The 230686-nt window shown below is 53.6% G+C and carries 208 protein-coding genes, 1 tRNA gene, 3 pseudogenes and 3 riboswitches (2 of these 215 running past the window's edge); of the genes and pseudogenes, 100 read left to right on the top strand and 112 right to left on the bottom strand.

All coding sequences use genetic code 11. The features are described from left to right. The 11 genes from dnaA to ACZ5PT_RS05415 all read left to right on the top strand — a co-directional run. Positions 1-1194: the 3' portion of a chromosomal replication initiator protein DnaA gene (dnaA, locus tag ACZ5PT_RS05465; RefSeq protein WP_464265797.1), read on the top strand. It extends 156 nt beyond the left edge of the window; the window shows 1194 of its 1350 coding nt (coding positions 157-1350); the start codon falls outside the window, past its left edge; its stop codon occupies positions 1192-1194. A 223-nt stretch (positions 1195-1417) separates the two neighbouring features. Then, a complete protein-coding gene (dnaN, locus tag ACZ5PT_RS05460; protein WP_464265796.1) occupies positions 1418-2533 on the top strand; it encodes a DNA polymerase III subunit beta in 1116 nt (371 codons plus the stop codon). Positions 2534-2539: 6 nt separating this feature from the next. Beyond that, positions 2540-3613, top strand: coding sequence for a DNA replication/repair protein RecF (recF, locus tag ACZ5PT_RS05455; RefSeq protein ID WP_464265795.1), 1074 nt, complete (start codon positions 2540-2542; stop codon positions 3611-3613). Positions 3614-3628: 15 nt separating this feature from the next. Then, positions 3629-6019 (top strand): DNA topoisomerase (ATP-hydrolyzing) subunit B, encoded by a 2391-nt coding sequence (gyrB, locus tag ACZ5PT_RS05450; RefSeq protein ID WP_464265794.1) that lies wholly within the window; start codon positions 3629-3631, stop codon positions 6017-6019. A gap of 62 nt (positions 6020-6081) precedes the next feature. Continuing rightward, positions 6082-8580 carry a DNA gyrase subunit A gene (gene gyrA, locus ACZ5PT_RS05445; protein WP_464265793.1) on the top strand — a complete coding sequence of 833 codons (2499 nt, stop codon included), beginning with the start codon at positions 6082-6084 and terminating at the stop codon, positions 8578-8580. Then, positions 8519-9388, top strand: a complete 870-nt coding sequence (locus ACZ5PT_RS05440; RefSeq protein WP_464265792.1) for a tetratricopeptide repeat protein — start codon at positions 8519-8521, stop codon at positions 9386-9388. The genes gyrA and ACZ5PT_RS05440 overlap by 62 nt, the downstream gene beginning before the upstream one ends. Next, entirely contained in the window at positions 9388-10416 is a 1029-nt protein-coding gene (locus ACZ5PT_RS05435) for an NAD(P)H-dependent glycerol-3-phosphate dehydrogenase (RefSeq protein ID WP_464265791.1), read from the top strand. The genes ACZ5PT_RS05440 and ACZ5PT_RS05435 overlap by 1 nt, the downstream gene beginning before the upstream one ends. Positions 10417-10451: 35 nt before the next feature. Next, positions 10452-11021, top strand: coding sequence for a peptidylprolyl isomerase (locus tag ACZ5PT_RS05430; RefSeq protein WP_464266709.1), 570 nt, complete (start codon positions 10452-10454; stop codon positions 11019-11021). Between the two features lie 126 nt (positions 11022-11147). Then, a complete protein-coding gene (locus tag ACZ5PT_RS05425; RefSeq protein WP_464265790.1) occupies positions 11148-11888 on the top strand; it encodes an endonuclease/exonuclease/phosphatase family protein in 741 nt (246 codons plus the stop codon). Positions 11889-11943: 55 nt separating this feature from the next. After that, the gene (nth, locus tag ACZ5PT_RS05420) at positions 11944-12585 is read left to right on the top strand and encodes an endonuclease III (RefSeq protein WP_464265789.1); all 642 of its coding nucleotides are present in this window, start codon (positions 11944-11946) and stop codon (positions 12583-12585) included. 158 nt (positions 12586-12743) lie between these two features. Continuing rightward, positions 12744-14627, top strand: coding sequence for a L,D-transpeptidase Cds6 family protein (locus ACZ5PT_RS05415; RefSeq protein WP_464265788.1), 1884 nt, complete (start codon positions 12744-12746; stop codon positions 14625-14627). 108 nt (positions 14628-14735) lie between these two features. On the opposite strand, the gene ACZ5PT_RS05410 is transcribed toward ACZ5PT_RS05415, so the two are convergent. After that, a complete protein-coding gene (locus ACZ5PT_RS05410) occupies positions 14736-14936 on the bottom strand; it encodes a cold-shock protein (protein ID WP_464265787.1) in 201 nt (66 codons plus the stop codon). 346 nt (positions 14937-15282) lie between these two features. Between ACZ5PT_RS05410 and acnA the strand changes: the two genes are divergently transcribed. After that, complete coding sequence (acnA, locus tag ACZ5PT_RS05405) at positions 15283-17940, top strand: aconitate hydratase AcnA (RefSeq protein ID WP_464265786.1); 2658 nt, start codon at positions 15283-15285, stop codon at positions 17938-17940. Positions 17941-17972: 32 nt separating this feature from the next. Next, on the top strand, positions 17973-18152 hold the full coding sequence (locus ACZ5PT_RS05400) for an SAP domain-containing protein (RefSeq protein WP_464265785.1): 180 nt from the start codon (positions 17973-17975) through the stop codon (positions 18150-18152). Positions 18153-18232: 80 nt separating this feature from the next. Here ACZ5PT_RS05400 and tsaA read toward each other — a convergent pair whose 3' ends face one another. Both tsaA and ACZ5PT_RS05390 read right to left on the bottom strand, forming a co-directional pair. Beyond that, a complete protein-coding gene (gene tsaA / locus ACZ5PT_RS05395; RefSeq protein WP_464265784.1) occupies positions 18233-18940 on the bottom strand; it encodes a tRNA (N6-threonylcarbamoyladenosine(37)-N6)-methyltransferase TrmO in 708 nt (235 codons plus the stop codon). A gap of 12 nt (positions 18941-18952) precedes the next feature. Next, entirely contained in the window at positions 18953-19861 is a 909-nt protein-coding gene (locus tag ACZ5PT_RS05390; protein ID WP_464265783.1) for a DMT family transporter, read from the bottom strand. Positions 19862-20076: 215 nt separating this feature from the next. Here ACZ5PT_RS05390 and ACZ5PT_RS05385 point away from each other — a divergent pair, with 215 nt between their 5' ends. Further along, complete coding sequence (locus tag ACZ5PT_RS05385; protein ID WP_464265782.1) at positions 20077-22236, top strand: PAS domain-containing protein; 2160 nt, start codon at positions 20077-20079, stop codon at positions 22234-22236. A 62-nt stretch (positions 22237-22298) separates the two neighbouring features. On the opposite strand, the gene ACZ5PT_RS05380 is transcribed toward ACZ5PT_RS05385, so the two are convergent. Further along, entirely contained in the window at positions 22299-23084 is a 786-nt protein-coding gene (locus ACZ5PT_RS05380; protein WP_464265781.1) for an FRG domain-containing protein, read from the bottom strand. Between the two features lie 198 nt (positions 23085-23282). Here ACZ5PT_RS05380 and trhA point away from each other — a divergent pair, with 198 nt between their 5' ends. From trhA to ACZ5PT_RS05360, 4 genes are all read left to right on the top strand, one after another. Then, positions 23283-23933: a PAQR family membrane homeostasis protein TrhA gene (gene trhA / locus ACZ5PT_RS05375; protein WP_464265780.1), complete on the top strand. Its 651-nt coding sequence runs from the start codon at positions 23283-23285 to the stop codon at positions 23931-23933. Between the two features lie 185 nt (positions 23934-24118). Then, the gene (locus ACZ5PT_RS05370; protein WP_464265779.1) at positions 24119-25402 is read left to right on the top strand and encodes an OmpA family protein; all 1284 of its coding nucleotides are present in this window, start codon (positions 24119-24121) and stop codon (positions 25400-25402) included. Positions 25403-25753: 351 nt separating this feature from the next. Then, complete coding sequence (locus ACZ5PT_RS05365; RefSeq protein ID WP_464265778.1) at positions 25754-26449, top strand: glycerophosphodiester phosphodiesterase; 696 nt, start codon at positions 25754-25756, stop codon at positions 26447-26449. Between the two features lie 96 nt (positions 26450-26545). After that, positions 26546-26824, top strand: coding sequence for a hypothetical protein (locus ACZ5PT_RS05360; RefSeq protein ID WP_464265777.1), 279 nt, complete (start codon positions 26546-26548; stop codon positions 26822-26824). Between the two features lie 78 nt (positions 26825-26902). Here ACZ5PT_RS05360 and ACZ5PT_RS05355 read toward each other — a convergent pair whose 3' ends face one another. Beyond that, entirely contained in the window at positions 26903-29305 is a 2403-nt protein-coding gene (locus ACZ5PT_RS05355) for a penicillin-binding protein 1A (protein ID WP_464265776.1), read from the bottom strand. 228 nt (positions 29306-29533) lie between these two features. Here ACZ5PT_RS05355 and pyk point away from each other — a divergent pair, with 228 nt between their 5' ends. The 10 genes from pyk (at position 29534) to ybgF (ending at position 38268) form a co-directional block, all read left to right on the top strand. Next, on the top strand, positions 29534-30994 hold the full coding sequence (pyk, locus tag ACZ5PT_RS05350; protein ID WP_464265775.1) for a pyruvate kinase: 1461 nt from the start codon (positions 29534-29536) through the stop codon (positions 30992-30994). A 140-nt stretch (positions 30995-31134) separates the two neighbouring features. Further along, on the top strand, positions 31135-31815 hold the full coding sequence (gene queC / locus ACZ5PT_RS05345) for a 7-cyano-7-deazaguanine synthase QueC (RefSeq protein ID WP_464265774.1): 681 nt from the start codon (positions 31135-31137) through the stop codon (positions 31813-31815). An 11-nt stretch (positions 31816-31826) separates the two neighbouring features. Beyond that, positions 31827-32618, top strand: a complete 792-nt coding sequence (folE2, locus tag ACZ5PT_RS05340) for a GTP cyclohydrolase FolE2 (protein WP_464265773.1) — start codon at positions 31827-31829, stop codon at positions 32616-32618. Positions 32619-32622: 4 nt separating this feature from the next. Then, positions 32623-33315 carry a TIGR04282 family arsenosugar biosynthesis glycosyltransferase gene (locus ACZ5PT_RS05335; protein WP_464265772.1) on the top strand — a complete coding sequence of 231 codons (693 nt, stop codon included), beginning with the start codon at positions 32623-32625 and terminating at the stop codon, positions 33313-33315. A 113-nt stretch (positions 33316-33428) separates the two neighbouring features. Beyond that, positions 33429-34106: a protein TolQ gene (tolQ, locus tag ACZ5PT_RS05330; protein ID WP_464265771.1), complete on the top strand. Its 678-nt coding sequence runs from the start codon at positions 33429-33431 to the stop codon at positions 34104-34106. Beyond that, positions 34107-34529: a protein TolR gene (gene tolR, locus ACZ5PT_RS05325; RefSeq protein ID WP_464265770.1), complete on the top strand. Its 423-nt coding sequence runs from the start codon at positions 34107-34109 to the stop codon at positions 34527-34529. Continuing rightward, positions 34522-35409, top strand: a complete 888-nt coding sequence (locus ACZ5PT_RS05320) for a TonB C-terminal domain-containing protein (RefSeq protein ID WP_464265769.1) — start codon at positions 34522-34524, stop codon at positions 35407-35409. The genes tolR and ACZ5PT_RS05320 overlap by 8 nt, the downstream gene beginning before the upstream one ends. Next, positions 35406-36704, top strand: coding sequence for a Tol-Pal system beta propeller repeat protein TolB (gene tolB / locus ACZ5PT_RS05315; RefSeq protein ID WP_464265768.1), 1299 nt, complete (start codon positions 35406-35408; stop codon positions 36702-36704). The genes ACZ5PT_RS05320 and tolB overlap by 4 nt, the downstream gene beginning before the upstream one ends. Positions 36705-36849: 145 nt before the next feature. After that, entirely contained in the window at positions 36850-37407 is a 558-nt protein-coding gene (gene pal / locus ACZ5PT_RS05310; protein ID WP_464265767.1) for a peptidoglycan-associated lipoprotein Pal, read from the top strand. Between the two features lie 69 nt (positions 37408-37476). Then, positions 37477-38268: a tol-pal system protein YbgF gene (gene ybgF / locus ACZ5PT_RS05305; RefSeq protein ID WP_464265766.1), complete on the top strand. Its 792-nt coding sequence runs from the start codon at positions 37477-37479 to the stop codon at positions 38266-38268. 98 nt (positions 38269-38366) lie between these two features. On the opposite strand, the gene ACZ5PT_RS05300 is transcribed toward ybgF, so the two are convergent. The 9 genes from ACZ5PT_RS05300 to ACZ5PT_RS05260 form a co-directional block, all read right to left on the bottom strand. After that, on the bottom strand, positions 38367-40103 hold the full coding sequence (locus ACZ5PT_RS05300; RefSeq protein WP_464265765.1) for a cation:proton antiporter domain-containing protein: 1737 nt from the start codon (positions 40101-40103) through the stop codon (positions 38367-38369). Positions 40104-40264: 161 nt separating this feature from the next. Further along, positions 40265-41413, bottom strand: coding sequence for an NrfD/PsrC family molybdoenzyme membrane anchor subunit (gene nrfD / locus ACZ5PT_RS05295; protein ID WP_464265764.1), 1149 nt, complete (start codon positions 41411-41413; stop codon positions 40265-40267). Positions 41414-41425: 12 nt separating this feature from the next. Next, complete coding sequence (locus ACZ5PT_RS05290) at positions 41426-41986, bottom strand: 4Fe-4S dicluster domain-containing protein (protein WP_464265763.1); 561 nt, start codon at positions 41984-41986, stop codon at positions 41426-41428. A gap of 31 nt (positions 41987-42017) precedes the next feature. After that, positions 42018-44222, bottom strand: coding sequence for a molybdopterin-containing oxidoreductase family protein (locus ACZ5PT_RS05285; RefSeq protein WP_464265762.1), 2205 nt, complete (start codon positions 44220-44222; stop codon positions 42018-42020). Between the two features lie 119 nt (positions 44223-44341). Next, positions 44342-45787: a DUF3373 family protein gene (locus tag ACZ5PT_RS05280; RefSeq protein WP_464265761.1), complete on the bottom strand. Its 1446-nt coding sequence runs from the start codon at positions 45785-45787 to the stop codon at positions 44342-44344. Positions 45788-45878: 91 nt separating this feature from the next. Then, positions 45879-46199 (bottom strand): c-type cytochrome, encoded by a 321-nt coding sequence (locus ACZ5PT_RS05275; RefSeq protein WP_464265760.1) that lies wholly within the window; start codon positions 46197-46199, stop codon positions 45879-45881. A 115-nt stretch (positions 46200-46314) separates the two neighbouring features. Further along, positions 46315-46929 carry a TorD/DmsD family molecular chaperone gene (locus tag ACZ5PT_RS05270; RefSeq protein ID WP_464265759.1) on the bottom strand — a complete coding sequence of 205 codons (615 nt, stop codon included), beginning with the start codon at positions 46927-46929 and terminating at the stop codon, positions 46315-46317. Positions 46930-47436: 507 nt separating this feature from the next. Beyond that, positions 47437-49398, bottom strand: a complete 1962-nt coding sequence (locus ACZ5PT_RS05265; RefSeq protein ID WP_464265758.1) for a sensor histidine kinase — start codon at positions 49396-49398, stop codon at positions 47437-47439. Further along, entirely contained in the window at positions 49395-50762 is a 1368-nt protein-coding gene (locus tag ACZ5PT_RS05260; protein WP_464265757.1) for a sigma-54-dependent transcriptional regulator, read from the bottom strand. The genes ACZ5PT_RS05265 and ACZ5PT_RS05260 overlap by 4 nt, the downstream gene beginning before the upstream one ends. 426 nt (positions 50763-51188) lie before the next feature. Here ACZ5PT_RS05260 and fdnG point away from each other — a divergent pair, with 426 nt between their 5' ends. The 13 genes and pseudogenes from fdnG (at position 51189) to ACZ5PT_RS05195 (ending at position 65462) form a co-directional block, all read left to right on the top strand. Further along, entirely contained in the window at positions 51189-54194 is a 3006-nt protein-coding gene (gene fdnG, locus ACZ5PT_RS05255) for a formate dehydrogenase-N subunit alpha (RefSeq protein WP_464265756.1), read from the top strand. Beyond that, positions 54191-55027: a 4Fe-4S dicluster domain-containing protein gene (locus ACZ5PT_RS05250; RefSeq protein WP_464265755.1), complete on the top strand. Its 837-nt coding sequence runs from the start codon at positions 54191-54193 to the stop codon at positions 55025-55027. Before fdnG ends, ACZ5PT_RS05250 begins: the two co-directional genes overlap by 4 nt. A 2-nt stretch (positions 55028-55029) precedes the next feature. Then, complete coding sequence (gene nrfD / locus ACZ5PT_RS05245; RefSeq protein WP_464265754.1) at positions 55030-56265, top strand: NrfD/PsrC family molybdoenzyme membrane anchor subunit; 1236 nt, start codon at positions 55030-55032, stop codon at positions 56263-56265. Between the two features lie 149 nt (positions 56266-56414). Beyond that, complete coding sequence (gene fdhD / locus ACZ5PT_RS05240) at positions 56415-57833, top strand: formate dehydrogenase accessory sulfurtransferase FdhD (protein WP_464265753.1); 1419 nt, start codon at positions 56415-56417, stop codon at positions 57831-57833. 4 nt (positions 57834-57837) lie between these two features. After that, a riboswitch (molybdenum cofactor riboswitch) is annotated at positions 57838-57956 on the top strand. A gap of 77 nt (positions 57957-58033) precedes the next feature. After that, positions 58034-58744: an ATP-binding cassette domain-containing protein gene (locus tag ACZ5PT_RS05235; protein WP_464265752.1), complete on the top strand. Its 711-nt coding sequence runs from the start codon at positions 58034-58036 to the stop codon at positions 58742-58744. Positions 58745-58786: 42 nt separating this feature from the next. Then, a riboswitch (molybdenum cofactor riboswitch) is annotated at positions 58787-58907 on the top strand. Between the two features lie 70 nt (positions 58908-58977). Then, entirely contained in the window at positions 58978-59778 is an 801-nt protein-coding gene (locus ACZ5PT_RS05230) for an ABC transporter substrate-binding protein (protein ID WP_464265751.1), read from the top strand. Between the two features lie 9 nt (positions 59779-59787). After that, on the top strand, positions 59788-60474 hold the full coding sequence (locus ACZ5PT_RS05225; protein ID WP_464265750.1) for an ABC transporter permease: 687 nt from the start codon (positions 59788-59790) through the stop codon (positions 60472-60474). A 28-nt stretch (positions 60475-60502) separates the two neighbouring features. Then, a complete protein-coding gene (locus ACZ5PT_RS05220; RefSeq protein ID WP_464265749.1) occupies positions 60503-61720 on the top strand; it encodes a molybdopterin molybdotransferase MoeA in 1218 nt (405 codons plus the stop codon). Between the two features lies 1 nt (position 61721). Further along, positions 61722-62240 (top strand): molybdopterin-guanine dinucleotide biosynthesis protein B, encoded by a 519-nt coding sequence (gene mobB, locus ACZ5PT_RS05215; RefSeq protein WP_464265748.1) that lies wholly within the window; start codon positions 61722-61724, stop codon positions 62238-62240. A gap of 23 nt (positions 62241-62263) precedes the next feature. Next, positions 62264-62359 (top strand) — tRNA-Sec (locus tag ACZ5PT_RS05210). Positions 62360-62412: 53 nt separating this feature from the next. Then, positions 62413-62622: pseudogene (locus tag ACZ5PT_RS05205) on the top strand (DUF6538 domain-containing protein); the annotation flags it as partial. A gap of 18 nt (positions 62623-62640) precedes the next feature. Beyond that, entirely contained in the window at positions 62641-64251 is a 1611-nt protein-coding gene (locus ACZ5PT_RS05200; RefSeq protein WP_464266780.1) for a hypothetical protein, read from the top strand. 191 nt (positions 64252-64442) lie between these two features. Next, the gene (locus ACZ5PT_RS05195; protein ID WP_464263625.1) at positions 64443-65462 is read left to right on the top strand and encodes an IS110 family RNA-guided transposase; all 1020 of its coding nucleotides are present in this window, start codon (positions 64443-64445) and stop codon (positions 65460-65462) included. 399 nt (positions 65463-65861) lie between these two features. On the opposite strand, the gene ACZ5PT_RS05190 is transcribed toward ACZ5PT_RS05195, so the two are convergent. From ACZ5PT_RS05190 to ACZ5PT_RS05180, 3 genes and pseudogenes are all read right to left on the bottom strand, one after another. Further along, the gene (locus ACZ5PT_RS05190; RefSeq protein ID WP_464265747.1) at positions 65862-66152 is read right to left on the bottom strand and encodes a hypothetical protein; all 291 of its coding nucleotides are present in this window, start codon (positions 66150-66152) and stop codon (positions 65862-65864) included. Between the two features lie 109 nt (positions 66153-66261). Then, positions 66262-66387 (bottom strand): annotated as a pseudogene (locus tag ACZ5PT_RS05185) (DUF3185 family protein); the annotation flags it as partial. A gap of 303 nt (positions 66388-66690) precedes the next feature. Then, on the bottom strand, positions 66691-66939 hold the full coding sequence (locus ACZ5PT_RS05180; RefSeq protein WP_464265746.1) for a GlsB/YeaQ/YmgE family stress response membrane protein: 249 nt from the start codon (positions 66937-66939) through the stop codon (positions 66691-66693). Between the two features lie 228 nt (positions 66940-67167). On the opposite strand from ACZ5PT_RS05180, the gene ACZ5PT_RS05175 reads away from it, so the two are divergent. Next, positions 67168-68187, top strand: a complete 1020-nt coding sequence (locus tag ACZ5PT_RS05175) for an IS110 family RNA-guided transposase (RefSeq protein ID WP_464265745.1) — start codon at positions 67168-67170, stop codon at positions 68185-68187. A 461-nt stretch (positions 68188-68648) separates the two neighbouring features. On the opposite strand, the gene ACZ5PT_RS05170 is transcribed toward ACZ5PT_RS05175, so the two are convergent. Continuing rightward, positions 68649-68849, bottom strand: a complete 201-nt coding sequence (locus ACZ5PT_RS05170) for a cold-shock protein (RefSeq protein WP_464265744.1) — start codon at positions 68847-68849, stop codon at positions 68649-68651. A 423-nt stretch (positions 68850-69272) separates the two neighbouring features. Between ACZ5PT_RS05170 and ACZ5PT_RS05165 the strand changes: the two genes are divergently transcribed. Continuing rightward, the gene (locus ACZ5PT_RS05165; RefSeq protein WP_464265743.1) at positions 69273-69998 is read left to right on the top strand and encodes a hypothetical protein; all 726 of its coding nucleotides are present in this window, start codon (positions 69273-69275) and stop codon (positions 69996-69998) included. Between the two features lie 6 nt (positions 69999-70004). Here the strand turns inward: ACZ5PT_RS05165 and ACZ5PT_RS05160 are convergent, their stop codons facing one another. Further along, the gene (locus tag ACZ5PT_RS05160; protein ID WP_464265742.1) at positions 70005-70874 is read right to left on the bottom strand and encodes a peptidoglycan-binding protein; all 870 of its coding nucleotides are present in this window, start codon (positions 70872-70874) and stop codon (positions 70005-70007) included. An 827-nt stretch (positions 70875-71701) separates the two neighbouring features. Here ACZ5PT_RS05160 and ACZ5PT_RS05155 point away from each other — a divergent pair. Further along, positions 71702-72094, top strand: coding sequence for a hypothetical protein (locus tag ACZ5PT_RS05155; protein WP_464265741.1), 393 nt, complete (start codon positions 71702-71704; stop codon positions 72092-72094). Positions 72095-72739: 645 nt separating this feature from the next. Here ACZ5PT_RS05155 and fbp read toward each other — a convergent pair. The 15 genes from fbp to ACZ5PT_RS05080 form a co-directional block, all read right to left on the bottom strand. Continuing rightward, positions 72740-73753: a class 1 fructose-bisphosphatase gene (gene fbp / locus ACZ5PT_RS05150; RefSeq protein ID WP_464265740.1), complete on the bottom strand. Its 1014-nt coding sequence runs from the start codon at positions 73751-73753 to the stop codon at positions 72740-72742. A gap of 449 nt (positions 73754-74202) precedes the next feature. Then, positions 74203-74856 carry a recombinase family protein gene (locus ACZ5PT_RS05145; protein ID WP_464265739.1) on the bottom strand — a complete coding sequence of 218 codons (654 nt, stop codon included), beginning with the start codon at positions 74854-74856 and terminating at the stop codon, positions 74203-74205. Positions 74857-74953: 97 nt separating this feature from the next. Further along, the gene (locus tag ACZ5PT_RS05140; protein WP_464265738.1) at positions 74954-75454 is read right to left on the bottom strand and encodes a hypothetical protein; all 501 of its coding nucleotides are present in this window, start codon (positions 75452-75454) and stop codon (positions 74954-74956) included. A 1018-nt stretch (positions 75455-76472) separates the two neighbouring features. Next, positions 76473-77174, bottom strand: a complete 702-nt coding sequence (locus ACZ5PT_RS05135) for a hypothetical protein (protein ID WP_464265737.1) — start codon at positions 77172-77174, stop codon at positions 76473-76475. A 3-nt stretch (positions 77175-77177) separates the two neighbouring features. Next, positions 77178-77537, bottom strand: a complete 360-nt coding sequence (locus tag ACZ5PT_RS05130; RefSeq protein ID WP_464265736.1) for a hypothetical protein — start codon at positions 77535-77537, stop codon at positions 77178-77180. A gap of 140 nt (positions 77538-77677) precedes the next feature. Then, positions 77678-78058, bottom strand: coding sequence for a hypothetical protein (locus ACZ5PT_RS05125; RefSeq protein WP_464265735.1), 381 nt, complete (start codon positions 78056-78058; stop codon positions 77678-77680). 448 nt (positions 78059-78506) lie between these two features. Continuing rightward, the gene (locus ACZ5PT_RS05120) at positions 78507-79721 is read right to left on the bottom strand and encodes a molybdopterin molybdotransferase MoeA (protein WP_464265734.1); all 1215 of its coding nucleotides are present in this window, start codon (positions 79719-79721) and stop codon (positions 78507-78509) included. After that, positions 79715-80803, bottom strand: coding sequence for an ABC transporter ATP-binding protein (locus ACZ5PT_RS05115; protein WP_464265733.1), 1089 nt, complete (start codon positions 80801-80803; stop codon positions 79715-79717). The genes ACZ5PT_RS05120 and ACZ5PT_RS05115 overlap by 7 nt, the downstream gene beginning before the upstream one ends. Next, the gene (locus ACZ5PT_RS05110; RefSeq protein WP_464265732.1) at positions 80800-81591 is read right to left on the bottom strand and encodes a molybdate ABC transporter permease subunit; all 792 of its coding nucleotides are present in this window, start codon (positions 81589-81591) and stop codon (positions 80800-80802) included. Before ACZ5PT_RS05110 ends, ACZ5PT_RS05115 begins: the two co-directional genes overlap by 4 nt. Then, a complete protein-coding gene (gene modA / locus ACZ5PT_RS05105; protein ID WP_464265731.1) occupies positions 81588-82364 on the bottom strand; it encodes a molybdate ABC transporter substrate-binding protein in 777 nt (258 codons plus the stop codon). The genes ACZ5PT_RS05110 and modA overlap by 4 nt, the downstream gene beginning before the upstream one ends. Next, a complete protein-coding gene (locus tag ACZ5PT_RS05100) occupies positions 82361-82702 on the bottom strand; it encodes a winged helix-turn-helix domain-containing protein (RefSeq protein ID WP_464265730.1) in 342 nt (113 codons plus the stop codon). The genes modA and ACZ5PT_RS05100 overlap by 4 nt, the downstream gene beginning before the upstream one ends. Further along, positions 82699-83208 (bottom strand): molybdopterin-guanine dinucleotide biosynthesis protein B, encoded by a 510-nt coding sequence (gene mobB / locus ACZ5PT_RS05095; RefSeq protein ID WP_464265729.1) that lies wholly within the window; start codon positions 83206-83208, stop codon positions 82699-82701. The genes ACZ5PT_RS05100 and mobB (ACZ5PT_RS05095) overlap by 4 nt, the downstream gene beginning before the upstream one ends. After that, positions 83205-83816, bottom strand: a complete 612-nt coding sequence (mobA, locus tag ACZ5PT_RS05090) for a molybdenum cofactor guanylyltransferase (protein ID WP_464265728.1) — start codon at positions 83814-83816, stop codon at positions 83205-83207. The genes mobB (ACZ5PT_RS05095) and mobA overlap by 4 nt, the downstream gene beginning before the upstream one ends. Before the next feature lie 176 nt (positions 83817-83992). After that, complete coding sequence (locus tag ACZ5PT_RS05085; protein WP_464265727.1) at positions 83993-84802, bottom strand: C40 family peptidase; 810 nt, start codon at positions 84800-84802, stop codon at positions 83993-83995. A gap of 42 nt (positions 84803-84844) precedes the next feature. Then, positions 84845-86209 (bottom strand): MFS transporter, encoded by a 1365-nt coding sequence (locus ACZ5PT_RS05080; protein ID WP_464265726.1) that lies wholly within the window; start codon positions 86207-86209, stop codon positions 84845-84847. 28 nt (positions 86210-86237) lie between these two features. Between ACZ5PT_RS05080 and ACZ5PT_RS05075 the strand changes: the two genes are divergently transcribed. Further along, complete coding sequence (locus ACZ5PT_RS05075; protein ID WP_464265725.1) at positions 86238-87329, top strand: RtcB family protein; 1092 nt, start codon at positions 86238-86240, stop codon at positions 87327-87329. On the opposite strand, the gene ACZ5PT_RS05070 is transcribed toward ACZ5PT_RS05075, so the two are convergent. Further along, entirely contained in the window at positions 87319-87933 is a 615-nt protein-coding gene (locus ACZ5PT_RS05070) for a DUF2238 domain-containing protein (RefSeq protein ID WP_464265724.1), read from the bottom strand. The genes ACZ5PT_RS05075 and ACZ5PT_RS05070 overlap by 11 nt on opposite strands. 29 nt (positions 87934-87962) lie before the next feature. Beyond that, complete coding sequence (gene nhaA, locus ACZ5PT_RS05065) at positions 87963-89138, bottom strand: Na+/H+ antiporter NhaA (RefSeq protein WP_464265723.1); 1176 nt, start codon at positions 89136-89138, stop codon at positions 87963-87965. A 191-nt stretch (positions 89139-89329) separates the two neighbouring features. On the opposite strand from nhaA, the gene ACZ5PT_RS05060 reads away from it, so the two are divergent. Then, on the top strand, positions 89330-89515 hold the full coding sequence (locus ACZ5PT_RS05060; RefSeq protein ID WP_464265722.1) for a hypothetical protein: 186 nt from the start codon (positions 89330-89332) through the stop codon (positions 89513-89515). A gap of 20 nt (positions 89516-89535) precedes the next feature. Beyond that, positions 89536-90819, top strand: coding sequence for a MerR family transcriptional regulator (locus tag ACZ5PT_RS05055; protein WP_464265721.1), 1284 nt, complete (start codon positions 89536-89538; stop codon positions 90817-90819). Between the two features lie 20 nt (positions 90820-90839). Here the strand turns inward: ACZ5PT_RS05055 and ACZ5PT_RS05050 are convergent, their stop codons facing one another. From ACZ5PT_RS05050 to ACZ5PT_RS05015, 8 genes are all read right to left on the bottom strand, one after another. Beyond that, positions 90840-92285 (bottom strand): putative nucleotidyltransferase substrate binding domain-containing protein, encoded by a 1446-nt coding sequence (locus tag ACZ5PT_RS05050; protein WP_464265720.1) that lies wholly within the window; start codon positions 92283-92285, stop codon positions 90840-90842. A 138-nt stretch (positions 92286-92423) separates the two neighbouring features. Continuing rightward, positions 92424-92993 carry an SCO family protein gene (locus ACZ5PT_RS05045; RefSeq protein WP_464265719.1) on the bottom strand — a complete coding sequence of 190 codons (570 nt, stop codon included), beginning with the start codon at positions 92991-92993 and terminating at the stop codon, positions 92424-92426. A 12-nt stretch (positions 92994-93005) separates the two neighbouring features. Further along, positions 93006-94013 (bottom strand): hypothetical protein, encoded by a 1008-nt coding sequence (locus ACZ5PT_RS05040; protein WP_464265718.1) that lies wholly within the window; start codon positions 94011-94013, stop codon positions 93006-93008. Next, positions 94010-94702 (bottom strand): ABC transporter ATP-binding protein, encoded by a 693-nt coding sequence (locus ACZ5PT_RS05035; protein ID WP_464265717.1) that lies wholly within the window; start codon positions 94700-94702, stop codon positions 94010-94012. Before ACZ5PT_RS05035 ends, ACZ5PT_RS05040 begins: the two co-directional genes overlap by 4 nt. A 5-nt stretch (positions 94703-94707) precedes the next feature. Continuing rightward, complete coding sequence (locus tag ACZ5PT_RS05030; RefSeq protein ID WP_464265716.1) at positions 94708-95865, bottom strand: ABC transporter permease; 1158 nt, start codon at positions 95863-95865, stop codon at positions 94708-94710. Next, positions 95865-96191 (bottom strand): hypothetical protein, encoded by a 327-nt coding sequence (locus tag ACZ5PT_RS05025; protein ID WP_464265715.1) that lies wholly within the window; start codon positions 96189-96191, stop codon positions 95865-95867. The genes ACZ5PT_RS05030 and ACZ5PT_RS05025 overlap by 1 nt, the downstream gene beginning before the upstream one ends. Then, on the bottom strand, positions 96191-96658 hold the full coding sequence (locus tag ACZ5PT_RS05020) for a nitrous oxide reductase accessory protein NosL (RefSeq protein ID WP_464265714.1): 468 nt from the start codon (positions 96656-96658) through the stop codon (positions 96191-96193). The genes ACZ5PT_RS05025 and ACZ5PT_RS05020 overlap by 1 nt, the downstream gene beginning before the upstream one ends. An 8-nt stretch (positions 96659-96666) precedes the next feature. Then, complete coding sequence (locus tag ACZ5PT_RS05015; RefSeq protein WP_464265713.1) at positions 96667-97200, bottom strand: nitrous oxide reductase accessory protein NosL; 534 nt, start codon at positions 97198-97200, stop codon at positions 96667-96669. Between the two features lie 607 nt (positions 97201-97807). On the opposite strand from ACZ5PT_RS05015, the gene proV reads away from it, so the two are divergent. Genes proV through proX form a run of 3 tightly spaced genes read left to right on the top strand, consistent with a single transcriptional unit; the run spans position 97808 to position 100967 of the window. Next, on the top strand, positions 97808-99064 hold the full coding sequence (gene proV, locus ACZ5PT_RS05010) for a glycine betaine/L-proline ABC transporter ATP-binding protein ProV (RefSeq protein ID WP_464265712.1): 1257 nt from the start codon (positions 97808-97810) through the stop codon (positions 99062-99064). Further along, complete coding sequence (locus ACZ5PT_RS05005) at positions 99064-99903, top strand: ABC transporter permease (RefSeq protein ID WP_464265711.1); 840 nt, start codon at positions 99064-99066, stop codon at positions 99901-99903. Before proV ends, ACZ5PT_RS05005 begins: the two co-directional genes overlap by 1 nt. Positions 99904-99947: 44 nt before the next feature. Next, on the top strand, positions 99948-100967 hold the full coding sequence (gene proX, locus ACZ5PT_RS05000) for a glycine betaine/L-proline ABC transporter substrate-binding protein ProX (RefSeq protein WP_464265710.1): 1020 nt from the start codon (positions 99948-99950) through the stop codon (positions 100965-100967). 130 nt (positions 100968-101097) lie between these two features. On the opposite strand, the gene ACZ5PT_RS04995 is transcribed toward proX, so the two are convergent. After that, on the bottom strand, positions 101098-102627 hold the full coding sequence (locus ACZ5PT_RS04995; protein ID WP_464265709.1) for a YifB family Mg chelatase-like AAA ATPase: 1530 nt from the start codon (positions 102625-102627) through the stop codon (positions 101098-101100). Between the two features lie 69 nt (positions 102628-102696). Then, the gene (gene trxB, locus ACZ5PT_RS04990) at positions 102697-103632 is read right to left on the bottom strand and encodes a thioredoxin-disulfide reductase (protein ID WP_464265708.1); all 936 of its coding nucleotides are present in this window, start codon (positions 103630-103632) and stop codon (positions 102697-102699) included. A gap of 148 nt (positions 103633-103780) precedes the next feature. Here trxB and ACZ5PT_RS04985 point away from each other — a divergent pair, with 148 nt between their 5' ends. Then, positions 103781-104137, top strand: a complete 357-nt coding sequence (locus tag ACZ5PT_RS04985; RefSeq protein ID WP_464265707.1) for a hypothetical protein — start codon at positions 103781-103783, stop codon at positions 104135-104137. 5 nt (positions 104138-104142) lie between these two features. Continuing rightward, a complete protein-coding gene (locus ACZ5PT_RS04980) occupies positions 104143-105468 on the top strand; it encodes an MFS transporter (RefSeq protein WP_464265706.1) in 1326 nt (441 codons plus the stop codon). Here ACZ5PT_RS04980 and ACZ5PT_RS04975 read toward each other — a convergent pair. Beyond that, a complete protein-coding gene (locus ACZ5PT_RS04975; protein ID WP_464265705.1) occupies positions 105465-106253 on the bottom strand; it encodes a carbon-nitrogen family hydrolase in 789 nt (262 codons plus the stop codon). The genes ACZ5PT_RS04980 and ACZ5PT_RS04975 overlap by 4 nt on opposite strands. 255 nt (positions 106254-106508) lie before the next feature. On the opposite strand from ACZ5PT_RS04975, the gene nhaD reads away from it, so the two are divergent. The 7 genes from nhaD (at position 106509) to ACZ5PT_RS04940 (ending at position 116116) form a co-directional block, all read left to right on the top strand. Further along, positions 106509-107954 (top strand): sodium:proton antiporter NhaD, encoded by a 1446-nt coding sequence (gene nhaD, locus ACZ5PT_RS04970; protein ID WP_464265704.1) that lies wholly within the window; start codon positions 106509-106511, stop codon positions 107952-107954. Between the two features lie 61 nt (positions 107955-108015). Beyond that, positions 108016-109152, top strand: a complete 1137-nt coding sequence (hemW, locus tag ACZ5PT_RS04965; protein WP_464265703.1) for a radical SAM family heme chaperone HemW — start codon at positions 108016-108018, stop codon at positions 109150-109152. A 191-nt stretch (positions 109153-109343) separates the two neighbouring features. Next, entirely contained in the window at positions 109344-110390 is a 1047-nt protein-coding gene (gene hrcA, locus ACZ5PT_RS04960; protein ID WP_464265702.1) for a heat-inducible transcriptional repressor HrcA, read from the top strand. Positions 110391-110406: 16 nt separating this feature from the next. Continuing rightward, positions 110407-111012, top strand: coding sequence for a nucleotide exchange factor GrpE (grpE, locus tag ACZ5PT_RS04955; protein ID WP_464265701.1), 606 nt, complete (start codon positions 110407-110409; stop codon positions 111010-111012). A 41-nt stretch (positions 111013-111053) separates the two neighbouring features. Then, positions 111054-112973, top strand: a complete 1920-nt coding sequence (gene dnaK / locus ACZ5PT_RS04950; RefSeq protein ID WP_464265700.1) for a molecular chaperone DnaK — start codon at positions 111054-111056, stop codon at positions 112971-112973. Between the two features lie 68 nt (positions 112974-113041). Then, positions 113042-114163 (top strand): molecular chaperone DnaJ, encoded by a 1122-nt coding sequence (gene dnaJ / locus ACZ5PT_RS04945; protein ID WP_464266708.1) that lies wholly within the window; start codon positions 113042-113044, stop codon positions 114161-114163. A gap of 36 nt (positions 114164-114199) precedes the next feature. Then, positions 114200-116116 (top strand): penicillin-binding protein activator, encoded by a 1917-nt coding sequence (locus ACZ5PT_RS04940; RefSeq protein WP_464265699.1) that lies wholly within the window; start codon positions 114200-114202, stop codon positions 116114-116116. Positions 116117-116202: 86 nt separating this feature from the next. Here the strand turns inward: ACZ5PT_RS04940 and ACZ5PT_RS04935 are convergent, their stop codons facing one another. Then, complete coding sequence (locus ACZ5PT_RS04935) at positions 116203-116883, bottom strand: carbonic anhydrase (protein ID WP_464265698.1); 681 nt, start codon at positions 116881-116883, stop codon at positions 116203-116205. Between the two features lie 132 nt (positions 116884-117015). Between ACZ5PT_RS04935 and ACZ5PT_RS04930 the strand changes: the two genes are divergently transcribed. The 5 genes from ACZ5PT_RS04930 (at position 117016) to ACZ5PT_RS04910 (ending at position 120804) form a co-directional block, all read left to right on the top strand. Next, positions 117016-117306, top strand: a complete 291-nt coding sequence (locus ACZ5PT_RS04930; RefSeq protein WP_464265697.1) for a MerR family transcriptional regulator — start codon at positions 117016-117018, stop codon at positions 117304-117306. 421 nt (positions 117307-117727) lie between these two features. Further along, positions 117728-118807 carry a chorismate synthase gene (aroC, locus tag ACZ5PT_RS04925; RefSeq protein ID WP_464266707.1) on the top strand — a complete coding sequence of 360 codons (1080 nt, stop codon included), beginning with the start codon at positions 117728-117730 and terminating at the stop codon, positions 118805-118807. 141 nt (positions 118808-118948) lie between these two features. Next, a complete protein-coding gene (locus tag ACZ5PT_RS04920; protein WP_464265696.1) occupies positions 118949-119803 on the top strand; it encodes a DsbA family protein in 855 nt (284 codons plus the stop codon). Next, positions 119803-120549 (top strand): MBL fold metallo-hydrolase, encoded by a 747-nt coding sequence (locus tag ACZ5PT_RS04915; protein WP_464265695.1) that lies wholly within the window; start codon positions 119803-119805, stop codon positions 120547-120549. The genes ACZ5PT_RS04920 and ACZ5PT_RS04915 overlap by 1 nt, the downstream gene beginning before the upstream one ends. 72 nt (positions 120550-120621) lie before the next feature. After that, positions 120622-120804, top strand: a complete 183-nt coding sequence (locus ACZ5PT_RS04910; protein WP_464265694.1) for a hypothetical protein — start codon at positions 120622-120624, stop codon at positions 120802-120804. A gap of 837 nt (positions 120805-121641) precedes the next feature. Here the strand turns inward: ACZ5PT_RS04910 and ACZ5PT_RS04905 are convergent. Genes ACZ5PT_RS04905 through ACZ5PT_RS04870 form a run of 8 tightly spaced genes read right to left on the bottom strand, consistent with a single transcriptional unit; the run spans position 121642 to position 131655 of the window. Then, positions 121642-122394: an NADH-quinone oxidoreductase subunit B family protein gene (locus tag ACZ5PT_RS04905; RefSeq protein WP_464265693.1), complete on the bottom strand. Its 753-nt coding sequence runs from the start codon at positions 122392-122394 to the stop codon at positions 121642-121644. An 11-nt stretch (positions 122395-122405) separates the two neighbouring features. After that, positions 122406-123926, bottom strand: coding sequence for a hydrogenase large subunit (locus ACZ5PT_RS04900; protein ID WP_464265692.1), 1521 nt, complete (start codon positions 123924-123926; stop codon positions 122406-122408). Then, entirely contained in the window at positions 123923-125350 is a 1428-nt protein-coding gene (locus tag ACZ5PT_RS04895; RefSeq protein ID WP_464265691.1) for a proton-conducting transporter transmembrane domain-containing protein, read from the bottom strand. The genes ACZ5PT_RS04900 and ACZ5PT_RS04895 overlap by 4 nt, the downstream gene beginning before the upstream one ends. A gap of 1 nt (position 125351) precedes the next feature. Then, positions 125352-125990 (bottom strand): hydrogenase, encoded by a 639-nt coding sequence (locus ACZ5PT_RS04890; protein ID WP_464265690.1) that lies wholly within the window; start codon positions 125988-125990, stop codon positions 125352-125354. Positions 125991-126035: 45 nt separating this feature from the next. Then, positions 126036-126950, bottom strand: a complete 915-nt coding sequence (locus ACZ5PT_RS04885; protein ID WP_464265689.1) for a respiratory chain complex I subunit 1 family protein — start codon at positions 126948-126950, stop codon at positions 126036-126038. Between the two features lie 14 nt (positions 126951-126964). Beyond that, complete coding sequence (locus tag ACZ5PT_RS04880; protein ID WP_464265688.1) at positions 126965-128941, bottom strand: proton-conducting transporter transmembrane domain-containing protein; 1977 nt, start codon at positions 128939-128941, stop codon at positions 126965-126967. Beyond that, the gene (locus tag ACZ5PT_RS04875) at positions 128934-130931 is read right to left on the bottom strand and encodes a proton-conducting transporter transmembrane domain-containing protein (protein ID WP_464265687.1); all 1998 of its coding nucleotides are present in this window, start codon (positions 130929-130931) and stop codon (positions 128934-128936) included. The genes ACZ5PT_RS04880 and ACZ5PT_RS04875 overlap by 8 nt, the downstream gene beginning before the upstream one ends. Before the next feature lie 46 nt (positions 130932-130977). After that, on the bottom strand, positions 130978-131655 hold the full coding sequence (locus ACZ5PT_RS04870) for a PTS sugar transporter subunit IIA (RefSeq protein ID WP_464265686.1): 678 nt from the start codon (positions 131653-131655) through the stop codon (positions 130978-130980). Positions 131656-131867: 212 nt separating this feature from the next. Here ACZ5PT_RS04870 and ACZ5PT_RS04865 point away from each other — a divergent pair, with 212 nt between their 5' ends. Further along, positions 131868-132545 (top strand): PTS sugar transporter subunit IIA, encoded by a 678-nt coding sequence (locus ACZ5PT_RS04865; RefSeq protein WP_464265685.1) that lies wholly within the window; start codon positions 131868-131870, stop codon positions 132543-132545. Positions 132546-132966: 421 nt separating this feature from the next. Here ACZ5PT_RS04865 and ACZ5PT_RS04860 read toward each other — a convergent pair whose 3' ends face one another. The 6 genes from ACZ5PT_RS04860 to ACZ5PT_RS04835 form a co-directional block, all read right to left on the bottom strand. Then, positions 132967-133956: a 4Fe-4S dicluster domain-containing protein gene (locus ACZ5PT_RS04860; RefSeq protein WP_464265684.1), complete on the bottom strand. Its 990-nt coding sequence runs from the start codon at positions 133954-133956 to the stop codon at positions 132967-132969. Beyond that, on the bottom strand, positions 133950-135980 hold the full coding sequence (fdhF, locus tag ACZ5PT_RS04855; protein ID WP_464265683.1) for a formate dehydrogenase subunit alpha: 2031 nt from the start codon (positions 135978-135980) through the stop codon (positions 133950-133952). Before fdhF ends, ACZ5PT_RS04860 begins: the two co-directional genes overlap by 7 nt. Then, positions 135977-136825 carry an FAD/NAD(P)-binding protein gene (locus tag ACZ5PT_RS04850; protein ID WP_464265682.1) on the bottom strand — a complete coding sequence of 283 codons (849 nt, stop codon included), beginning with the start codon at positions 136823-136825 and terminating at the stop codon, positions 135977-135979. The genes fdhF and ACZ5PT_RS04850 overlap by 4 nt, the downstream gene beginning before the upstream one ends. 152 nt (positions 136826-136977) lie before the next feature. After that, entirely contained in the window at positions 136978-137361 is a 384-nt protein-coding gene (locus ACZ5PT_RS04845) for a DUF2780 domain-containing protein (protein ID WP_464265681.1), read from the bottom strand. Between the two features lie 298 nt (positions 137362-137659). Further along, the gene (locus tag ACZ5PT_RS04840) at positions 137660-138169 is read right to left on the bottom strand and encodes a permease (RefSeq protein WP_464265680.1); all 510 of its coding nucleotides are present in this window, start codon (positions 138167-138169) and stop codon (positions 137660-137662) included. Then, positions 138166-138648, bottom strand: a complete 483-nt coding sequence (locus ACZ5PT_RS04835) for a permease (RefSeq protein ID WP_464265679.1) — start codon at positions 138646-138648, stop codon at positions 138166-138168. Before ACZ5PT_RS04835 ends, ACZ5PT_RS04840 begins: the two co-directional genes overlap by 4 nt. 170 nt (positions 138649-138818) lie before the next feature. Between ACZ5PT_RS04835 and ACZ5PT_RS04830 the strand changes: the two genes are divergently transcribed. Beyond that, the gene (locus ACZ5PT_RS04830) at positions 138819-139370 is read left to right on the top strand and encodes an NADH peroxidase (protein WP_464265678.1); all 552 of its coding nucleotides are present in this window, start codon (positions 138819-138821) and stop codon (positions 139368-139370) included. Between the two features lie 551 nt (positions 139371-139921). On the opposite strand, the gene ACZ5PT_RS04825 is transcribed toward ACZ5PT_RS04830, so the two are convergent. From ACZ5PT_RS04825 to ACZ5PT_RS04780, 10 genes are all read right to left on the bottom strand, one after another. Further along, positions 139922-140851, bottom strand: coding sequence for a hypothetical protein (locus tag ACZ5PT_RS04825; RefSeq protein ID WP_464265677.1), 930 nt, complete (start codon positions 140849-140851; stop codon positions 139922-139924). Further along, positions 140848-141876, bottom strand: coding sequence for an MlaD family protein (locus ACZ5PT_RS04820; protein WP_464265676.1), 1029 nt, complete (start codon positions 141874-141876; stop codon positions 140848-140850). Before ACZ5PT_RS04820 ends, ACZ5PT_RS04825 begins: the two co-directional genes overlap by 4 nt. Further along, entirely contained in the window at positions 141876-142616 is a 741-nt protein-coding gene (locus ACZ5PT_RS04815; RefSeq protein ID WP_464265675.1) for an ATP-binding cassette domain-containing protein, read from the bottom strand. The genes ACZ5PT_RS04820 and ACZ5PT_RS04815 overlap by 1 nt, the downstream gene beginning before the upstream one ends. Before the next feature lie 13 nt (positions 142617-142629). Next, positions 142630-143418: an ABC transporter permease gene (locus ACZ5PT_RS04810; protein ID WP_464265674.1), complete on the bottom strand. Its 789-nt coding sequence runs from the start codon at positions 143416-143418 to the stop codon at positions 142630-142632. Next, a complete protein-coding gene (locus tag ACZ5PT_RS04805) occupies positions 143415-144464 on the bottom strand; it encodes an adenylate/guanylate cyclase domain-containing protein (RefSeq protein WP_464265673.1) in 1050 nt (349 codons plus the stop codon). Before ACZ5PT_RS04805 ends, ACZ5PT_RS04810 begins: the two co-directional genes overlap by 4 nt. 21 nt (positions 144465-144485) lie before the next feature. Beyond that, positions 144486-144812, bottom strand: a complete 327-nt coding sequence (locus ACZ5PT_RS04800) for an Hpt domain-containing protein (RefSeq protein WP_464265672.1) — start codon at positions 144810-144812, stop codon at positions 144486-144488. Positions 144813-144839: 27 nt separating this feature from the next. Continuing rightward, positions 144840-148526, bottom strand: coding sequence for a CHASE domain-containing protein (locus ACZ5PT_RS04795; RefSeq protein ID WP_464265671.1), 3687 nt, complete (start codon positions 148524-148526; stop codon positions 144840-144842). 87 nt (positions 148527-148613) lie between these two features. After that, positions 148614-148985 carry a DUF2784 domain-containing protein gene (locus tag ACZ5PT_RS04790; RefSeq protein WP_464265670.1) on the bottom strand — a complete coding sequence of 124 codons (372 nt, stop codon included), beginning with the start codon at positions 148983-148985 and terminating at the stop codon, positions 148614-148616. A gap of 6 nt (positions 148986-148991) precedes the next feature. Beyond that, positions 148992-149336: a 4a-hydroxytetrahydrobiopterin dehydratase gene (locus ACZ5PT_RS04785; protein WP_464265669.1), complete on the bottom strand. Its 345-nt coding sequence runs from the start codon at positions 149334-149336 to the stop codon at positions 148992-148994. Positions 149337-149452: 116 nt separating this feature from the next. Continuing rightward, the gene (locus ACZ5PT_RS04780) at positions 149453-149677 is read right to left on the bottom strand and encodes a hypothetical protein (RefSeq protein WP_464265668.1); all 225 of its coding nucleotides are present in this window, start codon (positions 149675-149677) and stop codon (positions 149453-149455) included. A gap of 144 nt (positions 149678-149821) precedes the next feature. Between ACZ5PT_RS04780 and ACZ5PT_RS04775 the strand changes: the two genes are divergently transcribed. Further along, entirely contained in the window at positions 149822-150580 is a 759-nt protein-coding gene (locus ACZ5PT_RS04775) for a TrmH family RNA methyltransferase (protein WP_464265667.1), read from the top strand. A gap of 217 nt (positions 150581-150797) precedes the next feature. Here the strand turns inward: ACZ5PT_RS04775 and ACZ5PT_RS04770 are convergent, their stop codons facing one another. The 11 genes and pseudogenes from ACZ5PT_RS04770 to ACZ5PT_RS04720 all read right to left on the bottom strand — a co-directional run bounded on the left by ACZ5PT_RS04770 (position 150798) and on the right by ACZ5PT_RS04720 (position 160181). After that, the gene (locus ACZ5PT_RS04770) at positions 150798-151514 is read right to left on the bottom strand and encodes a YkgJ family cysteine cluster protein (RefSeq protein ID WP_464265666.1); all 717 of its coding nucleotides are present in this window, start codon (positions 151512-151514) and stop codon (positions 150798-150800) included. Beyond that, positions 151514-152470: a D-2-hydroxyacid dehydrogenase gene (locus ACZ5PT_RS04765; protein WP_464265665.1), complete on the bottom strand. Its 957-nt coding sequence runs from the start codon at positions 152468-152470 to the stop codon at positions 151514-151516. The genes ACZ5PT_RS04770 and ACZ5PT_RS04765 overlap by 1 nt, the downstream gene beginning before the upstream one ends. Positions 152471-152492: 22 nt before the next feature. Then, positions 152493-152864 (bottom strand): DUF4019 domain-containing protein, encoded by a 372-nt coding sequence (locus tag ACZ5PT_RS04760; protein ID WP_464265664.1) that lies wholly within the window; start codon positions 152862-152864, stop codon positions 152493-152495. A gap of 57 nt (positions 152865-152921) precedes the next feature. Beyond that, the gene (locus tag ACZ5PT_RS04755; protein ID WP_464265663.1) at positions 152922-153653 is read right to left on the bottom strand and encodes a GGDEF domain-containing protein; all 732 of its coding nucleotides are present in this window, start codon (positions 153651-153653) and stop codon (positions 152922-152924) included. A 153-nt stretch (positions 153654-153806) separates the two neighbouring features. Next, positions 153807-154637 (bottom strand): HDOD domain-containing protein, encoded by an 831-nt coding sequence (locus ACZ5PT_RS04750; RefSeq protein WP_464265662.1) that lies wholly within the window; start codon positions 154635-154637, stop codon positions 153807-153809. A 13-nt stretch (positions 154638-154650) separates the two neighbouring features. Further along, positions 154651-155601: a pentapeptide repeat-containing protein gene (locus ACZ5PT_RS04745; RefSeq protein WP_464265661.1), complete on the bottom strand. Its 951-nt coding sequence runs from the start codon at positions 155599-155601 to the stop codon at positions 154651-154653. 154 nt (positions 155602-155755) lie between these two features. Then, positions 155756-156193 (bottom strand): DUF4019 domain-containing protein, encoded by a 438-nt coding sequence (locus tag ACZ5PT_RS04740; protein WP_464265660.1) that lies wholly within the window; start codon positions 156191-156193, stop codon positions 155756-155758. A 102-nt stretch (positions 156194-156295) separates the two neighbouring features. Beyond that, positions 156296-156607 (bottom strand): monooxygenase, encoded by a 312-nt coding sequence (locus ACZ5PT_RS04735; protein WP_464265659.1) that lies wholly within the window; start codon positions 156605-156607, stop codon positions 156296-156298. 79 nt (positions 156608-156686) lie between these two features. Beyond that, positions 156687-157065: pseudogene (locus tag ACZ5PT_RS04730) on the bottom strand (hypothetical protein). A gap of 15 nt (positions 157066-157080) precedes the next feature. After that, positions 157081-159450, bottom strand: a complete 2370-nt coding sequence (locus ACZ5PT_RS04725) for a peptidase U32 family protein (protein ID WP_464265658.1) — start codon at positions 159448-159450, stop codon at positions 157081-157083. Positions 159451-159455: 5 nt separating this feature from the next. After that, the gene (locus ACZ5PT_RS04720; protein ID WP_464265657.1) at positions 159456-160181 is read right to left on the bottom strand and encodes a DsbC family protein; all 726 of its coding nucleotides are present in this window, start codon (positions 160179-160181) and stop codon (positions 159456-159458) included. A gap of 229 nt (positions 160182-160410) precedes the next feature. Between ACZ5PT_RS04720 and ACZ5PT_RS04715 the strand changes: the two genes are divergently transcribed. Continuing rightward, positions 160411-162111 (top strand): methyl-accepting chemotaxis protein, encoded by a 1701-nt coding sequence (locus tag ACZ5PT_RS04715; RefSeq protein ID WP_464265656.1) that lies wholly within the window; start codon positions 160411-160413, stop codon positions 162109-162111. Between the two features lie 171 nt (positions 162112-162282). On the opposite strand, the gene ACZ5PT_RS04710 is transcribed toward ACZ5PT_RS04715, so the two are convergent. From ACZ5PT_RS04710 to ACZ5PT_RS04695, 4 genes are read right to left on the bottom strand one after another with little or no spacing between them, the layout of a single operon-like run. Then, positions 162283-162474 (bottom strand): YgaP family membrane protein, encoded by a 192-nt coding sequence (locus ACZ5PT_RS04710; RefSeq protein WP_464265655.1) that lies wholly within the window; start codon positions 162472-162474, stop codon positions 162283-162285. A gap of 28 nt (positions 162475-162502) precedes the next feature. Further along, positions 162503-163777, bottom strand: coding sequence for a hypothetical protein (locus tag ACZ5PT_RS04705; RefSeq protein ID WP_464265654.1), 1275 nt, complete (start codon positions 163775-163777; stop codon positions 162503-162505). A gap of 9 nt (positions 163778-163786) precedes the next feature. Continuing rightward, the gene (locus ACZ5PT_RS04700; RefSeq protein ID WP_464265653.1) at positions 163787-164560 is read right to left on the bottom strand and encodes an outer membrane lipoprotein-sorting protein; all 774 of its coding nucleotides are present in this window, start codon (positions 164558-164560) and stop codon (positions 163787-163789) included. Further along, positions 164557-167505: an efflux RND transporter permease subunit gene (locus ACZ5PT_RS04695; RefSeq protein WP_464265652.1), complete on the bottom strand. Its 2949-nt coding sequence runs from the start codon at positions 167503-167505 to the stop codon at positions 164557-164559. The genes ACZ5PT_RS04700 and ACZ5PT_RS04695 overlap by 4 nt, the downstream gene beginning before the upstream one ends. A gap of 184 nt (positions 167506-167689) precedes the next feature. Here ACZ5PT_RS04695 and ACZ5PT_RS04690 point away from each other — a divergent pair, with 184 nt between their 5' ends. The 5 genes from ACZ5PT_RS04690 (at position 167690) to ACZ5PT_RS04670 (ending at position 172375) form a co-directional block, all read left to right on the top strand. Beyond that, positions 167690-168721, top strand: coding sequence for a TRAP transporter substrate-binding protein (locus ACZ5PT_RS04690; RefSeq protein WP_464265651.1), 1032 nt, complete (start codon positions 167690-167692; stop codon positions 168719-168721). Positions 168722-168930: 209 nt separating this feature from the next. Next, positions 168931-169971 carry a TRAP transporter substrate-binding protein gene (locus ACZ5PT_RS04685; protein WP_464265650.1) on the top strand — a complete coding sequence of 347 codons (1041 nt, stop codon included), beginning with the start codon at positions 168931-168933 and terminating at the stop codon, positions 169969-169971. A gap of 95 nt (positions 169972-170066) precedes the next feature. After that, complete coding sequence (locus ACZ5PT_RS04680; RefSeq protein ID WP_464265649.1) at positions 170067-170576, top strand: TRAP transporter small permease; 510 nt, start codon at positions 170067-170069, stop codon at positions 170574-170576. Position 170577: 1 nt separating this feature from the next. Continuing rightward, positions 170578-171864 (top strand): TRAP transporter large permease, encoded by a 1287-nt coding sequence (locus tag ACZ5PT_RS04675; RefSeq protein WP_464265648.1) that lies wholly within the window; start codon positions 170578-170580, stop codon positions 171862-171864. Positions 171865-171949: 85 nt separating this feature from the next. Continuing rightward, on the top strand, positions 171950-172375 hold the full coding sequence (locus tag ACZ5PT_RS04670; RefSeq protein ID WP_464265647.1) for a universal stress protein: 426 nt from the start codon (positions 171950-171952) through the stop codon (positions 172373-172375). A 208-nt stretch (positions 172376-172583) separates the two neighbouring features. Here the strand turns inward: ACZ5PT_RS04670 and ACZ5PT_RS04665 are convergent, their stop codons facing one another. Further along, complete coding sequence (locus ACZ5PT_RS04665) at positions 172584-173105, bottom strand: Spy/CpxP family protein refolding chaperone (RefSeq protein WP_464265646.1); 522 nt, start codon at positions 173103-173105, stop codon at positions 172584-172586. 150 nt (positions 173106-173255) lie between these two features. On the opposite strand from ACZ5PT_RS04665, the gene ACZ5PT_RS04660 reads away from it, so the two are divergent. Next, positions 173256-173621, top strand: a complete 366-nt coding sequence (locus ACZ5PT_RS04660) for a hypothetical protein (protein ID WP_464265645.1) — start codon at positions 173256-173258, stop codon at positions 173619-173621. 82 nt (positions 173622-173703) lie between these two features. Here the strand turns inward: ACZ5PT_RS04660 and ACZ5PT_RS04655 are convergent, their stop codons facing one another. The 4 genes from ACZ5PT_RS04655 to ACZ5PT_RS04640 all read right to left on the bottom strand — a co-directional run bounded on the left by ACZ5PT_RS04655 (position 173704) and on the right by ACZ5PT_RS04640 (position 179929). Continuing rightward, the gene (locus tag ACZ5PT_RS04655; protein WP_464265644.1) at positions 173704-173937 is read right to left on the bottom strand and encodes a hypothetical protein; all 234 of its coding nucleotides are present in this window, start codon (positions 173935-173937) and stop codon (positions 173704-173706) included. A 148-nt stretch (positions 173938-174085) separates the two neighbouring features. After that, positions 174086-177268: an efflux RND transporter permease subunit gene (locus ACZ5PT_RS04650; RefSeq protein ID WP_464265643.1), complete on the bottom strand. Its 3183-nt coding sequence runs from the start codon at positions 177266-177268 to the stop codon at positions 174086-174088. Next, entirely contained in the window at positions 177261-178520 is a 1260-nt protein-coding gene (locus tag ACZ5PT_RS04645; RefSeq protein ID WP_464265642.1) for an efflux RND transporter periplasmic adaptor subunit, read from the bottom strand. Before ACZ5PT_RS04645 ends, ACZ5PT_RS04650 begins: the two co-directional genes overlap by 8 nt. Beyond that, positions 178517-179929, bottom strand: a complete 1413-nt coding sequence (locus ACZ5PT_RS04640) for an efflux transporter outer membrane subunit (protein WP_464265641.1) — start codon at positions 179927-179929, stop codon at positions 178517-178519. Before ACZ5PT_RS04640 ends, ACZ5PT_RS04645 begins: the two co-directional genes overlap by 4 nt. Positions 179930-180113: 184 nt before the next feature. On the opposite strand from ACZ5PT_RS04640, the gene ACZ5PT_RS04635 reads away from it, so the two are divergent. Together ACZ5PT_RS04635 and ACZ5PT_RS04630 are read left to right on the top strand one after the other, a co-directional pair. Continuing rightward, entirely contained in the window at positions 180114-180824 is a 711-nt protein-coding gene (locus ACZ5PT_RS04635) for a response regulator transcription factor (RefSeq protein WP_464265640.1), read from the top strand. Further along, positions 180824-182188 carry an ATP-binding protein gene (locus ACZ5PT_RS04630; RefSeq protein WP_464265639.1) on the top strand — a complete coding sequence of 455 codons (1365 nt, stop codon included), beginning with the start codon at positions 180824-180826 and terminating at the stop codon, positions 182186-182188. The genes ACZ5PT_RS04635 and ACZ5PT_RS04630 overlap by 1 nt, the downstream gene beginning before the upstream one ends. Before the next feature lie 271 nt (positions 182189-182459). Here the strand turns inward: ACZ5PT_RS04630 and cls are convergent, their stop codons facing one another. Next, a complete protein-coding gene (cls, locus tag ACZ5PT_RS04625) occupies positions 182460-183878 on the bottom strand; it encodes a cardiolipin synthase (protein WP_464265638.1) in 1419 nt (472 codons plus the stop codon). Between the two features lie 138 nt (positions 183879-184016). After that, on the bottom strand, positions 184017-184349 hold the full coding sequence (locus ACZ5PT_RS04620) for a hypothetical protein (RefSeq protein WP_464265637.1): 333 nt from the start codon (positions 184347-184349) through the stop codon (positions 184017-184019). A gap of 173 nt (positions 184350-184522) precedes the next feature. Here ACZ5PT_RS04620 and ACZ5PT_RS04615 point away from each other — a divergent pair, with 173 nt between their 5' ends. After that, entirely contained in the window at positions 184523-184975 is a 453-nt protein-coding gene (locus ACZ5PT_RS04615; protein WP_464265636.1) for a hypothetical protein, read from the top strand. A 120-nt stretch (positions 184976-185095) separates the two neighbouring features. Here ACZ5PT_RS04615 and ACZ5PT_RS04610 read toward each other — a convergent pair whose 3' ends face one another. The 8 genes from ACZ5PT_RS04610 to nadA all read right to left on the bottom strand — a co-directional run bounded on the left by ACZ5PT_RS04610 (position 185096) and on the right by nadA (position 197346). Then, a complete protein-coding gene (locus ACZ5PT_RS04610) occupies positions 185096-185488 on the bottom strand; it encodes a PEGA domain-containing protein (RefSeq protein WP_464265635.1) in 393 nt (130 codons plus the stop codon). Between the two features lie 248 nt (positions 185489-185736). Then, positions 185737-188583, bottom strand: a complete 2847-nt coding sequence (gene uvrA, locus ACZ5PT_RS04605; RefSeq protein ID WP_464265634.1) for an excinuclease ABC subunit UvrA — start codon at positions 188581-188583, stop codon at positions 185737-185739. A 91-nt stretch (positions 188584-188674) separates the two neighbouring features. Beyond that, complete coding sequence (gene pdxA / locus ACZ5PT_RS04600; RefSeq protein ID WP_464265633.1) at positions 188675-189667, bottom strand: 4-hydroxythreonine-4-phosphate dehydrogenase PdxA; 993 nt, start codon at positions 189665-189667, stop codon at positions 188675-188677. 172 nt (positions 189668-189839) lie between these two features. Then, positions 189840-190676 carry a diguanylate cyclase domain-containing protein gene (locus tag ACZ5PT_RS04595; RefSeq protein ID WP_464265632.1) on the bottom strand — a complete coding sequence of 279 codons (837 nt, stop codon included), beginning with the start codon at positions 190674-190676 and terminating at the stop codon, positions 189840-189842. A 200-nt stretch (positions 190677-190876) separates the two neighbouring features. Continuing rightward, a complete protein-coding gene (locus ACZ5PT_RS04590; RefSeq protein ID WP_464265631.1) occupies positions 190877-191824 on the bottom strand; it encodes a SurA N-terminal domain-containing protein in 948 nt (315 codons plus the stop codon). Positions 191825-191841: 17 nt separating this feature from the next. After that, positions 191842-192783 carry a peptidylprolyl isomerase gene (locus ACZ5PT_RS04585; RefSeq protein WP_464265630.1) on the bottom strand — a complete coding sequence of 314 codons (942 nt, stop codon included), beginning with the start codon at positions 192781-192783 and terminating at the stop codon, positions 191842-191844. Between the two features lie 48 nt (positions 192784-192831). Continuing rightward, positions 192832-196326, bottom strand: a complete 3495-nt coding sequence (gene mfd, locus ACZ5PT_RS04580; RefSeq protein ID WP_464265629.1) for a transcription-repair coupling factor — start codon at positions 196324-196326, stop codon at positions 192832-192834. 102 nt (positions 196327-196428) lie between these two features. Then, complete coding sequence (gene nadA, locus ACZ5PT_RS04575) at positions 196429-197346, bottom strand: quinolinate synthase NadA (RefSeq protein ID WP_464265628.1); 918 nt, start codon at positions 197344-197346, stop codon at positions 196429-196431. Between the two features lie 194 nt (positions 197347-197540). Here nadA and tatB point away from each other — a divergent pair, with 194 nt between their 5' ends. Both tatB and tatC read left to right on the top strand, forming a co-directional pair. Beyond that, a complete protein-coding gene (gene tatB, locus ACZ5PT_RS04570) occupies positions 197541-197960 on the top strand; it encodes a Sec-independent protein translocase protein TatB (RefSeq protein ID WP_464265627.1) in 420 nt (139 codons plus the stop codon). Then, the gene (gene tatC, locus ACZ5PT_RS04565) at positions 197953-198744 is read left to right on the top strand and encodes a twin-arginine translocase subunit TatC (RefSeq protein ID WP_464265626.1); all 792 of its coding nucleotides are present in this window, start codon (positions 197953-197955) and stop codon (positions 198742-198744) included. The genes tatB and tatC overlap by 8 nt, the downstream gene beginning before the upstream one ends. Before the next feature lie 74 nt (positions 198745-198818). On the opposite strand, the gene ACZ5PT_RS04560 is transcribed toward tatC, so the two are convergent. After that, the gene (locus ACZ5PT_RS04560; RefSeq protein WP_464265625.1) at positions 198819-201365 is read right to left on the bottom strand and encodes a response regulator; all 2547 of its coding nucleotides are present in this window, start codon (positions 201363-201365) and stop codon (positions 198819-198821) included. Between the two features lie 264 nt (positions 201366-201629). Here ACZ5PT_RS04560 and ACZ5PT_RS04555 point away from each other — a divergent pair, with 264 nt between their 5' ends. The 4 genes from ACZ5PT_RS04555 to ACZ5PT_RS04540 all read left to right on the top strand — a co-directional run bounded on the left by ACZ5PT_RS04555 (position 201630) and on the right by ACZ5PT_RS04540 (position 204766). Further along, positions 201630-202319, top strand: a complete 690-nt coding sequence (locus ACZ5PT_RS04555) for a response regulator (protein ID WP_464265624.1) — start codon at positions 201630-201632, stop codon at positions 202317-202319. After that, positions 202316-204106, top strand: a complete 1791-nt coding sequence (locus tag ACZ5PT_RS04550; protein ID WP_464265623.1) for a HAMP domain-containing sensor histidine kinase — start codon at positions 202316-202318, stop codon at positions 204104-204106. The genes ACZ5PT_RS04555 and ACZ5PT_RS04550 overlap by 4 nt, the downstream gene beginning before the upstream one ends. A gap of 219 nt (positions 204107-204325) precedes the next feature. Further along, on the top strand, positions 204326-204640 hold the full coding sequence (locus tag ACZ5PT_RS04545) for a rhodanese-like domain-containing protein (RefSeq protein ID WP_464265622.1): 315 nt from the start codon (positions 204326-204328) through the stop codon (positions 204638-204640). Between the two features lie 36 nt (positions 204641-204676). Continuing rightward, positions 204677-204766, top strand: a complete 90-nt coding sequence (locus ACZ5PT_RS04540) for a rhodanese-like domain-containing protein (protein ID WP_464265621.1) — start codon at positions 204677-204679, stop codon at positions 204764-204766. Between the two features lie 233 nt (positions 204767-204999). Here ACZ5PT_RS04540 and ACZ5PT_RS04535 read toward each other — a convergent pair whose 3' ends face one another. Further along, the gene (locus ACZ5PT_RS04535; RefSeq protein ID WP_464265620.1) at positions 205000-205944 is read right to left on the bottom strand and encodes a zinc ABC transporter substrate-binding protein; all 945 of its coding nucleotides are present in this window, start codon (positions 205942-205944) and stop codon (positions 205000-205002) included. Positions 205945-206033: 89 nt separating this feature from the next. Between ACZ5PT_RS04535 and ACZ5PT_RS04530 the strand changes: the two genes are divergently transcribed. From ACZ5PT_RS04530 to znuB, 3 genes are read left to right on the top strand one after another with little or no spacing between them, the layout of a single operon-like run. After that, a complete protein-coding gene (locus tag ACZ5PT_RS04530) occupies positions 206034-206528 on the top strand; it encodes a Fur family transcriptional regulator (RefSeq protein ID WP_464265619.1) in 495 nt (164 codons plus the stop codon). Further along, positions 206525-207289 carry a zinc ABC transporter ATP-binding protein ZnuC gene (znuC, locus tag ACZ5PT_RS04525; RefSeq protein ID WP_464265618.1) on the top strand — a complete coding sequence of 255 codons (765 nt, stop codon included), beginning with the start codon at positions 206525-206527 and terminating at the stop codon, positions 207287-207289. The genes ACZ5PT_RS04530 and znuC overlap by 4 nt, the downstream gene beginning before the upstream one ends. Then, a complete protein-coding gene (gene znuB, locus ACZ5PT_RS04520) occupies positions 207279-208082 on the top strand; it encodes a zinc ABC transporter permease subunit ZnuB (RefSeq protein ID WP_464265617.1) in 804 nt (267 codons plus the stop codon). The genes znuC and znuB overlap by 11 nt, the downstream gene beginning before the upstream one ends. Positions 208083-208112: 30 nt before the next feature. On the opposite strand, the gene ACZ5PT_RS04515 is transcribed toward znuB, so the two are convergent. From ACZ5PT_RS04515 to ACZ5PT_RS04505, 3 genes are read right to left on the bottom strand one after another with little or no spacing between them, the layout of a single operon-like run. Further along, on the bottom strand, positions 208113-208322 hold the full coding sequence (locus tag ACZ5PT_RS04515; protein ID WP_464265616.1) for an RNA-binding S4 domain-containing protein: 210 nt from the start codon (positions 208320-208322) through the stop codon (positions 208113-208115). Between the two features lie 58 nt (positions 208323-208380). Beyond that, positions 208381-209112 carry a spermidine synthase gene (locus tag ACZ5PT_RS04510; protein WP_464265615.1) on the bottom strand — a complete coding sequence of 244 codons (732 nt, stop codon included), beginning with the start codon at positions 209110-209112 and terminating at the stop codon, positions 208381-208383. Positions 209113-209133: 21 nt separating this feature from the next. After that, positions 209134-210768 carry an ABC-F family ATP-binding cassette domain-containing protein gene (locus ACZ5PT_RS04505; RefSeq protein WP_464265614.1) on the bottom strand — a complete coding sequence of 545 codons (1635 nt, stop codon included), beginning with the start codon at positions 210766-210768 and terminating at the stop codon, positions 209134-209136. Between the two features lie 258 nt (positions 210769-211026). After that, positions 211027-211105: riboswitch (cyclic di-GMP riboswitch) on the top strand. 73 nt (positions 211106-211178) lie between these two features. Between ACZ5PT_RS04505 and ACZ5PT_RS04500 the strand changes: the two genes are divergently transcribed. Next, positions 211179-212273, top strand: coding sequence for a cytochrome c3 family protein (locus tag ACZ5PT_RS04500; protein ID WP_464265613.1), 1095 nt, complete (start codon positions 211179-211181; stop codon positions 212271-212273). A 158-nt stretch (positions 212274-212431) separates the two neighbouring features. Here ACZ5PT_RS04500 and ACZ5PT_RS04495 read toward each other — a convergent pair whose 3' ends face one another. The 3 genes from ACZ5PT_RS04495 to ACZ5PT_RS04485 all read right to left on the bottom strand — a co-directional run bounded on the left by ACZ5PT_RS04495 (position 212432) and on the right by ACZ5PT_RS04485 (position 215435). Beyond that, positions 212432-212950 (bottom strand): GDYXXLXY domain-containing protein, encoded by a 519-nt coding sequence (locus ACZ5PT_RS04495; protein ID WP_464265612.1) that lies wholly within the window; start codon positions 212948-212950, stop codon positions 212432-212434. Continuing rightward, positions 212947-214254: a DUF2157 domain-containing protein gene (locus ACZ5PT_RS04490; RefSeq protein WP_464265611.1), complete on the bottom strand. Its 1308-nt coding sequence runs from the start codon at positions 214252-214254 to the stop codon at positions 212947-212949. Before ACZ5PT_RS04490 ends, ACZ5PT_RS04495 begins: the two co-directional genes overlap by 4 nt. Before the next feature lie 713 nt (positions 214255-214967). After that, a complete protein-coding gene (locus ACZ5PT_RS04485; RefSeq protein WP_464265610.1) occupies positions 214968-215435 on the bottom strand; it encodes a hypothetical protein in 468 nt (155 codons plus the stop codon). A 183-nt stretch (positions 215436-215618) separates the two neighbouring features. Between ACZ5PT_RS04485 and ACZ5PT_RS04480 the strand changes: the two genes are divergently transcribed. The 5 genes from ACZ5PT_RS04480 to ACZ5PT_RS04460 all read left to right on the top strand — a co-directional run bounded on the left by ACZ5PT_RS04480 (position 215619) and on the right by ACZ5PT_RS04460 (position 221653). After that, a complete protein-coding gene (locus tag ACZ5PT_RS04480) occupies positions 215619-217175 on the top strand; it encodes an acyl-CoA dehydrogenase family protein (protein ID WP_464265609.1) in 1557 nt (518 codons plus the stop codon). Between the two features lie 208 nt (positions 217176-217383). Beyond that, on the top strand, positions 217384-217836 hold the full coding sequence (locus ACZ5PT_RS04475) for a cyclic nucleotide-binding domain-containing protein (RefSeq protein WP_464265608.1): 453 nt from the start codon (positions 217384-217386) through the stop codon (positions 217834-217836). 171 nt (positions 217837-218007) lie between these two features. Beyond that, positions 218008-218274: a hypothetical protein gene (locus ACZ5PT_RS04470; protein WP_464265607.1), complete on the top strand. Its 267-nt coding sequence runs from the start codon at positions 218008-218010 to the stop codon at positions 218272-218274. Positions 218275-218305: 31 nt separating this feature from the next. Beyond that, positions 218306-219310: a ribosome small subunit-dependent GTPase A gene (gene rsgA / locus ACZ5PT_RS04465; RefSeq protein WP_464265606.1), complete on the top strand. Its 1005-nt coding sequence runs from the start codon at positions 218306-218308 to the stop codon at positions 219308-219310. Between the two features lie 105 nt (positions 219311-219415). After that, positions 219416-221653 (top strand): diguanylate cyclase domain-containing protein, encoded by a 2238-nt coding sequence (locus ACZ5PT_RS04460; RefSeq protein ID WP_464265605.1) that lies wholly within the window; start codon positions 219416-219418, stop codon positions 221651-221653. A gap of 26 nt (positions 221654-221679) precedes the next feature. On the opposite strand, the gene ACZ5PT_RS04455 is transcribed toward ACZ5PT_RS04460, so the two are convergent. After that, positions 221680-221979, bottom strand: a complete 300-nt coding sequence (locus ACZ5PT_RS04455) for an MTH1187 family thiamine-binding protein (RefSeq protein ID WP_464265604.1) — start codon at positions 221977-221979, stop codon at positions 221680-221682. 211 nt (positions 221980-222190) lie between these two features. Here ACZ5PT_RS04455 and ACZ5PT_RS04450 point away from each other — a divergent pair, with 211 nt between their 5' ends. Beyond that, positions 222191-222439, top strand: a complete 249-nt coding sequence (locus tag ACZ5PT_RS04450; RefSeq protein WP_464265603.1) for a hypothetical protein — start codon at positions 222191-222193, stop codon at positions 222437-222439. 46 nt (positions 222440-222485) lie between these two features. Here the strand turns inward: ACZ5PT_RS04450 and ACZ5PT_RS04445 are convergent, their stop codons facing one another. Next, entirely contained in the window at positions 222486-222752 is a 267-nt protein-coding gene (locus tag ACZ5PT_RS04445) for a DUF2917 domain-containing protein (protein ID WP_464265602.1), read from the bottom strand. Positions 222753-222994: 242 nt separating this feature from the next. On the opposite strand from ACZ5PT_RS04445, the gene ACZ5PT_RS04440 reads away from it, so the two are divergent. The 7 genes from ACZ5PT_RS04440 to ACZ5PT_RS04410 form a co-directional block, all read left to right on the top strand. Next, on the top strand, positions 222995-224452 hold the full coding sequence (locus ACZ5PT_RS04440; protein ID WP_464265601.1) for an aminotransferase-like domain-containing protein: 1458 nt from the start codon (positions 222995-222997) through the stop codon (positions 224450-224452). 287 nt (positions 224453-224739) lie between these two features. Further along, the gene (locus tag ACZ5PT_RS04435; RefSeq protein ID WP_464265600.1) at positions 224740-227385 is read left to right on the top strand and encodes a putative bifunctional diguanylate cyclase/phosphodiesterase; all 2646 of its coding nucleotides are present in this window, start codon (positions 224740-224742) and stop codon (positions 227383-227385) included. 12 nt (positions 227386-227397) lie between these two features. Further along, positions 227398-228315 (top strand): DMT family transporter, encoded by a 918-nt coding sequence (locus ACZ5PT_RS04430; RefSeq protein WP_464265599.1) that lies wholly within the window; start codon positions 227398-227400, stop codon positions 228313-228315. An 11-nt stretch (positions 228316-228326) separates the two neighbouring features. After that, positions 228327-228806: a hypothetical protein gene (locus ACZ5PT_RS04425; protein ID WP_464265598.1), complete on the top strand. Its 480-nt coding sequence runs from the start codon at positions 228327-228329 to the stop codon at positions 228804-228806. Positions 228807-229050: 244 nt separating this feature from the next. Beyond that, positions 229051-229623, top strand: coding sequence for a TetR/AcrR family transcriptional regulator (locus ACZ5PT_RS04420; RefSeq protein ID WP_464265597.1), 573 nt, complete (start codon positions 229051-229053; stop codon positions 229621-229623). 11 nt (positions 229624-229634) lie between these two features. Next, the gene (sugE, locus tag ACZ5PT_RS04415; protein ID WP_464265596.1) at positions 229635-229955 is read left to right on the top strand and encodes a quaternary ammonium compound efflux SMR transporter SugE; all 321 of its coding nucleotides are present in this window, start codon (positions 229635-229637) and stop codon (positions 229953-229955) included. Positions 229956-230089: 134 nt separating this feature from the next. Then, positions 230090-230686, top strand: the 5' portion of a protein-coding gene (locus tag ACZ5PT_RS04410) for an efflux RND transporter periplasmic adaptor subunit (protein WP_464265595.1). 567 nt of this gene lie beyond the right edge of the window; the window shows 597 of its 1164 coding nt (coding positions 1-597); its start codon is at positions 230090-230092; its stop codon lies off the right edge, out of view.

Below are 230686 nucleotides of genomic sequence, written 5' to 3'. Positions count from 1 at the left end.
GATAATTACGTAAAAAAGATAGAAAAAATTATGTCTGATTTAGGAACTGTAAACTACAAAATAAATATAAAGGTAAACAGCAGTAAAAAAAGAGAAATTATAGAAAATAAAAATGAAGACAATATTAAAATTGAAAAGATAAAAAGAGAAGAAAGAGAAGAAAATTTAAATCAATTTACTAATATTAATCCAAAATATACCTTTAACAGTTTTGTTTCAGGACAATCTAATCAATTTGCTCACGCTGCTGCAATGGCGGTAGCAAACAATCCTGCCACTACATATAATCCACTATTTATTTATGGTGGAGTAGGTTTAGGTAAGACACATATTGTTCATGCCATAGGAAATGAAATTTTAAATAACAATAGTAACTTAAAACTTTGTTATTATTCCTCTGAAAAATTCACTAATGAATTAATTAATTCTCTAAGACATGCAAAAATGGACGAATTTAGAAATAAATTTAGAACCATTGATGTACTTCTCATTGATGACATACAATTTATAGCTGGAAAAAAAAGTACCCAGGAGGAATTTTTTCATACCTTTAATGCTTTATATGAGTCACATAAACAGATAGTTGTCACTTCTGATAAATTTCCAAAAGAAATACCAGATTTAGAAGAAAGACTACGTTCCAGGTTTGAATGGGGTTTAATCGCAGATATTCAAGCTCCAGATATAGAGACTAAACAAGCAATATTAAAGATGAAAGCTGATCAAAATAATATAATTTTACCAGAGGATGTCTCTTTCTTTCTGGCTAATTCAGTTATCAGTAATGTAAGAGAGTTAGAAGGCTATTTAATTAGGATAGGGGCCTTCGCTAGCTTGACCTCAACGCAGATAAACCTAGATATGACTAAAAACATATTAAAGGATATAATAGTAGAACAAAGTAAAGAGGTCACTATAGAAAACATTCAGAAAATAGTAGCCAATCATTATCAAATAAAAACATCAGATTTAAAATCAGCTAAAAGATTGAAAACTCTGGTTTTACCAAGACAAATAGCAATGTATATTAGTCGAAAATTGACCTCTGCCTCCTACCCTGAAATTGGTACAAAATTTGGGGGAAAAGATCATTCAACAATAATCCATGCGATTAAAAAAATTGATAGAATAACAGAAGATGATTTACAACTCAGATCAACCATTGAAAAATTGATGAGTGGCATAAGGCCATAAACTGTTGAATAAAAAGTTTAAAAACTGTGCAAATTTATGAAATGTGGTTTTTATCCACATTTTTAGTATTTTTTAAACAAGTTATAAACAGTTGCTCTTATGTGCTTTTCTATTAATAATTAGATATATATAGCTGTATCAACGAAATAACAGGCACTATATATATACTACTAAATAAAACTAAAAACTTATAATAATAGTTCTCTGTGAACGGAGGAAAATCATGCAATTCAACATCAGCAAAGATGTTTTTCTTAAGGGTTTAACTAAGGTCCAAGGAATTATAGAAAAAAGACATACCATTCCTATTTTGGCCAATGTTTTAATAGAAGCTAAAAATAATGAAATTATTATTACAGCAACAGATTTAGAGGTGGGAATAAAATCTAGCTATCCATCGGATGTCATAACTGAAGGAAAAATTACTGTTTCAGCTAAAAAACTTTTTGAAATAATTAAAGAATTACCAAATAAAACAATTAAGTTTGGCTCAAAAAGTAATTTCTGGGTTGAGATAACCTGCGGAAAATCCATATTTAATCTCGTTGGATTATCACCAGATGAATTTCCAAAATTTCCTGATATTAGTAGTAATTCTAATCAAGTTGAAACGACAATTCTAAGTGAAATGATTGATAAAACAATTTTTTCTGTATCAAACGATGAAACAAAGTTCAATTTAACCGGGATATATATAAAATCAGGTATTAACGATTTAACTAATAATATAGCTTTTGTATCAACTGATGGACATAGGTTATCCATGATCCAAAGAACTATGTCTAATGATATAGATGATAAATTTAAAGATGGATTTATTCTTCCTAAAAAAGGAATAAATGAATTAAGGAAAATAATAGAAAACTCTGGTCCTACGGTTGATATTGGTATCTCAGATAATAATTTTTCAGTAAGTACTGACACATCTAAACTAATAATGCGGATGGTCGATGGCGATTTTCCAGACTATAAAAGAGTCATACCGGAAAAAACTGAAAACTCAGCAATTATAAATAGAGAATTATTTTTACATTCTTTAAAAAGAATATCTGTCTTATCAAGCGAAAAATCAAAAGGTGTAAAAGTTAATTTATCAAACGATAATTTGACCCTATATTCTTCAAATCCCGATATTGGTGATGCCAAAGAAGAAATTGATGTTGTTTATGTTGGTTCAGAAATATCCATAGGATTTAATGCAAAATACATAATTGACATACTTCAAAACATCGATAAGGAAAATATTATTTTTTATTTAAAGGATAATATTTCACCAGGCCTTATTCAACCTGAAAATGATGAAGGTTATTTGGCTGTTGTCATGCCTATGAGACTTTAGTTTCATATGCAAATTGAAAATATAGTTATAGAAAACTTTAGGAATATTGAGTATTCGAATATAACTTTTGGTGAAAATATAAACTTAATTATTGGATCTAATGCTCAGGGGAAAACTAATTTAATAGAGGCTTTATATTACGTTGCTTTTCTGAAAAGTTTTCGTACACAGAAAAATAACGATCTACTGAAAGAATATAAAAGCACCGCTAATTTAAAATGCAATGTTTTGAATGGGGGAGTTGATAATTTATTACAAATAAAATTTGGTAAGAAAAACAAAGAAATAAATATAAATAAAAAAAAACCTGAAAAGAAAGATTTATTTAAATATTTAAATATTATTTTATTTCATCCAGATGAAGTCAATTATATAACCAGTTATCCCCACTTCAGGAGAAATTTAATAGATAGATCTATTTTTTTTACAGATTTTGAATATATTAATACCTTTAAAAATTACGCCCGCTGTCTAAAACAAAGAAATACTTTTATTAAATCCAACAGTTCAGATTTAGATTGTTGGGAAGACCAACTTGTAATTTATGGTTCAGAAATTATAAGGAAGAGACTTGAATATATTAATAAAATAAATAACTATTTTTTAATAAATTTAAAAAATCAAAATAATAAAGAAGAATATTCACTTTCTTATTCTAAAAAATATCCTGATTTTCATTTAATTGAAGAAAACTTGAAAGAGGAATTTGAAAGAAAGAGGGAACGAGAACGGATTCTCGGTTATACATTGGCTGGCCCGCATAGGGATGATCTTCAATTCTACCTCAACGGTAAGCCGGCAGAAATTTTTGCCTCCCAAGGGCAGAAAAGATCTCTACTCATTTCGTACAAAACAGCACAGATTCTTGACTACAAAGCTATTCGGGGGCATTATCCAGTGTTGCTCTTGGACGATATGACGAGTGAGTTGGATAGCAATAGAAAAAACATTCTACTTGAAAATCTTCTGAATAATTCTGGACAGGTATTTATCACCTCTACAGATTTCAAAAAGAACAAAATTTCTGAACAGAGCAAAAGGTTCAGAGTCAACAATGGTGAGATCAGCAGCGCTGATTAACGTAAGAGGAGCAGTATGGCGGAAGAAAAAAATTACGGCGCGGAGAGTATCCAAGTCCTCGAAGGTCTAGAAGCGGTTCGTAAACGTCCATCTATGTATATCGGCTCTACCTCGGTAAACGGCCTTCATCACTTGGTTTACGAAGTCGTCGACAACTCAATTGACGAGGCATTGGCTAAGCATTGTGACGCTATAAACGTTACCATCCATGAGGATAATTCGGTCACCGTTCAGGATAACGGTCGCGGTATACCAGTCGATATGCATGCTACGCAAAATAAGTCTGCTGCTGAAGTCGTTATGACGGTGCTACACGCCGGTGGTAAATTTGATGATGAAGGAGAAGGTGCTTATAAGGTTTCTGGTGGTTTGCACGGGGTCGGAGTTTCGGTTGTTAACGCCCTTTCCTGTAAACTTGACCTTGAAATCCGGCGTGATGGCAAAGTTCATCGTCAGACCTATGAAAGGGGTGTTCCAACGGCTCCTCTCGCAGTTGAAGGCGATACTATTAAACGCGGGACAAAAATAACCTTCTGGCCCGATCCTGATGTCTTCGATACTATAGAATTTTCGTTTGATACCCTGGCCCAACGACTTCGCGAACTCGCTTTTTTGAATGCTGGCGTCAGAATTATAATCAGTGATGACCGTACCGAAAAAAAGCATGATTTTTTCTATGAGGGCGGTATTCGCTCTTTTGTCGAATATTTGAATCGGGCAAAAAGCGCAGTGCACAAGGATCCTATCTACTTTCATGGGGTCAAGGTGGGGGTCGAGGTTGAGGTCGCCATACAGTACAACGATGGTTACGACGAAAAGGTTTTCTCCTTCGCCAACAACATTAATACCCATGAAGGCGGCACCCATATGAGCGGTTTTAAGGGTGCTTTAACGCGGACCATGAACGCCTATGCTACGGCTAATAATCTGCTGAAAAATGTTAAAGTTTCGATCTCTGGAGATGACTTGCGTGAAGGCATTGCCGCTGTTATTTCGGTTAAATTGTCAAATCCGCAGTTTGAAGGGCAGACCAAAACCAAATTAGGAAACTCGGAAGTTAAGGGTTACGTTGAAACCTTGATGAACGAAAAATTGGCGAGCTTTTTGGAAGAAAACCCTCAGGTTGCCAAAAAAATCCTTGAAAAAGGAATAGAAGCCGCACGTGCTCGCGAAGCTGCGCGGAAAGCCCGTGATCTGACGCGTAGAAAAGGTGCGCTGGATGGTTTGTCATTGCCAGGGAAGCTGGCAGATTGTCAGGAAAAAGATCCGGCACTTTGCGAAATATACCTCGTCGAAGGTGACTCTGCCGGTGGCAGCGCCAAACAAGGCCGCGATCGTCGTTACCAAGCTATTTTGCCGCTCAAAGGTAAAATTCTTAACGTCGAGAAGGCGCGCTTTGACAAACTACTGACGTCTAACGAAATCCGTACGCTTATTACCGCCATGGGAACCAGTATCGGTAAAGATGATTTCGACATCGCAAAGCTCCGCTACCACCGCATTATAATTATGACCGATGCTGACGTTGACGGTTCACATATACGCACCCTGATGTTGACCTTTTTCTTCCGCCAGATGCCGGAGATAATTGAGCGTGGTCATCTCTACATCGCCCAGCCTCCGCTCTATAAAGTTAAGCGCGGAAAAAAGGAAATTTACCTCAAGGATGACGATGCGCTGCTCGATTACCTGCTCGATACCGGAACTGATGGCGTCGCCCTGGAGATGGATGAAGGTACCAAGGTCTTACGCGGCAAACAGATAATCCCGACGCTGCGCAATATTATCGGCTTTAATCAACACTTCGACAAAATCGTCAATCGAGGTGTGCCGAGTGATGTTTTACGCATGTTCCTCCGCGGCAAGGTTCGCAACGGTTTTGCTGATAAGGCCGATCTAGAGCCCCTCGCCGAAATATTACGCCAGATCGAACCGAAGGCACAATTTAGGGTGATGGATAATCCGGATCGTATCCTGGTGACCTTCGGTAACCTGCATGCTCGTATTGATCGCAACACCGTGGAAACCCTTTCTTCCCACGAATATAAACTGTTGTTGAACTCCTATAAGCTGGTAGAGGATATTTGCCAGAAGAGTTCAGCTGTCCTCACCAGTGAAGGCAAGCCAGATGTGGTGATCGAGGATCGTAAGGAACTGCTCGAAACCTTCCTCGCTCGCGCTAAAAAAGGTCAATATATTCAGCGTTATAAAGGTCTTGGCGAGATGAATCCCGATCAGTTGTGGGAAACTACGATGGACGCGGAAAAGCGGGTTCTACTGCAGGTGGCGATTGAAGATGCTGTCCGTGCAGATGAGATATTTACCGTGCTGATGGGTGATCAAGTTGAACCGCGACGTGAATTTATCGAACAAAATGCACTAAACGTTGCCAACCTGGACGTATAGCAGTTTATCGCTGAATAAATTAAACCCCACTTCCCCTCAAAAGGAAGTTTCGGAGGACATAGATGCTGACAGAACAGAATAAAGTCACCGTCAATATTGTAGACGAAATGCGCAAATCCTATATGGAATATGCAATGAGCGTTATCGTCGGTCGGGCACTTCCCGATGTTCGCGATGGTCTCAAGCCGGTTCACCGGCGGGTGCTTTTCGCGATGCATGATCTCGGTAATGAATACAATAAACCTTATAAAAAATCGGCCCGGGTGGTCGGTGATGTTATTGGTAAATATCACCCGCACGGTGATACCGCAGTCTATGACACTATCGTTCGAATGGCGCAGGATTTTTCAATGCGCCACCCGTTGGTTGACGGCCAGGGTAATTTCGGTTCCGTTGATGGTGACTCGGCAGCCGCCATGCGTTACACCGAGATCCGCATGGACAAGCTCTCTCATGAACTGCTGGCCGATATAGATAAAGAGACTGTTGATCACGGTCCAAACTACGACGATTCATTGCAGGAACCATTGGTTCTGCCCTGTAAGTACCCCAACCTGCTGGTTAACGGTTCCGAAGGTATCGCTGTCGGCATGGCGACCAAAATCCCGCCGCACAATCTCGGCGAGGTCATCGACGGGCTGGTTGCACTGATTGACGATCCGCGTCTGACGATTGAGGATCTGATCGAGAAAATTCCTGGACCAGATTTCCCGACCGCCGGTTTTATTAACGGGCGAGAAGGGATCCACGAGGCCTATAATAAGGGTCGCGGTATCGTCCAGATGCGCGCCCGTGCGCTGGTCGAAGTTGATAAGCGCAGTGGTCGCGAAGCGCTAATCGTTACCGAGATCCCCTACCAGGTGAACAAGGCGAGATTGATTGAAAAGATAGCCGAACTGGTCAAAACCAAGAAGATTGAAGGCATTGCCGATCTTCGCGATGAGTCGGATCGTGATGGCATGCGGATCTCCATTGAACTGAAAAGGGATATGGTTCCCGGCGTTATTCTCAATCAGCTCTACAAAATGACCGCCATGCAGTCCTCTTTCGGCATCATCATGCTGGCGATTGTCTCTGGGCAGCCGAAAGTTTTGACCCTGCGTGAGGTGCTAGATTGCTTTATTGATCATCGCCGCGAAATAGTTACTCGTCGCTGTATTTTCGAACTGAAAAAAGCTGAAGCCCGCGCCCATATCCTGCAAGGCTTGAAGCTGGCCCTGGAAAATCTCGATGAGGTTATTCAGCTGATAAAATCCAGTGCAACACCGGCTGAAGCGAAACAAAAACTGATCGAACGCTTTTCATTTTCCGATATCCAAGCCCAGGCAATTCTCGAAATGCGCTTGCACCGGTTAACCGGTCTTGAGCAGAGTAAAATCGTCGAGGAACTTGAGCAGATCATGGCCGTCATCACGCGCCTGAAGGAGATCCTTGCCAGCGAAGTCGAAATTCTCAAGATCATCAAAGCAGAACTGCTCGATATAAAGGAGCGGTTTGCCAACCCACGGCGGACAGAAATTCTTGATCGTACCGCTGATCTGACCCTTGAGGATATGATCGTCGAAGAGGACATGGTGGTGACCGTTTCTCACGGTGGCTACGTTAAACGCAATGCTGTTTCTCTTTACCGCGCCCAGCGCCGTGGCGGCAAGGGCAAGACCGGGATGCGGCCCAAGGAAGAGGATTTCGTCGAGAACCTGTTTATTGCCTCGACCCATTCCTATGTTTTGATTTTCACCACTCTGGGCAAGGTTTATTGGCTCAAGGTACATGAGATTCCGCAGGGTGGACGAGCATCGCGCGGCAAGGCGATTGTCAACCTGCTATCCCTGGCCCCGGACGAGAAAGTAACCACGATTCTGCCGGTTAAGGAGTTCGAAGAGGACAAGTTTATTGTCACCGCGACCGCACGTGGCACCATCAAGAAAACTGCGTTGATGGCCTATTCAAACCCACGTGCCGGTGGCATCATCGCTTTGACCATTGATGAAGGGGATAGCCTGATTGAGGCGCGCCTGACCGATGGTTCGATGGATATCCTCCTGGCAACGCGCAACGGAAAATCGATTCGCTTCCCTGAGAGCGATGTACGCTCCATGGGTCGCCCGGCTCGCGGCGTTCGCGGCATGAACCTTGAGAAGGATGATGTGATTATTGGCTTGCAATCGGTAACCGATAATACTGCCCTGGCGCTAGTGACTATCACCGAGAATGGCTATGGTAAACGCACCGATATCGGCGAATACCGGGTACAGAGTCGCGGCGGCAAAGGAATCATCACTATTAAAACCAGCGACCGAAATGGTAAAGTTGTTGCTATCAAGATGGTTGATGATGAGTCGGACCTGATGTTTATCACCGACCGCGGCAAGTTGTTGCGCACCAAGGTGAGTAATATCCGCAGCATTGGCCGTAACACCCAAGGTGTTCGGATGATGGTTCTCGAAGATGAAGAATTGATCGTGTCGGTCGCCAAACTGGCGGAGAAGGAAGAGACCGATGAATTTGAGTCAGTTGAAGAAACGACTGAAACAACAGGAACGGAAGACGAGCAGGAATAAAAGCCGCCGCTGGTTCTGGTTACTCTTATCTTTAGTGCTTATCGGGGTGTCCCTGTTGCCGCTTTATCGTTGGCAACAGGAGACAGCTCCGCAACGGCTGTTCAACGAAGCAGCCAAGCAGGAGAGCCTGGGGAAGATTGTCGCGGCGCAGCAGCTTTATCAACAGCTTTATAAGGATTATCCACAGTCGGAACTGGCAGCAGAGGCTTTACTGCAAATTGGAAAAATCTGGCAGTATGATCGCCAGCAGGATCAGCAGGCATTGCTCAGCTATTTACAGCTAGAGCATGATTTTTCCAGTCATCCGCTGGTGCAAACAGCCCAGGCTTCAGCGGCTCATATTATCAAATACTCACTCCGGGATTATTCTCGGGCAATCGGTTTTTATCAGCGATTACTGGAACGGACGGTTGGTAATAGGGATCAGTATCTTTATGAGATAGCCGATTGTTATTTCCGTCTCGATAATTACAGCCAAGCCGGGATTGAGCTGCAAACCCTGCTTGAGCTACATCCGCAAAGTAGGTTACTGCCAGATGTGTTGTATCGACTCGGTGGCCTAGCTTTGTTGGAAAACAAACCGCAGACTGCCAAGGCTTTCTGGCAACGATTGATCGATCAGTTTTCAAATAGTCGCTATACTATTGAAGCGCGCTTTAATTTGGCCAAACTTCTGGAAGAGGACGATCGCTTGTTGGATGCCTTGGAACTCTACCAGCAGTTGCAGGACTTTCCCCAGCCCGCTCTATTGCGTGAAAAAATAAAGCATTTGGAGCAGCGGATTGCGGCGAAAAAGAAGGCAATTTGATGCAAAAAGAACAGGCACAGAAAAAGTTAGCCGTTATCGGTGCAGGCAGTTGGGGGACAACCCTGGCCAATCTGTTGGCAGAAAAGGGTTACCCAGTCACTCTTTGGGCCTATGAAACCGATTTGGTTGAGCGGATGCAGGCTGTCCGCATTAATGACACCTACCTGCCCGGGTTTCACCTGTCTGAAAATCTGGCCTTCACTGCGGATCTGCAACAGGCCGTCAGCGATAAGCATTTGTTGTTATTTGTCTCCCCTTCGCAGGTCACTCGCCAGGTGCTTAAACAAGCACTCCCGCAGATTGACCCACGAGCGCTGGTTGTTTGTGCATCTAAGGGGATTGAAAACGAGAGCCTGATGCTGATGTCGCAGGTTTTTGAAGAACTATTCCCGACAGCGATGCACAGTCAGCTCGGGTTTTTGTCGGGGCCTTCTTTTGCCAAAGAGGTTGTCCAGGGGATGCCGACGGCCGTGGTTGTGGCAGCTCGCGACCTAAGTTGTGCCGAGCGGATTCAGGATATTTTCAGCACCGATAATTTTCGTGTTTATACCCATGATGATATTATCGGGGTAGAATTAGGTGGGGCGATGAAAAACGTCATTGCTCTGGCTGCCGGTGTGGCCGATGGCCTTGGCTTTGGGCACAATACCAGGGCGGCTTTGATTACCCGCGGTTTGGCAGAGATGACCCGACTAGGTCTTAAATTGGGAGGCTGCGCAGAAACCTTTGCCGGTCTTGCCGGGATGGGAGATCTGGTGCTGACTTGTACTGGAGACCTGTCTCGTAACCGGACCGTTGGGATTGAGTTGGGTAAAGGACGTTCGCTTGACGAAATTCTTGATGGCATGCAAATGGTAGCAGAGGGGGTTAAAACAACCCTATCAGCGTACCAGTTGGCGAAAAAACTGGCTGTTGAGGTGCCGATTATTGAGCAGATGTACCTGATCCTTTACCAGAGGAAAGATCCCCGACAGGCGGTTGCTGATCTGATGCTCCGCGATTTAAAAGCGGAAGCGGTTCGTAATTAGTTGTTGTTTGCTACTTAAAACGAATAGATGGAGACATTATGAAACGGATACTCGTTATAACTGCTTTGTTGGTTTTTAGCTTATCAACAGCTTACGCCGGAACACTGGTGGAAATGAAAACCAGCATGGGAACGATCAAATTGGAGCTGAACGATGAAAAAGCGCCGCTCACGGTAAAAAACTTCCTCGATTATGTTGATGGGGCATTTTATGACGGAACCATTTTTCATCGCGTCATCGGCAATTTTATGATTCAGGGTGGCGGATTTGACAAAAGTTCGAAGCGCAAAGAAGTCAAGCCGGCGATCAAAAATGAAGCGGACAACGGGCTGCCGAATAACAAGGGAACCATAGCCATGGCCCGGACTGGTGTTGTTGACAGCGCGACCAGCCAGTTTTTTATCAATTTGAGCGACAACAAGTTTCTTAACCACCGAGGCAAAACTGGAAATACCTATGGATATGCTGTTTTTGGTCAAGTGGTAGAGGGCTTAGAGGTCGTGGAGAAGATCGGTACGGTGCGCACCATAGCCAAAAATCAACTTTTCCAAAACTACCCGGAACCACAAGTCGTCATCGAGTCGGTTCGGCGGGTTGAAGACTAGTTTTTAGATTATCGCAGGGATTGTGGAAAAGAGGCCGAGAGGCCTCTTTTCTGTTTTAGTACGGAATAACTGGTCTTTATTGTTCCTGGGATTATAATTGATAGCTTAGGCCCGAAAGGATGAGGGATGGCGACTTTCCGGATTATGAGTTATCACATCAACGGTTTTCGCAGCGCCAGCGGCGAGACGGATACCAATCTTAGTGCCCGGGTCATCTGTTCGCAACGGCCTGATCTGGTTATGTTGCAAGAGCTGGGCTCGCCGATTGTTAGTGGCTCATTACGGGATTTTGCCGATCAGGTCGGCCTGACTGCCTATGGCTCGGACGAAGAAGGCGCCTGTGCTTTTCTCTCCCGTTACCCCCTATCAAATATTCAGGAATTTTCCCTCGGCCATGGCGGTCGCTGCGTGCGCGCCGACCTTGATATTGATAACGAAAGACTGCATCTATTTAACCTTTGTCTCTCCTTTGATCCTTGGCAGCGTCGAGATCAAATCCGAGCCTTGCTAAGCGATCAGCTGTTGAATCAGCGCTCCCTTCCTTGTGCAACAATCGTTTGTGGCGATTTTACCCTGCCGTTGTGGGGCTATGGGCAAATCCGCATCAGCGAGCACTTGCGGCGTGCCCGGTTCCCGCTCTGGCGCGCTAATTATCCCGCTAACTTCCCACTCTGGGGGCGGGATCGGATCTATTTTCGCGGCCCGATCAGGGCCTTGGCCGGGACTATCCTCGCGACCGCAGAGGCGCGAAAGGCCTCCCCGCACTTGCCTCTGGTGTTGACTGTCGAGTCCTGCGATAGCAGGCAGTTTATTAAACTCAGGGGGCGGCTGCGATTTCGAAAACATGCTGACCCTGTCTGTGGGTAACTCTGTTGATGCTGTTGATAAGTCGTTTCCACCCCAGTCGAAAAATTACTCATCGATGAATACATACACCGCTGCATTGCACCTTTTTCAGCAACTCGACAAAGCGTACCCGAATGCCGTCTGTGCTCTCAATTATCAGAACGCCTGGCAATTATTGGTGGCAACCATTCTCTCTGCGCAGTGCACGGACAAGCGCGTCAATCAGGTTACTATCGCCCTTTTTAAGGCCTTTCCCGGCCCGCAAGAGATGGCAGAGGGCAACCAACAGCAGGTAGAAGAGTTGATCCACTCCACCGGGTTTTTCCGTAATAAGGCCAAGAACTTACTTCTTTGCGCCGAACAAGTGCTGACCCGACATCAGGGGCAAGTACCGGCAAGTATTGAAGAGCTGGTCGGCCTCGCGGGGGTTGGGCGTAAAACGGCAAATGTTGTTTTGGGTAACGCCTTTGATATACCTGGAATGGTTGTCGACACCCATGTTAAACGGCTTGCGCGGCGTTTTGATTGGACCAAATCGGACAATCCGGTACTGATCGAGAAAGAACTTGGCGGCTTGTTGCCTGCTTCCGTTTGGACCCAGGCAGGACATACGCTGATTGCCCATGGTCGCGCCTGTTGTAAGGCACCAACCCCCTTTTGTAGTCGGTGTCCGATTGTTGACCTTTGCCCGAGGGTCGGCGTTAACCGTGCTAAATAGATTTGAAATTCACAACAAAGCTGGATATTTCCCGGTTTGTGTTATAAGATTATAATGTTGTGCTGGGTGGGGGCTTTGTTTTTGCTTCTTCCGGTTCCTTCACTGACTAAAATGAAAAGTTTAACAGCCCCTTTGTTTCATTTATGGCGGGAGTTCCAATGATAGAATCAGGCCAGCAGTTTGGGTTGTATGTCATCAAGGATGTGGTCAGTGCCAGTAGCACTGAAACCTGTTGTTGTGCGGAAGATCCCTTCTTTAACCGCGAAGTAGCCCTTAAAATTTATTCCGAAGAGCAGTTTCTCGAGGGAGATCGGCTTGAGCAGCTCGAAAGCTTGCTTGAGCGGTTGTCGGTCTTGGACCATCCGTCGATTACGCCGATTTATGACTCCGGCCTCGAGGAGGGTTATTTCTATTACACCTCGAGTTGCTACCGCGGAAAAACTTTAGCTCAAGTTCTGGCCGCGCCGATGCCAGAAGAACAGGCATTGAGGGTTGCTGCGGAGCTGAGCAAGGCACTTGATTACGCCCTCGGTCAGCAACTTGGTCAAGGCGAGCTGAACGCCGAGAAGATTTTTTTCGACTCTGACGGCAGGGCCGTTATGGCTGACTTTGGTATCGACCTTGGCATCAAGCAGATTCACACTTCCGGTCACCAAACCGCAGCCGATCTGGATCAACAGGGATTCTCCGGAAGTGTTGCCGAAACCCTGCACAGTATCGGAGATCTCCTCCTGCACATGTTGCTCGGACCTGACTACAACAATGCCGAGCGGATTGACGATCAAGTCGCCAAAATTGACAATAGCAAAATTCGCCGCTTGGTCGGGCGCTTTTTGCTGCCCGGAGAATGGCGTTTTTCCTCGTTTGCGGAGTTATTGGAAGAGCTTGTTTGTTTTAACGAGATCGCCGATCTTCTGAGTGTCGACGAACCTGCCAGGATAGATGAGTCGCATGCTCAAGCCGAAAAGAACGACACAGCTGAAGAGCAATCCGATAAAATGGTCACAGAAGTTCGTCGTTTGGTGGCGGAAAAGAATAATTTGCAACAGGAGCTCGACAAAGCGCTTTATGAGCGAAATGTTGCCGGGAATAAACAGGTGGAAGGCGAGCGCCGTTTGGTGCAGGCCAAAGAGGAGATAGTCAAGGCCAGAGAAGAAGCCGACGTTGCTTGGGAGTTGGTCGCCGGGCAGAAATATGATCGCTGGCGGCCGGCAACTTGGGCGGTTGGTGGTTTTGTCATCGGTTTCTTGCTCTCCGGCAGTTACGGGTATTATTACAGTGAGCAGACCCGCGATGAACTGCTGGCCAAATTACAGGCCAACGAAGAGCTTATTAAGTCGGCAGCATGGCGGCCAGCAGAGCAATCGATCAAACAGGAGCCGATTGTAACCGCTGCACAACCGACCGCGGCGAGCCCGCTTGTGGCGAAAGGCAGTGTGGCAAATGAAGTAGAAGACGTTGCACAAGCGACCACCACGCCTATCGCTGCTACAGAAGCCGATCCGGACCAGAAGCTTGTGGCTGGTCTGTTGCGACCGGTTGTTGAAGAGCCCAAGCTTTGGTGGCCGGCGGGCAACGAATTTTCCGTAACTGCCGCCATTCCGATTGAACAGATCAAGGCGGCACTGGGGATAGAGGGCAAAGTTTTGCAAAAGGACCTGCCGGAAGTGTTGCGCCGTGAGGTTCTGACGACGGTTCGCAGTTGGGCGGATTCCTGGGCTAAACAGGATCTCTCCAATTATTTCTCCTTTTATAGCGACAGCTATCGACCGGAATTGGGACGCAGTCTGCATGAATGGCGCGAAATGCGCAGCTCTCGACTAAATCGTCCGCAGTGGATTGAGCTGGATATCGATGATATCCAGGTGCGTAAAATTGGCGAAGATCGCATGCAGGTGAAGTTGAAGCAGAGTTATCGCTCCGATTTTTATCAGGATGAAATTCTTAAATCGATCAACCTGATAAAAGAGGATGGCCAGTGGCGGATCCTCATGGAACGCTCTTTGGGCATGATCGGTCATTCCGATATTGTCGGTGGCTGAATAAACACAAAAAAGCTCCGCGGTTATCTGCGGAGCTTTTTTGTGGATGTGCCCTCTTAGAAATCAAACCGATCACACTTGCAGTGCAACCAGCACAATTTGATCTGTCTAAACCTTAGTCACGTTCGATGATTGAGGACCCTTGTCTCCCTGAATCACGTCAAAAGCAACCCGATCGCCTTCAGCCAGGGATTTGAAACCTTCTGCTTGGATTGCTGAAAAATGAACAAAAACATCCGGGCCATTTTCCTGCTCGATGAAACCGAAACCTTTTGAATCGTTGAACCACTTAACAGTACCTTCAGTCATGCTTCCACTCCTTGTATTACGAGGGCAACCAGATTGGGACAATTTCGCTTCTAACACAGGGTCAGTTCAAAAACAACGGAATTATCTTAATGATAATAATATTTACCGACAAGAAATGGGTGAATTGTGCATACCGAGGGCTGTGAACATTCGGTCTTTAGTGTGAATATTTCTGAAAATAAAATGAACTAAATCCAGATAAAAGACAAAAAAATTATCCGTTTGCGCGGAAAATTTCGCCCCCCTTTTGTCAGCAGTAAAAGTCAGGTTAGAATGTAGGGAGACAATTTCAGCTCACAGTGGCGCTGGCCCTGTTTAAACCGATTGCTATCAAGGAGCGCGATAGATGAAAAATGAGAGTTTCCAAAGCACCCGGACCCTGCAACTCGCCGGGCGAGCATACCGATATTGCAGTCTTCCGGTCGCGGCAAAAAATGGTTTGGGGGATATTTCCCGTTTGCCATTTACCATTAAGGTTTTATTGGAAAACTTGCTGCGCAACGAGGATGGCGAATCGGTTAGTCGTAGTGATATCGAAGCGGTCGCTGGTTGGCAGCCCGTTCAGCAGCAACAGAGCGAAATTTCTTTTCGCCCAGCACGGGTGTTGATGCAGGACTTTACCGGAGTGCCGGCGATTGTCGACCTGGCGGCGATGCGCGATGCGGTGGCAGAGCGGGGTGGAGATCCGGCGAAAATAAATCCACAGATCCCGGTTGATCTGGTGATCGATCATTCGGTGATGGTCGACCAGTACGGAACTTCAGCGGCTTTTGCCGCCAATGTTGACAAGGAGATGGAACGCAATCGCGAGCGTTACGCCTTTTTGCGCTGGGGGCAGACTGCCTTTGACAATTTTCGCGTTGTGCCACCCGGCACCGGTATTTGCCATCAGGTCAATCTGGAATACTTGGCGCAGGCGGTCTGGAGCGAGCAGCGTGGCGCAGAAACCTGGGTTTATCCTGATACCTTGGTGGGCACTGATAGTCACACGACGATGATAAATGGTCTTGGCGTGCTTGGCTGGGGCGTCGGTGGTATCGAGGCGGAGGCGGCGATGCTGGGCCAACCGATTTCGATGTTGATCCCGGAAGTGGTCGGTTTCCGCTTGACCGGCAAGCTTGGCGAAGGGGTGACGGCGACCGACTTGGTTTTGACCGTCACCCAGATGTTGCGTCAATTCGGCGTGGTTGGAAAGTTTGTCGAGTTCTTTGGCGCCGGACTTTCGCAACTGCCACTGGCCGACCGGGCGACGATTGCCAATATGGCCCCGGAATACGGTGCGACCTGCGGTTTCTTCCCCATCGATCAAATAACCCTCAATTATCTGCAGATGACCGGTCGGAGTGCCGAGACGCTTGCATTGGTCGAGAACTATGCCAAGGAACAAGGCCTGTGGCGTAGTGATGAATTGACCGATCCGCAATTCAGCGCGGTCTTGGAACTCGATCTGGACAGCGTGCGGCCCAGTTTAGCCGGTCCTAAGCGTCCGCAGGATCGGGTCCTGCTGGGTGATATGCGCACCGCAACTGAGCAGGTGTTGCCGGAGGTTGGCCGGGAACAAGGCGTGCCGATTGCCGACAGCGCTGATCTGTTGAACAATGGTGATGTGGTGATCGCCGCGATCACCTCCTGCACCAACACCTCCAACCCGGCAGTGATGATGGCGGCGGGATTGGTGGCAAAAAAGGCAGTCGAAAAGGGCTTGCAACAAAAGTCCTGGGTTAAAACTTCGCTTGCTCCCGGCTCAAAGGTGGTTACCGATTATCTGGCCAAGGCTGGCCTGCAATCTTATCTCGATCAGATTGGATTCAATCTGGTCGGCTATGGTTGTACCACCTGTATTGGCAATTCGGGACCGCTAACCGGGCCGATAGCTGCCGCCATCGACGCTGGCAATCTGACCGTTTGCTCGGTGCTCTCCGGTAATCGCAATTTCGAGGGGCGTATTCATGCCCAGACCAAAGCCAACTGGCTCGCTTCACCGCCGTTGGTGGTCGCCTTTGCGCTGGCAGGAACGACGCGCATCGACCTGAGCAGCGAACCTCTCGGCACTGGCAAGGATGGACAACCGGTTTACCTGAAGGATCTTTGGCCGAGCAACGCTGAAGTGGCCGAAATGGTTGCTCTGGTCAACGCGGAGATGTTTCACAAGGAATACGCCGAAGTGTTCAGCGGCGATGCCAGCTGGCAAGGGTTGCAGGTTCCGGAGGGCCAGACCTATCAATGGCAAGCGGACTCTACCTATATCCGCCGGCCGTCATTCTTCGATACCTTGCAGTCGTCGGTTGACTATAGCGGATTCAGGGCTGCCCGGGTGCTGGCCCTGCTGGGTGATACTATCACCACCGATCATATCTCCCCGGCCGGCGCCTTTAAGGCCGCCAGCCCGGCTGGCCGTTATCTGGTCGAACACGGCGTGGAAGAGCAGAACTTCAATTCTTATGGTTCGCGGCGCGGCAATCATGAAGTGATGATGCGTGGCACCTTCGCCAATATTCGTTTGCGTAACAAAATGGTTCCGGAAACCGAGGGTGGTTTTACCAAGCACCTGCCAACTGGCGAAGCGATGAGTATCTTTGATGCCGCGCTTAGCTATGCAAAAGAGTCGCTGCCATTGATGATTATTGCTGGCAAAGAGTATGGCACCGGCTCCAGCCGTGACTGGGCTGCCAAGGGGACGCAATTGCTTGGCGTCAAAGCAGTGCTGACGGAAAGCTATGAGCGCATCCATCGCTCCAATCTGGTCGGTATGGGTGTGCTGCCACTGCAGTTCAAAGCCGGAGATTCCGCCGGCGCTTTGCAGTTGGATGGCAGTGAACAACTTTCCCTTAGTCATTCCGGTGCCTTGCAGGCAAAAAAGACGTTAACCCTGCAGATTGAGCGGACCGATGGTCGGTGCGAGAGGCTCGAAGTCCTCTGTCGAATCGACACCGATGAGGAAGTTGCATACTTACAGAGTGGCGGTATACTCAACCATGTTTTACTCAAACTGATGGCCGATTAAAAATCGGTCGACAACAATAAGGGGAGCGGGCTATGAAGATGCCGAAAGTCAGGTCAGTTGCAAAGGAGCGTGGTGTGAAGCCGGGGCGGATGAAGAAAGAGGAGCTGATTCGAGAGATTCAGTTAGTAGAAAAAAATCCGCAGTGTTTCAATACCAACTTCTCGCCGGAGTGTGCGCAGGATGAGTGTCTTTGGCGTGAGGATTGTGATTAGTTGCTAGTTTGGTGACAGGTATTTTGGCCGGCCGTTTTCTCAAGGGGAAGCGGCTGGCGTCGTTTTAATCCCTACTTAATCTAATCAGCCAACATAATATTTAAAACCACCACCCGGCCCCCTTCCACCTTCCAGCGCACATTATAGCGATCCAGCAACACCCCATATTCCCGTCCGTCATCATTGCTGTGCTTATAGGCCGGACGCGGGTCAAGTGCCAAGGTTTCGTCGATCAGGGTTTCCAGCTCTGGGGTTTGGGCAACGTATCGGGCTAAGCGTTGTTGTGCTGAGGCGGAGAACTCCACCTCTAGCGCTGCGACTGGAGCCCGGTTGGCGAAACCGCCGCTGGCCGCTTCAATGCCGTCGGTATAAGGCAGGTAGGGTTTGATGTCGAGGATCGGTGTGCCATCAATCAGGTCGGCACCCTGGACTTCGAGTATCACCTTGCCCGCGTTGCAGTCGATAGACAACAGCTTAACCGCCGAAAGGCCGATCGGATTGGGGCGAAACGGCGAACGGCAGGCAAACACTCCGACCCGTTTATTGCCGCCCAAGCGGGGCGGACGCACGGTCGGTTTCCAGCCCTGTTGATAGGTCTGGTGAAACAGGAAGATCAGCCAAATATGACTGAAGCCTTCCAGGCCGCGCACCGCTTCCGGACTGGCAAAGTCCGGGTGTAACTCAACTTGCCCGCGTACCGTTGGCGCCAAGCCAGGTTGGCGCGGAGCGGCGAACTTTTCTTTGTAGGGGGTGTGGATGGTTGCAATCGGTTCGATGCTGTAACTCATCTTCTTTCCTTCTCAGGTCGACGGTTGGCAGAGTGGGGTTTGATGCCCGTAACTGCTCAACCAAACACCGCAAAATACCAGTCCACAGGCGACCCATTGCCAGAAATTGAGGCTGTCGCCGAGAATCAACATGCCGAGAATTACCCCAAATACCGGAACCAGATTGGCGTAACCGGCCGCCTGACTGGCCGGGATCCGGCTGACACTGTAATTAAAGCAACCGTAGGCGCCAAAGGTGATGAGGGTACCCAGGTAGATCACGGCCAGCGCCGGACTTGCTTGCCAATGGGTCGGAATGCCAACCTCCGGGAGCAGCAGAAAGGGGAAAAAAAACAGGCTGCCGATAAAGGCCTGAAAGGCGGTCAGAAACAGCGGTGGGTAGTTGCTGGTCAGGTGTTTCAGTGACACGGTGTAGCCCGCGGCACAAACCATGGAGAGAAACTCACAGAAATTGCCTAATAGCGGGTCGGGAGCATTGACGCTGGTGCTACTGGCCAAACTCAGCCAGATGGCGCCGACGATGGCCAATAAAAAACCACTCAGGGTTTGTCGGCTGACCCGTTCTTTGAGCCAAGCCCAGGCCAGGATTGCCACCAGTAGCGGCAGCATGGCGGTGATCATCCCGGCCTGTGAGGCGCTGGTCAGCTGCAGTGCCTTGGCTTCAAACAGAAAGTAGAAGCAGGGTTCGCAGATCGCCATAATCAACAGATATTTTATGTCGCGGCGTCGCCAGTTGAGTTTTCTAAAGGCGGGAATGAACGGTAAAAAACAGAGCCCGGCAATGAACATCCGGCCAAAGATCACCTGCATTGGGTGGTAGCCACGAAAGGCAATTTTCAGGGCGACGAAAGAGCTGGCCCAGAGTAGCATCGCCAGGATCAGGCTCAGGATAGGAAGCAGGCGGCGGGTTTTTTCGGTCACAGGGTTCTCCCGGCTAGGTTGTGCGCAAAGCGCTGGTAAAGATAAGCTGCTTTAGTTTCATACGCCAGCAAAAAAGTTGCAGCCAGCCTTCTCGACGTCCGTGTTTAGGTCGGCGGTGAAAGGTGTTTTCGCGGGATGTTTTTTGAGGGGAGTCTGCTAAACTTGAGCGAGTTCCTGTTAGAACAATAAGCATTCCCGTTTTGGTGAGTATTCAAATGACCAGCCACAGCAAAAAAGAACGTTCGGCGGCACAGAAAATTGCTGCCTTGGAAGAGCAACTTTCCCGTTATCAGCGGGCGGAGCGGTTGCGGCATAAAATTATGACCGGTGCTGCTACCTGCTCCGGACAAGAGTATTTCGATCAGATGGTCGTTGAACTCGCGCAAGCGTTGGGGGCAGATTTTACCTTTATCGGTGAGTTGCGGAGTCCGGAGCGGAATCGCATCAGAAGTTTGGCGCTGTGTGCCGCTGGCAGTCTGGCCAAGAACTTGGAATACGACTTAGCCCACACTCCGTGTGAAAAAGTCCTCGATGATCGTCTCTGCACGCATCGCAAAGATGTCGCCAAGCTGTTTCCCAAAGATCAACTGCTTGTCGAGATGGGGATAGAGGGTTATGTCGGAGTCCCTCTCTACGACAAGAAGAACCAACCGCTTGGAATTATCGTCGCCCTTTATCGACAAGCCATAGTCGATCCCACCTTTGCCGAAACAACCTTGCAGCTTTTTGCCAACCTGACCGCAGCGGAGATTATGCATCGGCAAGAGCAGCAGGAACGCTTGAAGTTGCAGCAACAATACTTGCTCTTGAGTAATGAGAAGAATGGGCAACAAGGGGTGCAAATAGAGAGTGAGAGTATTCTCTCTGCTGTTCTTGAGACCCTTCCCAGTCCTATCTTTTACAAAAACCGCGCAGGTATCTACACCGGTTGCAATCAGGCTTTCTGTGATTATCTCGGGATGCGCCGGGAGCGGATTATTGGTCGTAGCGTTCATGAAATTGCCCCTCCTAAGCTGGCCGAGGTTTACCATCAGGCCGATCAGGAGCTAATGGCGCAACAGGGTGGTCAGACTTATGAAGCGCAGGTCCGTTACGCCGACGGTTCCGATCACGACATCCTCTTTAACAAGGCGACGATTGGCGAGGCGGGTGGTGAGGTGTTGGGCTTGGTCGGCGTGATGACCGATATCAGCGAAATCCGTGGTGCCGAAACAGAGATGTTGCAGTTGCGCACCCTGTTGCGCAGCATTGTCGACTCAATGCCTTCGCTGCTGATTACCGTCGATATTGCCGGGCTCATTACCCTGTGGAACCTGCAGTCGGAAAAGTTTTTTTCCTTGCCGGCAAAAGACGTATTGGGCCGGCCGCTCAAGGAGGTTCTGCTTGGGTTTGAGGATGATTTTAAAAAAATTGAACTGGCGCTTGCCAGCGGAGAAGCGCAAAAGATCTTTAAAGCGGCCCGCACCCACAGGGGGCAGACCTATTACTTTGATATCACGATCTACCCGCTGGTGACCGGTGGCTTAGCTGGTGCGGTTGTGCGGATCGACAATGTGACCGATGTCGTGCGGATGGAAGAGACTCTGGTCCAGTCGGAAAAAATGCTTTCTCTCGGCGGTCTGGCAGCAGGGATGGCACACGAAATCAACAATCCCCTGGCGGCTGTCTTGCAAAACCTGCAGTTGCTCAACTTTCGCATGTTGCAGGAGACCCTGCCCAATCAAAAGGCCGCGGAGAAGGCTGGGATTGAATTGACGCAGCTGAGCAGTTATTTACAGCAACGGCGGGTCCCGGAAATTCTCGACATGATTGCTAAGGCCGGGCAGCGCGCTGCGGGGATTATCCAGAACATGCTCAGTTTCAGTCGCAAGGAATCCGGGCCGCTGCGTCCTTGCTGCGTGGTTGACCTCGTTGAACAGGCGGTTGATTTGGCCAAGAGTGATTTCAACTTGCGGGATAAATTTGATTTTCGCAATATCCCTATCGAACTGCAGATCCCACCCGATCTCCCGCCGGTTCTGGGGATCGACAATCAGCTGCAACAGGTTTTTTTCAACTTGTTGACCAACAGTGCTCAGGCCATGTCCGACTGGGAGCAGATGGCTAGCAAACCGCTGATCACCATTCTGGGGCGTTGCGAGGGAGATCAGGTTTTATTGGAGATCTCAGACAATGGTCCCGGGATTAGCGAAGAGGATCGCCAGCGGATCTTTGAGCCCTTTTTTACCACCAAGGATCCCGGCCAGGGGACCGGCCTAGGCTTATCGGTTTCTTATTTTATTATTACCGAAACCCATCATGGTGATCTGTCGGTCGATACCGCGCCAAGTGGTGGTGCCTGTTTTCGCCTGCGGTTACCAAGGTCGGCCGGTTAGTCCCGCCGGTCTACTTTGTCTCTTCCGTCATCTAACAACCTTCCGCTTCGGCTAGCGTCATTTCAGGCCTTCGGGCTGTATTGCCGCTTCAGCCAGCAGCTGAGGCCGTCGAGTCCGGGAAACAGGACCCGTTCGGTGATATTGGCCTGATCGAGTTTGTCACGAATCTCCCATTTCAATTTGGCCGGAATGATGATCCGTCGCCAGATTTCCGTGTGCTGCTGCAGCCAGTGACTCAGAACCCCGCTGGCTGTGGGCATGACCGAGAAGAGGGCAAACTGGTTGCTGATGCGGTCGTCGATGGAGGGTGGCTCAAAGAACACCGGATAATCGCCGCCATTGAGTTGACAAAACTCCGACAGGCTCGGCAGGCTTTCACTCAACATCCGGACAGTGAAAACGTTGGCACCCTCTTCTGCCAGTTGGCTCTGCAATTGCTGCGGCAACTGTTGATGGGTTTTCGAGTAGTCAACCGCCCAGATGACGCCGTCGAGCTGGAATTTTTCCAAGTTGGCGGTGGCGAAGTGCAGCGCCACGTAAGGGGAATAGGTCCAGTCCAGCAGCCGGGTCGGCAAGCCGTAGTGCTGAGCGACCGAAAGCCAGTGCCAGATCGAATCCTGCTCAACGACATTGCGGCGGGCGTATTTTTTGAAGTTGCGCAGCAGGTGTGGTTCTAGGGAAGAAAAATCACCGCCGAGCCGGGTCAGGGTGGTTTCCAGCCGGTATTCGGCATCAGACAGACCGCGAAAGGCGTAGCGTGAACGGAAACGCCCCAGTTCTTCGTTCCAGGAATCGGCAAACAGTTCTTCCTGTAGCTGAGCCCAGCTGCTGACAATCAGGTCGTTCATTTTTTGACTCCTTATCAATTTTCCCAGCTATATCATGAATGTCCGGTAGCATTAAAGAAAAACCCGTAAGCTGTGTGGGAACGGACCGGCAGGTAAAAGATTGGTAAAAGTAGCGCCCTTCCCCTCATTCAAGCCCTTCATCGTGCTAGCATTTTTTAGACATGTTTTTGCCTTTTCATGTCAGAACGGAGCAAGCAGATGAACAATTCACGTCAGCAGGCTGAATATAGCTCTGCCGAGGAGATCGCTAATAGCATCACTCACGGTTTTGGCATGTTGCTGTCGATCGGCGGGCTGGCGGTCCTGGTTGGTTTTGCCAGTGTGCATGGCAATGCCTGGCATATCACCACCTGCAGTATTTTTGGCGTCACCCTGATTCTCTCCTACGCGTCCTCAACCCTCTATCACAGCATTCCGCTGCCGGGGGCGAAACGGATTCTAAAGGTTATCGACCATGCGGCCATTTACTTGCTGATCGCCGGGACCTACACCCCCTTTACCTTGGTCAATCTGCGCGGTCCTTGGGGGTGGTCGTTGTTCAGCACCGTCTGGGGTCTGGCGTTGCTCGGTGTTATCCTTAAAGCGACCATGCTGGGCAAAATTGCCGGAATGTCCACCGCCATTTATCTGGCGATGGGCTGGATTGTGGTAGTGGCCATCAAGCCGTTGCTGGCATCGGTGGCAACGGGGGGGCTGGTGTTGTTACTGCTCGGCGGGCTGGCCTACAGTGCCGGGGTTATTTTTTATGCTTGGCAGCGCTTGCCCTTTAATCATGCCATATGGCACCTGTTTGTGTTGGCTGGTAGCTTTTGTCACTTTTTTGCCATTCTTTTCTACGTCATTCCTTAGGGCTGTTTTTTTACAGTATATCTTGCGTGGAGCTTTGGGTTGGTAGCATCTGCGCGGTGCATAGCACTCCTTTGTCACCTCATTAAAAAGGCGAGGGGCCAGCTTGACTTGTCGCCTTTCAATGGTAAAAGTATTGAAATGTTTGGTAAAAAATCAATTGATTTCATGTGGAAGGGAGCTACCTGATGAAACATCTGCAAAAAATCTTATTTTCGATTGCCATGATTGCCATGATTGCCATGATTGCCAGTTGCGCACCAGTTATGCAGCCACCGATGAAGGCGCTGGACAGTGGTTCAGCAAAGACGGCGGGTGGCAAGTATGTCCCCAAGGTGGCTAATTTCCAGGTCATCCTGGATGCCTCCTTAAGTATGGATGAAGGTGGGAAAAATGATTTTCTGGTCGCGCGGCATCTGGTCAGCCGGATTAATCGGGGCATTCCGACCGACTTGAGCTACAACGGTGGCCTGCGCAGTATTGGTCACAATAGCAGTCAGTCGATGAGTCCGACCGACCTTCTCTACGGCATGACCAGTTACAAGCAGGCCGGTTTCCATGCCGGGCTAGGTAAAATCAAGTATATCGGTGGCGTTACCCCGATGGCGGAGGCCTTGACTGCTGCAGGAGCCGATCTGCAGGCCACGGGCAACTCTGCCCTGATTATCGTCAGTGACGGTCTGGATATGGCTGCAGCTCCAGCGGCAGCGCTAAAGATCAAAGGGATGCTCGGCGATAAGCTCTGTATCTATACCATCGCCGTCGGCAATGAAAGAAATGGTTCCGGTCTGGACATGCTGCAGAAGATTGCCGATGCAGGTGGCTGCGGTTTTGCGACTACTGACGCGGCTTTAGCCAGCGATGCAAAAATGGCCGCTTTTATTGACGATGTTTTTCTCACGACCCCAAAAGCGATGCCCAAACCGGCGCCGATAGTGGTGGCACCGAAAGACAGCGATGGCGATGGTGTCACCGATGATAAAGACCAGTGCCCGAGTACTCCGCGGGGAGCACCGGTGAACAGCGTTGGTTGCCCGCTCGACAGTGACGGCGATGGTGTTTATGACTATCGCGACAATTGTCCGAACACCCCGAAGGGCGTTTCGGTGGATAGCAAGGGCTGCCCGACAAAACTGACCTTGCGGATCAATTTCCGTCCCGATAGCAATGTTATCGGTGAGCAGTATCTGGCTGAAATCGCCAAGGCGGCCAAGTGTGTCAACGAATTCCCCGGCAACGTCGTCTTTATTGACGGACATACCGACAGCCAGGGCGCTGCTGATTATAACCAGGGTCTCTCTGAGCGCCGTGCTGGAGCAGTAGTGGAGGCGTTGATTGATAAATTCGATATTCCGGCCCCGCGTCTGACCGCTCGCGGTTTTGGTGAAAGTCAGCCGATAGCCGACAATAAGACCAAAGAAGGACGTTTTGAGAATCGTCGGGTCGAAGTCGCCTGTGGTGCTGTGGAGTAATTAACAGTAACACCGGTAACAACTGTATAATTTAAGAGCGGGGGCGATGTTGCCCCCGCTCTTTGTTTTCTCCCGCCTCTTTAGCCACACCAGGTTGCTGCTCTAATTTCAGCAGTTTGCCAATATACAAACTCCCCATTCCTCGCTAACGCAACCCTAACAAAACAGGTTCATCTTTCCGTCCATCAATTGACGAAAATTATTTAAGGAGATGAGCTATCTTGAAGATCCAAACTACTTAAACGGGCCTGTCTGTAGCCCTCCCAAATGATATACTGACCTTCGTGAGGTGAGCGAAAGTTTAACAAACTACCGATCTCGGCTGGCTTTGTTCTGTTTGTGGAGGACTAGATGCAAGAATTCATCTGTATTGCCCATCGCGGCGCCAGTGGACGTTGGCCGGAGAATACCCTGTTAGCTTTTCGCAGGGCCCTGGAGGCTGGTGCCAGCTGGTTGGAATTAGATGTTCATTTGAGCGCTGATGGCCAGCTGGTGGTGATTCACGATGATTCTCTTGAGCGGACCAGCAACGGTTTTGGTTTGGTGGGTCAGTATTCTTTCGAACAATTACGCCGCCTTGACGCCGGTTGTGGGGAGGAAATTCCACTTCTGGCGGAGGTACTCAATCTGGCCGCCGGCAAAGCAACGGTCAATATCGAACTCAAAGGAGTCGGCACCGGTGAGCCGGTCGCGCGACTGTTGCAGCAACGCTTTGTCGCGGCTTGTTCGCAGCCGACGGAAATCTTGGCATCATCATTGAATGAGAAAGAGTTAAGGTCTCTGGCGTATCACTCGCCGCAGGTGCCTTTAGCGCTGGTCGCAGAAAGTGCGAATCAGCAGCTATGGCAGTTAGCAGCGGAACTGGATGTTTGGTCTTTACACCTGGAAAAAGGCGCAATTGATCAGCCGTTGGTGGCCGAAGCGAAAGTTCAGCAGCGAAAGTTGCTCGCTTATACGGTCAATGATCTCCAGCAAGCAGAGTGTTTACGGGACTGGGGCGTGGCTGGCATTTTCACTGATTTTCCAGAGCATTTTGCGCGCAAATAATGGCCGCCTTTTCACGGTCAAATCGTCATAGCGCCGTTAGTTTGTCAACAAGTAAACCGATCGGTCCACTCGTTAGGTGGAGAAAAGAGAGTCGAGATGATGAGTCGGGGCAGAAAGCATACCGGACCTTACTGTTCGCGTTTTGGAACGATTGCCGTGGAGTTCGAATTTATCAATATTGAGCAGTTGAAGTTGGCCCTCGATGAACAGGTTGAGGATGACTTGTCCAATCGTCCGCACCGGATCATCGGCGCTATCTGTTTTTCCCGTGGCTGGATGACCCCGGAGCAGATCGATATTGTGCTCAACCATATGTTTAAAGCCAGGGTGCAGCGCGGCGGTCAAGCGCACCCGGTGCGGGAGGCGGCCGGCTGAGAAGCTGGGTTGAAAAGAATTAGCAGGAGGCGAAAAGGAGCTGTCGATTATTGACGGCTCCTTTTTTTATGCAGGTCGTTAGAGGGTTCCTTCAAGGTCAAGGCGGAAGAAATCACGGGCCTTGAGTTGGGTGTCTTCGCTCTGTCGGGTTGGGGCTGTTCCTGGGGCAAAGGCCTCAAAGTGGGCTTGCTCGTTATCTTCGGCCAGCAGCAGCCCGTTTTTCGGATCGATCGGGTGAAATTCTATACTGTCAGGGACGCGAAAGTGGGCAACCGGATATTGCTTGATCGCCTCCTGCATAAAATTAACCCAGGCCGGGGCGGCAGCCCGAGAGCCGGTTTCACTTTTACCCAAGGGACGTTCCTGGTCGTAGCCGACCCAGGAAGCGCAGGCCAGTTGTGGAATATAACCGATATACCAGGCATCCTTAAGATCGTTGGTGGTCCCGGTTTTGCCCGCCGATGGGCGACCGATAGCCTTGGCCCGCCAGCCACTGCCCTCGCGAACGACACTTTCCATCACGTTGGTGATCAGGTAGGCGGTTTCCGGAGAGATGACCCGCCGTGGCGGTTTGCGGATCAGGCGCTGATCTTCGGCCATGCCGGTAGCAAAATCAGCCGGGTCGATCGACTCGAGAATGCGGCCGTTGCGGTCCTTGATGCGGGTGATATAGGTTGGCGGTATCAGGATGCCGCCGTTGGCGAAAACGGTGTAGGCGGTCAACATCTCCAGTGGTGTCACGGCGGTTGAGCCGAGGCCCATGGTCAGGTCGCGCTGCATGGGTGTTTCGATGCCGAGTTTAGTGGCATAATTGGCCGCGTAGTTCAGGCCGATATCCTCAAGAATCTTGATCGTCACCACATTGCGGGAGTGGGCCAAGGCTTGCCGGAAGCTGGTTGGGCCGTAGAATTTTTCCTCGTAGTTGCGTGGTTTCCATTCTTCCAGTTCCCCGGTTTCAAGCCTTTCGTTTTCGTAGATCAATGGCGTATCGAGAATGACGCTGCCTGGCGTGTAGCCCTTGTCGAGGGCGGCCGCGTAAATGATCGGTTTGATCGCCGAACCGGGCAGACGCTTGGCCTGGGTGGCGCGGTTGAACTGACTTTCACTGAAATCGTAGCCACCGACCATCGCTTTGATTTGACCGGTAAAGGGGTCGATGGCGATCAGCGCGCCCTGGGCCAGCGGACGTTGTTCCAATTTGAGTTGCCATGGTTCGCTGCTGTTATCGACAATACTGACCTCGATCACCGCACCGAGCGGCAGGCGGGTCTCTTTTTCATCACCTTTGTTGCCGGCTGGTAAGATATCCGCGGCAACCACCCGCAATGGCGATGCCCACTTGGATTCTTTGATGGAAATGACCCCGTTGGCGGTACCGATCCGGCAGAGGATCTGATTTTTCTGCTGGCCGATAACCAGGGCCTGGCTGAAACTGCCGCTGTCCAGCGGCTCTTCGTTTTGGGCTTTTAACTGTTGCTCGAGGAATTGTTGCTGCGCATCATCATCAAGAACCTTCTCAACCGGCCGGAATCCCTGCCGCTTGTCGTGGTTGCGGAGATTATTCTTCACCGACTCCTGGGCAACCTGCTGCATCGCGAGGTTGATGCTGGTTTCCACCTGCAGGCCGCCGGTGTAGAGCAGGTTGCTGCCGAAGCGTTCTTCGAGGTAGCGGCGGACCTGTTCGTTGAAATAGGCGGTGACGTCGAGCAGATTGTTCAGTCGCGGTTTGATGGCGACCTCTTCGACGGCGGCCGTATCGGCTTCTGCTTGGGTGACGAAGCCCTCTTTGACCATCCGCCCTAACACATACTTCTGCCGTTTCATGGCGCGTTGATAGTGCCGATAGGGGGAGTAGCGGCTGGGGGCTTGTGGTAGCCCGGCAAGAATGGCACTTTCAGCTAGGGTCAGCTGTTCGACGTTTTTATCAAAGTAGTTCTCAGCCGCCGCTTCGACGCCATAAGCGCGGTGTCCGAGATAGATCTGGTTCAGATACAGATAGAGGATCTCCTGTTTGGTCAGCGCTTTTTCCATCCGCCAGGCCAGGATCGCCTCTTTGAATTTGCGTGTAAAGGTCCGCTCTGAGGTCAGGAGCAGTTTTTTCGCCACCTGCTGGGTGATGGTGCTGCCGCCCTGGGCGATGCCGCCGGCTTTGACATTTTTTAGCGCCGCGCGCAGGATTGAAATGAAATCGATCCCCTGATGTTTGAAAAAGCTGGCATCCTCGGAAGCTACAAAGGCCTGTACTAAGGTTTTGGGGATTTTATCATAGGGCACCAGAATCCGCCGTTCACGCGAGTATTCTGCAATAATATTGCCGTCATCGGCGTAGATACGGGTGATCAGCGGCGGCTGGTAATCGGCGAGGGTTTCCACCTTTGGCAGAGTGGCTGAAACGTAGAAATAGGCGCCGACCAACAGGGCAGCGCCGAGCAGCGGCATGCAGAGCAGCCCCAGCAGGGTATATTTGATATATGGTTTCATGTTGCGTTGTCCAATAAAAAGGAGCAATCCCCGTGAGGTTACTCTTGCGAAGCTCACCATAGACTAACAAAAGTAATTGATTTTTATAGCACGTCAGCCTGAAACGGAGCAACCGCTTGCTATTCTATACAAGGGGAGGACGAGTAATATCGCTGGAAACTTCTGCCGATTTGCTTTACTCTGCCGCGCTATTCACCCATTAGCTGCTTAATTATGGAGAAAAATCCTATGTATCGAGGCACTAAAATCGTCGCCACCGTCGGTCCTTCCTGTGCGGAAAGAGCGCAACTGGAGAGTCTGCTTAAGGCAGGAGTTGATGTGTTTCGACTCAACTTTTCACACGGCGAATTGCAGCAGAAGGAACAGTGGATCGCGCTGATCCGCGATCTCTCCCGCCAGCAGCAGCGGGCGGTTTCGATTCTTGGTGATCTGCAGGGGCCGAAAATCCGTACCGGACTGATGAAGGACGGGCGCCAATTATTGACTGAAGGGCAGGAGGTGGTGATTACCACCTCCAACGTTGCGGGTGCCGATGGGCTGATCCCGACTATTTATCAGGCGCTGCCGCAGGATGTGGTGCCCGGCAACCAGATTCTTCTCGACGACGGACTGCTCGAGCTTAAGGTGCTGCGGATCGAGGAGCAACAGGTCTATTGCCAAGTGGTGGTCGGTGGTGTCTTGAAGGATCGCAAAGGGATCAACCTGCCGGGGGTCAAGGTTTCGGCGCCAGCGATGACCGAGAAAGATCTGCTCGATCTGCAGTTCTGTATCGAGCAGGAGCTCGATTGGGTCGCGCTGTCCTTTGTTCGCACCGCTGCCGAGGTGAAGCAGTTGAAGCAGATCATCTATCAGCAGAATTCGTCGATGAAAGTCATCTCTAAAATCGAAAAGCCGGAAGCGGTGGATAATTTTGACGCCATCCTTGAAGTGACCGATGGCGTGATGGTGGCGCGGGGGGACCTGGGGGTTGAGGTGCCATCAGAGCATGTGCCGCTGATTCAGAAAATGATTATTCGTAAATGCAACCAGCTGGGAAAACCGGTGATTACCGCTACCCAGATGTTGGAGAGTATGATTGGCAACCCGCGTCCAACCCGCGCTGAAACCTCCGATGTGGCAAACGCTATCCTCGATGGCACCGACGCGGTGATGCTCTCCGGCGAAACGGCCGCAGGTCTCTATCCGGTCGCTGCGGTCGAGGTGATGGATCGCATCGCCCGTGATGTCGAAGCTGATCCGCAGTTACGCGCCAAATTGTTCGAGATGCAGCGGATTGTCGATGGCTACCATAATCTGCCCGAAGCGATCGGCCAAGCCGCCTGCCAGGTGGCGAAGAATGTTGGCGCGGCGGCGATTCTTGCCTTTACCCAGACCGGCAGTACCGTCGCCCTGGTCGCCAAGCACCGGCCGGGCCTGCCGATTTTGGCGGTCACCCCATCGAAGCAGGTGCGACGACGCTTGGCTCTTTACGGTGGGGTGCGTTCGCTGCGCGTCGATATTCAGGGGACGACCGAAACGCAGATCACCTCGGTGGAAAAGGCGGTTCTCGAATCGGGCCTGTTGCAGCGTGGTGATGTGGTGGTGATTACCATGGGCAGTCCGGTGTCGGCCCCCGGAACCACCAATCTGCTCAAGGTCCACCGCCTTGGCACTGGTGATTTCTACGAAGTCCACAAGCCGGGTGCTTGACGCACAAAGCTAATCGGCCTAATCTCGATTTGCACGCGGGCGACCCATGGGTCGCCCCTACAATATCGTGGAACAGAAACAGCAAGGAGGAGCGAGACATGTCTCGCCCGAGTTTGTTCAATAGAGAAAAGGATCAATCTATGAAAAAAGCCGTGGTTCTTTACAGTGGTGGACTTGATTCAACCACGTGCATGGCGATTGCCCGGGAGCAGGGCTATGAAGCCTACGCGCTGAGCTTTAATTATGGTCAGCGGCATACCGTTGAGCTGGATAAGGCGCGCGAATACGCGCCGCTGATCGGTGCCAAGCAGCATATGGTCATCGATATCAACCTGCGGCAGATGGGCGGCAGCGCCCTGACTGCAGATATCGATGTGCCCAAGGATGGTGCCAGTGATGAAGAAATCCCGGTTACTTATGTGCCGGCGCGCAACACCATCTTTCTCTCCTTCGCCCTTGGTTGGGCCGAGGTGCTGGGCGCGTCCGATATCTTCATCGGCGTCAACGCCCTTGATTATTCCGGCTATCCCGACTGTCGACCCGAATTTGTGACCGCCTTTCAGCAAATGGCCAATCTAGCGACAAAAGCTGGAGTGGAAGGCAACCCCTACCAGATTCAGGCGCCGCTCATCGATTGGACCAAAGCGCAGATTATCCAACAGGGATTGGATCTGGGTGTCGATTATGCCCTGACTCACTCCTGTTACGATCCGACTGCCGAGGGGATTTCCTGTGGGCACTGCGATTCCTGTCTGCTACGGCTCAAAGGGTTTGCCGACGCCGGTTGCGAAGATCCGGTTGCTTATGTTGATCGAGGATAGGGAGATCGCCCATGTCTAAAATGCCAGATATGCAAAAAAGCCTTGATACCCGCAACATCGCCATCGACAAGGTCGGGGTCAAGGATATCCGCTATCCAATCGTGGTGCAGGATAAACAACGCGAGCAGCAGCACACCGTGGCGCGGGTCAACATGTTCGTCGATCTGCCGGAGCAGTTTAAAGGGACGCACATGAGCCGCTTTATCGAGGTGCTCAATCTCTACCACGGTGCGATCAGCGTCGAAAATCTGGAAAATATCCTCATCGAGATGAAGCAGCGTTTGGAGGCGGACCGGGCGCATCTGGAACTCGATTTTCCCTATTTCATCGAAAAAACCGCACCGGTTTCTGCTGCCCGCAGTCTGCTTGAATATCAGTGCCGGATGATCGGGACCCTTGATGACCAATTCGATTTCGTTCTAGAAGCGAGTATTCCGGTCACCTCGCTGTGCCCTTGCTCCAAAGAGATCAGCGAGCGCGGTGCGCACAATCAGCGCAGTATCGTCACGGTGCAGATCCGCTATAGCGAACATATTTGGCTCGAAGATCTGATCGCCTGGGTCGAGGAGTGTGCCAGTTGCCAGGTCTATTCGCTGCTCAAGCGCGAGGATGAAAAGGCGGTCACCGAACAGGCCTACGATAACCCGATGTTCGTCGAAGATATGGTTCGCGCGGTCACCGAAAAGCTGCGCGCCGTGCCGTCCGTCAACTGGTTCAAGATTCAGTGCGAGAACTTTGAGTCGATCCATAACCACTCGGCGTACGCGATGGTTGAAGAGCAAAAAACCGGAGTCTGTGGATAAGCCTGTGGAAGATGTGGATAACCCAACGCGGAAAAGCGCTAAAAGTGCGATTTTGGGGATATACGCCAAACAGCCGCTGCCCGGAAAGTGTAAAACCCGCCTCTGTCCGCCCCTGACTCAGGAGCAAGCGGCGCAGCTGTATCGTTGTTCATTGTTGGAAACGGTCAGCAGAATGCACGCCGGCTGCGGATACGATCTGGCGATCTGTTACATCGGTGAGCGCAGCTGGTTCGAACAAGCTTTTCCCGGGGTGCGGCTGATGCCGCAACGTGGAGACGATTTGGGCGCGCGGATGGCCGACTCCCTAGCCGGGTTTCTGCGTCAGGGCTATCGGCAAGCGGCCCTGATCGGGAGCGATGCCCCCGACCTGCCGATCGAATTGGTCGAGCAGGCTTTTAGCGCCTTGCAGCAGGCGGAGGTCGTGCTGGCTCCGGCGATCGATGGCGGTTATGTGTTGATCGGTGAATCTGTTCACCGGCCGGAACTGTTTGACGCCATCCAGTGGAGTACCGGTGAGGTGCTGGCGGAGACTCTACGGCGGATTGAACAGTATTCAATCAAGGCCGTTCAACTTAGTTGTTGGGAAGATCTGGATGACCTGCCGAGTCTGCGCAAGTTTTTGACGCGGTCGCCAAAAACCCGCACTGCCGAGCATCTGCGCCAACAATTGGCAGGGTATTTTCCGGCAGGCGAATAAACGATCCGCTGGCTTGACTTGCCACTTCAGCTGCCCGATAATCTGACGGCTATCAAATTTACTTTCATAGGGAGACGGACCTGTTCGTTTTCTTGCAAAAAAGGAGACAGCTCTTGTTCGATTTGGTACTTCAGGCCGGTCCGGTGGTTAAGCTGGTTTTGGCCATTCTGGTCTACTTCTCGCTGGTTTCCTGGGCGATTATCTTTTACAAATTTACCGTCGTGCAAAAGGCCATCAAGGAATCGGAGCGTTTCCTCGATTTTTTCTGGAGCAAGAAGCGTTTCGATGTCGTCGGCCAGGGGATCAAGGACTATTCCAATTCGCCGTTGGCAACCCTGTTTCGTGAGGGTTACCACGAGATGCTGCAATTGAAGAAAAAGTCGGTCGATCCGGCCGATAGCGGCGATTTTTCGATCAAAATGGATACCACTGAGATTGTCGGGCGTGCCCTGCGGCGGGCCACCACCCAGGAGACCCACCGGCTGGAAAAATATCTGACCTTCCTCGCCACCACCGGTTCCACGGCGCCCTTTATCGGACTGTTCGGTACCGTCTGGGGGATCATGGACGCCTTTCACGGCATCGGTCAGACCGGTAGTGCTTCGCTGGCGGTTGTTGCTCCGGGAATTTCCGAGGCCCTGATAGCCACGGCTATCGGCCTGGCGGCAGCGATCCCTGCGGTTATGGGTTACAATCACTTTCTCAATAAGGTCAACGTGCTGATTGGTGAGATGGATAACTTCAGTCAGGAATTTCTGAATATCGTCGAGCGCATGGAGCGGAGTAACTAGATGGAAATCGGCACTTCATCACGCGGTCGGCGCAGCAGCATGGCGCAGATCAACGTGACGCCTTTCGTCGATGTTATGTTGGTGCTGCTGATCATCTTTATGGTCACCGCACCGATGCTCGATCAGGGCGTACAGGTTGATCTGCCGGAGGTCGCCGAATCTCCCGGCCTGCCCGCGCAGCAGGAACCGTTGGTTGTCACCATGAAGCGTAACGGCCAGATCTTTATCGGCAAGGCCGAGATCAAGCAGATCAGCAAGCTCGGGTCGGTGTTGAAACAGGCGCTCAAGGGCAAGCCGGACCGCGAGGTTTTTCTGGAGGCCGATAGCAAGGTGCCTTATGGCCGGGTGGTGCAGGTGATGGCGGCGGTCAAACGTGCCGGGGTGGAAAAAATGGGGATGGTGACCCGCCTCCCGGATGAGTAGCCAGAGCCCCATGGAAACGTCCCGTAAGCAGCGTTGGAAGCAGCTGCAGTCAGTGTTTGAGCCCGGTTTCCGGCGTATGCTCCTGGTCTCTTTGTTGGTCCACCTGCTCCTGCCGGTCCTTTATCATACCCCTTGGTTCCCGAAAAAAGATCCCCTCAAACCCCCGGTCTACCGTGTCAACCTGGTCAACAAGCCGGTCAAGAATCCGCAGGCCGGTCGTCCAGAGGCAGTGGTCAAAAAGCAAAAGCCCAAGGCGAAGCCGAAGGCCAAACCGAAGCCGATTCCAGCGAAACCGAAACCTGTACCGGTGAAGCCTAAGCCGGTCGTGGAGAAGCCTAAGCCAAAAGCGACCCCGAAGCCGGTGATTAAGCCGGAATCGAAACCAGAGCCCAAGCCGAGCGTTAGTAAGTCCCAGGAAAGTGCACGTCTGGATGCGATGGCGGAGTTGCGGGCGAAACTTGAGAGGCAAAAGGCGGAACAGGAGCGGCAGGAAAGGCTCGACGCTCTGCGGGCTGCCGTTGCAGTTGAGAGCCAGCAGAGCGAATCGCCGGTTAAGGATGCGCCGGTCGGTTCGGTGACCGGCAAGGGCGATCAGGTCGGGGTTGACGAGCGGGACTACGTGCGTGAGTTTATTACCCAGCAGTGGCGACTCTCTCAATATCAGCTCGACTCCCGGCGACTCGAGGCCGAGGTGGTGCTGGTTTATACCGCTGCCGGGACAATGCAACATTACCGCTTTGTGCGGAAGTCGGGCAACGAACTGTTCGACAGTTCCTTATTGCGGGCGATTTTGAAATCGAAGGATCTTGGTCAACCATTACAGGAACAAACTGAATTTAACGTTGTTTTCAACCTCAAGGATATGTTGGACAGGCCATGAAAATACACCGCGCAGTTGTTTTCACCTTTCTGATCTGTACGCTGTTCGCCGCCCCCGCGTTGGCAGTCAGGATCGAAATCAGTGCTCCCGGTGAGCAGACCATCCCACTGGCGATCACCTCGTTGTTGCCGATGGGGCCGGTGCCGGCAGGAATTGCCGAAGAATTCCAAGAAGTTCTGGCCAACGATCTGGATTTTTCCGGTCTCTTCGACCTGGTCGATCCGCAGTCATTTTTAGGCGATGCGCAGAAGCTGACCCTACACAGTACCGAAGTTGATTTTGCCCAGTGGCGGATGCTCGGAGCTGATTCGCTGATCAAGGGGGGCTATCAGCTTGAGGGGGAGAAGCTGACCATTGAGTTGCGCCTCTTTGATGTGGTCTCCCGTCGCTTACTGACCGGGCGGCGCTATTTTGGCAAGCGCGGCGACGTACGCCGTATCGCTCATACCTTTGCCGATCAGGTGATGCAAAGCCTGACCGGTGAGATCGGATCATTTAATAGCCGTATCGCCTATATTTCCAAACGCACCGGTCGCAAAGAGCTGTACCTGATGGATGTCGACGGAAATAAGCCACTGCGGCTGACCGATCATCGCTCTATCGTTCTCAACCCCGATTTTGCGCCAAAGCGCAAGGAGTTGATCTTTACCTCCTATAAAAATGGGAATCCAGATCTCTACCGCAAAGAGATCTACACCGGGCGGGAATCGCGGCTGTCGCTGAAGCAGGGTTTGAATATTGGCGGTCGCTACAGCCCAGATGGTCGCGAGGTTGCGCTGACCTTGTCGAAGGATAAAAACTCGGAGATTTATCTGCTCGGCACCGATGGCACCATCCACAAGCGCCTGACCAACCACTACAGTATTGACGTCGATCCCTCCTGGAGCCCTGACGGCCATCAGATTGCTTTTGTCTCTGACCGGCGCGGCAACCCGAATGTCTTTATCGTCGATGTGCACACCCTGGAAGTGAAGCGTCTGACCTACGAGGGGAAATACAATGCCACACCGGCCTGGGGTCCTAAGGGGGAGCGGATTGCCTTTGCGCGCCTGGAAGACAGGCAGTTTAATCTCTTTTCCATCCGTCCGGACGGAACTGACGAACGGCAGTTGACGTTCGGTCCGGGCAGCAAAGAACATCCCCGCTGGAGTCCGGATGGGCGCTTTCTTGTCTATTCGTTGGATAAGGGTAATGAAAAATCGATCTGGATGATGCGTGCCGATGGCACCGGAGCGCGACGGGTGTCAGCTGCCGGTGGCAGTGATAGTCATCCGGCCTGGTCGGGACGCTGGTAAATCGCGGAACGATACGCTAAAAGCCTGTAATGGGGAGTTGTTTTTGTGCGGCGCTTCTGTATAATGAGCGGGTGTTTTAACCCCAGTTTGTGATTCTGACATCAAATTGAACATTTATATCGCGTATGCGAAAGGAGTGGTTGTTATGGATAAGTTCAAACTTGCCCGCCTGCTGGTGATGTTTGCCGTTGTGACTTTGTTGGCGGTAGGCTGTGCCAAAAAGCCGGTGACTGAGCCTGCTATCGAAGAACCGACGGAAGTGGCTGTGATTGAAGAACAACCAGCCGCTATCGTTGAGCAGCAGGTTGATGAGGCCGCCGCTGCCCGCGCTGCTCGCGCTGCCGCTGAAGCTGCCGCCGCTCGTGCTGCCAGTGGTTTGAGCCGGGTCTATTTTGATTTTGATCAGTATGTTCTGAATGGTGCTGCCAAGCAACAGTTGGGGCGTAACGCCGATCTGCTCAAAGCCGCTCCGAGCGTCAAAGTGCAAATTGAAGGTCACTGTGATGAGCGCGGTTCCGATGAGTACAACTTGGCACTTGGCGAAAAACGTGCTTTGGCGACCAAGAATTACCTGGTGTCCCTCGGCGTCGCTGCTGACCGCATGAGCGTTATCTCTTACGGTGAAGAAGTTGCGCTTGACCCAGCAAGTACTGAAGCTGCCTGGGCTAAAAACCGCCGCGCAGAGTTCAAAGCCCGTCGTTAAACGGATATCGTAATCTCTTAGGGCCGCGCATGCAGATGTGCGGCCCTTTTTGTTTCAGGAGGCCAACAGATGCGCTGGATAATAACATTGCTCGGTTTGCTGCTATTCACGGGGTGTGTCCCATCCGAGAGTCAACTGCGGATGGAAAAGGATCTGGAGGTGATGAAGCGACATCTCCAGCAGTTGGAAGTTGGTAAGGAAGAGGCGACCAGCAGTGGCGTTGCCGACGGCGATGCGTTACATCGGCAAGTGGCCGAGGTTCAGGCTGGACTCGATAATTTGCGTGTGGAATTTCAGTCGGTCAATGGTCGGCTCGATGATCTCAGTCGCGACAATCAGCAGTTGATCGACGAACTGCAATTGGTTAAGGACGATATGGGGCTGCAGTTTAATTCCCTGGCAACCAGGGTTGCAGAGCTGGAACAACGTCCGCTGGTTCCGGCACCGCTGGCTCGGTCAGCCAAACCTGCGGTGATTAAGCCGCCGCAGGAAACAGCAGAGCAACTGTACCAGCGGGCGCTCGATATGATCCGCAAGGAGCAAAGGTTCGCCGCGGGTCGCCAGTTGCTGGACGACTTTGTCACAAAATATCCACAGCATGACCTGTACGTCAACGCTCTGTATTGGAGTGGAGAAGCGCTCTACGGGGAAAGTAAATATGAACTGTCGATCCTGCAGCTGCAGGACGTCATCAGCAAGTACAGCAACCACCCCAAGGCTGCAGCGGCGATGCTGAAGCAGGCCCTGGCTTTCAATGCCCTCGGTGATGGCGATAATGCCCGTACGACGATGCAAAAGCTGATTGACGATTATCCTGACTCACCGCAAGTGACATCAGCGAAGAAATTCCTCGCTAACTAGACAGCTTGAAACCGTAGGTAAAAAAAGGGTGCCCCATTGTGGGCGCCCTTTTTTTGTACCGAAACGAACAGCTTGAAGAGCATGCGAGAAAAGCTGACCTAACTGTCAAGATTAAGCCGGCGGAAGGCTGACAGCACGTCGTTCTGGCTGAGGATGCCGAGTAGTTTCTTCGGGTTCTCTGGATCAATAACCGGAAAGTAGCTGATGTTGCGCTTCTTGCGAAAGGTTTTTAACGCCTCTCGCAGGGGGGTGTCGGGGGGGATGGAATGGTGTGCGGAAGAAACCAGATCTTTTGCCACCAACAGGTCGGAGAGGGACGGATCGAACAGCAGGTTGCGGATCTCGGTGTAATTGATGATGCCGACGAAGTTGCGCGCATCATCGGTTACCGGAAAGCGATCGTAGCGGCTGTGGGCGATCACCCGCAACAGTTCTTGGAAATTGGTCCCGTGGTGAATGGTTTCGACGTTGTGGCGCATGACGTGTCGCACCAGGATGTCGCCGGGGGATTCGACGTTGTGGCCGGCCGGCAAACCTAAATTGGTGCGGAAATGGTGGGCAACGCTGTGCAACCCTTCCATCGCTCCTTGCGGAGCTCTTTTGCGCAACACCGAAAGGATCGGCACTTCGCCGGCCTTGACCAGCCCATGGCGGACGGCCAGCGGGCCAATCAATTCAAAGATGACCACCGAACCGAGCACCACGGTCTGAATCAGCGCCCCGCCTTCCGGCCAGATGTTGTTCAGTGTCGCCGCCAAACCGATCGCCATACCGGCTTGGGCCAACAGGGTCATGCCGATCCAGGTTCGTTCCCGCCGCCCAAAACGGCCCAGTTTTGCCCCGAGCCACCCACCGGCCAACTTGCCGATGGTCCGAGCCGCGACGTAAGCAATCCCGAGCAGACCGATGTGGCTGAGGGTTTCAATGTGCAGGTTGGCTCCGGCCAGAACGAAAAAAACCACATACAGGGGATAATCGATTTCGTTCAGCGATTTTACCAGCCGATGCCAACGCGGGGAACTGTTAGCCAGCACCATGCCCATGGCAATGCAGGAAAGCAGTGGTTCGAGTTCCAGTGCCCGACTAAAAGCAACAACCGTTGTGACACTCCCGAGTAGCAGGATTTTGTGTTCGCTGGAGAGTTCCAGCCGCTGGGCCCAGACCGAGGCGCCGAAACCGAAGGCACCACCGACAATCAGCGGCATGGATATCTGATAGCCGAGGGTCGCCAGGTTGCCATCGGGGGAAATCAACAGCTGTGCGGCAATCGCAAAAGCGAAGGCGGAGAACAGATTGTTGAGACCGACCAGCGTTAATAGCGCACTGGTGACCGGGCCTTCAGACTCATATTCGCGGATCACCATCAGCGTTGCTGCAGGGGCGGTGGCAATGCCAATGATGCCGGTAAAAACGGCAAAAAAGGTCGAGGTTTGTAACAGGGTCAATGGTGAAACAGTTGCCTGCAGAATGAATAAATTGACCATAAAAACCGACAGGCCAACCAGCAGGCCGGTGGTTAGGGCTTCGGTACAGGAAAAAAGGAAGATGCGATGTTTCCAGCGGCGCAAATTTTCGGTGCGCAACTGACCGCCGATGTTCATCAGGATCAATGCCAGAGCGATATCAGAAATGATCTGCAGTTCGCCGAGGGCATAATGGGAAACCAGATGCGGGAGGTCGAACAGTCCGGCAAATGAGGGCCCGACCAGCAGTCCTGCCAGCAGGTAACCGGTGACCCGCGGGATTCGGCAGAGCATCGCCAGGCGGCCGCCGATCAGGGCGCTGATTAAGATCACTGCAAGGGCAACAGTTATCTGAAAAAAATCACTGTTCATGGTCACCTGTTAGGTTGTGGTAATGCTGATAATTGACTTTTGAGAATACCTAATGTACCGCAAATATGAAAAGGCGGGCAAAAAAAAGGGAGAGAGACGTCATGTCTCTCTCCCTTTTTTTCTGTGGTTGTTATCTTGGGGGGGTATTTATTTTTGCGGGTTTACAGCTCATCCGGGTCCAGTGGCAGCAGTCGTTCAGCCACAGTATAGAGGAACAGACAGGTACAGATGGCCCCAATGGTAATGCCGAGTTCAGACAACGACGGAGAATAATGCAACAGGCCGTTAACCAGGTTGGCAGTGTCCTCACGCATCGAGACCAACTGGCCAATGATGACCAGATCGTAACGCATGAAGAAGATGCCGATGGTCGAGGACAGACCGGCAAACATGACCCCGGCCGGTGTGCGGGTGGTCTTCGGAAAGAGGATGCAAAGCGGAATAACCAGCCCCATCAGCACCTCAAAGAACCAGAAATTAAAGGCGAAAGGTCCACTGATCATCGCCATGGTCGCTTCATATTTTCCCGGGGGATGACCATAGATGCCGGGAATGATTTTCCAGACAACAAAGAAAACCAGGGTCATCAAGGTGAGGATCTGCAAGCGACCGAGGCTGTCCATAAAATCGACATACTTTAACGGCATCGGCGCACCCGATTTTTTATGATTAAAATAAACAATCATACCGACTAGGGCGCAACCGGAAACCAAGGCCGAGACAATGAAATAGATCGGCAGGAAAGAGCCGTGCCAGAAGGGCCGGGCTTCCAGCAGACCGAATACCGCGCCCAGGTTTGAGTGGGCGGAGACCGCGGCGGTAAAGCCGAGCACACCCATGGTAAAGGCTCCTTTGTGCATCCCTTTCATAAGAAAGTAGAACTCGGCACAGAGAAACATTAAGTAAACCCCGTAAAGGGTACCCATCCACCAGATGGCGGAACTGAAATTGGGGCTGAGAATGGTATAAATACCCATCCGAATCGGGTGGTTTATTTCCATACCGATTGCCCCGAAACCACAGAGCAAGGTTAATATCGCGAGAATAATGGCCCGTTTGCCGATAAACTCGAACTGTTTCATGCCGAAGACATGGCCGAGACTCGAAATCAAACAGAGGCCGGTACTGGATACAACCAGAAAAACGTAGGTAGCAATCAGAAGTCCCCAGGGGATTTCACGGGTGACATTATAGGCCTGAGCATGACCGACGATCAGGACATTAATGACCCCGGCGGCTCCGGCTGCCATCCCCAATACTAGGATGGCTATCCAGACGTATAACTTTGGACGATTTTTAAAGGCTGACATCAGTCTCTCCTCTTAATCCAGATAAAATAAATGCGGGTTGGTCCCCATCGCTGGTTTTAAGACCTTTGATGGATTCCTGGCCAACAGCAGAGACACCTCGGAGTTCGGGTCGTTCAGATCACCGAACGCCCGAACCTTGGTCGGGCAGGTCTCCACGCAAGCGGGCAACTGCGGCGGAACAGCGTAGATTCGCTGGGCGCAGAAGGTGCACTTATCAATCGCCCCGGTCTCTTCATTGTAGTAACGAGCATTATAGGGGCAAGCGGTCTGACAGTATTTGCACCCGATACACTTGTCGTCATTTACATCTACAATGCCATCCTGATTGGTGAAGGTTGCACGGGTCGGGCAAACATGCTCACAGGGAGCATTGCTGCAATGCTGACACTGGCTGGGGATAAAGGACTGCCCCAGATTTGGATAGGTGCCACGCAGCTTACTGGTGACCACCCAGTTACGATAGTTATCTGGCCCTGTGGGGACATTATTTTCCGCCTTGCAGGCCACGGTGCAGGCCTTGCAGTCGATACAGCGTTCAGTATCGAGGACGATGGCGAAGCGTTTATTTTTCATCGTTCTAACTCCTTAAACTCTGTGTCCTGCCTCAGGCGGGAGAAATTTCCACGAAAGTCTCATGCATGGCGGCATTGCCCGAAATCGGACAGTACTTGCTTTCGATCAGCGCGGCATCACAGCCACCCTTGCCATGGATGTTCGTTAAGCCCTTGGACAGCACCCCAAAGCCATGCGCCATGTAGACACTGTCGGGACGGATCTTTTCGGTGACCTCAAGCTTCAGCTGCTCTTCACCGACCGGGCTCTTGACCTTGACCATCTGACCGTTGCGCAGATTCAGCTTTTTGGCTTCATCCGGATTCAGCCAGAGGGTGTTTTCTGGCATGATATCGTGCAGATAGGCGTTGTTGGCGGTGGTGCCGTGGGTAAAGTAGGCGTGACGGCCGACCAGCAGACGATACTTGCTGCTCGGGACTTTTTCTGGAGATCGGTAAACCGGCAATGGGTCGAGACCCTTCTTGGCGTACTTCTCCGAATAAAGTTCGATTTTACCCGACCTGGTTTTCAGGCGCTTGCCGTTGAAGCGACCATAAGTCGGTGTGGTCTTTTCGAAATAAACACCCTTGCTTTTCAGGTCTTCGTAAATCTGCGGCTTCTTGCTTACCAAGTGGTGGATATGCTCCTCCATGGTGAAGTCAAAGGTCTCATAGACTTCGCTGCCGAGACGCTTGGCAATCTGTTGCATGATCCACAGGTTCGGCTTGCTTTCGAACATCGCTTCGACACAAGGCTGACGGAAGGTCACCACCGGTACCGGTCCGCCGAGACATTCAGGTGGATCGAGTCGCTCCAGGTAGGTTGCCTCAGGCAACACAACATCGGAGTACCAAGCCGTGTCGCTCATGGCGATGTCAATGGTGCAGATAAAGTCCATCTGCTGCATCAGGCGCAACGACTTGGCCCGGTCAGGAACCGATGCCAGCACGTTCTGTTTGTAGACCATCATCCCTTTGATCGGATAGGGGTCGGCGGCCAGGGCGCGCTCACGGAAGATCGGCCAGGAACCGTCCTTTTCCGACAGGTAGGCTGCGCCGCCCTTATCGAGGCGTTCGTGGACATCATCGTACCAAGGGGCAAGGAAATCATGTTTGGTCAGCTTGATGCAGTCGTTCGGTAGTAGTCCGCCCTTGGTATCCCAGCCACCGACGATGGCATTAAGGATCGCCATGGCGCGGCGCATCTGGGTATCGTTGGAGAAGAAGGATGAGCGTCGCCCTTGGTAATAGACCGCACTAGGGGAGGCTTTGGCAAACTCGTGGGCAATCCGGCGGATGTGCTTGGCCGGGATCTCTGTTTCTGTTTCTGCCCATTCGGGGGTGTACTGCTGGATGTGTGGCTTCAGCATATCAAAGCCGACGGTCTTCTCTTCGATGAAGTCATCGTCGTAGAGACCCTCGGTAATAATCACATTAATCAAGGCCAGAATGAAGGCCATGTCGGTGCCCGGTTTAATCGGGTACCATTCGTCCGCTTTGGCCGCGGTTTTGGTAAAGCGTGGATCAAGATAGATCAGTTTACGCCGGCCGCCTTCACCGGTGAGCATGTCGATGGAATCGGGGGTCATCAGTGCTTCGGCACGGTTTGCACCGCTCATGATGATGTAATCAGCATTCAGCACATCGGGGGTCGGATTGGTGCCATAGGTGGCGCCGAAGCCCTGGATGTTGGATGACAGGCAGAGGGTCGGATGGCGGAGGGTGTTCGGCGAGCCGTAGGTCTCTGCCAGCTGGAGAAAGAAGTGCTCCGTAAGAGTGCCCTCGGTGGAGGCGAACATCATCGAGGCGCGATTGTATTTTTCGGCAACGTCATTCATGCCTTTGGCGACCATGTCGAGAGCTTCGTCCCAACTGGCGCGCCGCCATTTACCTTCGCCACGCTCTCCGACGCGGATCAGCGGGTACTTGAGCCGATCGGGATCGTATACCACCTTGGTGCCGGCATTGCCGCGAGCACAAAGCATGGCGCGGCTTTTGGGGAAGAAATTCGGGTTCGGGTCAAGCTTGTGGATGACACCATCCCGCACACGGGCAATCACGCCACACTTATTGACGCACATGCCGCAACTGGTAAAAATATCCTGGGTCGGTAGGGTCGCTGTTTGACTGACATGGCCATCTTTGGCCAGGGCTTTCAAAACGGTCACCTGAGAACCGACCACGGCTGTGGTCAGTGCGCAGGTAGAAAGCCCCAAAAAGCGCCTACGGCTTAAACTTTTAGTTCTCGGGGAAGACACGTTAGGCTCCTATATTGCTAGAGTTTTGTTTGATTGTTATATACCGATGTTACGGTTTTCATTTGAAAAAAGTTGGAGAGAGGGGGTTGCCCTCTCTCCAACAGGTTGGGCAGGTTAAATTAGAACTTAATTGTCATGGAGGCATAAGCATCCAGGGCGGTATCAACAACACCAAATCCTGAGAATGCGGTACCAGCTTCTATGTCACTGACTTTTTCGGGTTTGCCGACAATTACGCCACTATTGGTGTACTCGTAGTCGTAGTAGATGGCGCCGATTTTGATGAAGGCCTTTGGATTGATATCAAAGATGTAGTAAGCCTCAGCAGCGTGACCGCGGGTGGCCAGCTTGCTACCGAGGATGTCATCCTGAGCTTGGGTGAAGGGGGCCCAGTACTGGGAACCGTAGTTGTACTCGAAACCGACCTTACCCATCGGCGCCGGGATCTGGGTGCCGACATAGATGGAGTAACCATCGCGCTCGGTTTCATCGCCAGGAGTATTGGAGAGCATGCCGCCGAAGCCAAAATCGCTAACGTTGCCATTTGGCAGGGAGCGGGTCCAACCGCCGGAGGCAAAGAGGACGGTGCCGTTCTCCAGGGTGCGGCCATAGCCAACGCCGCCGAGCAGCAGATCACCGATGTTTTTCGATGCGGCCATTCTGCTGACCGTCATGCCATTAGAACCAAACATCCCCGCCGGAAGTACCGCGAGGCCTTTGAAGCCGTCGGTGACATCCTTGGCGCCGAACAGGGTGAATTGCAGCCAGGAATCATCATCCGACCAGGCGTCGAAGTTGAAACCTCCGAGGTGGGTGTCCTCGATTTCAGTTTGCTGGCCGAGGGTGCCGTTACCCAAGTCCGACTCGTAGCCTTGGCCATAGCAGAAGCGTAGGGTCTGGCCTTCGGTATCAGTGAGTTTGCCGAGTTTGTAACCGAGGGTGATGCCGTCGAAGTCGAAGTTGACCAGGTGACCGGACGGGGTGCCGCCGCGGGCTTCATTTTCACGGTAGTTGGTCGGTGCGCCGTAGGTCGAAGGGCGACGACCGATCGACAGATAAGCGTTACCGTCAACAAGGTCACTCCAGACAAAATAGGCTCGTTCCACGTGTACGGTATCTCCGGTGGTGTGGCCACCGTTGGTGCCGTCCATGGTGACGTTGCCGAAGTTGTCTAATACCTGGACGCCAGTAGAATCGCCCCAGTTCTTGTACATGTTCAAGCGACCGCTGAATTTGATGTTTTTGGCTACTTTGGCCTTCATCCCCAGGCGCAAGCGGGTGGTGTAAAGGATCGCATTGTCATCGGTCGATGCACCTTTAAACGCACCGGTGTTGAAAAGCACCTTTTGACGTGTCGAGTCAGCCTTGGTGCGCATGTCGCCGTACCAGCTGATCCGGTCGGTCGCGGTGTGGATTTCGGTTTTGCCAACCCGGTCGTCCATCTCATCGAGCTGTTCAGCGATTTCTGCAATCTGTTTCTGCAGTTCTTCGATGGTTGGTGCTGCCAAGACCGAGCTTGGGACGAGCAGCAGGCCCGCCAGCAGCATTAAAAGAAATTTATTCATTTGGTGTTGCCTCCGATGGTGATGTGTTTCTATGAATTAAGTCCCCGGTGAATCTTTCTGCTCATCACCGAGGACCTACGAGATTTAGTGCTTAGCCGCAGGTTTCCGGCTGGTCAGAATCGACAGCATGGTCAAACAGGAACTGGTTGATGTCGAGCAGGTCCTGCTCGCTGAAACCATCCCATTTGCCTTCTGGGTGCTTGTTTTTACTAAAGAATTTGTCCCACTGGCTCATCGTTTTTGACAGCGGAGTGACGACACCACCCTCAGCGCCATCGGTGTGGCAGGTTTTGCAATTTTTCTTGTAAAGGTATTTACCTTTGCGGGAATTACCGTCTTCTACCGCCATGACTGTGGATGCACAGAAGGTGATGAGCAACAGGGTGATTGTGATCTGCTTGAGGGTTTTCATTGTTTCTTCTCCTTTGTGAGTTTTGTTCGGCCTTTTGCAAGACCGGCTATTTACTTTGTATGACCTGGCCAGTTTGGCTGGTCACCAGGTTGGTCTGACTAAGAGCAACATGTTCTTAGTCTGGTTGCTTCGCTTGGTTTAGCTCTAGGGCGCTAAAACGATTGAGCGCATCGGCGGCCCAGGTGTAGAGAGGATGACCATCATCGCTCTTTTTAATCCGCTTACAGAAGATCGTTAGCCAGGGGTGCAACAGTTCCTGGCCAAAGGTGACCTGTTTCTGACGCAGGTTGGACGCGGCAAGTTCCTCCTGCCGGTCTTCTGCGGCCTCTTCTTCCGCAGCCAGGTAGTAGAGGAATTCCAGTTCTGTTGGCAGAAAATCGGCTGGCTCGTCGCTGCCGTCCATGTTGAGCCCTTCGCCCTGGTAGTATTCGGCGACCCGTAAGCAGCTTGCGCCCATCAGTTGGCCTTCGGCTTCTAGGTAGATCGATCCGTACGGTGGAGCAGGAGCGCCACCGAGGCGATTGATAAACAGACCGGTGTAGGCAACTTCCAGGTCGGTTAACGAGATATCTTTGTTCAACTCAGGGGTGATCGGTAGTTCCAGGAGTGTCGAGAGTTCGTCGAGGCACGGTGACAGGTTTTCCAGTAACTCCTGTTCGGGGTAATTGAACAGGGCTGCCAGGATCTGGTAGCAGTTTTTTCTGTCTGTGCTGTTCAGGACTTGATTCACCAGCAGAACCTTTCTTTGGCGATCGATATTTTGTTTAGTTGAATTACTAATACGTTTTCACCATAAATTATTCACTAATGTTAATTAGGCCTGGTGCCCACTATCTCGCAATTATTGTGAATATCACCCTCGTAAATTGATTGCAAGACATTTAATGCAATATTTCGAATAAATATCTATATGAGAGGACGCATTCTTTAGTTTGTTGCCGCCAATAGTGATGCAACTAGCTGGAATAGCAATTGCTTTTGTTTGTCTGCCATTGTGCTGAAAATCACGCTATTGTTGACTTTTTGACTGGATAAGTCGACATCATGGAGAGTTTTAGCTTCGTTTCTTGGGGTGTAATTTTTTTGCCGATAGTTCGGTATGTTGTGTTTTAATTCCTAATTAATGCGTGCTAGTGCCGGTGTGTTTTGAGGGGCGTAAAAAGTCGCAACAGGAACAAAGCGCTCTTTATTTTTGAGTTGTCAGGGTCGGATTGAGTCTTTGCTGTCGTAGGGAAAATTAACAGGGCAGTGAAACCTTAAACGTGGCTCCTGGTGATCGATCAGCCAGCAACTCCAGTGCTCCCGCGTGAGACTGGATTATTCCATAGGAGATGGAAAGTCCCAAGCCGGTTCCCTGGCGTTTGGTGGTGAAAAAAGGATTGAAAATTTTCCCCTGAACGGCTTGAGGGATTCCTGGTCCATTGTCACTGATGGTCACCGTGACCAAGGTTGTCTCAGCGGTGGTTGACAACCTGAGGGTCCCGGAGCCGTCCATCGCCTGCAGGGCGTTGAGGATAATGTTAGTAAAGACCTGCCTTAGGCGCTCCTGGTCGCCGGGGATCGCGGGCAGTTCGGCAAAGTCGCGGATCAGCTCGACCTGATCAAGCGGTTGCTGATGACTGATCTGACTGAGGATGTCATCGAGCAGCAGGTTGATTTTAACCTGTTCAGGGCTGAGGTCCTGGCGTCCGGCAAAACTCAGCAGGTTCTGGGTGATCAGCGAGACCCGTTCCACCTGTTTCATGATTTCGCGCGTTTCTTCCCGTTCTGCGGCATCTTCGGGAAGACTCATCTGCAGGATTTCAACGTTACCGCGAATAATCGCCGCCGGATTGTTGATCTCATGGGCGACCCCTGCTGCCAGTGAGCCGATAGCGGCCAGTTTTTCGCTGCGCAGCAATTGTTCCTGAGTTTTGATCAGCTGCAGGCTCTTTTCTTCGAGTTGCTCGGTCCGTTCGGCAACCTTTTCTTCAAGTTGGCGATTTAACTTTTGCAGATCTTCATCGCTCTTTTTAAGAGCGTCGGCCATCTCGGCAAAAGCCTTGGTGAGGTGGCCGATTTCATCCTGCCCGGCACTTGGTAACGTCACTTCCCGTTCGCCATTGGCTATTTTTCCCGCTGAACTGGCCAGTTCCAGCACCGGGCGCGAAATTCTGCGGGCCAGCATTGCGGCCAGCAAGCTACCGAGCAGGCAGCCGAGAACCAACAGCCCGAAGAGGAGCAAAAAAGAACGGATTTTTAAGGCCGTCAATGGTTTTTCCAGCATGCCGACGTAAAGAGCGCCAACGGTGCTGGCGTTGTCATCAAAAATCGGTTCATAGGCTGTCAGATACCATTCGTTGACGACCAGCGCGCGTGCTAGCCAGGCTTCCTCGCGCTGCAGGACCGCTTCGGCGACCTCGCGGGAAACGGCGGTACCGAGGGCGCGTTGTCCATTTTTCAGACGTACAGTGGTGGCGATCCGTAATTTGTCGAGAAAAATGGTCGCGCTGCCGACGTTGATTCCTTCAAAACTGTCCTGCCCGTAAATCAATTCACTGATTCGATCGATCAGCGGCAGGTTGTTGTTGAGCATGACCCCGCCGTAGAGGTAGCCGATCGGTGTTCCTTGCTGGTCATGCAGACGGGTTGCTGCGATGAGAAACATCCCCCGCCGCTCCAGCGGAATGTTTGGCTGCTCCGGGCTGTGAATCCAGGCTTGCTCTGCCAGCTCGGGACGTTCCTGGCGTAATTCATATTCACTGAGCAGGACTGTTCCGCTGTAGTGCTCTTTTCCCCGCGCGCTCTGGATAAAAGAAAGTGCGGTGATCGGCAACTGGTCGGACGCTCGAACGGTGATCAGTGGCTTGCCTTGTAGATCGGTCAGGTTGAGGATATCGAGTTGTTCGCGCAGCCGGATCTCGGCAAGGGCAGCAGTGAGTACGCGGTGGTCGGAATCGGTGACGGCTTTGGACAGGGGCGCCGACTGTGCGGTGAAGCGGACCAGTTCGCGGACCCTTTGTTGCTCCTGGTTGAGAACCGCGTGGGCGGTATTGAGGTCATTGCGGATCTGTTTCTGGGTCTGGTTAACGATCGAAGCGTTGATCAGGTAGGACGCTGCAAGGGCAACCAGCAGCAGGATGACAATCAGTGGAGTCACCGCCGCCAGAGTCAGTTTGCCGCGGATCGAACGGTAGCTGAAGCGTTGCGGAGCAATCATTGGTCGAGCAGCTCGGCTTGGTTGAGATCAAATTCCTTAATTTTACGATCAATGGTTTTACGGGTCACGCCGAGCAGTTGTGCTGCGCGGCTTTTATTCCACTTGGTCTGGCGCAGGGCGCGGATCACTTGCAGTCGTTCCGAGTCACGCAGGTTAAGTGGCAGCTTGGCGGACTCGCTTTGCTGGGCAGCATTTAATTTAAACGGTAGCAATTCGGCAGTAATCATCCCTCCGCGGGCCAGAATACTGCAGCGTTCCATAACATTTTCCAGTTCACGTACATTGCCCGGCCAGTGATAACTTTGCAGCGCGAGTAATGCTTCGCCCCCAATCCCTTTGACCTGACGGCGGCTTTTGGCGGCGATCTTCTGCAGAAAATGTTCTGCCAGAGGTTCAATGTCCTCGGGGCGCTCGCGCAACGGCGGCAACTCGACACTGATGACATTGAGCCGATAGTAGAGGTCCTCGCGAAAGCGACCGGCGCTGATTTCCTGCGCCAGGTTCTTGTTGGTCGCGGCGATGAAACGCACGTCAACCTTTCTGATTTTGGTGGCGCCGACCGGAATGAATTCCCCTTCCTGCAGCACCCGCAACAGCTTGGCTTGCAGGGCAGGGCTCAATTCCCCGACTTCATCGAGAAACAGGGTCCCTTGGTCGGTTTCCTCCAGCAGACCCTTTTGCGCCTGGATGGCACCGGTAAAGGCCCCCTTGATGTGGCCGAACAGCTGGCTTTCCAACAGGGTTTCCGAGAAGGCGGCGCAGTTGACCGCCAAAAAGCGATTCTGTTGGCGGGGACTGGCGTAGTGGATAGCTGCGGCAATCAGTTCTTTGCCGGTACCGCTTTCGCCCAAAACCAGGATGCTTGAATCGCTGTCGGCGACCGTCAGGGCCAGTTCGTAGGCCTGTTTGAATTTGTCGCTGCGAAAAATCGGAGTGGCCGGAACCTTCTGCGTTTGCAGTTCTTTTTTCAGCGAGACGTTCTCTGCTCTTAGCTGCTGTTGTTCCAGGGTGTGTTTGACCAGGGCGAACAGTTTTTCCTGCGGGAAGGGTTTGGTCAGATAGTCGTAGGCACCGATCTTCATCGCTTCCACCGCAGAATCGATCGTCCCGTGACCGGTCATGATGATGACCGGCAGCTGTGGTTGCAGGGTTTTCAGCTGCTTCAGCACCTCGATGCCATCCATCTCCGGCATTTTGACGTCAAGCAACAGCAGTTCAGCAGTAGTTTCGGTATCTTTCAGGCTTTTCAGCAGTAACAGCGGACTGGCGAAGGCTTCGGTCTGATAGCCCCAGTTCTGCAGCATTTTAGAGAGATAGCGGCGCATCCCTTCTTCGTCGTCACATATGAGAATTCTGGTGTTCATAAGGCTCTTTTATTTGAGGTTTGCTGCTTATGCGCTGCTCGGTTGTTCGCGGTAGCGCTATTGGCGAGGAAAAGTGTCGAGTTAAAAAGATATGGTACACGCAATATTCAACCCATACAAAGCAACTTCTCTATTTTTCCCGTTAAGCAGCTGAAATTTCGATACTTGGTGTCAGTTATTATTTCGCGTTCCAGAGATTGTGGTCACCCGACCTGGGTCATGGCGACCCAGGTCGGGACAGAATGACCCGAATCCGTCCCCCTGAAAAGCATATCCGTTTCTTCCTTTTTACGATTAGAAACCGAGTTTTACTAAACTTTTCAGCTAATTAGAAAATAACGTAAACGGATTGGTACAACCCTTGCGCAAAGGAGAAGCGGCTTTCTGCCCATCTGATGGCAAAATTATTAGCAAGGAGAGAATAGAATGACAGTTTCGAGACGGAATTTTCTCAAAGGTGGCGGTCTGGCGGCCGGCACCGTCGCCTTAACCGGAAAACCGGTGCAGGCCAGTGTTGATTCGCCGGTAATGCGCACCAAAGGGTTGCAGTCGAGCACCACCATCTGTCCTTATTGTGCGGTCGGTTGCGGCATGATCGTGCACACCAAAGATGGCAAGGTGGTTAACATTGAGGGCGATCCGGAACATCCGATCAACCAGGGCTCGCTCTGCTCCAAAGGCAGCGCCCTGTTTCAGGTGGCCAACAACGAACGTCGCCTGACCACCGTCAAATATCGGGCGCCGAAGAGTGACAAGTGGGAAGATAAATCCTGGGACTGGGCAATGGAGCGGATTGCCAAGAATATGAAGGAGACCCGCGATCGCAACTTTGTTAAAGAAGAGAAGATCAACGGCGAAATGTTCACCGTCAATCGCAACGAAGGCTTTGCGATGATCGGTGCCGCTGCCCTGGATAACGAAGAGTGCTACCTGCTCGGAAAGTTTGCCCGCGCCATGGGGGTGGGTTATTTAGAACACCAAGCCCGAATATGACACTCTGCAACGGTTGCCGGTCTGGCAGCCTCGTTCGGTCGCGGAGCAATGACTAACCATTGGATTGATATCCAGCATGCCGATGTCATCATGTGTATCGGTTCGAACCCAGCAGAGAACCACCCGATTTCCTTTAAATACGTGGAAAAGGCGATGGATGACGGCGCCAAGCTGATCTCCGTCGATCCGCGCTACACCAGAACTTCATCCAAGGCGGATACCTACGCCCAGCTGCGTCCCGGTACCGATATCGCCTTTATCGGCGGCATGATCAACTATGCGCTGAACAATAACGAAATCCACAAAGAGTACGTGGTGAACTACACCAACGCCGCCTTTCTGGTCAGCGAAGATTTCGATTTCAACGACGGCCTGTTCACCGGCTACGACGGCGAAAACTTCAGCTACGACAAAGAGAGCTGGGCCTACCAGGTCGGCACCGACGGTCTACCGATGCGTGACGACAGCCTGGAAAATCCCCGCTCCGTCTATCAGTTGATGAAGCAGCACTACTCCCGTTACACCCCGGAGAAGGTCTGTGAGATCACCGGCACCGCCATTCAGGATTACATGGAAGTGGTGCGCACCTTCTGCGCCACCAGCAAGGTCGGCAAGGTCGCGACCATCATGTACGCCATGGGCACCACCCAGCACACCCACGGCACCCAGAATGTCCGTTCTTACGCCATGCTACAACTGTTGCTCGGCAACATCGGCCTGGCCGGTGGCGGTATCAACGCGCTGCGCGGCGAGTCGAACGTGCAGGGCTCGACCGATTACGCGATCCTCTACCACATCCTGCCTGGCTACCTGAAGGTTCCGACCTACGACAACAAAGACCTGTCGACCTACAACGCCAAGTGGACGCCGAAGACCAACGACAAGCAGAGCGCCAACTGGTGGGCTAACACACCGAAGTACATGACCAGTCTGCTCAAGGCTTATTGGGGAGATGCCGCAACCGAGCAGAACGATTTCTGTTACGACTACCTGCCGAAACGCAGCGGCAACTACTCCTTCATCAAACTGATGGAGCGTTTGCAGGGCGGTGGTTTCGAAGGCCTGGTCTGTATGGGCACCAATCCGATCGTCGGTGGCCCGGATGCCGGTTCCATCGCTAACGGTCTGGATAGCCTCAAGTGGATGGTTGCCGCCGATCTCTGGGAAACCGAGACCTCGGTCTTCTGGCGGCGCCCCGGCGTCGATCCGAAAACTATCGATACCGAGGTGTTCCTGCTGCCGGCCGCTTCGTCGGTGGAAAAGGAAGGCTCCATTTCCAACTCCGGGCGCTGGGCACAGTGGCGCTACAAAGCGGTCAACCCTCCCGGCCACGCCGAGAGTGATGCCTTTATCGTCGATCAGTGGGTCAAGAACCTCAAAGCCCTCTACAAAAAAGACGGCGTCTTTCCCGGTCCGATCACCGATCTCGACTGGAACTACGGTGACGGTCACGAGCCGAGCATCGATATGGTCGCCCGTGAGTGTAACGGTCAGTTCACCCGCGATATTGTCATCAAGGGCAAGCAGTACAAAAAAGGACAGCAGGTGCCGAGCTTTGCCTTCTTGCAGGCCGACGGCTCAACCACCAGCGGCAACTGGCTGTACTGTAATTCCTATACCGAAGCCGGCAACCTGATGCAGCGTCGCGGTCTGGAAGACCCCAGCGGCATGGGTTTCTATCACAACTGGTCCTGGTGCTGGCCGGTCAACCGGCGGGTTCTGTATAACCGCGCCTCGGTCGATCTGGACGGCAAGCCGTGGAACCCGAAAAAACCGGTTATCGCCTGGAACAAAGTGACCCGTAAATGGGAAGGCGATGTTCCTGACGGTGGTTGGGTACCGATGAGCGAAGATGGCACCAAGTCGCCGTTTATCATGATCGCCGAAGGCTATGGTCGTTTGTTCGCTGCCGGTCTGGCCGATGGTCCGTTGCCGGAGCACTACGAGCCGATGGAGAGCCCGGTCGCCAACGCCATGACCTCGCAGCAGAGCAATCCTGCGGTGTCGACCCCCGGCAAGATCGATAACACTGGCAAGTACCCCTACATCGGCACCACCTATCGGGTTTCCGAGCACTGGCAAGCCGGGGCCATGACCCGCAACCTGCCATGGTTGGTCGAGCTGGTTCCCGACATGTTTGTCGAGATCGGTGAAGAATTGGCCGAGTGGAAGGGCCTGAAAAATGGCGACATGGTGACGATTTCTTCGGCCCGTGGCGCGATTGAAGCCAAAGCGCTGGTGACTTCGCGGATCAAACCGCTGCGCGTCAGTGGCAAGATGGTTGAGCAGGTTGGCCTGCCGTGGCACTTCGGCTTCAACGGTCTGGCCACCGGTGGTAGCGCTAACATGCTGACCGCCGCGGTTGGCGATGCCAATACCACTATTCCAGAATACAAAGCGTTCCTCTGTAATATCGAGAAAGGAGGCATTAAATCATGAGCAAGAGTAACCTCTCGAAAAACAACGCCTTTCTGATCGATATGACCAAATGTACCGGCTGCCGTGGTTGTCAGGTCGCCTGTAAGCAGTGGAACCAGCTTGAGGCGGAAGAGACGGAGTTCTTCAGCGGCGAGGGCTATCAGAATCCGCCGGCGATGTCGGAATATACGTTTACCCGCATCAAATTCCGCGACTACCAGAAAAACGGCCAGAACGAGTTCGCCTTCTACAAAGAGATGTGCATGCACTGTAACGATCCGGCCTGCGCCTCGGTCTGTCCGGTCGGTGCCTTCGAGAAAACCGCAGAGGGTCCGGTCATCTACAAGGCCGATCGCTGCATCGGCTGCCGTTTCTGCATGATCGCCTGCCCCTTTGGCGTGCCTAAATACGAGTGGAGCAAAGGCCTGCCGCTGGTCAAGAAATGTACCGGTTGCTACAGCCGCCTCAAAGAGGGAATGAAGCCCGCTTGTGCCACCGCCTGCCCGACCGCGATTACTTATGGTCCGCGGGATGAAATGATCAAGATCGCTGAAGAGCGTCTGGCCAAGCATCCGGATAAGTACATCCACAAGGTTTACGGCAAAGAAGAAGCTGGCGGAACTTCGGTCATCTACCTGACCTCGCTGCCCTTCGATGAACTCGGCTTCAAACCGGTCACCCTGCGGGCTCTGCCTGGCTACACCTGGCAGGCGCTGCGGTTGGTTCCAGCGGCCTTTATTACCGTCGGGGGTGGATTATCCGCCCTGTCTTGGGTTACCCATCGTCGCGATCGACTGAAGAACGAGAGAGAAGCCGAGCAGGCCGATAATCCTGCGCCAGAGAAGGAGGATTAACGATGACTGCAGCTAAATATGTTGTCAATGAAGTCAAAGGCTACCACAGCTTTATTAAGTTTCTGATCTTTCTGGTCGTCGTCGCTGCGCTAGCGTCTATGGTGCGCTTTGTTTTTGGCCTGGGTGCGACCACCAACATGAATGACACCTACCCCTGGGGATTGTGGATCTCCTTCGATGTGGTGACGGCGGTGCCGTTGGCCGCTGGGGCTTTCACTTTGGGAGCCATTGTCCATTGTTTCCATATTAAAAAGCTCGAGCCGCTGGTACGCCCGGCGATTGTGACCGGCTTCTTGGGTTACTCGCTGGTCTGTATCGGTCTGATCCTTGACCTTGGGCAACCTCATAAAGGCTGGCACGTCCTGCGTTACTGGAACGTCCATTCACCGATGTTTGAAGTTTCCATGTGCGTTATGGCCTACACCACGGTGCTGTTTCTCGAATTTCTTTCGCCGGTGGCGGAAAAGTTCGGTTGGCACTTGTCTTTGCGGGTGCTGCGTTGGCTGGAAATGCCGCTGGTTATTCTGGCCGCAGCGATCTCGACCCTGCACCAATCGTCGCTCGGTACCTTCTTTCTGATCGCTGTCGACAAGCTGCACAACCTCTGGTACAACCCGCTGCTGCCGTTGCTGTTTTGGATCAGCGCCATCTGTTCCGGTATGTGCATCATCATTATTGAGGCGACCGCTTGTCACAAATGGATGGGACAGGCGAACGAAGGGGTGTTTTTGCAGACCCTGGCGAAGATTCTACCTTGGACGCTCGGCCTGTATCTCGCTGTGCGGGGCTACAGTCTGCTGGCTTTGTCGAATGGCCCCTTTTTCGATCGTCCGGTGCTGACGCTGCTGTTTGTTGTTGAGCTGGTGATTGGATTTATTCTGCCCTTCTTCATGTTTACCCAGAAGTCGGTGCGTAATGATGATCGCCGTCGGGCGATCGCTGCATGTCTGGTGGTTTTTGGTCTGGTGCTGAATCGCTTTAACGTTTCGATGTTCGGAATGATGAATCCAGACCAGATCTATTATCCTTCGATTGTTGAATCGCTGGTGACTATCGGTATCATCGCCGGGCATATCCTGTTCTTCGTCTTGATCGCCAAGTATTTCCCGATCTTTGAACATCACCCGGAAACGGTCGATTACTCGTTGCCCGATTCCTTCCATAAGATTGGTGGAGACGAACAGCAACCAGCAACCGCTAAATTGCCGAAAGGCAAAGCTGTTTCCGGCGTGAATTAAGCGCTCATTGTTGACCTCCTGCGGCGTTGTCGCAGGAGGTTCTTCTCCTGCGCCGGAAAAGCGATTGTCGTGGCGCTGGAGAGACGCTAATCTGTATTTGCTACTAAATCACTCCAAATCTTCGTGATTTGAGTTGAGGTTTGAGATCTATGGAAAAGCCATCTGAACATAAAATTATTCGCCTGACCAAAGGGCGCAGTGAAAGCGCCCGGCGGGCGGTGGTTGAAGAATATCCGCTACGTTTGCGCGTCAATGGCCGCGAACTGGCGACCCTGGTCAGTTCGCCGCACAAACTCAATTTTCTGCTGGCTGGTTTTTTTCGCCTGCAGGGCTTCATCGATTCGCTCGATGATATTCTTTCTCTCGGCGTCTGTGACGATTTCGGCTTGGCCGAAGTGCGTCTGCGGGGCGATCTGCCGGAGCTACTGCAACCGACCCTGACCTCCGGTTGTGGAACCGGTATCGCCTATAATCTGCCCGAGCGTTTGCTCGCTGATTCACGGCAAAAACAGCGCCGCTACAGCAGTGACCGCCTCTTTCAGCTGATGAAAGAGTTGAACGAGCGGACCGAGCAATATCGCAGCCACGGCGGCATCCACTCGGCGGCGATCGGCGATGAAGATGGTCTGCTGCTCTATGCCGAGGATATCGGCCGCCACAATACCCTTGACCGGCTCGCCGGAGAGGCGCTCTTCAAGCAACTCAACTTGCAAGATAAGATGCTGGTGACATCGGGCCGGATTTCTACCGAGATGGTTGCCAAGGCCGCGCGGCTTGGCATCGGCCTGATCGCCTCCCGGACCTCGCCGACCGACAAGGCCATCGAGCTCTGTCAGCAGGCCGGAATTACCTTGGTCGGTTACCTGCGTGGCAGCGGTCTGGAAATTTACAGCCATGCCCAGCAACTGCAGATTTCTGGTGCCGCTAAGCGGATCCCCGGCATCACTGGGGTGATCCTCGCTGGTGGCGAAAGTCGGCGCATGGGCAGCGATAAGTCGTTGCTACCGATTCAGGGCGCGCGCTTCATCGATCATGTTTATAGCCGCATGGCGGCCTTGTTCGATGAGGTGGTGATCGTTACCAATTCGCCGGAACTGTACAGCGAAATCGATTGTCGCAAGGTCCCCGATCTCTACTATGCGCAGGGGGCGCTGGCCGGGGTTCATTCCGGGCTGGCCCACGCCGGCAACGAGCAGATTTTTGTCGTCGGCTGTGATATGCCGTTTATCTCCGCTCGTGTGGTCCGGCATATTTGTGCTCAGGCCAGTCGTGGCGATCTGGTTATTCCGAACAGCAGTGGTGGCCACGAGCCGTTGCATGCCCTCTACGACAAGAGTTGTTTGTCGGCCATGGAGCAGGTGCTGGACGGCGGACAGCGGCGGATCATGCTGTTCTTCGATCAGGTCAAAGTAGTAGAAATTTCCAGCAAAAAGATAAAAGAGCTTGATCCTGGCGAGAAAAGCTTTCAGAATATCAACACGCCGGAGGATTATTTCCGACTGCGTGGTACTCTGGTTAGCAATGAGGAGTTAAGTTCCGTGCCGTTGCTCGAAGGCAACAGCAACTAAAAACTAAATATTGGTTCTCCGAACCGTCCCGCCTTAGAGGGTTTTCCTGATGGCGGTCGGTCGATGGGTGCGGCTGGAAACGGCCGGGCCTCCCGTTTGGAAAGGGGATCCTGAAAAAGGCTACTGGTGCAGCTTATCTGTCTCCTATGGTCTTTTAAGGGCTTCTTCCATGCGGAAGGAGCTTTTTTTGTGGGATCGGCATGATGACGACGCTGCTCGAACTAAACAATATCAGCTTGCAACAAGGGGATTTTTCCCTGCAGGTGCCGAGGCTCAATCTGCAAACAGGACGTCTCTATGTTCTGAAAGGGGAAAACGGCGCTGGGAAAAGTACCCTGCTGCGACTGTTGGCCCTTTTGCAACAGCCACAAAGTGGGCAGCTGAGTTTTGCCGGGCAGCCGGTGTTATGGACCGGGTCCAGTCTGCAACGGCTGCGGCAACAGATCACCCTGCTCGAACAGAATCCGCTGCTGTTTGTCGGCAGTGTTGAGAAGAATCTCGCTTTCGGTTTGAAACTGCGTGGCTTAAAAGGACAGGAGTTACAAAGCCGGATCGATCAGGCGCTGCAGGTTGTCGGCTTGGACGGTTTTCAGCAGCGCTCGGCAGAACAATTATCCGGCGGTGAAACCCGGCGGGTTGCGCTGGCGCGAGCCCTCTGCTTGCGGCCGCAGCTGTTACTGCTCGATGAGTCGACCGCCAATCTCGATGTCGGACAATTGGCTGCTTTGGAGCGTTTCCTGGTCGGTCTCCCACTGCAAGGGATGACGGTGGTGATCGCCAGCCATGATGCGCAACAGCCGCAGCGGCTGGGCGGTGAGATCCTCTCCTTGGCCGATGGTCAGCTGCAGCAAACGCCAGCGGTTCACCCAAACGAGAACTATCAACCCCTGCTGCGGCAGGTGAAGGGATAAGCAAATCGGGCGACCCACTGGGCCGTCTGGAACATGCACAACATGATTGTCATTCTCCGAGCTTTTTTTGCCTGTCGGTATTTGCCGTGGCGCTAAAGCCGTTGGGTTCGGTGGGAAACGACCGGACCTCCCGTATTTGGAAAGGAGACGTACAGTTGCACTAAATGGGTGCGGCTGTTTACGCCTTTCATCTGAAAGGCGTTTTTTGTTTGCAAGATGGAGGATAGAGGAAAATGAAAGTACAGCGTATTTTGGTTCTGCTAAGTTGCCTGTTGGTGCTAGCCGGAAGTGCATTGGCCAGCGAGCATTTGCGTCTCGCGACGACCACCTCAACGGAAAATTCCGGTCTGCTGGCCGAGTTGCTGCCGCCGTTTGAGCAGGCCAACGATTGCAAGGTTGACGTCATTGCCGTCGGCACCGGCAAAGCGATCAAGTTGGGCGAAAACGGCGATGTCGATGTGGTGTTGGTGCATGCGCGCAGCAAGGAAGATAAATTTGTCGCCGCCGGTTTCGGCGTTGATCGCCGCGATGTCATGTACAATGACTTCATCATCATCGGCCCGGCCAGTGACCCCGCAGGGATTAAAGGCAGTAAAGACGCGACCGCCGCTATGGCCAAGATTGCTGCCACCGGTAGTACCTTTGTCTCGCGTGGCGACGATTCCGGCACCCACTCGCGCGAAAAGCAGTTGTGGAAAAAGGCTGCTGTTGCACCGGCTGGAGACTGGTACCTGGAAGCTGGCCGCGGCATGGGCGAGGTAATCGTCATGGCTGGCGAGCGTCAGGGTTATACCTTGACCGACCGCGGCACCTACTTGGCATTCAAAACCAAGACCGAGCTGCGAATTGCCGTCGAAGGAGATAACGGCCTGTTTAACCCTTATGGCGTGATCATGGTAAATCCGGCCAAACACGACCATGTAAAGGTCGAGCACGCGAAAAAATTCCTCGACTATCTGGTTTCTCCTCCAGCCCGGGCCCTGATCACCAGTTTCCGTAAAGGTGGCGAGCAACTTTTTTACGTTGCCGAGTAAGGAAACTCTTTGGGCTTTTTAGGTGAATCCCTGCTTGCAGCCGTTGAGCTGATCATCAGTTTCGATCGGGATGTCCAGATGACCGTCTGGACATCCCTGTACACCTCCAGTTGCGCCATCCTGATGGCCGCGCTGGTTGGGGTGCCGATCGGTCTCTGGCTGGGGATCAGCCGGTTTCGCGGCCGGCGGTTGATGATCACCCTGCTGAATACCTTGATGGCTCTGCCGACTGTAGTGGTTGGCCTGCTACTGTTCGGTTTGTTCAGTCGACAGGGGCCACTCGGGGATCTCGGATTGCTGTTTACACCGCTGGCGATGATTGCCGGGCAAACGGTGTTGGCCACACCAATCGTTGCCAACCTGGTGTTGGCGGCAGTCAGCGGGTCCGACGAGCGGATTATCAACACTGCCCTGACCCTCGGCGCCTCCCGTTTGCAGGCGGCGGTGCAACTGCTGCGCGAGATTCGTTTCGGCGTGATGGCGGCGGTGATCGCTGGTTTCGGCCGCGTGATTGCCGAAGTCGGCGTGGCGATGATGCTCGGTGGCAATATCCGCGGCACCACCCGCACCATGACGACTGCCATTGCCCTGGAAACAAGTAAGGGGGAGTTTGCTTTTGGACTGGCTCTCGGATTGGTGTTGATGGGGGTGGCGCTGCTGGTTAATTTGGGATTAAATCTGCTTCAGCAACGCTAAAAATAAAGTTTAACGATGAGGAGAAAAGATGCCGATTTCATTTTATCAGGCGCGCCAGCAGATTATTGATGCTGTCGAACCGTTGGCGATAGAAAAAGTTTCCTTGCTCGACGCTGCCGGTCGGGCGGTCGCCGAGGATGTCATTGCCAACCAACCGTTACCGTTGTTCGATAATTCAGCGATGGATGGCTACGCGGTGCGTGCTGAGGATTGTTCCACCGGAGCGATCCTGCCGTTAGTCGGCTATCTGCCTGCCGGAGGCCGGTTGAATTGCACGGTCAAGGCGCAGACGGCGGTCAAGATCATGACCGGGGCGCCGATTCCGCAAGGTGCCGATGCGATTGTGCCCTTTGAGGAGACCGTTGAAGCCCCTGGTCAGGTGACTATTCTCGGGCCGGTCAAAAAGGGCGAGCATATCCGCTGGCAGGGCGAAGATATCAAACCGGGAGATCGGGTTATCGAGGCCGGAACCGTGTTGCGACCCGCCGAAATCAGCCTGCTCGCCTCTTTCGGCATGTCGATGGTCAAGGTGCGCCGTCGGGTCCGAGTGGCGATCCTTTCCACCGGCGATGAGCTGCAGGAACTGGATGAACTGCGTTTCGAAGGAGGCGTTATCAATAGCAACTCCTGGGCCCTGGCGGCGGCGATCCGCGAGATTGGCGCCGAACCGTTGATGCTCGGCATCGCCCGCGACAACCTGGAGAGTTTGCGGGAAAAGCTCAGTGATGGATTGCAGGCCGACGTGTTGATTACTTCGGCTGGAGTGTCCGCCGGTGATCGTGATTACGTCCGCGAGGTCCTCGAAGAACTGGGCGTAAAGCAACTGTTCTGGAAAATCAACATCAAGCCAGGTAAACCGACCGCGTTCGGCATGCAGGGTAAAACTCCTGTTTTTTCCCTGCCCGGCAATCCGGTTTCAACGATGATTACTTTTGAAGAGTTTGTCCGTCCGGCCTTGCTAAAGATGATGGGTCACCGCACCCTGCTCAAGCCGCTGTTCAAAGCCAAACTCCAGGAACCGGTGAAAAAGAAGTATGACCGTCTCCAGTTGATGCGGGTGGCGGTTGAGTTGAATGAACAGGGAGAAATGGTCATCGTCAGCGCTGGGGATCAGAATACCGGTATCCTGCGCACCATGATCTACGCTCAGGGGATTGCTCTTTTGGCTCCCGACAGAGATTATTACGCAGCAGGGGATAAACTGGATGTGCACCTGCTTGGGGCGTCCACGGCGTTGGGGTATTAGTATGGACAGAAAACAGCCACCGGCTATCTCATTTATCGCCCGTTCCGGGACCGGTAAAACCACCCTGCTGACCACCGTGATCAGCGAGCTCAAAGCACGCGGTTACAAGGTTGGGGCGATCAAGCACGACGCACATAAGTTCGAGATTGATCATCCCGGTAAAGACAGCCACCGCTTTACCGAGGCTGGAGCGGACAGCATGCTGATCTGCTCGTCAAGCAAGTTGGCGCTGGTTAAGCAGCATCAGCAATCACCGGAAATAGAGGAGTTGATCGGCGATTATTTTCCCGATGTCGATCTGGTTCTGGTCGAAGGTTTCAAACAGAGTGGCTTGCCGAAGATCGAGCTCTATCGTCAGGCGCATGGTGAAGGGCTGATTACGCGGGGGGAACGACAGGATCCCACCCTGGTGGCGGTAGCGACCGATACCGAGCTGCAGGTTGACGTGCCGCAACTTGATCTGAACAATCCCTCGGCCGTGGCCGATTTTGTTGTTGAAAAGCTGGGTTTGAAAAGTTAAAACTGTGACATTCAAAAAGTTACGGAGGTAGTTAGCGGTCTGGTGACGCTCACGGTCTTCAAAACCGATGTGGGGAGTATCCCTTCCCGGGTGAGTTCGATTCTCATCTACCTCCGCCAAATACATATAAGTAGCTGAAATTATTCGGGCTGACAACCAGGACTCTGGTGCTATGACACGCGTTGTAACACACTGGAGGCCTCCTATGGGGTGCAGCTACTTAACTAAAAGAGGTCAGCAGTATTACTTTCGTATGAGAGTGCCTGCTGACCTTTTTTCTTTTTTGCAGCAGAAATTCATTACCGTATCGCTTCGGACTCGAAACTACAAACAGGCAAAGCGCCGGCTGCGGGTACTTGTTTATAAGACCGAAGAACTATTTACCACGATCAGGATGGATATGCTAAGTGACGAACAGATCGCACAGTTAGTGCAACGCTATAAAGACAGGGTGCTTGCTGGCTATGAACGGCAGCGTGAGCACGGAAGCGACATGTGCCAGGCTGCCATGTCCGGGGATATTCGCTCCCTCAATCAGGGGCAAGATGACCTGCTGTTGTACCGGCAGTTTGCCGAAGACCGTACTGAAGAAGATTACGCTGCCCTCCTCGAACACTATCAGGCCGGCATCAAGGCGCGCAAAGAATTGCGGCGCTATGGCCATTTCGATGACATCACTCGTATTTCGGCCTATTCTCTGGCTGAACAAAGCGGGCAGGATATCGACCTTCCTCCCAAGGACTACCTGAATCCTAACGAAGAAGCATACAACAAAGATCCTCCGACCGACTTTTACCGCCTTGTCCAGGCAATGGTGCGGACCGAGATTGATATTCTCGAAATAGAGGTCGAGCGCCTGCGCTGCAATGATACTGAGTATGACCGGGAACTGCGCCGTAAAATGGATCGACCCAACAAATTGCTGTCAGAGGTTTGTGCACTGATCGAGGCCGAACAAGCGCAGAACAATAAGAAGACCTCCCTGATCAAGGTGCAGCAAAACCATAAGGCGCTGCTCCGGGTGCTGGTTGACAAACCGATCCGCGATTACGATGAACAGGAAATCCTCAAGGCCGGTGAGATCATCCGTAAATGGCCGAAGGGGGCTTCTTCAAGAAGAGACCTTGACCACATGTCGGCGGAAGCGATCGTCAACCGTACCGATTTGGGCGAGCCGATCAAGATGAATTCCATCAAGTACCGCCTAACCGGGTTAAACAGCATTTTCAAAAAAGCTGCAAAAAAAGGCTGGATCGATCGAAACCCCTGCCCTACTTGGAAGTTTAAGGTCAGCCAGGAGGTCAACGAAGAGGGGGAACTGGAAAGTCAGGATCGTTATCTGCCTTGGAGTATTGACGAGATCTTACGCTTACTCCAGACGTCCTATTTTACCAAGGCGAAGCACTGTTATAAGAACGCCGAAAACTACTGGTTGCCGATTATTGCCATACTTTCTGGCTGCCGACAGAGTGAACTGTGTCAGTTGTATTGCGATGATATTCGGTATGACGACAAGGCTGATTGCTGGTTCTTCCGGATTGTCATCGATGGGGAACGCCGGCAGGGGGGCAAGACTGAAGGGTCGGTACGGAGGGTGCCTGTGCATCAAACTCTGATCGAGTTAGGGCTTTTGAACTACCGCGAATTTATTGCCCAGGGACACGACAGACTGTTCCCGAACCTGACCTACTATGCCACGGTGGATAATTGGTCGAACGGGTTCTCCAAACGGTTTGGGAAACACATCAAACGGGTGATGGAGTGGGACGACCCCGAACAGGCCAAAGTCTTTCATGGTTTCCGCTCGTCATTTATCAACACACTACGTGACCGTAATGGCGTCCTTATGGAGCAGTCGCAGTACCTGACCGGTCACGCTCCACAACTTAAAATGCCCGCTCTGTATGCCGGTCGACCAAAGATTGCGCTGATGAATGATTACATCCAACGGCTGGATTATGGTATCGATTTTGTTGAGTTACTTGGTCGATGGGAACCGCAGGGCAAGTAAATGCATATTATGATTGAATGCGGCCACCGATTATTATGTGAAACCCGCCACCCCAATTTAAAGAGGTGGCGGATAATCAAAATACTCACTACTTTTGATGAAATGGTCTCCCCCGCTACCGAAATCGGCATCTATGCGCCATGATGGAGAGTAAGAAGCTAACCATCAACGTTGAGCGAGAGGAGACCGTAATGAATATTACCACTGTCGGCTTGGACTTGGCAAAAAGCGTCTTTCATGTTGTCTGTTTCAATGAGCGCAATAAGGAAGTCAAGAAACGTATGCTTCGACGTAATCATGTCCTTCAATTCTTTGCTCAATTACCACCATGTCGTGTCGGTATGGAAGCCTGCGCAACATCACACTACTGGGGTCGGGAATTGCGTGCCATTGGTCATGATGTGAAGTTGGTACCACCCCAGTACGTGAAGCCTTTAGTGCAAGGAAACAAGAACGACTACAACGATGCGCGGGCCATTGCCGAGGCACTTGACAGACCCAGAATTGCGTTCGTCGCTGTTAAAACAGTGGAAGAACATGACATGCAAGCCATCCATCGGATGCGCTCCCAGTGCTTGAGGGATCGCACCGCCTTGAGTAACTCAACACGGGGCTTGCTCGGAGAGTACGGTATCAGCTTCTCGAAAGGATTGACCGTTTTACGCAAAAAGATTCCGGAACTACTGGAAGATGCCGACAACGTGTTGAGCTTTCGGTTCCGCAACCTCCTGGCGCGACGCTATGAGCAGCTCGTCGAGCTTGACGAGCATATTGCGTTTTACACGAAGGAACTGGAGTTATTAAGTCAGCAGGATGATGCCTGCCAGAGATTACAAACAATCCCGGGCTTCGGTCCGATTGTTGCGAGTGCCTTTCGCAGTACGATTGGTGATGGGCGTGCCTATGTTCGCGGTCGACATGCAGCGGCATCCCTTGGCCTGGTTCCACGTCAGCACAGCAGTGGCGGCAAAAATGTTCTTTTGGGGATTAGCAAACGCGGGGATAAATACCTTCGCATGCAATTGATCCATGGCGCTCGTACCGTCGTCCTTCGAGCAGCCAATAGAGATGATCCCTTGAGTCGATGGATCAATCGCATCCGAGAACAAAGAGGGTGGAACAAAGCAGTTGTTGCGTTGGCGAACAAAATGGCGCGGATCGGTTGGGCTATTCTGAAGTACAACACATGTTATGAGCCGAACATAGCGTAACCATCGCATCGATCAAGCATTAACGAAGCGAGGAAAGGAGAACTCCCACCAGAAATTGCGAAGACCCTGTGATCAGTAATGACAAAACAGGTCAGACCGGCGCATTGAAAACCTGAGCGTCTCAACGGTTATTAAAAACCGAACTTTTGATAAGGACGATGCGCGCGTAAATCATTAAGGCCCGGCGGCGTAAAGCCGCTAAAAAGAGGCCGAATATATGGTAGCAACCTTGTCACTGTCATTCATCACAAAGTCCTTGCATGCAGGGGGGAGACCATATATGAGACAGGACTTTTCAACGGCCCGAGCTAAGCGGCTGCCCGAACACTTTCAATTGAGTAGAAACCTTCTACCGACCCACTACAGCATCAGGCAGTCCGCTTCAGTGGTTGGTTAGGATCATCTACGTTTAATGGAAGCATTGATATAGTTGCACCATTCTGGACTATTACGATCTGGGATGTTCGGATTGCCCCGGATGCCGAGTTTGAACTCTATAACAGACTTCCATTCCCCGGAGCCAACATCTGGTCCGTGACCCATACCATCCCCAGAAGGGATAGCCGACTCCACAGAACGATACCAAGAATCAGTACATAATTCAGTTGTTTCGGTTTGAATAGGCTGACTCTGACAAGCAGGCAGAATGCACAATAAAGAACAGAGATAAAAAGACAGCAATCTATTCATGGGCTATTTCCTGACGGGTAACGATAACCGGCGGCGACGAACTGCTTGTGCCCCACCGAGGTATTCACGTTAGCGCAGACGTATTTTCCGGCCACGTTGATTGTTAGGCTTATTTTTTCGCAAGCATGAATAGCCCTGCAATCACAGAAACCGCTCCGCCAATATACATAAACATGACTTTGTCAGAGTGAGAGCCTGAAACTACTTTTGTTAATTGTGAGCCGACAGAGCCAGAAAGTTGGTAGCCTCAAATTGCGAGACCAATACCTACAGCCAAGAGGATAGCGCCGATCATTTTTTCCTTTTCTCACATATGTGATTGTTGATCCACTCTATTTGAAGAAAAAGCATTCTGAAGCCTAACGTCGAGCATAACCGCCTGGCTGTGGAGCGCAACGGAACTGCCAGTCCAATTTGATGCAGTTGTTAGGCACGAGAGGCCTTAATCTTCTGCGCTCTCTAGGGGAATCTCCGCACTTTCTGTGCATAGTGGGTCAGTAGCGATCTGGTGAAGTCGATGTTAAACAGCAACAGGTGGCTATTTTTTCACAAAGCGATACAGAATCAATAAGAGCACAGCACCACCGATAGCCAGCAAGAGGCTCCCTATATTAAATCCAGTAACTGGTCCAAATCCCATAAAAGACCCTATGAATCCACCTACAAAAGAACCCGCTATTCCTATCAAGATGGTAATGATAATTCCTCCAGGGTCTTTACCTGGCATGATGAATTTTGCGAGCACCCCTACGATTAACCCCATTACGATCCAAGATAAAATCCCCATTGATGATCTCCTTATTTTTAGTTTACGTTTAAGCTCCAACCGGTATATCAATTCTACATTCCAATGATTATAGCAGGTTGAATTTAGGCATTATCCGACAGACTGCTTCCAGGTAGCAATATTTACAATATTTGATGAAATGGTCTCCCCCCGCTACCAAATCGGCGTCTATGCGCCATGATGGAGAGTAAGTAGCTAACCATCAACGTAGAGCGAGAGGAGACCGAAATGAATATTACCACTGTCGGCTTGGACTTGGCGAAAAGCGTCTTTCATGTAGTCTGTTTCAATGAGCGCAATAAGGAAGTCAAGAAACGTATGCTTCGACGTAATCAAGTACTTCAATTCTTTGCTCAATTACCACCTTGTCGTGTCGGCATGGAGGCCTGTGCAACATCCCACTACTGGGGACGGGAATTGCGTGCCCTTGGTCATGATGTGAAGTTGGTACCGCCCCAGTACGTGAAGCCTTTAGTGCAAGGGAACAAGAACGATTACAACGATGCGCGGGCCATTGCCGAGTCACTTGATAGACCCAGAATTGCGTTCGTCGCTGTTAAAACAGTGGAAGAACATGACATGCAAGCCATCCACCGGATGCGCTCCCAGTGCTTGAGAGATCGCACCGCCTTGAGCAACTCAACAAGAGGCTTGCTCGGTGAGTACGGTATCAGCTTCCCGAAAGGGCTGACCGTTTTGCGCAGAAAGATCCCGGAACTGCTGGAAGATGCCGACAACGGGTTGAGCTTTCGGTTCCGCAACCTCCTGGCGCGACGCTATGAACAACTCGTCGAGCTTGATGAGCATATTGCGTTTTACACGAAGGAACTAGAGTTATTAAGTCAGCAGGATGATGCCTGTCAGAGATTACAGACAATCCCAGGCTTCGGTCCGATCGTTGCGAGTGCCTTCCGCAGTACGATTGGTGATGGCCGTGCCTATGTTCGCGGCCGGAATGCAGCGGCATCTCTTGGCCTGGTTCCACGTCAACACAGCAGTGGCGGTAAAAATGTTCTTTTGGGCATTAGCAAACGTGGGGATAGATACCTTCGCATGCAATTGATTCATGGCGCCCGTACCGTCGTCCTTCGAGCAGCCAATAGAGATGACCCCTTGAGCCGATGGATCAATCGCATCCGAGAAAAAAGAGGATGGAACAAAGCCGTTGTTGCGTTGGCGAACAAAATGGCGCGGATCGGTTGGGCTATTCTGAGGTACAACACATGCTATGAGCCGAACATAGCTTAACCATCACATCGATCAAGCATTAACGAAGCGAAGAAAGGGGAACTCCCACCAGAAATTGCGAAGACCCTGTGATCAGTAATGACAAAACAGGTCAGACCGGCGCATTGAAAACCTGAGAGTCTCAACGGTTATTAAAAACCGAACATTTGATAAGGACGATGCGCGCGTAAATCATTAAGGCCCGGAGGCGTAAAGCCCCTAAAAAGAGGCCGGATATATGGTAGCAAACTTGTCCCTGTCATTCATCACAAAGTCCTTGCATACGGGGGGGAGACCATATATGAGACTCTTCTGCTATCTAGAGAAAATGAAAGGGGACATCTCAGCTTTTTGACAGTTGAGATGTGATCCCACCTCAATACCTTCGCTGTCATGATTGAGCCATTGAAATTAACGCAAAAGAGCCCCACGGATTGGCCGTAGGGCTCTTTTTAGGATGTGATCGGTTGTAGAAACTTTTACTATAATTTTCGCACATTAGATGCTTGAGGACCTTTTTGGCCCTGGGTGACATCAAAACTCACACGGTCTCCCTCGGCCAGAGATTTAAACCCCTCGCCCTGGATTTCGGAATGATGGACGAACACATCATCTCCACTCTCCTGCTCGATAAAACCAAAACCTTTTGAATCGTTAAACCACTTAACTGTACCTTCTGCCATTTCCTTAGCTCCTTTTCCCCCCTTTCAGGGAGAACCTTTTTGTTGTGCAAGTCCAAGCGTTTCCCAAAAAACCACATAGCTCCACGATGGTCTGTGGTTTTTGGACCTGGCTGGCGACCCATCAAATTAGATGGCAACTGAAATCTCGCATCAACTGTTTTAGATGTTGCTCAGTATGGCAGAGGTGATCCGGAAAGCAAGCTGTCACGGTGAGGGTATAAATTAAGGGTGGATATGGATTAAGTAGGCCGGTTCAGCGGGATCGTATCAAAATGGAAATTTACTATTTATGGGACTGTAAACTGTCTACCTGTACAGCTGCGATTCAGATTACTAAATTCGACCGATATAAAAAAATTGCAGAATAAAATAATTCAGCCAGGCTGAATTATGGTTTAATTAATAGTTCAAGGAGGTGGCAACATGAAAAATTATACGAAAAAATCATGGGTACTTTTGTTCTCATTACTTTTTATTATGGCTCCCTATTCTTTTGATCTACCCTCGGGACAGCTTTCAGTTTCGACAGCCCTTGCGAAAGACGGCGGGAACGGCGGCGGGAACGGCGACGGGAACGGCGGCGGGAACGGCGGCGGGAACGGCGGCGGGAACGGCGGCGGGAACGGCAATGGTGGAGGACATGGGAATAGTAACGGAAACTCGGATTCAGAAACGTCTTCCGGTAATGCCCATGGACACTCTCATGATCATTCTCAAGCGCATAGCAATGGTCTGGGACTTGGCCTGGACAAACAAGCGCAAGACAAAGCAAAGTCAAGGGGATCCATTGCTAGCAAGCTTGGACGGTTAAATGCAGCCCATGCTTCGGCAACAGCACGTGCCAATGCTGCGCCCCATTCTGCTGTCGGCCGTATCGCTTCCTATGAGTCAGCGGTCAATGAAAGGCAGGATGTGCAGGCACACCTAGAGGCCCTTATCGAAGCCAATGCGCCTACGGAGGAAATAACTGCTGCGCAAGCTGCCGTCGAGGAAGCAGTGCAAGTAGAGGTAGAAACCCTTGCCGCTGCAGCTAACAAAAGTATTGATAAGGAAGTCGCTCAGGCGGTCAATGAATTGCTGGGCATTGAAACAAAGAATCAGGACCAGGAAGACACCACTGATGAGCCTTCGGACGTTGTAGGTATTTAGGGTCCGTCAACTTTTGCCACGTAGATACCCGATCAATTGATCTATCGAGGTATCGCGTGGCAGCTCTTTTTTCTGCAGATACAGCCGAATAGCCTTTTGTGTCTGTTGGCCACTTTCACCGTCTTCTGGCCCAGCAGCAAACCCCATACGGTTTAACATTGTCTGTAAATAGCGGATTTGGGGTTTCAGATACAATCCTTTTGGACCCTTCTTTTCTGCAACCTTCAAGAGTTTGATGCCACGTTGTGTTTCTGTTTGAGTCAGGGTCGGCGTTATTTTTTTCAAGGCAGTGTCAGCATCTTTGTTCTTATTCTGTACTGCTCGTTTCAACCAGGCCCAGGCCTCAGAGAGATTTTTTTGTCCTCCAAGACCTTTTTTAAATAACGCTGCCAGCAAAAATTGTGCTTCTGAATAATCGGCCCAGGCTGACTGCTCCAGCCAATACCGCCCCCAGATAGAATCACTTTCTTTCCCCCCCAGACAATGCAGCCCCAATTGATACTGACTCCGCCGATGTCCCTGTTCAGCTGCAAGGGCCAACCAAACCTCGGCTGCTTTTTCATCTTGAGATACTCCCTGGCCAAGAAGAAGACTCATACCGGTCATATACTGTGCATCAGCATGCCCTGCCTCTGCAGCTTTAAAAAACCAACCGTAGCCCCGAGCTTTATCCCATCTCCATTTCTCACTGGTTGTATAGTGAATGCCGAGTTGATACTGACTTACGGGATCGCCAGAATAAGCTTGGTCTTTCAATGTGCGCAAGTGAACTAGATCGGAATTGTTCTGGGAGACTGAACAGCTGGTTATAAGAGGAACTAACAAGGCGAGACAGGCAAACGAAACCACCCTCTTATGAAGACTTAAAAATAACATTCTCCTCGTATCGCAAATCGTTCAGAATATTTCAACTTAAATCTATATTGCATGTTGCGTCATCCCAAATCATAAACCGACAAAAATGGCGAGATTTCTATTCGATCCAACCTGCGCTGTGCGATCGATTGTCAAAGCGTAGAAATTATGACGGGGGGGCTGTCTCAAATATATGGAGATGATCGACAGCAGAGTGCACAGATCGGCCGATTTTAAAGCCAGACAAACTAAAAGTACTTCCGGGCCGATGCTGCCATTCCCCTAGCTGACTAGAAACAATCAGCATTTCCCTGCAAGAACTTCTCACAAGTCATATCAAAAATGGCCCTTCCGCTAAGCTGCTGAAAATGCAGCAAAGCGAAAGGGCCGATTTCGTGTTCCAAATGTCGGGGGCCATGAGATTAAATCACTACTTTTGCGAATCGCAGCGACTAAGCTTCAAAACTGCTAACTACCTAAAAACAGGTTGCGCTTATTGGCCAGCCTTAATCCAGTTTGCGCATTGAAGACAACTTTCCGACCCAATAAAAAAGGGGCTGGAAAGTCAACATACCCTTAAGTGTACGTAGGTTTATTATTGGCTCTTTAAAGGCGCTCGGATTATCAACTTTCCATCGTTTCTTTCCATTGACTGCATAGAAGGTTTTTCTGGAGATTCAGATTGATTACGCCGATAACGTCCCAATTTGCATCGTCGATTGATAAATTACATATCATCCACTTTTTCCCCTTGATTAAATCAAAATCTTCGCCTACTGTTAGTGCACCTAAATGATAAAAGCCTAACCGTAAGCGCGACAAACATATTAAGAAAAGGTTAGATTATTATGGAAGACAAAAGTATGTGGGGAGATATCACTGATCTTACGGAGATACGAACACCTCATGAAATCATGTTAGAACAGGGGAAATTCCTCGAAGAAATGACCAATGGGTTATTGGAAATCAAGATTGAACGTAAGCAGAGCAATACCGTATTCGGCTACGATATTTTCATTGCCCTCCCATCGATGAAATTCAAGGAACGTCTGCTGCGCATGTCTCACGACATCAAACTTTATCCTGCGATCTTGCACGATGCGTTGGAAAGCAACCAATCTAACAGTAATAACCAGGAAGAATTTGAAGAAAATCTGGGGCGTATTCTCTCCTCGCCTGAAACCATGGCGCTTATATCTAGTTTAATGGTACAGTCCCGCTCCGCGGAACTTTTGGTCTGAAAAAAGCTTTACCCATTTACATTTCAAAGGCGCTCTGTGCTGGAGCGCCTTTTTCTATCATGTTAGTTGCCCGCCCGTCTAACCGTTGCACACCCAGCGTTGATCCTATGCGCAGCCAAGCTGCGACACATCGCCGGAACTAAATGGGACCGGAAATATCAAATGACTGGTGCTTGCCAATCCCTGCATTTTAGAGCATAGAATAGGTTTCCTTTGGGGTTGCTAGCCCAACCGATCTGATATGTCGAGCTATCCATTTTTGACTGGCTGGTCAGATGAAAATCTGTGTTTCCCTAGGAATCCCGCTATGCTATCCCCCCCCCCAAAAAATTTCATCTCAAAACTTTGGAGATGATCGACAGCAGAGTGCACAGATCGGCCGATTTTAAAGCCAGACAAACTAAAAGTACTTCCGGGCCGATGCTGCCATTCCCCTAGCTGACTAGAAACAATCAGCATTTCCCTGCAAGAACTTCTCACAAGTCATATCAAAAATGGCCCTTCCGCTAAGCTGCTGAAAATGCAGCAAAGCGAAAGGGCCGATTTCGTGTTCCAAATGTCGGGGGCCATGAGATTAAATCACTACTTTCGAGACTCAGGCATGTAGAAACCTTGGTCAGACACTTAATATGCTACTGGTGTCAATTAGCCTTCCATAAACTTTGCCATAAAATGGTGTGCTGTATCCATCATCTCTGGTGATCCAGTAAAGAAAGGAACGCGTTGATGTAACTCAGCTGGTTTCAAATCAAGAATTGGTTTGTAACCATCAGTAGCTAGCGCACCAGCTTGTTCTGCTAAAAAGGCAATGGGATTACATTCATACAATAAGCGTAATTTACCTGATGGTGCCTGTGCCGTCTGAGGGTAAATATAGATCCCCCCTTTCAGTAAGTTACGGTGAAAATCAGCAACTAAGGAGCCAATGTAGCGTGAAGTATAAGGTCGGTTTGTTGATTCATCATCTTCTTGGCAATATTTCAGGTATTTTTTTACCCCTAATGGGAATTTGATGTAATTACCTTCATTGATTGAATAAATCTTACCGGCTTTCGGGATTGTGAGAGATTCATGGGAAAGGCAGAACACTCCAATCGATGGGTCATACGTGAAACCATGAACACCATTACCCGTAGTGAAAACAAGCATGGTTGAAGAACCATAGATTACGTAACCTGCTGCTACTTGTTTTCGCCCTACCTGTAAGAAATCTTCAATCACTACGGGACCATCAGCCGCGGATACTCGGCGGTAGATCGAGAAGATTGTACCAACAGACACATTCACATCAATGTTTGATGAGCCGTCTAGCGGATCCATAAGAACAACATAGTTGCCATTGCGACTATTTTGGTTGTCAAAAAAAACGTAATCATCTTCTTCTTCAGATGCGATGCCACACACTTCACCACGAGCGATTAATGCGTTTTTAAATATCTCATTCGCATACATATCGAGTTTTTGCTGCTGTTCACCTTGAATATTTTCCACACCACTGGCACCAGTAATATCAACTAGACCAGCCTTGTTGATTTCGCGGTTAACAATCTTTGAAGCAAGCTTGATCGCACTTAATAGTGCGCTTAATTCACCTTTTGCGTGGGGAAAGTCAGATTGTTTTTCTATGATGAATTCACCCAGTGTTTTATGTATCGACATTCCAGTTCCTCATCAGGTCAATTATTCTAAGGTTTGCGTTATTTTGCGCTTTTCGGTTTTAACTTCCAGTACAAAGGTTCTAATCATCACCAGTATCTGGGACACTCACGACTTTGTCAAACCATAGCGGATATAACGGAATATCTTTCTCAAAACTATGGAGATTCGACCAAGGGGCAATCTTCCGCAAACACTGCGCGACCCCCACCTCATATGTTGTTTCAAATTGGGTCGCAAAGGTCCTCAGAATATTTTAGACCAAGTGATCAGTTTCATCATAATACGCACTAAAGGAATATATATTGTCTGGCTGTCTGCTTCACGGGGAGAAGCTTGGGTTTATTGAACTAGTGGCTGATCTGACAATTTTCCCCGCCCCTACATCGGAAGCGAGGCCCTGTGCGGCCGTGTAAGTGACGATCCATCGCAGACCCTCTGTAGGGGACCTCCTATTTGATAAGTCTGGCCACGCTGGTGGCCTGGAACTGACAGCCACGGTTGGTTGTCATGCCGGAGTGATTAAGCATGTCGGCGATGTAGGTCAAGCTCCTGCCGCCGCTGCGCATCTCCATGGCCATCGTCCTGGCCTGATGGTTCCGCTCCTGGGCCAACTCGGTACGGATAGTCCGCCCCTTTTCCCGAGCTTCGTCGGTTAGGTTCTGCGGACTGCCATTAATTTTCTGTCGTCCCTCCCGTCGACGCTTGGCATCTAGGGCCGCTTTAGTTCTGATGCTGATCAACTCCCGTTCCCGCTCGGCAACAGCGAAGATCAGTGTCAGGGTGAATTTGTCAGTGTTTGGACAATCGCAACAGGTTAACCTGCCCTTTAGGTCGTCAAGGATCGTCAGGGCATCTTTAACGCTGCGGCTCAATCGGTCCGCCTTTCCTACGATCAGCGTGTGTCCTTTCTGCTGGCACAGCGCAATGGCCTTGGCCAGTTCCTTTCGTCCGTTGGTGGTGGAACCGGATGCAACGTCTGTAAACTCAGCGACTATCTCGCCGTCCTGGGCGAAATGCTCGACGATGGCCTGCTGACCCTCCAGGCCTAATCGACTCTCCCCTTGCGCCTTGGTTGATACCCGATAATACGCCACGTAACCCATAGTCAGCCCTCCTTGTTGATAGTTTACATACTATAAACGACCGTTTATGAAATGTAAAGCATGGCGGCACAGCTTTTCCAAGTTGGATTTATACCGATCAGGCTGCTTCTCGCTGCTGGTAGAACAACCGCGTCAAGCCACGCAAGCTAAACGTAAGCTGCTGCGCATCTGATCGACTGTAGTGGTCATCCACGTACTGCTGAACGGCCAATTGATCGATTACCGGCGTTAACTCAATAACGTTCTTACCGGTCGGTAACATGCAGGCTTTCCGGCTGTGACAGTTGATCAGCTGGCGACGCCACCTAGCATACTCAAGCGGGTCTTGCCTGCTACTGATAACAGGCAGTGGCTTACTTGAACTGATCAGTATATGGACGTGCGTGTTGGCTCTACGGTTGTTTGCATCGTAGCTCGTGGCTACGCCAATACCGCAGAGCTTGCAACCACCGACCTCGTTACTGAGTAAGCTCGATAGTGGCCTGATTATCTCTGACTGGATTGCTTGCTGAACTTGACGAAAGTCTGATAGGTCAGGACAGCGAACTGTAAGTAGCGATGTCCAGTTGGTAATGTCGGGGTTATAGGTATCTTGCACGACTAGGTTTCCTTATAGGGTAAAGCTGTAGCGTCATCAACACGCTAAGTATCGGTAATGTAACGGTTTTATTTTTGGCCTCTGATTGTTCCGATCATTCGCAAGAGCATCTATCGGCCGCCATAGCACTTCGATTCGCGCGGAACATCAGTTGTGTTGCTGGTTTGTGGTTCAGTGGATAGTAGGTATTCTTAGTTCTACGTTATTCAACTCTAAGTTCAGCAGGCTATACGCATCTACCAGCCGGATAAGCTTAGCTGACTCGATTTTCTCTGCATTACTAGCTAGTTGAATGAACCTAGCAATACTCTTTTCGCTAGCATCGGAGTTAGCCTTAAGCCAACGCCTAAAATCGCGAATGTTGTTGTCGAATCTCTCCTTTAGGAGCTGGATCAAATAGTGACCTGCTTCAATACGGTGAGCTACTTGGTTGCAGCGTCTGTTGAGTTCAATTGCATCTGGGTCGGTGGTAGGTAATGTTCGCGTTGGTGTCATTGGTTGCCCTTCGTTATGAGTTATCCCCTCTATGATGTTTATATGGCCCGTTAGGCCCAAAATTATTAAGCTCGTGACGAACTTTTTTCAGCTTATTGTCCCTAGTTTCCCTAACTATCTGAAACTAAAGAAAATAATAATTACGATGTAAATGCTGGGTGGGTGTGCCGAAAGTAGGGTCGCGACAACAACAGGTGGTCGCGCAAGGCAGCTCTTGCTGGTCACAATGTGCCTAGCGTGGGTAGGTATAGGGATTACTGTAAATCATTGAGTGGGGAGCAAATCAGGAGCGAAATCTTGTCTGACTTATGTTAGGAGAGCAGTTCCGCAGGTAGAGTTCTAAGCACCTAAAAAATGATTGATCGGGTGTGAGATTGAATTCTGAGTCAACAAATAAGAAAGGCCCGACATGAAAGCCTGTCAGGCCAGTTGTTGATGCTTGAGAGGCTTAACTCAGCAGATGAGTGAGCCAGGATTTTTTGTTTCTAGGTGCTACGTCCACACACTGTCGCTCACTCAACTTTTACACCGAAGCACCTACCCATGCGGTTGCTTCAGTCTCTATTCTCTTGCCTATGGGTGCAAGAGTATGCATTGAGTTCCTGACTAATGGGTTTGTAGAACTTGCTATGATTTCAGAAGGCTTTATCCTGAACGCGCCAATGTCAGCACTTACAAGTTCGAAATGTTGTTGTGTTATTTCATCTTTTTCGAGAAGTTTTTCAAGCTGAGAAACAACAAAAGTCTGCCACTGGAGGTCTTCAGGTCGATCTTCCCATAAGTCATAGTCAATCGGATGTAGTTCAGCGGCATCCAGTACAGCAAGAATAAAGGTCGCACACGTGAGTCCGATGCGACCTTCTCCGCTAAGGATCTCGCTGGTTTCAGGGTCAAAAAAACCATCTGGAAGGCTGAAACCATAGGGGACACGCTTAAGTTTCTTGTGCTTTTTCCAGATCCTCGCGCACGCAAGAGCAATCATCTGTGTACGTTCTTCAGGCAAGTTGAACTCGCACCAGAGTTCCCCAGGTGTTGGTTTCATTCGAGCGATTTTGTGATGCCACCTGAGGTTTAGAGATCTGACGGTGTTGTCATCTGGAGTACGATAATAGAGGGTAATGTGATACCCTTCGACGTTGGCCAAGTCAAAACGATTTATAGCCAACGCAGCATAAAAATCATGCTCCTGCGGTGGTGTATCAACGGGGTTGAGCATCTGAGGCATTAACTACTCCAGACCAGTCAATAGTCCATCTGTGAGTTTTTTCGATTGCTCCAAAGACTGCTTAGCTCTGTTAAAAAAGCTTCTGCGAGAGGGGATTTTATCTTTTGCTTTTTTAGTGGAAGTCAAGATTGCAACCAGTAAAGAACTAGAGCAACTTTCCAGAGGGAACATATTAAGGATATCGTTTACTTGATGAAACTGGTTGAGGACAAGAAGGTCGTCAATGAAATCATAAGCCATTCCCATTGAGCGAAATGAATTAGTTTCGTCTTCAACAAGGATATTCTGGATTTTAATATAGCTTGCCTGCTGGCAATACCTGCCAAGCCGCACACCAACATCCTCCTGAGTATCCTTCAGCATACGCACAGATCCACCTGTAGTTTCCACGCCACGCTGGACAACATAAAGCCGTGCAGGTTTCTTGGTTTGTTTTTTTACGGATCTCGCCAAGCTAGAGCTTGGAGCCGATGTAGTTAGCTCACTATAGCAAGTCGCATACATTATTCTTCCCCCTCTTCGGCAATTGTCGTTCTTTCGTTTACTGCGGCAATGTGCTTCTGAAGAAAGGTAATAATATCCTCAGCAGTCTCGGTGTCAATTATAACACCACTTTGGATTTGACGTACGATGCTTTTATCCAAGTCTCTCGGCTCAAATGAGTCAGGAGGCTGAGAGCCGTCAATGGTACCGTCACTGCTGACCTTATACGTCTGCTTATCTGGAAGAGGGTTTCTTTCAAAGTAGAAATTTAAAACAATATCCCCACGAGGAGTAGCGCCGCCGACTGCCCCAGAAACATAGTCTGGATGGTAGCCTTTTTCAAAAATATATTTAAAGGTAATTTCGTTGGGAACTCCTGCTGTTTTCTTCTTAACTACCATTGTTCCCTTCCTTTTCCTTGTGTTTGCCAAAAGCCCCTCCAGTGAACATTTAGATGTGTTACCGCTAAGCTAGCCCAAACAGTGCTAGCCGTCAAGGATGTAGAATACCCGATAAGCTGCTTTGGCATACAGCAAAATGGTTAAAAGTAACTCCTTTCTGAAACTCGTTGAAATGGGTCCTATATCAATAATATGCTGAATCTAGTGACGACAGGGACAGCTCCATACCCCTTTGTTGGTGCAGAAGACGAGAGATAAGGGTCAGTTGACAGGTAAGGCTACCTGTAGCACAATTTGTCGCACAGAATGTTCATTCAGCCGGGTCTGGCCATAGTAAAGTCAACTAGTTAACACTACAATGATTTGGCGAAAGTATCTCATCTACCTCCGCCAAATTAGCAGCACGGCCCGTTTCTACACAGGAACGGGCCGTGCTCGTTTTATCCCCTTAGATAAAGACCTGCCCCTGCGGCATTTGTAGCAGCAAGATTTCCACCTCATTGCCCGCTTGGAGATCGGGACTGTCGATGGCGATCGGCAACAGGGCCTGAGCTTGTTGCAGGCTGCGATTTTGCCCTGATCCCTGCCGCTGCGAGGGGTCGAAGACGAGCTGTCCTGATTCGATCTGGATTTGTCCCCAGAGGAAGTTCTGTCGCTTGCCACCACCCTTGACCGCCTCTGCCAGACGGACCTTGATCCGCGGCGGAAGTGGGTCGGGAAATCCTGCCAGTTTGCGCAGCGCCGGGCGCGCAAAGATTTCAAAGGTTGCGGCAGTGGCGGCCGGATTGCCGGGCAGACCGAAGCAGGGTTTTCCTCCCAGGGTGCCGAACAGTACCGGCTTGCCCGGTTTGATGGCGACCTTCCAGAATTTCCGCTTAAAGCCGTGTTGCAGCAGCGTTTCTTGCACCAGATCCTTTTCGCCGACCGAAACCCCGCCGGTCGAGATAATCAGGTCTGCTTCTTGCGCCTCGTCGAGAATTCGGGTGAGATCTTCCTGACGGTCCTCTCCAATACCCAGGGGAACAGGGATGCAGCCGCACTCGTGCAGTCGGGCGATAAGATATTGCAGGTTAGAGTTAACGATCTGCCCTGGGCCCGGTTCTTCTCCCAGTTCGACCAGTTCATCGCCGGTAGAGAAAATAGCGACCTTGGGGCGTGGAATAATAGCGACCTGATCGACTCCGGCGCTGGCTAACATGCCGACGGCCCCAGCTTGCAGTTGCGTGCCCGCTTCAAGCAGGACCTCGTCAGCTCGGTATTCCTCGCCCCGATAGCGCACATGTTGCCCTTTACGGATTGCTTTCTGCAGAAGTAGCTGTGTCCCTTCGGTGCTGGTCTCTTCGACCGGCACCACGCTGTCAGCCCCGGCAGGAATCGGAGCGCCGGTGGTGATCTGGATCGCTTGCCCTGCTTGTAGCTCGCCATCGAAAGGGTGGCCGGCAAAAGAATTTCCGACAATCTGCAACGAAGATGAGCTTGCAACGGAGTCCGCAGCAAAGGCGAAGCCATCCATCGCCGAATTATCCCAACTGGGCATATCCCAACGAGCTTTTGTCGGGGCGGCCAATACCAGCCCGATCGCTGTTTTTAAGGGCAGGGATTGGGATGGTAGCAGGTTCACAGTTTCCAGGACTTGCTGCAGGGCCTGATCGTAGTTCAACATGTTAGTTCCTCACAGTTTTCAATGCGTGCTTCACGAGCTTTAAAGATTGCCCAGATACGGTCTCCCGGTTGGACCTCCCCCAGGGCCTGATAGCCACGGGTGCTGATTTCGGCGACCAGTTTGTCCTTTTCTTCCAGGGTGATCCGGACCCGGTCGCCGAGAATGACCACATCCAGAACCTCGCCGAAGAGCTGGTTGCGCGGGCTGCCCTCGGGTTTCTTTTGGTACAAAGCGATATCCCATGGATAAACGGTCAGAATGGCTGGACCGGGCGTTACCTGTTCGAAGGGGGCTAGAAAGGAAGATCCGCCTAGGCTGTGGAAAATAAATTTTCCTGCAGCGCCCTGCACTTCTCCGGGAATATAATTGACGCCGACGAAACGGGCGACAAATTCACTGGCCGGCTCCCGCAACAGCTGATGGAAACTGCCACGTTGGACAATTTTTCCGCCTTCCATCACCGCGACCCGCTTGCGAAAATAGGCGACCTCTTCGGCATCGTGGGTGACCAGCAGGGTCGGAATTTTGAGTTCCGTCAACACCCGGTGCAGCCAGCGGCGGATTTCTCCGCGGGCCGAGGGATCAAGGGCGGCCGTCGGTTCATCGAGCAGCAGCAGTTCTGGTTGACTCGCCAGCGTTCGGGCCAAGGCGACCTTCTGTCGTTCGCCGCCGGAAAGGGTGGTAACGTTGCGCGCAGCCAGATGAGCGATGCCGAGCTTTTCCAGCAGCTCGCCGGTGCGCAGTTGCCGTTCCCTGCGACCGATGCCGCGGAGCTTGGGGCTGAAACCGATGTTGTCGCTGACATCGAGATGCGGAAACAGAGCCAGATCCTGAAAGACCATGCCGATCTGGCGACGGTCCGGCGGCAAGTCAATCTTTTGCGCGGAATCGTACAGGCAGCGCGCGCCGAGCATGATTTGCCCTGAATCGGGTTGCTTGAGTCCGGCCAGCAGACGCAGCAGGCTGCTTTTGCCGGCCCCGTTGGGGCCGAGCAACATGGTGATCCCGGGGGTCAGCGACAGCTCAATATTCAATTCGAAATCGCCCAGGGGGCAGTGCAGTTGGCAGGTCAGTTCGCTCATGCGCGCTCCTCCCGGGGGGCCAGCATGTGCACCACCGCAAGGAGTAGTAATGAGATTAGCAGTAGCAGCGCGCCGAGACTGAAAGCCTGCTGGGGATCGCTCTCAAAGGCGCTGTAAATAGCCAGCGACAAGGTTTGCGTGCGCCCCGGCAGGTTGCCAGCAAAGAGGATGATGACGCCGAACAGGCCGATTCCCTGGGCCAGGGCCATGATCCCTTCAGCGAAGATGCCGCGTTTCACGACCGGCAGGGTGACATGCCAGAAAACCTGGCTGGGAGTTGCCCCGAGCAGGAGTGCGGCCTCTTCCAGTTTCTGTTCGATGCCATCGAAGAGGACCACACAGCGGCGGACAAAAAATGGCGTGACGACGAACAGGATGGCGAGTACCACCGCCGTCAGGGTAAAGGGGATGCGCACCCCGAAGGTGGCCAGGACTTCGCCGAACAGGCCACGTCGGCCGAAGGCGAGCAGTAACGCCAGACCGGCGACCACCGGTGGCATCACCATCGGCAGTTCGAGGAGGATTTCCAGCAGGCGGCGCAGCGGCCCGCTACAGCGAGACAGGCCATAAGCGGCTGGCAGGCCGAGGAGAAAGATCAACGGCAGGGCCAGCAATGACGACAAAAGAGTGATCCACAGCGCCCGCAGTACCCCGGGGTTTGCCAGCAGTTTGACCAGTTCGGCGGGATTGGTGGCCAGCAGCAGGGCGATAATCGGCAACAGAATCAGTGCACCCAACAGCAGACCGCTGCCGATCAGCAACAGGGAAAAGAGGCGGGGTCGCTTCATTTCCCTTGCCCCCGGATAAAGCCATGTTGAACGAAGATCTGCTGAGCAGTATCATTGCGCAAAAAGGCGCTGAAGTCCGCGCTGTGTTTGTTTGCCCCGGCGACCTTTGCCAGCGGGTAAAGCGCCCGCGGGTTGTGCGCCTCCGGCAGAGAAATAGCGGTCAGTTGGTCGGCGTTCGCGGCGCTCAGATCGCTCTGGTAGATGATGCCGGCGTCAACCTCGTCGAGCAGTAACTTGGCGACGATCGCCTTGACCCGGCCTTCTTCGCTGACAATATTCTGCTCGATTTTGCTCAGCAATGTCAGGCCGTAGGCTGGATCGGCGGCGAGGTTGGTAAACAACTTCTGGGTATAGCTTCCGATCGGTACCTGCCGGTTACCGATGGCCAGCAGCAGGCCAGGCCGCGCGAGATCGGCCAGTGTCGTCAGCGGTGGTTTTAGATCGTTGCGCACCGCAAGAACCAAACGATTGTGCAGTAGCGCTTGCGGGTTTTCGACCAGTCCTTCGCCTTGCAGCCTGGCCATCACCCGCCAGTCGGCAGAAATAAACAGATCCGCCGGAGCACCCTGCTCAATCTGGGTCGCCAGTGTCTGACTGCCGGCAAAGTTCAAAGTGATGTCGATTGTCGGGTGCTGTCGTTGGTAATCGTCGACGATGGCCCGCAAAGACTCAGAAAGAGATGAGGCGGCAAAGACCGATATTTCTGCTCCACAGGCAATGGTGGTGCAGCTCAGCAGCAGGATCGATATCAGCAGGGCGCGCAGCAGGGTCATGACGGATAAATAGTTTCGAAGCAGTTATCGGCGGCGGCGTTCACCTGGCCGCGCAATTCCTGGAAATTTTCCAGCAACTCCTGGGCCGCTGCGGTCAGTCGGGTCGCCCCGCCGCCTTTACCACCGATGCGCCGCTCCAGTAGCGGAAAAGGCGCGTGACTTTCCATCGAATCCAACTGTGACCAGGCCTTGCGGTAGGAGATGCCGAGGGCTTTGGCCGCAGCGTTGATCGAGCCGCTGCGCTCGACTTCGGCCAGCAGCCGGTAACGGCCGTCGCCAAGAAATGGCTGGCCGTCGAATTCGAGCCAGACCTTGGAGCGGATGCGGAACCTGCTCATGTCAGAAATCGCTTGACGATCAGGTCGCAGAGGCCAACCGCATCGTTGATATCAAAGACCGGGACATCAAGCTCGAGTGGGCTGTCGGAGGCGACAGCGAACAGGGTCGGGTCCTGTTCTTCATCACGGCAGAGCAGTCGTTCGCTGCGCTCGCGGCGATGCACCTCAATCTTCGGCATGCTGCTGCGCTTGAAGCCTTCGGTGAGGACGATATCGAGATCGGCACAGTAGTTGGCGATGGTCTCCAACACCGCCGGTTCCTGATCCTGAGGGTTCTGCTTGACCATGGCAACTTTCGCCGGGGAGGTGATCAGCGTGGTATCGGCCCCGGCTTGGGTCAGGCGCCAGGAATCCTTTCCTTCGTGATCGATGCTGAAGCTGTGGGCGTCATGTTTGACCGCGCCGACGCGGTAGTTGCGCGACTTTAGTTCGGTAATCAGTTTTTCCAGCAAAGTGGTTTTGCCGGTGCCGCTTTTGGCAACAATAGAAACAATCGGTGGGGTCATGAGCGCTTCTCCTTAAGCCGGGCCAGTTCTTCCGGGGTATTGATGTTGATCAGTGAGCGTTGCCAACCGCTGGGCAATTGTTCGGGATCGAGATAGCGGATATTGATCCGCTGGTAAAAATCGTAGATCCGGTACTGTTGATGTTGCAGCATCTGCTCCATGTGCGGCAGGCAGTCCTTGTGATAAAGAGCGAAGACCGGTTCGTAGCCCTCCTTGCTGCGTGGTACCACAGCGATGGCGCCGGCGCGGTTATCGAGCAGGGTCTGGACAATGCACGGATCGGGATAGGGCATGTCACAGGGGGCGACAAAAATCCAGTCGGTGGTGGCTTTTTTCAGGCCGGTGTGCAGGCCGCCCAAAGCGCTGCCGGGGTAAATATCAGCAAAGGCGGGGATGCCGGGCAGCACCAGGTCGGGACGATCGCCGGCGATGATGATGCGGTTGAAAAACTGTTGCAGCAGTTTTAGCGAGCGCTCGAACAGGCTTTCGCCGTTGAGCTGCAAGTTGGCCTTGTCCTGACCCATGCGCCGACTTTTGCCGCCAGCCAGCAGGACCCCGGTGACATCCGGGTACTGGTCCGATTTTGGTCCGATGTGCGAAATCTGCATAGCGAAGATCCTGAAAAAACCCTACAAAAAGGGTTTTGTGAAAAAATATGGCTGTCAATCAGTAGGAATAATAGCGGAAAAACAGAAAAAGGAAAATATAAATATATCGATCCGGCGATGTATGCAGCAAGGACCCCCTTTACGGTTCTGCTTAATGCTTATTTTTCATCGCGTTACTACAGGTAAGCCCTCCCACCAACGTAGGTTTTTTTCCAGAAGTTGCTCGCCAGATTGGCCACACGAACGGTTTTGCCGGTACGGGGAGCGTGGATAAACTTGCCGTTGCCAACGTACATGCCGACGTGAGTGACGCGTTTGCCGCCTTTGGTGGCGAAGAAAACCAGATCGCCTTTTTGCAGATTTTGCTTGTTGACGTAACGCCCGGCTTTGAACTGCATCCGCGAGTTGCGTGGCAGGTTGAGGCCGTTGAGACGGTAGCTGACCATCGTCAGACCGCTGCAATCGAAGCCATTTTTGCGATCTTCGCCACCCCAGCGGTAGGGAACGCCGATGAAACGCCGCACGGTTGTGACCAGTTCGCCGCGCAGGTCCCCGGAGCCGCTTTTTTCAATCCGCGCCGCGGCGTAGTTTTCCGGAAGAACGATGAAAAAGTTGCCGATTAGCCCCTGCCCTTGTAGTCGGACGGCTTCGCCGCGAGCTTGTGCATACTGGGGGTGGTTGCCAAAGCGGACCTTGTAGAGCCCCGATTCATGACGAAAGTGGTAGGCATCGATCCCGCGGCTTTCAAGCGATTGCTCTAGCCTGACAGCGTTATCCAGCTTTGAAAAAGCGCCAACCTGGACGGAAAATCCCATCTTTTTTAATGGGGCGATTTTCTCTGGTTGCAGAGGTGGGGCTTCTTCGAGCAGGGCGGCAATCGGGTCGACTGCTGTGCTTTGCGGCTCTGGCGCAGGGGATTTGTGCGCGGTGCTACAGGAACAGATCAGCAGGAGATAGGCGAAGATGATTAGTTTGCGACAGGTCATGGTCGCCAGCATAACAGAAAATGAAGTGCCATTAGCGCCAATTTATTCTGCTTGTTCTCTGTTCTGGCGCAGATAACGGTGAAAGATCGCCAGAAGCAGGCCCAGGCAAAGAGCAAAATAGCCGACAAACCAAAGCAGTGAGTCGATGAAGACCAGATTTTTCAGCGCTTCTTCTGCGATTGAAATCTGGCTTAACTCGTGACTGCGCCGCAGAAATGCGAGCAACAGCGCATAGAGGATGCCGATACCACCGTAGCCGAGGTTGAGAAACAGGCCTTTAAAGCTGAGTACGGTGGCTCGTTGTTCGGAGTTGGTGGCTTGGTTGAGATAGTGGCTGAGAAAAAATCCGATAAAGAACATGTTGCTAAACAGCAGCAGCGCCGGAAGGATACCGAACCACGGCCAGACAAAGCACATACCGACCAATCCGAGCAGGATTCCCCCAGAGGTCAGCAGCAGGTTGAACAGCGGCGAACGGGATTCGCTCAAACGGCGCGCCAGCCCCGGAATGACAAAACCGAACAGTGCCAGCGCCGAGCCGAGCAGGCCGAAAGCGGCTTCCGGGATTTCGATGATTCGGTAGTACTGGCTGGTCATGGTCAGGACCATGCGGACGACACTGTCGTAGAGCAGGCCGAACAGCATCAGTCCAAGTACAAAGGGGGTGCGGAAAATCCAGCGGCCTGCCTGCCAGACTAGTCGAAAGGCGGTGCTGATCGTCGATCCGTTAGCTGGTAGGCTGGCTTTGTCGCCACTGGCGACTTCGCGCATCCGCAGGGTAGTCACCAGGGTCAGGATGGCTGTCACCAGGGTCAGATAGATCGGCAGGCGCAAGGTGGTCGCGCGGGTTATTTCCCACTCCAGCCCGACAAAACCGGTGATTACCTGCAACAGTTGCGGATCGTACAGCACCCCGCCCAAGGTCATAGCAATAACAAAGCCGGTCGCTTGAAATTGCCCCTGGCGTTCCAGGACCCGGCCCCACTCTTTGTCCAGTCCTGCCTGCTGCAAGCTATCGTAAGCCAGCGCCTCGTCGGCGCCGCTGGCCGCTGCTTCTGCCATACCGCTGAGAATCCGGTTGAGGACAAAGATCCAGAACAGCAGGTTTAGATTACCGAGGGGAGCAAAGGCCCAGAGGGCGATCTCGATGACCATCAAAAAACCGGCGAAGACCAGCAGGTTGCGCCGGCCGAGAATATCGGCCAAGGCGCCGGAGGGAACTTCGCAAATGACGATTGTCGCTGCCCAGACAGCATTTAATATGGCAAACTGTGAAAGGCTGAGGCCGAAATCGAGAAACAGAATGGAAAAGACCGGGTAATAGAAACGGGCATTGAACAATACTCGAAAGAGAATGAACAGCCGAACGTTGGGGATCTGGTAGGGGGAACGGGTTGTTGTTTGCATGAATCATCCGATCATCAGGAACTTGCCTATGAAACCGCATAAGATCTTTGCTCAGGATATCGAGAATTCCGCCCTGGAGCAATTCTACAGTGCATTAAATCAGGATTTTGCCGTCTGCGGGGCATTGATGCCGGATGCGCATAGCGGTTATTCGCTGCCGATCGGCGCGGTCGTGGCGACCGATGGCGTGATCTTGCCCGCCTGGGTCGGGTACGATATCGGTTGTGGCATGTGTGCGGTGCCGACCAGCTTTGCCAAAGAGGATATAGAACGGCATGGCGAAGGTATTTTCAACAGCATCTATCGCGCCATTCCGGTCGGTTTTAAGCACAACAAAACGAACAGTCGTTGGGATTCCGACCGGCTGTCGCGCAGCAAAACCCTGGCCGGAATCTTCAATAAGAACGGCCTCAAGCAGCTCGGTTCTCTCGGCAGCGGCAATCATTTTATCGAGATCGGCGCTGATGAAGAACAGCGGATCTGGATAATCATCCATTCCGGTTCACGGAATATCGGTCATAGTGTCGCCAGCCACTATATGAAGCTGGCAGGCGGAGGTAAGGCACGCGAGGGGCATCTCGGTTTTGCCGTGCGTAGCCCGGAGGGACGCGATTATATCCAGGACCTGGCTTTCTGTCTGGAGTTTGCCCTGGCCAACCGTTTTGAAATGATCGCTCGGGTGGTGCGCGAGGTTCAGCGTTATTGTGCAGGCGAGGCCAACTGGTCGCAGTTGATCAACCGCAATCATAATCACGCCGAAGAAAAAGATGGCCTATGGATTCACCGCAAAGGGGCAACTCATGCTGAGGAGGGGATGCTCGGTGTAATTCCCGGCAACATGCGCGACGGATCTTTTATTGTTGTCGGCAAAGGCAATGCCGAGGCGCTATGCTCCAGCTCTCACGGTGCCGGGCGATTGATGGGTCGTAAGGCGGCGCAGCGCAATCTTGATTTGAAGCAGTTCGTCGTCAGCATGTCCGGTATCGTCGCCAAGGTTGACCGTCATACTCTCGATGAAGCTCCCTTTGCCTATAAGGATATCGATGAGGTAATGCGCTTACAAGCGGACCTGGTTATGGTGCTCCACCGGATATGGCCGCTGATCAACATCAAGGGTTAGCGTTGCTCCCGCCGAACTGTTGCAGCTGGCGATCATGCCATCTGCCGAGCAGGATCAGGGCGCAAATCGCTCCGATCAGCGCCAGCAACATATCCGACTGGGTGTCCCAGAGATAACCCTGGGTGCCGAGAAAGGCCTCCGCCCCCTCCCCGCTTAAGACCGCCACCCACCATTCTATCAGTTCGTAAAAAGCACTGAAGGCGAGACAGAAACAGACGATGAAAAAATTTCGCCAGGCGGTAAAGTTGATCACCTGTTTGCGCAACAGAATTTCCCGCGCTACCAATGCCGGGATAAAGCCTTGAGCGAAGTGGCCGACCTTGTCGTAATTGTTGCGCTGCAACTCAAAGCTATCGCGTAGCCAGTCGAACAGCGGTACCTCGGCGTAGGTATAGTGGCCGCCGACCATCAAAATCAGACAGTGCAGCAGGATCAGCCAATAGCAGAGCGGCGTCAGCGGAAAGCGTCTGCGGCTGAGCGCTAAAATGATCAGACCGATCATCGCCGGCAGCACCTCGAGAAACCAGGTGAAATAGTCTTTCGGGCCGATGGCCGACCAGAGCAGGGTGGCGAAGAAGGTGGTGAGCCAAAAAGTTTTCAACATTGAAAAGGTCCTCTGGAGGAAAACAGGAATTATTTTTCCGGCAGTGTTCGCCTCAGGACTAGGTAGCCGAAAACTCCTGACAACAGCGAGCCGATGATGATGCCGAGTCGTTCGTCGAACAACAGGTTGGCGCCGGTTTCTTCGAAGGCGAGAGAGCCGATGAACAGACTCATGGTAAAACCGATGCCGCAAAGAATACTGGTCCCATAGAGGGAACCCTTGTTCATCCCGACCGGCAGGCGGGTCAGATTCAGTTTGATTCCCAGCCAACAGAACAGGAAAATACCAATCTGTTTACCGAAAAAGAGACCGCAGACAATTCCGACCGGAACATCGTGCAGTAGAAAATCGAGGCTGACAGCGGTCAGATTGATTCCCGAATTGACAAAGGCAAACAGCGGTAAAATGGCAAAAGCCACCAGTGGATGTAGTTCGTGCTCCAGTTCGTGCAACATCGAAGGCCCGGTTTCTGCCGGTTTTAGTGGAATAAAGAGGGCCAGTAACACCCCGGCCAGGGTCGCATGAACCCCAGATTTGAGTAGCGCGACCCACATGATCAGCCCGAAGATAAAATAGGGCGCGCGGCGTTGACTGCCCAGTCGGTTGGTAATCAGCAGAGCGATCAAACAACAGGCGGCGACAAGCAGCGCCTCTGTTGAAATATTGGCGGTATAAAAAAGGGCAATGATGACAATGGCACCGATATCATCGAAGATCGCCAGCGAGGTGAGAAATATTTTAATGCTGATCGGGACTCGTGAGCCGAGCAGCGACAGAACCCCGAGGGCGAAGGCGATATCGGTGGCCGCTGGGATCGCCCAACCTTGCGCAGCGACAGCATCCTGGTAATTAAAGAACAGATAAAAGAGCGCTGGAACCAGCATGCCGCCGATGGCGCCAAGCCCCGGGAGGATAAAGTTACTCAGCTGCGAAAGTTCCCCTTCCAGCACCTCCCGCTTCAACTCCAGCCCGACCAGCAGAAAGAAGACCGCCATCAATCCGTCATTGATCCACAATAGTAGCGGCTTGGCGATCTGCAGGCCGCCGATCTGCACTGCTACCGGGGTTTGGATCAGTAGGTCGTAGATCCGGGCAAGAGGCGAGTTCGCCAGCAAGATGGCGAACAAGGCAGAGATCATCAGCAGAATACCGGCTGTCGATTCTTGCTTGAGAAATGAATCGAGTTGTTTTTTCAGTTGCTCCATTTAGACAGATTCCTTGCTATTGTTTTCCAATGTTGGCTGGCCGAGCCCTTATTATAGGTGATAATCAATTATATTCAGCCTTTGATCAGAGGGGCTGAAAAACTTGTTAGATATTTCTTGACCCGTTTACAGCTTCACACTTTAGGCTGGCCTTTGTTTCTGACAACCTAAACCAAGCAAGGGTTCTGGTAATGAGTCAAAAATTTGGGAAAGATCAATGGGTCGAGCTTTTTCGCAAGACCGGGTTGAGTGAAGAGATGATGGAGAAGTGGCACCGGTTGTTCGAGGCCAGCCACCCGCAAGCGCATCAAAATTTTCTCGAATGGCTGAAGCTGCCTGCCGAGGAGATTGCCGCTATTCGGAAGCGTTTTAGTTAAGCGACAGGATGAATGATCTGATGTACAAAGTTGGCCAACTGGCAAAAAAGTTCGCTCTCTCGCGCAGCAGCCTGCTCTATTACGATCGGATCGGGCTGCTGCGCCCCTCCGCGCGCAGTGAAGCTGGATACCGGCTCTATTCGCCAGACGATGTCGAGCGCTTGCAGTCGATCTGCGCTTACCGTGATGCCGGCCTGAGCCTGGAGGAGATTGGCACCATCATCGATAATCTCGCTGTTTCGCAGCGGGACGTTCTGGAGCGGCGGATGTTGGAGATCGGCCAGAATATCCAGGTATTGCAACAGCAACAGCAGGTGTTGGCCGGGATGCTGAGAATCAAAGCAAGCGGGCCCCCCTTTGCGGCGACCGGCAAGCAGTTGTGGGTCGAGATGTTTCGTGCCGCTGGCATGGATGAAACGGCGATGCGCCGCTGGCACCGCGAGTTTGAACAGCGGGCCCCGGAGGATCATCACGCTTTTTTGCTGGCGCTGGATATCAGCGAAAAGGAGGCAATTCAGATCCGCAAGCTGTCGGCCAATATGGAGACCAATAGCATGGAGATGGATTACTTTTATCGCCTTTACGAGGGGGTGGATCGGCTGGCACCTAGCTCCGATAGCGAGACATGCCGCGCATTGAAGCTGTTACCGAAATTGCCGGAGAATCCGCGCGTTCTCGATGTCGGCTGTGGTTGTGGGGCGCAAACCCTGGTGCTGGCCGAGCAATTGACCGGGCAGATTGTGGCGATTGATAATCACCAGCCGTTTCTCGATAACTTAGTTAGGGCGGCGGAAAAAAGAGTACTGCAAAGCGAGCTGTTGCCGCAGTTGGCGTCGATGTTTGATCTGCCTTTCGTCGAGCGGAGTTTCGACCTGATCTGGTCGGAAGGGGCAATCTATATCGTCGGTTTTGCTGAGGGGCTCAAACGTTGGAAACCGTTGCTCAACCCTGGAGGGTCCCTGGTCTTGACCGATATGGTCTGGTTGCAGGAAAATCCTCCGGTCGAGGTTGTCGAGTACTGGCAGGCCAACAATCCGAATATGACCAGCATTGCTCAACGGTTAGCGGAGGCGGCTGCGGCAGACTATCAACTGATTGATTGTTTTACCCTATCCAAAGCAGCCTGGCGTGAAGGGTATTACCAACCGCTACTCAAGCAAATCGAGCGGATGCGTGAAGAACTGGCTTGGAATGAAACGGCCGAAAAGGTTTTTGCTCTGACGGAAGAAGAGGCCCAGATGTATGATCGTTACGGTGACAGTTACGGTTACCAATTTTTTCTTCTGCGGCTCCCCGGAAAATGAATTGAGGAGTGATCGGTTGTTTAACGACGCAACATATTCAGCTGAAAGTGAGAAGTCAGGGTCCCCTGAAAGGATTCCACCACATCCAGAGAAATTTTCAAGCGCCCTCTTTCAACCCGGTTGAGTGAACTGGGGGAGATATAATTATCCGGATCGCGGCCAGCGACCGAGGATGCGACTTGGCCGCGCAGGCGGAAAAAGGTCAGCAGGTTAAAAGCCGCCTCCAGATCTTCGACCTGTTTACTGTTGAGAACCTCCCGCTCCAGCAGCACCTGGACCTTGTCATGGGTGCTGCCGTCGAGGACGCCGATTTCCAGCGCCAGGGTTTTGATCCCCTCGGTGATGGCAAAAATTCCGCCTTTTTTCAGATCGACCTTGCCGGCATATTCGCCCTGTTTTTCAGTTTTAATTCGACCAAAAAAACCAAGCGGTGGCGGGAAGCGGCAGACATTGGCCGCCATGTGGGCGAGGAAGATGCCGTTTTCCTGGGCGCGCTGGATGACGTGCTGCTGCAGCGCTTTTTCCAGTGACGGATCGCCCCAAAGGGTGCGCATGTCGGAGAACATACTGAAGTTGAGGATGTTTGCGCCGCTCGGTATCGATATCCAGCTGTCGATGGCGTCCTTCCAAGCGGTGATGCTGCGGCGCCAGAACTCATTTTTGGCCATGATCCCACCGGGGCATTCGGGGACGCCGATTTCGATCAGGGCATCGATCAGCGCTTGCGAGAAGGCGGCGATTGTTTCGATCTCTGCCTCGCTCAGATGGTCGGCATAAATGATGGCGTTGTCCTGATCGGTTTTCAGGGTCTGCTCGCGGCGGCCCTCACTGCCGAGCACCAGATAGGAAAAGCCTTGCGGCAGGTTGGGGAAGCTGTCGCGTTGCAGGTTTTCGATCAGTCGCAGGGTGATCTGGTCGTTCAGCAGAGAAATCAATCGCACCAAATCCTTGGTGCGCACGCCATTGCCGCGCAGAAAAACGATCAGTTCTTCCATGTGGTCATGGATGGTTTTCAGATCATCAATGCTTGTGGCTTCATCGATGGAGCGTAGCAGCTTTTGCGGTGAACGGTTCTGCAGGCGGATGATATCCGACTCGTTGATAATGCCAACCAGACGTTTTTGTTTGTCGACCACGCCGACCCGGTGAATCCGGTGGCGGGACATCTGGTAGAGCACTTCGAATAGGGTGTCTTCTTCATCGACCGCGATCACCGGTGCATTCATCACGTCACGGACCACTGATTTGGTTGGATCAATTCCGGCAGCGACCACCTTGCTGCGTAGGTCGCGGTCGGTCATGATGCCGATCGGTTCGCCTTTATCATCGCAGGCGATGATGCTGGAGATACTCCTGTCGTGCATAATGATGGTTGCCGCGATGATTGTGTCTTCAACGTGGCAGGTGATCAAGCCGCGATGACAGTAATCTTTGACCGGCAGAAAGAAGGTGCTTTCTTCTGGCATATTAGAGAGCTCCTGAGCGCAAAGCGAAAAGGCTTAGAAAACTTTTACGCATTTGCCGGCAGGTGTCAATCTTTAGCAGAAGAATAAAGAATGTTTTTAGCGGGAAAGGATCATAGCCTTGTATGGGAATAGCGGCCTTTATTTTTCCAGCCGCTGGTATTCCTGCATGAAATCCTGCCCGTTGAGTTGGCCGTCAACCCGGGTCCATTGCGCGGTTTTTGGTGAGCGCAGCAGCAATGAGGAGTCGAGGCTGATCATATCGGAGGGTTTGATGTCGAAGGCGGCCATCACCTGTTTGATGTTGTTTTTACTGCCGGTCAAAAAATCCCAGCCTGGCCGTGCCTGGTATTGCTGCAGGTAGTGACGGATGATCTCGGGGGTGTCGGTTTCCGGGTCAACAGAGATCGAAACCAGGCGCACCTGTTCGGTGTCTTGGCCCAGTTTCTTTTGAAAATTGGAAAACTTGATCGCCTGATTCGGGCAAAGCGTGGTGCAGGAGGTGAAGATAAATTCGAGCAGGAGTGGTTTGTCGGTGTTTAGGTAGCTGCGCAGTGGTACCGGTTGTCCATGCTGATTGAGCAGGGTGACAGCTGGAATTTGATAACTGACAGTTGTGCGTTGATAGCGTTTATTTTCGAGGGTTAGAAAATAAATCGCCGCTGCCAGGGCGAGAAGAGCGATCAAGGTGAAAAAAGATTTGTTCTTCATGGTTTGGTGTTTTCAGTAATTCAGCAGGATAAAAGGGCCGAACAGAATCGGCCAGGCGACAATCAGCAAAAAAGTCATCATAGCGAAAAACGAGCAGAACAGCCAGCGGCGTTCCCGTCGCTCGATCTCTTTCTTCAGGCTGGCGATTTTCTTTAATGGTTGACAGAGACCGGGCAGCAGGCCGAACAGGGTGCCGAGGAACAGGCCGAGATAAAGGGGGTAACCGATATAGTTGTAGTTTTTCTGTAGCATGTCGAAGGGGCAGTGATGGGTCGGCAGTTGGTAAATATAGAGCGAGATAAAGGAGATAATCGCCGCCAGGGAAATAAAGAACAGCCCCAGGGTGGCGATGAACAGCAGGTGGCGGAAGATGGCCGCCTGCGAGCCGAAACAGAGGATTAGCGACATCAGGTAGGCACCGGCGATGAGGAAAAACAACAGCATGGTTGATGCGGCCGGTAGACCGGCCAGTTCACTGGCGACGCTTTCATTGCCGAGGCTGAACAGCGAGCCACAGCACGAGGTGATGATCTCTGGCTGCAGGCCGCTAAAGTAGCTGTATTGCAGATACAGATCGAGACCGACCAGTGGCGTTAACAGCAGCAGTGCCAGGTATTTCGGCCGCACCAGCGGGGTGTCTTCGGTGCGCTGATCGAGTCGATTGAAATGCACCCAGAGGGCGGCGGCAAAAAACAGGATGATCTTAATCAGCAGCGCCAGCCAGCCGATCTGGTTGGCATTGAGCGCCCCGGTGGCGCACATGGCGCCGACAAATAGCCGGTGGATATCCTCGACGGTGTAAACGAATAGCAGCGCGGAAATGATCTGGAAACCGAAGGCGTAATTGACGATGCTAGAAACCAGATAGGTTTTGCGCTCCAGCAGCAACTGCTCCTCGGAACTGCTCTGTGGATCCCAGGCGGAGAGAATTTTCAGTCCTAAAATGGAAGCATAGAGCAGCATGACGAAGGCAATTGTGGAGCCGAACAGCAGTGCGAGGATGCCCGGATTGAGGATCACGGTTGGGCGACCTCGCGGAGCGAACCGTCGTGCATGGCAAAGGAACGATCGACCAGCGGGTGCTGGTAAACATTGGGATCGTGGGTGGCGATTATGATGGTTTTGCCGGCCTCTTTCTGCCGGGCCAGAATGGCGAGCAGTTCTTCGCCCAGTTGACTGTCGAGATGGGCGGTCGGCTCGTCGGCGATGATGATCTCCGGCTGGTTGATCAGTGCCCGGGCAATGGCGACCCGCTGTTGTTCACCACCGGAGAGCTGGCGAACCTTCATTTGTCGCTTGTCGGCAATATCCAGCTGCTCGAGAATCTCTTCGGCGCGACTTTTCATCTGGGCAATCTTGATCTCGGTTGGATAGAGCGGCAGCAGGATATTGTCGAAGACACTCAGGTCGCGCAGCAGGTTGAATTGTTGAAAAACGAAGCCGAACGTCTGGCGGCGAATTTCGGCGAGGTAGCGCTCCGGAAGCTTGGCGACATCTTTATCTGCCAGCAGGATGCTGCCGGAGGTCGGACGGGCCATGCAGCCGATCAGGCTCAACAGCGAAGTTTTCCCGGAACCACTCGGGCCTTTTAAAACCGCGACCTGGCCCTTTTCTATCGAAAAGGAAATCTCGTGCAGGGCCTTAAATTCGTCGGGCCGGTGGCGGTTATAGATCTTGCTGACCGCTCTGGTTTCAAGCAACGCTGCCATCGCGGTTAACTCCTCATCACGCTATCGGGGTCGGTGACGGCACTTTTCCACGACGGAATCACCGTACAGGCGATGTAGGGGACAACGGTCAGAATCGCCAGAACGAAAATCTGGTAAAGGTCGATCGCCGGGGTTAACTGGAAAGCCGGAAACAGCACTGACCAGCCTTGAATGACCGGAGTTAACGCGCTGGCGCCGTAAAAGAAAATATGCAGATAGGCGATGATCGTGCCGAGCAAGAAGGAACTTAGGGAGATTGCCAGTCCTTCCCAGAATTTCAGCATCAGTACGTCGCTGGTATCCCAGCCGATCGCTTTAAGGATGCCGATTTCCCGCTTTTCCCCGGCGCTGATGCCGGTCGCCTTGTCCCAGGCGAGGATGCAAAATGCCATCAGTGCCGAAAGGAAGACAGTCAGCATGATGCCGCTGCGCCAGTTAAAGACTGTATCGTAGGTATGCAGAATTTCACTCTTGGCGATCGGGCGGGTGTCGGGCAGCTCGAACTTTATCTTTTTTGCCAGCGTGGCAATTTCCCGCTGGTTGTAGACGGTGACCGCGAAGTCAGTGGCTTTGTCAGTCGGGAAGTTGAAAAAGCGGCGCAGCTCTGTTTCGCGCAGCAGAATCAGGTCGTTGGTCAGCAGGTTAGATTCACTGCTGAACAGGCCGCTGATTTCATACAGCAGGGTTTCGTTCTGGGAATCGACCAGGATTAAGCTGTCGCCAAGGACAACGCCGTAGGCCTCGGCAATTCCCCGGCCGATCGCGCACTGACGGTCGGTTTGCGGGAACTCTCCCTCGAACAGCTGTAGATCTTTTTTCTCCCCACTAATGCCGAGCAGGGTGAAGTTGACCTTCTTCAGGCTGTCGTAATAGTAACCCCAGACGCGCGGGGTGACCTCGCCGACCCCTGGCAACTTGCGGATAATCTCGGCGTAATGATTAGGGATCAGGTCGTGGCGACCGGCTGACAGACGTTGGACGACCAGATCCGGAGCGCCGGTCAGGACATTGGTGGCTTCAGTTCGTAGCGACTGGGTCAAAAACAGGATTGAGGCGAGGGTGGCAACGGTCAAGGTGTAGACGGCGATAATGGCGAGGTTTTTGTTCTTTCGCCTGCTCAGCGAAGACAGGGCATGCTCGAGGATTTTCAGTGTTCGAGCCATCAGGGCTGCCCTTTTTGCTTGAATTTGAGACTGGTACTTCTGTGCGGAGTCCCCGGCGCGATGATTGAGCCAGCCGGAAAGTGATCGAAGGCGCCGGGATAGTCCTGAAACGCGGTAAATAGATCGGCCTGCGACGGATGCCGGGTATAGCGGGCTTCGCTCCAGATGGCCAGGTCGGTCAGGCCGAGCCGTTTGACCAGCTGTTGCTTGGCGGGAATCTTCTGGAGTTGAGCGGCAACCGCGACATCATAGCCGTTTAGCAGTAAAATGGCCAGCAGCAGCGCGCTGGCCAGTAAAAAACAGCTGAAAAACAGTGTCCGGCGCATCAGTCGGTCGGCAGGTGTTGCGGGGTGAGTTGTTCGAAACGGATGATCTGTTCACCATTATGATCACGGGCGAAGGTTTTGGCGGCCGCCTCACCGGCGACCGGAATCAACTCTTTGCCCATCGGTCCGAAAACATCGCTGCCGAGAATCAGAAATACCTCTTCGACCGGCAGCAGCCGAGTACTGTAGTAGTCGGTGAGGTAAATGCCCGTAATCTCTTGCCGGGTGCGGGCATCATTGTCGTTCGGCAGGGAGAAGTAATAGCGGAACAGGTCCTTGCTGCCGTCGAAAAACAGCTGTGATCCGTCCTTAAAAACCAGAGTCGAGAGCCAGTCCGGATAGGGAGCGACAAACATTCCGCAGACCGGGCAGCGATCCTTTTTTTCGGGTTTTTTCGGCACCTCCGCCAGACTGACAGCGGAAAGACCGAACAGCGCAATAATCAGAATAAGGCAAAATTTACGCATAGGCAGAGTTATTTTTCATCCATATGGTGTTGCTGCATTTTCATCTTTTTCATCTTTTTCATCTGGCGTTTTTTGCGGATCATCAAGGTGTCTTTGTACATATCTTCGTAGGCGGCTTTCATTGCCTGGTCGAAGCCGATAATAATGCCGCCGCTGTTGCTGACGAACTGTTCGGCAGCAGTTTTGTCGGCAAAGGCCCATTTGCCGCGCATCGTCATGACCCCAGCTTTGTCGCTACCTAAAACCCAGACGGCCTGTTCGGCATCGATCAGTTGCTTGGAATTATAGTCGGCAACTTTGATGGCTGTTGGCGTCCGGTCAATACTAAGGGCAAATTCAACGGCGGCGCAATGTAAACTACAAGTGGCGACAGGATTTTTATCCTCGAAATCGATCTGCATGCGACTGTGAGCAAACTTGACCCGGTTCATCCCGCAGTAGTCACAGGAGGCATGTTGAAGTTGATCTGCATGCTCGGCGGCAAAGAGTTGTGGGCACAGCAGCAGTAGGAACAGGAGTGCGAGAGAGAGAGTTTTTTTCATGTTACGACCTTTAACTGGAGGAATGTGGACTGTGGTATGAAACAAACAACATGTAATTATTTATATAAGCAAGGGTATGATTGCCAAGTATAGCAACGGCAGGAAAAAAATCGCAACCTTGGGCAGATGTGGATGGGAGAATGGTAACAGGTAATATCGTTCTGTTGATGGTTTGGTTTCCGGGAAAAGTTCATTTCGGAGCATTAATTATCCATGCCGTTGCCCTGTTTGCGCTGAGGTATTTGACCTCAGCCCCTAATCTTTGTACTATGATGTCAAGTCTAGGCGACACCCTGCCAGGGTGTTCCGTCCTTGCCCCGCAAGGAGATCGTCAAGAACGTCGCCCCGTGTGACGCTTCACAGATCTTCTTTCCACTCAGAGTAGCGCTTGGTTCTCGCAGTTTCTGCAGATCGAGTCGCGGGTCGCTCTGTCCAATTAACAATCAAATAAACACGAATCCTGGGACGCTGCTGGTTGCAGACGATCATCCTTAACTTCTCTTCGCTTTCGGCTCCGGCCATTGGTGTATTTGCCGTTGTGCGGCCAACCGTTTCAGGACTCTAATCAGTGTATTGCTAACTAAGAGGCTGATAACCGGGAGAAAAAATGTCACAAAAAGTTAAGCTTGAAGTTAAAAATCTGTATAAAATTTTCGGGCCGCATCCGAAAAAGGCGCTGGCTTTGCTTGAGCAGGGTTTGGATAAAGAAGAAATTTTTGAAAAAACCGAAACAACCGTCGGTGTGCAGGATGCCAGTTTCGAAATCTATGCCGGTGAGATTTTCGTCATCATGGGGCTCTCCGGTTCAGGAAAGTCAACCATGGTACGGATGCTCAATCGCTTGATCGAGCCCACGGTAGGCCGGGTGCTGATCGATGGCGAAGACATTGTCAGCATGGACAACACTCAGTTAGTCAAAATGCGCCGCCAGAAAATGAGCATGGTTTTCCAATCATTTGCCCTGATGCCGCACTTGACGGTCTTGCAGAATGCCGCATTCGGCTTGGAGATGGACGGCGTCGACAAACCGACCCGCGAAGCTCGCGCACTCGAGGCACTGGAGCAGGTCGGGCTCGAGGCTTGGGCGGCAAGCATGCCGGATGAACTGTCTGGCGGCATGCAGCAGCGGGTCGGTCTGGCCCGTGGACTGGCGGTTGACCCCGATATTTTATTGATGGATGAAGCCTTCTCAGCGCTCGATCCATTGATCCGGGCTGAAATGCAGGACGAGCTGCTGAAACTGCAAGCCAAGGCGAAGCGAACCATTGTCTTTATTTCCCACGATCTCGATGAAGCGATGCGTATCGGCGATCGGATTGCCATCATGGAAGGTGGCAGTGTGGTGCAGGTCGGCACGCCGGAGGAGATTCTGCAGAATCCGGCTGACGATTACGTCCGCGCCTTCTTCCGGGGCGTCGATCCAACCAACATCCTCACCGCCGGTGATATTGCCGTCGATACCCAGGTGACGATCATTGTTACCGATGGCAAAAGCCCCCGTGTCGCGTTGCAACGCTTGATCAAAAATGATCGTAACTACGGCTTTGTTATTGACAGTAATCGCAAGTTTCAGGGGATTGTCTCAACCGATTCCTTGCGCGAACTGATCGACCGGCCGGAATATCCACAACAGATTACCAATGCCTATCTGCCTGACATCGCAGCAGCTCCGGCCAGTGCGTCTATGCAGGATATTTTGCCTGAAGTTGCGAGTCACCCTTGGCCTCTGCCGATCATTGACGAGACCGATAAATATCTCGGTGCCGTATCGAAAAACCTGTTTTTGCGCACCCTGCAGCGCAATCCGGATGAGGATCAGGCCGTGACAACTGCAGTAGAAACCGATGGAGCGATAGAGAACTGATGCGCATATTTGATTTTTCCGAACAACTGATTCCGCTTGATGAATGGGTGCAGACCGCTGTTGATTGGCTGGTGCTTAACTACCGTGATTTTTTCCAAGTCATCAAGGTGCCGGTCGAGATTTGTCTGGAAGGTTTGGAATGGTTGTTCGCCACCCTCCCGCCGTTTGTGCTGATACTGTTGTTTGCTTTCACGGCCTGGCGTTATGCTGGCAAGCGGGTGACAATTTTCACCCTGCTGACGTTTCTTCTGATCGGCTACCTCGGCCTCTGGGAAGACACCATGACCACGCTGGCCATGGTGATCTGCTCGGTGGTTTTTTGCGCCATTGTCGGGATTCCCTTAGGCATCATGGCCGGCCGCAGCGATCGTTTCGAGATGATCCTGCGCCCCTTCCTCGATGCGATGCAGACCACGCCGGCGTTTGTCTACCTGGTGCCGGTGGTCATGTTATTCAGCATCGGCACCGTTTCCGGAATTTTGGCGACCATCGTCTTTGCCCTGCCCCCGCTCATTCGTCTGACCAGCCTCGGTATCCGCCAGGTCCACCCAGAGCTGATTGAAGCGGCCATCGCCTTTGGCGCCACCCCTTGGCAGGTGCTCCGTAAGGTTCAGTTACCGCTGGCGATGGCATCGGTTATGGCTGGACTCAACCAGACCATCATGATGGCCCTGTCGATGGTGGTTATTGCCGCCTTGATCGGCGCGGGCGGTCTCGGCAACCCGGTCGTCCAGGGACTGAACACTCTGGAAATCGGTCTGGCCAGTATCGGTGGTCTGTCTATTGTGCTGCTGGCGATGGTGTTGGATCGGATCACCCAGGGCATGGCGCAAAAATAGTTTATTTATTCTGTTCACTCATGTCATTCAAAAGGAGAACGAGTATGAAAAAAATTCTGATGGTTTTGCTACTGCTGTCACTGGCGGTGCCGGTATTGGCCGATCGCGAAAAACCGGGTAAGGGCGTTAAGGTCCGGCCGGCCCGTGCCACCTGGAATACCGGATTTTTCCAGGAAGCCATTGTCCGTGCCGGACTCAAAGAGCTCGGCTACAATGTGAAGAAGCCGAAAGAATTGGCCAATCCGATCTTTTACCAAGGTCTGGTTTTGGGTGATCTTGATTACTGGACCAACGGCTGGTTCCCGATGCATGACGGCCAGGTGCCGGATGGTTTTTATGACAAGGCCGAAAAAATCGGTCATGTCGTTAGAGCTGGTGGCTTGCAGGGCTACTTGGTGTCGAAGGCAGAAGTTGATAAATTTGGCATCACCTCTCTCGATGATTTCAAGCGCCCCGAAGTTAAAAAGGCTTTTGACGCCGATGGCGATGGCAAAGCTGATCTGACTGCCTGTCCTGCCGGCTGGCAGTGTGAAAAAATCATCACTCACCATTTCGATGTTTATGGCCTGGATGAGCACATCAACCCGGTCAAGGCGGCCTATTCGGCGAGCATGGCCGATGCCCTGGCTCGTTACCAGTCAGGTGGTCCGGTGTTCTTCTACACCTGGGCGCCGAACTGGACCATCTTCAAGTTCAAGCCAGGTGCCGATGTGACCTGGATCAATGTGCCTGAAATCAAGCCTTTTACCTCGCAGCAGAACGCGGAAGAACGCATGACGGTCAGTGACGTTGCCGGTGCGGTTAGCAATCCGGTTAAGCTTGGTTTCGTGGTGTCTGATATTCGGATTGTTGCCAATAAAAAATTCCTTGGCGAGAATCCGGCGGCGAGAAAGTTCTTTGAGCTCTTCGTTCTGCCGCTACCTGATATTAATGAGCAGAACACCAAAATGCAGGATGGTGAAAAGTCACAAAAGCATATTGACCGCCACGCCAAGGAATGGATTGAAAAGAACCGAGTGCAGTGGGACGGCTGGCTAGAAGCAGCCCGTAACGCAGCAATGTAGGATTTAGCGTTGCTCGCAACGGCCGGTGGAATTCATCCGCCGGCCGTTGCGGTTTGTCAGAATGTCCCTCCTTTTATTCAAATCCCCGTTTCAGCAGTAAATAATTCCATCTTTAAGACGATTTAAGGCCTCAGGATATTTTGCGATCCAGCCCCCGATACTGAATTGCCTCAGCCAAATGTTGGCGGTCGATCTTTTCTGCTCCCGTCAGATCAGCAATGGTGCGTGCCAGTTTGAGGATGCGGGTGTAGCTGCGCGCCGAAAGCCCGAGGCGGCCGGTGACCTGTTCGAGGAGCGACTCTCCGGCAGGGTCCAACTTGCAGAACCGGCCGATGTGGCGGGTTTGCATCTGGGCATTGGTGTGCAACCCGAAGTCGATAAGCCGCTCGCGTTGTACCTGCCGGACCCGGTTGACCCGTTCGCGGATGATGGCACTGCTTTCGGTCGGCCCGGTCGCGGCCAGATCTTTGTGCGGGACCCTCGGTACCTCGATGTGCAGATCAATACGGTCGAGCAGTGGTCCAGAGAGGCGGCTGCGATAGCGCTGAATCATCGGTGGGGTGCAGGTGCAGGGGTTCTGCTGGTGCGGGTCGCCGAGAAAGCCGCAGGGGCAAGGGTTCATCGCCGCCACCAGCATGAAGTTGGCCGGAAAGGTCAGGCTTAAGGCCGCCCGACTGATGCTGACTTGGGCGTCTTCGAGCGGTTGGCGCAGCATCTCGAGAACATTCTTTTTAAACTCCGGGAACTCATCGAGAAACAGAATACCGTTGCTGGCCAGAGAGACCTCACCCGGTCGCGGATAACTGCCGCCACCGATCAAGCCGGCGTCGGAGATGGTGTGGTGCGGGGAGCGGAACGGTCGCTGTGTGACCAAACCGTGACTGCGACCGAGCAGCCCGGCGATCGAGTGGATTTTGGTCGTTTCCAGTGCTTCTTCAAAAGAGAGTTCCGGCAGGATTGACGGCAAGCGCCGGGCGAGCATAGTTTTGCCGCACCCGGGAGGGCCGCTGAGCAGAACATTATGCGCTCCGGCAGCCGCCACTTCCAGGGCCCGTTTGACATGTTCCTGGCCGCGCACCTCGGCGAAATCTTCGCCGTCTGTCGATGGTTCCGTGCTGCTTGGTTCGCAGCGGTAAGGGGTGAACTGCTGTTCGCCGTTGATCAGTGCCACCACTTCTCCCAGGTCGCGCACCGCATAGACCTGTGGCCCGGCGACCACCGCTCCTTCGGCGGCATTCTCCGTCGGCAGGATCAGCGCCTGGTCGCCCCAGTCGCGGGCCGACACGGCAATCGGCAAGACGCCACGGACCGGTTTGACCCGACCGTCGAGGGAAAGTTCGCCGAGCAGGATAAAGTTTTTCAGCTGTTCTTCGGCGACCACGCCGGTGGCGCAGAGCAGACCAATGGCAATCGGCAGATCGAAGGCGGCTCCGTCTTTGCGGATATCGGCCGGAGCCAGGTTGATGGTGATTCTGCGGGCGGGGAAATCGTAACCGGAATTTTTGATCGCCGATTTAACGCGATCTTTGCTTTCTTTGACCGCACCTTCGGGCAGACCAACGGTGGAAAATTGCGGCAGGCCTTGGGCGATATCGACTTCGACTTCAACTGGATAGGCGTCGATACCGATTAAGGCACCGGACGTAACTCTAGCTAACACAGGACCCCCTCCTGAGTACGGCAGGGGGTCGGTGTCGAACCCTTGCCTCTATTTTAACGATTCCTTAATTTAAGCGTGTGCCAAGTCTTCGACATATTTTTCCGCCATGACCGCGGCAACGGCACCATCGCCAACGGCGGTCGAGACTTGTTTGAGAATATTGGTTCGGCAGTCGCCGGCAGCAAAGACTCCGGGAACGTTGGTGTGGGTATCTTCGCCCGCTTTGATGTAGCCATCCTCGGACAGTTCGAGCATTCCCTCGACAAAGCTGGTGGTTGGAGTGACACCGACGGCGACGAACATCCCCTGGACGTCGATCTGCCGCGTTGCTCCGGTTTTGGTGTCGCGCAGAATCGCACCGGTGAGGCCGCTGTTGTCTGATTCGAAACTGTCAACCACCGAGTTCCAGGCCATTTCGATTTTTTCGTTTTTAGCGATCCGCTCGCGCAGAATCTTGGTCGCGCGCAGTTCGTCACGGCGATGTACCATGATGACTTTGCTGGCAAAACGGGTCAGAAACAGGGCTTCTTCGGCAGCCGTATCGCCGCCGCCGATCACCGCAATCGGAACATCACGGAAGAAGGCGCCATCGCAGGTGGCGCAGTAGGAAACGCCGCGGCCGACCAGTCCTTCTTCGCCTTCGAGGCCGATTTTGCGCGGGATTACACCGGTGGTGATAATCACCGCAGAACAGGTCAGTTCCTTGCCGTCGACGATCAGGGTCTTGCTCGCGCCATTGTCGATGATCTTTTCCACCGAGCCGTAGCCGGTCTCCAAACCGAATTCGACACAGTGCTCCTGAAACTTCATCATCAGTTCCGGGCCGTCGATACCGCCGGGATAGCCGGGCCAGTTTTCCACTTTGGTGGTCATCATCATCTGCCCACCCATCATCATTTTTTCCAGCATCAGGGTTTTCAACCGGGCACGCGAGGCGTAAAGCCCTGCGGTCATGCCGGCCGGTCCACCGCCGATAATTATCACGTCGTATGTTGAATCACTCATCTTTGAGCTCCTTGGTTGTTCATTAATTCAAACCCGCATATCTTGGCACAAGGTTGGGCGAAATAGCAACCTTCAGGCGATGGTTGAGTTTGTCGCAACGCAAGGGTACACTTGGCGGGTCCGTCTAGCGTGGGAGAGTCTTTATTCGATGTTTAAGCTACTTAAATTACTCGGTTGGCTGGTTGTTGCACTGTTGTTGTTGATCGGCGTTGACCAGTTTCTGCTGCGTGTGCCGTTGGATGTTCCGGGTGCGACGCAAGTGCAGACGTTTTATGTTGATTTTCGCAGCCGACTGCTCGATCTGATTGGCATCGATCCGACTCCCGAGGCCGGGCAGAAATCGATCGAAGCGGTGATCGAGGCCAGTCAAAAGGGGCCGATAGAAAAAAGTATTCCGCCACAACGCTATCTCTATGTCGATGGTTCCGGCGATTTGCAGTTTGCCGATAGCCTTGAACAGGTTCCGCTGCGTTATCAAAGAATTGCTAAACCCTTAGCAGAATAACAACGATGATCAAAGCGCTGAAAAAACACCTTTTGGGTGTTCTTGCCGAGGACGATGCTCTTGATCGGGCCTGTCAGGAAATCCCGCAGGACGCCTGTCATCAAACCTCTTGGAATCAGCGCTGCAATATCGCCAATGGTGCTGCCTCCAAACTGGCGGAACAGATTGCCGGTCCCAACCTGATCCTCCCCTGGCTGTTTCAACTGCTCGGTACGCCGGTCTGGATGTTCGGTTTTCTGCTGCCGATCAAGCAGAGCTTTTCTTTGTTGCCACAGATGTTGGTAGCCGGTCAGATCCGACGGCTGGCGCTGCGGAAATGGGTTTGGGTCTGTTCCGGTCTGTTACAGATGGGTTGTCTGCTGTTGATGATTCCGGTTGCACTGTGGCTAAGCCCGGTTGCCGCTGGATTGAGTCTGCTAGGACTGTTGTTGGTCTTCAGTGTCGCCAGTGGCACCGCCTCGGTGGCTTTTCAGGATGTGCTGGGCAAAACTGTCGATAAGGGGAGTCGGGGTAAATTGTTGGCTCGCCGAGCCTTTGTCGGCGGCATTTTGACGATGCTGGCGGGGCTGCTGCTCAATCGATTGGACGTCAGTCAACAGGCGTTAACGCCGGTTTTGTTCCTGTTGTTCGTCGCCGCCCTGCTGTGGGCGTTAGCGGCACTTTTTTTTGGCTTGATCCGCGAACTCCCTGGGGCGGTTCAGGGTGGCCGTAATGCCCTGTCCGAAGTCCGTTCCGGTTTTGAGTATTATCGCCGCTATCCCGGTTTTAGGCGTTTTTTAACCGTCCGTGGGCTGTTGCTTGCGGTTGAAATGGCGACGCCGTTTTTTGTTCTGCATGCCAGCCAGCTGTTGCAGTTGAATGTTCGGGATATCGGCTTGCTGATGGCCGCCATTGGCTTGTCACATATTATCAGCAGTCCATTTTGGGGGCGGATGGCCGATAGTACCAGCGCGCAGGTCATGAGACGCAGTGTGCAAATTGCCGCCGGGGCAACGCTGTTGGCGGTGGTGTTGACGGCCCTGCCGTTTTATTCCCTGCAGTACCTAGGTTATCTGCTGGTCTTTATGTTGATCGGCCTGGCCGAGGCGGGTGCCCGGTTGGGGCGAAAAACCTATCTGGTCGATGCTGTCCCCGCGCAGGAAAGGGCAACCTACACAGCGTTCAGCAACAGCCTGATCGGCATTATTGCCGTGCTTAGCGGGGTGGCCGGCCTAGTCGCCCAGTGGCTGGGGGCAACGGCAATGCTGGTGGTTGTCTGTTTCGTCCTGCTTGCTGGCATCCGTGCCTGCCAGCGACTCCCGGAAGCCGAGCGGATGCTCGATGAGGTTTAGGGGGTGCCGTAAATATCGTCACGCCGATCAGCCAGGGTATCGATTTGGGCGCGGTATTTTTCCATTTCCGCAAAGTCGAAATCGGCAATCAGCTCGGCGTTCTTCTCTTGAGCCATCTGCAGAACATTGCCCAACGGTGAAATTAATTGGCTGAGTCCGAAAAAGTCGAGTTTCCCCTGCACACCACAGCAATTGGCGGCGATAATGAACAGCTGGTTTTCGATCGCCCGGGCGCGCAGCAGGGTTTTCCAATGTTCCTGACGCGGTTTCGGCCACTCGGCCGGGATGCAGATGATTTCAGCCCCCTCCAGCGCCAGTTTGCGGAACAGTTCGGGGAAGCGCAGGTCGTAGCAGATGGCGACCCCCAGTTTGCCCACCGAGGTGTCGATCACCAGGGATTGATTCCCGGCGGCAAGATACTGATCTTCGCGCATGGTGGAAAACAGGTGCAGTTTACGGTAGCTGCCGACCAACTCACCGTTGTCGATGACATAGGCCGTGTTGTAGATCTTTCCGTTGTCCAGCTCTGGCAGGCTGCCGACGCAGACCAGTTTAAGGTTTCGGCACTCTTTTTGGATCGCAGCGAGGACCCGTGGGGTCTCTTCGGCCAGCTCGGCTAAATTCCGATAGTCATAGCCGCAGCTCCACATTTCCGGCAATACGGCCAGTTTCGCTCCTTGTTTGGCGACCTGTCGCAGGGCGGTGGTTGCCGTATCCAGGTTGGCGTCGATATAGCCGAGATTTACATTGAACTGAATGGCCGCAGCGCGAAGTAATTTGCTCATATTTGTCCCTCGGATTAAAACAGCGTTCTTAATCTCTCTTGTTTAGTCCATCGAATATGCTAAAAAACTTTAGATTATAGGGGGTTCTTTGTTTTGCTGTGGCTGTATCTACTGTCCTGTTTCTCTTGACACTCGCTTAACGGCAATGGTAAAAATCATGGCGTTTTAACTTTATGATGCAATTTAGCGGCCTTTTCCCAGGCTGTCAATCAAGCCTGTCGGCCTAAACTTATTTTTGGAAGAGAAGGTGAGCTGTTGAAGAATCTACTTTGTACCCTCTTGTTACTTTTGGGAGCGACTCCCGTTTTTGCCAGTGGTGGTGCGGTGGTGGATATGACTGGCACCGCCCTGGGGATCTTTGCCCTGGTGCTGTTTGTGGCTGCCTATAGTCTGGTGATCTTTGAAGAGCAGCTGCATTTACGCAAAAGTAAACCGGTGGTGCTCGCTGCCGGGATCATCTGGGTTCTGGTCGCAATCGCCTATATCGGCATGGGGGATACCCATACTGCCCATGCGGCGATCAAGCACAACCTGATTGAATACGCCGAACTGTTCCTGTTTCTGCTGGCGGCGATGACCTACATCAATGCCATGGATGAGCGAAACGTCTTTCAGGCGCTGCGGTCCTGGCTGGTTAGCCGTGGTTTTACCCTGCGCACCGTTTTTTGGGTTACTGGTGTGTTGTCCTTCTTTATTTCGCCATTGGCGGACAACCTGACCACTGCGCTACTGATGGGCGCCGTGGCGATGGCGGTTGGTGGTGACAATAAAAAGTTCCTGATTGTCGCCTGTATCAATATTGTGGTTGCGGCCAATGCTGGCGGCGCTTTCTCCCCCTTTGGCGATATTACCACCTTGATGGTCTGGCAAAAGGGCAAGGTGCAGTTTGCCGAATTCTTCGCCATCTTCATCCCTTCGGTGATTAACTGGATTATTCCGGCGCTCATCATGAGCTTTACCGTCAGCAAGGAACGTCCGGAAGCGATGGATGAAGCGATTAGCATGAAGCTGGGCGCCAAACGGATCATCTTCCTGTTCCTCTGCACCATCATCACCGCCGTCTCCTTTCATAACTTTCTGCATCTGCCACCAGCCACCGGGATGATGCTCGGCCTCGGTTACCTCGGCTTTTTCGGCTATTGGCTGAAGAAGGCCGAGCACCGGCTGGGCACTGGCGATCAGCCGCTCGATATGACCGGCCACAACCCGGACCAACATTGTGAACCTCCAGGCGCCCATGGCCATGGCAACGGTGTCGGTTTCGATCTGTTCCGTAAGATTGCCCGGGCCGAGTGGGATACGCTGCTTTTTTTCTACGGCGTTATCCTCTGCGTCGGTGGTCTCGGTCAGTTTGGTTATCTGGCGATGGCCTCCAATGCCATGTATGTCGGCCTCGGTCATACTTGGGCCAATGTTTTGGTCGGTTTCCTTTCCGCCATTGTCGACAATATCCCGGTCATGTTCGCGGTGCTGACCATGGACCCGACTATGTCGCATGGCCAGTGGTTGCTAGTCACCCTGACCGCCGGGGTTGGCGGCAGTATGCTGTCGATCGGTTCCGCTGCCGGAGTCGCCCTGATGGGCACTGCTCGCGGGGTTTATACCTTTGGTAATCACCTCAAGTGGAGCTGGGCGATTGCTCTGGGCTACGCAGCAAGTATCGTCGCGCACCTCTATATCAACGCCAGTTATTTTCACTAAAACGTAACTTGGAGTCGGTTGGAAAAGGCGGGGAGCGAATCCCCGCCTTTTTTGTTTCCTTATGAGTAGCCTTTATATCCATATCCCCTTTTGTCAGCGCAAATGCCACTACTGTGACTTTTTTTCGCTGGACTCCTTTTCCTCATCCGATCTGGACGAGTATGTCGAGCTGCTCGGCTTGGAATTGCAGCAGTTGGTAAAGGAATATCCCCAGACAGGTCCGTTGCGGACCCTGTTCTTCGGTGGCGGCACGCCCTCGCTGCTGAGTGTTGCTCAGCTTGAACAACTGTTGCGAAAACTGGAAAAGGCTTTTGGTTTTTGCGCCGATTGTGAAATCACCCTCGAGGCAAACCCCGGAACCCTCGATCAGACCAAGCTCAGCGGCTATCGGCAGGCGGGCGTTAATCGGCTTTCGCTTGGCGTCCAGACCCTGGATGACCAGCGCTTGCAGCTGCTTGGCCGCATCCATTCGGCGGCAGAAGCGCGACAAACGGTTGGTCAGGCTCGGGATGCCGGCTTCGATAACATAAGTCTAGATCTGATTTTTGCTCTGCCGGGACAGACCCTTGATCAGTTGGCTGGGGATGTCGCGGGTCTCCTGGCGTTGCAGCCGCAGCACCTGTCCCTCTATGGCTTGACCTTTGAGCCTGGAACGGCTCTGGATGGGCAGTTGCAGCGCGGTGAGCTTGTTGAGGTTGCTGAGCAGGATTATGTTGATAGCTACCTGTTGATCAACCGATTGCTGGTGGCTGCCGGTTTCGAGCATTATGAAATTTCCAATTTCGCCCGTCCCGGTTATCGTTGTCAGCACAATCAGGTCTATTGGCAGCGTCGCAGCTGTTTGGCCTTGGGGTGTGGCGCCCATGGTTTTGTCGCCGCTGGCTGGGGAGAGCGCTGGCATGTGCCGTCCGATTTGTCGGTGTATCGACAAAGGCTGCAGGCTGGTAATGCGGCGCTTGAACTGTTAGAAACTTTCGATCGACAGGCCGCCATGGCCGAGACGATCTATCTGGCGATGCGGACTGCCGATGGTTTATCGCGTTCCCAATTTAAGCAGCGCTTCGGAGTGTTTCCGGAAGATGAATTCTCTGCAGCTTTTCGCCGGCATGCGGCGTATTTAAAGCGGGTTGACGATTGCTGGCGCTTCGATCTGCAGGGTTGGTTATTGTATGACCATTTGATCAGTTCTTTTCTCTAGTTTAGGTTTTCCTTAGAGTCTCCAGGGCGTCACGTTCATTCCCCTCTAACACCCCTAGTTTTAACCGCTATTCGGCTTGACAAAGCAGCGGGCCATTGATAGTGTGTTGCGTTAGCACTCTGTCGAGGCGAGTGCTAACAAGCACGTAGCGGCCAGCCTTTGCAGGGCTTTTTTTACGGAGTGAATTTCCTATGGCTGAAGAGCTGAATGAGCGCAGCCAAAATATCCTTGAAGCGATTGTCGAGGATTATATCGCCTCTGCCGAGCCTGTCGGTAGCCGTGCGATCACCCGTCGACACAGTTTTAATCTGTCACCAGCATCGGTTCGCAATGTTATGTCCGATCTGGAGGAGATGGGTTTTCTTTGTTCGCCGCATACCTCGGCCGGACGGATTCCGACCGAAAAAGGATTTCACTATTACATCGATACGCTTCTGCAAGTCCGTGATCTGAGCAAGGCGGAGGAGTCCGAGCTGCGTAAGAATTACCGCTTCAAAGGCATGAAGATGGAAGACATCATGCAAGAAGTGGGGCGGGTTATGTCGGGGCTTTCCAACTATACCGGTTTGGTGATGGCACCCAAATTCGCCTCGACGGTGTTTCGGCAGATTGAATTTATTCGCCTCTCGCATGGTCGCCTGTTGGTGGTTTATGTCTCCGAAACCGGCCTGGTACAGAATAAGGTGATTGAGGCCGATCCGAACCTCGGCCCGCGAGACCTGGAACAGATCAGCAACTATCTGAATCATGAGCTTAACGGCATGAGTATTCAGGAAGTGCGGGAAAAAATTGCCACGGAACTGCAAACCGAGCGCAGTCGCTACGATCAACTGCAGAAGCAGGCTTTAAACTTGTCGCAGGCGGCGTTGCAGGACGAGGCGGAGGACTTGATCTTTGTCTCCGGGACCTCGCTGATGTTGGAACAACCGGAGTTTTCCACTCCGGACCGGATGAAGCAGATCATCCGCACCCTGGAAAGTAAAAAAACCTTGATCGAACTGCTCGATCGCGGCCAACTGGCGCAAGGGGTGCAAATTTTTATCGGTAGCCAAAGTCAGCATACTGAACTCGAGGGTTGCAGCTTGGTGACCTCGAATTTTTCCAATAAGAAGGGGGCCATCGGCACACTCGGTGTCATCGGCCCGGTGCGGATGTCCTATTCCCAGGTCATCCCGATCGTAGATTTTACCGCCCAGTTGGTCAGTCGGATTCTGGAGCGGGAAGCACAATACGAATGAAGAAGGAGTAGTTAAGGTGGGTAAAAAGGCACCAGAAAAGCAACCGGAAGTGGCAGACAACCTCGAACAGGAAGCAACCGCGGAAGAAGAACTTTCTCTCGAAGAGCAGTTGCGGGCCGAGCTTGAAGTAGCTCAAAACGAGGTCAAGACAGCGCAGGATCAATATCTGCGGACCTTGGCCGATATGGAAAACCTGCGCAAGCGGACCCAGCGTGAAAAAGAAGACTTGGGCAAGTTTGCCAACGAAAATATTTTGCGCGATATTCTGCCGGTCATCGATAACTTGGAGCGCGCTGTCGAGCATGCTGAGCAGGCGCACAGTAACGAGGGGCTCCTGGAAGGGGTGCAGATGACTCTTGACCAGTTCAGCCAGGTATTGACCCGTTTTGGGGTGGTGCCGTTTGAATCCCTCGGTGAGCCGTTCGACCCGGCCATGCACCAGGCTGTCGGCCAGCAGGAGAGCGACGAATTCCCGGCTAATGCTGTGGCCATGCAGATGCAAAAAGGTTATCAGCTCAATGAGCGTTTATTGCGGCCAGCCATGGTCATGGTTGCCAAAGCACCGGTGGCCCCGCAAGCAGATGAAGCCAATAATACACCAACTGAAACAGACGAAAATTAATTTAGTCTGCAAAATAAAGATCCAATAGGAGGATATGAGATATGGGTAAGGTTATCGGAATTGATTTGGGAACCACGAACTCCTGCGTCGCTGTTATGGAGGGTGGTGAGCCCGTTGTTATTGCTAACTCGGAAGGCTCCCGCACCACGCCGTCAATGGTTGCTTTTGCTGAAAATGGCGAGCGATTGGTCGGCCAGCAAGCCAAGCGCCAGGCGGTCACCAACCCGGAAAACACCCTGTTTGCCATCAAGCGTTTGATCGGCCGTAAATTTAATTCCGCAGCGGTGAAGAAGGACATTGAAATCAGCCCCTTCAAGATTATTGAGGCCGATAACGGTGATGCCTGGGTTGAGGCGCGTGACAAGCAGTACAGCTCGCCGGAAATCTCGGCGATGATTCTGCAGAAGATGAAGCAGACTGCCGAAGACTACCTCGGTGAGACGGTCACCGATGCCGTTGTTACCGTTCCGGCCTACTTTAACGATTCCCAGCGCCAGGCAACCAAGGATGCCGGCAAAATCTCCGGTTTGAACGTGCTGCGGATCATCAACGAGCCGACCGCTGCCTCGCTGGCTTATGGTCTCGACAGAAAAGAAGAAATGACCATCGCTGTTTTTGACCTGGGTGGCGGTACCTTCGACGTTTCGATCCTCGATCTGGGTGATGGCGTCTTTGAGGTCAAGTCGACCAACGGTGACACCTTCTTAGGTGGTGAAGACTTCGATCAGAAGATCATCGATTATGTTGCCGACGAATTCAAAAAAGATCAGGGCATCGATCTGCGCGGTGACAAGATGGCGCTGCAGCGGCTTAAGGAAGCAGCAGAAAAAGCCAAATGCGAGCTTTCCTCGTCAATGGAAACCGATGTCAACCTGCCCTTTATCACAGCCGACCAGTCCGGGCCCAAGCACCTCAACATCAAGCTTTCCCGCGCTAAGTTGGAAAGTATCTGTTCCGAGCTGATCAACCGTCTGGTTGCCCCTTGCAAGACTGCTCTTAAGGATGCCGGTTTAGCTGCCAGTGAAATCGACGAGATTGTGCTGGTCGGTGGCATGATCCGTATGCCAGCCGTGCAGGCGAAAGTCAAAGAGATTTTCGGTAAGGAGCCGAGTAAAGGGGTTAACCCGGATGAGGTTGTCGCTATCGGCGCAGCCATCCAGGGTGGCGTTTTGACCGGCGATGTCAAGGACGTGCTGTTGCTCGACGTCAGCCCGCTCTCGCTTGGGATCGAGACCCTTGGTGGCATCATGACCAAGTTGATCGAAAAAAACACCACTGTGCCGTGCAAGAAAAGCCAGGTGTTCTCGACTGCCGCTGATAACCAGCCGGCAGTTTCGGTGCACGTTCTGCAAGGTGAGCGGGAAATTGCCACCGATAACAAGACCATCGGTAACTTTGAACTGGTCGGTATTCCGACCGCTCCGCGCGGGGTACCGCAGATCGAAGTTACTTTCGATATCGATGCCAACGGCATCCTGCACGTTTCGGCCAAGGACCTGGGGACCGGGAAAGAGCAGTCGATCCAGATCAGTGCCTCGAGTGGTCTCTCCGATGATGAGATCGAGCGGATGGTCAAGGAAGCCGAGACCCATGCTGGTGACGATAAGGCCAAGCGCGAGTTGATCGAGGCCCGCAATCAGGCCGACGGTCTGGCCTACACCACTGAAAAATCGCTTTCCGAGCACAGCGAGAAGCTCGACAGCGCAACCAAGACCCAGATTGAGGAAGCCCTGGCCGCACTGAAAACTGCGATGGAAGGGGACAATCCAGAAGAAATCAAGTCCAAGAGCGAAGCTCTGGCGCAAGCCTCGCACAAGCTCGCGGAAACGATGTACGCACAGGCCCAGCAAGAAGGTGATGCCGCCGGTGGCGAGGCTGATGCTGATGCTGCGGCTGGTGCCGCGGATGACAACGTGGTTGACGCCGAGTTTGAGGACGTCGACGACAAGGAAAAGAAGTAATAGTTTAAGACCAATACGTCGCCGACTTCACCTCGCTGAGGTCGGCGACGCTTTTTATTTGCAGGATAATTATTTTGTCAAAACGCGATTACTACGAGATTCTTGGGGTTAATAAGAACGCCAGCGAAACAGAGATGAAAAAGGCCTATCGGCGCTTGGCCATCCAGTTTCATCCCGATAAAAATCCCGGGGATAAAGAGGCCGAGAGTAAGTTCAAGGAACTTTCAGAGGCCTATGCGGTTCTTTCCGACCCGCAGAAGCGCGCCACCTACGACCAGTTTGGGCACGCCGGAATGAATGGCGGCGGTGGTTTCTCCGGCGGTGGTTTCGATTTCGGCGGTACCCCGTTCGAGGACATCTTCGGCGATATCTTTGGCGATATCTTTGGTGGCGGATCGCGTCGCGGCAGCCGTGGTCAGCGCGGAGATGACCTGCGTTACAATCTGACCATTAACTTTGAAGAAGCCGCCTTCGGTGCCGAAAAAAAGTTGCAGCTACCGCGCAGTCAGCGTTGTGAGCCATGCTCCGGCTCTGGCGCCCGCGCCGGAACCGAAGCGCAAACCTGCGGCACCTGTCGCGGTGCCGGTCAGGTGCGTTATCAGCAGGGTTTTTTCACCATGACCCGGCCCTGTCCCGATTGCCGCGGCGAAGGGAAAATTATTGCCGATCCTTGTCCTGAGTGCCGTGGTTCCGGCCTGGTCAAGCAAAAGCGTTCCCTGTCACTCAAGGTTCCGGCCGGGGTTGAATCCGGCAGCCGCTTGAAGCTGACCGGTGAAGGTGAAACCGGTTCCCATGGTGGACCGGCGGGTGACCTTTACGTTGTCATCAGCGTCGAGGAACATTCGATCTTCCAGCGCGATGGGCAGGATGTCATCTGCGAAATACCGATCTCCTTTGTTCAGGCAACCCTCGGTTGCGAACTGGTCGTACCGACCCTGGAGGGGAAACTGACCCTCAAGGTTCCAGCGGGAACCCAGACCGGAAAGATCTTCAAGCTTTCCGGTAAGGGGATCGTTTCCCTGCAGGGCTACGGTCGTGGCGATCAGTTGGTGGTGCTGCGTGTCGAGGTGCCGACCAAGCTCAATGCCCGGCAGCGGGAACTGCTTGAGGAATTTGCTCGCGAGGGCGGTGAAGATATTCATCCCCAAGGGCGGGGTTTCTTTGATAAGATGAAGGAACTGTTCGACTGACCTTTTCCCCCTGCCAGCTAAACGAATGGATTGCGAATGAAGCGGATCGTCTGCCTGGTTCTGATGTGTGTTTTATCGACGACTGTGTCGATGAGTCTCCCCTGTTTCGCAATCGCTGAAGAATCGGCTGCTGCTGTCACGCTCGAGTTTGAGCGTGGCCAGCAGCTTTTTCAGTCCGGGAACCAAGACCGGGCGCTTTCAGTTCTGCGCACCTTTGTGCAGCGTTATCCCGAGCACCAGCTATCCGCGCAAGCCTATGCCCTGATCGGGCGGATTTTCTCCAATCAAAAACGCTACTCCGATGCGCTGCTCTATCTCGAGCGGATACCCGTTATCATGCGCAGCCCCGAGGCCGAATTGCTGCGCGGGAACGGTTTGGTCCAGACCGGCGCCTATACGGCCGGGCAGGCACAACTGCTGCCTTTACTGGAGCAACCTTACGCTTCGGAGGATGCGCAATTGCTGTTATTGGCTCTGGCCGATAGCGCACTCAATTTACAGCAACCGCTCGAAGCGCTGTTTTTTCTGCAGCGCGCTCTGCCGCTGGTAAATAACCCGGCCAGCCTGCTTGAGCGAGCCCACCGTCTGCTGCAGAATCGTCTGAATCCTGTTGAGCTGGAAGAGGCGGCGTTTATGTGGCAGGGGACCGCCATCGGTCAGGATGCCCGACTGCAACTGGCACGTCGGGCATTGGGACAGCAGCAGCAAGAGAAGGCCCGACAGTTACTGCAGATGGTGCTCGCCTCACCGGTCCCCTTCCCCTATTGGCAAGAAGCTGAATTACTGTTGCAACGGACCGGTGTTGACAGCTGGTTCAACCGTGACAGCATCGGAGTCCTGTTGCCGCTCAGCGGCCGCTATGCTTCCTATGGGGAGCTGGTCAAAAAAGGGCTCGAACTGGCGGTGCAGGAACATAACCGCACCCGGTTGCCGGTCCGCCTGATTTTTCGTGACACCGCCCTTGAAGGGGTGAGTACCAGTCAGTTGGTTAGCAGCTTGACCGATGATGATAAGGTGATGGCGATTATCGGACCGTTGCGGGGTGAAACTGCCGAGGAAGCCGTTGCTCGTGCTCAACTGGAGATGGTGCCGCTGCTGACGCTGTCGCAACGTGCCGGTTTGCCGCAGCGGGGAAATTACATTTTTCGCGATTCTTTGACCGCCGAACAGCAGGTCCAGAGCCTGGTTCGTTATGCGACCGACAGTCAGCATATTTCTTACTCGATTCTCTATCCGGAAAATCGCTTGGGCGAGGAGATGACGCGACTGTTTATCGATGAAGTTCGCCAGTTTGGCGGTGAGATTATTGATGTCGTCAGTTATCCCGAGGGAGCCACTGACTTCCGTCAACAGATCCAGACGCTGCTGTGGGAAGATCATGTCGTTGAGCCGCTGCCGAAGCCTGTTGCGCCCGAGGTGGAAGGGGCGGCGGAGATCGCCGCAGAGCCCGAAAAAGAACCGCTTGAACTGGAGTACCCACTGGCTCCTTTTCACGCCCTGTTCCTGCCCGATTATGTCGAGCGGATCGGTTTGTTGGCGCCACAATTGATGTTTTATGGGATTAAGGATGTGACCCTGCTCGGGATTAATGGTTGGAATTCTCCTGAGTTGGTTCAGCGGGCCGGACGATTCCTTGGTCAGGCGGTTTTTGTCGACGGTTTTTTCACTAACAGTAAGCACCCCGAGGTCCAGCGTTTCGTCGAACTTTACCGCCAGGATTACCAGGAACAGCCGACCATTCTTAGCGCTCAGGCCTTTGATGCCGCCAGTATGCTGTTGCAGGTGATGGACGACCCACGGGTGCGAAATCGCGATGATCTGCGTCAGCAGTTGGCCGGATTGCGCGGTTTTCGTGGGGTCGCCGGAACCATCGGTTTCGACGCCCTGGGTGAGGCGATCAAGCAGCCCTATCTATTGCAGGTCAAGCGGGGAAAAATAGTCGAACTGCAATAAAATAAGCACACGCGAGTAGAAACGCAAAAAGCCCCTGTCTTTATTGACGGGGGCTTTTTGCGTCAGATTGCTCGCTACGAGTCGACCTATTCCGCGGGCTGTTCCGCAGCATTGTCAGCGGTTGAAGAATAACGTTCTACCAGAATCTCATATTCTCCAGAGAGCTGATTATAGTATTTCAGCTGTCCTGTCCCCATATTGTAGTACCAGCCATGCAGGCTTAATTGTCCTTTGGACACCCGTTCCTTAACCCAGGGAAAGCTCATCAGGTTTTTCAGGGAAATTAAAATAGCTTCTTTTTCGCAGGCGCTGGTTTGCTTTTCCAGTGTGGCCTTAGGCATTTCCTTTAAAACCTTGTCGCGAGCGGATTCGGCGATGTTAACCCATTTGCCGATAAACTCACCCGCTTCCTGCCCATCTGCTGCATTCATCAACGCGTTGATGCCACCACAGTTGGAATGGCCAAGGACGATGATATCGGAGACTTCAAGGATACAGACGGCATATTCAATCGATGAACTGACGCCGTGGAAATCATCGCTTTTAGTGTAGGGCGGGACCAGATTGGCGATATTGCGCAGGATAAACAGATCACCGGGGGCGCTGTCCGTTAACAGTGCCGGATCCACCCTTGAGTCGCAACAGCCGATCAGGAGTGCCTGGGGCTTCTGCCCCGTCATCAGATCGCTGGCCAGTTCGGCATTCTCACCGAAATGCTGTTGTTGAAAGTTTGCGATGCCCGCCAGAAATTTTGTTACATCTGCCATATATTTACCTCCACTTTCGCCGTCGAATTTTAGCATAAATAAATCATTTTACTAAAGTATTTAGCCCCTTTTCGTCTTGACATTTATAGACAAAAGATCCCCGTGTCTATAAATGTCAAGGTTGGAGGGCAGATGAATCTTTCGGTTAAACAAGCTGCTGCGCTGTTAAGCGTTTCGGAGAAGACCATTTCTCCCTGGATTCAGCTGTTGAGCATTCCTGCCTACCGCAGCATCGTTTTAATTCTTTGCGGGTTCAATTCCCCGCTGCATGCTGCTGCTTTATTCGCTCCGAACTGCTGGAGTGGTGAGCATCCCGGAGAATGGGCGTGGTACCGCAAGCGTTCGACGAACCGGAAATCCCGTCCCGGGAGTTGCCAAAGCTGTCCGAATCCTCGCAGATGGAAGGTGTCATTTATCGTTTAGATGCATAAACAAGGTTCTCAATCGCAAAAATCCGATGGGCGATCTGCAGCCTGAAGTGAAGACAGAAGCTTTTAGTAAGCTGAATTGAGTAGGCTGTTTTCGGGGAGAATAAAAAAATGGCGCCCTATCGGGCAACAGGGCGCAAATTGGAGAGACATAAAGTGAAGCACAAAGAAGGTTATTCTTTGCATCACCGAGAAGATATATACCTTTAGCGGAGTAAAGAGGTCAAGAAAAAAATTTAACAAAAGTAAAGAAATTTACTTCTGGTAAAATATCGTTTTTATGTGAATTAACACCAGTACTCCTCTGCGGGTTGGGTTTGCATATGACACAGTGGATCGCTTTCTGTTATGATGCCGCCTTGCATGACCTGAATATAAATCGCGTTAGTCGAACCCTGAACGGATGTGAGGAAGCAATGTCGAGCAGCTTTGGAACCCTTTTTAAACTTTCTACTTTCGGAGAATCTCATTGCGCAGCAGTCGGCGTTGTGGTTGATGGGGTGCCGCCACGTATGTCCCTGAGCGCAGCCGATATCCAGGTGCAACTCGATCGTCGTCGGCCCGGTGGCAACAAACTCGGCACCGAGCGTGACGAAGCGGATCAGGTAAAAATCCTCTCCGGGATTGAAAATGGTTTGACCCTCGGCAGCCCGATCGGCATGTTGGTCAACAATAAAGATCAGCGTCCTGGTGATTATGGTTCAATGAGTCAGATCCCACGCCCTTCCCACGCCGATTACACCTACCGCGCCAAATATGGCATCCACGCTTCCAGTGGCGGCGGTCGTTCCAGTGCCCGCGAAACCATCGGTCGGGTCGCTGCCGGGGCTATCGCCGAGAAGTTTCTGCTTGAAGAATATGGCATCGAGATAGTTGCCTGGGTCAGTTCGGTTGGCGACCATGATGCCGCTGAGATCGACATGGACAGCATTACTCGTGAACAGGTTGATGCCGATGATATCCGCTGTCCCGATGCGCAGGCGGCAGCCAAGATGACGGCCGAAATTGTTGCTGCCCGGGCAGCCAAAGACTCGATCGGTGGGGTGGTCACTTGCGTTTGTCGTAATCTGCCGGCTGGATTAGGCGAACCGGTCTTTGATCGACTGGAAGCCAATTTGGCCCATGCCATGCTCTCTATCCCGGCCACTAAAGGTTTTGAAATCGGTTCCGGCTTTGCCGGGGCGAAGATGCGCGGTTCGTTGCACAACGATCCCTATGTACAAAAAGGTGATCGACTTGGCACATCTACTAATCGTAGTGGCGGAGTGCAAGGGGGGATTTCCAATGGTGAACCGGTCTATTTTAGGGTGGCGTTCAAGCCACCAGCAACGATCGGTCAAGAACAGCAGACTGCCGATTATGACGGCAAACAGACCGTATTGGCGGCCAAGGGTCGGCACGATCCCTGTGTTGTGCCGCGGGCGGTGCCGATTGTCGAAACCATGGCGGCACTGGTTCTTGCTGATTTGGTTTTGATTCAGAAAATGCGCAGTTGAGTCGAAGTCACGGATAATCGTTAAAAAGCCGTCCTTATTTTTGGGCGGCTTTTTTATATTGGACATGGCACACGGCATGAAAATGTGAAATAATTTATTTCCCGAAACAATAACCTGTTTTTTTAAAAGGAGCCCGTGCTCATGCGAAAATCGCTTCTGATGATTCTCTTTCTTTTTCTCAGCACGACATCGCTGTTCGCTGCCAGCAGGGTCGATGTGCGCATGCTCCGTACGGTCAGCCTCAATGCCAATCCAGTGCAAGTGGTCGCTACGGCCGATGGTCAGCGGATTTATGCCTTGACCGACAAAGGGGAGATCCAGCTTTTCTCCGCTAATGGTGACCTGGTTGGCATTTTTGATGCCGGCCCGGATGTGACGGGTATCACTCCACAGGGGAGTAATCGGCTGGTTTTAGCGATGGGCCAGAAGCAGCAGCTGCTGTTGATTGCGTTGGAGCCGGTGGTCCAGATTTCGACTGTCGGTGCCCCGTCGATGGGACCGGATGATGCCCCGGTAACGATTGTCATTTTTGATGATTTCGAATGTCCTTATTGCGCTAAGGCGGTTCCGCTGGTCAAGGGCGTTGTGAGTGCCTACTCGGATCAGGTCAAACTAGTTTTCAAGCAATTCCCTCTCGGCATGCATAAAAATGCCCGCGCTGCGGCGATCGCCAGTTTAGCCGCCGAACAGCAGGGCAAGTTCTGGCCGTTGCATGATCTTTTGTTTGCTAACTACAACAAGTTAAATCCGGCAAAAATCGAACAGTTAGCAGAGCAGGCCGGCCTTGACATGATCCGCTTTAAGGTTGATCGCAGTAACGCCAAATTGGAACAGCAACTTAATGCCGATATGCAGGAAGGGCAGCAGATCGGAGTTCGCGGAACGCCGACCATTTTTATCAATGGGCGCCGCCTGCCGCAGCGTAGCCGGGCGGCCTTTGACCAGTTAATTACCGAAGAACTGGCAAAGTTGACCGCGGCTGAAAAAGCCAAATAATGTCTACTGTGGTCCGAGTCCATTGTGTCGGCACCGGTGACGCCTTTGGCAGCGGTGGGCGGCTAAACAGCTGCTACCACGTGGCGACAGAAAAAGAGCAACTGCTGCTCGATTGCGGTTGTTCCAGCCTGATCGGGCTGCAGCGCTGTGGCATCAATCCTGCGGACATCGATACGGTCGTCATTAGCCACCTGCATGGTGATCATTTTGGCGGCATCCCATTTTTGTTGTTGGAAGGGACCTTTGTCAGTCAACGCAAGCGCCCTTTAACCCTGATCGGTCCCCCAAGTTTGCAGCAGCAGGTGGAGGCCGCGCAGGAGGCCCTTTATCCTGGTGCGATCGGAAAAAAGCTCGGGTTCCCGCTTGTTTATCGTCAGCTCGATACGGATAGCTTCCTCGAACAGGGAGCTTTTATGATCGGTTGTTGTCAGGTTAAGCATGGCAATAGCCAGCAGGTGTATGGGCTGCGGGTTGAAGTTGCCGGGAAAGTCATTTCTTACACCGGTGATACCGAGTGGACAGATAATCTCATCCCGCTAGCTGCTGGCAGCGATCTGTTGATCGCTGAATGCTTCGCCTACGATACGCCGACACCCTCGCATCTGGATTATCAAACCCTGATGAAGAAACGCGATAAGCTTACAAGCAAGCGGTTGGTGTTAACCCATTTAGGGACGGAAATGCTCGCCCGCCAGGCAGAGTTACAGTTAGATATCGTCAGCGATGGTGACTTGATCGATCTCTAACGAGTTGACTTTTGTGGGGAACAGGCTAAATTGTAACCATAATGGTCTTGATCCTTGTCGGGGAGAAATATTATGAGTGATAACAGTTGCGTAGATTCCGGTAGCCACCATCTGCATATTTGTGAACTGAAAGCCAAAGAGCTCAATGAAGAGGTCAGGCGGTTGTTTGAAGCGCCAGCACACTTTGCTTGTACAAATTGTGGAGCCAAAGTGAGTAAAGCGGAGAATGTTTGTGCACCGAAGGCGCTTGATTGAAGCATTGAGAGGTTGAATAAAGAGCGGGGCTGCAAAAGCGAGGCATTTACTTAACGTGTTGAAAGCCGTCTCCTGAATCTGGAGGCGGCTTTCGTGCTTTCGTGCTTTCGGGAACAAGAAGTCCCCTTGGTTGTTCCAAAGGGTTAACTTACTTTGGCGCTAAAAAGCCCGCGATTTTTCCGAAACATGGTACGAGATCCTGCCATTTATGGTGAAACCCGTCACCCTGTCAGAATATCCTAAAGACTTTTGCGATCTATTTTTAAATGATATCAGAGAAGGCGATTGGTGGTATTAGAGGTAGGATCCTGCCTGTTACAAACTCCATATATAAGACGATTTCGGCTGGTCGGCAGATTGGGCAAAAAACTTACTAGTTTTGAGCCGGGGAGATGTCTACTCTACTGGAGGCGATTCAGTAGGAACAATGCCTCGCTACCACTTCATCTGTTCAAAACGAGCGATGCGGGCCTTGCAGTTCCAAAATCCCCAGCAGTATCGGCAGCTCTTACTATTATTTCCAGTAGTTTTTTTGTTTCTATCGCCACCGCCAATTCACGGGTTAAAACGAAAGCGTAATCAAACTGTCCGGTGTCTATACATTTATTAATCAGAAGGTTTCTCTCTGGCAGAAAAGTCGTCGACCGAGCTTTCTTAAAGAATCCGCAGTTCCATCAACCTTACCTTGCTTAATTCTGCACCTCCAACAGGTATTCAAGCTCGTATGGAGCAAGAGGTCCCTTTTGAGGGGCATGGGCAAACCATTTTTTAAATGACAGAATCCACTTCATTTTCAATTTCATTTCTCGATCGAAAAAATGTATCTATCGATCCAGTTCACCGTCGGCCGAGAAGCCGCAATAAACCATCCAAAGCGGTGTAAGGATGGGGAGGGCAGCCGGGGATATAGAGGTCGACCGGCAGCAAATCACCGATGCCGTTGTTGACTTCAGGACTGCCTTGGAATGGCCCGCCCCCAATAGCGCAGGCTCCCGAGGCGATAACCAGCTTCGGTTCGGGGATCGCGGCGTAGGTGTCGAGCAATGCGCTCCGCATGTTTTCGGTCACTGGGCCGGTGACCATCATGCCGTCGGCATGCCGTGGCGAAGCGACGAACTGGATACCGAAGCGGCCCAGATCGAAAACCAGGGTGCCGAGCACATTCAAGTCCGCTTCACAGGCATTACATCCACCAGCCGACACTTGCCGTAGCTTGAGAGAACGACCGAACAGTTTCAGCATCCGCTTGTTTAATTTCTCCGCCAAGCGGTGCACCTCATCTTCCAAAAACAGATCCTCGCGCTTGCGCGTCGCCAAGCGATAATCGTTACTGAAGCTTACGGCTCCCAGTTTGACCGCGGAACAGTCAGCGCAAAACAGACAGCGCCCGAGGTCGATCTGCAAGGTCCCGGTCCGCTCTTGCAATGCACCAAACGGGCAGCCGGCTACGGCCTCGGCGCGAACTGCGGGCGCCAGCTCTTGACTGACGGTCGGCAGACCGCGAAACCGCTCAGGGAGGTTAGGTTCGACCTTGGGGAATTTACCGGTACGGTGCCCCTGCCGAAGTCGTTCACGGATAATCGATAACATAAGCGCACTCCCTAAAGGTCAAAGCCGCAATACGACAGGTTGAAACTTTTGTTGCAAAGCGGAAAGTCAGAAATCTGCTCCCCGCGCAAGACCATGGCCAGACCGCTCCAGTTGTGAAACGATGGATCGACGATTTTGTAGCGAGCCAGCTGGCCCTGAGCGTCGGTCATCCCCACATGGACGATTTCACCGCGCCAACCCTCACACAACGAGACGGCGAGGCAATTGGGGGCCAAAGGACCCAACTGCTGCATCCCCTCCCCCTGCGGCAAAAGCTTGAGGGTGTCGTCCAGCAATTGATGAGATGCGTAAATTTCCCGCCGCCGGACATTGCCCCGGGCGAACACATCGCCTTCGGTTTCGATCACCGGGGTATCGAAGCTGACCACCCCGCTACCGAAGGGGTGGTGCAGACGCGCATCACGCACCAGCCCGCAGGCCCGGGCAGCGACCCCGACCAGACCCAGCTCCTCGGCATCATCGGTCGCCAGTGGGCCGGTCCCCTCAAAACGGGCCAGCACCGAAGGGCTATCGAAGCAGAGTTCGATGGCCCCACGAGTCTCAGGCTCAAGAATTTTCAGGCGTTCGAGGAGATGTTTGACCATCTCGACGTCGAGATCGAACCCTACCCCACCGGGACGGACCAAGCCGCGGCCGAAGCGACTGCCACACAGGTCCGCCATCAGGTTCAGGTAGTCTCCGCGCAAACGCCCGCAGAACGAAGCGGTCGGCAAAAACCCGACATCACCGGCCATGGCCCCGACATCGCCGACATGGTTGGCGAGCCGCTCCAGCTCCAGAGCAATGGCCCGGATCGCGTAAGCACGTGGCGAAACGTCCTGCCCGGCAAGGCTCTCAAGCACCTGACTGTAAGCGGTTGCGTGACCGATACTGGTATCCCCGGCGACGGCTTCAAGTTGATAGATGCTGGCTGGATGTGGGCCGCCGATCAGCCGCTGTTCGATGTCGCGATGCTGGAACCCGAGGGAGATCTCCAGACTCATGACCTCTTCACCGTGGCACTGAAAACGGAAATGGCCCGGCTCGATCACCCCGGCGTGGACCGGACCAACCGCTACCTCATGCACCTCTTCGCCTTCCACCCGGTAAAAATCCATATCTCCGGGGATCGGGTGCTGGCGCGGATCTCGGTCCCAGATATCGGCTGAATCGACCCAGCTGTTGTGAAAGCGGACCGGTTTCAACCAGGGGTGCCCCTCCGGTCGTACGCCGTATTGCTCGGCCAGCTCCCGTTCAAACAGGTGCAGTTGCGGGCAATCCGGGGTCAGCGCCGGGTAGCTGTTACTGACACAGGTGCGCAACAGAGCAATCTCCCCCAACCAATCGTGGCTGAGAATCGCGAACAGTTCCAAGCCGGCTGCGGATGGTTGGCCGAAAAAACTTGCGACCCGGGCATCAGCAGCCACTTCTTGCAGAAGTGATTGCCGAAACTCGGAAAAATCGAGACGCGGCAGATCGGCCAACGGGACCGAGGCTCCGTGACGAAAACGGATCAGTTTTGACTGACTCATGGCTGCACCTCCAACAGGTCAGCCGCTTGCTGCAACGCATGCTGCAGCGGTTCTGGAAGGTAGACACCAAGTATCAGCACCAGCAGCATAAAACAGAGCGGCGACAGGTAGAGCAACGGACGGTCGGTAAAACCGTTCGCCCTGACAGGAGATTCCCCCTGAGTTGCCGAGAGCACCGTCGCGCCCATACCAATGAAAACTGTGGCTAAAGACAGCAACACCAATAAGCCGATCACCAGCCGGTCGCTAGCAAAAATTCCGCGTAAAATTGTAAATTCACTCAGAAATGGGCCAAACGGTGGAGACCCGGTAATTGCCAGAAATCCGGCCAGAAACAGGGTGCCGGAGATCGGCAGTGTAACGATTGCACCACGCACTTCGGAAAGCTGTTTACTATCATAGGCCCGCTGAATATTACCGGCCGCTAGAAATAGTCCTCCTTTGGCCAAAGCATTATTAATCAGGTGCAACATGGCTCCGAAGGTTGCCAGGCCACCGATGCCGACGCCGATCGCCAGAATCCCCATGTGTTCAACCGAGGAATACGCCAGCAGTCGCTTGATATCGGGCTGACGAACCATGAAAATAGCTGCCAGCAGCAGCGAGAACAGTCCCATGCCGAGCATCGCTTGACGAGCCATCGCACCGTCGCCGGCGATTGTCATCAACTGCACTCCGCGCAGGATGGCAAGAAAAGCGACACTGGTCAGCCCCCCAGCGAGCAGTGCTCCGACCAGCCCTGGCGCTTCCCCGTAGGCATCAGGCTTCCAGCTGTGCAAGGGAGCCAGCCCCATTTTGGTGCCGAAACCGACCAACAGAAAGACGAAACCGGCATGCAGCCAAGGCTTGCTCAACAGTTGCGCCTCACCCATCAAGATATCGAAGTGCAGACTGACCGGTGACCCGCTGCCGAGGGCGGCATAAGCAATAAACAGCATGCCGAGCATCGCCAGCGCAATTCCCACCGAACAGATCATCAGGTACTTCCAGGTCGCTTCGATCGACAGTCGATTACGATTGAAATAGATCAGCGGTGCGCTGGCGATAGTGGTCGCTTCAACCGCCATCCACATCAGACCAAAGTGCCGGGCGATAATCGCCAAGCTCATGGCGCTGAGAAAAATCAGCAAACAGGGGACCATGGTTTTGTTGCCGCGGTCGCGGCGAATATCCAGATAACCCACAGCATAGATGGCACAGCCGAAAAAGAGCAGACTGGTGACAACCAGGACCAGCTTCGAGAGTGCATCCAGACCGATCCATTGCCCAGTAACCGGGAAATAATCGAGCACCAGTAACACCGCCAACAGCAGGTGCAAGCCGCTACTGATCGGCAGCAGCCAGGAACGCAGCTGGTACCAGGGGATGATCAGACTAAGAGCAGCGGCAATCAGCGGGATAACGATCAGCAGTTCAAGCATCATCCTATTCCTTCAAGGCTGAGAGACGTTCGGTGTTGAGGGTGGAAAACTCGCGACTGATCTGATTCATGACGATCCCCATGACAAAAATTCCGACCAACAAGTCAAGCAACACCCCTGCTTCGACCATCATCGGCAGCGCTGAGCTGAGCAGCACGCCGATGATAAAAATGCCATTTTCCAGCATCAGATAGCCGAGCACCTGGGTGATCGCTTTGCGCCGGGTGATCAGCAGGAGGAAACCAGCGAACATGGTCGCCAGTGCCGTCGGCACAAACAGACTCCCATGATGTTCCGGGATTAGCGGCAAAAAGTCGGCGAACAAAAACGCCCCGGCCGTGGTCAGAGCACCGAGCATCAGGGTCGGGACGAAGCCGATAATTGGTTCCATCTCGCGCCGGATCCGCACTTCACGAATCGCCCGCAGCAACAGCAGTGGGATAAAGATCCCTTTAAAAATTAAGGCACCGATTGCCAATAGCAGCGTATGACCTGACAGTCCGTGCGTTGTCAGCGGCAACAGCGCCAGCAGCGCCCCCTGTAGCGCCACCACCCGGATACAGGCAACCAGGCGAGCACTGCCGAGGGTGAAAAAGTTGATCAGGATCACGGTCAGCAGCAACGGGTTAGTAAATTCCATCATGATTTATTTCTCCAGCAATCAAATAATCTCACGATCAGTTCCTTTTCAACGCAACACCAGCACCAGGGCAAAGACTGACAATAGCGAGGTGCCGATCAGAACCTGGGGAATCCGCGGCAACTTTAACCGAGCCATGATCGACTCAATCACCCCGATCAGGATCGCCAGCCCAGCAATACCACCGAGAAACAGAGCGGCATCGCTCAGCCACCAGCCGGTCTGCCAGGGGATCGCCACCCGCACCAGCATGGCTCCGAGAACCATCATCTTCAGTGCTGCCCCGTAGAGAATCATGCCGAAGGCCGGGCCACTGTGGTCGAGGACCATCACCTCGTGAACCATCGTCAACTCCAGGTGGGTGGTGGGATCATCGAAGGGAATACGCGAGTTTTCAACCAGCAGCACGACAAACAGGCAGACCAGAATCAGACCGAGGGACGCTCCGGCTTCGCTGTGCCAGGAGGTCAACAGATGGTCACCGAACAATTGGTTAAGCGAGAGACCGCCAGAGAGGCGGGCCAACACCAACAGCGCGAACAGCATGGTCGGTTCAGCCAGACAGGAGAAAGTCACTTCGCGGGCAGCTCCCATCCCCTCAAAACTGGAACCAGTATCGAGCGCAGCCGCTGCCGTAAAAAACCGCGCCAGGCCGAACAGGTAGACAAACAGAATCAGATCCCCCTCAAAGGAGATCGGGGCAGGCAAGCCGCCAAAGGGAAGTAATAGCGAGGCCAGCAAAGGAACCGCCAGGCCAACCACTGGACCGAGCAGAAAAACCCAGGTGGTCGTGTGACTGATGACAAACCCTTTGCGCCAGAGCCGGGCCAGATCGTAATAAGGCTGCAGCAAGGGGGCACCGACCCGGCCTGCGAACCAAGCCTTGGTCTTGGTGATGATTCCCAGTTGCAATGGCGCGAACAGGAGTAACAGGGCAAAATGTAGAGCCAGGCTACTGATCATGACAAGGGTCCCTTTCAAAAGGTAAATAACGCCAGCAGCGTCATAACGGTCAGTGCCACGTAGAGCAGGTAAATAGCCAGAACCCCATTCTGGACAGCGGCGCGCGCTCGGCGGAACAGCTGCCCGATGGTTAGAAACAGGGGGCTCAACAGCCGGTCTAAAACCGCATCGGGGGTATGACTGACAAACTCGCTCTGTACCGGGAAAAGTTTCTCCACCCGCCCGCCATGACGTTCACTCCAGAGCCCGAAATTGAACAGGCGCACCAGGGAATCGGCAAAAGAACTGGCGGTGTATTGCATGCGCGGCGTCGGAAACTGGTAACCACAGCCCCAGGTTCCGATCTGTCGCGGAGCCCGCCGACTGCGTAAATGCAACCAGAGTCCCAAAACAGCCAGCAACAGCAGCAACAACCAACCACAGAGACCGATCCACTTAAGGGGGGCAAACAGGCTCGCTGGCAAGATGGCGGCATCAGAACCGGTCCAACAGGCCACCGCTGCGCGCAACAGTGGAGTCAAAGTGGTTGGTAGCAGACCGATCCCGGAGCAGGCTAAAAACAGCAGCAGCATCGGCCCGATCATCGTCGGCGAGGATTCGTCGGCCTGAGCCGCTGCTTGGCTACGTGGTTCACCGAGAAACGCGATGCCGAATACTTTGACGAAGCAGGCCAGCGCCAGGCCACCGATCAGGGCAAGCGCCGGGGCAGCCAGAACCGCAAAGCCGAGGACGGAAGAGGTTTGTTGCAATGGTTGAAACGCGCCCAAATAAATCAGCCACTCGCTGATAAAACCGTTAAAGGGTGGCAAGCCGCTGATCGCCACCGCGCCGCCAAGAAACAGAGCACCGGTCCAGGGCTGACGCTTGAGCAGCCCACCGTAATGATCGATTTCCCGACTGCCAACCGTATGAATCACTGAGCCGGCCGTCAAAAACAGCAAAGACTTGAATAAACCGTGATTGGCAACGTGCAACAGACAGCCGGCCAGACCGAGGGCGGTCAGTTCCGGCATCTGATAACTCTGTCCGAGCAGGGCCAGCCCCAGACCGAGGGCGATGATGCCGATGTTCTCAACACTGTGGTAAGCCAGCAAGCGCTTGATGTCGTGCTGCGCCAGCGCCAGCGCCACCCCCATGATGCCGGAAACCATCCCCAGCAGCAGCACGCTCCAGCCCCACCAGACGGGGATATCAGCAAACATCGAGGTGATCCGTATCAGACCATAGATGCCCATCTTGATCATCACCCCGGAGAGCAGCGCCGAGACGTGGCTGGGAGCGGCGGCATGGGCTCCGGGCAACCAGATATGCAGTGGCATCAGACCGGCTTTCATGCCGAAGCCGAACAGTCCGAGCAGAAAAATTATTCCGCTCCCTGCGACCGGCAGGCTACCTGCACCTGGAAACATCAGCGAACCTGATGCCTCACCCAGCAGGGCGAACATGGCAAACAGCGCCAAGGTGCCGGTGTGGGTGGCGATCAGGTAGATGAAACCGGCCCGGCGGCCTTCTTCTTTATGATCTTCGGTGGTAATCAGGAAAAAACCGGCCAGAGCCATCAACTCCCAACCCATCAGAAACAGGATGCTGTTATGTGCAGATAGCAGCAGAATCATCGCCCCGCTGATCACGCCGTAAAACAGGCGCAGCTTGCGCCCATTACCAGGGTGTTCAGACTGCGGCCAGTAGCGCAGCCCGTAGACTGAGCCGCAAGCAACGACCAGAAACAGGGGTAACAGAAACGCAGCGGTAATCGGATCGAGTCGCAGGGCGAAAGCTCCACCGGGCAAAGCCCAGTCGATGTTCAAGTGCGGCACCACGCCCTGACTCAGAGAGACAAGAACCGCAATCGTGCCACAGACGGCGCCGGCGATGGTCAGCAGACAGGCGAGGCGTTCACCGGCCCGGCCCTCTTTGCGGCTGAACACGCCTGGCACACCGGCCAGACTGATCAGCAGGGTCCCTGTCACAAACAAGCCCATTTCACCCATTTATGTGTCCCCCAGCCCAGAGGCTCCAAGCCATCAATACAACGCTGGCGATAAATATATAGAGCAGATAGATCGACAGTTTTCCCTGTTGCAGCCAGCGCAACTGATGGCACCGCTCAGCGACCCCCAGAAACAGGGGTTGTAGAATCCGAACCAGCACCGGATCACTCGATCGCTGGCTTAGTTCAACGGAAACAGGAAAGTGCCCTTTGACAGCGCCGCCACTGACGGCCGGGCGCATGAACTTCGGTAACAAGTGGCGAAAGGCTAACTCGGAGTAGGCTTCGCCGGTATAAGCAATACGCGGGCTTGGAAACTGATACCCGCAGCCCCAAGTCGCAGCCTGCGCCTGTGGTCGGAAGCGGCGCAGAAAAAACAGCAGCAGGGCCAGTAGCAGTAGCGCGCCCACCAATAGCAGGGCGCCATAGCCCAAGGGCTCAACCTGCTGCTTGAGAGAGGCAACAACCTCTAGATTGAGGCCGCTCACTTGGGATAACGGACGAGACAGCAAGGTCAGCGCCCCTTGCGGATAGAGCCCGATCAGCAGACAGCCGAGCAGAGGTAAGGCCATACTGATCAGCATCAGCAAGGGAGTTTCGTGGGCCTGTTCAGACGCCGCGGTTCGTGGTTCGCCAAGCAGACAGATGCCGATCAACCGCGAAAAGGTGACCAGGGCAAGAGCCCCGACCACGCCGAGCAGACCGAACAGCAGCAGCGGCAGCAGAGCACCAAAGCCGACGTGGGAAGCACCGGCAGCAGCCAAACCAAGGTAGATGAACCATTCGCTGACCAGACCATTAAATGGCGGCAGCGCAGCGATCGCCAGGCTGCCACCGATCCAGAGCAGACCGGTCAGCGGCATCCGCCGTAGCAGTCCGCCCATACGGTTCATATCCCGCGTTCCGGTTGCGTGCATCAGGGCGCCAGCACCGAGGAACATGACCCCTTTAAAGAGCGCGTGATTCCAGAGATGCAACAGCCCTCCGGCATAAGCCAGCAACGCAATCGTTGGATGACCTTCGGCCGTGGCGACCATGCCGAAACCGAGACCGAGCAGGATGATGCCGACATTTTCCACGGTCGAATAAGCTAGGCAACGCTTGATGTCGCTTTGTTGCGCGGCCAGAGAGATCCCGTAAAGCGCTCCGGTGGCACCGAGCGAGGCGAGCAGCCAGCCCCACCAAGAAGGTGCTGGCGGCAGCAGGCTGAGCATCCGTAAAATACCGTAGATACCGGTTTTGATCAGCACGCCGGACATCAACGCGGAAACATGGCTGGGGGCGGCCGGGTGTGCATCCGGCAACCAGATATGGATCGGGAACAGCCCGGCCTTGACGCCAAAACCGAACAGCGCCAACAGGTAAAGCAGCGCAGCACTGGATAGCGGCAACTGCGCCAGTGGGCCAAAATCGCTGAAGTTAAGGCTGTCGCACCAGCTACCAGCAAGAATAAACAGTGCCAGTAACAGCATCATGCCGAGATGTGCGGCCAACAGGTAAAGCCACGCCGCCTTGCGCACCTCTTGCTGGCGGTGGTTCCAAGCAACCAGGAAGAAGGAGCTGATGGTCATGATTTCCCAGGCGGCCAGGAACAGGACGACATTGGCGGCGGTCACTACCAGCAGCATGGCAGCTATCATGATGTTGAAGAAAAACCAATGTGGGCCCAGTGGCCGGCTCTCGCCGTCATGGCGCAGGTAAGGACCGGCGTAGAGGGTACAGAAGAATGACAAAACAGAGATCGGCAGGATAAAAAATGCCGCCAGCGGGTCGATCAGCAACGTGAATTCCCCACCGGGGACCGGCCAGGGCAAACTTTGCGCAAGGGTTTCACCGCTCAACAGAACCTTGAGTGCCACCAACCCGGACAGGCAGACGGCAAGCAGTGCGCTACCAGTGCCCAGCAGCGAGGCAAGCGGAGAACGACGGACCGGCAAAGCAACCAGGCTGCCGCCTAAAAGAATGGCTAGTGCAAAATAAAACAGGTTCATTGTTTCGACTCAGACTCCACGCGAATCTCACTCTTCAACTTCTCTATCAGCCTTTGATCTTTCCTTCTACTTTTGCCAGAGCCGCAAAAATCTTTTCTCTGCTGGCTTCGCTGTTCAGCACCTGGACAAACGCTGGATCCCGAAGGACAAACGCAACTCGGGAGAGCAGATGCAAGTGAGAGCGGAGGCTCGGGGCGATGATCGGCAACAGGATTGAAACCAGCTGTCCGTCTAGCGCTTTAAAATCGACCGGTTGTTCAAGAAAACAGAGCGTTACCGTCGGCCGCAGGACATTTATCAGCCCGGGGCTGCGGGGGTGGGGAATGGCGATACCGTTATTAATCGCTGTTGACGCAAGTTTTTCCCGGGTAATCAGCAGCTGTTCCAGATAGTGGCGATCAGTCTCTTCCGGCAGGCGCAAGTGCATGATCGCCGCGGAAAGGGCGTCCTCCCGACTTTTCCCTTCAATCCGATAGAAGACTCCACCAGCCTCCAGTGCCTGGTAGAGAGTTGGTAACGCTTCGTCCTCCGACTCAGGCTCACTGAACGCTTCAACCGCAACTCCCTTCCGCTGGGAGGTCGCCCATTCGAGCAGCTCGGCCCGGTTAAAACGATAGTTTTCATGGACCTTGTAGGCCGGCAGGATTTCTTGCTTGATCCAACGGTAAATGGTTTTTTCCGAGACCGAGAGCAAGGCCGCCGCATCTCTGACAGATATGTTCATTTATCCTCTTTATGTGACAAGAGTCACTTCAATGGGACATCTGTGGACACTATTGATTTCAACGAGACTATTGTCAAGAGAGAATTTGTTTCGACTCGTTACTCTCCGAGCGTCGTCAAACAGATCCTTGCGGCGGTTGACAGGCAAACATTCGACTTGGTAATCTCCGGCTGAATCCAATTATTTAGAAATATCCGCCTCAAAGGACAGTAATGAATACTTCGGTCAAAGACGCCGCCAATCTCTTGAGCGTTTCAGAAAAAACGATTTATCGCTGGATTAAACAGGAGATTGTCCCTGTCTACCGGGTTAACGAACAATACCGTTTCAACCGATCGGAACTACTCGAATGGGCCACCTCGCGGCGAATGGGAATTTCTCCAGATGCGTTCCACGAACCGGAAGCTGTTGGGACACCCTTGCCTAAACTGGTCGCATCGCTGGAAACCGGGGGAATTATCTACCGCCTTGGTGGAGAGACCCGCGAAGGGGTTATGTCCAACTTGGTTGACGAGTTGCGTTTACCGGAAGAGGTTGATCGGGATTATCTGCTCAAGGTACTGAACGCTCGGGAAGAGCTGGCGTCAACAGGAGTCGGCAACGGCATTGCCATTCCCCACCCCCGCAACCCGGTGCTGCTACATATCACCAAGCCGAGCATTTCCTTGGCATTTCTGGAAGATCCTGTTGATTTTCTCGCCCTGGACGGAAAACCGATCCATACGCTGTTCTGTCTGATTTCACCGACATTGCGGGCCCACCTGCATCTGCTTTCAAAGCTCAGTTTTGCCATGCGCGATCCCGGCTTCAAGACGGCGATAGAAAACCAGGGTAGCCGAGAGGAAATCTTTACCGCTCTAAAGCAGGTGAAAGAAATTACCCTTCGCTAAAAAAAATTTGACTCGTTCAAAAACACATCAACTCTTAATATTACTGAGGAAAGAATTTGTAAGCTAAGTTGCTTAGGGTTGTTCACTTAGAAGTTGTGCCAGGCGACCGGCGTAACCAGTAAGCCCCTTCGTAAATATCCGGTCAAAAGGGGTTGTCATATATCGATCGGAATTTTGATGAGGCCTGCTTCAGCCAAGGACTTAAAGCACATCCTTCGGCAGAAAGTTCGTCTCAAAACTTGTGAGTTTCTTGATTAACCGCCACCTCCATAATTTGGGGTGGCAGTTTTGTTTCATAATAGGTAGTCGCATTCAGTCATATATAATGCAAGGGTCACCTAAAAAAGATTTTTCCTGAAAAAGTGCTCCCGCTTTTTAAACAGATCAAAACCGTTAACGTTTGCCACCCTGCGCCCTGCGATCAGGTTGTCTGCGAAAAACGTTTTACTATTTCCTCAGCGATGGCAAATATCCCGATCCCGGTCGGACAGGCTCGATCACAGCGGCCACAGGCAACACAGCCGAGTTCTCCCCAGCGTTCAACATCCGCCGCAAGTTTGTGATGAATCCGCCGCCGGGTGCGCAGGGCTTCGGTGCCGAGGGGATTATGGCCGCTGGCTTCCCGCATAAAGGCATCCAGCTGGCAGGAATCCCAGACCCGGCTGCGTTCGGTTATTCCATCGGATTGACGGTCCTGGACACAAAAGCAGCTGCAGGTCGGACAGACGAGATTGCAGCCACTGCAGAGGATGCAGCGGTCAGCGATTTCCTTCCAGAATTCATCAGGCACCAAATCGTCACGTAACAGCCGACTGGCCTGTTGCAGGAGTTCTGTCGTTCCGCTGCCACCTTCACACAACTTACGCAAGGTAACAAGTTGCGCGCTGTCTGCCGCAGGGAGATTGTCCAGCAGCCTTTTCCCTTGCGGTGAATAGCCGACAGCCAGCCAGCCGTCTTTTTCAGCGACCAGTTCGAAATCGCAGTGTCCATCAGCCAACGGCAGATAATTATGGTTTTCACCGGCCGCACCGGTCAGGCCGATTAGCAGCGCATCGTTGCGCCGGCGCAGATAGACGTCGTCGGCCGGTGCTGTGGAAAAAAAGCGATCGAGAAAAGCAATCCCGGCCAGATCGGCCCGGTCCAGTCCGAACAGCGCCAAGGGGCTGTCCGCAGCCGTTGGCAGTTGACACGAGCCATTGGCGGAAATGGTTAACAGCGGCTCGGTTTGGGGGAAAAAGAACGCCGTTGGTTTGCGCTGAATCCGTGCCCCGCAAAGGGACAGCTGTCCACTGCCGTAGGCAGCTAACTGCCGGCTACCGTCAGGGAGGAGTTGCGGGACTTGGAGCCGAAATTCTGCGGCGATCTCTTCCAGCAGCTTTTTCAGATCGATTTGCTTCAAGCGTTTCAGCACGGCTCAATCCTAACCGCACAAACCTTGAATTCGGGGATTCCCGATTCAGGATCAAGGGTGTTGTTGGTTAAGGCGTTGGCCGCCCCTTCGGCAAAATGGAAGGGGATGAAGACCTGTCCCGGCGGAACCTTGCTGGTTAATTGAGCGGCACAGCTGATCGTTCCGCGGCGGCTACTGATACTGATCTGCTGTCGACCAGAAATATGGTGCTTTATCGCATCTTCAGGGTTGATTTCGACATAAGCGCCGCGCTCTTCCCGATCTAGCAGGTGGCTGCGGCGGGTCATACTGCCGGTGTGCCAGTGAAAATAGCTGCGACCAGTATTGAGAAAAAAGGGATATTCGGCATCAGGCAGTTCCATTGAGGGTCGATAGTCGACCGGGCTGAAGCGCCCTTTGCCCCGGGTGCATTGCTGGCGATGGAGGATCGGGGTGCCGGGGTGCTCGTTATCCGGACAGGGCCATTGCAAACCGTTCCCTTCCAAGCGCTCATAACTGATGCCGCCGTAGCTGGGGGTGAGAGCGGCGATTTCGGTCATGATCTGGTCCGGGCTGGAATAGTCGCTTTTTAACCCGCAGCGTTGCGACAACGCTGCAAGAATCTGCCAGTCGGCTCTCGCTTCGGCTGGCGGCTCAACCGCTTTGCGGCCGCGTTGCACCCGTCTTTCTGTTGAGGTGAAGCTGCCATTGCGTTCGGCGTAACAGGCTGCCGGTAGAATCACATCGGCCAACTGTGCGGTTTCGGTCGAAAAAATATCGATCACGGCGAGGAAGTCGAGCTGCTGCAAGGCTTTTTTGACCAGTGTCTGGTTGGCGTCGGAGAGCATCGGGTTTTCACCGAGGATCAGCATACCGCGTATTTTGCCTTCGGCTGCCGCTTCAATCGCATGGGTCGACATCAGCCCCGCTGTTTCCGGTAACGCCACCCCCCAGGCAGCGGAGAATTTCTGCCGGGCCGTCGGGTCCGCCACCTTCTGGTAGCCGGTGTAGACATCTGGCAATGCTCCCATATCACATGCCCCTTGGACATTGTTTTGCCCGCGCAGCGGATTGACGCCGGTGCCGGGGAGACCGAGATTGCCCGTCAGCAGCGCCAGATTGGACACCGCCCGCACGTTATCGACACCGTGGCTGTGCTGGGTGATGCCCATCGCGTAGACGATCATCGCTTTTTCCGCTTTGGCGAACAATCGTGCCGCTTCGACGATCTGATTTGGCAGCAAACCGGTTATTTTCGACACATGGTCAGGGGCGAACGGCTGCAGCGATTGTTGCAGGTCGGCAAAATTTTCCGTTCGTTCGGCGATAAAGGCGCTATCCTCCAAGCCGTCCTGGAGGATTTGCCGCATCATTCCATTCAGGAGCGCCACGTCACTGCCGTTTTGCTGGCGCAGGTGCAAGTCGGCGTGGCGAGAGAGGCGGATTTTACGACTATCGGCGACGATCAATTTGGCGCCACGTTGTACCGCCTGCAGAATCCGGCTGCCGATCAGGGGGTGCTGCTCGGTGGTATTGGAGCCGATGACGAAGATCAGCTCGGTTTCGTTAAAGCAACTCAAGCTGTTGGTCATCGCCCCCGAGCCAAGGGTTTCGACTAGTCCGGTCACGGTCGAAGAATGGCAGAGGCGCGCGCAATGGTCGATGTTATTGGTGCCGTAGCCGGCACGCGCCAGTTTCATCAACAGGTAATTTTCTTCGTTGCTGACCTTGGCCGAAGAGAGGAACATCAAGCTGTTAGGACCATACTTATCAGCAATCCCGCGCAAATTATCATGCACCAGGTCAAGAGCCGTCTGCCAGTCGCTTGACTGCATGGCCCCGTCTTTCTGGATCTGTGGCGTTTGCAGGCGGTCGGGGTGATTAACAAACGCATGGGCGTTCCAGCCTTTGATGCAGAGTTGCCCGCGACTGGTCGGGTGATTGCCGGCCGGCTCGACTCCGGTTAGCCGTCCCTTGCCATCACTGAGCAAGTAAAAATTACAGCCGGTGCCGCAGTAGGGGCAGGTGGTCAGGGTCGCTGTCATAACGCCCCGCGTAAATGTTCGATCTCTTCCAGCCAGAAGATCGGTCCATCGCAGCAGCAGGTCAGGTGCTCGATACTGCAATGGCCGCACTTGCCAACGCCGCAGCGCATCTGTCGTTCCAGCGACAACATAATCTGTTGCGGACCGGACAATCCCATTTTTCGCAGCTGCCCGATCACCGGTCGGTACATTGCAGGCGGCCCGACCACCACGGCGCAACAGTTATTCGCCTCGATTTGAATGTCGCTCAGCAGGTTGGTGATCAGCCCGGTTTCACCGTCGAAGCAGGAGTCTGCCGGATTGTTATCAACCGTATAGCGACAACTGAATTGGTCACTCAGGTGCCAGCCAGGCAGTTCGTCGCGAAACATCAGGTCTTGCGGAGAGCGGGCACCGTAAAGGATATGCACGGAATCGAAATCGTCACGCTGGCGATAACAATGCTGGATCAACGAACGCAGCGGCGCCAGACCGCAACCACCGGCGATCAGCAGCAACTGTTTGCCAGACAGGGCGTCAAGTTGGAACGGTCGGCCGAAGGGGCCGCGGATACCGATTTGCGCGCCCGGCTGCAGTTGGTGCAAGGCGCTGGTCAGAGTCCCGGCCTTACGCACCCCCAGTTCGAACTCGCCAGCGCCGCTGGGTGCACTAGCAAGCGAGATCGGCGCTTCAGTTAGCCCCGCAATCGAGACCTGAACAAACTGGCCAGGTTGATGATTCAGCTTGCTGCCATCACTCAGCTGTAAGCTGAACAGCTTTTCCTGTGGAGTCAGCGCGCTGACTGCCAGTAAGCGGCAGGGACGAGGGGCATAGAGAGAGGTCTGTGTCGCTGCTGTCTGATCCATGAATTATCCGCACGAGAGAAGTAAACCGGCATTCTAGCTGAATTAGCGCAGTCTGCAAAGCCAGCAGCGGAAAAATTGCTGTAATCTTTAGGGAAATGTTCGCTCAGGGTCGGGATTTTCCGTCGCTAACGGGAATCCCGACCCTGAAGTCTTTATTTCAGGACGTCTTCCAGCAAGGTGCCGAGACCATCCCCGCCCTTGCCTTTGACAAAGGAAAGGACGATGGGAATGAATTTAGCCGCCATGCCAGAATCAAGGTCGAGAGATTTGAAGCCACTGATCAACCCGGCCATGTCTCCCAAATGACCGGCCTTGTGACCAAATGCGGAGGCAATGCCGCCGATCGCGCTGGCCACTCCGCCCGGCTTCGGTGCCGCGGACAGCACGTCATCCATTTCCGGAATCAATTCAGCAACCCGGCCGAATTCATCAGGACCAAGTTTATCCTTGGCGAGATTAAAAATCATCCCGGCACCACCTTTGGCCTGCTCTTCCGAAACTCCTAACTGTTTGACGATTTCCTGTAGTAATTCCATGGATATTCTCCTTTATCGGAACTTGTCCCTGACAGCATTATCCCAAAGGCCGTCTGGTGAAAGTGGCAGGGGAATAAACAGTGAATTGCAGCTTGTGGGTGGGTCTTAAATTAGTACTGTGAAACGGCCGGAAGTCAAGTCCAGCGGAAGATCTTTAGCGCGCCACATTGAACCGAATCGGTGAGCTCTTTTGTCGGCCTCAATGCAGAGTGTGCGGGTAATTCGTTTAGGCAGAGGGCGGCTGGAAACGAAGAAGTAAAATCCATCATGCCACCTTGTTCGAAACAACAATCTTTGCTCAGAGTTTTCCCCCTCTACCTTCCATCAGCGCCTCAACCAGGAGACCGGTCGGAACCGCCAGCGCAATGGTGACCGCCGCGCGACCGAGGGAGAAGGGCCAGCCAAGAAAGCCGACTTCGATGGGGATCATCTGCAGTTTGACCGCGTAACTGGTCAGGACGATGGTGACCACTGCCCAGCGTGCGCCCTGTTTCTGGATGCTCATCAACAGCGGAAAGATAATGTAGGCCGGTCCGATCAGTACCGTTCCGCAGAGCGCCGCGATCAACAGCCCCTTGACGCCTCCTTCGCGACCGAGCAGGCGGACGATAAGTTCGCGACTTATCCAGACCTGCAGCAGGCCGACCAGGCCGAAGACGGCAGTGATCAGCAACAGCACCGAGACAAAGGTATTGGCCCCTATAGAGAAGGCATTTGCAGCGCGCTCCGGGGCAACGACGAAGGCCCAAAGATAAAGAGCGATGGTCAGCAGTAACAACCATTGGCTGCGCAGCAGGGTGCGGATCATAGCAGCACCCCGAGCAGCAGGCCGCAGAGCATGGCGGCGAGAAAGCCAGTGCCGTTACGCAGCAGCGCAAAACGAATGCCGAAGGTTTGGGCTTCGAACGGCAGGGTGATGATGCCGACGGAGATCCAACTGAGGATAAAGGCGGCAATCGCCGGTGGCCAGGCACCGGCGTCCAGCAGTGAGCCAGCCAGAGGATAGGCAGCCAGCGGTGGACCGATGGCGACCGCCCCGGCTGCGGTAGCGATCAGCAGCGCCTGTATGCCGCTCGATTCACCCAGCCAGCGACTGACCAGTTGCGGCGGCAAAAATTCCTGAAACAGGCCGACCAGACCGAAAACAGCGACCAGCAAGGGCAATAGTTTTAGTAGCGACTGCCCGCCAATCTTGAGCGATTGCTGACTTTTCTGCCGATCGAGGCTGAATAAAACCAGGTAGCAACTGCCGATCAGCAGCAGATAAATGAGTCCAACAGAGAACATAAAAATTGACCTGCAAAGTTGTTGATTGAGCGTTTGTGCAGTATCCTACTGTGAATGCAAACTGTACACAATGATCCAGATCAAAATGTTGACTTGACAGGGCAAACCAGTTCTGTATAATCTTTACCGATTTGGTAACAAATAAACTGATAAACCAAGGAGAGGAACCAATGAAAAAATTTGTTTGTACTATTTGTGGCTATGTTCACGAGGGAGATTGCGCACCGGAGTTCTGCCCACAGTGTAAGGCGCCAGCCGCCAAGTTTGTTGAGCAGGATGCTTCTGCCGGTCTGCAGTGGGCTGATGAGCACCGCATTGGTGTTGCCAAGGACATTGATCCAGAGATCATCGAAGGTCTAAAGATGAATTTCACCGGCGAGTGCACCGAAGTCGGTATGTACCTGGCTATGAGCCGTCAGGCTGAGCGCGAAGGTTACCCGGAGATCGGCGAAGCCTACAAGCGGATCGCTTGGGAAGAAGCTGAGCATGCTGCCAAGTTCGCTGAACTGCTCGGTGATGTGCTGGTTGCCGATACCAAGGAAAACCTCAAGGCGCGGATTGCCGCTGAGCATGGTGCTTGTCAGGGAAAGAAGGATCTGGCCACCAAGGCTAAGCAGCTTAATCTCGATGCTATTCATGATACCGTTCATGAAATGTGTAAAGACGAAGCCCGTCATGGTTCGGCTTTTGCCGGGATGCTGAAGCGTTATTTCGGCGAGTAATAGTTTTTATCGATAAATTGAAAAGGCCTTCCAGATGGGGGGCCTTTTTTTGTTGGAGTTAAAGGCGAAAACCGGCGGGTCCCGGCCCGCCAGCCGGGTTCATTTTCTTTGTGTCGACAAAGAAAACAGAACCAAAAGAAAACGACCCCATTGTTTCCGCCCGCTGCGCGGGAACCTGCGTTCCGCAGATATTTCAGGGCCGCTCCCATGCGCTGCGCTTAACCTCGCGGCAAACCTCCTGAAAAATCTGCTCCACTCCGGCGGAAGCAAAGGGGAGGAAAAGAAAAATTTAGCAATCCGCTGACCCCACCACCCCGTATGACGCCGCCGAAGAGCAGTGAAGCGGTGCAGGGTTTCGAAGAAAAACTGTTTGAGCCGTCAGGCGAGTTTTTTTCTGAGCTGCACAGCGCAGCGAAACGGAGGGAACCCGCCATGTTTTTGGCGGGCAAGGAGTTCGGGCGCATTTCTTTGCTTCGTTTCTTTGAGCGTACAAAGAAATGAAGGCGTCGAGCGGGGCCGCAACCCCGCGACCTTGACGTTGATTGAAATCGCTAAATATCACCAAGAGACAGGCGCAACCGCTCAATACTCTCCAGCAACAGTTGGTCGTTAGCACTGTTTGCTGCAGAATCCGCTTTTTCCAACAGCATTTTTCCCATGACCAACCGTTTCTGACTAAAAGCACTCCGCGCAGCCCGGAACAACCGATCGGCAGCCATTTGCTGATTTTCTGCCGCCAGATAGGCTGTCCCAGCCTTGTGCAGAGCAGCAACCATCTGCCGATATTGATGCGCCTGTTGCTGCAATAAACTTTGTTGATCGAAGGCAGCGGCGGCTTCAAGCGGTTGCTCCTGCAACAGAGCGATGCAGCCCTGCAGCCCTGCTCGGCTGGCGGCAATGGCGGGCTGACTGTCGCTGGTAGACAGCGAAGCGGTCTTGGCCAGTTCCTGCTCTGCTAGCAACAGATCCCCCGCTTCACAGGCGAGTAGCCCGTTCAATAGTTGGATTTGTCGACGCAGCTGTTGCCCGGTGGTTGAAGACTGGAGCAGTTGGCTCGTGATGCTGCGCGCGCGGGTTATATCGTTTTGCAGCCAGGCAAGCCTGGCCTCCAGCAGCAGGATTTCATCCAGACTTCCCCCCGAACGGCGGTTTTCGTTCTTGGCTTCCTGCAGCGAGCGGTCGGCTGCGGTAAAATCGTCCAGTTGCATCTGCGTGGCGGCCAGATTGAAGGCCGCATCGGAGATATCTTCAGTCCGATCCATCAGTCGACCCCGTTCCAGGGCGCGGGCGAACAAACTGCTGGCCAGGCGGAATTGGCCAAGATCAAAAGCATCGCGTCCGGATTGCATATTGTCGAGCCATTGCTGGTCGTTTTTTTTGCTTAGTGGTTCAGTGATGGGTGTTCCAGCGCAAGCGCTGAGCAACAGGCTAAGCAGCAGGGTACAACAGCAGAAGAGGAATAATTGCAATTGCCGGTTCATGGCTGCGGTCTTTCTGCGCCGATCTGTGCGCTGGGGATTTTACCGGGGCGCTGCTGCGGTTCTACATAATCACGCACCAGCCAATGTCGTTGCAGGCCAAGAGTCAGCCGTTCGATCTCGCTCAGGGTGTTTTTTGTCTGCAGCAAAAGTCCCGGCAGGGCCGTCAGTTCGTCACCGACCTCCTGAGCTATTGCCGGTAACTGACTGCTGGCTTGCTGCAGGTCACTCAATATCGAACCGGTCTGTTCCATCAACTCTGGCAATGGTTGCAGGTGTTCGCCCAAATCATCAGCCGCCTTGCCCAGTTTATCGCCGGTCACATTTGCCGTTTGTAGAACGTTCTGTAATTGATCCAGCGCAGCATCAAGTCTGGCCACAGTGCCGAGGATCTCCTTGGCCAAGGTTTGATCGTTGAGCAACATTGGCAGGGTCCCGCTGCCCTGTTCCAGGTTGCTGGCAATGCGGTTCGCTTTGGCCAGCAGGGTTTGTACCGACCCTGCTGGATCCCGTAATTCGGCGGCGAGCTTGGTGTACTCCTGCAGGGTTGGCAGGGTGGCACTTTCGACGCTGGCGAGAATTTCGGTCACCACGGTTTTCAGATCTTTTTCGGCGCTGGCGATAAGGACCGGTGTGTCGATCGGTAGTTCCGTGCCCTTGCCGCGACTGATCTCGATAAATTGACCACCGACCAAACTGATTGAGTGGCGGATAACCACCTTCGAGTCACTGCGGACAAAGGGATAAAAATCGGGGTCGAGGCGCAGTTCGGCAATCATCCGTCTTTCCGGGTTGATGTAGATTTGCTGCACCTGCCCGGCAATGGTACCGAGGATTTCGACATCGGCCTCCTCGCGTAAGCCGTGCGCTCCTTCTGTTGGCAGTAAAATCAGCAATTTCTTTTCCGGGGAAAACCAACGTTGGGCCCCGGCGATAAAGAACAGTCCCGTCAATGCCAGCAACAGGCTGACGATGACAAAACTGCCTGTTATTTCATTGACGTAGCGCAGTTTTCGACCTCTGTACATCAGCCCTCCTTGCGACTTAATTGCATGCGCGAGCCGAACATCGTGCCGCGCTGACTGGCGTTAATCGCCGGCTCATTCCAAATTTCTGCCGCACCGGTGGTCCAGATAATCGTCGTTCCTTTTTTGCGCGCGCTGCGCAGCGCATTGAGCAGTGGCGGCATGATTTCTGGATAAAGGTTTTGCGTCGGTTGTTCCAGAATCATCAGCTCCGGCTGGCCGCAAAAGGCTCGGATCAGCGCGGCGCGGTCAAGATCCTCGCTGCGGGTTTTGCTCGGCGAGCCGAGGGGCAATCCAGGCAGACCGAAAAAAAGCGCCAGTGCCGCCGCCTCAGCTTCAATCTCGTTAAGCGAGCGCAGGCTGTGATGTTGCTGCGCCAGGCAGATGTTGGCACTGACGGAAAGGGCGGAATACCAGTTCTGTCCGGCAAAGACCCGACCACAGCGACCGCGTTGGCTTGCCGCCTGCGCTGCAGAACGCTGCCGCCAGTCTTGGCCATTGAAGCAAACCTGTCCGTGGCGGGGATCGATTAAGCCCAGCAGCAGATCGGCCAGTGGCGTGTGCAGGTGGCCGCGTTCCAAGCGGAGCAGCAGGAGTTCTCCCGGCTGCAGGCTGAAATTGATTCCCCAGAGCGGGACGTCGTAGTTGGGATCCGGATCGGTCGAAACAGCGTGCAGGCTCAGCCTTGGCGGTTGTTGCGGCATCGGCATGAAGGTCTCTCTGCGCTGGGTTGCAGTCGTCATCCGAAATCCTTGTTTAAATATAGGTTAGCAAAGAGACTAGTGAAGAGGTCAAAAACAACGCGCGTACCGAGTTGGCCAGGGCGCGTTTAGTCGCGGCAGGGATATTGGCTGTCGAACCGCTGATTCTTAGCCCTTCGCTACAGCAGATAATCCCGGTGAACAGGGCCGGCAGCAGACTTTTGACCAGAAAATTGACCAGATCGAGAGCGTCGATCGAGTCATGAATGCTTTGGATAAAGGTGGCCGGATCGCTGATGTTCGGCGTTAACAGGGTACTGAACAGGTACCCACTGGTAAAAGAACCGGCGAGAAAAAACAGGTTGAGACAAAAGACCGCAACGCAAAGTCCCAGAACCCGTGGCAAAACCAGATAAACAAAGGGGTCGAGCCCCTGAGAGTCGAGGACCCTGACTTCGCCTGAGATGGTCATTTGTCCCAGCTCGGCAGTCATTGTCGTACCGTTGCGGCCGATCGCCAGCAAGTTGGTCAGCACCGGGACCGCCTCACGAATCAGGATCGTGACCAGCAGCGGCCCGAGCAGCTTGGGCTGGCCGATTTTATGCATCCAGACCAGCGATTGCGCGACCACTGAGACGCCGACGGCGATAGAAACGTAGAGCACGAAGCGGGTCGCCTGTACCCCGGTGGAATAGATTTGCTGGACCAGTTCGGCGCGGACTGTCCGTACCCAGGTTTGGCGGCGGGACGAGACCGAAAAAATCGCCCAGAGCATGGCCGCGAGGTAGCGCAGTTCGTACCAGATCGTCAGGGTGCTGTTTCCCCAGCTGGCGACCCTGTTCATGGCGACTCCTGAGTTCCGGTCAGCAGATAGGTGGTGATTTCGCCACTGCCCGGCAGATAGAATGCCCCCCGCTCTTCAAGGATAAAGCTGTCCCGCAGCAGGGCAAAGCTGGCGGCGCTGGTCTGGATTGAACCGGGCAGGCCGAAGTTTTTCAATTGCTCGGCATTCTGTACCGTTTCTCCCCAAAGATCATAGGCCAAGCGAGCGCTGCCGATTACTCCGGCAATCACCGGACCGCTGTCGATACCGATTCGCAGTTGCAACGGCTCATTGGCGTGTCGGTAGAGGTCGACGATCTCCTGTTGCATCGCCAACGCCATGGAGGCGACGGCGGCGGCGTGGTCCGGGCGTGGTTCGAGGATTCCGCCGGCGACCATATACGAATCGCCAATGGTTTTGATCTTTTCCAGGCCGAAGCTATCGGCCAGACGGTCAAAGCGACAGAACAGCTGATTGAGAAGTTCAACGATTTCAATCGGGGACATCCTCGCGGCCAGGCTGGCAAAGTTGTTGATGTCGGCAAACAGCACCGAGGCATCGGCAAAGCTGTCGGCGATCACCCCGGGTGATTTTTTCAGTTGGTCGGCAATCGCTTGGGGGAAGATGCTCAGCAGTAAGCGTTCGGAGTTCTCCTGCTCACTGCGCAGCAGCTGGTTTTTTTCCTGCAGGCTCTGCTCCAGCTCGATAATCCGCATGCCAGCGCGAACTCGCGCCAACAATTCATTTTTGTCATACGGTTTGGTGACATAATCGTTGGCCCCGGCATCCATCGCTTGGACCAGATCGGCCTTGGCATCCCGCGCGGTGACCAGAATCAGATAGACGTAACGCCCCTTGACGGTGGCACAGATTTTTTCGATCAGTTCCAGCCCGCCCATGTTCGGCATCTGCCAGTCGGTGAGCACCAGACAGAATTCCTGCTGCTGGAAAATTTCCCAGGCCTGCTCGCCGTCTTCGGCACAGGTCACCTGGAAGTTGTCCTTTTCCAGGATCCGCTGCAGCAGCAGTCGGGAATCGAGATCGTCTTCTGCAATCAGTATGCGCACGTCGTCATGATCCTTCGGTCGTTAGGTTGCAACGTAGACCACTTCAATCCGCTCCAGATAATCGGACAGCTCTTCCAGTTTGCTTTCAATCTCTTTTGCCGCTCGCTTTTCGGCCGCCTGCTGCAGCTGCTGGCTGATGCAGGTGATGGCGTCAAAACCATAGCCGCCGCCGACCCCCTTCAGGGTATGGGCCAACTGGCTGATCTGGACAAAATCGTTGTTTTCCAGCGCCGCGCCAAGGGTCAGCAGATCCTGCTGGCGGCGCTCTAGAAAGCCGGGGATCAAGTCTTCCAGGTCGGCATCGACCTGGATGATAATTTTATTTGTCTGTGCCGGGTGTTGTTCCATGTTCTTGCCTCTTCTTTGGGGGGATTTTCACGGTTTGCGACTGAAACGGTCAATCACCTCCAACAACACGGCTTTTTTTATCGGTTTGGTCAGGTGAGCATGACAACCGGCATCGAGACTTTTTTGCGTATCGGCCTGCTGGGCAAAAGCAGTCAGGGCGATGATCGGGGTTTCGGCGCGGCCTTGTTGTTGTTCCCAGAGGCGGATCTCGCGACTGGCAGTGTAACCATCCTTGATCGGCATCTGCATGTCCATCAACACCAGATCATAGCCTCCAGCGCGAAACTTGTTTACGGCGATTTCGCCATTTTCCGCCAACTCAATCTGATAGGGAAGCTTTTTCAGAAAGGAGGTCACCAGCAGTCGGTTGTCTTCGGAATCATCGACCAATAGAATTTTCAACGAGCGGTGAGCGCTGGTCGCCTCCGCAGGGACTGCAGTTGTTTGTGCAACTGGTTGGCTCGGCTGCAGCGCGCGGGTGATGGCCTGCTGCAGGTCTTTGCGTTTGATCGGTTTGACCATATAGTCGGCCAACCCCAGCTGTTTGGCGTGAGCGATATCTCCGGCCCGGTTGTCCGAGGTCAGCATCATCAGGGTCGTTCCGGCAAGAGTGCTGCTTTGCTGGATTTTTTCGGCGACTTCGAAACCGTCCATTTTTGGCATGCGGCAATCGAGCAGCACCAATTCAAAGGGTTTTTGCTCGGTTTTGGCCTGTAGCATTTGCTCCAGGCCAAGGGGGCCATTTTCCGCCTCGGCGACCAGCGCCCCCCAACTTGACAGGGTTTCGCGCAGCACCAGCCGATTGGTGGCACAGTCATCGATCAGCAACACACGCAGATCGCTAAGATCAACACCAACTTCTGGTAGCGCGTCAGTCTGGGCTAAATCAAAGTGACAGCTGAAAAAGAAAGTACTGCCCTGTCCCGGCTGGCTTTCGACCCAAAGTTTACCGCCGAACGCTTCGACAATCCGTTTGGAGATATTCAGCCCCAGACCCGTGCCGCCATACTGCCGGGTGGTCGAGGCGTCGACCTGGGTAAAACGTTCGAAAATTGCTTGTTGTTGGTCGGCTGGAATGCCGATGCCGGTGTCACTGACGCTGAACAGCAGTTTAAGTGGTTGTTCCAGCGTCGTTGGTTGCACCGCGCGGACCTCAAGGGTGACATCCCCCTGATCGGTAAATTTGATCGCGTTACCGATCAGGTTAACCAGCACCTGGCGCAAGCGCAGCGGATCGCCCTGCAGTCGCTCGGGGGTTCCTGGAGGCAAGTGACAGGCCAGCTCCAAGCCTTTTTTATGCGCCCGCAAGGCGAGGATTTCGCAGGTTTTCTCCATCACCTCGCGCAGGTCGAAGTCGATCATCTCCAGCTCCAGGTGCCCCGCTTCCAGCTTACTGATGTCGAGAATGTCGTTTATCAGGCTGAGCAAATTTTCTCCCGCCGATTGAAAAACCTGCACATATTCACGTTGTTCGACGGTCAGTTGGGTCTCGTCAAGCAGCTCCGCCATGCCGATGATGGCATTCATCGGCGTGCGTATTTCGTGGCTCATACTGGCCAGAAAGTCACTCTTGGCCTGGCTGGCGGCCTCGGCTTGATCTTTAGCCGTAAGCAGCTCCTGTTCGACCAGTTTGCGGTCGGTAATATCGCGAATGATACCAGTAAACAGCCGTTTGCTTTCGAGGTGCACCTCGCTGACGGCCAGATCGATAGGAAACTGACTGCCATCCTTGCGGCGACCGGTCACCTCACGCCCTTTACCTATAATTTTTTTTTGTCCTGATTCAAGATAGTGGCGCAGATAGCCGTCATGCTCGCTGTGGAAGGGCTCCGGTTGCAGCAGGTTGATGTTTTGGCCGATCACCTCGGCGGCGCTGTAACCGAAAATCCGTTCCGCCGCGCTGTTGAAGGATTGCACCAGGCCACGTTCATCGATGCAGATAATGGCATCGACGGCCGTTTCAACAATGGTGCGGGCCTTGGCTTCACTCTCCTGCAGTGCGTCGACCATTTTGCGCCGCTCTTCAACCCATTTGGCCAATTCGCTGTTTGCCGCGGTCAGATCTTCGGTACGCTCTTTGACGATCTGGGTGATCATCGCCGAGCGGCCGACGATAATCAGGATAAAGGCACCGAGAATACTGGCAATCAGCAGTCCCCCGAGCAGCGGTCTTCGGGCTTCCCAATAGTCGATGCCGCGCAAGAATTTGTCGGTTGGAGTAAATTCAAGTCGCCAATGGCGGCCGGCAAAATCGAGATTAGCCTTGGCGCTGATTGTCGTAGCGAGGCCCCTGGTTGTATTGCTGAGCCCTATCGCAGCGCTGTTAGCGTCCGGAATATTGCTGAACAGCAGCTGAGATTCTGCGGGGGCAGAGATATCGAGCAGCCGAAAATGGACATCCCGCAGATCGAAGTTCTGCCAAGCGGTCGTCACCATGGTCTCGATGCGAAACACCCCCAAGGCGTAGCCCTTAAGATGTTGCTGGCGTTGCACGACCGAGGAGATGGTTTGTCCCTGCTGATAAACCGGCAGGAAAATCAACACGCCGAAGCTTTCGTCAGCCTCCTGAACCAGTTTGATGCGAGGGCTGGCGACTGGGTACCCGTTGTCCCGCGCCAGTTCAAGGGGATGCCGGCGCGCCTCGTTCGATCCCAGATCGAAACCCAGGGCGGCTTGGTTGCCCTGATAAGGCTCGAGGTAATAGACCGGAAAATATTCACTGCGCTGCGCCACTGGGATACTCTGGCCGCTGGCGTCTTTTTCGAAAATCTGGAAGTTGGCAAAGCCGTCGGCGCGAGCCTGTTGCTGATAGCGTTCCTTTTCCGCCGCCGCTACGCGGGGAATCCATTCGAGGGCTTGAACTCCCGGATGGCGTGGAAAGCTGCCGCTGACAAACTGCCGAAACTCGTTGCGATCAACCTGCTGACTGGCCATAAACAATCCTTCGATGGCGTAAAGGTCATCGAGGAAAGTCTGCTTGGCTTCATTGAGTGCCAGGCTGAGGTGATCGGTGCGACTTTCAAATTGAAGTTGACTGCGTTGCCGCTGGTCGGCGTGGATCTGAAAGAAGACCAGCCCGCTGATTAAAATGATGATGAACATCGGCAGGATAACGCTCAGCCGGATGCGCAACGGATTTTTCGGCGAATCAATTTGCCAGACAGCAACCAGTGGAAAGATCAGCAGGACACCGAGACTGTCGCCGACCCACCAATTGAGCCAGCTGCTGACCTCCTGCCCGGCTGGCAGCAGGCTGGTCAGTTTCAGGCAGAGCAGGCCAATACTGGCGTTGTGCAGACAGCTCAGCGGGCCACCGATGAGCATCGATTTGGTGACGTCATCAATCCGTTCTGGCGGGGTCGGGAAGCCGATGTTCTTGCGGATCAAAACAGCACCAAACTGCGCTTGCAGACAGGCTCCAGTCGCGATGCCACAACAGAGCAGCAATGCCGCAGCGGGAGAAATTTCCAGCGTGCCGGAAAAGAGCGTCCAGCCGGTGGCGACAAAGGCACCAATGAAGATCCCCGGCCAGACCCTGCTGCCGAACAACAGCAGGCTGCACAGGGCGATCCCGGCAGCAGGATTGACGATGCTGGCCAAGCCCGGTGGGACACTTAATGGCTGCAGCAGGTGGGTTAACAGGAAGTAGGCCGCAGCAACACCGAGCATCTGTAGGATGCGTTGCGAAATGGAACGGGTTGGCATTGCTGGCATCAATGTTTAGGGCCCATAAAATTGAGTAAATGCTAAAAGGTTTCAGTCTGTTAAGTATAGAAAGGGGAAGAGAGGATGCAAGCTTGGTCAGGGTGCTATTTTTTTTCGGCGGACGAAAATGATCGCGTACAAAATCAGATTAACCATAATCACCACTGTTCCAAAGACGAACCGCATCTCTGCAGTTAATTCCACCGGATAGATAATTGGCAGCAGGTAGTGCTCGATAAAACCACCACTGTAACCGTTTTCTCCGGCCAAAATGCGCAGCCGGTTTTCCAGTGGTGTCAGTATGCAGATCCGGCCGCTGAATTCGACCAGTGCTCCCCAAAAGAACGCCGGCAGGTGCAGCCAGAGACATCCCCGCCAGCGCAGCACCAGCAAGCCTCCACACAGCACAAAGAGGATAAAGGTGAAGTGGAACAAAACAATTAGCTCGGCGGCCAAAAGGGGCAACATGCTCGGTTACCCCTCGGCCAGCAGCCTATCGGTTTTCGCAGCCATGATGAAGTCGTTACGGTGCAGGCCACCGATTTTGTGCGTCCACCAACTGATTGTCACCTTGCCCCATTCGGTAAGGATGGCGGGATGGTGCTGTTCAGCCTCGGCGATGGTGCCGACCTGGTTGGTAAAGGTCAGCGCTTGTTTGAAGGATTTAAAGGTGATGCTGCGGATTAAACGTGGCACACCCTCGATATCGATGATATCCCAGTCCGGGAGCTGTGACATGAATTGCTTGATTTCGTCTGCCGTTGCCGGACTGGCGCCGTGGCGACAGACTTCGCAGGGTTTGCTGCTTAGATCGCTCATCGGTGTTCTCCTTTTGCCGGAGAAGTTATTCACCCTTACATTCTAGCGCGTATCTGCCGTGTAGCACGGGGGCACTGAGGCTAATCGTCCGTTTGCCTTACGGGAAAGGTTTTCTGTTAGCAGGTTTTGAAGGTTAAATTGGTACCATCCTCTTCAGCTTTGGCATATTCGGCTTCGTGCTCGACGAGGCAATGCGGGCAGACGATAGAATATCTATCGCTGGAAACGCGCCTGATTTTATTAAACATGCCTTTTTCTACCCACACGCTTTCGTCTTTCTGGATAAAGGCTTTGTATATTTGTTTGTTGCATCCTAGGCAGTGATTTTCGACGATTTTCATTCCTTGTCCCCCATCAAGTTTTTAGCTTTTTGATGAAATTGATCCTGCGATTCATGTTAACCGGCGCTGGCGCAACCTGCCGCAATTTCGTCGATATATTTTCCCGCCGCGGTTTTGTTCGCTTAATTTGTTGTAGGCCTATTGGTGCAAAGTATTTTGTTGGTCGTACAGATTGAACCTTGGGAGAGTTTCTGTCAGAAAGGGCGTTACCGAAACTTGCCTTTCCCCCTTCAGCAAATCCGCACCAGAACAATCTACACCTTTTTGTGCCGTATTCCAGAAGATAAGCAAAACCTTGCCGACAGTCAGGCAACCGGCTATGGTTGTCGCCTGCTTTTCCAGGAGATCATCATGGCTGGCTCACGTACCCGCAACACGCTGCTTCGTTACCAGAAAGAACGCCAGAAAAACATTCTCGCTAAACCGGGGGAGCACCCGTTTGTGCTGGTTCTCGATCACCTCAAGCCCGGCTTTAACGTGCCCAAGATCTTCCGCAGCGCCGAGGCCTTTGGCGCTGCAGCAGTGCACCTTGTCGCAATCGGCCCCTTTGATCCCTCTCCCGCCAAGGGTTCGTTCCGAAAAGTGCCGGCCTTCTTCCATGGGGATTTTGCCGCCTGCCACCAGCAGCTGAGTGACGAGGGCTACCAGCTGTATCGTTTATCTCCGGACGCCGAGGAGAGTCTCTGCAATTGTGACCTGCCGGCAAAGAGCGCCTTTATCCTCGGTCACGAAGAGTTCGGCTGCAGTTTTGACCCGGCCGAATATCCTGCGATCCGTTCTTTGAGTATTCCGCAATATGGCAGCGTGCAGAGTTTGAATGTGAGTGTCGCGTCGTCGGTGGTGATGTATGAATATTTGCGGCAGCATAGTTCACAGGCCGAAGAATCAATTACCCCCGTGTGACGCCGCCGCAGAGCAGTGAAGCGGTGCAGGGTTTCGAAGAAAAACTGTCTGAGCCGCCAGGCGAGTTTTTTTCTGAGCTGCACAACGCAACGGAACGAAGGGAACCCGCCATGGTTTTTGGCGGGCTAGGAGGTCGGGCGCCTTTCTTTGCTTCGTTTCTTTGGGCGCTCAAAGAAATGAAGGGGCCGTGCGGGGGCGCAACCCCGCGACTTGGACTTTAGCTTCCCTGCAACTGTAGCAAAAAAGGTAGGTCCAACTGTTTCCTCTCTAGGAATTCCCGTGTCGCGGTAAACCCCTGCGGAATTATCTCACTGAGTTGATGCTCCCGTTCCAGCCAAGCCAAGTAAATAAGATTGCCACTCAAGGCAACGCCGAAGGTCTCGCGCATGGCCACCAGAGCGAAGGATTCCAGCTCCAGACCGAGTTCTTGCGGTGCGGCCAGATAGTGGGTGGGAAAGGCAACCACCTCGGGGTCGAGGCTGCTGAGAAAGGCTTCTTTTTCCAGCGGGTGCAGTTTGGCAAAATCGACCGCACACCAACTGCTGTTGCGGGTGGAAATCAAGGCGCGACAGGAGAAGGGGCGCTGTGGGTAGATACCGCAATGACCGTCTTCGCTGGCGAGAAATGGACAACCGCCGAATTGGTCACGAAACCGGCGCAGGAACTGTTTTAGCCCTTCGGCCTGCAGGCTGATTTTCCGCAGCAGCGGCAGGTTTTCTTCCAGCGTTTGGCGTTGCTTGTTGGTCAAGCTTTTGGCGATAGCCAGCGCTTCGGTAAAGCTACAATTAACCGCTAGGGTGCAGCAGTTACAGCAACCTTTTTCACAGAAACAATTGACCCGGTTCTGCTCTGTCGCGCGACAGAACTTCTCTGTCTGTTGGTCCAGCTGCTGTCGGCTTTTGCTCAAGTCGGCAAAAAGTTCCTGCCAGTCCATCAATCGACCCGATTTTGCGGCGTTCCACTCTGAAAGGCTTCGATGTTGGCCAGCGCGATATCCAGCAACCGCTGGCGTGCCTCACTGGTCGCCCAGGCATTGTGTGGGGTGATAAAACAGTTCGGCGCACTCAATAGCGGATTATCTGCTTTTGGCGGTTCAGTCGAAAGGACATCGGTGGCAAATCCGCCCAGGTAATCTTCAGCCAGGGCTTCGGCGACGGCGGTTTCGTCGACCAGGTCGCCGCGACCGGTGTTGATCAGCAGAGCCCCTTGTTTGATCCGGGCCAGTCTGGCGGTGTTGACCAGGTGCCGGGTTTCCGGCGTCAGCGGGCAATTCAGGCTGATAATGTCGCAATCGGAAAAAAGCGTGTCGACATCAACAAAGCGGACCCCTTTATCATCCTTGTACTTATCCGGGTTGGCCGTGTGCGCCAGCACCTGCATGCCGAATGCGGCTGCGACGCGAGCGACCTGCTGGCCAATCTGCCCGTAACCAACCAGGCCGAAGGTTTTACCGGCCAGTTCCAGCAGTGGGCGATCGAAGAAACTGAAATCGACACAGTCGCTCCAGGCCCCTTTATGCACCATCTTGTCGTGGTGTCCGACCTGTTGCGTCATTTCCAGTAGCAGGGCGAAAACCATCTGGCAGACCGAAGCGCTGCTGTAGCCGGGGATATTGGCGACAACAATGCCACGCTGTCGGGCGGCTTCGAGATCAACGACGTTGTAGCCGGTGGCGAGGACGCCGATGTATTTCAGATCTGCTAGCGAGCTGATGGTATCCGCATCAATCAACACCTTGTTGGTGAGTATAATCTCGGCTCCGGCAGCGCGCTCGAGCAGTTCTTCCTGGCTGGTACGGGGGTGGACGCTGTAGGTACCTAACTCTTTTAGTACGGTCCAGTCGAGATCGCCCGGATTGAGAGTGTGGCCATCAAGGACAACGATATGCATGTCTGGCTCCTGATAGAGACTGTTACTGAATGGAATACCCGGCCACCCGCCACTGATGAGCTTTTTCTTTGCTCATGGTCAGTAGCTCAGCTGCCGACCTTTTTTCAAAACGGGAACGGAAGATCAAAAACAGCATCTCCTGCCCTTCGTTTTGCTGGTCTTCAATCGGCTTGGAAAGTTCCAGGGTGCGACCGAGGATTTTTCCATATTGACCGCGCAAATGACCGATCTGTTGTTGCCAATCCTGTTGGTCTGTTTGTTGGCGAAATACCTCGGCCGTCAATTCCCAGCCGGCGGGGTACTTTTCCTCGTCGCACCGTTCGAGAAAATCAAGCGCTGTCAGTATCGCTAGTTTGCTTTCTGGCTGTTGCTGGTCAGCGTTGCTGGTCAGCAACGCTGGTTGTCGTAAGCAACGAACAAAAAAGCAGCAGGCAGATGGTGACCAGCTGTCTCATTCGGCGGCTCCTTTCTCGTTCTTGATTTTCCTGGCGCCGCTGCCGAACAGGTTGAAGAGGGTTTCTTTTTCGTCGCGGCTGACCAGCTCGACCGATGGCAGGGTGGCGTGACGAACCTGATTGCGACCTTCTTGCTTGGCTAGGTATAGATAATGATCAGCCCGTTGCACCAATTCTTCGGCCGTTGCCTGTTCGCCGAGCCGGTAGGTGTCGATCCCCAGACTGGCGGTTAAGCGCAGTTGCTCTGCACCGACCGCTAGCGGTGTTTCGGCAATCGTTTGGCGCAATCGTTCGGCAACCGGAATACTGGCTGGCAGGTCGGTGTTTGGCAAAATCATGGCGAACTCTTCGCCGCCATAACGGCAGGGAATATCCAGCTTGCGGACCGTCTGGCGCATCAGCTTAGCGATATGGATCAGTGCCTGGTTGCCGATTTCGTGGCCCCACTGGTCGTTGACCTTTTTGAAAAAGTCGATATCGAGCATGATCAGGGTGGTTGGTTGCCCGCTACGCTGGGTCCGTTCAATCTCTTGTCCCAGTGCGGCACTAAAGTAGCGGAAGTTGGCCAGTCCGGTCAGGGGGTCGGTACGTACCAGTTCGGAGAGTTCTGCCAATGATTGGCGCAGTTCGACTATTTCAGCAACGATGCCGCAATCGTCTTTGCCGACAGGACATTCGGGCTGGCTGTTGGATGCTTCTTTGGCTGTGGGAGTTGAGTCTGCTGTCATCGATCCAATGGCCTGATTGTGCACTGTGTTTGAAGAATTTATCCGTGCAATTATACACAGATCGTCAGCGCAAGTCTCAATTTTCCGTAAGGCAGGCAGGGGCAGTGAAGTGGTTGCTTTAGCCCCTTTGACGAGCACCGCAGCAGTGCTTGGTCAGCTTAATGCGGCGGCTAATTCCTGGCTTTCGTGCAGCACGTTCTCAATCAGTTCGACGGTCAGGCGGGAATCGACATCGAACAGGCGTTGGGCTTTTTCAACCAGAACTTTACTGTCATCAGCATTGGACGGGCCCTTGACCAGGGCAGCAATTTTTACCGACAGGGGGAGTTCCGAATCCTCTTGCAGATGATGTTGGCCGATAGCGTCAACCAGGGAATCGGGGAATCCCCAGAACCTGGCCATTTGTGCACCGAGGGTGGCATGATCAATACCAAAGTGACGCTTTTCCTGTTCGATCAGGTCAAATTCATCATCATCCTGCCAGGCGAGGTAGATATCCCGATAGTGGTTGCCTTCACGATTGGCCAGTATCGGCACGCCGATATCCTGCAACAGGCCGATGGTAAAGACATCGCCCTGCACGTTGGGATGCAGTTCGGCGGCCAGTCCACGGGCAATCGCCGCCCGCCGCGCGGACGTCGCCCAGAATATCGACATGTTCAGCCAGGGTGCTTTGTTGTTCTTGGATAGGCCATCCTTGGTCGCCACCGAAAGAACCAGCGACTCAAGGCGTCCGCGACCGAGCAGGTTGACCGCATGGTGGATATTGCTGACCTTATGCGACAGGCCGAAGGCGGCTGAATTGACTGTTTTAAGAACCCGGACATGCAGGCCGGGGTCGATTTCCAGATCACTGGCCAACTCGTCGGTGGAAATATCCGGATCGCGTAATTTCGACAGCAGGTTGAGGACTGTCGCAGGGAAACTGGGAACCTCGAAGTCTTCTGGGACTGAGCTTTTTTTCTTTTTACCGAAGCCAAGCATCGTATTGTTCCTGTCAGTCGCCGCGGCGAGCCAGTTTATTGGAAAAAATCGATAGCAGCCCGCCGAGCATGATGTAGCCGGTCGATACCTCAAGCATGGTGACGATCTGACCACCGAGGGTTTTAGGTACCGCATCACCGAATCCGAGCGTGGTCATGGTGACAACGCTGAAATAGAGCGGCGAAAGGGCCGTGACGTAGTCGCCATAATCGATCCCGACCAGGGTGTAAAAATAGGCGAATATGCTTAACAGCACGCCGATGCAGCAGCACCAGCGGAACATGCTGCGGCCACAGTCACAGGAGAGCATCCAGGGGTAGTAGAGGGTTTTCGAGATACTATTGTAAGAACGAAATTCCTTGATGAAGTTTTGATCGATGATTTCCCGGCGCATCAGGTAGGCACCGGCAAAATTGATATCGCGGATATCCACTCCGAGCCAGGTGGCATTTTTGAAATGGCGCATCATTCTCAGCCGCGCGTGGCGCAGGTCGGAGTTACTGAAATTAGTTTTACGAACAATTGACAAGGACAAATCGGCATAACGCAAATCCGCTTCCGAAAGGTCTGCACCAGAGAGGTTTGCCTCGCGCAGACGGGCATGGCTGAGGTTGACGCAGTGCAGGTTAGCACCTTGCATATCGGCCTGGGTCAGGGAGGCTTCTTCTAGATCGGCGCGGAAGAGGCTGGCGCCGGCCAGTCTGGCGTGTCCAAAACCGGCGCGTTTGCAGTGCGCGCCATCGAGGATCGCCCCTTCCAGATTGGCGGCCGAAAATTCCGCTCCTTCCAGATTGGCTTCCTGCAGATTGGCGCCGCGCAGGTCGGCTTTAAACAGGCGGGCGTTCGACAAATCACGGCCAGCCAGATCGATTCCACGCAGGTCGGCCCCGATCAGGTCGGCGCCGCGAAGATCCTGTGTCAGGTCGACTGCTGTAGTTTGTTCTGTGACTTCGGGCTGTGACATAGGGGCACCGGCTTGGGTTGTTTACGCTGTCTGATCGTGACTAAAACTATAGTAGCTTTTAATCTTTGTCAAATATGCATACTCTTTTTTCATGAACATCCGCTGTTGTTTGCGTCCAGTCTCTGCGGTTGAGACTTCGCGCTTCCTTCCGCTGTTATTGAATGAAGTAACCGACCACGCGCCAACTGTTATCGGTATCCTGGACAACGGTTACCAGTTCATTCATCTGCTTGAGATTAAACTTGGAACTGTATTCGAGCAGGATAAATTCTTGCTCGGGAAGTTCTTCGGCGGGTGCGGTGAAACTGACATCTTCGAGATCGCGCTGCACCAGCGGGCCGAAGGTCGTGCGAATCTTGGTCAGTTTTTCTTCCCAGTCTTTAAGGATCACTTTTTCCTGCAGAAACGCTGCGGAGATCTTCCAGCTGTCAGCGTAGCGACCGGCATCAACCAGCTGTAAAAATTCTGTTGCGGCGAAAATTGCGGCATCGGTTTTGAGCTGATCCGGTTTATTGGTAATTTGCGGGACAATGATGATTGCCAGAACAGACAGAATTAAAATGGCGTGGATACGATATTTGCGTGAAAACACAGCAACCTCCCAAAATGGATAACAATTATAATAGACTGCTACTATACGCGGGATCGTCGGACAGGGCAATATGTCGCGAGCGAGGGTGACAGTGTCTAGTTCTTAGCTGCGAAGAATTTGCCCCAGTTGATTGTCGACGATAACCGGGCTGGCAAAATAACTGATCGAGGGTTCGCAGTCGTAGCGCTCGCGGATAAAGTTTTTCCATTGATCGCTATAGAACTGTTCGGCGACGGCCCTGTTTTCCCATAAATAGACCCCACCAGCCGTGCAGCCATCCTCCGAGAGCAGATAATATTTGCGGATCAGTCCGGCGACTCCACGGTATTTCGGTGCCGAGCCGGAAAAGAGCTCTTGTGCTTTCTCCAGCGAAACAGGTTCAGGCAAGCTGAATTGAACGATGGCGCTAATCATTTGCAGACGCTCCTTAGCGGCGCTGGATGGCGCGAACTTGTCAAAAGTATGTTGTTGTTTGGTTCGAGCGGACGAAGAGTCAGGGCTTGGTTGCGACAATCTGAACAACCGCCGCTTTGCCGGTGTGCAGTTTCCCCTCAGCAACCTCTCGTACCAATTCTTCGGCGTTGATGAAATCGAGTCCGGAGAGTTCTTTGCACAGCAGTTCAAGGCTCATCAGCAGCTCTTCTGTCGGTGGTCCGCCGCTGGCGTAGGCCAGTTGTTCGGGGCGGTAGGCTTCCAAAATCAGTTTGCCGCCCGGGCGTAGTCCGCTAACAACCTTTTTGTGCATTGCGCCCTTCCCCCTCGGCCAGGCAGAGACAGTTGCCGAGCGGCAGTTGCTGTGCAACACTGGCCAAAAAATCATTGGCTGCGGTCCCGTACTGATATTCCTGCGTATTGTAGCGCTCATCCCACATCGACATTCTTGGTCCTTATTCCATCCCCATCTGATAATTGAATTTGCTGCAATCGGCCGGATCGGCGCCACGACGAACCGCCTCGAGCACCTGCTTGCCGCGTTGGCTGAATGGGCCAAGGTGCGAGAGGTCGACGATAAAGTTATGGCAGCCGAAACTTTCCAGTTCATTCATGTTGGCAATAAAGGAGAAGTCCGTTTCACTGTTTAGCCAAGTCAGACCCTGGCGTTGCTGAACTCGGTAGGCATCATCGCGGTCAGAGAGGACCGGGTGGTCGGAACGGACATTTTTAATCGCGATCCGCGAGGTTATCAGCGGCACACTGGCGTAAACCGTCATCGCCGTCGGTATCGGCAGTTCGTGGCGCAGCAGATCGGCGAGGTTAGCGCGGTCATCTTCGATATACAGCTCCGCTTCGGTAATCCCCAGCTCGGCCCAAGCGGCGACCGCCTGGCTGTTGAGGGAGAACAGGCGGAAGCTGCTGAACAGCTTGAGGTTCTGTTGACCGTCGAACAGCGGGAAATGGCCGAGATTATTGAGCCGGAAGTTGCGGAACCCAACCTGAATCAACTGGCGGATGGCGTTGCGTGTGTCTTTCCAGTCGCGGTCGAAAATAATAAAGGGAATATCCCAGATAATCTGATCCGCCCGTTTGCTTAGCTTGCCGGCATTCTGCAGATTCTGTCCGGTCAGGGAGAGCAGGATGCGATCGACCAGCTGGTCTTGCAGCAAGCGTTGATCGCGGGCATCGCGTAATTGCACGCGGGTTTGTCGTTTGCTGGGCGGGGTTATCCCGATCGGCAACAGTGCATTGTGGGCACTTTGCAAGTGGGCAGCCTTGACTTGCTGTTTCTGTGGTTTACGCAACCTGCTCAGGCCGGCGTAGAGCTCCCGCCGGATCTGTTTAAGCTGTTTCGGCGGGATACCGATCTTGGGTAATTCGCCGCAGCTCAGTTTGCCGAGGCGGAACGGCTCATCAGCGGTGACGGCGAAAACCTGCTGCAGGGTCGCCTCATCGAGGCCGTGCGACCCGACCGGGTAGCTGTCGATGGCAAACTGAAATTGCTGTTCCTGTCCAGCGACGTGGGCATTGATCTGCAGTTGTTGTTCAGTCGCCGTAATTCGCAGAGTGACCTTTTCTGCCGGGGGCTTGATCTGGCTGAGCTTGCGCCGACAAGCGGCATCGCTCATGGTGAAGGCGCTGCTTGAGGAGACCATGAAAACCGTGTCGCCGACCTTGAACTGATTGTTAAAGGTCGAGGGCACGCTGACGAAGCTGTCGGCCGGGGACTGTTTGACGCTGCGCTTGCCGAGTTGCAACTGACGGATGGTGAAGGCGGTGCCGGCCTTGTCGCTGGCCGGTTGGATGCGGATCCGGTCACCAAGGTGCAGGCCGTCTCTGGATTTAAAGCTGATTTCACCGCCGCGAACCCGAGCCACTTCGCCGAGATAGCGGCCGGTGGCCCCTTTGACCGAGGGGATGGCGATGTCGCTCGGCTGTCCGCCGGGCAGAAAGCCTTGGGTTGGTTGGCGGCCGAAACTCTCTTTGAGCAGCAGTTTGGCCTCTTTGATCACCGTTTTGCGCTGTCCGGCCGCAGCATCCATCACTCGTCGATAGGCACTGACCACCTTGTAAACGTACTCGGCGCTCTTCATTCGCCCTTCAATTTTCAGGCTGCAGATCCCGGCCTGTTCCAATTCGGGGAGCAGGTCGATGGCCGAGAGATCGTTGGTGGAAAAGTAGTAGCCCTGCTGCTGACGATAACTGTGGCGCCGTCGGCAGGGTTGCGCACAGCGGCCACGATTGCCGCTTTTGCCGCCGAGAAAAGAAGAAAAATAGCACTGCCCGGAAAAAGAGAAACAAAGCGCTCCGTGGACAAAATGTTCCAGTTCCAGCGTCGTTTGTCGCTTGATTTCAGCGATTTCAGCCAGACTCAACTCGCGAGCCAGCACGCCGCGGGTAAAACCCATCCGCTCCAGCATCTTGACGCCGGCGGCATTGTGCACGGTCATCTGTGTCGAGGAGTGCAGCTCCAAACCGGGGAAATGCTCGCGGGCCAGTTGCCAGATGGCCAGATCCTGGATAATCACCGCATCGACACCGATCTGCTCCAAAGAACCGAGGGTGTCGATCAGTTGCGGCAGTTCAGCTTCTTTAACCAGGGTGTTAAGGGTGACGTAGAGCCGTTTGTCTTCGCGCTGCACATAGTGGGTCAGTTTTTCAATATCGCCGAGGGTGAAGTTCCTCGCCTTGGCGCGGGCGGAAAAATCCTTCAGTCCGGTATAGACGGCATCGGCCCCGGCTTCCATGGCAGCAAAAAAAGCCTCGAAACTACCCGCCGGAGCGAGCAGTTCGGGGCGTTGGATCAGTTTTTTATCAGTCATTTAAATCAGTCTTTATTCGCGTCGAGCAGCTTGGCAAACTCGGTCAGATTGGTGCCGGAGATATACTTGCCGTTGATCCAGTAGCGAGGAGTGCTGTTAATGCCGACCTCGCGGGCGATTTTTCGGTGTTCTTCGAGCAAGCCATTATCCTTGAACTCCGGTAGCGGTTGCTTATCGTATGCCCCGCTGAAAACATCTTCGTAGGCGCTTTCCTGGTCCTCGGCGGAAAGGATAAAGCTCGATTTCGCCTCGGCCTGCGGATGGATCCGGTCGAGTGGGTAGAGGAAAATATAACGGGTAACGTCGTCACGGGCGGAGAAAAACGCTGACCCGTCGCGGCAAAAGGGGCAGTCTGGATCGGAAACTTCGACCACCTGATTGGGACCGTCACCGATCTTGATTGCTTTATCCAGAGGGAACATGCCCAGTTTGTCGGTCATCATGCGGGCCTTACTTTCGCGGGTCAGATTCTTGCCGCCGCTATTCCACAGTTCACCGACAAAGATATGGCTGCTTTGCGGGGCATAGTAGAGGTATTCGTCCTTTTTGGTGACGATTTCGTAGACCCCTTCGACCGGTGTGCTGCTGATCTGTTTAAGGGGGATCGAAGGGAAGCTCATCTTCAGCGACGCAGCGATCGATTTCAACTGCTCTTCCTGTGGTGATGCGGCACAGGCAAGCAACGGACAACAGAGGACCAGTGTCAGCAAGGATAAAACGAGTCGGGCCATTCTTTTTACTCCTATCGGGAAGGGACCTTTTTCATAAGTTCTGATCATACCCCAGCTGAGCGTTCGGTAAAAGAGAAGAAAGAAGGGCATTTGCTTGCTGAGCAGGTAGATTTGTGATAATTAATGGATTTGCTCAGCGGCGATGCTAGGTTCGTGTGATCTTCATCTAGCAACCAGCAAACTGGTTTTTTCCCGCGATATGTAAAAGAGATCAGCAATGGGAGCTGTTATGACTCAAGGACAGAGTACGAGCCTTAGCTATATGAAGAAAGTTTTCTATTTTACCCATCTTATGGGCTTGTCCGCAGGAGCTCTGTTCCCTTTTGCTGTCTGGCCGAACATCGGTGACCTTGCTTTTCAGCCTGGCCTTATCATGATGTCCTTGTTGTTCGGTTATGGGGTGGCAGTCTCTTCCTTTTTCTTTATCCGTGCCACCTTAAAAACACAGCTACGCACCCAACTGGACATGCTTGAACCGTTGACCGGCAAAATAGCTACCGGTGGTGAAACAATAGAAAATATGGGCGTTGCAATGGAAGGAGGTGTCGAGCAGGTGCAACAGCTGCTCGCTGCGGTGATGTCGACCTCGGACCGACTGATCCCTTATTACCGTTCTTTGAGCCAGGCGGCACTGTTTCTGTCTGATCGAGCCAATGAGGGTTTGGCGGCTTCCAAGGTCATCAGTAAAGACGTCGAGGTCATGGAGACCAAACAGCAGGACGTGATTGCCCTGGTGAACGCCCTGTTGAATCAGTCGCAGGATGAAGCTGCTCTGTCACGGGAACTGTCCCAGTCGCTGGAAGAGATGGCGCGGGCGATGGACCATTCGACGGCCAAATTTATCGAAACCACCACTGCGGTTGAGGAGATCACCGCCAGTGTCCGCGAAGTGGCCAATCAGGCCGAAGATATCGCCCGCTCGGTTGAGGATACCGCGCAGCAGATGGATACCATCGGCGACTCCTTCGAGCGGATTAAGACCGGATCTGCCTCCGGCAATGAAGCGGTGCAGAAGGTTAAGTTGGATGCCGAAGAGGGCCTGCAGATGATGACCCAGACCCTCGCTGAGATCGATCTGATGGCGCGTGAAAGTCAGCAGGCGATGTCGGCCATGGAGCGCCTTGCCCATCAGGCCAAACAGGTCGGTAAAATTATCGGTGTTATCAAGGAGCTGGTCGGTGATACCGAGTTGCTCGCTTTTAATGCGGCGATTATTGCTGCCAAGGCGGGTGACGAAGGGAAGGGCTTTGCTGTGGTGGCCGATGAAATCAAGGATTTGGCTGATCGGACCACCGACAGTGCGCAAGATATTCAGCGGATTATTCAGGCGATCAGTAAGGATACCGAGGAGGCTTTGTCGGCGGTTGCAGCAACGGCGCAACGGGTCAATCAAGGCAAGGAAAATTCATTGCGCACCGGTGATGCCCTTAACCAGATTGTCCACTCGGTCGGCTTGGCTTCTGCTGCAACCGACGAGATCAGTCAGTTGACCAGTGTCCAGGGGGAGCGTGCCCGCTTGATGCTGAACGACGCCGGACAAAGTTTGCGCTCGGTACGGGCTGTCGCTCGGGCGATGAAAGAGCAACGCACCGGGGTCAGCAGGATTCAGGATGGCGTCAGTGAAATGAAGTCGGCTGCCGACCAGATTGCCAGGGGGATGGATGAGCAGTTGCGCGCCACCCGCGAACTTGATCGGGGCTTATCTTCGCAAGATGAACAGATCTGTGCGGTTATCGAAGCGAATAATTTTCAGCAGCAGGCTTCGGTGCGGATTACCGAGCATTTTGAAAAAGCCGAAACCCGCCTGCATAAAAATGTCGAAAAAACTTCGACAATTTTTGCTGAGATTGACCAATTGGAGAACCTTACCGACAAGTTGCGCCAGCTGGGGCAAAAATACGTTGCCCAAATCGGAAAAGTGGATAGCTGACGCTTTAAACACAGACGGAAAAAAGGGGAGAAGCCGACAGCTTCTCCCCTTTTTTTATTTTCATCCCCAGCATACACCGCTGAGGATGTACCACCCGGCCGACAACTCAATTCGCAGGAGGCGGTTGCGAAAACAGGGCTGGCTTCCGGGGGCACAATCGTGGCTCTTGAGTCAACCCTCTTTAACACCCATTTTTTGCAAAATGGTAATCAGTGGGCACCAATTGGTAAACGCACTCTGGAACAGATTGAGCCCGACAAAGGCGGTAAAATACAGCCAGTAGGGGGAATGCACCTGTGACAGAATGACGCTGAGCATGACAAAAAATCCGGCGACCAGACGTAAATAGCGATTAACCGTCATAAGTTTTCTCCTTCTCTATCCTCTCGGCTCAGAAGCTGTATCTGAGTCCGGCGTAAAGATTGCTGTTGTCTGCCAACTGGCTGAAAAAGGTGTGTGGTTGAACTCCGCCGAAGAGGTTACAGCCAGCGGTTAATAGCCAGTTGTCGTTCAGTTTATATTTCAGATTCGGGCGCAGATAGTAGTCCTCATCTGTCGGGGACCAGTAGCTGAATAAGCTCAAGGTCAGGGTTTGTTGGCGCAACAGTTTGGTCAAGCGCAGCGTCAGCACCTGACGATATTCGTCGCGGGCCGCTTGGCCGCCCGGCAGGGTGGAGAGATAGTTCTCGTAGTCGAGCAGTTGTTCCAGGTAAAATTGACCACTGGCGGTCAATTCCTTGGCCAGTTCTCGTTCGTAGCCGAGCAGGTAACGCATTTCACTGTTTGCTTGCTGCGGGTCGTCGCCGTCGCGATCGGCTCGAGAATCGTAATGGCCGACTTCCAGATTGGCGATCCCTCCCTTAAGCGAACCGCGCAGACTGCCGCCATAGCTGTTCAGCCGGGTTGACGCGGCACGACCACTGGTTGCGTTAAAGCCGAGCGGACTTTTCCAGAAACCACGATAGCCGTACAGCGCCAGCTCTATGCCCTCGATATTTTTCGACAGGCGCAGGGCCAGTTCATAATCCTCAAACCACTGGTCCGGTTGATCGGCATCGATCACTGCATCGCGACCAGCAATCCGCCCGAGCTGCGGATTCCAGTAGGAAATTCGCTGACCGCTTAAGTAGCGATCAGCGTCAAAGCGTGGCGTCAATGCCAGGTCGATCGTCGCCCATTCGGGAAACAGACTGACCAACAGTGCATCGGAGGGTGCCTTTAAATACTCTTCATCGCGGCCGATAAAAAAGGCTTGCCAGTCTTTCGGGAACAGGTCGTTGATAAACAGCAGGTCTCCGGTCCCCCAGGTGAGAATCTGGCGGCCGATTTTGACATCCATGCTGTAGCTTGGCGAGAAGACCAGGTTGGCCTCGCGCAGGTCGAAAATCCCCGCGCCGGTTTCCAGATCGATAGCTTCGCCGGCGGTAATCTCATCAGCGATCAGATCGCCGCGCAGTTGTAGGTTGACGGCCTCGAACTGGTGGCCGTAATCGAGCTGCAGGCGGCCTTCGAGCAGGCTGCTGTCACGCTGGGTCGGATCTTCCTGCAAGCGGCTGCCGCCGCGCAGGTCGAGAAAACCGTGCAGCTCGGTTGTTTCGAGGAAATCGAAGCAAAAGCCCTGAGTCGGGAGCAGCAGCAGGCTGAAAAGCAGCAGGCGGAAAAACATCGGCGTCCCCTACTTACCGACTTCGCGCGGTGGTCGGCGCAGGAAACGTTCGGTAAAGATGCGCGGGTTGAGGCCGTTGTCGTAGCTGATATTGGTGAACTGATTGAGGGTGCTGGTGCCGGCGCGCAGATCACTGGCCTTGGCCTCGACCACGGTCGGATGGCCATCGACGACTTCCACTTGCAACGCTTCCACCTGTCGGTAGGCTTGTCCTTGCCGATCGTAGTAAATCGCCTTGAGGGGTAGATAATTCTGTTTGTCGATCCACACCTGATACCAGGCAAATTCAACGGAATCGACGTCTTTTGGTTCGCTGCGCAGCACATAGGCGCTGTCGGTTTCTTCGATCAGTTGATGATTGTCTTCTTCGGTGCCGCGACCGGAAACATCCTCGTAGAAAAAGTCGGAGCCGACAAAACTGGTCCGTTTGTCGCCGGGTGCGATCCGTTTTTTCAGATTTAAGGCCGGCAGCCAGAGCCAGCGGTCATCATCGCGGCTGCTGTTTTTCCACACCAGAAAAGCCATCTTGCGCACATCCGCCGGGGCTTTGAAGTAGACATAGAATTTTTGGTCGTCCCCCTGGTCAGTCAACCGCAGCATGGTGAACTGGCGGCTGCGGGTGCTGCCGTTGGGGGCGCTGATGGTCATGGTGATGTCGGCTCGACCGTCTTTTCCGGCGTAATAGGAGGCCTGATTAGCGCGTGCCACAATTTCCTCGGCACTTGGCGCGGCCATGACCAGGGCGGGCAGCAGGATGAATATTGATAGCAGTAGTTTCTTCATTTTTTAATCTCCTTATGGAGCTTATTTTCCAGTAGTCGCTGCGCCAGCGGGGTCAGCAGGGCAGAGAGAATAAACAGTGTCGCCAGCCAGCTGATCGCCATGATGGTGGCGAGGAAGAAACCGACCGTGTTGTAAGGCACCAGCGGTGCCAGCAGCAGCGGGGTGAAGCCGACCGAGATAATGATGGCGTTGCGGCTGATGGCCAGGGCCGGTTCCTTGAACATTTCACTGCTGGCCGCTTTCCAGCTACCCAAGGTACGGCTCAGCTCACGCGAGCGCTGCAGGAAGTGGATCGCGAAGTCGACGCTCAGGCCGAGGGTCAGGGCCGAGAGAATCGCCACCGGCATGTCGTAGTCTTTGCCGACCCAGCCGATCAGCCCGTAGATCAGGGTGATGGTGAAAGAGAGTGGCACCATCGCCAGCACGCCGAACCAGAAGGAGCGAAACAGGACGATCATCATCAATAGCACGACGGCAAAGCTGCTGATCAGGGAGGCGAGCATGCCGCTGACCATCTTCTCCTGCCAGACGACGTTGATGTAGGTGAGTCCCGCCCATTTGGCTTGTAACTCCAGTGGTGGCGGATTGTCCGTCAGGTATTTTTCGACCAGTGTCACTACCTGTTCCATGTCGCGATTGTCGCCGCTGGTCAATTGCACCCAGAGATTGGCATGCTGGTAATCGCGCGTCACCAGATGGAAGAGGCTGTCTTTTTTCTTCATCCCTTCCAGCTGGGTAAATACCTGGCCGACGCCAGCGGCAGTAGTTGGCACCGAAAAGTTTTGCTGGTTTTGTGCTGCTGTGGCACTGGCGTTGTATTGCAGCTCATAGCTGGCTTTCTGCAGGGCATCAACCAGGCTGGAGCTTTTGCCGATCACCGGGTTATCGAGCAGGGCGATTTGGAAGTCAGCCAGCCAGTTGAGCAGGGCCGGATTTTTAAAGGCCGCTGCCGACAGCTCTGCCTGGCTGGACTCAACCAGTTGGACGAAACTTAGGGCTGCCTGCTGATCAGCAATTAGCAAGGCCTGGTCGAGAAGATTATCGCCTTGCAGCTCGGCAGGCAGTTGTTGCAGCAGGTCGTCAACCAGTTGCCAGTTGATGCCGTCAATGGCATCCAGGGTCGTGCGCAGCTTGTTACTGTTGAGCCCCGCGGGATCGAGATAGGCGAGTTCATCGGCCAGTGTCATCCAGCCGCTGTTGCTGTTGCGATCGTATTCGGTCGCCAGTTGCTGTAATTGTTGTAAGGTTTCTTCAGCGGCTGCTGTGGGGCTCAGCTGTCGCAGCGCTTCGAGAAACAGCAGGTTGGTGGCAGAAAAGCCGGTGTCTTCACGGTTGCTCAGACGGTTGGCAACCGCTGAGATCAGGCTTTGGCTGTCAACTTGGGGCGTTTCCGCTTGCAGCGACAGGTAGGCGGTGTAGGTGCCGCCGAAGTGTTTGTTCAGTAGCTTGTCGGCGATGCGGATCTGGTGCTTTTCTCCAAACCACTTGACGGGATTATCATTAACGGTGATGCGGGTGATGCCGACAATTGCCAGAATCAGCAGCAGCATGCTGGTCAGCAGGATCGCTTTCCAGCGGCGGTGACTGAAATTGCCGAGGCGACTTAAGGCCTGCACCAGTTTCGATCCGGAGTGCTCAATGTGCCCGGCTTCCGCCACCTTGTCGAGAGTACGCTGGGGGACGAAAATCATGATGTACGCCGGGACCAGCGTCATGGTCAGCAGCCAGGCGAGAAAAACGCCGAAGGCGACATGCAGACCGAACACTTTCACTGGCGGAATCGGCGTGAAGGCCAGTGAAGCGAAGCCGGCCATGGTGGTCAGGGTGGTATAGAGCATCGGCAGAAACAGGTGGCCGATGACATGGCGCAGGGTGGCGACCCGTTCCTTGTACTTGGGATAACTGTCGTGGAATTCGCTGAGAATATGCACCGCGTCAGCCACCGCGATCGGCATCAGGAAAATGGCGATCATCGAGCTCATGATGTGCACATCGTAGCCGAGTCCGATCAGCATTCCCATGGTGCAGATTACGCTGCCCATCGCCACCAGTAGCGGCGCGACGATGAGTGAAAAGCGACGGAAAAAGAACATCAGCAAGACGAAAATAGCCAACATCGCCATCGGTGCCGAAGTGGCCATTTGCACCAGCATCTCAACGCCGAAGGTGTCTTCAGCGACCGGCAGCCCGGTGATATGCACCTGATCTTCGGCGGGCCAGTCGGCGGTCAGTGCGGTGACCAGTGAAGCGACATTGTGGCTGTAGGTTTTATCGCGGATCGGCAGATAGAGGGCGATCGCCTTGCCGTCTTCAGCCGCCAGGGTGCCGCGGTAGAGGGGATTGTTCAGCGCCAGGTCGCGAACTTTATGCGCTTCGGCGGTGGAGATCGGGGCTTGCTCCATCAGGTATTCGAGGCGCAGCGCGCCCTGTTCCGCTTGTTGCAGGCTGTCGACCAGACTGGGACTGATGATCTCCTGGGCGATGATGGCGCTTTGCCCCTGTTCATCAAACAGTCGGTTCGGATCATGCTGGAAGGCGACATTCAGTCCCCGCCGGACGGCCGATTCCGGGTTGAGATCGAGGGTTCGCAGCGGGTCGCTCAGTTTGTCGCCGCTGACCACCTGCGGCAGACCGTTATCAGCCTGCTGCAGTGAGTAGAGCTGTTGACTCAGTTGGTGCAACCGCTGCAATGTAGCAACATTGAAAACCCCATCGGCATGTTGTTCGTTGATCACACCAACGATGACAAAGTCGTAGAGGGCGAAAGTTTCTTTGACCTGATGATGGAAGAGGCGCACCGGTTCGTCGGCGGCCAGCATATTTTCCGGGTCGTTGTCAAAATGAACCTTGGAGAACTGGCTGGCAAACAGAGCGGTGATGATCAGGGTAAGCAGCAGTATCAGGCGTGGAAAGCGGATACTGAAGTTTGAGAGCCAGAGCTTCATGGGACGTGTCCTCCAAAGATACATATCAAAAGCAATATATATGAATCAGAAATGCAGTCAAGGGGAATCAGACACCCCTTCAATTAATTACCATAACCAGTTCCATAGTCCAGCCTTTTATGAGAGAATGCCGGCTGTGTTTTGGTGATACCATATTTTCTTTAACTGTGGAGGAACAAATACTATGAGTCGATTGTTATCTTCTTTGCTGCTGGGGATGTTGCTGCTGTTGCCGCTGACAGCCTTTTCCGCCGACCCTTTGGCGGCTTGGCAGCCGGGATTTGACCCCAGTGGTGCCGAATTTACCTACTTGCTTTCCACTGTCGCTCACCCGGCCATTGAGGGTGGAACCGTTGGTTACCGCATCCGCGACCGGGTCTGGAAAGAGTCGAACGGCCGCCTGTTTGTCGACTATCGACCAATCTCCCAGCTTGGTGGTGAAAAGGACGTGTTGCGCAAACTGCAGATGGGCGCAGTACAGGGAATGCTCTGTTCTTCGGTCTTGGCGCCGAATGTCTCGCCGCGTTTGGGAATCGTCAATCTGCCGTTTTTGATCGATAGTTTCGCCAAGCTGGAAAAGTTTCGTAACAATGCGGAGCTGTTTCGCGAGTTTGGCCTCGATGCCGATAAAAAAGGCATTATGGTTTCCGATTTTACCGGTTATGGCAGCTATGGTTGGGCGACTAAAACCCCGGTGACGACCCTCGAAGAAGCCAAAGGTCAGGTGTTTCGCATTGCCCAGGCACCGGTCAATGTTGATCTGTATAAGGCCTGGGGTGTTCAATTTACCGTCATGCCTTGGCCGGATGTTCCCCAGGCACTGTCGACTGGCGTCATCAGCGGTCTTGATCACACGCCGATTGTGTGCAATATCACCAAGAAATTTACCGTTGCCAAGGCTTTCACCAGTCTTGATTATGCTCAAGGGCTCTATGTCCACCTGATGAACAAGCGTTGGTTCAACGGTTTGCCTGAGGATCTGCAGCTAATCTTAAGCACCGCGATCAGCGAAGAGAGTGCCAAGGTTCGAGCTTTGACGGAAAAGCAGCAATTTGATCAGATTGCAATAGCCAAGACCAACGGCGTCGTTTTCAATGACCTGTCGGCGGCAGAAAAAGCCCGTCTGGTTGATTTGGCCGAGCCGGTGGTACAGAAGTGGGGAGAGAAGATCGGTCTTGATTATTTGGCCAAGGTTCGGATGGCGTTGAAAAACTGATCATTTCTCTGCAATCCTTTTAAGCTGATGACGAGCCGGAGTGTTAATTCACTGCGGCTCGTTTTGTTTTGCCGTCATTTCTTTGTGCTTGACCAGAATCGACAGGTAGCGCTATCTTCAATGTCTAAGTTGCTGATTTTGCGTATAATTAACTTTTGTTTGTGTAAACCAAACGACGTTTGTTCATACCGCTCTTTGGAGGTCTTTCGATGAAGAAATTACTGGTTATTGTTTTGTTGCTGGCGCTGAGTCTGCCCGCTGCTGTTGTGGCTGCAGAAAAGAAGAAAGATCCACTGGCGGCCTGGAAGACGCAGTTCGATCCGAGTAGTGCCAAATACACCTATATTCTATCCAATGTCTCCCACCCGGTTATTGAAGGTGTCGCCGCCGGTTATCGGATTCGTGACAAGGTGTGGAAAGAGACCAATGGGCAGATTTATGTCGACTTTCGCCCCTTAAGCCAACTAGGTGGCGAAAAAGACGTGATCAGTAAGCTGAAGCTCGGTGCCATTCAGGGCATGATGAGTTCTTCGGTCGCCGCTGCCAATGTGGCCGATCGTCTTGGTATCGTCAACCTGCCCTATATTGTCGATACCTTCGATAAACTCGATACCTTCCGCAACGACCCGGAGCTCTGGACGCCGTTTGCCGAAGGCGGTCTCTCCAAAGGGATTCTGGTTGCTGACGTGACCGGTTACGGTCCTTATGGCTGGGCGACCACCTCACCGGTTAAGACCCTTGCCGACGCCAAAGGGATCAATTTCCGCATCGCTCAGGCACCGGTTAACACCGATTCGTACAAGGCCTGGGGTCTGAAATTCACCGTTATGCCTTGGCCGGATGTCCCCCAAGCGTTGCAGACCGGGGTTATTTCCGGTCTCGATCACACTGCGATTGTATGTAACATCACCAAGAAATTCACCATCGCCAAATCTTTTACCGAATTGAACTATGCGCAGGGCTTGTTCGTGCATCTGGTTAACAAGCGCTGGCTGGACAAGTTGCCGGAAGATCTGCGTGCCACCTTCCTGGCGGTGATTGCCGAAGAGAGTGCTGCCACTCGCGTCGCCACCCGTGTCCAGCATGACGTTCAAGTGGCTAAGGCGAAGGAGGCCGGAGTCGAGTTTATTCAGCTTTCCGCCGATGAGCTTGCCACGCTGAAAAAGCAGGCTGAGCCGGTGCTGCAAGACTGGAGTCCAAAGATCGGTGCTGATTATCTGGCCAAGGTTCGGGCAAAGCTTGGCAGCTGATCGCTAAAGCTGTATAATCGGTCCGTTTTCTACGGGGCTGGGGAGAACTCCTCGGTCCCGTTTTTGTTTTTTGCCGGACTGGAAGAGAAGTAAGCATGCTAAAAAAAACCTTCAAATCGATCGACCGTGGTTTCCTCTTTGTTGAGGATTGGTCGCTATTTATTGCTGTCTGCGTCGCGCTGATCACGGCAATGGCCAATGTAGTGCTGCGTAAAGCAACCGATAACGTCAGTCTTTACTGGTCGGACGAGGTGGTTCGCAAGGTGATCTTCTTTTCCACTTATATCGGTTGCGTGGCTGCCGTGCGCAGTCGTGCACTGATCAGGATCGATGCTCTACCGCAGATCTTTCCGGTGCTGAAAAAACCGTTGACGCTCTTTTCTCATCTGGCGGTATTGGTTTTTTCCGGCATTATGATTAATCTCGGCTGGCAGATGACGATGATGATGTTCGAGGACGAATACGCCAAAACCACGACCCTGCAGATTCCGGAATGGTACTTCTACGCCGTCCTGCCGATCATGGGTGGGATGATGTTTATCCGCACGCTGATCGTCATGGTCGAGGATTGGCGCGGCAAGCAAGACATCACGGGGGGCAATTAAGATGGAAAGCAGTTACCTGCTGATTCTCGCCATCCTGCTTGGTTGCCTGGCAAGCACCGTCCCGGTTTTTATGGCGTTGTTTTTCACCGGTACCTTTGGCCTGGTTTACCTGCTCGGCATCGATCCACAGATCGTCATCGAGGTCCTTTATCGGAGCATGGATAAATTCGCTCTGATTGTTGTGATGTTCTTTGTCCTTTGCGGCAATATTATGACGACCGGCTCGATCGTCGAAAAGCTGATCAAGGCGGCCAATGTGTTGGTTGGATGCCTCCCCGGTGGCCTGGCGATGGCCGGAATCCTGGCCTGTGGTTTCTTTGGTGCCATCTCCGGATCAACCGTTGCTACCGTCGTCGCTATCGGTGGCTTCATGATTCCGGCCCTGATCGAAAACGGCTACGAAGAGCGTTTCTCGGTCGGCATTATGACCACCGCGCCGATCCTTGGCGTCATTATTCCACCGTCGATTGCCATGATCCTTTACGCCATGGTCAGCAACGATCCCCTCGAAGCGCTATTCTTGACCGGCTTTATTCCCGGTGCCATGATCATGGTCGCCATGAGCCTCTATGCCTACTTCGTGTGTAAAAAGCAGGGCATAAAAACCATGAAACGGCCGACCGGCAAGGAAGCCTTTGCGGTCATCAAGGAAAGCGCCTGGGCCCTTTTTCTGCCGGTGCTGATCTTTGGTGGCATCTACTCAGGGATGTTCACCGCCAATGAAGCGGCCGTGGTCGCCTGTTTCTACGCCTTTTTTGTCGAAATCTGCATTCACCGCGATATGAAGCTGCAGCAGATCAAGAAGGTGGTGGTCTCTTCGGCGGTCACTTCGGCTACGCTGCTGATTATCGTCGCCGGTGCTTCGGTCTTTGGCGAGTATCTGACCTTCGAGCAGATTCCGGCCAAGATCGCCAACGCGGTGGTCGACAGTATCTCCTCCCCGTGGGTGTTTCTGCTTTCGGTCAATGTTCTGCTGTTGATCATCGGCATGTTCATGGACATCATCTCGGCGACCCTGATCCTGACGCCGATTTTTCTGCCACTGTTGTCCAAGTTCGGCATCGACACCATGCACTTCGGCCTGCTGATGACCATCAATCTGGGGATCGGCTACTGCACTCCGCCCCTGGGGGTCAGTCTCTACATCTCCGGGGCGGTGGCAAATCGGGGCCTGCTCTATGTGTCGCGGGCGGTGACGCCGTTTTTGTTGATTCAGATTGCTATACTGTTGGTATTGACCTTCTGGCCGGATCTCGTTCTGCTGTTACCACGCTGGGTTTACGGTTAACAGCGGCGCAAACAGATTCATCGGGGGAATCATCTTTGTCGGGCCGCACCGATGAGTCGTCCCCGTTTCATCACGGAGAAATGTTATGAACCCGAAAATTCTGATACCGATTGACGATTCCGCTACCTCGCAGAAGACCATCGAGTCAGTCATCGAGCAGAAACAGCGCTTTCCGCAGAAGCTGACCCTGTTGCACGTGGTCAACGATCAACTGGCCTACCGAATGATTCCCGATTTCCAGGTCGATATGGTGCGCGAGAATGCTGGCAAGGCCGGCCAGTTGCAACTGGAAAAGATGGCGGAACAGTTGCAATCAGCCGGATTTGAAACCGAATTACGGCTCGAATTTGGCGCGCCGCGGCGGGTGATTCCACGGATTGCCAATGATGAGGGATTTCAGTTGCTGGTCATCGGTCGGCATGCCGGAAGTGGCGAGATTCGCGACGTGCTGTTCGGCTCGGTGGCGAACTATGTCCTGCACAACGTCCAGTGCCCCGTTTTATTGTTTTAGGGCCGGCGGATAAACGCTCATCTGCGGCGTTATGCTCAATCCTCGCCGCTCGACGTAGCGCTGCTACGCCTCACGGCTGCGGGATCGCAGGCCTTGCAGTTGAACATTTCTCCACCGGCCTGGCGACTTTGGTGGTTAGTAAGCTAAAAAAGCGAGCCTCTCATTTTGAGGGCTCGCTTTTTTAAATGACGACTGAGCTTTCTGTGTTTTAGAAATTAAAACCTTGTCCGCCGTGCCGGCCTCCGTGACGACCTTTACCTTCTCCGCGCAGCGACATCAGTTTGTTGGCTTTTTCCTGTTGTTCGGGGGTCAGAATGGCGAAAATCTGTTGCTTGATTTTGGCCTTCTCGACCATCCGGTCAGTTTTCAGCTGGGCCTGTTTTTCTGCCAGGCTACGAAATTCTGCTTCGTTGAAATCGTCAGCACGCATTTTGTCTCGCAACTCCTGTTGCCCGGCGCGCATCTGCTCACGCGTGGCCGAGTTCTGCTCGTACTGCGTCTGATACAAGGCTTCGATCTGCTGCTGCTGGTCGTCGCTCAGGTCGAGCACTTCACTCATCATATCGAGGCGGTGTTCCATCCGTTCTTCATGCTGCTCAGCGGACATCGCCTGCTTTTTACCGCCACAGTTGCCGGGGCCATCACCCCAGGATTTCGCTGTCGCCAAAGTTGCGCCGCCGGTGACCAGGGCTCCAATCAAGAGGGCCGGAATAATGATTTGTTTTTTCATGGCATTTCTCCTTTTATCTGTCGTGAGTTGCATCTCTGTGTTGCTTTTCGATGATTCAACTATAGAGAAAAGAATCTAAAGAGTGGGTTAAGAGCTGTGCGGCTTGTGTAAAGTTTTGTAAACTGTAGGATCAAAAAAAGGAGAAAAGCGATGTTGCCGGAAAACCCCTTTGAACGTTGGCGTTTACTGCCCCTCAATCAGATCGCCGCTCTCAAACTCAAGGAGGCGGGCGAGAATGTTGCCACCGACAGCTTGCCGGCATTCCAGTTGATGCTCTGGGGGCTGGTCAATGGCGTCACACCGACTCATCGGCGGACCGCACAGGAGTTGTTGCGCCTGCAGTATCAGGATCCGGCCGAAGCCTTTACCTATTTAACCAGCGATATTCCCGGTGGGTTGCATGAATTACAGCGTAAGCTGCTCGTGTTGTCGCCTAAAGACGCTGCCGCGGAGTTGATGGAAACCCTCGATATGCGCCTTAAAGCCGACCCGCGCAATCCTTATCCGCAGCGTTGACTTGATGTTTTTGTTCTGTGTTGCAGAGTAAGGCGGGGGGGCTTTTGATGAGAAACGCCCCGTTGTCGCGGGGCGTTGGTGGTTAAAAACCTTTAGTGACGGTTATTTTCTGTTTTGACAGTCCCGGCCGGCGTTTCTGGTCTTCGTTTAGAATGGCTTCGGCCAGTTGCACCCATTCCTCCCAGGAGCCTTCGGCGGAAAGCTTTTCATTGGTTGGCGACCAGCCGATATACCAGTTTTCGCGCGGATCGCCGCTGATCACCAGTCGATTTCCGCCAACCTGATCCGCTTTTTCCGTCTCGCAGATATTTAACATGTTTATCAACCCTCCCCGGTTGCACTTGTCGGGACTCTATAAAAGATCATTTAATTGAGTCTTATTGCACCTCTATACTGTCCGTAACGCAGTGCTCGCCCTTCGGTTGACAAACTTAATTTTAACAGCAAAAAAAACTTCTGCATTCTCAGTCTTGTCGCAGTGCTTTCTGTGTGCTGAGCTCTGGCGCAAATGGTTGTTCGGTTGTCTGCATTGTTGCTGTTCTCTTTAGCCATTGGCGCAGATCCTCGACGATCAGATACAGGCAGGGCACCAGCAGCAGCGCGATCAGGGTGGCGAAGAGGATGCCGAAGGCCAGCGAGATCGCCATCGGGATCAGAAAACGCGCCTGACGTGAGGTTTCGAAGATCATCGGCATCAGCCCGCAAAAGGTCGTCAAGGTGGTCAGCAGGATCGGCCGGAAGCGTAAAACACCCGCTTCGACTACGGCAGCAACTGGCGAAGCGCCATTTTTCCGCTGCCGGTTGGCAAAGTCGATCAGCACCAGCGAATCGTTGACCACCACCCCGGAGAGCGCCACTACGCCGAACATACTCATGACACTCAGACTGTAACCGAGTAGCAGATGACCGAGCACCGCGCCGACAATACCGAAGGGGATACTGGTGATGATGATCGCCGGTTGCAGATAGCTGCGAAAAGGGATCGCCAGCAGGCCGTAGATCAGTAACATCGCCAGCCCCAGGCCGAGAAATAGGCTCGACATGCTCTCCGCCATATCGGCCTGTTTGCCTTCGAAGCTAAAAGCGAGACCGGGATAGCGGTCGGCCAACTGAGGAAGGGCTTCCGCTTGCAGAGCGCTGCGGATTTGTCCGGCCTGTTCCGCCGGACTAACATCAGCACTGACACTGATGACCCGTCGCCCGTCGCGGCGATCGATGCTGGTGTAGGCCCGGCCGCGTTCAACATCGACCGCCTCGCGCAGCGGAATTTCAATACCGCTGGCGTTGCGCAGAATCATCTCTTCGAGGTTGTATTCGGAGATCCGTTCACTTTTCGGGCGCCGTACCGTCACGGTCACTTCATTGCGGCCACGCTGTTGACGCAGAACTTCGGTGCCGTCATAAGCGTTACGCACCTGACGGGCGACATCTTGGGCGCTCAAGCCGAGGCTCAAACCCTCCGGGCGCATGCTGAAGTCGAGCTGCTGTTTGCCCGGCGCAAAGCCATCATCGATATCTTTGGTCATCGCGTAGCTGGCGATCACTTCTGCCAAATCCTGCCCAGCGCGCTCCAAGGTTGCGAGATTGGTGTGACTCAATTCTACGGTGAGCGCTTTGCCGGAGCCGGGGCCACCGGAGTCGGACTGAAACATCAACGATTCGAGACCGCTGATTTCACCCGCGGACTGGCGCCACAGATTGGTGAATTGTTCGGTCGAGATGGCCCGCTGCTGCGGATCGACCAGATAAACCTTGATGTCCAGGGTGTGACTGCCGGAGAGTCCGTTCACCGCTTTGCCGAGATCGGCAAAAGTGCCGATCACCAGTTGTTGCTCGCCAGACTGCTCCGCCACCTGTGCGGCGCTGGCCAGCAAGCGATCGCGGACCATTTCGGTCTGTTCAATCGCCGAGCCGTACGGGAGTTCGACGGTCACCTTGGCAAAATCGGACTCAACGCGCGGGAACAGGGTCATCCCCATCCTGCCGCTGAGCACCAGCGAGACGGTCAGGATCAACACTGCAGAAGCGACTGCCAGGGTCAAGTAGCGGTTGCGCAGCAGCAGCTGTAAAAAAGGTGCGTAGCGCTGCTTGATCCAGCGGCTGACGCCGGTACTGAAACGCTGCTGAAAAAGATGTAGCGCCCCCAGAATGCCGCCGCGCCGATTTTGTTTCAGGTGGGCCAGGTGGGCCGGTAGCACAAACAGCGACTCGAGTAGTGAAACCAGGAAAACGGTAATGACAACGATCGGAATCACCTGGAAAACTTTGCCCATGGTGCCGGGCACGAAATAGAGTGGCATAAAGGCGACCACGTTGGTCAAAATGCTGAAAGTGACCGGCATTGCCACTTCTCGCGCTCCGGCAATCGCTGCCTTAAGCGGTGACAGCCCCTGCTGGCGAAACTTATAGACGTTCTCGCCGACGACAATGGCATCATCGACGACAATCCCCAGCGCGATGATAAAGGCAAACATCGAGATCATATTGATGCTCACCCCGAGCAATGGCAGAACCAGAAAGGCACCGAGAAACGAGATCGGAATGCCCATGGTGACCCAGAAGGCGAGCCGCGTTTCGAGGAACAGACCGAGCAGCACCAGCACCAGGGCGAGGCCGAGGTAGGCGTTATTGAGCAGCAGGTCGAGCCGCTGGCGGAAAACTTCCGACTGGTCGTTCAGCGCGGCCACTTCTACCCCTGGTGGCAATTGTTGCTGCAATAGTTCCATTTCCGCCAGAGCGGCATCGGCAACCTCGATCGGGGTCTGTTCACCGACCCGATAAATATCCAGCATCATCGCCCGCTTGCCGTTGTATTCGGCATAGCGGTCGGTCTCCTCGAAACCGTCTTTGATGACGGCGATATCTTCCAGCAGCAGTTGGCTGCCGTTGTTAGCGGTCAGCACCGGCAGCTTGGCGAAATCGTTGCCGTAATCGCGGCGTTCCTGCATCCGCAGCAGAATTTCGCCCCCACTGGTTTTAATCCCGCCGCCGGGAAGTTCGATCGCCCCGGCACTTAAGGTCTGGGCAACCTGCTCGAGGGTTAAATTGTAAGCCCGCAGTTTTTCCTCTGGAATTTCGATGGAAATTTCCAGCGGCCGGGTACCGGCCAGTTCCACCTGGGTGATAGCCGGATTCTGTAACAGGGTGGTGCGAAAATCATCGGCCAGGCCGTATAAAACCTGTTCGCTTTGGTCGCCGTACAGAACCAACGAGAGAACATCCCGCTTGCGGCTGACGATCTCGACCTGCGGCTGTTCGGCCTCTTCCGGGAAGGTGGTGATGCGGTCGACCTCGTTCTGCACATCCTGTCCCAACTTCTGTAGATCACCACCCGTCAGCAGGGAGACGTTGACTGTTCCACGCCCTTCGTTGGCACTGGAGCTGACCTCATCAACCCCATCCAGGCCTAGGACCGCTTCTTCGATAGCGAGGATGATCCCCTGCTCGACCTCGGCAGGACTCGCGCCACTGTAGGCTACGCTGACCGAGACCTGATCGTTATCGAACTCCGGGAAAACCTCTTGTTTGATCTGGGTCATGAAAAACAGACCGCCGATCAGGAGCAGAACCATCAGCAGGTTGGAAGCGACTGAGTTTCCGGCCATCCAGGCAATGGGACCTTTCGTGGTGTTGCTCTGCTCAGTCATGGCTGATCTCCTGCGGTTGCGCCTGCTCTTGTAATGCCAGGCGCGGTTCTTCGACGCGCAGTTGCATGCCATCAGCGGCCGTGCTCAGATTGCTGAGAACCAGTTGCCCAGCGGCGGGGAGGTTGTTTTTTAGATAAACGGTTTCACTGTCGCGCCAGACAACCTCGGCGGCGGTGACCTGCAAGCGCTGCTGGTTATCGGCTAACCAGACGTTATTGCCATCATGCAGCGCCGAGCGAGGAATGCTGATGACATCGGAGAGCAGTTGACCATCGATTTCGACCCGTACATATTCGCCGAGCAGTAGCGGTTGCCGTTGTTCCGCCGGATTGTTGAGGTCGAGGGGATCATTCACCTTAACCAGCAGGCGGGCCATGCGGCCATTTTCCTCCAGATCGGCCAGCAGTTTATCGACGCTGCCGAGCTTTCGTTTGCCGCCGCTGGTGGTAATCTCCACCATTGAGCCCTGCTCGCCCTGCTGTTGTGGAATATCTAGCCAGACTAATCGATCAACCGGAATCGAGACCTGCACCCAGTAGTGATCGGTGCTGACCAGGGTGGCGATGCTATCCTGGGCGGTCAGGTAGCCGCCCGGTTCAGCCGATTTTCTGACGATATTTGCATTAAAGGAGGCGTAAATGACGGTCCGTTTCAGGTTGATCTCCGCTTGCGCTTGTCCAGCCTGGGCGGCATGGAGCTCGGCTTGAGCTTTGAGCAGGTGTGGCATGCGCAGGGCCAGATTACGGTCCTGGTCACTGGCCGTCTCTTTGCCGTCGTACAGTTGCCATTCCTGACGGGCAATCTCCTGATTACCTTCTTCGATCGCCAGGGCGTAGGCGGCGGTGGCGACGGTGCTCTGCGCCTGCGCTACCGCCAACTGGTAATCGGCGGGTTCCAGCATCAGCAGTTGATCGCCACTGTTGACCCGGCCACCGAGGGCAAAGCCTTTATTGATGGCAATGATCCGGCCGCTGACTTCGCTTCTTAAATTCAATTCACTGGCCGGAATGACGGTCCCCATGGCGCTGATCCGAACCTGTTGCAGCTGACTCTCGATCGGTTTGGTAGTCACCAGCGGTGCCAACTTGAGCGGCTTTTGCCGATTGGCCTTGGGGGTGCTCTTGATTAAATAGGCACCGGCCGCGATGGCGGTGGCCAGAATCAGGAGAATTGCCAACAGCGTCAGCAGGGTCGATTTGCGGCCGTTTTTAGTGATCACGGAGTTTTCTGTTGCTGGCTCAGCTCGGTTCATAATTGTACCTCAAGTTGTTGCGCTTGCAGTTGCTCGGTCCAACTGCCACCGAGCGCCCGATGCAGGGCGACCCGGTTGGTCAGTAAGTTGAGCTGTTGATTGAGTAAGTCCTGTTGCAGTTGTTCGACGTTTTTCAGTTCGGTCAGGACCGGCAGGTAATCGTTGAGACCTTTTTGGTAGCGGTTTTTGGCGGTCCGCAGCGCCTGTTCCGCAAGGTCGAGCTGAGTCTGGATGGCCGTTTGTTGTTCAAGCAGTTTCTGCTCGCTGATCAGTGCATCTTCCACTTCGCGGATGGCGGTCAGTACGGTCTGCTGGTAAGCGGCCAGCTGTTCACTGATCAGCGCTTTATGCCGCTCGACTTCTGCCGAACGCTGACCACCGTCAAGCAGTGGAGCGGTCAGATTGCTGGCCAGATTGAGCAACCAATTGTCGAACAGGTCGGAAATGTTTGTCGCATCGCTGCTGGCAGTTGCCGTCAAGCGCAGGGCCGGCAAACGCTCGGCTTTGGCGGCGGCCAATTGCCAGTCTGCTGCTTGCAGCCGCAGACCGGCGGCGCGAATATCAGGGCGTTGCTGCAACAGTTCAGCCGGCAGCCCCAACGCTGGCAGGGGGGTAAGCTGCGGCAGTTCATAATCGGTCAGCTGCAGCGCTTGTTGTGGATTGTTCCCCAGTAGCACCGCCAGCTCATGGCGCAGCCGTTGTTCTTCGGCTTCCAGCGCTGGCAGCCGGGTGCGTAGCGCGGCCAGCGCCTCTTTTTGTTGCAACAGGTCGAGAGCGGTCGCCTGTGCCTTGCGAAAGCGTAGTTCTATCAGGTCAAGGTAGCTTTGCGCTGTTTGCAGCTGCTCAGAGAGCAGCTCTTGCTGTTGGCGTTGCCCGAGCAGCTGTAGCCAGCGGTCGCTGATCTCGGCCGCCAAACTGGTGGCGGCAGCATTCAAGTCTTCCCGCGTGGCTTGCTGTTGCTGCTGTTGGCTGTTGATATTTGCGGCGACCCGACCCCAAAGATCGAGCTCATAGTTGCTGCTCAGGCCGATGGCGTTGTTCTCGAAATCGCTGCTCTGACCGCCACTGCGTTGTTGGCTGCTGGAGCGATCGGCGCTGAGGCTCAAGTCAGGATAGCGTTCGCTACTGCTCTGTCGGCTCAGCGATTGCGCTTGTTTCAGTCGTGCCCAGGCTTGGCGCAGGGACAGGTTGTCGCTCAGGGCTTCGTCAATCAGACGGTTCAAATCGCCTGCGGCAAAGCTTTGCCACCACTGTTCTGGAATGGCTGCCGTTTCCCCGTACAGGGAGTAGCTTTGGGGCAGTTGGGTTAACTCTGCCGGTTGCAGCTTGGAGCTGAACGGACTGCAGCCGGTCAGGCTCAACAGTGCCAGTAACAGCAGCAGGGGCAGTTTTTGCTGAGAAAATATCATTTTTACCTCGCGTTGAAACAGTCGTTTGAATCTGTGGCGAGGATACGCTCTACCTGCTGATTTGCGTGTTAAGTCTGATGCTATTTATCTTAAGTTTTGTAAACCGGGGCAGTGGCAATCTTTAAAAATCTTTACAACAGGCACAATTGCTTTCGGTTATGATGGCCCCTAGAGGAGAACTGCTATGAATCGAATTTTGGTCATCGATGACGATATCGAACTCTGTGAATTATTGACCGATTACCTGAGCGCGGAAGATTTTGTTGTGCAATCGGTCAATCGGGGTGATCAGGGCGCTCAGCAGGCGCTGGCCGAGGAATACTCGTTGATTGTCCTCGATGTTATGCTGCCGGGTCTAAACGGTTTTGACGTGCTGCGCAAGATCCGTGAACAAAGCAAGGTGCCGGTGATTATGCTGACCGCCCGGGGCGATGATATCGACCGGATCGTCGGTCTGGAATTGGGTGCCGATGATTATCTGCCGAAGCCGTTCAATCCGCGTGAACTTGTGGCCCGGATCCGGGCGATTCAGCGGCGTAGTGAGGCGAGTGTAAATGTTTCCGCCTCCCAGCAGAAAGCAGGCGGACTGCAGGTTGGCGATATTGTCCTTTGTCCGGCGAATCGCAGTGTCAAACAGGGCGGTGAGCTGGTTGAGTTGACCTCGGTCGAATTCTCGCTGCTCGAAATCCTGCTTGGTCGGGCCGGCGAGGTGATCAGTCGCGAGGAGCTGGTTGAAAAGACCCTCGGTCGGCGTCTGTCAGCCTACGATCGCAGTATCGATGTGCATGTCAGTGCGCTGCGCAAAAAGCTTGGCCACCAACACGGCGCTGCGGAACGGATCAAAACCATCCGTGGCGTTGGTTATCTCTACACCCTGTCGGAAAGCAATTCCTGATGCGTAGCCTGTTCTTCAAGTTCTTCCTCAGTTTTCTGCTGATTAATGTTCTGATTGTCACCATCGGCATCACCCTGACCTATCTGCGCGATCAGGAATTCCCACCGCTTGCCAGCCAGCATTTTGCTCGTCAAGCGTTGGCCGAATACGGTCGTGGCGCAATCCGGGTTTATGAAAAAGAGGGGATTACAGCTCTTGACCACTACTCCGATCAACTGTTTGCGGAAGTCGGCAGCCGGATCGTGCTGTTCAACCGCGACGGACGACCGCTGACCAACAAGCAGCGGGTGCAGCGACGGATGTTGCGCATGGCCAGAAGGGCCCTGGAAACCGGCGAAGTGGTTTTTCCGATGAGGGGAGAACGCAACTTGCTGGCCAGTAAGCTTGAAAGTGAATCGGGACAGACCTATATTGTTGCTATTGGTTTGCCGCAAAAGCCGCCGCCCCGCCATATTGTCAAGGGCTTGAGCCACGGCCTGCTCGGTTGGCGGTTGCTGGTCCTATTGGGCGTCTCTGCGGTGGTTTGCTATTGGTTGGCCCGCTCCTTTGCCGCGCCGATCGGTCGTTTGCGTCAGGCAACCCGGCAGTTTGCCAGCGGAGATCTGTCGATCCGAGTCGGTGACCAGGTCAGAGGGAAGAATGAAATTGGCGGCCTGGCGCGCGATTTTGACCATATGGCGGAGCGGATCGAAGATCTGGTCGGCGCCCAGCAGCGGCTATTGCGCGATATCTCCCATGAGCTGCGTTCGCCGCTGGCCCGACTGGGGGTGGCGCTGGAACTGGCGCGCCAGGAAGGCAACCCTGAAGTTCGGCAAAAAGCACTGCAACGGATTGAGCTGGAAGCGGAGCGGATGAATGAAATGATCGGTCAACTGCTCAGCCTGACCCGGCTGGAAAGTGGCGCCAACGAGCTGCCGCGGCAGGAATTTGACCTGGCTGAATTGTTAATCCATTTGGTTGCTGACGCCAATTATGAAGCTAAAAATCGTGATTGTCAGGTGGCTTTAGTCGGTAATGGACCACTGCTTATGACCGGTTCGGAGGAGTTGCTGGCGCGGGCGCTGGAGAACGTGATTCGTAATGCCGTTAAATATACCGATGATAACAGTTCGGTGGCCGTCGAATTGACCGCTGAGCAGGGAATCGACATTCGAATTTTGGATCAAGGACCCGGGGTGCCGGAAGAAGCGCTGGATAAGCTGTTTGAGCCTTTTTATCGCGTGGCTGATGCCCGTGATCGACAAAGCGGCGGGACCGGTATCGGTCTGGCGATTGCCGAGCGTGCAGTCAAGTTGCATGGCGGTACGATCAAAGCGAAAAATCGGGATGCGGGCGGACTTGCTGTCGAGATTCACTTGCCTTAATCTCAGAATAGGTCTATTCTTATATCCGAATAAAGTGCTCAATTAAGGGAGGCCATATGGATTTTCTTTATCTTATCGGCATTGTCGCCGTCTGGTACATCGTTAACAAGTGGGTTCTGCCCCGTTTGGGAGTCCAGACCTGACTGTCAGGCAGTTGCGAGCTTCCGCGTGACGGAAGCAAGAAGGGGCAGTCGAAGAAGACTGCCGACCAATAGTCATTGTTAGAAAAGCAGGGTTGTGCAAAGCGGCCCTGCTTTTTTTATCTGTTGCGTTACAGGTAGGGGGAGAAGAGCTTGCAGAAGGAGTCGCGTAGCCGTAATGGCAGGGAGCGATGGTCCATTTCGTGGAGACTGATTTCCCGCGACTGTTCGCGACTTTGATCGAAATGGCCAGCCAGTTCAGAAACAATGTCATCAGCAAAAATCTCGACATTGAACTCAAAGTTGAGCCGCAGGCTGCGCGGGTCGATGTTGGCTGAGCCGACCAGCGCGTATTCCTCATCAATCAGCAGCAGCTTGCTGTGCACGAATGGCGGTGGCTGGTGGTAGATGCGGACATTATGCTCAAGCAGTTCAAAAAGATAAGCGTTGGTCGCCCAGGCCATATAGGGCAGGTTATTCTGCTCCGGCAGCAGGATCTCGACCTTGACGCCGCGCAGGGAGGCGGCGTTGATGGCCGCCAACTGTGCCCGGGTCGGGATAAAGTATGGGGTCATGATTCTAATGTGTGATTTGGCGCAAGCCAGTGCACCGATCAAAATCCAGTTGAGCTTTTCGTGTGGTTCATTGGGCCCGGCGCTGATCCCGCGGCAGCAGGCGGTTCCGACGATCGGTGGTATTGGCCAGTCGCGTTCCTGGCGCTGTTCATTGGTGGCAAAGTGCCAGTCTTCCAAAAAAGCGTCACGCAGCTGATTGCAGATCGGACCTTCGAAGCGGAAATGGATATCGATGGCGCGGCGGGAATTATTTTTGATCATCGCCAGATGTTTGTCACAGATGTTCATTCCACCGGTAAAACCGATAGAGTTGTCGACCACTAGCAGTTTACGGTGGTTGCGCATGTTGAGATAGAAGCTGCGTGCCAGGCTCGGCGGCATGAAAGTGGCCAGCTCGATTTTGCTTTGTTTGAGCAGGTTGCGAATTTTGGCGAGGGCGTAATATTGGCCGAAGGCGTCAATCATCACCCGAACATCAACCCCGCGCTCCGTTGCGGCGGTCAGTTCCTTGACGAACAGTTTTCCGGTGCGATCGGCTTTGAAAATGTAGCTGCTCAGAAGTACGGTCTGTTTGGCTGTGCGGATCGCTTCGAGCATGGCTGGGTAGGCCTGCTCCCCGTTGTAGAGCACCTTGATTGCGTTACCGCAGATCAGCGGTCGGCGGGTGACGGCATCGGAGAGATTGATCAGTCCCTGGCTGGTGGCACTGCTGGGAAACTCCTGGACATCGTTGCTGCTCGGTGGAACATCGACGTTCAGCCAGTGCATGCCCTGCCCCTGCTTCTGCAGTTCACGCGCTCGGGTCCGAATCCGATTAACCCCGAATAGCCAATAAAACAGGGCTCCCAAGCCCGGTAGGGCCAAGCAGGTGACGATCCAGCCGAGCGCCGCGCGTGGATCACGCTTGGTCAACAGGGCGTGCCCGGCAGAAAACAGCGATAGCGACCAGAGAATGACCAGTGCCAAGGTCAACATGGATCCCCCGAAAAAGAGGAAAAGAATTGAACGTTTTCAAGAGGTTAGCAGATGGTAACGGGGAAGTCCAGAAATCGAGTGAAAACTATCAAAATGTAACTGCGCCGCCATATTTAGACGGCGCAGCACGTTGTCAGTTTAACGCAGCGAGGTGCCGCAACGGGCACAGGTAAGAACGGTGTTAGTCGAAATTTTATCACCGCAGGTTGGGCAGTTAAACCAGTGGCGGCAGAAGCGGCACTGCTGCTCCGAGAGGCCTTGCTTCTTTTTACATTTCGGGCAGCGCCGATACATTTTTCGATTACTCAGATAATCTTCAAAAAACAGACCACAGCGGGGACATTCGCTGCTTCCCGGCTTGTGAATAGTTGCTTCGCAACCTGGAATCGGGCATTTAAAAACGGTTTTGCAGTGGCTGCACCAATAATCACCCTTGAGTGGTTCGCTGCAACTGGGGCACTTTTTAGTCATCTTTTCGCTCCGTCAATGTTTTTGATGTCGGCACTTGGTGACGACAGAACTAAGCATAGTCGACCAGGGACCGATTGCCAAGGAGAAGAGTCTGGACTTGTTTACGCCGAAGGTTGCTGCTATGATTCTTTAGTTGTCTTTAATTTCTTTTGCGGGTGCTGGGAGTCACATCTATGGCAAACGATTTACGGGTGGAAAAACGACCGGAACAGGTCGGTTTGTTTATGGCCGATGGGCTGGTTTTAGAAGCGACGGTATTTCTCGCGCAGTACGCCATGTATCATTCCGGCGAGCAGCACGTTCTCGATCTGCTGTTGGAAGACGATCCCTTTTTACCGGCAAAGGCGTCCAGCGGTGAGTTTCATTTGGTTCGCAAGGGGATGATTGGACATATCCGCTGTGCCGTGGTTTTGGAAGAAGGGCTGGAATATGTCGAGCGGCAGGTGAAAATAAGTTTTCCCGGCGGCGAGGTTTTGCAGGGAACGGTGAAGATGGATCTGCCGGCGCATTCCGCCCGCTTAACCGATTACATTAACGGTGGCAACGAGTTTTTCCCGCTCTTCTCCGGAGAGCATGCCTATCTGGTCAATCGTAGCCTGATTCGTGATGTGGTGTTGATTGATTAAGTAAGTGCCCGATTGAATAGCACGCAAGATGAGATTTTGCTCGGTGTAAAAAGGTGAAGGCCAGTCCCTATCGGGCTGGCCTTCTTTTTGCCGGCGAATCTTACAGAGTGCAGCGAAGAATTATTGCTTTTTTTCCAACTTCGCTGTCATCTGCGGGTTATTGCGTTTCATAACGAACAGATAGCTTTCTTTGAGCTTTTTGGTGAAGAAGGTTCCAAGCCACAGCGGGCTCCAGACGACTCCAGCCATCAACCAGCGCTTCATCGCGCCGGAATCAGTTTTGTCAGCCTTGATAGTTAAATCGACCGGCTCATAGCCTTGCTGGGCGATATTAACCTGGTGCTGACTGCCAGTGCTCAGAGCGTAATCATAACGGATCGGTGTTTCGCCGATCTGCTTGCCATCAATGGTGACAATTGCTCCTGGCGGTTCGGATTGAATGAGTGCCTGATGGGGGGCACAGGCGCTGAGAAACGCGGCCAGTACGATAAGGGTTATCAGTTTACTTTTCATTTGGGTTCTCCTTTGCTGAACCGATCTGCCGGCAACCTTTTATACGTTGCAATGCCTATGCCGCCTGCGAGGGTACCGAGCAAATAAGGGCACAGTTTTAACCGGGCGCGATTAAGTGCTGTCAAAACGGGAGGATAAAATTTCTTCATCGGCTCCGGCTAACTTATCGGCAGTTTCTTGGAAAAACTTAAGGAGTTATTTTTGCGACAGTTTTTGACAGTCTGTGCAGTTTTTGCGTCAGTTCTCCGTCATTTTTGCAGGGGTCGATTGCCCGGTTCGGCGGACTCACTGAGGTAGCTGCGTAGAAATTGGCCGGTGTAGGAACGGCTTTCCTGCGCCACCTCTTCCGGAGTTCCGAAGGCGATCACCTCGCCGCCGCGACTGCCGCCTTCCGGCCCCAGATCGATGACGTAGTCAGCGGTTTTGATGACATCCAGGTTGTGCTCGATGACGACCACCGTGTTGCCGGTTTCAACCAGCCGATTCAGCACTTCGAGTAGTTTGTGGATATCGGCAAAATGCAGTCCGGTGGTCGGTTCGTCGAGGATATAGATGGTTTTGCCGGTCGCGCGTTTTCCCAGTTCCTTGGCCAGTTTGACGCGTTGCGCTTCGCCGCCGGAGAGGGTCGTGGCGCTCTGTCCCAGCTTGATGTAGCCGAGCCCGACATCACGGACCGTTTGCAGCTTGCCGCTGATCCGTGGGATGTTTTCGAGGAATTGGCTCGCCTGGTTGACGGTCATGTCGAGCAGATCGGCGATGCTTTTGCCTTTGTATTTTACCTCCAGGGTTTCGCGATTGTAGCGTGCCCCCTTGCAGATCTCGCACTGGACGTAGACATCGGGCAAAAAGTGCATTTCGATTTTGATGATGCCGTCGCCGCTACAGGCTTCGCAGCGCCCGCCTTTGACGTTGAAGGAGAAGCGCCCCGGTTTGTAGCCGCGGATCTTCGCCTCTGGCAGTTGCGCGAACAGTTCGCGGATGTCGGTGAAGACGCCCGTGTAGGTGGCGGGATTGGAGCGTGGCGTGCGGCCAATCGGCGACTGATCGATATCGATGACCTTGTCGAGTAGTTCCAGGCCGCGCAACTCGCGTGTCGGGCCGGCTTTATCGCGCGCCCGGTGCAAGCGCTGCGCGAGGGCCTTGTAGAGGGTCTCAATCACCAGCGAAGATTTTCCCGATCCGGAGACGCCGGTAAAGCAGGTCAGCACACCGAGGGGGATTTTTATGTCGACATTCTGCAGGTTGTTGGCGCGTGCGCCGAGGACTTCCAGCCAGCGATCGCTTTTGCGCCGTTCGCTCGGGATCATGATCTGGCGCTTGCCGGATAGATACTGCCCGGTCAGTGACTTCTCTTCGGCCATCACCTGCGCGGGAGTTCCCTTGGCAACCACCTCGCCACCGTGCACCCCGGCGGCCGGCCCCATGTCGATGACATAATCAGCCGCCATGATGGTTTCCTCGTCATGTTCGACCACCAGCACCGAATTACCGAGATCGCGCAGGCGCTTGAGGGTGACCAGCAGGCGCTGATTGTCCCGCTGGTGCAGGCCGATGGAGGGTTCGTCGAGGATATAGAGCACGCCCATCAGCGAGGAACCGATCTGGGTGGCCAAGCGGATCCGTTGTCCTTCGCCGCCACTTAAGGTTCCGGCTCTGCGGTCGAGAGACAGGTAGTCGAGGCCAACGTGGGACAAAAAAGAGAGCCGTTCGCGGATTTCCTTGAGAATCCTCCGGGCGATTTCCGCTTGCTTGGGCGGTAATTCCAGGCTGGAGAAAAAGCTTTCGGCATCGGCTATCGACATGGCACAGATATCACAGATATTCTGGTCCGCCACTTTAACATGCAGCGATTCCGGTCGCAGTCGCGCGCCATCGCAGGTCGGGCAGGGAATCACGCTCATAAAGCGCTCCAGGTTGTCACGCACACCATCAGAATCGGTTTCCCGGTAGCGTCGCTCCAGGTTGGTAATCACCCCTTCGAACGGTTTTTCGTAGAAGTGGCGCCGCTCGCCCTGGTCGTAGAAAAAACGCACGTTTTCTTCGCCCGAACCGTAGAGGATAATCTTTTGCAGCTCTTCCGACAATTGCTTGAACGGTTTGCGGATGTCGAATTCGTAATGCATCGCGAGTGCTTCGAGCAGCGCTTGGTAGTAGTAGCCGGTGCGGCTGTCCCAGGGGACGATGGCGCCATCGCGCAGGCACAGCTCCGGGTTCGGCACCACCTGTTCGGCATCAAAATAATTGCGTGTTCCCAGCCCGCTGCAATCGGGGCAGGCACCGTGGGGATTGTTGAAGGAGAACATCCGTGGTTCGATATCGGGGTAGGACAGGCCGCAATCGATGCAGGCGTGTTTGGACGAAAATAGCTTGCTTTCGCCGTCGGGAATTTCAACCCGCACCAGACCATCGGCCAGCCGCAGGGCGGTCTCAATCGAATCGGCCAGCCGCGTCTCGATGCCTTCCTTAATCACCAACCGGTCAATGACCACTTCGAGGCTGTGTTTCTTCTTTTTATCCAGCTCGATAGTATCGCCCAGCTCATACATCTCACCATCGATGCGGATGCGCACAAAACCGTCCGCCTGCAGCTGAGCCATTTCCTTGCGGTACTCACCTTTGCGTTCGCGGACGATCGGAGCCATCACCAGCAGCTTGCTTTTCTCTGGGAATTTCATCACCCGGTCGACCATCTGCTCGACGGTTTGCGAACTGATCGTCTGCCCGCAGCGGTGACAGAGGATTTCTCCGATCCGGGCATACAAAAGCCGCAGGTAGTCGTAGATTTCCGTGACCGTACCGACGGTAGAGCGCGGATTCTTCGAGGTGGTCTTCTGCTCGATGGAGATCGCCGGGGAGAGGCCATCGATCTGATCGACATCCGGTTTTTCCATCTGCTCGAGAAACTGCCGGGCGTAGGCGGAAAGGCTTTCGACGTAGCGACGCTGGCCTTCAGCATAAATGGTGTCGAAGGCCAAGGTACTTTTCCCCGATCCGGAAACGCCGGTGATAATCACCAGCTGATCACGCGGGATATCGATATCAATATTCTTCAGGTTGTGTTCGCGGGCGCCACGGATTTTTATTTTATCGATCATTGAGTTCTTATTTCTGAAGGGGCGACCCATGGGGCGCACGCGTTTATGTTCGTACACGTTTCCGGGCGACCTACAGGTCGCCCCTACCGAATTATTGTTGAATCATCTGCTGCGCCATGTTGATGGCGGCAATCAGGCTTTCGGTGCTGGCCTTACCCGTTCCGGCCAGGTCGTAGGCGGTCCCGTGGTCGACGCTGGTACGGACAATCGGCAGTCCCAGGGTGACGTTGACACCGTCATCGAAGTGCAGCAGCTTCAGTGGAATCAGCCCCTGATCATGGTACATGCAGATGACCGCGTCATGACTTCCCCTGGCGGCGAAGTGGAACAGGGTGTCGGCGCTGTGTGGCCCGTCGGCGTTAATTCCTGCGGCCTGAGCGGCCTCAATGGCCGGGATTATCAGCCGACTCTCTTCGTCGCCGAACAGGCCGTTTTCTCCGGCATGGGGGTTGAGAGAGAGGACCGCCAGTTTCGGATTTTCCAGAGCAAACTGTTGCCGGAAGCTGCGATCGGTAATGCGAATCGTCTCGAGTATTTCTGCCGTGGTCAATGCCTGCGGAACATCCCGGTAGGCCAGGTGAGTGGTGACCAGGCAGACTTTTAAGCGCTCGCCAGCCAGCATCATCACCACTTTGTCAATCCCGCAACGCTCGGCGAGCAGCTCGGTATGGCCGGGGAAGTGGCAGCCGGCCGCGTTGATGGCCGCCTTGCTGATCGGGCAGGTGACCATCCCGACCGCGGCCTTATTCAGACAGTGCTCGACCGCCCATTCGACATAATCGGCCATTGCCCGACCGCAGCTAAGATCTGGACGGCCGTAGGTTAATGTGTCGGCCGCCAAATGTGACCGCGATTCCACCTGGAGGTGACGCTGGCCGAAGCGCAAATTCTGGCGCCTCTGATCGAGCTTGGTCAGCTTGCCCGACTGGCCGAAGATCTGTCCGGCGCGGAGCAGTACATGCGCATCGCCAACCACCAGCAGCGGTTGCCGTAACCGATCGAAGTCGCCATTAAGCAAGGCCTTGATAATCAATTCCGGGCCGATACCGGTCGGGTCGCCCATTGTCAGCAATAGCGGTTTCACGCAGGTCCTTTCGCAGTTTTTTCACAAAAGAGTCAGCATAACCGATTCACTTGCTTTATCACAATAGCTGGTGTGATTGGGATTTAGAGAAATGAATAAATATTGCAGGTTGAGACATGTAAGAAAGGAGCCGCTGCAGGTGGCTTTTTGCCGCTGCAGCGGCTCCTTGGGACTAAAAAGTGGCTTCGGCTGCGCGTAATAAGCCGTGCCGATTGAATTGATTGGTGAGATTCGGTGATGCCAGGCCGATTTTCAAGTCGATGGGGATTTCCTTGGCTAATTCCTGGGCCTTATTCTGAATCCGCTGCATGACCTGTTTTGCATTGCTGTTACTGGTTTCCGGCAGCAGTAAGGCGAGGCGTTTTTTCTCAATCCGACAGAGCAGGTCCGAGGTTCTGATCTGGGTTTTAATGCTCAGGGCAACCGAGGGTAATAAATTGCTCCAACCACTAGTTTCGTTATTCTTGTCGGCTTGCGGCTCGATCAACAGCAGTGAAAAGGGTCGTCCGGTCAGTTTGGAGCGGGAGAGTTCCTGGTCGAGAAAGGCATCGAAATAAAACCGGTTGTAGATTCCGGAGTTCTGATCGATCAGTTTATCGGCCGGTGGAAATGATTTTCTTCGGTCGCTGGCGGAATGGTTGCCCAATAACCGATTAAATAAATCCTTCGCCATGGATGAGGATGAATCGTAGCTCAGGCAGTGGCTGCCAGCCGGAATAATCCCTAATAGCGATAATTCAACCGGATCCAGAGCGGAACAGAAGACCAGCTGGATTTCGTGTTCGCGGGCCAGACTCGACAGCTCGGCAGTGGAGCGAAGCGCCTCTTTACCGGGAGAATAAACCGAGCAGAGCAGGATATCAACCGAGGTGTTCTTAAAGAGGAAATTGGCTTCTTGAGGGCTGCTGCAGAAATGAATTTGGGAAAAAATATCGGTTGGTTTAATCAACTGGGCGATCGAGCGACGCTCTTCCGCTGCTTCTGCAACAATAACGGCCGATTTCGTCATTTGTCCCCTCCTTTAATGGGGATCTCCCCACAGTTTGGCGATACAATATCCAGTAAATTGCGCTAAGGATAACAGAACTGATTTTAAAAGCAAGAAAAACCAATGAGCAGATGCTAATTGCACGATAGCTTTCACTTTTTATATAAAAAAGGCCCCCCGGCTATTGCTGGAGGGCCTTTAGCTTTTAGCTTTGAGGTTGCTTAGATGCGAATATCAATATGGCCGCGATCGCGTAGTTCCTGGGCCCATTCTTTGAAGCGCAGGTCGGTTTTCTGTTTTTCGAGGATTTCCTCGATGTCGCCTTTGACGCGGTCGAACAGGTTAACATCTCCGGGGTTTTTGGCGGTGACCAGGAACAGGTGCAACTGGCCGTTCATCTCTACCGGTTGGCTGACTTGGCCAACGTCGAGCCCAGCCAGTGCTTGTTTCAGTTGTTCGGTCAGGTCTTCCTCGATCAAATTACCCATATCTCCACCGAAAACGCGCTCTCCTTGGGATTCGAGAACCTTGTCAAACGGCTCGCCATTTGACAGCAGGTCGCGAGTCACCAGCACCTGTTTGCGAATCTCATCCATTGTGGTGGTATCGATATCGGCCGGTATTTCGTAGCTGATACTGCTGACACGTACTTTCGGCTTGCTGCGGTACTCATCGATATGATCACGGAAGTATTCACGCACCTCGCCGCTGGTCACCTGAACCTTATAGTTCACTTCGCGACCAAGCAATTTGTAACGTAAGATTTCCTGCTTCAATTGTTCACGGTAGGCTTTGAAAGACATCCCCTGAGCCTCGACGGCTTGTTTTAGTGCTTTCTCCGTCAGGTTGTTTTTTCGCTGCACATCGGTAATCGCGGCGTTCAGTTCCGGGTCAGGGACCGTCAGTCCCAGCTCCTTAATTCGTTGCTCGACCAGTTTCTCGTTGATCTGTTGTTCCAGAACCTGAGATTTCAACTCATCAAACTGCTTGCTGGTCAACTGGTTCCCTTTGGCATTTTTCGCCAGGGCGTCGAGGACGGCCTTATCCAGTTGATATGTGCTGATGATGTCATTGTTGACCACAGCGGCAACCTTGGTCAGAGTTTTTGCATTAATGGAACTGACCGGCAGTAGGATTGCAACCAGCAGCAGCAGGATCGATCGTTTCATGTTAGTAGTCCTTTATATTATGGGGCTGATTTTTTCGTTAATAGTTCCCAGGTAACGGAGACTGGGGTGGAGTGATGTAGATTTTCCAGCCATTGCTGAAAGGCCTCTTCCTCGCGTTGTTGCGATAACTTGTTCATGATTTCTTCGGCAACCGCGGCAAACGGTCGCAACCCGGCCCGCCGGCGCCTTTCAACCAGGAACAGATGCACCCCGTAGGGGCTCTCCACCGGATCACTGACCTGACCGACCGGCAGGTTGAACAGGGCCTGGTCAAATTCAGGCGGTAACTGCCCTTGCGAGAAATAGCCAAGATTGCCACCATCCTCCCGGTCGGGGGAGAGAGAGTGCTCCCGCGCCAGATCGGCAAAATTGCCCCCCGCCTTCAGTTCCTTGAGGACCTGCTTGGCATCTTCACTATTATTAAAGAGCATCTGCCGGGCGCGCAGTTCGGCCGGTCGGCGGAATTCATCACGGTGTGCCAGGTAGTATTTTTCAGCGTCGCTGTCAACGACCTGCGTTTGCGCGGCGAAGGCGGCACGACTCACCTTTATGGTGATCAGTCGCAGCATCAAAGCCGCTTTCCAGCTTTGTTCGCTTTGCCCGGCATCCTGCAGAATCTGACGGTACTCTTCGGCCGTATAATTGCCACGCAGTTCAATCATCGCGGCATCCAACTCGTCGGGAGTTATCTGGACATCGATCCGTTCTGCCTCTGCGAGGATCAGTTCCCGCTCGATCAAACGGTTTAACAGCTGGGTTTTGAGAATAAACTGTTCGGTTTCCGCCAGCTCATCCAGGTCGGGATAGCTGAGCAGCAGTTCGTTTTCAAACTGTTGCAGGGACAGTTGTCTCTGCCCGACCTTTATCAGTGGTGGTTGTGGTTCAGGTTGCTGGCAACCGATCAGGCCGCTCAAGCAAACCAGTAGAATGAACCATTTTCGCAGGCTACGGTACGGCAAAAAAGCACCCTCGATAAAAGAGAAAACCGGGAAGTCACGCTAGCATAGTCAGAAAAACAGTTGCAATTCTTTTCTCACCGCCAGCAGCAGCTCTGCCTCTTTGAGGCGGCCCAGCTCGATACTCAGCTTAAAATCGGCCCCCAGCCGGTAACGTTCTGGCTGCTCGGTGAGCAAGCTGCGGATCAAATCCGGCGCAACCTTGGTGCTGGCGTGAAAGGTCAGGTGTAAGCGCCGCCCATCGAACTCGAGCAGTTCGAGACGCAACTGTTTCAGCAGGATACGCAGTCGCATGGTGCCGATCAAGGTTTCTCCGGCGCTCGGCAGTTCGCCGTAGCGATCGCGCAATTCTTCGACCAGATCGAACAGCTCCGTGTCGTTGTCTGCCGCTGCCATGCGCTGATAGAATTGCAGCCGTTGGTTCGGATCGGGAAGATAGTTTTCTGCTAAAAATGCTGACAGGCCGAGGCGGATTTCCGGGTCGATCCGTTCTTCGTGTTCCTTGCCGCGCAGCTTGGCGATGGTTTCTTCGAGTAGCTCGGTGTAGAGCTCGAAGCCGATCGCCGCGATCGGACCCGACTGTTTACCTCCGAGCAGGTCACCGGCGCCGCGTAATTCCAGGTCGTGGCTGGCGATGCGGAAGCCGGCGCCCAGTTCGGTCAGTTCCTGCAATACCTTCAGTCGTTCGCGTGCCTCTTTGGTCAGGCTGGCCTCACCGGGAATCAACAGGTAGGCGTAGGCGCGCCGGTCGGAGCGGCCGACCCGACCGCGCAGCTGGTAGAGCTGTGAGAGGCCGAAACAGTCGGCGCGATTGACGATAATGGTGTTGGCGCGCGGGATATCGAGGCCGTTCTCGATGATCGTCGAGGCGAGCAGCAGGTTGCTTTTCCCCTCGATAAAGTCGAGCATGACCTGCTCCAGTTGTTTTTCCGGCATCTGGCCGTGACCGACCGCGATGTTCGCTTCCGGCACCAACTGTTTGAGCTGTTCGGCCATGGCATCGATGGTCTGGACCCGATTGTGGACAAAGTAGACCTGGCCGCCCCGGCGCAGTTCGCGCAGGATAGCCTGGCGGATCAGTTCGTCGTCAAAGCGGGTCACGTAGGTGCGGATCGCCAGCCGGTCGACCGGCGCGGTTTCTATCACCGACAGGTCGCGCATCCCGGCCATGCTCATGTGCAGGGTGCGGGGGATCGGCGTGGCGGTCAGAGTCAGGATGTCGACCTCAGCGCGCAGCTGTTTCAACCTTTCCTTGTGGCTGACGCCGAAGCGTTGCTCTTCATCGACCACCACCAGGCCCAAATCTTTAAAGCGCACATCCCGTTGCAGCAGCCGGTGGGTACCGACCAGGATGTCAATTTTTCCCTCGGCGGCCGCCTCAAGGGTCTTTTTGTTCTCAGCCGGGGTCCGGAAGCGCGACACCATTTCGACCCGCACCGGGAATTCTTCGAGCCGTTTTTTGAAGCCTTCCCAGTGTTGCCGCGCCAGCACTGTGGTTGGCACCAGCACCGCCACCTGCTTGCTGTCGAGGACCGCCTTGACCGCAGCGCGCAGGGCAACCTCGGTTTTTCCGTAACCAACATCACCGCAGACCAGCCGGTCCATCGGTTTGGTCGATTGCATGTCGTTTAGCGTATCATCGATGGCCTGCAGCTGATCGTCGGTCTCTTCGTGCGGGAAAGTCGCTTCAAATTCCCGGTAGAGTTGGTCGGGCGGGGAATAGGCAAATCCTTGGCGCAGTTCCCGCTTGGCGTAGAGTTCGAGCAGCTGGCGGGCCAGTTCTTCGACCGCGGCGCGAGCTTTGAGGCGCGCCTTCTCCCAGCCCTGGCCGCCCATCTTGTCCAGTTTCGGCGCATGCCCTTCGCCACCGGCATATTTCTGTATCTTCTCGATCCGGTCGATCGGCAGGTACAGCTTGTCGCCGCCGGCGTATTGCAGATGCAGGAAATCCCCTTCGACCGGTCCGGTCTGCAGGTGGGTCAGGCCGAGATACTTGCCGATACCGTGATCGGTGTGGACGATATAGTCGCCATCTTTGAGCTCGGCTAGACTGCTCATCAGCTTGCGAGCGCGTTGCTGGCCGGTTTTCTTTTGTCGGTGGCTGCGTTTGCCGAAGATTTCTTCTTCGCTGATCAGCAGCAGCTTCTCTTCTGCCAGGCAGAAGCCGGCGGAAAGTTCGCCGACGGTCAATTGTGGGTGGCTGGGCTGCAGGTTGTTCAGTCGCAATCTCGGATTGATCGGCAGATCGATGTCGTGCGCCGCAAGCAGTTCCTGCAGCCGTTCAGCATGGCTGCGCTGATGGCAAACCAACAGCACCCGCCAATTGTTCTTCTCACTCTGCTGCAACCGCTTGATCAGCGGTTCAAGTCCATCGTGCTGCTGATTTGGCTGGGCGTGCAGGTCGGCATTGCCACTACAGTTGAAATGAAAACGTTCCCGCTCATCGTCCAACTGAAAAACCCGCAGTCGCGAGAATTCGATCCGACCGACACTGCTCAGCAGCGGCTGGACTTCACTCGGATCGAGGAACAGTTCACGGCGGGCGACGTGCGGTAAACTTTGTTCGAGCATCCGTTTTTCGCCGTCGCGGACATCGCGATGGAACTGGTCGATTTCCTGTTCTATCGCTGGTGGATCGAGCAGGACCCAGCGTTCCTTTTCTAGGTACGCGGTTAGCGGGTCGAGGGCCGGGTAGTTAAAGGGCAGCAGAAAATGGCGACCGGGGGCGAGAATCCCTTCGCGGGCCTCATCCATGATCGTCTCCCGCTCGGTCCGTGGTAGCGACAATTCGTCACAACGCTCTTTGAGGCGCTGGGCAAAGGTTTCGAGGAAGGGGCCGTGGAGGATCATCTCTTTCGACGGGATCAGCTTCAAGCGTTCGATACTCTGCTCACCAGAGCGCTGACTGGTTGGGTCGAAGCTACGCATCTTTTCAATGAAGTCGCCGTAGAAATCGAGACGCACCGGCTGCTCGGCATCGGGGGGAAACAGGTCGATGATGTCGCCGCGCACGGCAAAGCTGCCCCGTTCTTCGACCAGCGGCACCGGTTGATAGCCAAGCTGTAGCAGGGTCTCGGTCAATTCACGGTGTGGATATTCTTCTTCGGCGATCAATTCCAGAGCGATATTCGCCAGCACCTGACGTGGGATCAGCTTCTGCATCAGCGCGCGCACCGGCAGCACCAGGGCCTTGAGGTCACCGCGACTGAGGGCCGCCAGGGTGGTCAGGCGGATCGCTTCCAGTTCCGGGTGTGGGGTCAGCGGATCGTAGGGGTTCAGTTCCCAGTTTGGCAGCAGGGCGATTTGTTGCGGTCGGTGGTGGAAAAACTGCAGGTCGGCGGTCAGTTGTCGCGCTTGTTGCAGATCCGCGGTCAGCAGCACCAGCAGCCCGCTGTGTTCTGTTAGCAGTCGGGCCAGCAGGAAGGCATCGGCCGAGCCATGCAGGCCGAGGACTTCACAGGTCTGGCGGCCTGAGGTGACGCCATCGGTAAAGCTTTTAATCGTGGCGTGGCGAATGTCTTGGGCGTCGAGTTCCATAAATTCCATTGTAGGGGCGATCCGATGGATCGCCCCTACGCTGATTTCAAAAAAGTAAAGGGCGTGCAGATTGCACGCCCTCAACATGATAGTTCAAATTGTCTAAAAAGCTCAATCCCGTGGGACCGCCAACATCCGGTCGAGGGTCAGTTTGGCTTTTTCCCGCACATCCTCGGCGACGCTAATGCGTGGTTCCATGTTCTGCAAACATTCAAGAATGTCTTCCAGCGAGGTCAGCTTCATGTTCGGGCAGATCAGCGCCCGGCTCGGCAGGATAAATTCCTTCTCCGGACTTTCTTTTTTCAGCCGCCAGAGAATGCCCTGTTCGGTGCCGACGATAAATTTCTGCGCCGGATTCTGTTTGGCGAATTCGTACATGCCGCTGGTCGAGCAGATGTGGTCGGCGTGCTCAAGGATTTCCGGAGTACATTCCGGGTGGGCCATAAAGGGTGCGCCCGGATGATCAAGCTTGGCCTGCTTGACCTCTGCGACGGTCAGGCGGTCGTGGGTCGGGCAGTAACCTTCCCAGCAGATACACTCTTTTTCCGGCACGTGTTTGGCGATGTAGCGACCGAGGTTGCGGTCCGGCACCATCAGCAGCGTCTTGGCCTCCAGCGAGCGGGCGACGTTGACGGCGTTGGAACTGGTACAGCAGATATCGCTCTCAGCTTTTACCGCAGCACTGGAATTGACGTAGGTGACCACGGTGGCGCCGGGATGCTCCGCCTTAAATTCGCGCAACTGCTCGGCGGTGACCATGTCGGCCATCGGACAACCGGCATCGGCGCGTGGCAGCAGCACGGTTTTTTCCGGGGCCAGGATCGCGGCACTTTCCGCCATGAAGTGGACGCCGCAGAAGACGATGACCGCTTTGTCGGTTTTCGCTGCTTCTATCGACAGAGCCAGGGAGTCGCCGGTAATTTCAGCGATTTCCTGAACCTCGTCACGTTGATAATTATGCGCCAGTAACAGGGCGTTGCGTTCGGCGGCCAGTTGCTTAATTTGTTGTTTTAATTGATCTTGATCCATCGCTCTTTCCTGCAAAATCAGATGTATACGAAACGAAGCCTGCATACTAGACAAAACCCCCTAATATGTCAATCTTTTCGCCCATTGCGAGCGCTTGACAGTGGCAGGCGAAGCGGCTATTCTCGCCGGATTGACAGGCTGATTTGTGCAGCCGCAGAGTCATGAAATAATCACCTGGGAAGAGGGTATTATAGATGTTCGGAATCGGAATGACTGAAATGCTGTTGATCGCCGGACTGGCGCTAATTGTGCTGGGGCCAAAAAAACTCCCCGAACTGGCCAAGTCGTTGGGCAAGGGTTTTGCCGAGTTTAAGCGCGCGACCAATGAGTTAAAGAATACCATTGAAGTAGAAACCCGCGCCGACGAGGTGCGGCATGCTCGGGAAAAGCTCGAAAAAGACGGCAAGCTGACCCCACCGCAGGCACTGCCTACTGAGGATGACCTGGGTACGCCGGAACCAGAGGGTATCCCGGATAAGATCCGTGAGGCCAAACTGGCCCAGGCTCAGTATGCCGAGGAAGATGCCGAGATCGAGCGACAGCTCGAGCAGGAGGAAGGCGTCGAAGCGGCTGCTTTCGAGAGACCGGAGCAGGAGCCGAAAAAGAATGACTGAAACCGCTAACGCCATGCCTTTGGGCAACCACCTAGAAGAGTTGCGCAAGCGCTTGATGATTGCTGCCGGTTCCTGGCTGGTGGCTTTTCTCGGTTGTTACAGTATTGCCGAACAGCTGTTCGAGCGGATTTCCGAACCGGTCCGGCAGGCCCTGCCGGAAGGCAGTTCGCTGGTTTTTATCAGTGCCACCGAACCCTTTTTTACCCTGCTCAAGGTGTCAGCGCTGGCCGGGGTGGTGTTGGCTTTCCCCATAATTGTCTGGCAGCTTTGGGGCTTTGTCGCTCCCGGTCTGTACGCCAATGAAAAGCGGTTGGTGTTTCCGTTTGTTTTTTTCAGCAGCCTCTGTTTCGGTTGCGGTACCTACTTCGGCTTTACCTTCGTTTTCCCGATGGTCTTCTCTTTTCTGGTTGCCTACGGGACCGAGATTGGTGGCGTCAATGCGATGCTCTCGATGGGCGCCTATCTGACCCTGTCCAGTCGTCTGTTAATCGCTTTTGGACTGGTTTTTGAACTGCCGATCGTGATTTTCTTTCTCGCCCGCATGGGAATTGTCGATCATAAATGGCTGGCGAAAAATCGTAAGTTTGCCCTGCTGATGGCTTTTGTCCTCGGTGCGGTGCTGACGCCTCCGGATCTCTTTTCCCAGACCTCGATTGCGCTGCCGTTTATTATCCTCTACGAAGTTGGAATTATTGTTGCCCGTCTGTTCGGCAAGAAGAAGGTTGTTGCTGAAGAAGAGGATGATGACGATGACCAAGAGGATGTGGATGACTCGTCACCCTGAACTTGAGATGCGTCGTTCGCTTTCATAAAAACAAAAGGCTTGTCGGTTAGCGGCGAGCCTTTTGTTTTTGCGCTCTATCCATTCAAAACATCTTTAACCGCCCGACAAAGTTGTTCCATTGAGTAGGGCTTGTTGATGAAGCCTCCAGCACCAAGCTGCAGCGTCATTTTGACATCATTGTTTTCTGAATAGCCGCTGACCACGATTGCTTTTTGTGCGGGATACAGCTTTATGATTTCTTCGTAGGTCTGCCGCCCATTCATTCCAGGTTCCATGAGCATGTCTATCACGATTAAGTCCACCGGGGTTTCAGCGACAAAAGCAAGTGCTGCTTCACCGCTAGCGACAGTGTCGATCTTATAGCCCTTGGCTTCCAGCATCTGTCGGGCAATATCGCGCATATTCGGTTCGTCATCCACAATCAGAATACATTCACCATTGCTGTCAAGATTTTCGGACTCACCGACCTCGCTGCAAGCGACCTCCTTTGCTTCGCTTGCCGGGAAATAGAGGAAAAAGCTGGTGCCGCCGGCAGCGCTTTTGACAAATATTTTCCCGGCGTGATCTTTAACGGTATTCCAAACCACCGCAAGACCAAGCCCGGTGCCGCTTTTGCCCATGGCTTTCTTGGTGTAGAAGGGGTCGAAAATGTGTTCGATATCGGTTTTTGAAATGCCTGAACCCGAGTCCCGAACACAAAAGGCAACATAGTCGCCCGGTTCGATCGGATGTCCATCCCTGGTCTGCTCACTGACGCTTTCATTCCAGGTGTTGAGGGTAATATTGCCGCGCTCGTGAATTGCCTCAACGGCGTTGTTAACCAGATTCATCAGGCACTTTTTGATGTGCACCGATGATGCTGCAACCGGCTGCAGGTTGGCAGCCAATTCAGTCTGAATGATGATCTCAGGGAAGGAGGATTTCAATTTCCTACATTCCGGGGAATCCAAATACTCAGCGATCAAGACGTTGAGATTTAAAACCTCGCGCATGCTGGCGACGCCCTTGGCGACCGTCAGTAAATCGGCGACAATCGCCACCGCCCGTCTACCTGAGTCGAGAATGACCTGCAGCGGTTTGCGAATCTCACTGTCGGTTGGCAGGTTGCGCAACAGCAGTTCTGGATAGCCGGTGATTGCAGCCAGGATATTGTTCAAATCATGTGCGACGCCACCGGCCATCAAGCCGATCGCTTCCATTTTCTGCGCCTGCTGCAGCTGTTTTTCCAGCGCTTGTTTCTCTTTTTCCGCACGTATCTGCGCGGTGATGTCCTCTGAAATCCCCAGCAGGTATTCTGCCCTGCCGTGGGCATTTACAATCGGGATTTTGCGGGTGTGAAGTATTCTGTTGCCTTGGTGGCGGGTGTTTATCGATTCCGCCGGGATATCCAAAAATTTCCTGTTGGCGAGAACTTCGCGATCCTTCTCGGTAAAAAAAGCGGCATTCTGCGCCGGGAACAGGTCGTAATCATTTTTGCCGATTATTTCTTTGCTGGAATAACCGGTCAGCTCCTCTCCCGCTCTATTGAAACGGACAAAACGAAGTTCTTTGGCGTCCTTGACAAAAATCATATTGGGAATGTTATCGATGATGGTATTGAGGAAGTTTTCGTTTTCCTGCAGCGCCTTACTCGCCTGTTCGGCCCTCTCCCGTGCGTGTTCAATTTTGAACTGGGTCTGGGTCAGTCGGCGCAGCCAAGTGAAAATTCCGAGACCGGTCAGTACCGTAAGGAGCAATCCTGCGGTGCGAATCCATCTCTGGAAAGGTGACGTTCCCTCCCAACCGGCTTGTGGTACGGCTGCCAGTTGCCAGCGCCCCTCGGGCAGAAGCACATCCAGAAGGACAGGGTTTTGTTCAAAAACAGTTTGCTCACCATCGATAAAGTCACCCTCTTCGCCGAGACCATCGATGCCTCTGATGGCAACCCGGATATCCGCATGTGGACGGTAAAACCCCGCTGTTTTGAATAGGTGCTCCTTGTCGATGACAATGCTTGCCAGTCCCCAATAGCGTTTTTCCTGCCCCGCAGCCGCAGGGTCAATAAAAACCGGCGTCCGGCTGATAAATGCCGAGCCGCCTTGAATGAGGGAGACCGGTCCGGCGACCACGGTTTTCTTTGACGCGATCGCTTTTTTGACTGCTGGCCACTGGTTTTCATTTGTTTTATAGTTTAGGCCAATGGCTTGTTCATTGCCTTTGAGCGGATGGATAAAGGAGAGGATGTTGTCCGGTGCCAGGCCGATATTAATAATTGAGTTGCGATGGCGGAGCAAATTTGCTGAAAGTTGATGAAACGTGTCTTGGTCCAGATCGGGCTGGGTTTCGATATAGGCTATCAGCCCGCGGGTCAGGTAGAAGTTTGCATTTATTCTCGCCTCGAGCTCAGCCCGGAGCTGACTCAGATGGCCAAGCGTCGTCGAGCGCAGTTCCTGCTGGTAGCGTTGCTCCTCGATATGTTCGAACATAAGGAACAGCAGAGCGATGATCACACTGGCAAAGATGCCGGCAACCAAAGGGGGGGATTTGTACTTTGCCGCTGATTTTTGCATGTATTGTTGTGCTCTTGGTCGTGAATAGAGAAACGGTCTGCGTGGAGCAACGTTCATCAATTGCCTGGTCATGATTCTATCAGATAAGCAGGTCAGGACATTATAAAATTATCACTTTTTACTGTTGCGTCACGCCAGTTGTTTTATTGTTTGGACTGTGGTTTCAAATGTCCTGCGTCTTCTCGGTTAACAGTGAGGTGAAATCTCTGCTATTTTCTTGTCTAATGCTATGCAGGTCTCGGGACAGAATTATATTGTTTTGCTCAGCACGCTAACCAAATCCTAACAACCTCCCGCTATTCTCCGGGATTATGGCCAACGAATTGGGTGGGAACTATGAATAGCTGCAAAATCTTGGTTGTCGAAGACGAGGAGGATATCCTTGCGCTGGTGCATTATAACCTGGTCAAGGCTGGCTACCCCGTGGCGACGGCAACCAGTGGTGAAGAAGCGCTGCAGAAGGCACTGCAGGGAAAGCCGGATCTGATCGTGCTCGATCTGATGCTGCCCAATATCGACGGCTTTGAGGTCTGCCGACGGTTGCGCGCCGACGCCGAGATGTCCGAGGTTGCCATTGTCATGATGACCGCTAAGGGGGAGGAAGAGGATATCGTCGCCGGCCTGGAGCTTGGTGCCGATGATTACCTGACCAAACCTTTTAGTTCGCAGGTGCTGCTGGCACGGATAAAAGCGGTGTTGCGCCGTAAGCAAGCAGCAACCCAGCAGCAGAGCGAAGAGACGCTGGTGGTTCGTGACTTGAGCATCGATCAGGGGCGCAACCGGGTTGTTGCGGCCAATAAAGACGTGCAGTTGACGGTTTCCGAGTTCAAGCTGTTGAATAAGTTGGCGTCCCGAACCGGTTGGGTTTTCACCCGTTCGCAGTTGATCGATGCGGTCCACGGTGAAGGGTACGCCGTCACCGATCGGGCGATTGATGTGCAGATCGTTGGGCTGCGCAAGAAGCTTGGAGTCTGCGGAGAATATATCGAGACGGTCCGTGGTGTCGGCTATCGGTTCAAGGAGTGAGCTGGTTTTCGCTGCGCCGCAGACGCCTCATCTGGCAAATTTTCCCCCCATTTTTGCTGATCATCCTGATTGCCCTGGTGGCGGTCACCTGGATTTTTACCAACACCCTGGATAGCTTCTATCGCCAGGAGACCCGTCGCGGCCTTGAGGCGCAAGGTAAACTGGTTGCTGGCCAGATCAGGAATGTTTTGGCTTCTGGGGGCACCCAGGCGCTCGATTCCCTGAGTAAAAGTCTTGGCGAACAAGCCGGGACCCGCTTGACCATCATTCTGCCGGATGGGCGGGTGGTTGCTGATTCCGAAGAAATTCTGCTACGCATGGATAACCATGGTGATCGGCCGGAGATTCGCGTTGCCTTGGACGGTCGCATCGGCAGTGCGACCCGCTATAGCCACACCCTGCAGCAGGAGATGATGTACGTCGCTCAGCCGATTTACGCTCTCGATCGGGTGATCGGTTGCATCAGGACGGCTCTGCCGATCGCCAGAATCGACAAATCATTGGAAAAGGTTCTTTTTCAGGTGGTCAGCAGTGGCTTGTTGATCGCGCTTATTGCTGGCCTGATCAGTCTCTGGATGTCGCGCCGCATCAGTCGTCCCCTCGAGGAAATGAAGCGCGAGGCCGAGTGTTTTGCGCGCGGTGAACTGGATCGGCGTTTACCCGACTATAGCGGTGAAGAATTGGGCGGTCTGGCCGCTGCCATGAATCAGATGGCGGCACAACTGGATGACCGCATCCGCACCGTGGTGCGGCAGCGCAACGAACAAGAAGCGGTGCTGGCGAGCATGATCGAGGGGGTGTTTGCCGTCGATGATGCCGAGCGGATTATCCGCATCAACCAGGCGGCCGCCAACCTGCTTAAAATTGATATCGACAAAACCATCGGTCGCAGTATTCAAGAGGTGGTGCGCAAGCCGGAGTTGCAGGAATTTATTGCCGAAGCCTTGGCCAGCGAGGAAAAAATCGAGACCGATATGTTCCTTTTTCAGCAGGGCCAGGAGCGTTTTCTGCGCGCCCATGGCAGTCCGTTGCGCGGTGCCGATGGATTGAAAATCGGCGCTCTGGTGGTGGTCCACGATGTGACCCGGTTGCGGCGCTTGGAAAACCTGCGCCGGGACTTTGTCGCCAACGTCTCCCACGAACTGAAAACACCGATTACGGCAATCAAAAGCTCGGTCGAAACGCTGCGCGATGGCGCGTTGGACGATGCCGAGAGTGCCGAGCAATTTCTCGATATCGCCGCGCGGCAGACCGATCGTCTCAATGCGATCATCGAAGATCTGTTGACCCTCTCGCGGTTGGAGCGGGACGCCGAATCGGCTGAGATTGTCCGTCAGCAGGAGGTCCTGCGGCCGATTCTCGAATCCGCACTGCAAACCTGTGACTCGATTGCCGCCAGCAGAAACGTGCAGGTTAAGCTGTTTTGCTCCGATCAGCTGGTGGCTCGGGTCAGTGCTCCGCTTTTGGAGCAGGCGGTGATCAACCTGGTCGACAACGCCATCAAGTACAGCGGTGCCGAAGGAGCGGTTACCGTCGAAGGCTGGCAGGACGGTGGTCAGGTTAAAATCAAGGTGCAGGATCGTGGTCAGGGCATCGCCAAGGAACATCTGCCGAGACTTTTCGAGCGCTTCTATCGCGTCGATGCTGCTCGCAGTCGGGCGGTTGGCGGAACAGGGTTGGGGCTGGCCATCGTTAAGCACATTGCTCACGTCCACAATGGCAGCGTGACCGCCCACAGTACTCCCGGAGTGGGGAGCGTCTTTACCCTAAGTCTGCCGGTCTTCTGACTGGTAAATCGCAGCCAGAGTCGGGCCGAAAGCTCTCTTGCTCTCTCCTTGGCGCTCCCGCCCCCATTGAGCCAGTTCAGAAATAAATATAACTAAAACACTCATAAATACGCTTGCCCCCCTAGTGGTAGCGCTGCACAGCTGGTAACTTATCAATAAGGTCCGGTTTTGGATTGCTTTTTCGCTACTATTTTTAGCGCTACTTAAGGGGAGTAATAAATGAAACATCTTAAAATAATTGGTTTTTTGTTCTGCTTTGTTTTCGCTTTTGCGCTCTCAGGATTGGCCAGCCCGCCGGAACAGGCTCCGCAGGTGGCTGCTCCGGAGAATCCGACCCGGGTTACTGTTGCGCAGGTTCAGGAACGTCTCGCCCAAGGGGGACAGATTGTCTATATCGATGCGCGTCATGGCAATAGCTGGACATACGCTGATACCGTTATTGCCGGGTCCATTCACGTCGGCACCAGTCAGCAATTAGGGAAACTTCTGAAAACGTTGCCGATGGAAAGTTATATTGTTCCTTACTGTACATGACCGAACGAAGAGACCAGCGCCAGTCTGGCGCGTGCGATGATTAAAGCCGGTTATCAGCAGGTATATCCGTTAAAAGGTGGTTTGGCCGCGTGGAAAAAGGCCGGCATGCCGCTGACGGCTAAATAAAAGCTACTGGTTATCCACTGAAAGCACAGAACGCACGGAAAAATCTTGATCTTAGAAATTCAGTGTCTTCCGTGTTTTCAGTGGACAAAAACAGAAGAATTAACGCAACACCGAATTTTGGTGGAGCGAAGTAGATACCCAGATAAAAGCTTTGCTTGAATTGCCGGTCGGAGAACATCGATCGTCACTTAGTGCCCCCCATCCCGCTTATGCTGTCGGCAAGAGCGGGATTTTTATTGCAGGCCTTCCCGCAGATTGTCCGCCAAATCATTCAACAGCTGAAAATAGCTTTCCAGCCCCGGTGTCAGCTCCGCGCCGAGTGGGTCGAGAATGCCGGTTTTTGCCCCGGACCCTTCAATGATGGTTGCCAACAGCCGAGGTTTGAACTGCGGTTCGCTGAACACGCAGCGGGCCTGTAATTGCTTGATCTTTTCGCGCATCTGGCGAATCCGTTTGGCGCCCGGTTTGCGTTCCGGGTCGACGGTGATTGAACCGATGGCGTTGAGTTGATAGGCGGTTTCAAAATACTGATAGGCATCGTGAAAGACGATATAGGGGGTCCTTTTCACAGCTGCAAGTTTGTTTTGCAGCTGTGTATGCAGACGGTCAAGGCGCAGCTGTAGTTGTGCCGCGTTGCGTTGATATTGCTGCTGATGGTCGGGGTCAAGTTCGGTCAGGGTCGTCGCTATCGTGGCAACGATCTGCTTCGCCAGCAAGGGATCGAGCCAGAGGTGGGGATTCAGTTCACCACGCTCAACATGTTCAACGTGTCCGGCCGGCTCCGGGTGTGATTGATGGGTTTCCCAGTGGCCCCCCTCGCGGAGCGATAGGAGCTGTGGCTCAAAGGCGTCAACCAGCTCTAGTTTGCGGGCCTTCTGTCCCAGCGTTGATAGCGGCTTTTGCAAAAAACTTTCCAGCGAGTGGCCGACCCAGATGATCAGATCGGCTTGCGACAGGGCGCGTGCTTCCGAGGGGCGCAGCACGTAGCCGTGCGGTGAACCGCCGCCCTTGATCAGCAGTTGCGGCTGGGCGACTCCTTGCATCACTCCGGCAACCAGGGAATGAATCGGTTTAATACTGACGACCACCTGTGGTGCGCTTTGCTGGGCACTCCAGACGGGAGCGGCCAGCATTGTGCTGCAGGCCAACAGGATAAAAACCAGGACTCTTGTTTTCATTGGTGATGACTCCGACGCTTGAATTGACGAACCTATTTGAAACGTTATAATGTAACATTGTTAAAATCAAGTCCCGCTGGAGAAAATTTATGCCCGATTCGTCACCGCGACCGTTTAGTTGCAACGCTCAGGATCATCAAAACTGTATCGACACAGCCATAGCCACAGCCGAGGTCCTGTGTCAGCAGCGCAAGCAACGCTTCACTGCCATTCGCCGTCGGGTACTGGAACTGGTCTGGCAGCAGCATAAACCGATTGGCGCATATCAGGTTCTGGAAATTCTCCAGCAGGATGGTCGCACTGCGCCGCCTACGGTTTACCGGGCTCTCGATTTTCTCCAGCAGTTGGGGCTGGTGCATCGGATCGCGTCGCTTAACGCCTATATTGGTTGCGCCCATCCGGGCGAGCCGCACGACGGACAGTTTTTGATCTGTGAATCCTGTAAAGCGCTGGCCGAACTGGATGTGCCGGAAATCAACCGTGCCATTGCCCAGAGCGCTCTCGATTCCGGTTTCGAAACCCGCCGGCAAACCGTTGAGATTATGGGACTTTGCCCCAATTGTCGAAAAAGGAAGAGCTCGTGAGCGAATCTGCCAGCCTACTTGAATTCAAGGATGTCGATCTGATCCGTGGACCACGGCGACTGTTGGAGCACATCAGCCTGCAACTGAACCGCGGCGAAATTTTGACCATCATCGGTCCCAACGGTGCCGGCAAAACGACTCTGGTCCGGGTTGCCTTGGGCCTGATGAAACCGACCTCCGGGCAGGTGCAACAGCAGCCCGGAATCAGCGTCGGCTACATGCCGCAGCAGCTGCATATCGACCCGACCTTCCCGTTGACGGTAAAGCGCTTTCTGGCGATGACCGGAAAAAAACAGCGCAGTAAGGTTTTGGTATTGCTCGAAGAGGTGGGGGCGGGGCAGGTGCTTGATTCGCCCTTGCGTAACCTCTCCGGCGGCGAGATGCAGCGGGTGCTGCTGGCCCGGGCGCTGATGCGTAATCCCGATCTGCTGGTGCTCGATGAGCCGGTGCAGGGGGTTGATGTCCACGGGCAGATGGAGCTCTATCAGTTGATCGCCAATATCCGTGACCAGCGCAACTGCGCTATTTTGATGGTCTCCCACGATCTGCATCTGGTGATGGCTGCCACCGACCGGGTGCTCTGCCTCAACCGTCATATCTGCTGTAGCGGCACCCCGGAAGTCGTCACCAACGATCCCGCCTATCTGGAACTGTTCGGGCCGCAGGCGGTGCAACATCTGGCGGTTTATACCCATGACCGCAGCCATCGTCACGATGCCTGCGCCGACGGTTGCTGCAAGGAGCGTGAACATGTTGGATGATTTTCTGTTGCGCGCCCTGCTCGGTGGCCTCGGGGTGGCGGTTGTTGCCGGTCCCTTCGGCTCCTTTGTCGTCTGGCGGCGGCTGGCCTATTTTGGCGATACCCTTTCCCACTCGGCGCTGCTCGGTGTGGCCTTCGGCTTTCTGCTGCAGATCAATCTGACCTTGGGGATCATGGTCATCTGTCAACTCTTGGCAGTGTTGCTGTTTTTTGGCCAGCGGCAAAAACAGTTGTCCAGCGACACCCTGCTGGGAATCTTTTCTCACGGCGCGCTGTCGCTCGGGTTAGTGGTGCTGGCTTTTATGGAAGATGTGCGGGTCGATCTGCTGGCCTACCTGTTCGGCGATATTCTTTCTATCGGGTCGGCAGATCTGGCGTGGATTTATTGTGGCGGTGGTGTCGCCTTGGCCGGGCTACTCTGGCTGTGGAAACCCTTGCTGGCGATCACCATTCACGAAGATCTGGCGCGGGTCGAAGGGGTGGCGGTCGACCGGATCAATTGGGTTTTTCTCGCTCTGGTGGCGCTGACGGTGGCGGTGATGATGAAGGTGGTTGGTTTGTTGCTGGTGACGTCGTTGCTGATTATCCCGGCGGCCACCGCGCGGCGTTTTGCCAGTAATCCGGAAATGATGGCCGTACTGGCCAGTGTGCTCGGCTGTCTGGCGGTGTTCGGTGGCCTGTACGGATCCTATCAGTGGGATACCCCGGCTGGACCCTCGATCGTGGTCGCCGCCTGCCTGCTGTTCCTGCTCGGGTTTTTGTTGCCGGGGCGCTGGTTGCGCGGTTTGGATTGAGCTGTTGCCTGATCCGTTTCGAGTTAAGGATCAGATCACTTTGACTTGACGACCCTCGTACGCTGCGATTTGTCCGGGGCGGATTTTACAGCGTTTGCGCAGCTCGACCTGTCCATCGACGCTGACGTTACCATCGGCGATCAACATTTTGGCGCTGCCACCGCTGGGGGCCATGCCGACCAGCTTCATCAAATCGCAAAGAGCGACAAATTCACGCCCGTTCAGATCAAATTCTTCCATTGTTAGTTTTTCCCTTTTATAGATGCAAGTACAGTGCGGGCGACTCAGCGAGTCGCCCCTACCGTAATTCTTTGTTTCGTGTAGGGGCGACCCGATGGGTCGCCCGCTGACTTTTCACAGCTGTTTTCTTTTCCGCTACCCATACCGCGTGGCGATAACCGCCTTTTCCGGGCCGTTCGCAACGGACCGCAAAGCCAGCGGAAAGCAGACGTTTTTCGAAGTTCGCATCGGGGTTTTCGCCCCAAATGGCAAACACGCCGTCTTTTTTCAGCGCTTTGCGACTGCGTTCAATGGCGCGACTGCCGTAGAGCGGATCGTCGCGGCGGTCGGTTTTGGGATGCGGGCCGCGATAGAGATCGAAGATGATGGCATCGAAGCTTTCTGCGGGCGTTTGCTTGATCAGTTCGGCAACATCACCGATTTCGACCCTAACCCGTGGATCACCGGTTGCGCCCTCAGTCAGTTCGGCCAACGGGCCGAGGCACCACTCTTTGATGCGCGGATTCAACTCGGCGACCACCACTTCTGCCGTTTTCGGCAGTTCATCGAGGACCGCGCGCAGGGTAATGGCCATCCCCAGACCGCCCACCAGCACCCGTGGCTGCGGGTGGGTTTTCAGCTTGCGGCAGCCGAGCACCCCGAGCGCCATTTCCGAGCGCTGTGCCTTGCTGTTCATCAGCACCTGCGAACCGACGGTGATCAGAAAATCGCCTTGCCCGCGCTTTCGCAGCTCCAGTGTTCCTTCATCCTCGGTCTCAAAGCGGTCGAGGACTTCCCAGGGCAGTGCCATGACTTGTCTCCAGTACCCTGCTTACAGTTTCAGGGCAGCTTCACCCTTAAAGTGGTCAGCGCGCATCTTCGCAACTTCGCTGCTTTCCAGATATTCATCGAAGGTAAACATCCGGTCGATATAGCCTGATGGGGTGAATTCGACGATCCGGTTGGCCACCGTGGAGAGGAACTTATGATCGTGGCTGGTAAACAGAATGACTTCCGAATAGGCGATCAGACCGTTATTGAGCGCGGTGATCGACTCCAGATCAAGGTGGTTGGTCGGCTCGTCAAAGACCAGCGCATTGGCTTCGGTGAGCATCATTTTTGACAGCATGCAGCGCACCTTCTCGCCCCCGGAGAGAACACTCGATTGCTTTTTCGCCTCTTCGCCGGAAAATAGCATGCGGCCTAAAAAGCCCCGGGCAAAGCTTTCTCCTTCACTGGGCGCGTATTGCAACAGCCAGTCGACCAGATTCATGTCATTTTTGAAGTAGCGACTATTGTCGATGGGAAAATAGGCCGGGGTGATGGTTACGCCCCAGCGGAAGCTACCGCTGTCTGGCTTAAGATCGCCTTCGAGAATTTGAAACAGGGTGGTTTTGGTCAGACTGTCGCCACCGATAAAGGCGATCTTGTCCCCTTTATTGACGGTCAGGCTGAAGTTGTCCAGTACTTTGACGCCGTCGATAGTTTTGCTCATATCTTTGATTTCAAGAATGACGTCACCGCAGACCCGCTCCGGCTTAAACACCACAAAGGGGTATTTTCGCGATGAAGTCGGCATGTCTTCGATGGTCAGTTTGTCGAGCAGCTTTTTCCGCGAGGTTGCCTGCTTGGCCTTGGAGGCGTTGGAGGAAAAACGCTGGATAAATGCTTTGAGATCATTGGCCTTGTCGGTGACCTTGCGGTTCTCTTCCTGCTTTTGATGCAGGGATAGTTGGCTGGCCTCGTACCAGAAATCGTAGTTACCGACATAGACGGTAATCTTGCCGAAGTCGATATCGGCGACGTGGGTACAGACTTGGTTGAGAAAGTGCCGGTCGTGAGAGACGACAATGACGGTATTGGTAAAGCGGTCGAGAAAATCTTCCAGCCAGGCGATCGATTTCAGATCCAGGTGGTTGGTCGGCTCATCAAGCAACAGGATTTCGGGATTGCCGAACAGCGCCTGAGCCAGCAGCACCCGCACCTTTTCGCCGCCTTCGAGCTCTTTCATTTTCTTCTGCCGCAACTCTTCGGGAATGCCGAGACCATTGAGCAGCACCGCTGCTTCCGACTCGACTTCGTAGCCATTCATTTCGGCGAATTCGGCTTCTAGCTCGCCGGAACGGACACCGTCTTCATCGGTAAAATGCTCTTTTGCGTAGATCGCTTCACGTTCGGCCATCACTTTGAAGAGGCGTTCGTGACCCATCACCACCGTGTTGAAAACCGTCTCTTCGTCAAAAGCGAAGTGATCCTGCCGCAACATGGCGATCCGCTCACCGGCAGCAACCGAAACGGTACCTTTGTCGGCTTCTATTTCACTGGCGAGAATTTTCAGAAAGGTTGATTTGCCGGAGCCGTTGGCGCCGATCAGACCGTAGCAGTTACCGGGGACGAACTTTATATTGACGTCTTTAAAGATGACGCGCTTGCCGTAAGCAAGGGCCACATTGTGTGCGCTGATCATGGTTGTAACTTCCTTTTAAACAAAGAAAAACCACAAGGGTGGTCCCTGTGGTTGGGGTGCGCTGAGGTTGTATCATTGATCGGGGGGTGGCTGCAATAAGATTGTGGTTCTATTTCAGGTATATAGAGTTTCACTGTCGGTTTTAACCATATGGGGAAGGCTAACTAATTGCTCCCAGATGATGACATTGGGATAATCCCCCGACCCATGACTTGATAGGTCGGCGGCGAGTGGTATAAATTAAAGTGAGCATGTTAATCCCGACAAAGCCTACCCTTCTGCGAGGAAGGGACGGAAAGCAACGGGTCTTTGTGACAAAGATGGCCGAGCTGCCGAAGGATAAATAATCCTTATGGCATGCTCGGCCTTTTGTTGTTTTTGGCCCAACCAGATCCGAAAGGGGTTTCAGGATGAAAAACGGAGGAAAAGTCGCTCCCATTATCCTTCTGGCAATTTTCGTGCTGGCAATGTCCTCTAGCAATAGCGTGTTCGCCGAGGTAGGCGGTTCCTGCGTCAGCTGCCACACCATGCATAACAGTCAGGACGGCGTCGACATGTTGCGCGACAGCGACAGCTTGACGCCGAACAGTGCCTTGCTCCGCGCCAGCAGCTGCCTCGGTTGCCACGGAGACAGCACGGTCAGCAACGGCAACTGGACTGTAGATTTCCGATCCCCCCAGGTCGACGCCCTCCCCGGTCGGGAACTGGCCGGTGGTTCTTTCTACTGGGTGATGAACGGCGAGGACGCCAAGGGACATAACGTAGTCGGCCTGGCAGACCAGGACCTGGCGGCCTTCGGCCTTACCCCTCCAGGGTGGGACCCGAACTTCACCGACCCCGACAACGCCCAGATCGCTGCTGGGCAGAACATCTGGACCAGCCAGCTGACCTGCGCCGGCAGCGTCGGCTGCCACGGTAACCACGAGGAAAATGGCGTCGCCATAGACGATCAATTCGCCGCCATCAGAGGCGGTCACCACGACGACGCTCTGCTCGGTTATCGCATGCTCAACGGCATCGAGGGCTTTGCGGATGACGATTGGGAATGGACCAAGGATGACACTGACCACAACCAGTACAAGGGGTCTTTTGGAAACCAGGAGGACAAGACCACCATCAGCTACCTTTGTGCCGAGTGCCATGGTAAATTTCACACCGCCTCTGATCTTAACGAGACCGGTAGCTCCCCCTGGCTGCGCCATCCGACCGACATCGACATGAACGGCCTTCCCGGTGAATACCAGTTCTATAACGGTGGTACAGGTGCGGCCAACCCTTATAGCGTCGTCGCCCCCGTGGCCAGCACCGACGTAACGGCCATAAAATCGACCGTGTTCGTCAGCGACGGCGATGCCATCGTCACCTGCGTCTCCTGCCACCGCGCCCACGGCTCCGAGAACGACGACCTGATGCGCTGGGCCTACAATACGAGCGACTCCCTGATGAAGGCCGGCAGTGGTGCCGGCAATGTCGGTTGCTTCATCTGCCACACGACAAAGAACTAAATTCAGACGACAGGTTTCTTTGTCGTCTTTGGTGAGTCACGGCCGAGCCCTTTTCGGGGGACCGGCCTTTTTTCTCCCCGGCAAGCCGCACAAGCAACTGAAGCCCGAGGAGCATATCAAAAAGGCGAAAAGGCTCCGACCGCGGCCTTCAATTACGCTCATTCTCCAACCACATCCTTAAGCCGCGCCTTGCCGCCACTCGAAACCATCAGCACCGCAACGCCGCCATCTCTTAAATCGCTCTCTAGCTGCAAAGCTTTTTCCTTCGCGGCAAAAAAAGCTTCTATACCGTACTTGATGCGGAAATAGCTGACGTTTTCTTCGTAGCGACGATTTTCTATCCGGCCGCGCAAAAAAATGCCGCTGTCCGGTTGCTCCAGCGTGACGTCGGCATACTGGAAAAGGCCATCCTCTCCCGGGTGGAGAATGACGAACACCACTTCGCCGTTACGTAACTCCTTGCTATCGGCAAATTTAGCCGTTTCCAGCTGCGAAATATCATAACGCAGCCGCGCGTAGTTGCCGCGAAACAGAGAGCGGGGATCGACCGGGATGGTTTTTATTTTGATTTCCGTGCCGGTCCAGATTGGTAGCGCGGCACTGACATACATGCCGGTTAGCACCAGAAACTGAAAGACAATCGCCGCAATCAGGGCCGCTACAATTTTTTTGTTCATACCGTCCCCCCTGGTACCTGACAGCGCTGCCAGTACTTGGCCGCGCCGAGCAGCAAGACGGCGAAGACCATAAACAGCAGCGCGCCGCCGAGGTAATCACCGATCAGATCGACATAACGCATAAAGGCCGTCAGCAGGATCGCGGTGACGCCGAGGAAAAAGTAGTGGGAGATGCCGCTGTGGATGCCCCGGATAATCAACCCGATGCCGACGGCGATCAGCACCAGATTGTAGGTGATCTGAAAATAGACGGCGTGCCCGCCATCACCGGAAAACAGCACCGCGATCAGGGTCGACAGATAAAAGGGCAGCAGGCAGAGCAGGATCTTGAGCTTCTGCACCCGGTAGGCCAGGGATAACGAGATGATAGAAAAGAGGGTGACGATAACCAGCATCGACAGTTGTTGATCCCAGTTTGCCTTGATCAGTTCTCGCCACGGGTCTTCGAAACTCATCACCAGCATGAAGATCAAGCCGAAGCGCAGACTCCAGACCGCCAGTACGGCGCCATAGTCCTTGGCGACTGCAGACGGCCGTTGCGCCAACCAGTGACTGAAGACATAGGCGGTGATGAACATGGCGGTACTGACGGCAAGATGCTCGGCATGAAAGTCGAAGTGACGGCCGGCACGCCAGAGTTCGGCCAAACTGTATTCGATCCAGCAGCCGATACTGGCAACGGTGGTTAAAAACAGCAGGATGCTCTGCGGGCCGCGATAAAGCACCAGCAACGCAGCGAGGATAAACAGCGGAAAGAGCGCCGGGTAGAAACCCATCTCCAGTTCGAGGAAAAACCAGATCAGCGCCAACACCGAACTCTGCAGCGTCAGCCAGGGACTGCGCAGCAGCACGCCGATCGGCAGACAGCCCAAGGCCCACCAGAAAACGCCGTCCGGCATGTGTTCACCGAGGTGGTAGATCTGGGCGATGAGAATTATCGAGGCGCCGAAAAACAGGTTGCCGAGCAGGAATATTCCGCCGGCCGCGTGTTGCTGACCGCTCAGATATTTGCGCAAGGCAACGCCTTGCGTCGTCATGGTTAAAAGAATCAGCCCCCACATACGCACCGCGCGTGGAATAGCGTCCCAATTGCCACCGATCAGGGTGATAAGCGACAGGCCGATGAACAGCGCCGCCAGACCGACTAGAATGGCGTAGGTCAGGGAGCGATTCTTGGTTTGCTGATAATCGATGTCGTAGCGGTGACAGATTTGCTCGGCCTGCGCCTCCGAGATGAGTTCTTCATCGACCCATTCAGCTGCTTCTCTGGCGAGGTCACGTTTCAGTAAGCGGATTAAGCGCATGCAGCGTCCTTAACGGTTGGGGCGGTAATCCTCAAATAAAAAACCACTCAAGCGGGCACAGCCGGTCAAGTGGTTTACGGGCAGTTCTCAGATAGTCAAAAATCATCACCTTCCCCCTGAAATGTGAATCAATTCTCAGTAACTTACGTGGCCGACCGATGCAAGTCAAGAATCGAGCACTGTTGCGACCGGCTGATGCGTGTCTCCAGTGCATAACGCGCCATTTTACTGGCTATTTTTACAGAAAACACCCATGACACTGTTCCAAAACCACACCCGAAGATTTTTTTACAATTATTATTGGCTCTCATGGGAAGCGTCTACGATGTTATTACCAATAGTTAAGTTGAATTTCGTTTTAAAAACAGGGTTTTACGGATTTTAGCCTCTTGACAGGAAAACCATCAACAACTTACCTTAAATATAAATTACTCACATCACTGTGAAGAGGTGACGGCATGATTTCTTTATCCGCAGCAACTTTGTTCGTTGCAAAAAAGGCCAAAAACTTAATCCGGACTGTGGTTCTTCATGAAATGAAGAAGAGCGCGGCAGGCTGGGGTTTGCATAACGATGACCTGTTCCCGGGCACAAAATCGGAACCGGTGGTTAGGTTTAACGTTTCCCGTCGCAGACTACGGGTTCGAAAGCACTAAACAAAAATGGCGGCCACTGGCCGCCATTTTGCGTTAATGTAAAGAGCAGAAGCCAACCTACGAAGCAAGCTCTGCCGCCAGCGTTTCGACGACCTTGATATCCTCTTCGGCAAATTCCTCGACCCACAGTGCCGTTGTCAGGTAGAGCCTGATAAAGGGCGAATCCTGAAAGCTGTTTGCCAGTTGCGCGTAAATATTCAGCTTGGTCTGCGGCTCTTCGTTGCCGGCCGCCTCCAGCAGTTCGAGATACTGGTCATTAATCTCTGGTGCCAGTTCGGTAAAATAAGCTCCCAGCAGGTCCATCGCCAAGTGGCCGTCTTCGGCTTTAAACAGTACGGCGTCGAAGCGCGAACCTGATCCCGCTTTACGATTAACTAGGGATTCTTGGCGAAAATTTTTCAGGCCGGCAGCTTCAACCCAGCGGGAGAAAATGAATGGTTGTTTTTTGGCGCATGAGCGACAAACTGCGGCCTTTTTGTTTTCCGCAAGCCCTTCCCAGGCTTGAATGACTGATGTGGGAACCATCGCTTGGTACCTTTCCTCTAAAATGAAAAAATCACTACTTTTATCTTCCGCGTACTATGCCATCATCGAATCTGCAGAACAAGCTGAGATTGTTGTTGCCGGGCAGGTCTTGATGATCAAGTAATCAGCGCTACAATTGGAACTTGCCGGTGATCGTCACTTTTTCTTTCCGAGGCACACGCAATGAATTCATCTGATGAGCGCAACACACCGCTAAAATCGGAACAGGTCGATAGTTCCACTCCTTTTCCAGAGTTTCTAGCGACCTTCAAGGCGAGTCTGAAAAATGTCTTTCACCAGCGTGAAGATCTCGATCAGCTCAGTATCAGCCGCGGCCTGCCGCCCTATGTGTTGCGGGAGATTATGGCCAGTAGCCCTTTTTCGACCTTTATTCCGCAGACACAGGGCGGTCGCGGCGGCCATCTGCATGAAGGGGTCGCGCTGGTCGAAGCGGCCTCTTACGAATCGCTGGCGCTGGCGCTGGTCTTCGGTATCAACTGGGCGCTGTTTATTCAGCCGGTGAGCAAGTATGGCCAGCCCGCAGCTCGTGATGCCGTGTTGAGCGATTTTGTTCAGCACCGCAAGATGGGCGGGCTGATGATCACCGAGCCGGATTATGGCAGTGACGCGCTGCATATGCAGAGCTCCTGGACGCAGCAGGGCGATCATTGCCGTCTGCAGGGGACCAAGCATTGGGCGGGGTTGACCGGTTGGGCCGATTACTGGCTGCTGACCGCGCGGCGGCGCAACGAAAAAAAAGGGCTCGCCCGCGATATCGACTTTTTTATCTGCGATGCCAACGCTCCGCAGCAGCGGGTGGTGGTCGAGGAAAAATTCAATAACCTCGGCCTGTACATGATTCCCTACGGTCGCAATCGGATCGATGTTTCGCTTCCGGCGACGCAGCGTTTGCAGCCGCACAGCACCGGGATCAAGATGATGCTCGATTTGCTGCACCGCAGCCGCATGCAGTTCCCGGCGATGGCGATGGGCTTTCTCTCCCGAATTCTGGATGAGGCGACCCGCCATTGTCGGCAGCGACAGGTCGGCGGCAAAAGTTTGTTCGGTTACGATCAGGTCCAAGCACGGCTGGCGAAGCTGCAGTCGGCGGTGACCATCTGTTCGGCCATGTGTATCAACACCTGTGAGCGCGCCGGGCTGGAGAACAATCTGGCTGCGCAGGGTCTGGAGGCGAATGCGGTCAAGACCTGTATCACCGATCTGATGCAGGAGGCGTCGCAGTCGCTGCTGCAACTGGTCGGCGCCAAGGGCTACCGGATCGATCATTTTGCCGGCCGGGCGACCGTCGACAATCGACCGTTTCAGATCTTCGAGGGTTCCAACGATATCCTCTACATCCAGATCGCCGAAACGCTGCTCAAGCAGATGAAGCTGGCCAAGGAAAAGCAGTTGTTTCGTTATTTGCAGCGTTTTGAGCTGACCCAGCGTGCCTGTGAGCTTCTGAAAGGGCGGCTTAGTTTTGAGCTGGATGTTCAGCTGCCGCAACGTAAGCTGACGACCTTGGGGCAAGTGGTCAGTCGCATTGTGGTGCTGGAGATGGTTTTGACCCTCGGTGACAGGGGCTTCAGCCCGGAGCTTATTGCTGGCTGTCTGACCGATCTGCAACAGGAAATTGCCAGCTTGTTGACCAGCTATCGGATTGAAAATCGTACCGAACTGAGCGACCCGGATCAGGGACATCCCTCCTGGCGGGGTTTTTGTCGTCCAGCGGCACCCTGAGGGTGTTCCGTCACTCCCCCGCGGCCTAGCCAGAATGACCACATGACGGTCATTCTGGCCCAACGGCAGCGACGGATATCGCCAACCATTGGCTACGGATCGAGCTAAGCTGCAGAGATCGCGACCCTTCCCCGGTATACGGAATTCCGCCTAAAACAGGCACCTTTATTGCTCCTTCAACCGACCTTGATCGGTTGAAGGAGTTTTTGTGAAACAGTTTAACGGTTTGGAGCAGGTTGATTTCCTGCGTGAGGTGCCGGTACAAGTGCTGGCACAGCTTCGTCAGTTTGCGCAAGAGTGCCGCTTTGCTGCTGGAGAAATTATTTCGGCACAAGGGGGAGAGGCGAACTTTCTTTATCTGCTCCTTGAAGGTGAGGTGGAGGTGGTGCAGACCGATGCGGAAGGTTTTGAGCATCGGATTGTGACCCTTGGTCAGGGCGAAATCTTTGGTGAACGGGCACTGCTGATGGAAGATCGGCGCTCGGCCGATGTCATCGCCGCTGGCGAGGTGCGGGTTGCCAGACTGCCCTGGCCGGCTTTGCGTGCGCTGATGCAGCAGTATCACAGTTGTACGACAACCTCTGTCGGCGGCTGGCGCATCAGCTGGGCAATTGGAGCATACGCCAGCAACAGGATGAAAAAGAGGCGCGCGAACTACTGACCAATTTGGTCGGCTGGCAGGTATTGCCTGAATTTGACAGCTTTCCCGGCGTCAGTCAGTGGGCGCGTGAATTGAATCAGCCGATCTCGCAACTCGCCAAGGATCAGCAGCATGTGCTGGTGCAGGGGGAGCGGGGCACCTGGAAAGAGTTGGTCGCCCGGATTATTCGGCTTGTTTTTTCGCGAATTGCTGGAGCAGGGCCCTGTGCTGCTGGCGATGCTGTTCGGCACTGGCTGGGCTCAAGAACATCTGCCCGCCGGCCAGCTCAATCTTGGCACGCTGAATATTTTGATGCCGCTGCTGCTACTGGTCGGTCTCGGTTTTTCCTGGTTTTTGTTGCAGCGGTTACTGCAGCAGCAGCCGGGCTCGGCCGGTGGATGGATGTCAGCGCGGCTGTTGCTACTGACTTTAGGAGTTTTTCTGCTCTGGCTGGTATGAGCGGAGCAGTTTTCATGCTAATCTTGCCGGCATGACTCTTGATGATTGGGGCTGGACCCCGCGATTTGCTGAAAAATTTGTTCCTTGGGCCAAGCACGGCTACCTGCCAGCGCGGGTGATCCGGGGTGAGAAGAATTACTATCGCGTCTGGACGGCGACCGGTGAGTTGACCGTGCGTTTCGCCGGGAAGATGCGCCACAGTGCTGGCGGCCGCGCTGATCTGCCAGTCGTTGGTGACTGGGTGGCGGTCGAGCCGCAACCGGGTCAACGTGGCCTGATCCATGCCCTGCTGGAACGCAAAAGCTCCTTCGCTCGCAATCTTCCGGGCCGCCGTAAAGGCAAGGGGCAGGAGCGGATTGAGCAGCAGGTCATCGCCGCCAATGTCGATCTGGTGCTGATTGTCAGCGGTCTCGAACGCGATTTCAACCTGCGCCGCATCGAGCGTTACCTGACCCTGGTCGGCGGTAGTGGGGCCGAGGCGGTCGTGCTATTGAACAAGGCCGATCTTTGCCCCGATCCACAACTCTGCTTGCAACAGGTTGAGGAAATCGCCTCGGGCGCCCCGGTGCATATTTGTACCGCTGTTGAGCCCGATCAATTACAGTTTCTCTTCGACTATCTGTCTTGCGGCCGGACCTTGGCGATGCTCGGTTCCTCCGGGGTCGGCAAATCGACGATTTTAAACGGTCTGCTCGGCGAAGAGCGGCAGAAGGTTGGCGAGATCAACGAAACCATCGGCCGGGGACGGCACACCACGACCCACCGGGAACTGTTCCTGATGCCGGAGGGTGGTATTTTGATGGATAATCCCGGCATGCGTGAGTTGCACCTCTGGGGTGATGAAGAAGATTTGAACGAGTCGTTTACCGAAATCGAGACCCTGGCTAGGGGCTGTCGCTTCAGCGATTGTGCCCACAAGGCTGAACCTGACTGCGTTGTTTTGGCGGCGGTCGAACGGGGGGAATTGAGTGCGCTGCGCTTGGAGAGTTACCACAAGCTCAAAGAAGAGTTGTCCAATCTGCAGCGCCGACGTTGATTTTATCCACTGAATACGGCATAATTACTAACCGTTTCTGTAAGATATCCAATCAATATATGTACTTTTTTTGAAAATAGTCATGCCATCACTTCGGGGGGCTTGTTGCGCTGGACTGCTTTTATCTTTCTCGGATTATTCCTGTACCAGCCTTCTCTGGTCGCTGCGGCTGAAGTACGCGTTGGTATCGACAATAACCCGCCCTTGGCGTTTGTCGATGACAGTGGTCAGGGCGATGGACTGGTTCCTGAGCTGCTTGAGCAGGTTGCGCGCAAGCAGGGTTGGCAGCTCACCTTTGTCCCCTGTTTGTGGCAGCAGTGTCTTGACCAGCTGGAAACGGGTGAAATCGATCTGCTGCCGGTTATCGCTTATACCGAAAAACGCGCGGAAAAGTACCGTTTTATCGATGAAACGGTGGTCACCAACTGGGGGCAGGTCTACCAACGTCCCGGCGACAAGTATGATTCCATTCTCCAACTTTCCGGTCGGCGCCTGGCGGTTTTAAAAAAAGACGTCTATTACCTCGCTGAGCAGGGGGTGCGACAGGTTGCCGAAAACTTTGGCATCGATATTGAGTTTGTCGAGGTTTCCAGCTATCAGCAAGCGTTCCATCTGCTGGCCAGCGGTGAAGTAGATATGGCTTTGGTCGGCCGTATTTACGGTCTTAGGGCGCAACAACAGTTCGATCTCTTGCCGACACCGATCATCTTCCAGCCGATCCAGGTCCGTCCGGCGTTTTCCCACAGCAGCTCCCCCGCACTGGCGACTGAATTTGATCAGCTGCTCGGACAATGGAAGAAAACCACCGGTTCGGTTTATTTTCAGCTGATTGATAAGTGGTTGGGTGACACCTCAGCAGCAACCGTTCCTGTCTGGATCAAAGGGCTTTTCACGCTGCTGGCGGCAATCCTTTGCGTGATGTTCCTGATGACCTATTGGGCGCGCCGCCAGGTTGGAATCAAGACGGGTCTATTGGCAGAGAAGAATCGACAGCTGGAAAATGAGCTGATCGAGCGGAAATTGGTCGAAGTTGAGTTGCGAGAACGGCAACAGCAGTATCGGGTGTTGTTTGAAGAGACCCAGGCGATCATGCTGCTGATCGATCCGAAAACGGTCGAGATAGTTGATGCCAACCCGGCAGCCTGTTCTTTTTATCAGTATCCCAGGGACAGGTTACGGGGGATGAAAGTTGCGCAGCTCAATGGCTTGAGTTGTGATTTAATTAAACAGAAGGCCACGGAGGTCGAAGCGCGCCAGCTGCAACAGTTTGAATTGGAACACTGGCTGGGCAACGGTGAAAAACGGGTTGTCGAGGTCCAGAGCAGTCCGATTGTTGTTGCCGGTCGTTCGCTGATCTGCTCCATTGTCCGCGATATCAGCCAACGAAAAATTGCCGAACGAGAGATTGAAGAACGGAATGTTTTTCTTCAATCGGTCATCGATGGGGTCACTGACCCGCTGCTGGTCATTGATTTTGACTACCAGGTTCTGCAGATGAACGCGGCCGCCCGCGAACAGTTGGAACCACATCTTGCGGCACAAGAAGGACTGACCTGCCATCAGGTGTCCCATGCTTCGCTGGTCCCTTGCGATGGGGAAAGCCATCCCTGCCCAATCAGGCAGGTTAAGGAAACCGGTCAGGCGGTGACAGTCATCCATAACCACATCCACAATCAGAAGATGCGGCTCGTCGAGTTGAACGCCTCACCGCTTTACAACGCCGATGGCAGCTTTTATGCGGTGATTGAAGTCGCTCGGGATATCACCGAGCGGCAGCAGGTTGAAGATCTATTGAGCGAAAATGAAAAACGCCTGCATCATCTGGCCCATCACGATCCGCTGACCGATCTGCCGAATCGCTTGCTGTTTGAGGATCGTCTCAAGCACGCCTTGAGCAAGGCACCACGGAGCAGAAAACAGGTGGCGCTGTTTTTTCTCGACCTAGATCATTTCAAGGACGTCAATGACAACCTCGGTCATGACTATGGGGATTATTTGTTGATCGATGTGGCAAATCGGTTAAGCAGTTGCGTGCGTGAGGGTGATACCGTGGCGCGGCTTGGCGGTGACGAATTTCTGGTGCTGCTGGAGGAAATCGATTCGATCGAGATGGTCGAGGCGATGGCAGAACGGATCTGCAGCGCGCTGACTCATGAGCTGACCCGCGATAACTATCATCAGCGGGTCAGTGCCAGCATCGGCATCAGTATTTATCCTGAAGATGGTACCAACGGTCAGGAATTGATGCGCAAAGCCGATCAGGCGATGTATCAGGCTAAGGGTAAGGGTAAAGCCAATTACCAGTTTGCCTCTTCACCGCAGGGGCATCTTAATTTCGATTGAGATCCCTTTCTTTTTGCCAGTAAAAATCAATTCAATTTATCAGCAACACTGCGCAGCTTGTCTTCCATCGTTTGCTCGCGATCAACGCGACTGCCCAATTTGATGGTGGTGCTGATCCGCGGCGCTCCGGCGGCATGGATCTGCTCATGGCAGGCGCGAATCGCAGCGAAGACTTGATCGTATTCCCCTTCGATATTGGTCCCGTAGGCGTGCATGCTGATTTTCAGTCCGGCCGCCTCGAGGATTTTCTGACAGAGTGCGACATATTTTGAAACCGAGACCCCGACGCCCAAGGGGACCACACAGAGATCGACAATTACCTTCATGGCAAAGCTCCTTCATTGAATAGATTGCTGGATAAGGTTGCAGTATAGCCGGTTGCTGGGCGAACTGCTAATTGAAGCGGGCGACTATAATTTTTTGTCGGAACTAGGTTATAATGAGGGCGTAGTTACGTTGATGCGGGACGGTGCTTCAGGTTCTGCTACTTTACATCTCAGGCCCTGAAGTTACGTTGTCCGCAGAAAGGAGAACGTTATGAACAGGACTGATTATAAAGGGATGCGGCAGTTGTTTGACGATGGCAATATGATCTGGGTCGAAAATCAGATGAATCACGCCAAGGGGCGGGTGGTCGGATTTGAGCCGGATATGCTTGAGGTTGAGGTCGATAAGCACTGTGAACGCTGGAACATTGATGTTTGTATCGAAATGACCCATGGCTACAAGGTTGATTACGCGGAAGTGCTAAAGCACCCGCACGAGTTCGATACGCATCTCGATTAGCGGTAATGAAGCAGGGCGGGTTCACTGAATTTGAGTCCCTGCCCTGTCAGTTGTTGCAGGCGAGCTGTTGCCAGCGAACCCCGTGGTTGTTTTTGGACGGGGCGGTAGTCAGTATCAGTCGACAGTCTTCGGTGGCGGTCACAATCAGATGGCGGTGTTCGCACGCTTTGAACTGCTCGCCGGCGCGCAGAATATGGTCGCGGTCGTCGCCGGTTTGCGTCAGCCAGCAGGTTCCCGCCTGACAGGTCAGACTGAGTCCGCGCGGGTTTGCGCCGAGGTCGAGCAACTCATATTTGTTTAATAGTATTTCCATGTCTGCCTCCCGTTATCTCTGCCGATTTGATGGCTCCATTTCACCGCAATTTTGATTTCCCCACAAGATACAGAGCTTTACTATTGTGACCATCACAGATAGAGTGTTTTGCAACTGTGTCTGTCGATGTAGCGGGGAACTGTATCTGGTTGAGCTCTGGGCAAAGTGCTAAGACTGACTCCGGACTATCAAAGTTTTAAATGGTTAAGTTGCTTAAGTTGATGATTTAAGCGGAGGTCAGCATGCTGGAGAACAGTCTGTATCCTGAAGTAAAGTTGCCATTGTACGAAGAAGTGGCCGGTCGGATCAGTTTTTTGATTGAGCAGGGCACCCTGCGGCCCGGTGATCGGGTCCCTTCGATTCGCAGCCTGAGCAAACAGCTGCAAGTCAGCATCAATACCGTCAAGGAAGCTTACAGCCAGTTGGAAGACCGGCGCCTGATCGAAGCTCGTCCGCAATCGGGTTATTATGTGCGGGCGCGGCTGCCCGAATTACCGGCCGAACCGGTGGTTGACCGCCCGACCCTTAATCCTTCCGAAGTCAGTCTGGACAAAGTTTACCAGATTGTCATGCGTGATCTGTTGCAGCCTGACCTGCTGCAATTGGGCATTGCCATCCCCAACCCCGAACTGCTGCCGATCGAAAAGCTCAATCGGATGCTGGCGCGTGAAACCCGCCGCTACCCGACCCAGTCGGTTTCCTACGACTTGCCGCCGGGCAATTTACGACTGCGCAAACAGATCGCCCAGCGTCTACTGCTCTCCGGTTGCACCTTGGGACCGGACCAGATTGTGACCACGTCCGGTTGTGTCGAAGCGGTGGTGCTGGCACTGCGGGTGCTGTGCAAGCCGGGCGACGCGGTGGCAATTGAGACCCCGGTTTATTTCAATTTTCTGCAGTTGATCGAAGAACTCGGACTTAAGGCGCTGGAAATTCCGGCCTCACCACGCGGCGGTATCAGTCTCGAGGCCCTTGAATATGCCCTCGACCGCAACCGTGGCGAGGTCAAGGCCTGCATCGTCATCTCCAACTTCAATAATCCTCTCGGTGGCTTGATGTCGGACGAGGGCAAGCGCAAGTTGGTGTCGATGTTGGAGAGCTATCAGGTGCCGTTGATTGAGGACGATATCTATGGTGACCTCTGCTACAACGATGAGCGCCCGTCGGTGGCCAAGTCCTTCGATAAAACCGGCAACGTGCTGCTCTGTTCCTCTTTCAGCAAGACCCTGGCCCCGGGTTATCGGGTCGGCTGGATTGCCGCCGGCCGTTATCAGGAACAGATTGAACGCGGCAAGATGATCTCCAGCGTTGCCACCCCCAGCCCGACTCAATTGGCGATCGCCGAATTTCTTGCCAACGGTGGCTATGACCATCATCTGCGTTCGATCCGCCGCGTCTACGCCCGCCAATCAGCGCAGATGAGCGATGCTATCGGACGTTTCTTTCCGTCCGGCACACGCGTGTCGCGTCCCAAAGGAGGCTATGTCCTCTGGGTCGAACTGCCGGAGCAGGTCGATTCGTTGAAACTCTACGAGTGTGCAAAACTGGTTGGGATAACGATTGCCCCCGGGCATATTTTTTCCATCGAAGGGAAGTTTCATAATTATATCCGCCTGAACGCCGCCTGTTGGAACCCTTGTGTTGAAGCGGCGATTGAAACCCTCGGTCGGCTGGCCAAAGAGTTGTTGCCGCACCGCTAACGGGCAATCCAGCGGTTATTTCTTGCGGTTAAAAATCATCACTTCTGCAGTCTAAAGGGCGACCGCGATAAAAGCTTGCCCATAATTTACAATTAGAGTAATTTAAACAATATCTTCTACTCTCTTTTTCCTATTTACACTTGCACGGTTTGGTCGCTACCAGCATGTCTCCTTCACACCCCAGTCGTAATAAATCTTCCCTAGATGCTCTCACTGATGTCCTTATGGGGCGTCGCTGGGAGAATTCCAAGTCTTCGCACTGGGTAGCTATATGCGGATTTGGTTTTTTGGCCGTCGCCATCATTGTGACCGGCTGGTGGCTATTTGAGCACCAGAAAAAAATCATTCGTGTCGAACGTCAGTATGAGCTGTCCGCAATCGCGACCTTGAAGGCTCAGCAGATTGCGGAATGGCGCAAGGAAACACTGATTGATGCTGAAATGATGCGCAGTAATCGGATCCTCGCAACGCAGCTTGACGACTGGGTTCAGGCTGGCTCTCCACGCGATGCAATCCATGACAAACTAACGACGCGCATGGCGGATCTGTTGCGGGTCTACAACTATCATGCGGTGCTACTGCTGGATGCGGCAGCAAAGCCATTATTGAGTGTTGGAGAGCAGCTGGGGCTGGATGCACATAATCAGGAAATAGCCCTGCAGGCCTTGCGGACGGGACAAAGTTTATTTGCCGATATTTATACCCAGCATCAGGACGAAAAATCGCACCTCCACCTTGATTTGATGGTGCCGCTGTTGGTCAGTGCGGAAGGTCGGCAGCGCGCGGTCGGGATTTTAGTTATTCGGCTCGAACCGAAGACAGCTATTTTCCCCCTGTTAGAGACTTGGCCGACTCCGAGTGAAACGGCAGAAACAGTGCTGCTCAAACCGACGGTGGACGGAGTTGTTCGTTTGAGTGGCCGCCGGCATCTAAAAGAGACTGTTTCCCGGGAGATAACGCTGCCGGCCGATCGAATGAACCCGCCGAACATGGTTCATGAGCGGAAAGAGGGCTTTATTGAGCACCTCGATTATCGAAACGTGCCGGTTCTGTCTTTTGTCAGGCATGTCGATGGTTCTCCCTGGTATTTGATCGCCAAAATTGACAAAGCGGAAATCTTTGCACCAATCCACAGTCTGGCGCATCAGATAACGCTGTTGGTGCTTGCCTTCATCTTTTTTTCCGGGCTGACGGTCTTCTCCTGGTGGCGACAGCTGCGCGCCACCTTTCAGGCTTCCCGTTATCAGTCTGAACTGGATCGGCAAATGCTGGAGCAGCGCTACAATGCACTGTCAAAATATGCCAATGACAGCATTTTGTTGGTCGATCAAGAGGGCCGAATCGTAGAAGTGAATGATCGCGCCGTCGAAATTTTCGGTTATTCTCGCCAGCAGTTGCTTGAATTGCTGATCAGTGATCTGCGCACCGAAGAGGACAAGGACCTGTCTGCTGCTCAGCGAGAGCAACTCAACGCAGAGGGCTCGCTGCTGTTCGAGACGACTTTTCTCAAGCGGGATAGGGGGACCTTTCCGGCAGAAGTGAGCGCCCGCCTGATTGAACTCAATGGACAAACTTATTTTCAGGGTATTTTGCGGGATGTTTCCGAGCGGAAAAAAGCCGAACAGCAGATCCAGTTTCTGGCCCATCATGATTCTTTGACCGGCTTGCCCAACCGCAATCTCCTGCAGGACCGCTTGAACCAGAATTTGGCGCGGGCCCAGCGCAATCACAGTAAAAGCGCTATCTTGTTTCTCGATTTTGATCGCTTTAAGAATATCAATGATTCGCTTGGACATTCGGTTGGTGATGGTGTCCTTAAAGAGGTTGCCAAGCGATTGCAAGCTTGCCTGCGTAAAGGGGATACTGTCGCCCGGGTCGGCGGTGACGAATTTATCGTCGTTCTTTCTGATCTGGACGACATCACCGTCGCGGCCAAGATTGCCGGTAAAATTGGGAAAATGGGCACCAAGCCGTATCACGTTGAGGGGCAGCAATTTCGCCTGACCATCAGCACCGGTATCAGTATTTACCCGGATGATGGTGAAGATATCGAGACACTGCTGAAAAATGCTGATGCCGCCATGTATCACGCAAAAAATTCCGGTCGCGATACCCACTATTTTTATACCGAAGATATGAACGCCCGAACCCTCGAGGCGCTCAATATGGAGAACGATCTCCAACAGGCCTTGGTTAACAACGAATTCAGCCTGCATTATCAGCCGCAGATCGATTTGTCGAGCGGTTGCATCATTGGCGTTGAGGCATTATTGCGTTGGCAGCATCCACAGCTTGGCAGTATTTCGCCGGCAGTCTTTATTCCGATTGCCGAAGAACGAGGCCTGATCGTGCCGATTGGTGACTGGGTTCTGGAAACGGCCTGCCGCCAGAGTATGCAATGGCAGCAACAGGGGCTACCGAAAATTAATATGGCAGTCAATATTTCCGCCCTGCAAATGCAGCAGGCGAATTTTTGCGACAAGCTGGTTGCGGTACTGAAAAAAACCGGCCTGCCGCCGGAGCAGCTGGAATTGGAATTGACAGAAAGCGCTATCATGGAGAGCAGTGATCTTGCGCAGGTGCTGTTGCAGCAGCTCAAATCGCTGGGGGTGATGCTGGCAATTGATGATTTTGGTACCGGTTATTCCAGTCTCAGTTACCTCAAGCGTTTTCCCATCGATAAATTAAAAATCGATCGATCCTTTATCAAAGATTTGACTTTTGATAGCGAGGACGAGGCGATTACTCAGGCCATCATCGGTATCGGCCGGGCCTTGAAGCACAAGGTGATTGCCGAGGGCGTCGAAACCCTTGAGCAGCAGCAGTTTCTGCAACGTGAAGGATGCGACGAAATGCAGGGCTTTTACTTCAGCCGGCCACTCCCGTCCGATGATTTTGCAAATCTGTTGAAAGCCGAGCAGCAAACAGCGTAAGCTACCGCGGCGATGGCAAATTTCCTTTTTTATACCCTGACCGTGTTGATCTGGGGCTCCACCTGGCTGGCGATCAAGTTTCAGCTTGGCGCTGTTGCGCCGTCGGTCTCCATTACTTACCGCTTTGCGTTGGCGGCGCTGATGTTGTTTCTCTGGTGCCTGGTGACCCGCCGCTCGCTCAAGTTCAGCCGTAACGAGCAACTTTTCATGCCCTTGCAGGGCAGCCAACTGTTTGCGCTGAACTACCTGTTTTTCTATCTCGCCGAACTGGAGTTGACTAGCGGACTGGCAGCGGTGGTCTTTTCCACCATCGTTATTATGAACCTGCTCAATGGCCGCCTGTTCCTCGGGACTCCGGTTGAACTGAAGGTTTTGCTCGGTGGCCTGCTCGGTCTGCTCGGATTAGTGTTGATGTTCTGGTCGGAAGTCGCCCAGTTTGAGGCTGCAGGCAGCGCGCTTTTGGCCCTCGGCTACTGTTTCCTCGCCACCTACCTGGCCTCCCTCGGTAATATTCTCTCTGCCCGTAATCAGAAAAAGGGGCTGCCGATCATCCAGACTAACGCCTTCGGTATGGCTTACGGTGCATTGCTGATGTTGCTGATCTCCTTCTGCAGCGGTGCACCGCTGATCATCGAGCCGACCTTTGCTTATCTGGGATCGCTGTTTTACCTGTCGTTGTTCGGCTCGGTGATCGCCTTTGGTTGTTTTCTTAGCTTGATTGGCCGAATCGGCCCTGGACGCGCCGCTTACGCCACGTTGCTGTTTCCGCTGGTGGCTTTGGTGCTGTCGACCATTTGGGAAGATTATCAATGGACGACTCCGGCGGTGGTCGGGATGCTGCTGATTTTGGCCGGTAACTATCTGGCGATGTTGAAGAAGCGCAGCAAAGAATCTGCCGAACCATTAAAAGATGTGATTTCAGAAGCTTGAGGGGGAATAACATGACCAGTATTGATAAGGTCAAAAAACTCTGGTGGCTGCACGATTCCTACTGGCACGCGACCATGGTCCGCGAGTTCGGCGAAGAAAAGGCCAATCAACTGAACCTGGAAGCGGCCGAGCGGTTTTTCCGCAAGTACACCCTAGTGCTGCTCAAATCAGGCGAAATCAAACGGCCCGAATCGATCGAAGAGCTGATCGAGATTTTCCGTACCGTCTGGGCGAGCTGCTTTCCTGATGGGATGTATCTCAATGAGCCGATCACGGTCGAAGGCAATACTGCTATCTGGACCGGTACCAGTTGCCACGCTTTCGATTCTCTCAAGGCAGCGAAGATGGCCAAAGGTTACGCTTGCGGCTGTCAGTCGATCCGCAACGGGGTGATGAAAGCCTTGCGCTTGAAGCCGCACCATTCAATTGAAGAAAGTCTGATCGCGGGCGACGAACGCTGTGTGATTAAGTTTGCTTTTGAGCCGAAGTAGTCACTCTCTGGTTACTTTGCTCTGCTGCTACCTTCCAGTTAATAGCAGTTCGAGCCATTTTGTTTCTTAATGCCATATCTACGGTATCCTGCCGTTGTTCACCTCCAAGTAAGTAAACTCAAAAAGTTCGCCAACTCAGCAAGGAATCGATAAAAAAAAGTATCAATACCCTGTTGACAGCAACTCGGCAGAGGAATATACATAAGAGGACTGAACGATCACTCCGCACTGAGGACGTACGCAGATGACCAATAAACCGACCGATAAACGTAGCGCCATCATGCAGGCAGCCATGGAACTGATCGCCGAACAGGGCTTCCATGGTACTCCGACCTCGCAGATCGCCCAAAAAGCGGGCACTGGGGTTGGCACCATTTATCGCTACTTCAAGGACAAGGATGAGCTGATTGAGGCGATCCATGAGCAGGTTCATGGCCTCTTTATTAACTGCTTTGCTGAGTCCTATGATCCGCAATCGCCGGTACGGGAGAATTATTTACGGATATTCACCGTACTCACGCAGCTTTTTCTCGCCAACCCATTCGGCACCAAGTTCATGGAGCAGTATTATAACTCACCCTACGGTGTCGCCAAGAAACGCGCCGATGAATTTGAGTGTGATAAACCGTTAATCGCTTTTTTCGCGCAAGGTCAGCAACAGCAGATTATTAAGGATCTCCCCTTTGAGATCCTGTTTGGTTTGTCGCTCGGGCCGTTACTGTTTTTGGTCAGAGATCATCAGAATGGCTTCGTTGATCTAAACGAGGCAATGGTCACTGCTGTTGTCGAAGCGACCTGGGCCTCGATTAAACGCTAAAGGAGTAGCTGATGGCATGGGTTTATCTGATCATTGCCGGAGTGTTCGAAATCGGCTGGGCAATCGGACTTAAATATACCGAAGGTTTCAGCCGGTTGGTTCCTTCGGTTTTGACTTTGGCTGCAATGACGATCAGCTTCGGCTTACTTTCCTACTCACTGAAGACCCTGCCGATTGGTACCGCTTACGCGGTCTGGACTGGGATCGGCGCCGTCGGCACGGCACTATTGGGAATGATCTTTCTCGGTGAGCCGCGGGAGGTGGCGCGGATTCTCTGTGTATTACTTATCGTCACGGGCATTGTCGGACTAAAACTGACGACAAAGGCGTGATTTTTTTGACCATGAACACGGAGCGAGCATTCACTCCATTTAGTACATAGGAAACGTTTCTACTAAGTTTCCATCTTTTTTCACCAAATAGCGGAGTGAGCACTCACTCCTGAAAAAACGCAGAAGGGGATATCATGACTGAGGAACAACACGAGTTAAGCGAGCAAGAGCTCACTGAAGAACTAACGCCGGCGATCCGGCGTCGACCCAGAACCGCTTTGCTGGCGTTGATCTTTGCCGGTCTGCTGGTCGTATCCGTTGGGGTCGGTTTGCTGTACGGTCCACAGCTGCTGGCCTCGGAGCCGGAAAAACAAACCGCGCCAGCGGCGATGCCGCCAATGCCGGTCGAAACAGCCGAGGTGCGAGTCGCAGACAGTGACAAGCTGCTGTCGGCAGTTGGCAGTCTGCGTTCGGAAGAATCGGTGGTGATCGCCGCTGAAATCGCCGGGCGGATCGTAAAGATCGGTTTTGCCGAAGGCGAGCAAGTCAAGCAAGGCAAGCTGCTGATCAAACTCGACAGTGCCGTGCTGCAGGCCGAACTGGACCGGACGATCGCCAGTCGCAATCTTAGCAAGTCCAATTACCAGCGCGCCGAAAACCTGCTGAAAGACCACGCTGTCTCCAGGCAGGAGCGGGACGAAGCCTATGCTAAGTGGCAGCTGGATGAAGCGGGTGTCCGGCTGGCTCAAGCCCAGTTGGCGAAAACCAGCATCGAGGCACCTTTTGCCGGC

The organism is Desulfuromusa ferrireducens (assembly GCF_055389805.1).
Note: the sequence above shows the minus strand (reverse complement) of the source record. Positions and strands in the feature narration are given on the sequence as shown.

What these genes read in the sequence shown, in the direction of transcription:
- mobA (WP_464265728.1), bottom strand. Translation starts at nt 83,816, where the DNA reads ATGCAGATTTCGCACATCGGACCAAAATCGGACCAGTACCCGGATGTC.
- tolB (WP_464265768.1), top strand. Translation starts at nt 35,406, where the DNA reads ATGAAAATACACCGCGCAGTTGTTTTCACCTTTCTGATCTGTACGCTG.
- ACZ5PT_RS04865 (WP_464265685.1), top strand. Translation starts at nt 131,868, where the DNA reads ATGAATACTTCGGTCAAAGACGCCGCCAATCTCTTGAGCGTTTCAGAA.
- ACZ5PT_RS05030 (WP_464265716.1), bottom strand. Translation starts at nt 95,865, where the DNA reads ATGGCTCGAACACTGAAAATCCTCGAGCATGCCCTGTCTTCGCTGAGC.
- ACZ5PT_RS05175 (WP_464265745.1), top strand. Translation starts at nt 67,168, where the DNA reads ATGAATATTACCACTGTCGGCTTGGACTTGGCGAAAAGCGTCTTTCAT.
- ACZ5PT_RS04535 (WP_464265620.1), bottom strand. Translation starts at nt 205,944, where the DNA reads ATGAAAACAAGAGTCCTGGTTTTTATCCTGTTGGCCTGCAGCACAATG.
- ACZ5PT_RS05200 (WP_464266780.1), top strand. Translation starts at nt 62,641, where the DNA reads ATGCTAAGTGACGAACAGATCGCACAGTTAGTGCAACGCTATAAAGAC.
- ACZ5PT_RS05435 (WP_464265791.1), top strand. Translation starts at nt 9,388, where the DNA reads ATGCAAAAAGAACAGGCACAGAAAAAGTTAGCCGTTATCGGTGCAGGC.
- proV (WP_464265712.1), top strand. Translation starts at nt 97,808, where the DNA reads ATGTCACAAAAAGTTAAGCTTGAAGTTAAAAATCTGTATAAAATTTTC.
- ACZ5PT_RS04710 (WP_464265655.1), bottom strand. Translation starts at nt 162,474, where the DNA reads ATGACGGTTAATCGCTATTTACGTCTGGTCGCCGGATTTTTTGTCATG.
- tsaA (WP_464265784.1), bottom strand. Translation starts at nt 18,940, where the DNA reads ATGAGTTACAGCATCGAACCGATTGCAACCATCCACACCCCCTACAAA.
- ACZ5PT_RS04695 (WP_464265652.1), bottom strand. Translation starts at nt 167,505, where the DNA reads ATGAAGCTCTGGCTCTCAAACTTCAGTATCCGCTTTCCACGCCTGATA.
- ACZ5PT_RS05120 (WP_464265734.1), bottom strand. Translation starts at nt 79,721, where the DNA reads ATGTTGAACTACGATCAGGCCCTGCAGCAAGTCCTGGAAACTGTGAAC.
- ACZ5PT_RS04940 (WP_464265699.1), top strand. Translation starts at nt 114,200, where the DNA reads ATGAAGCGGATCGTCTGCCTGGTTCTGATGTGTGTTTTATCGACGACT.
- ACZ5PT_RS04980 (WP_464265706.1), top strand. Translation starts at nt 104,143, where the DNA reads ATGATCAAAGCGCTGAAAAAACACCTTTTGGGTGTTCTTGCCGAGGAC.
- ACZ5PT_RS05370 (WP_464265779.1), top strand. Translation starts at nt 24,119, where the DNA reads ATGAAACATCTGCAAAAAATCTTATTTTCGATTGCCATGATTGCCATG.
- ACZ5PT_RS05260 (WP_464265757.1), bottom strand. Translation starts at nt 50,762, where the DNA reads ATGAACACCAGAATTCTCATATGTGACGACGAAGAAGGGATGCGCCGC.
- nth (WP_464265789.1), top strand. Translation starts at nt 11,944, where the DNA reads ATGAATACATACACCGCTGCATTGCACCTTTTTCAGCAACTCGACAAA.
- sugE (WP_464265596.1), top strand. Translation starts at nt 229,635, where the DNA reads ATGGCATGGGTTTATCTGATCATTGCCGGAGTGTTCGAAATCGGCTGG.
- ACZ5PT_RS04750 (WP_464265662.1), bottom strand. Translation starts at nt 154,637, where the DNA reads ATGCTTGGCTTCGGTAAAAAGAAAAAAAGCTCAGTCCCAGAAGACTTC.
- ACZ5PT_RS04895 (WP_464265691.1), bottom strand. Translation starts at nt 125,350, where the DNA reads ATGATGCTTGAACTGCTGATCGTTATCCCGCTGATTGCCGCTGCTCTT.
- ACZ5PT_RS05015 (WP_464265713.1), bottom strand. Translation starts at nt 97,200, where the DNA reads ATGAAAAAAACTCTCTCTCTCGCACTCCTGTTCCTACTGCTGCTGTGC.
- ACZ5PT_RS04975 (WP_464265705.1), bottom strand. Translation starts at nt 106,253, where the DNA reads ATGAGCAAATTACTTCGCGCTGCGGCCATTCAGTTCAATGTAAATCTC.
- fdhF (WP_464265683.1), bottom strand. Translation starts at nt 135,980, where the DNA reads ATGACAGCGACCCTGACCACCTGCCCCTACTGCGGCACCGGCTGTAAT.
- ACZ5PT_RS04755 (WP_464265663.1), bottom strand. Translation starts at nt 153,653, where the DNA reads ATGACAGCAGACTCAACTCCCACAGCCAAAGAAGCATCCAACAGCCAG.
- ACZ5PT_RS04595 (WP_464265632.1), bottom strand. Translation starts at nt 190,676, where the DNA reads ATGACGAAATCGGCCGTTATTGTTGCAGAAGCAGCGGAAGAGCGTCGC.
- ACZ5PT_RS04555 (WP_464265624.1), top strand. Translation starts at nt 201,630, where the DNA reads ATGAATAGCTGCAAAATCTTGGTTGTCGAAGACGAGGAGGATATCCTT.
- mfd (WP_464265629.1), bottom strand. Translation starts at nt 196,326, where the DNA reads ATGGAATTTATGGAACTCGACGCCCAAGACATTCGCCACGCCACGATT.
- ACZ5PT_RS04830 (WP_464265678.1), top strand. Translation starts at nt 138,819, where the DNA reads ATGAAAAAATTTGTTTGTACTATTTGTGGCTATGTTCACGAGGGAGAT.
- ACZ5PT_RS05415 (WP_464265788.1), top strand. Translation starts at nt 12,744, where the DNA reads ATGATAGAATCAGGCCAGCAGTTTGGGTTGTATGTCATCAAGGATGTG.
- ACZ5PT_RS05070 (WP_464265724.1), bottom strand. Translation starts at nt 87,933, where the DNA reads ATGTTGAAAACTTTTTGGCTCACCACCTTCTTCGCCACCCTGCTCTGG.
- ACZ5PT_RS04930 (WP_464265697.1), top strand. Translation starts at nt 117,016, where the DNA reads ATGAATCTTTCGGTTAAACAAGCTGCTGCGCTGTTAAGCGTTTCGGAG.
- ACZ5PT_RS04815 (WP_464265675.1), bottom strand. Translation starts at nt 142,616, where the DNA reads ATGACGACTGCAACCCAGCGCAGAGAGACCTTCATGCCGATGCCGCAA.
- ACZ5PT_RS05160 (WP_464265742.1), bottom strand. Translation starts at nt 70,874, where the DNA reads ATGTTATTTTTAAGTCTTCATAAGAGGGTGGTTTCGTTTGCCTGTCTC.
- ACZ5PT_RS04425 (WP_464265598.1), top strand. Translation starts at nt 228,327, where the DNA reads ATGACCAGTATTGATAAGGTCAAAAAACTCTGGTGGCTGCACGATTCC.
- ACZ5PT_RS04685 (WP_464265650.1), top strand. Translation starts at nt 168,931, where the DNA reads ATGAAGAAATTACTGGTTATTGTTTTGTTGCTGGCGCTGAGTCTGCCC.
- dnaK (WP_464265700.1), top strand. Translation starts at nt 111,054, where the DNA reads ATGGGTAAGGTTATCGGAATTGATTTGGGAACCACGAACTCCTGCGTC.
- ACZ5PT_RS04560 (WP_464265625.1), bottom strand. Translation starts at nt 201,365, where the DNA reads ATGACCAGGCAATTGATGAACGTTGCTCCACGCAGACCGTTTCTCTAT.
- ACZ5PT_RS04725 (WP_464265658.1), bottom strand. Translation starts at nt 159,450, where the DNA reads ATGACTGATAAAAAACTGATCCAACGCCCCGAACTGCTCGCTCCGGCG.
- ACZ5PT_RS05025 (WP_464265715.1), bottom strand. Translation starts at nt 96,191, where the DNA reads ATGCGCCGGACACTGTTTTTCAGCTGTTTTTTACTGGCCAGCGCGCTG.
- ACZ5PT_RS05165 (WP_464265743.1), top strand. Translation starts at nt 69,273, where the DNA reads ATGAAAAATTATACGAAAAAATCATGGGTACTTTTGTTCTCATTACTT.
- ACZ5PT_RS04680 (WP_464265649.1), top strand. Translation starts at nt 170,067, where the DNA reads ATGCTAAAAAAAACCTTCAAATCGATCGACCGTGGTTTCCTCTTTGTT.
- ACZ5PT_RS04820 (WP_464265676.1), bottom strand. Translation starts at nt 141,876, where the DNA reads ATGTACAGAGGTCGAAAACTGCGCTACGTCAATGAAATAACAGGCAGT.
- ACZ5PT_RS04905 (WP_464265693.1), bottom strand. Translation starts at nt 122,394, where the DNA reads ATGTTATCGATTATCCGTGAACGACTTCGGCAGGGGCACCGTACCGGT.
- ACZ5PT_RS05125 (WP_464265735.1), bottom strand. Translation starts at nt 78,058, where the DNA reads ATGGTAGTTAAGAAGAAAACAGCAGGAGTTCCCAACGAAATTACCTTT.
- ACZ5PT_RS04500 (WP_464265613.1), top strand. Translation starts at nt 211,179, where the DNA reads ATGAAAAACGGAGGAAAAGTCGCTCCCATTATCCTTCTGGCAATTTTC.
- ACZ5PT_RS05085 (WP_464265727.1), bottom strand. Translation starts at nt 84,802, where the DNA reads ATGACCTGTCGCAAACTAATCATCTTCGCCTATCTCCTGCTGATCTGT.
- ACZ5PT_RS05250 (WP_464265755.1), top strand. Translation starts at nt 54,191, where the DNA reads ATGAGCAAGAGTAACCTCTCGAAAAACAACGCCTTTCTGATCGATATG.
- ACZ5PT_RS05180 (WP_464265746.1), bottom strand. Translation starts at nt 66,939, where the DNA reads ATGGGGATTTTATCTTGGATCGTAATGGGGTTAATCGTAGGGGTGCTC.
- fdhD (WP_464265753.1), top strand. Translation starts at nt 56,415, where the DNA reads ATGGAAAAGCCATCTGAACATAAAATTATTCGCCTGACCAAAGGGCGC.
- ACZ5PT_RS04620 (WP_464265637.1), bottom strand. Translation starts at nt 184,349, where the DNA reads ATGACTAAAAAGTGCCCCAGTTGCAGCGAACCACTCAAGGGTGATTAT.
- ACZ5PT_RS04675 (WP_464265648.1), top strand. Translation starts at nt 170,578, where the DNA reads ATGGAAAGCAGTTACCTGCTGATTCTCGCCATCCTGCTTGGTTGCCTG.
- ACZ5PT_RS05380 (WP_464265781.1), bottom strand. Translation starts at nt 23,084, where the DNA reads ATGAACGACCTGATTGTCAGCAGCTGGGCTCAGCTACAGGAAGAACTG.
- ACZ5PT_RS05365 (WP_464265778.1), top strand. Translation starts at nt 25,754, where the DNA reads ATGCAAGAATTCATCTGTATTGCCCATCGCGGCGCCAGTGGACGTTGG.
- ACZ5PT_RS04480 (WP_464265609.1), top strand. Translation starts at nt 215,619, where the DNA reads ATGAATTCATCTGATGAGCGCAACACACCGCTAAAATCGGAACAGGTC.
- rsgA (WP_464265606.1), top strand. Translation starts at nt 218,306, where the DNA reads ATGACTCTTGATGATTGGGGCTGGACCCCGCGATTTGCTGAAAAATTT.
- ACZ5PT_RS05080 (WP_464265726.1), bottom strand. Translation starts at nt 86,209, where the DNA reads ATGCAAACAACAACCCGTTCCCCCTACCAGATCCCCAACGTTCGGCTG.
- ACZ5PT_RS04445 (WP_464265602.1), bottom strand. Translation starts at nt 222,752, where the DNA reads ATGGAAATACTATTAAACAAATATGAGTTGCTCGACCTCGGCGCAAAC.
- ACZ5PT_RS04720 (WP_464265657.1), bottom strand. Translation starts at nt 160,181, where the DNA reads ATGGCCCGACTCGTTTTATCCTTGCTGACACTGGTCCTCTGTTGTCCG.
- tolR (WP_464265770.1), top strand. Translation starts at nt 34,107, where the DNA reads ATGGAAATCGGCACTTCATCACGCGGTCGGCGCAGCAGCATGGCGCAG.
- trxB (WP_464265708.1), bottom strand. Translation starts at nt 103,632, where the DNA reads ATGAGTGATTCAACATACGACGTGATAATTATCGGCGGTGGACCGGCC.
- ACZ5PT_RS05190 (WP_464265747.1), bottom strand. Translation starts at nt 66,152, where the DNA reads ATGAATAGATTGCTGTCTTTTTATCTCTGTTCTTTATTGTGCATTCTG.
- ACZ5PT_RS05055 (WP_464265721.1), top strand. Translation starts at nt 89,536, where the DNA reads ATGTACAAAGTTGGCCAACTGGCAAAAAAGTTCGCTCTCTCGCGCAGC.
- ACZ5PT_RS05045 (WP_464265719.1), bottom strand. Translation starts at nt 92,993, where the DNA reads ATGAAGAACAAATCTTTTTTCACCTTGATCGCTCTTCTCGCCCTGGCA.
- ACZ5PT_RS04530 (WP_464265619.1), top strand. Translation starts at nt 206,034, where the DNA reads ATGCCCGATTCGTCACCGCGACCGTTTAGTTGCAACGCTCAGGATCAT.
- ACZ5PT_RS04785 (WP_464265669.1), bottom strand. Translation starts at nt 149,336, where the DNA reads ATGAGCGATCTAAGCAGCAAACCCTGCGAAGTCTGTCGCCACGGCGCC.
- ACZ5PT_RS05360 (WP_464265777.1), top strand. Translation starts at nt 26,546, where the DNA reads ATGATGAGTCGGGGCAGAAAGCATACCGGACCTTACTGTTCGCGTTTT.
- uvrA (WP_464265634.1), bottom strand. Translation starts at nt 188,583, where the DNA reads ATGATCGATAAAATAAAAATCCGTGGCGCCCGCGAACACAACCTGAAG.
- ACZ5PT_RS05050 (WP_464265720.1), bottom strand. Translation starts at nt 92,285, where the DNA reads ATGCCAGAAGAAAGCACCTTCTTTCTGCCGGTCAAAGATTACTGTCAT.
- ACZ5PT_RS05280 (WP_464265761.1), bottom strand. Translation starts at nt 45,787, where the DNA reads ATGAATAAATTTCTTTTAATGCTGCTGGCGGGCCTGCTGCTCGTCCCA.
- ACZ5PT_RS05440 (WP_464265792.1), top strand. Translation starts at nt 8,519, where the DNA reads ATGAATTTGAGTCAGTTGAAGAAACGACTGAAACAACAGGAACGGAAG.
- ACZ5PT_RS05135 (WP_464265737.1), bottom strand. Translation starts at nt 77,174, where the DNA reads ATGCCTCAGATGCTCAACCCCGTTGATACACCACCGCAGGAGCATGAT.
- ACZ5PT_RS04890 (WP_464265690.1), bottom strand. Translation starts at nt 125,990, where the DNA reads ATGATGGAATTTACTAACCCGTTGCTGCTGACCGTGATCCTGATCAAC.
- znuB (WP_464265617.1), top strand. Translation starts at nt 207,279, where the DNA reads ATGTTGGATGATTTTCTGTTGCGCGCCCTGCTCGGTGGCCTCGGGGTG.
- ACZ5PT_RS05005 (WP_464265711.1), top strand. Translation starts at nt 99,064, where the DNA reads ATGCGCATATTTGATTTTTCCGAACAACTGATTCCGCTTGATGAATGG.
- hemW (WP_464265703.1), top strand. Translation starts at nt 108,016, where the DNA reads ATGAGTAGCCTTTATATCCATATCCCCTTTTGTCAGCGCAAATGCCAC.
- ACZ5PT_RS04705 (WP_464265654.1), bottom strand. Translation starts at nt 163,777, where the DNA reads ATGTTTTTCCGCCTGCTGCTTTTCAGCCTGCTGCTGCTCCCGACTCAG.
- ACZ5PT_RS04495 (WP_464265612.1), bottom strand. Translation starts at nt 212,950, where the DNA reads ATGAACAAAAAAATTGTAGCGGCCCTGATTGCGGCGATTGTCTTTCAG.
- ACZ5PT_RS04420 (WP_464265597.1), top strand. Translation starts at nt 229,051, where the DNA reads ATGACCAATAAACCGACCGATAAACGTAGCGCCATCATGCAGGCAGCC.
- ACZ5PT_RS05130 (WP_464265736.1), bottom strand. Translation starts at nt 77,537, where the DNA reads ATGCTGAAGGATACTCAGGAGGATGTTGGTGTGCGGCTTGGCAGGTAT.
- ACZ5PT_RS05060 (WP_464265722.1), top strand. Translation starts at nt 89,330, where the DNA reads ATGAGTCAAAAATTTGGGAAAGATCAATGGGTCGAGCTTTTTCGCAAG.
- ACZ5PT_RS04640 (WP_464265641.1), bottom strand. Translation starts at nt 179,929, where the DNA reads ATGATATTTTCTCAGCAAAAACTGCCCCTGCTGCTGTTACTGGCACTG.
- queC (WP_464265774.1), top strand. Translation starts at nt 31,135, where the DNA reads ATGAAAAAAGCCGTGGTTCTTTACAGTGGTGGACTTGATTCAACCACG.
- ACZ5PT_RS04875 (WP_464265687.1), bottom strand. Translation starts at nt 130,931, where the DNA reads ATGAACCTGTTTTATTTTGCACTAGCCATTCTTTTAGGCGGCAGCCTG.
- modA (WP_464265731.1), bottom strand. Translation starts at nt 82,364, where the DNA reads ATGACCCTGCTGCGCGCCCTGCTGATATCGATCCTGCTGCTGAGCTGC.
- ACZ5PT_RS04670 (WP_464265647.1), top strand. Translation starts at nt 171,950, where the DNA reads ATGAACCCGAAAATTCTGATACCGATTGACGATTCCGCTACCTCGCAG.
- hrcA (WP_464265702.1), top strand. Translation starts at nt 109,344, where the DNA reads ATGGCTGAAGAGCTGAATGAGCGCAGCCAAAATATCCTTGAAGCGATT.
- ACZ5PT_RS05385 (WP_464265782.1), top strand. Translation starts at nt 20,077, where the DNA reads ATGACCAGCCACAGCAAAAAAGAACGTTCGGCGGCACAGAAAATTGCT.
- ACZ5PT_RS04825 (WP_464265677.1), bottom strand. Translation starts at nt 140,851, where the DNA reads ATGAACCGGCAATTGCAATTATTCCTCTTCTGCTGTTGTACCCTGCTG.
- ACZ5PT_RS05425 (WP_464265790.1), top strand. Translation starts at nt 11,148, where the DNA reads ATGGCGACTTTCCGGATTATGAGTTATCACATCAACGGTTTTCGCAGC.
- ACZ5PT_RS04870 (WP_464265686.1), bottom strand. Translation starts at nt 131,655, where the DNA reads ATGAACATATCTGTCAGAGATGCGGCGGCCTTGCTCTCGGTCTCGGAA.
- ACZ5PT_RS04610 (WP_464265635.1), bottom strand. Translation starts at nt 185,488, where the DNA reads ATGAAAAGTAAACTGATAACCCTTATCGTACTGGCCGCGTTTCTCAGC.
- pyk (WP_464265775.1), top strand. Translation starts at nt 29,534, where the DNA reads ATGTATCGAGGCACTAAAATCGTCGCCACCGTCGGTCCTTCCTGTGCG.
- ACZ5PT_RS04800 (WP_464265672.1), bottom strand. Translation starts at nt 144,812, where the DNA reads ATGGAACAACACCCGGCACAGACAAATAAAATTATCATCCAGGTCGAT.
- ACZ5PT_RS04665 (WP_464265646.1), bottom strand. Translation starts at nt 173,105, where the DNA reads ATGAAAAAACAAATCATTATTCCGGCCCTCTTGATTGGAGCCCTGGTC.
- ACZ5PT_RS05275 (WP_464265760.1), bottom strand. Translation starts at nt 46,199, where the DNA reads ATGAAAACCCTCAAGCAGATCACAATCACCCTGTTGCTCATCACCTTC.
- dnaN (WP_464265796.1), top strand. Translation starts at nt 1,418, where the DNA reads ATGCAATTCAACATCAGCAAAGATGTTTTTCTTAAGGGTTTAACTAAG.
- ACZ5PT_RS04845 (WP_464265681.1), bottom strand. Translation starts at nt 137,361, where the DNA reads ATGGAATTACTACAGGAAATCGTCAAACAGTTAGGAGTTTCGGAAGAG.
- cls (WP_464265638.1), bottom strand. Translation starts at nt 183,878, where the DNA reads ATGTTGACCTTGGCACTGGTCATTCTCTGGTCGCTATCGCTGTTTTCT.
- ACZ5PT_RS04840 (WP_464265680.1), bottom strand. Translation starts at nt 138,169, where the DNA reads ATGATCCGCACCCTGCTGCGCAGCCAATGGTTGTTACTGCTGACCATC.
- ACZ5PT_RS04715 (WP_464265656.1), top strand. Translation starts at nt 160,411, where the DNA reads ATGACTCAAGGACAGAGTACGAGCCTTAGCTATATGAAGAAAGTTTTC.
- ACZ5PT_RS04915 (WP_464265695.1), top strand. Translation starts at nt 119,803, where the DNA reads ATGTCTACTGTGGTCCGAGTCCATTGTGTCGGCACCGGTGACGCCTTT.
- aroC (WP_464266707.1), top strand. Translation starts at nt 117,728, where the DNA reads ATGTCGAGCAGCTTTGGAACCCTTTTTAAACTTTCTACTTTCGGAGAA.
- nrfD (WP_464265764.1), bottom strand. Translation starts at nt 41,413, where the DNA reads ATGTCAGCCTTTAAAAATCGTCCAAAGTTATACGTCTGGATAGCCATC.
- ACZ5PT_RS05100 (WP_464265730.1), bottom strand. Translation starts at nt 82,702, where the DNA reads ATGAGCAGGTTCCGCATCCGCTCCAAGGTCTGGCTCGAATTCGACGGC.
- ACZ5PT_RS04850 (WP_464265682.1), bottom strand. Translation starts at nt 136,825, where the DNA reads ATGGATCAGACAGCAGCGACACAGACCTCTCTCTATGCCCCTCGTCCC.
- ACZ5PT_RS04650 (WP_464265643.1), bottom strand. Translation starts at nt 177,268, where the DNA reads ATGACTGAGCAGAGCAACACCACGAAAGGTCCCATTGCCTGGATGGCC.
- ACZ5PT_RS04745 (WP_464265661.1), bottom strand. Translation starts at nt 155,601, where the DNA reads ATGTCACAGCCCGAAGTCACAGAACAAACTACAGCAGTCGACCTGACA.
- ACZ5PT_RS04660 (WP_464265645.1), top strand. Translation starts at nt 173,256, where the DNA reads ATGTTGCCGGAAAACCCCTTTGAACGTTGGCGTTTACTGCCCCTCAAT.
- ACZ5PT_RS04735 (WP_464265659.1), bottom strand. Translation starts at nt 156,607, where the DNA reads ATGATTAGCGCCATCGTTCAATTCAGCTTGCCTGAACCTGTTTCGCTG.
- ACZ5PT_RS04700 (WP_464265653.1), bottom strand. Translation starts at nt 164,560, where the DNA reads ATGAAGAAACTACTGCTATCAATATTCATCCTGCTGCCCGCCCTGGTC.
- ACZ5PT_RS05230 (WP_464265751.1), top strand. Translation starts at nt 58,978, where the DNA reads ATGAAAGTACAGCGTATTTTGGTTCTGCTAAGTTGCCTGTTGGTGCTA.
- ACZ5PT_RS05155 (WP_464265741.1), top strand. Translation starts at nt 71,702, where the DNA reads ATGGAAGACAAAAGTATGTGGGGAGATATCACTGATCTTACGGAGATA.
- ACZ5PT_RS05195 (WP_464263625.1), top strand. Translation starts at nt 64,443, where the DNA reads ATGAATATTACCACTGTCGGCTTGGACTTGGCAAAAAGCGTCTTTCAT.
- gyrB (WP_464265794.1), top strand. Translation starts at nt 3,629, where the DNA reads ATGGCGGAAGAAAAAAATTACGGCGCGGAGAGTATCCAAGTCCTCGAA.
- ACZ5PT_RS04920 (WP_464265696.1), top strand. Translation starts at nt 118,949, where the DNA reads ATGCGAAAATCGCTTCTGATGATTCTCTTTCTTTTTCTCAGCACGACA.
- ACZ5PT_RS05145 (WP_464265739.1), bottom strand. Translation starts at nt 74,856, where the DNA reads ATGGGTTACGTGGCGTATTATCGGGTATCAACCAAGGCGCAAGGGGAG.
- ACZ5PT_RS04935 (WP_464265698.1), bottom strand. Translation starts at nt 116,883, where the DNA reads ATGGCAGATGTAACAAAATTTCTGGCGGGCATCGCAAACTTTCAACAA.
- ACZ5PT_RS04515 (WP_464265616.1), bottom strand. Translation starts at nt 208,322, where the DNA reads ATGGAAGAATTTGATCTGAACGGGCGTGAATTTGTCGCTCTTTGCGAT.
- ACZ5PT_RS05110 (WP_464265732.1), bottom strand. Translation starts at nt 81,591, where the DNA reads ATGAAGCGACCCCGCCTCTTTTCCCTGTTGCTGATCGGCAGCGGTCTG.
- ACZ5PT_RS05410 (WP_464265787.1), bottom strand. Translation starts at nt 14,936, where the DNA reads ATGACTGAAGGTACTGTTAAGTGGTTCAACGATTCAAAAGGTTTCGGT.
- ACZ5PT_RS04450 (WP_464265603.1), top strand. Translation starts at nt 222,191, where the DNA reads ATGAACAGGACTGATTATAAAGGGATGCGGCAGTTGTTTGACGATGGC.
- ACZ5PT_RS04455 (WP_464265604.1), bottom strand. Translation starts at nt 221,979, where the DNA reads ATGAAGGTAATTGTCGATCTCTGTGTGGTCCCCTTGGGCGTCGGGGTC.
- ACZ5PT_RS04790 (WP_464265670.1), bottom strand. Translation starts at nt 148,985, where the DNA reads ATGTTGCCCCTTTTGGCCGCCGAGCTAATTGTTTTGTTCCACTTCACC.
- ACZ5PT_RS05400 (WP_464265785.1), top strand. Translation starts at nt 17,973, where the DNA reads ATGAAGATGCCGAAAGTCAGGTCAGTTGCAAAGGAGCGTGGTGTGAAG.
- ACZ5PT_RS04770 (WP_464265666.1), bottom strand. Translation starts at nt 151,514, where the DNA reads ATGGACTGGCAGGAACTTTTTGCCGACTTGAGCAAAAGCCGACAGCAG.
- ACZ5PT_RS04885 (WP_464265689.1), bottom strand. Translation starts at nt 126,950, where the DNA reads ATGATCAGTAGCCTGGCTCTACATTTTGCCCTGTTACTCCTGTTCGCG.
- ACZ5PT_RS05235 (WP_464265752.1), top strand. Translation starts at nt 58,034, where the DNA reads ATGATGACGACGCTGCTCGAACTAAACAATATCAGCTTGCAACAAGGG.
- ACZ5PT_RS05075 (WP_464265725.1), top strand. Translation starts at nt 86,238, where the DNA reads ATGAAACCGCATAAGATCTTTGCTCAGGATATCGAGAATTCCGCCCTG.
- nadA (WP_464265628.1), bottom strand. Translation starts at nt 197,346, where the DNA reads ATGGATCAAGATCAATTAAAACAACAAATTAAGCAACTGGCCGCCGAA.
- folE2 (WP_464265773.1), top strand. Translation starts at nt 31,827, where the DNA reads ATGTCTAAAATGCCAGATATGCAAAAAAGCCTTGATACCCGCAACATC.
- mobB (WP_464265748.1), top strand. Translation starts at nt 61,722, where the DNA reads ATGGACAGAAAACAGCCACCGGCTATCTCATTTATCGCCCGTTCCGGG.
- nrfD (WP_464265754.1), top strand. Translation starts at nt 55,030, where the DNA reads ATGACTGCAGCTAAATATGTTGTCAATGAAGTCAAAGGCTACCACAGC.
- ACZ5PT_RS05220 (WP_464265749.1), top strand. Translation starts at nt 60,503, where the DNA reads ATGCCGATTTCATTTTATCAGGCGCGCCAGCAGATTATTGATGCTGTC.
- ACZ5PT_RS04440 (WP_464265601.1), top strand. Translation starts at nt 222,995, where the DNA reads ATGCTGGAGAACAGTCTGTATCCTGAAGTAAAGTTGCCATTGTACGAA.
- ACZ5PT_RS04590 (WP_464265631.1), bottom strand. Translation starts at nt 191,824, where the DNA reads ATGAAACGATCGATCCTGCTGCTGCTGGTTGCAATCCTACTGCCGGTC.
- tatC (WP_464265626.1), top strand. Translation starts at nt 197,953, where the DNA reads ATGACTGAAACCGCTAACGCCATGCCTTTGGGCAACCACCTAGAAGAG.
- ACZ5PT_RS04645 (WP_464265642.1), bottom strand. Translation starts at nt 178,520, where the DNA reads ATGAACCGAGCTGAGCCAGCAACAGAAAACTCCGTGATCACTAAAAAC.
- ACZ5PT_RS05290 (WP_464265763.1), bottom strand. Translation starts at nt 41,986, where the DNA reads ATGAAAAATAAACGCTTCGCCATCGTCCTCGATACTGAACGCTGTATC.
- ACZ5PT_RS04780 (WP_464265668.1), bottom strand. Translation starts at nt 149,677, where the DNA reads ATGAAAATCGTCGAAAATCACTGCCTAGGATGCAACAAACAAATATAC.
- ACZ5PT_RS05265 (WP_464265758.1), bottom strand. Translation starts at nt 49,398, where the DNA reads ATGATTGCTCCGCAACGCTTCAGCTACCGTTCGATCCGCGGCAAACTG.
- ACZ5PT_RS05300 (WP_464265765.1), bottom strand. Translation starts at nt 40,103, where the DNA reads ATGAACAGTGATTTTTTTCAGATAACTGTTGCCCTTGCAGTGATCTTA.
- ACZ5PT_RS04910 (WP_464265694.1), top strand. Translation starts at nt 120,622, where the DNA reads ATGAGTGATAACAGTTGCGTAGATTCCGGTAGCCACCATCTGCATATT.
- tatB (WP_464265627.1), top strand. Translation starts at nt 197,541, where the DNA reads ATGTTCGGAATCGGAATGACTGAAATGCTGTTGATCGCCGGACTGGCG.
- ACZ5PT_RS04485 (WP_464265610.1), bottom strand. Translation starts at nt 215,435, where the DNA reads ATGGTTCCCACATCAGTCATTCAAGCCTGGGAAGGGCTTGCGGAAAAC.
- ACZ5PT_RS04635 (WP_464265640.1), top strand. Translation starts at nt 180,114, where the DNA reads ATGAATCGAATTTTGGTCATCGATGACGATATCGAACTCTGTGAATTA.
- ACZ5PT_RS04545 (WP_464265622.1), top strand. Translation starts at nt 204,326, where the DNA reads ATGAAACATCTTAAAATAATTGGTTTTTTGTTCTGCTTTGTTTTCGCT.
- trhA (WP_464265780.1), top strand. Translation starts at nt 23,283, where the DNA reads ATGAACAATTCACGTCAGCAGGCTGAATATAGCTCTGCCGAGGAGATC.
- ACZ5PT_RS04490 (WP_464265611.1), bottom strand. Translation starts at nt 214,254, where the DNA reads ATGCGCTTAATCCGCTTACTGAAACGTGACCTCGCCAGAGAAGCAGCT.
- ACZ5PT_RS04540 (WP_464265621.1), top strand. Translation starts at nt 204,677, where the DNA reads ATGATTAAAGCCGGTTATCAGCAGGTATATCCGTTAAAAGGTGGTTTG.
- ACZ5PT_RS04615 (WP_464265636.1), top strand. Translation starts at nt 184,523, where the DNA reads ATGGCAAACGATTTACGGGTGGAAAAACGACCGGAACAGGTCGGTTTG.
- ACZ5PT_RS04985 (WP_464265707.1), top strand. Translation starts at nt 103,781, where the DNA reads ATGTTTAAGCTACTTAAATTACTCGGTTGGCTGGTTGTTGCACTGTTG.
- proX (WP_464265710.1), top strand. Translation starts at nt 99,948, where the DNA reads ATGAAAAAAATTCTGATGGTTTTGCTACTGCTGTCACTGGCGGTGCCG.
- ACZ5PT_RS05035 (WP_464265717.1), bottom strand. Translation starts at nt 94,702, where the DNA reads ATGGCAGCGTTGCTTGAAACCAGAGCGGTCAGCAAGATCTATAACCGC.
- ACZ5PT_RS05020 (WP_464265714.1), bottom strand. Translation starts at nt 96,658, where the DNA reads ATGCGTAAATTTTGCCTTATTCTGATTATTGCGCTGTTCGGTCTTTCC.
- ACZ5PT_RS04510 (WP_464265615.1), bottom strand. Translation starts at nt 209,112, where the DNA reads ATGGCACTGCCCTGGGAAGTCCTCGACCGCTTTGAGACCGAGGATGAA.
- nhaA (WP_464265723.1), bottom strand. Translation starts at nt 89,138, where the DNA reads ATGGAGCAACTGAAAAAACAACTCGATTCATTTCTCAAGCAAGAATCG.
- ACZ5PT_RS05355 (WP_464265776.1), bottom strand. Translation starts at nt 29,305, where the DNA reads ATGAAACCATATATCAAATATACCCTGCTGGGGCTGCTCTGCATGCCG.
- ACZ5PT_RS04795 (WP_464265671.1), bottom strand. Translation starts at nt 148,526, where the DNA reads ATGCCAGCAATGCCAACCCGTTCCATTTCGCAACGCATCCTACAGATG.
- ACZ5PT_RS05320 (WP_464265769.1), top strand. Translation starts at nt 34,522, where the DNA reads ATGAGTAGCCAGAGCCCCATGGAAACGTCCCGTAAGCAGCGTTGGAAG.
- ACZ5PT_RS04430 (WP_464265599.1), top strand. Translation starts at nt 227,398, where the DNA reads ATGGCAAATTTCCTTTTTTATACCCTGACCGTGTTGATCTGGGGCTCC.
- mobB (WP_464265729.1), bottom strand. Translation starts at nt 83,208, where the DNA reads ATGACCCCACCGATTGTTTCTATTGTTGCCAAAAGCGGCACCGGCAAA.
- ACZ5PT_RS04835 (WP_464265679.1), bottom strand. Translation starts at nt 138,648, where the DNA reads ATGTTCTCTGTTGGACTCATTTATCTGCTGCTGATCGGCAGTTGCTAC.
- acnA (WP_464265786.1), top strand. Translation starts at nt 15,283, where the DNA reads ATGAAAAATGAGAGTTTCCAAAGCACCCGGACCCTGCAACTCGCCGGG.
- pal (WP_464265767.1), top strand. Translation starts at nt 36,850, where the DNA reads ATGGATAAGTTCAAACTTGCCCGCCTGCTGGTGATGTTTGCCGTTGTG.
- ACZ5PT_RS04505 (WP_464265614.1), bottom strand. Translation starts at nt 210,768, where the DNA reads ATGATCAGCGCACACAATGTGGCCCTTGCTTACGGCAAGCGCGTCATC.
- ACZ5PT_RS04765 (WP_464265665.1), bottom strand. Translation starts at nt 152,470, where the DNA reads ATGCATATCGTTGTCCTTGATGGCCACACTCTCAATCCGGGCGATCTC.
- ACZ5PT_RS04900 (WP_464265692.1), bottom strand. Translation starts at nt 123,926, where the DNA reads ATGAGTCAGTCAAAACTGATCCGTTTTCGTCACGGAGCCTCGGTCCCG.
- gyrA (WP_464265793.1), top strand. Translation starts at nt 6,082, where the DNA reads ATGCTGACAGAACAGAATAAAGTCACCGTCAATATTGTAGACGAAATG.
- ACZ5PT_RS05170 (WP_464265744.1), bottom strand. Translation starts at nt 68,849, where the DNA reads ATGGCAGAAGGTACAGTTAAGTGGTTTAACGATTCAAAAGGTTTTGGT.
- fbp (WP_464265740.1), bottom strand. Translation starts at nt 73,753, where the DNA reads ATGTCGATACATAAAACACTGGGTGAATTCATCATAGAAAAACAATCT.
- ACZ5PT_RS04630 (WP_464265639.1), top strand. Translation starts at nt 180,824, where the DNA reads ATGCGTAGCCTGTTCTTCAAGTTCTTCCTCAGTTTTCTGCTGATTAAT.
- recF (WP_464265795.1), top strand. Translation starts at nt 2,540, where the DNA reads ATGCAAATTGAAAATATAGTTATAGAAAACTTTAGGAATATTGAGTAT.
- ACZ5PT_RS04880 (WP_464265688.1), bottom strand. Translation starts at nt 128,941, where the DNA reads ATGGGTGAAATGGGCTTGTTTGTGACAGGGACCCTGCTGATCAGTCTG.
- ybgF (WP_464265766.1), top strand. Translation starts at nt 37,477, where the DNA reads ATGCGCTGGATAATAACATTGCTCGGTTTGCTGCTATTCACGGGGTGT.
- ACZ5PT_RS04690 (WP_464265651.1), top strand. Translation starts at nt 167,690, where the DNA reads ATGAGTCGATTGTTATCTTCTTTGCTGCTGGGGATGTTGCTGCTGTTG.
- ACZ5PT_RS04655 (WP_464265644.1), bottom strand. Translation starts at nt 173,937, where the DNA reads ATGTTAAATATCTGCGAGACGGAAAAAGCGGATCAGGTTGGCGGAAAT.
- ACZ5PT_RS04810 (WP_464265674.1), bottom strand. Translation starts at nt 143,418, where the DNA reads ATGAACAGGGTCGCCAGCTGGGGAAACAGCACCCTGACGATCTGGTAC.
- ACZ5PT_RS05115 (WP_464265733.1), bottom strand. Translation starts at nt 80,803, where the DNA reads ATGAGCGAACTGACCTGCCAACTGCACTGCCCCCTGGGCGATTTCGAA.